Genomic DNA, 230,686 nt, shown 5'->3' on the forward strand with positions numbered 1-230,686 from the left:
TAGGAAACTGCCGATAACTTGTAACTTGTGCCTTATACCTATAAAGAAGCAGATAACCGATAAAGAGTGTAAGAAAATTGCTCTAACTAATAGGTAAGTAAATTCAAAAGTAAGCAGGTGACCACGGTAATCTGTGGAGAAAAGGAGGAATCTTTCAATAAGATTCCTCTTTTTTGTGTGCTTGTTAGCATTATATTCACCTATAGTCACAATACACAATCACATTCTACCGCTTACTAGTCGGCTTTTTTATAATGTGCTACGATCAAATACATAAATAACCAGGAAGGAGAAATATTGTGAACTTATCATTTGAACAGAAAGTTTCTATTTTTGAAGATGCTCAGTATGGCATGACTAGATACACCATCAAGCCAGACAAAACCAATTTCAAATACAAAGGCAAGGTTATTGTGAGAGAAATGCGAGAAGGAAGCTCTGTTGCCTATGTATGGGGTAGAGACATTCAATTGTTTACGAACAACTACAAGGTTGATGTAAGAGGCTGGATATATGTTCATGAGTTTTCTGAGGAGGAGACCAGAGAGCTGCTCCAACAAGTATTAGCCAGAAGAGATCAACTACAAGATCAAAGGGGGAGCAAATAATGAGTCGCATATCAAAGTATTATCCACTCAGCCAGTACCTTCAGCAGCAAGATAGAAATAGTACCGCTGCTGTCAAGTTATCCTTCAAGGATATTGAGCACATTATTCAAACAAGCTTGCCTCCTACAGCAAGGAAAAGAGTACAGTGGTGGGCGAATTCTAAAACAGAGCAGTCACGGCAATGTAGCTCTTGGATAGGTTATAACTGGGAGACAGCACAAGTAGACATTAATAACGAATCAGTAGTATTTCGTAAAAAATAATAGAGAACTGTTAGTCTCTAATAAAATTTAATTGGCACCTGTATAAAGGTAAATTGTTTTGTTTCACTCTACCGCTCAATAAAATGGGGGGGAGTTAACACCAAAATAAGATTACGGGATAGACAAAATCTTCGTAACACACCTTCATCTCGAAGTTGTTATAAATTAGGAAGACGCAAGTATACACTGAGCATAGTGATAGTAAAAAATAATTCGATCGTTATTCTGTAAGGGAGAAAGGTATCTTGTGAAACAGGCAAGGTACTTTTTTTATTTAAATAACGCTATTTTGATCATGTTATATACAATGATATGTAAATTATGCTTGATTGTTGTACCAGTACGATATAATATAAGTATATAAAATAATTATTGGACAAGTACAAAAAAAGGAGGATGAACTATGATTGGATTAGAATCTATTGCAAGAGTGTTTGACAAGCAAGCTAAAGAGATAGCTGAAGAACTAGGGTGTAGTAAGCAAACAGTATCTGGTTGGATAAATGAAAAAACCCCAATAGCTGATAAATGGAAGAAAAGACTTTCTCAAATGTTTGGTTTACCAGAGGCTTTTTTCTCGAAGAAATTGAATAGGGTGGAATTGATTGATGTGGAAATTGCTTATTTGAGAAAGCTTAATGAAGAAAATAAAGTAATCGTGGAAGAAGTTGTAGATGGAGAGTTAAATAAGCAAAAACGTTACCCCTACCAAGGTGAAATTTGGTTTCTAGAACAACAAAGAGAAAAAGAGGTTTTATTGTTAGAAACAGGAGAACTCTTGGATTTTGATTCGGATAATGAGTTAGATGAGTACATGAACAGTTTACCTTATGATGAAGCTTTAAAAACGATTAATTATATATTCAAAACAGGAGAACAAGGTCACATTCAAGCAGTAACTCTTTTACTAGAACTATTAACTACATGGGGAAAGCCAAGATCAAAGGCGTCTAAAGGGTTAATCTACGATATGACCGAACTGTTAAAGAAACACAACATTACTCCTTCTCCTATTGAAAGAAAATAGCGATTCTCTCTTAAAATCTCTAATTGTAAATAAATCAAAATAAATATAAAAACGAAAGAGGTATAAAAATGCAGAAGACTTGTAAGAAGTGCAATAAATTAAAAGACGAGCATAACTTCCATGGGGGGTACAGCTGTAAAGAATGTCATTCTGATAAAGTACAGTTTAACAAAAAGCTTGGAGTAGAAAGAGAAATTAAAAAACTGCTTAAGTTAAACATTATTAAGAAAGAAGAAGTGGATGCTGCAAAGACTTTGTACGTTTCTGCGAAGAGTCGAATAGAATCCTGCAAATATAAAATAGGTATATATGGAAAGAAGGGGATAAAATCTGCTTATGATTCCCCGTTTGTATTTACAAAAGATATTATAGAAACTTTACCTACATTTTGGGGAGAGTGGAAAAATCAAAATAAAATCTATGAAGAATCAAGAACCAGGGCAGCTCGTCCTACCATTGATCGTATTGATGATTCAAAAGGTTATACACTCTCAAATATTCAAATGCTGTCTAAAAGAAACAATACACTAAAGGCAGCATCTGTCCCAAACAAGGTAATAATCATTAAAAACCAAGAAGTTTATGATTTTATCGAGTTTGAAAGTAAAAAAGAAATGAACCAAAAACTAATAGAACAGGATATACCTATCAAGACCACAAAAATAAAAATGGATACTGGTAAGATTCAAGAAGTTGGAAACGGTTACTCGTTGATCTTGCAATCAGAAGGAAGTGAAATAAAATCAACAAATAAAGCGTGTTATAAGGTAGTTATTGATCGGCGGCGGGAAAAGTACGACTTAGATACTGGTGAGGTAGTTGAAGTTTTAGAATCTTGGCAGAATCAATTCAAAATTGGTCCTATAAGAATAACAAGTAACGAAATTTAAGTAAGTCTTAGGTGGTCGTACCTCAATTGGGGTAGTGACCACCTTTTTAATCTTTATATATTAAAGGAGAAATTTTCAAATGATTTATTACAGCGAAGAAGAATACAATATTTTTTTATTTGTCGGAGGTTCTAGAGGGAAAGAAGAGAGGCATGTTTTCATGCCTAATGAGATCTTTACAGATTTGAAAAATGCAATTGATGTTTGGGAAGAAGGGCGAAGTAGTAAGCATATTGCTTTTGCATTCGGATATGTCTTCTTAACGTACTATTTATACAATTACGCTTTATTTGGAAGAGAAGGTAATGGATATGGTGAAATACAATTTACTGAAGCTGAGTTAAAAAAACTTTTGACAGTTTCACCTACTAGTAAAGGAAAAAAAGGCATAACATATATCACTAAGAAAAATGGTGTTTTAGAGCAAGCTGGCTATATTAAAAAGGTAACTGACTATCCTATTTCCTACTATTTCAATAAGGATGATATGATACTAAATTTTAATTATTATTCGGAAATTAAAGAAATATTGCCAATCGAATTACAAAAAGTACGTAACAGGAAAATTAATTATCCAGTAAAATTATTGGATAATAGAGTGATGAAACTTACAGACGGAAATGAGTATGAAACGTTCGGAACTTTAGACGATATTGGTAATACAACGAAAGTTGATGTGAAAGTATTTGTTTATTGCATGACCAGAGAAGACTTGGGAGTTGAGGCATTTTACTTATACTGTATTCTCTTATACAAGGGTTATCTATTTGGAAAAGGTTCTTGGGACTGTCCTCTGGAAGAGATGCCATCGAACACTGGAATGAAGATCGATATAATTAGCGGTAAATTAAAAGCGCTTGAACAATATAATATGATATATAACTCCCATATGCCTTTTGTACCCAATCTAAGAGATTATACGAGCAAAAAAATATATGCCAACACATATAGAGCGAAGCCGTATGATGAATTCATTGGAAGGGGGGTACTGAAAAAAGAGATAGAAGTAAGACGTGTTCTCTCTGCTGCAACATATGAAGCAACTATTGGATTTGTTGACGATCTAAATGCGACTAACGAACCTGAAGCAGATGAAAGAATAGAGGAGGATGATTTTAACCCTTTTGCTGAAAGTCGTGTACTTGAACGTGAAGCAATAAATATGCCTCAATGAAGCATTTGAAAAATCTATTCTTAGTTTAGAAATTGACGTGTGTTGCATTGAGTTAACTGTTACAAACCAGAAGGTATTCACATGTACAGTACAATTAAATCTTGATTTAAAGCAAACTTCATTAACTATTAGGATTATAAAAAGATGAAATCTAAAAGGTGCGACTGAGCCAGTATACTTAACTAATTAATATGCAAATATTATATAGTCATTAGAATTATAGAGAGTGCATAATCATTAGTTAAGTATACATGGTGGGTCACACCTTTTAAGTTTTTTCGAAAATAATTGAAATGAAAACTTATAGCTTGTTATTCAATTAAGAACAAATCTGAGAAGTAAGTCAGTTTCATCCCAAGTATAATGTTAAACGCTTCGAAACAACAAGGTTAAAAGTTGTGTAGAAAATGTAAGATCAGCCTACTGAACGCTATAAAATATGTTAAACAGCCTTTAGCATATTCCTCGTTAGTGGAAAGTCATAACTTTAACCTCAGGATACATAATCTTAAATTACTTTAACGATATGAGAGATAACATAAGTGAATCAGGTCTCACTCAGAAAGAGACTCCTGTTAATATAAACGATTCGATAAAAAATGATTTATGCTTACGATTGCAAGGTTTCAATCGTAAGCAGTAAGTGACGTTAGAACCTTTTTACGGTCAAAGTATAACCGGCGATATAGATAAATTTGTTGTAAGTTGAAAAGTGATTACGATAGAGGGTATTAAAAAATGTCTTATAACCTGCTTCTCGTTATAAACAATAAAGAGGGGGTGGTTAACACCAAATAACCACCTTTTTGCAGCAAGAGCGGCAGCAACACACCCTTAGACCGAAGTTGAATTATTTGTAGAAGATAATACTATTAGCCTTCAACTTGTATCATTAGGAAACGATTGAATGAAACCTTGATTTTATTTAGCAGCTTTAACTAATGAAAACTTTAAGTGAGGATTGGATTGATGAATGAATATTCGTGGTGGTATTGTAAGGAGAAATGGAGTTACATTTGTCTCTGATCGATTTATCGTTTCAGCTTCGTAATGATCTTTATACTCGTCTTGATAGAGTAGCCAAAAGAAGAGGACGAGGCTTTAAACAAATATTGTTAAATGAGATGCTTGAGGCATTGCTGGATGGATTGGAAAAGCAGGAATAAAACAAGCTATTACTTACTAGAGAAGAAAGACTTTCATCTAGTTAATACAACAGCCGCCAACTAAATTGTATTGACGGCTGTTGTAATGGAGTTATTAACTGATTAAGTCTAATGCTTTAAATAAGTCCGTTATTGTACTTTTAGTTTCCTCGCCCAGTTCGCTGAATTCAACGTCACATTTAGTTTCCATGAATTTTTTGGAGATTACAACTTTGTCAGCGAATTTAACTTTAGTTGAATTTTTCACGCCAGTTCTTACCATATCTTTGAAATCTTCCAAGACTACAGTGTTAAAATCCTCATCTGAAAATACATCTTCAATTGCATTTCCAGCAATATTACTAACAAAGCATATTTTATCTTCTTCAAGATTAAAGTCTTGAATTAGCTGCCTCTTTGCTTGATTACCTGCTTTGTCGTTATCAATTAATACCTTAAAGTCTACACCCCAACCTAGTAATAAGCTTACTAGGATTGTTATCTTGCTAACACCTGCACTAGGTATGAATCGAACATCTTTTAAGGAATAACCACTTTTCTCTAGGATTTCTTTTAGACCATTCAAGTAGTAATAATCTGAAATTCCTTCAACTAAGACTGTATATCCAGATGAAATTGTTAAATCCCTAGTTAAATCCAATCCAATAGAAGTGATTACAGGGGTCATTGTATCTTTGTCAGCCCCCCTATGAATCTTATTCTCGATCAATGTATTTTGGTGTTCATTCTTATTTACTAATCTAACTCGCTCTAGACGATTAGCATCTATTAAATATGGGCTATGAGTAGTAAAAATAACTTGTTGTTTTGAACTGATTTGTTCCAAAAGGGTTAATATGTCATTTTGTGCCTTAGCATGCAAGTAAAGCCCTGGCTCATCTACCAATATTATTGAGTTATCATCCATTTCTGAATTCATAGTAAGGAAAAATGATAAAAACCATTGAAATCCTTGGCTTCTCTGATTAGGCTTAAATGGCGTATCCCCATTTCCATCATAAATATGGAAATGCAACTTTTCTCCATCCATATTTAGGTTAAGTCTGATATCATTCTGCCTGTAGTATTCTCCAAAATTTCCAGTTACTTTTGCAGATACTCTGCTTGTGATAGTAAGTTTTTTTGTTCCATCCTCTTCTTCTATTAAGTCTTCTAGGGAATAGTCAGTTAATTTGAAGAACCTTTTAACTATATTACTCTCCTTTGCAGCTTCTTTAAGAATAGTGTCTGGCAGAATATCATTAAATGAATCAAAAAGAATAAAGTTAGGGATTAAATCTTCTAAAGAATCGAAAATATTCAATTCTTTCTTTGCCTTATTTGCTAAATCATTTATTAATTTATTAACAGTTTCGATAGTATTTTGATTTTCTTCAGATAGCTCACAATCACTTGTTAATTTTCCCCATTCCAATTTTAACTTACTAAGAAAATCTTGATTACTAACGTCCATGCTAAAGGAAGCATCCAGGGAATCAGCAAATTGCTTAACAATGTCTACTAGCTCTTTTTTTAAATCAATTATATCATCCTGGAGTCGATCTATAAAAGAGTCTGTTACATCGCTATTAAAAAGCTCATCTCCATTTGCATTTCGTTCAACAATTAAGTCAACAAATTCGTCTGTTGTATCAATAACTATATCTTCATCAATTTCACTTAACAGGTGAGTAGAAACACTAAAACATACTTCAACTTTAGGTTCTCCAGTAAAATGTTGAGGAAAATCATTTTCATTAAACTCATTATCCCCAAATGCTTTTAAAGCTTTGAGTATATTAGATTTTCCAGATTCATTTTTTCCAGCTAAAATAGATAATTCGGAATTTAAGTAAAATGTTTGAGTATCTGTAATAGATCTAAAATTAGATATTTTAACCCATTTGATTTTCAAAAAACCCCACTCCTTTTCTACTTGATTATACCTTTTGTGACAAAATTCTACTATAATAACCTTAAAATAATAGCTAAAGTGGTGATGGCTTTGAAAAGCAACTTTGCCTTTTTTCTTGAGAGATGGACTGTTCTGGCTAATCTAGGAGAAACAGCGGAACGAAATGTTCATATTGATCCACATACAACATTAATGAAACTGCGTTTATTTGCAGAGACAATGACAAAATATATACTAGCTTCTGAGAATATTCGAGAAGCGTATGGCACAACTCAAGTAGATCGTATTAATACACTTCGAAGAGAAGGGATATTAGAGCCTGAATTAATTGAGATGTTTGAGACACTGCGTCGCAAAGGGAATCAAGCAGTGCATGAAGCGGACTATGGAAAGATTGAAGAAGCGAAAGCGATGTTACATATAGCTTTTCGCATGTCTGTCTGGTTCATGGAAGTATACGGCGACTGGAGTTTCCAAGCACCTGAGTATGTTGAATATAGTGAGCAGCTAGAGACAGATAAAATCGATTTGCTTCAACAAGAGTATGACAACAAGGTAAAGAAGCTAGAAGAAGAGCTAGAAGCTATTCGACAAAAAGCAGAGCTGGAGCAACCTAATGCAAAGGTAGAACGTAAGCAGATATCAAAGAAATTCGTTCGTCGTCAGCAACTAACAGAAGCGGAAACACGTACGATCATTGATGAGAAGTTACGCTTATCAGGGTGGGAAGTGGATACGAATGGATTGAACCACTACACAAAGGGCACACTGCCGCAAAAAAATCGAAATATGGCAATTGCCGAGTGGAAAGCGGGAAGCGGTCGAGTAGATTATGCACTATTTATTGGTTTGCAGCTTGTAGGGTTAATAGAAGCGAAAGCAAAGCATAAAAATGTACCTTCTGTTTTAGAAAGCCAAACGAAAACATATGCCAAGAACATAGCGTCAATTGAAAATGAACAGCTCACACCAACAAAAGGGGACTACAAAGTTCCATTTCTCTATGCCACAAACGGTAGACCATTCTTACGACAATTGCAGGAAGAGTCTGGGATATGGTTCTGGGACTCTCGGAAGCTGACGGAGCATGCTCGTCCGCTCGAAGGCTGGCACTCTCCAGAGGACCTTCAGCTGCTTCTGAGTCAAGATGACGAAGCGGCAAATGAGCAGTTGCAAGAAGAGGATATTACTAAGTTTGGTTTGAGACCTTACCAGCAGAATGCGGTATTAGCTGCTGAAAAAGCATTACAAGAAGGACAGAGAAAAATGCTTATGGCGATGGCGACAGGAACAGGAAAGACAAGAACCGCTATTGCGCTAATGTACCGCTTGATCAAAGCGAAGAAGAGTCGCCGCATCCTGTTTCTAGTTGACCGTAAAGCACTCGGCAGACAGACAGAAAATGCGTTAAAAGATACAGAAATAGAAGGACTTCCTTTTTCAAGCATCTATGACGTAAAGTCACTAGAAGATATGTCACCTGAGGTCATGACAAGGGTACACATTGCGACTGTACAAGGAATGGTTCATCGACTTTTCTACAGTGAAGACAAGAGAATGCCGAGTGTGGGACAATATGACTTTATTATTGTCGATGAAGCACACCGAGGCTATACAAGTGACCGTGAGATGTCCGAGGATGAGCTGATATTCGAAGATCAGAACGATTACATCAGCCAATATAGACGAGTCATTGATTATTTTGATGCTGCTTGTTTAGGACTGACAGCAACACCCGCCTAACTTTATTGGAACTGTCCTGGATAAACAGAAGGAGAGGAGGTGCTCAGATGGCTAATATTTATAAATTGAGAAAGAACATGGACACATTCATTGAAACTTTAGCTACAACCAGGGTCGAAAGGTTTTATCCTTCCGCATTGGCTAAACATCTGGGTATCTCCTCGGTTGAGGCATTTAATTACTTATTAGAGAGATCTGGAAATGGAGATCAATTACAATTAAAATGGGAGTTAAGATGCCCACATTGTTATAGAACTTTGGATATAACTATAGAAAAACAAGTACTGGATGAATATGATTGTAAATGCGGGGAAGAATTCGAGCCACGACCGTCAGACTTTTTTCCGGTTTTTCAAATTAATCCAGATTATAAAGCGTTTATCAAAACAGCAATAAAAAAAAAGCCATCTAAACCAGAAGACCCTCCAATTAACTTAATTGGACAACCTCAATCGTTGCAAGACATCTTAATAGATGGATTATTATCTGAAAAGGCTATAGACAAATTGACAAGCCAGTCACCTTGTTTTCTTATTCAAATAATAAATCAAAATCAATATAACGGAGGGGATGGCCATATGGATCAGAGAAAGATTACAGGTAGTTTTAATAATTCTAAACTTAGTGGAAACAATGCTATTCAGGCTGACAACGTTGTTCAGTCCCAGAATATCACAAAAGAAGAATCCGAAAAGGCATTTAAAGAATTATTTGATGAAATAAAGAAAATATCAGAGCAATCACAAAGGGAACAAGCTGAGTATAATGCTGAGCAATTAAAAGAGGCCGTTGAAAATAAAGACAAGTCTAAGGCACAAAAGCTCCTTGGCTTTTTAAAAACATCAATAGGAACTGTAGCTTCATTAACAACTATCACTAGATTTTTTGGACTAACCCTATAATTATAAAAGACAATGCCCTTCCTATTATAGAAGGGCATTTTATGTATTTTTATCACAATAAAATAAATAGGATGGAGGTCATCTCTAATGAGTAGTACATTTGAAGGTAGAATGGCAATTATATCCAAATACCCTAAATTGATCCCTAAGGAAAATGCAGGTGGTAGGACTAGCGTTTATTATAGAGGTGTGGCAATAATTCAACAGTTCCGCAGAAGTGGCTCTGGGTATGTTCCTGGGAATCACATTAAAACATATACAAGTGAATTTGACCTAGATTTTGATACTCGGGATATGATTGCTTTTCGAAGTTATGATGATATTCGTTTTGAAAGATTGATTCAAACTGCAATGGAAGTTGTAGACCGACGATCAAAAAGAATTAGTTTAGAGTAAGGATTCTGATGAATATGGTTCTCCAAATGCAAAAAAGCATTGTTTACATCAGTGCTTTTTTTCTTGCTTTCGTATATTTATTATTATTTAATTTATCCTTGTTACACACGTATAACTCGAATAAGTGAGCTACACGGTCATTAGATTTAAAAATTTCCCCATATGTCTCAGCAAGGTTACCTGCGGCTTTTAAATTTGAGAGGATTTTACGTTGAATAGGTACTACTGAATATTGGTGATATAATGGAGATGGTAAACAAAAACAAAGTGCAATAGTTTGAAGAATGAAAGAAAACAACCATGTTGTTTGAAAAATATATTAAGTATGAAGAGAGGATAAATAGCATCATGAATAAGCAAAAACTTGCTACGAAAATATGGGAATCCGCTAATAAAATGCGTTCAAAAATTGAGGCCAATGAATATAAAGATTACATTTTAGGCTTCATTTTTTACAAGTACCTTTCAGACTATGAGGTAAAGAAACTAAAAGAACTAGGCTCTACCCAGGAAGACATTGAGGCTCTTGTTGAAGACGATACAGAAACCGTAGAGTATGTTCGTGAAGAGGTAGGATACTTTATTGCCTACAAGGATTTATTCTCGACTTGGATCAAAATGGGCAAAGATTTTGATGTGTCTAATGTTACGGATGCCTTGTCAGCGTTCGACCGTTTGATTAACCCATCTGATAAGAAGGTATATGAGGGTATATTTAATACCCTGCAGACGGGTTTAAGTAAACTTGGTGATAGTTCCGCATCTCGAACAAAAGCTATCAGCAATCTGATTCATCTGATCAAAGATATTCCTATGGATGGCAGGCAGGACTACGATGTTATTGGCTTCATATATGAATATCTGATTAGCATGTTCGCTGCTAATGCTGGAAAAAAGGCAGGCGAGTTTTACACGCCACATGAAGTATCTCTTCTTATGTCCGAAATTGTTGCAGATCATTTGAAGGACAGAACGGAAATCGAAATTTATGACCCGACGAGCGGTTCAGGCTCCCTTTTGATAAACATCGGTCGATCAGTTGCAAAGCATATTGATAATGAAAACAACATTAAATACTATGCGCAGGAACTGAAGCAAAATACATACAACCTTACTCGTATGAATTTAGTTATGCGTGGCATCCGTCCGGCTAATATCATTACCCGCAACGGTGACACTTTGGAAGATGATTGGCCGTACTTTGATGAAACTAACCCAGTTGAAACATACAATCCGCTTTATGTGGATGCAGTTGTTTCCAATCCTCCCTACTCACAGCATTGGGAGTCAGGTAATAAAGAAACAGACCCTCGCTACTCACGTTTTGGGCTCGCTCCGAAATCAAAAGCCGATTATGCTTTCCTGCTCCACGACTTGTTCCATATTAAGCCGGATGGCATCATGACAATAGTTCTCCCGCATGGGGTTTTATTCCGTGGCGGTGAAGAGGGTGAAATTCGAAAAAATCTGATTGAAGGCAATAACATTGATGCAATCATCGGACTTCCTTCTAATATTTTCTTTGGAACCGGCATTCCGACAATCATCATGGTTTTGAAGCAAAAGCGTGAGAATACCGATGTTTTGATTGTTGATGCATCCAAAGGTTTTATTAAAGTTGGCAAGAACAATAAGCTCAGAGCATCTGATATTAAAAAGATCGTTGATGTCGTAACTACCAGAGCTAATATTGGCAAATTTTCACGGAAGGTCAGCCGTGAGGAAATTCGCCGAAACGAATACAACTTGAATATTCCGAGGTATGTTGATTCCTCTGTAGGAGCAGAAAGATGGGACCTTTATGCTTCTATGTTCGGCGGCATTCCTATTAGCGAAATTGCTGAACTTAGCAAGTACTGGGGTGCTTTTCCAGGATTAAAAGAGGTACTGTTTACACAAGGAGTAGTTCCGTATGCTGAGTTGGCGGTCGGCAACATTGAACAGACTGTCAATGAGCATCCCGCCGTAAAGGACTTTATTTCTAATTTTATGAGATGTTTCGGGGACTTTAACAGTTACTTGAAAAGCGAGCTGATAACGAATATGGCGAGTCTCAATATTTCAAAAGAAAAAGTTGTTTTGAGTGCTGACATTTTCGCCCGCCTTGATTCCATTCGGCTTATTGACAGATACGAAGCGTATCAATTACTTGATGACGAGTGGGCAAAAACGTCTGTTGACTTAGAAATAATTCAAACAGAGGGCTTCAACGCTGTTAAAAAGGTTAACCCCAACATGGTTGTCAAGAAGAAGGACGGCAAGGAGGAAGAGGTACAGGTTGGTTGGATCGGTCATATTATTCCGTTTGAACTAGTACAGCGGACGCTTCTTTTGAGTGAATATGAAGCACTTATGCAAATAGAAGGCCGTCTTGCTGAAATCTCCTCTGAATATGATCAAATACTTGACTCGCTTTCCGAAGAAGAAAAGGAATCAAGTTTGACAAACGATTCCAGCGATGTGTTTGTCGCAAAAGAAATCGGTGTTAAACTTAAAGAGATTTATGCTGGCGTGGATACCCAGGAAATTAAGGCTCTAAACGCTTATGCTGCACTCTCAAAAAAGGCCGATAAACTTGCCTTTATCAACGCACACGACGATGTAGTGTGGGCCAATATGGCCGTAAACAAAGATGGCACATATAGCAAGAAAACAGTAACTGCTTATATAGCAGATCTTCAATCCAATTTTGAATTCCAGGAAGAATCCTTCGAAGCAAAAATTGTAAAAATAAGCAAGCTGATGGACGAGGAAAAAGAAGTAAAAGCAAAGGTAAAAGAGGATGCGGCAGTATTGCATATGAAAACAAAGGAAACTATAGAATCGCTTTCCGACGAACAGGCGCTTAAACTACTTGAGCAAAAATGGATTTTTCCGCTTACTGAAAGTATTAGTCAGCTTCCAAACGCGGTCATTCATATTCTGATAGACAAAATCAAAGTCCTTTCTAAAAAATACGCTGCTACATACTCTGCGGTTGAAGCGGAGATACAAGAAACCGAGTCTACTCTCTCGGTGCTTGTTGATAAACTCGGCGGCAATGAGTTTGATATGAAAGGTCTCAGCGAGTTCCAAGCGCTGTTAAAGGGTGAATGATATGGCTGAAAAAGATAAGAAACCAGAGATTCGCTTTACTGGATTCACTGATGCTTGGGCACAGCTTAAGTTGGGGGATTTGAGTGAATCTTTTGAATATGGATTAAATGCAGCGGCTACAGATTTTGATGGAGTAAACAAATATATTCGAATAACAGATATTGATGATGAGTCAAGAAAATTCCTTGAGAAAAATTTGACTTCTCCCAATATCGACCTTAGTAATGCAGATAATTATAAACTAAAGAATGGTGATATTTTATTTGCCCGAACTGGAGCTAGTGTTGGAAAAACCTATATTTACAATGTTTCTGATGGTTTAGTGTACTATGCAGGATTTCTCATAAGAGCGAGAATTAAACGGGAATATGACAGAGAATTTGTATTTCAAAATACACTATCAAATGGATACAAAAAGTATATCAGTATTACATCTCAGCGTTCTGGACAACCAGGAGTTAATGCACAGGAGTTTGCAGAATATAAAATAAATGTTCCCAAATATGATGAGCAAGTTAAAATAGGCGCATTTTTAAAAGAAATGGACAACCTTATCACCCTTCAGCAGCGTAAGCATGACAAGTTGGTACTCATCAAAAAATCCATGCTCGAAAAAATGTTTCCGAAGGATGGAGCCGATGTTCCAGAAATTCGCTTTGCTGAATTCACCGATTCTTGGGAAAAGTGGAAGGTTGGAGATGTACTAAAACAGAAGCAACGCCCTATCAAAATGGAAGATAATAAAGAGTATCAGCTTGTTACGGTGAAACGTCGTAATGAGGGAATCGTATCCAGGGGCTATCTCAAGGGCAAAGACATTTTAGTCAAAAACTATTTTGAAATTAGATCTGGAGATTATTTGATTTCAAAGAGACAAGTGATACATGGTGCAAATGGAATAGTGCCGGAAAACCTTGATAAGTCAATTGTTTCCAATGAATACTTAGTAGCCATTGGAAACAAAAACATCACTACTGAGTATTGGACTCTAATATCAAAACGGCCTAATATGTATAAGCAGTTTTTCCTCAGCTCATATGGAGTTGATATAGAAAAGCTGGTATTTGATGTTGAAGATTGGAAAAAAAGAACGATAATTCTTCCTTTGTTGCCTGAACAAGAAAAGATTACGTTATTCTTTCATCGTCTTGACCACCTTATCACCCTCCATCAGCGTAAGTTGGAAAAGTTGAAAAATATCAAGAAATCAATGCTCGAAAAAATGTTTGTATAGGAGGTGTGAACGCGAAATGGTCTTTGGCAAAGAATTAGATTTTGAAGAGGCCTTAATTGAGGTACTCTCTCATAAAGGCTGGGAACCTGAGGTACTGAAGTATCCCACTGAAGAATATTTGCTGAAAAACTGGGCAGATATTCTCTTTGAAAACAACAGAGGTATTGACCGTTTGAATGATTACCCTCTGACAAGCGGAGAGATGCAACAGATAATGGAGCAGATCACCACACTGCGGACGCCTTTAAAACTAAACGGCTTTATCAATGGTAGAACTGTTGCCATTACCCGTGATAATCCCTATGACACTCTGCACTTCGGGAAAGAGGTCAGCCTCAAGATTTATGACCGACGTGAAATCGCTGCGGGACAAAGCCGCTATCAAATTGCACAGCAGCCAAAATTTAAGAGCAAGTCCAACATATTAAATGATCGTCGCGGTGATTTGATGCTTTTGATCAACGGTATGCCAGTTATTCACATTGAGCTGAAGCGGAGCGGTGTTTCAGTTAGTCAGGCATATAACCAGATTGAAAAATATTCCCATGAAGGGATTTTTACCGGCATATTTTCGCTGATTCAGATCTTTGTTGCTATGGAACCGGCAGAAACAGTTTATTTCGCCAATCCCGGAATGGACGGGAAATTCAATAAGGATTTCTATTTTCACTGGGCAGATTTTAATAACGAGCCTATCAATGACTGGAAAGATATAGCTTCTTCACTTCTTTCCATTCCGAGGGTACACCAGCTTATCGGCTTTTACACCGTCGCCGATGATACAGATGGTGTACTGAAAGTCATGCGTAGCTATCAATACTATGCAGCAAACGCCATTTCTGACCGCGTTTCTAAAACCAACTGGGATGGGCGTGACAAGCTTGGCGGATATGTTTGGCATACCACAGGCTCCGGCAAGACGATGACAAGTTTCAAGTCGGCGCAGCTGATTGCAAACTCCAAAGATGCGGATAAAGTTATCTTCTTGATGGACAGAATTGAACTCGGAACGCAGTCCTTGAAAGAGTATCAAGGTTTTGCAGATGAAAATGAGTCAGTTCAGGCAACGGAAAACACAATTACTTTAATTTCAAAAATTAAAAGCGAAGACCCGACAAATACTCTCATTGTTACCTCTATCCAGAAAATGAGCAATATTAGAGATGAAGAGGGCGGCTTAAATACTCATGATATTGAGATGATGCGTTCCAAGAGAATCGTCTTTATTGTCGATGAAGCGCATCGCTCTACATTCGGAAGCATGCTCAGGGATATAAAGGACTCTTTTCCGTCTGCAGTTTTCTTTGGATTTACAGGAACGCCAATTGAGGATGAAAACCAAAAGAATATGAACACAACATCAACCATCTTCGGAGACGAGCTGCATAGATACAGCATTGCGGATGGTATTCGTGATAAGAATGTCCTTGGATTTGACCCTTACAAAGTGTTGACCTTCAGAGATAGGGATGTTCGGCAGGCTGTTGCTTTGTTGCAGGCAAAAGCGAATACAGTTGAAGAAGCCATTGCTGATCCTAAAAAGAAGGAAGTCTATTATAAATACATGGATTCTTCTCAAGTGAAAATGGCCGGATTTACAGGTGATCACGGAAATTATGTCAAAGGTATAGAGGACTATTTGCCGAAATCCCAATATCAAACTGAAGAACATCAGAACATGATTGTTACGGACATTGCTGATAACTGGGTGAGATTAAGTCATAATAGCAAGTTCCATGCAATCTTTGCTACAAGTGGCATCCCGGAGGCAATCCGTTATTATCGGAAGATAAAAAAAGCTATGCCCACATTAAAGGTTACCTGCTTGTTTGACCCAAACATCGACAATAACGGAGGAGTTGCCTTTAAGGAGGATGGTCTAGTTGAAATAATCGAGGATTACAACGCTAGATATGAGCAGAAATTTAGTCTGAAGAGCTACGATAAGCTAAAAAAAGACATTGCTTCACGGCTTGCTCACAAAGATCTATATAAATTTCTAGAAAGAACGCCGGAAAATCAGCTCGATATGCTGATTGTGGTCAACCAGATGCTTACAGGCTTTGATTCCAAGTGGATAAATACGCTTTATATGGATAAGGAACTATTGTATGAAAATATCATCCAAGCATTTTCTCGTACAAATCGTCTCTTTGGCCAGGAAAAACGTTTTGGAACCATACGATACTACAGGTATCCGCATACGATGGAACAAAACATAGAAGAAGCTGTGAAGACCTATTCTGGTGATAAGCCTATTAGATTATTTGTAGAAAAGCTTGAGTACAATCTAAACAAGCTGAATGCAATTTTTGATGACATCAGCGAGCTGTTCACCCGTTCCGGGATTCCTAACTTTGAAAAGCTGCCGGATGACCGTTCGGAGCGTGGGAAATTTGCATCACTCTTCAAATTATTCAATGACTATCTGGAAGCTGCAAAAATTCAAGGCTTTACATGGAATAAGTCAATGTATGAGTTCAGCCATGGCCGTGGAAAGCCAAAGACTAAAGTCGAAATGAAACTAGATGAAAACACCTATTTGGTTTTGGCGATGCGTTATAAAGAGCTGTTCGGCGGTAACGGCGGTGGTGGCGGCGACGATGTTCCTTTCGAGATTGAAGGTTACCTAACGGAGATTGATACCGGAAAAATCGATTCGGACTATATGAACTTGCGCTTTGAAAAATTTCTGAAAATCCTTACACATGATGATATAGATGTAGCTGAATTGCGGCAGACGCTTGATGATTTGCATAAGTCATTCGCTATATTGACGCAGGAAGAACAAAAGTATGCAAACATCTTCCTTCATGACGTAGAAAGCGGAAATGCCAGGTTGGAAAGTGGTAAAACCTTCAGGGATTATATCACTGAATATCAATTTAGGGCAAAGAATGACCAGATCGAAAGTATTTCTCGATTCTTGGGGGTGGATGAAAAGAAACTCCGCAATCTCATGGCTGCAAATGTAACTGAGGCGAGTATCAATGAGTTCGGTCGCTTCGATTATTTAAAGGCTAGTGTAGATAAAGACAAGGCAAAGGAGTATTTCGAAAAAATGGAAAATGCAAAAATACCACCATTTAAGATCAACATAAGAGTACATAATTTGCTTAAGGAGTTCATTCTTAAAGATGGATTCGACATCGAAGAGCCGAAAGAATACTAGGGGCAGCATGATATATACGGAACTATATGAGGAAGACTAAGAAAATGGCGTTATAAAGGTGGATAGATAGACTCGGCTATATCTATCGACGCAAGTTTTACTTACTAGACTACAATTTGACCTCACATCATATAGAATTTATTATTTTCGTGTTAAAGGGGAACCAGACACATCGACCAAGCTACCAACAGGGTAGCTTTTCTTATTTAGCCAGAAAAATTCAGGTAACATACACTCGACTAAAACAGGTGATGATCCATAAACATTACAAAGAGAGAACTCCACATTTCATGTCCAGCTCCAACTCTGTGGCATCCATGTGGCAACAAACATAAGATAATTTCTGAATATTAGAAATAACAAATAAAATAAAGAGAGGCTAGAAACTCCTGTAAATGAAGAGTTTCTAGCTACTGTCGGCAACATGAGGTAACCATAGATGATATGTGACCCGCCCTTGACAGGGTAGAGACTATATTATAATGATATTGTAAAAAAGACAGTAAGCCTATATGTAGCTTACTGCCTTTTTTATTTAGAAGTAATTATTGCACCGTATCTAACAGTTCTGCTATGTAGTATATTTGTGAAACTTCTTCATACTCATCGAAATTATCATCTATATACTCTATTCCTTGGCAAATGACATACCCATTTTCTACATAAAAATCAACTGCTTTGTCGCCTATTTCAAAAGGAACTTCCTGTGCGAGTTTATCTTCTTCTGTATCGTAAATCCAAAGGGTACCACCAATGTTAGCGGAGCCATAAGAGCCGCCTATAACGGTTAAAATGTATCGATTATCTAACCATACAGCAGACTTTGGTGTAGTCTGTTGATCCTCAACCACTTTTCCTTTCTCAGGAGAAATTTCCTCACTAAGATTTTCAGAAACAAAATCATAGGTATACAGGCTTTGATAAGTATCTTCGTACGGTGTTTCTAATAATAAGACTTTCGTTTTATCAGGCGAAAAAGAGTAATGTGGAGCATCTCCAGTAATCAGCTCTTCAGTGCCGTCATTCTTTTCAACAAATACAGCATTACGACCTTCTTCCTTCATGGATGGATCAACAGATATTTTGTTTAGGTTTTTAAGGTCTTCTTCTTCGAATGGAAGAGTAGTCTTGTTTAATTCTTCTTGAGATACATCTTGTTTTACCGTAGCAGTAGCTTGAGTAGTAGTCTTAGCTTTACTAGTTCCCATGTTGTAGCTGAAATAACCAGTCCCCCCAACCACTGCTATACCGAGTAAGCAAGTTAAAAAACCTTTCGTGAAACCTTGAGCCATAAATAAAAACCTCCATATATATTCATAAGGATTATAGTACCATTAAATTTGAAATAGTAATACAAATTTTAGAGGAATTACAATAATAATGGTATCGAAATAGGTTAAATTGATTGAGTAGAAGGATGATTAAAGTAAATTAATATAGGTTTAAATTTACAAAAAAAGTATAAGGATGCTAAAATTAAAGCTATGCAGATTACTAATCACATCCCTATAGAATACAGGTGATGATGATGACTGTAATAAAGAAAGATGCAAAAACAGGAAAATATTTTTTTGGTTTAGATACTGGTAAAGATCCAATGACAGGCAAAAGGAAGCAGCTAAAGCGGAGAGGTTTTGATTCAAAACATGAAGCAAAGTTAGCGCTTGCTAAGCTTCAAGTTGAAGTCAGGGAAGAAAAGGAATTAAGCATACTAAGGCTCTCGTTTCAAAAGTATCTTGCCCAGTGGTTTGAAGCAAAGAAAGTCAAATTAAAGCCGAGTACGATTCAAAATTATGAAGAGCAAATCCGCTACAACATTGTGCCTTATATTGGGGATGTGCGAATGGGTGAGTTCAGTGAATCAATCATTCAGACCTTTATTCAGACACTCCACAAAGAACGTAAGCTGTCTCCAGCGACAATTCGAGCTGCTTATGGCATCGTTGCAGAAGTGCTTTATAAGGCTTCTCAGAAAGGCATCCTTAATAAGTCAATGTTAGACGACATTTCTTTGCCAAGAATGCCAAAAAAGCTTCGAGTATGGACAGCGGATGAGATGATGTTGTTTTTAGACGCTCCTCAGCGATTGTTAAACTTAACAAGACACTTTATCGGCTTCAGTATTTCCATTCAGACGGGCATGCGTATGGGGGGAGGTTCTTGGCTTGCGGTGGAGTGACATTGACTTTGAAGGGAAACGAATCTTCATCCGGCAGACACTCAGTAAGATCAACGAGGACAGCGTGTACGGCTTTGTCGATGAAGGGAAGAGATTGCTGTTCTGAGAGTTGTCTATGTCCCTGACGCTCTGTTGAGTAGCCTAAGAGCACATCATGAGCATATCATTCGGGAGCGATCAGTGCTGGCAGACGAGTACCTTCCATATGATTTGGTTGTATGCACGAAGAACGGAAACTGGGTGCACCCAAATAACTTTAGACGAGGTTTTAAAGTGACTGTCGAGCAATTGGGTCTTCCGAATATCCGTCTCCATGATCTACGACATACACATGCCACGTTCTTGCTAGCAAATAAGGTCAATCCGAAAATCATTCAGGAGCGACTTGGTCATAAGAACGTAACTGTCACATTGAACACATACAGCCACGTATTACCATCGATGCAGCTTGAAGCGGCAGGCACGTTTGATGAATTGTTCAAGGGCAGTGACCATAGTGGTGACCAGTGAAGGAGTTAAGTCGCTCAAGCCTTGGTATAACTGGGTTTACAGGTGGTGATTTTTATGAGGACTGCATGAACATGAGCACGATTGTAATTTTATATGTTAAAAGACAGCTAAGTTTAAACAACTGCCTTTTTACTTTGACTTGCTGTATGATAAAATAAGGGTAGAAAAGTAGGACACTGCTAAAGGATAGCCGTGAGACAAAGGAACAAAAATAGGGTAGAGTAAATCCAACAAACCCATAAATATTAATGTTTATATGTCCCAGTAGCTCAGCAGGATAGAGCAACAGCCTCCTAAGCTGTAGGTCGTAGGTTCGATTCCTATCTGGGACGTTTTTGGAAAAAAAGGTGATATATCGGTAATCTCAGATTAATGATAATTTGAGATCATCCGCATATATTAACCTTTTTTTGCTTTTTTAGAACGAACGTCAGACCATGTTAATTCAATAGAACATTTAATGTAAAATGAAAATATCAATACACGTACGTGGTTTAGGAGGAAGTAAGTTGAATAGCTTTATTGTTATGCAAGGTCGTACTTATCAAGAGGAAAAAGATTTAGGAATTATTTGGTCATTCCAACAAGACAAAGGGGGGAATGTGCAACATTCATGGAGACGATTGGCAGAAATGAAAAAAGGGGATCTGGTATTTCATTATGTAAAAGGGAATATCATTGCTGTTAGCATTGCCAAAGAGGACTGTAAAGTAGCTAGTAAACCCGATGCTTTGCAAAGTCACAATGAACGGAAAAGTGAAGGGTATCTAGTGAATTTAGAATATCATGAATTAGATAGAGCGGTTAATGTTCGTGACAAATTTGAAGAAATTTTACCGCTGCTGCCTGTCAAATACTCACCATTCCAGGATGATGCAAATGGGAACCAAGGCTACTTATACCCATGTAATGAAGAACTAGCCATCAAATTACTCGAACTAATTGGCGAGTTAAATATTTATCAAGTAGATAAAGAACAATTGGAATTGTCCATTGATGATGTAAGAAGAACAGAACACAATACATTAATTCCAGTGATTGCTGAGACAGAATCTGAAATAAAAACGAAAATCCGATTGGGTCAGCAAAAGTTCAGAAAGGACTTAATGCCCCTATGGGAAGGTAAATGTGCTCTATGCGGTATAAACTTGCCTGAATTACTAAGAGCAAGCCATTCAAAACCCTGGAAAGACAGTACAAACGCAGAACGTTTAAACCCATATAACGGCGTTCTACTTTGTTGTAATCATGATGCCCTTTATGATAGAGGGTTGATTGCCCTTGATGGTCAGGGACGTTTGCATGTTTCTTCAGTGATCCGCGAGGAAGATTATCCGCTATATGGCTTGGTATCAATGGCTAAGATACAGATTCATTCTGAAAATAAAGTGTTTTTTAAGTGGCATAAGAAAAATATTTTCAAAATAAATTAGTAGAATTTGTGACTCTGAGTAACTCATGCTTATGGACTTTTTGCTTCTTATTTGAACCTTTAGATGGTTCAGGAGTGTGGGTTTTAGATTTATGAGATATTATCATTAAAACTAAGGAGTAAAGGACATGGATTGGAAAAACTTCTATAAGATATGACAAAGTGCAGATATTGTGGTTTACACCCTATAGATTTGCATCATTTGTTACCAAAAAGTAAATACCCTCAATATGGTTACCATGTTGAAAATATAGTTCCATTATGCGTCAATGTCCATGCATTCATCACAAGACGAAAATGGAGTGAAATGCAAGAGAAGGCATACGAACGATTGATTACGGAATGGATGGAACAACCAAGTGTTAAAGTATTCGATAATATAATGAAACAATTTCATGAAATTGTTTATGGACAAACATTAGAATAAAAACAGAACAAAGAAGGCATTTTATTGGCTTCAGTATTTCGGTTTAGATAGTTATGCGTGTGGAAGAGGTTCTTGATTTATAGAGGAGTGCCATCGACTTTGAAGGTAAACGAATCTTCATCCGGCAGACACTCAGTAAGATCGAGGAGGACAGCGTGTACGGCTTTGTCGATGAAGAGAAGACCAATGCCAATGCCGCTTTGAGGGCTGTCTATGTCCCTGACGCTCTGCTGAGCAGCCTGAGAGCATAGCTTTAATAAGATGCAAACTTATTATCTAAAGAATACCTTTTTCAAATTTGTTTATTTCCTAATCTACGGATATAATAGAAGAAAGCCGATTAACGGTCAAAGTTCGGTAAATGACCGTATCACTTCCAAACTGAAAATGTATAGCAACATCAATAGATGCCTGTGTATGGTGGCGAAAGCCATAGTGGTAAGCTAAGGCGTCGGTCGGGGGTTCGAATCCCTCCTGGGACATCATACATAAGAAATCAAAAAGGCAATCTGTCACGTTATGGTGCGGATTGTCTTTTTTCTGTGCAAAAAACCACCTTCAAAAGAGAAGGTGGTATTGTCCAGCTGCAAGCGGTCAGTTCCTTTATTGTTCAAGGCTGTCGTCGTTAAACCAAAGCGGAGCATCGTCATCCACGTCACCGTTATAATTAATTAAAATTTCTTCGCCTGCCTTTATGTCACGGTAGGCGTAAAATTTAAACGAATGGCTTTCAAAATGAATATCGTACGTTGCATTTGGTTCATAAGAATGATTAAACAGCATCCCATACCCTAATAACATTGCCGTGTGGTTTGCCCCATATTCAAATGCATAGTCGGCTAAAAGCGTTTTTTCAATATGGACGTGCTGGTCGTTTGGATACGGAATAACCGGCGCTTCGTGAAGCATTTCGCCTTTTTTTATGTCACGCGTGGCAAAGACACCCCGGTTGAATTCGCCGTCGCTTAATGTAGATGTTTTTACTTCGATCATGACTCGATCTCCTTTTCTTTTTCATATTCATTTCTTAAGCATGACAGGCGGACGGGCGAAGAGCAACTGTTTTCTCTGTTCAATCGAATAACGCCATGCTACACTTCAACTAAAGAACTACGGGCGGGTGAGAATAATGAAGAAAAAAAAGCGGGCGAAATCCGGCAATGTTGTTCAATTTCCTGGAACATCAGCCCGGCTTGAACAGCAAGGACAGCAGGCACTGGAAGAAAAGCGGTTTGATGAAGCGATTCGCTTCTATACGGAAGCGCTCCGTTTTGAAGAAGGGCGTCAGGAAGAGATTAAAATGGCACTTTTGATCGCTTATCATGAAAGCGGCAGCCACGACGCGGGAATTGATTTGTCACGCGAGATGCTTCGTGCCGGGGAAGGCCATTATTTTGACGTGCTTGATTTACATGTCCTCATGCTCATTCAAAAGCGACGTTACAAGGAAGTTGCGGACACATTATCTGTCCTGCTCGAAGAAGGGCTGCCGCCGGACCGGTACGAGCATTTTGCCCATTTAAAGGCATTGGCCGACCGAATGAGTGCAAAGCAGCAGGATTCCCTGTTTAAAGTAGGAGATTCTATCCAGGATAAGATGATGAAGCTGTCTGAACTGGCTAAATTTGACGCTGCTCCATTTGAAGAAGAGCTGATTCACATAGCGGGAGACCAAACAGAGCATCCATTTATTCAAACGGTGGCGCTCGGGCTGCTGAGGGAAATGGGAACAGCCAAAAACGTGACGGTCCGGAAATTTCATTTTGAAAAAAAGGTGATCCCGGCTATTACTGATGAAGCATTCAATGGGCCATTTTTCCTTGAAGTAATACAGTGCTTAGAGAAAACTGCCGGGCAAAATAACCCCGCTTTATTCGCGCAGGCAGTTGAATTGACCAAGCAGTATCAATTTCTGCTTCATCCGTTTGATCCGGACATTTCGTCGGAAAAGTGGGCAGAAGCGATCGTATTAAAAATCAACCAACTGTATGAGCCTGTTGAAATGAACAAAATTGATCCCGATATAGATCAAGCATGGGCGTTCATGCAGGAACTCGATGAAATTTCAGCCTTTTAGTTGAAAGAAAGTGTCTGTATGGTATAATGTAAAAGTCGTATTGTGTCCTTTTTATATCCAATAAGAATATACATAGGACGAACGTTCATATTTATTAATAGATTGTTGGAGGGAATTTTTTATGTCAGCAAAGTGGGAAAAATTAGAAGGTAACCAAGGCGTATTAACAGTTGAAGTTGATGCTGAAACGGTTAACCAAGGTCTTAACACAGCATTCCAAAAAGTCGTTAAAACAATTAACGTACCAGGATTCCGTAAAGGGAAAATGCCTCGTCCATTGTTCGAACAACGTTTTGGCGTAGAAGCGCTTTACCAGGATGCGATCGATGCGATCCTTCCGGAAGCATACGAAAATGCTATTGACGAAACAGGCATCGATCCGGTTGACCGTCCTGAAATTGATGTTGAGCAATTTGAAAAAGGCAAGCCATTCATTTTTACAGCGAAAGTTACAGTGAAGCCTGAAGTTACACTTGGTGACTACAAAGGCCTTGAAGTGGAACAAGATAATACAGATGTAACAGATGAAGACGTTGAAAATGAATTAAAAGATCTTCAAAAACGCCATGCGGAGCTTGTTGTGAAAGAAGACGGCGCGGTTGAAAATGAAGATTCAGTTGTAATTGACTTTGAAGGATTCGTTGATGGCGAAGTATTCGAAGGCGGGCAAGCCGAAAACTATTCAATTGTGATCGGTTCAGGCACATTCATTCCTGGCTTTGAAGAGCAGCTAATTGGGATGAAAACAGGCGAAGAAAAAGACGTTGAAGTAACATTCCCTGAAGAATATCATGCAGAAGAACTTGCAGGTAAGCCGGCAACGTTCAAAGTGAAACTTCACGAAGTAAAAGCACAGGAGCTTCCTGAATTGAATGATGAGTTCGCGCAAGAAACAGACGAAGAAGTGGAAACACTTGATGCGTTGAAAGCAAAATTGCAGGAGCGTCTTGTAGAGCAAAAGAAAAGCGCTTCTGAGCAAAAGCTTCGTGACGACCTCGTTGAAAAAGCGGTAGCAAATGCTGAAACAGACGTACCGGATGCGATGATCGATTCTGAAATCGATCGTATGCTTCAAGAGTTCACGCAAAATCTTTCTATGCAAGGAATGAATCTTGACTTGTACTACCAATTCTCAGGTCAGTCAGAAGCAGATCTTCGCGCCCAAATGAAGGAAAATGCAGAAACACGCGTGCGCACAAGCTTAACGCTTGAAGCAATTGCGGAAGCAGAAAATCTTGAACCGACGGATGAAGATGTCGATGCTGAAGTAAGCAAAATGTCTGAGCAATTCGGCCTTTCAAAAGAAGACGTTGAAAAAGCGCTTGGCAGCCTTGAAGGCATGAAAGCAGACTTGAAAATCCGTAAAGCAGTCGAATTTCTTGTGGAAAACAGTAAGACTGGTGCATAATAAATAAAAGAACACACTGACAGGGCGCGACGTGATCGTGCCTTGTTTTCTACCTATAAACAGGCGAAAAACGCTTTTTCGTTTTTGTTTTGTGGCAAGTGTGCTACAATGCGATACATAACTTAGTTACGGCGCAGTTAAAAGGCGGACTGCTGAATGGCTCCGGCTGCACCAACATAGCATAAGGGGTGAACCAGATGTTTAAATTCAATGAAGAAAAAGGACAGTTGAAATGTTCGTTTTGCGGAAAATCGCAGGACCAAGTGAGGAAACTCGTTGCGGGCCCAGGCGTTTATATTTGCGACGAATGTATTGAACTGTGCACAGAAATCGTGGAAGAAGAGCTTGGTACAGAAGAAGAAGTAGAATTTAAAGATGTACCGAAGCCGACAGAAATCCGTGAAATTTTAGGTGAATATGTCATCGGCCAAGAGCGTGCGAAAAAATCGCTTGCTGTTGCTGTTTACAATCACTATAAACGCATCAATTCAAACAGCAAAATTGACGATGTGGAACTCGCGAAATCAAATATTTGCTTGATCGGTCCGACGGGAAGTGGAAAAACACTCCTGGCGCAAACACTTGCGCGTATTCTAAACGTGCCATTTGCGATTGCCGATGCAACGTCATTAACAGAAGCAGGATATGTTGGGGAAGATGTTGAAAACATCTTGCTGAAATTAATCCAGGCAGCAGATTACGACGTGGAAAAAGCGGAAAAAGGCATCATTTACATCGACGAAATTGATAAAGTCGCACGTAAATCGGAAAACCCGTCTATTACACGTGACGTATCCGGTGAAGGTGTTCAGCAGGCGTTGTTGAAAATTTTAGAAGGAACAGTTGCGAGTGTTCCGCCACAAGGCGGCCGAAAACATCCGCATCAGGAGTTCATCCAAATCGACACAACGAACATTCTCTTTATTTGCGGCGGAGCGTTTGATGGTGTTGAACAAATTATTAAACGTCGTCTCGGTCAAAAAGTGATCGGATTCGGCTCTGATCAGAAAAAAGAAGAAGTGAATGACAAGGCCCTTCTTTCTAAGCTTCTTCCCGAAGATTTGCTGCGTTTCGGTTTGATTCCAGAGTTTATCGGGCGTCTTCCGGTTATTGCGAGCCTTGAACAGCTTGATGAAGAAGCGTTGATTGAAATTTTAACAAAACCGAAAAACGCACTCGTCAAGCAGTTCAAAAAAATGCTTGAGCTTGACGATGTGGAACTTGAATTTGAAGAAGCGGCATTAAGCGAAATTTCGAAAAAAGCGATTGAACGCAAAACAGGTGCGCGGGGCCTTCGTTCCATCATTGAAAGCATCATGCTTGATGTGATGTATGAACTGCCAACGCGTGAAGATATTAAAACATGTGTCATCACAAAAGAAACAGTGACCGATTTTGCACCACCTCGTCTTCTTGACGAAAATGGAAATGACGTTGGTTCTGCTGATAAAACATCTGCATAAGTGCCAGTTGATTTTAGGAAGGGACAGTGCCTCAACAGGTGCTGTCCCTTCTTTTCAATCGACAGCGTCTGTGCGTTTGCGTTAAGATAGGAAAAAAGAAAGAGAAGAAAAGATGTGTTTTGGACGATGTCCAGCTTCAGGCGGCCAGTCCCTAGGTCGTAAGCCGTCACGGCTGTGTGGCAAAGAGCGCCACTCTGCCGGTTCGTCTTACGTCTGTCGGACCTGTACGGCCACCTTGCGCTTTTCTTATTGGGAAGGGAGATTTGTCATGAAGGCAGATACAATTTATACAGTGCCACTTTTACCGTTGCGGGGAATGCACGTGTACCCGACGATGGTGCTGCATTTGGATGTGGGCCGCGATCGGTCGATTGAAGCACTTGAAAAATCAATGATGAACGATCAGCTCGTGTTTTTATCCGCTCAAAAAGACCCGGATTTGGATGATCCGGCTGGCGATGACGTATATGAAGTCGGTACATTAACAAAAGTCAAACAAATGCTCAAGCTTCCGAACGGAACAATTCGCGTACTTGTGGAAGGGTTAGAGCGGGCAAAACTGATTTCCATTGTGGATCAAGAAGCATTTTACGAAGCCGTCGTCGAAGTTCATAAAGAAGACTCATCAAAAGATTCGGAAACAGAAGCGCTTATGCGCATGCTGTTAAAACAATTCGAACAATATGTGAAGCTGTCGAAAAAAGGTTCGTCTGATACGCTCAGTTCTGTTGCAGATATTGAGGAACCAGGGCGGCTTGCGGATATCGTCACATCACACATGTCGCTTAAAGTAAAAGAAAAGCAAGACATTTTAGCAACATTTTCCGTTAAAAAACGACTTGAACAGCTTATTTCACTTCTTCATAATGAACGTGAAGTACTTAATTTGGAGAAAAAAATTGGCCAGCGTGTGAAAACGTCAATGGAAAAAACGCAAAAAGAATATTATTTGCGCGAGCAGATGAAAGCCATTCAGCAGGAACTCGGTGATAAAGAAGGAAAAACGGGTGAAGTGGAAGAGCTGACGACGCGAATCATGGCAGCGAATATGCCGGAACATGTGGAAAAAACAGCGATGAAGGAACTGGACCGTTACGAGAAAATTCCACAAAGCGCCGCTGAAAGTGCCGTTATTCGCAACTATCTTGAATGGCTTGTGACACTTCCTTGGTCCGATGCAACAGAAGACGACCTCGATGTAATGAAGGCCGAAGACGTCTTAAACCGTGACCATTATGGATTGGAAAAAGTAAAGGAACGTGTACTTGAATTTTTGGCTGTCCGTCAGCTGACCCAATCGCTGCGTGGTCCGATTCTTTGCCTGGGGGGTCCTCCGGGAGTGGGGAAAACAAGCCTTGTCCGCTCGATTGCGGAATCGCTCGGCCGGAACTTTGTCCGAATTTCACTCGGCGGCGTCCGGGATGAATCTGAAATACGCGGCCATCGCCGCACGTACGTCGGTGCGATGCCGGGGCGGATTATTCAGGGGATGAAAAAAGCAGGAACAGTCAACCCTGTCTTTTTACTCGATGAAATCGATAAAATGTCCAGTGATTTCCGCGGTGATCCATCATCTGCGCTGCTTGAAGTACTTGATCCAGAACAAAATCATACCTTCAGCGACCATTACATTGAAGAAACATACGATTTATCAAATGTCATGTTTATCGCAACAGCAAACGATTTAAGTGCCATTCCTGGACCATTGCGCGATCGGATGGAAATTATTTCGATTGCCGGCTACACAGAAATAGAAAAAATTCATATCGCAAAAGATCATCTATTTCCAAAACAAGTCAAAGAAAATGGTCTTTCGAGCAATCAAATTCGTTTGAAGGAAGAAGCCATTCGCGATATTGTTCGTTATTATACACGTGAAGCAGGTGTGCGGAGCTTAGAACGTCAATTGGCCGCTATCTGCCGTAAAGCCGCGAAGAAAATCGTGTCAAGCGAGAAAAAGCGTGTAACAGTAACAGATAAAAACTTGCAGGAATACCTCGGCAAGCACATTTTCCGCTATGGACAGGCAGAAACGGAAGATCAGATCGGCGTTGCGAACGGTCTTGCGTATACAACAGTCGGTGGCGATACACTGCAAATCGAAGTATCCCTTTCGCCAGGAAAAGGAAAATTGATCTTAACCGGAAAATTGGGAGATGTGATGAAAGAATCCGCTCAAGCTGCATTCAGCTACGTCCGTTCAAAAACGGATGAACTGGGTATTGAAGCTGAATTTCATGAACATCATGATATTCATATCCACGTTCCGGAAGGCGCTGTTCCGAAAGACGGGCCATCTGCCGGTATTACTATGGCGGTTGCCCTTATTTCCGCACTGACTGGACGTCCGGTGCGTCGTGACGTCGGCATGACTGGGGAAATTACATTGCGCGGCCGGGTGCTGCCAATCGGCGGTGTAAAAGAAAAGTCACTTGGTGCGCATCGTGCCGGATTAAAAACGATTATTTTGCCAAAAGATAACGAAAAAGATATCGATGATGTACCAGCAAGCATCCGTGAAGGACTGACGTTTTTACCAGTTTCGACAATGGATGAAGTGCTGGATATCGCGATCGGAGGAAGCAAGTCATGAAAGTAAACAACGTGGAGCTGGTCATCAGTGCCGCAAAGCCGCATCAGTACCCAGCAGACGGGCTGCCGGAATTCGCACTCGCCGGCCGTTCGAACGTCGGAAAGTCATCACTCATCAATCGGATGATCGGCCGTAAAAGCATGGCCCGCATTTCGTCAAAGCCCGGCAAAACCCAAACATTGAATTTTTATAAAATTGAAGACACGCTGTTTTTCGTTGACGTGCCAGGCTACGGCTACGCAAAAGTGGCCAAAACAGAACGTGAAGTCTGGGGCCGCATGATCGAAATGTACATGACAGACCGGAAACCTCTTTTGGCCTGTATTCATATCGTCGATTTGCGGCACGCGCCGTCCGTCGATGATGTAGCGATGTATGAATTTTTAAAGCATCATAACATTCCGGCCATTGTTATTGCGACAAAAGCGGATAAAATCCCAAAAGGCAAATGGCAGAAGCATTTAAAAATCGTTAAAGAAACATTAGACTTTGATCCACTCGATGACATTATTGTTTTTTCATCTGAAACGGGTCTCGGCAAGGACGAAGTATGGAAAGCCGTTAAAAAGAGAATGTATGAACACAAAGAATATGAAGCAGAATTACGTAAAAAAGAACGTCATGAAGAAGAATAAATGAGAAAAAAGCTGTCTCCGGCATTTCAGAGACAGCTTTTTTATGATTTTTTACGAGTATAACTGCCATTTTTTTGCACAAACAGCCAGTATCCACCCGTGGCGACAAGGATGAGCGGCCAAAACTGCCAAACGGAACCAACCGGGCCAAGCCATTGCTTTACCGTTCCATAGAAAAGCGTGACCGCTGCCAGCACTAAAAATAAAATGCCATTTAAAAGACCGCTGCCCGATTTTTGGTGCTGCAATAAAAAACCGACAGCGATGATTAAAATAAAAACACCTGTATCATTTGCCCACCAGCCAAGATAATCGACAACATAAAAATGGAGGCCGAAACCTGAAAGGACAACGCCGGGCAAAATACCGCTGCCGTCACTTTTAAAACCTTGTACAAGAAAAGCAACACCGGTAATGAGCAAAAGAGCCGGCCAGCCAAGGTATGGCTTTACCCACGTAAACGCGGATTGCTGAAGAAAAAAATACAGGCCGAACCCGATTAACAGGACGCCCGGAAAAATACGTTGTCCATTCATATTGTCTTGCCCCGCTTTCCAGTTCAATTCTATTGCGAAAATCATTTTTATTTGATAATATTTATAAATAAGAATAACCTATAGGAAATAGGGTATAAAAAAACTAATCGTTTTTGATTGTCTCTTATGTTAGCATATGTTCACAAATTTTGAATAATAAAAACGTCACATTATGTTATAATGGGACCACAATGATTCGTTTTTCGGGGGTGCAAGATACGTGCATATCATCACGGTGGGATTAAATTACAAAACAGCCCCGGTAGAAATCCGCGAGCGCCTGTCTTTTCAGGAAGAGACGCTTGCGGCAGCCATGACCGAGCTCCAAAAACAGAAAAGTGTGCTCGAAAATGTCATCGTATCGACATGCAACCGTACAGAAATTTATGCGGTCGTCGATCAGCTGCATACCGGCCGTTATTATATTAAAGAATTTTTATCAAAATGGTTTCATATTCCGCAGGCGGAGTTCACGCCGTTTTTGTTCATTTATGAGCAAGAAGCAGCGGTAGAACATCTTTTTCGTGTGTCCGCCGGCTTAAACTCTATGGTGCTAGGCGAAACACAAATTCTTGGACAGGTCCGCCAAAGCTTTCTTCAGTCACAGGAAATGGGCGCTGCGGGTGCTGTTTTCAATCACTTGTTCAAACAGGCGGTTACACTTGCGAAACGCGCGCATGCAGAAACAAACATTGGCGCCAACGCGGTATCCGTCAGCTATGCGGCAGTTGAACTTGCCAAGAAAATTTTCGGACGTCTTGACGGCCGTCACGTACTCGTTTTAGGTGCCGGGAAAATGGGCGAACTGGCGATTAAAAACCTGCACGGAAGCGGTGCGACAAAAGTGACTGTAATGAACCGGACTTTTGAAAAAGCGGAAACGCTCGCCGGCCGGTTTGACGGCGAGGCGAAAACGATGGAAGACCTGCAATCCGCGCTCGGTGAAGCAGATATTTTAATTAGTTCGACTGGCTCAAAAGACTATGTCATTACGAAAGAATTGATGACTGGCGTGCAAAAAATGCGTAAAGGACGGCCGCTCTTTATGGTTGATATTGCAGTGCCGCGTGATATTGCACCGGATATTGCCAATCTTGACAGCATCTTTTTATACGATATTGACGACTTGGAAGGAATTGTCCAAGCGAACTTGGCTGAACGTGAAAAAGCCGCCCAAAAAATCGGTCTCATGATTGAAGGCGAAATTGTTGCTTTTAATGAATGGGTTAACTTGCTTGGCGTTGTACCGGTTATCTCCGCACTTCGTCAAAAAGCGCTTTTGATCCAAGCGGAAACGATGGAAAGCCTTGATCGGAAGCTGCCGAATTTATCGGAACGTGACCGGAAAGTGTTGAGCAAGCATACGAAAAGTATTGTCAATCAAATGCTGAAAGACCCGATTTTGCAGGCGAAAGAACTTGCCGGCGATAAGCGGGCAGCGGAAAAGCTTGAGCTCTTTATGCGCATTTTCAATATCGAAGAGGACGTCAATGAATTGAAGCGTGCACAGGAAGAAGAAGAGCGCGTTCAAATGGTTCAGACAAAGCCTTTACTCCAGTTTTAAGTGAGGTTACGCGATGTTGGAGCAGGGAATGACACGTCTTCATGAACTTATGATTATTTTATACGCAGTAAGCGTACTGCTTTATTTTCTTGATTTTGTTCAAAAAAACCAGAGGGCGAACAAAATCGCCTTCTGGATTTTAACGATTGTTTGGAGCCTTCAAACAATTTTTTTATGCCTGTACATGTACAACACAGGCAGGTTTCCGGTCCTGACCCTTTTTGAAGGCCTTTATTTTTATGCATGGGTGCTTATTACGTTTTCACTTGTGCTAAACAAACTGCTCCGGATGGATTTTACCGTGTTTTTTACAAATGTGATCGGATTTATGATCATGACAATTCATACGTTTGCACCTGTACAAGTGGAATCGCAGGCGGCGGCAGAAAAGCTCATATCGGAATTATTGCTTTTGCACATTACGATCGCCATTTTATCATACGGGGCCTTTTCCCTGTCGTTTATTTTTTCAGCGCTTTACGTGCTGCAGTACCGGCTCTTAAAAACGAAAAAGTGGAACGAGCGGCTTTGGCGTCTGGGGGATCTCGGAAAGCTTGAGAAGCTGTCAGTCATTTTAAATGCGATGGGTGTGCCGCTTCTATTGCTCAGCCTGATCCTTGGACTTGTCTGGAAAACAATTAAATTGCCGGACGTCAGCTGGTTTGATTTGAAAATTATTACGTCTTTTGTTTTACTGTTTGTATATAGTGCTTTTTTGTACGTGAAAGTACGAAAGGGTGTATCGGGAAAAACACTTGCTTATATGAACACAGCAGCATTTCTCATCATCTTAATGAACTTTTTCCTCGGAAGCCGGCTGTCCACATTCCATTTCTGGTATTCGTGACACCGGCTTTCGGGCTGTTATGGAGGGAATCATTTTGCGGAAAATTATTGTCGGATCAAGAAGAAGCCGTCTGGCGCTGACACAGACCAATCAGGTCATTGACCAGCTAAAAGTGCTATCACCAGGAACGGAATTTGAAGTAAAAGAAATCGTTACAAAGGGCGACCGTATTTTAGATGTCACGTTATCAAAAGTCGGCGGGAAAGGCTTGTTTGTCAAAGAAATTGAACAGGCAATGTTTGACGGTGAGATTGACATGGCGGTCCACAGCATGAAAGACATGCCAGCTGTCCTGCCGGAAGGACTTGTTATTGGTGCGGTGCCGGAGCGTGAAGACCATCGTGATGCATTTATTTCGAATGGACATGTGAAGTTCCGTGACTTGCCGGCAGGTTCTGTCATCGGAACAAGCAGCCTTCGCCGTGGCGCACAGCTGTTGGCGGCAAGACCAGATCTTGAAATCAAATGGATTCGCGGCAATATTGATACGCGGCTGACGAAGCTTGAAAATGGAGAATATGACGCGATTATTTTAGCGGCAGCAGGTCTTGCGCGTATGGGCTGGTCATCAAATATTGTCACCGAATTTTTGGATGATGAATTGTCGGTATCCGCTGTTGGACAAGGGGCATTGGCGATTGAGTGCCGCGCGGATGATGCGGAATTACTGGCCCTTCTTGATCAATTTACGTGTAAAAACACCAAACGGACCGTTACAGCGGAACGTGCTTTTTTAAGCGCGGTTGATGGAGGCTGCCAAGTGCCGGTCGCAGGCTTCGCGGCGGTCACAGGTGAAGAGGTCTCTTTAACGGCACTCGTTGCTTCGCCGGACGGGAAAACGATTTTAAAAGAAACCGTTTCGGGAGCAGATGCCGAGCAGGTCGGGCTGGAAGCAGCACGATTGTTGAAATTACGCGGTGCTGTGGAACTGATCGAAGCGGCGAGAGCGGCATCAGAATGAAGCGACTGGCTGATAAACGAATCGTTGTGACGCGTCCTGCGGGACAGGCAGCACCGTTTATTGGTAAAATAGAAAAAGCGGGCGGCACAGCATACGCAGTGCCGCTTATCGCGTTCCGGCAGTTTGATGATGAGCAGGACGAGGCGATCCTGAGCAGCCTGCATACATATGATTGGATTTTGTTTACAAGCAAAAATGGTGTTGATTTTTTTATGCAAAAAGCGGGGCATCTTTTGGATGGAATCGAGGCGAAGTGGGCTGCAATCGGCACTCAAACGGCGAAAGCAATGGCATCTTATGGACTGCCAGTTTCTTATATGCCGGCACGTTTTTCCGCGGATGATCTAGCGGAAGAAATAAAAAAAGGTCTTTTTCTGCCCGAGAAAGTACTGATTCCAAAAGGTAATCTGGCCCGCAGTTTGATCGGGGATACAATCTGCCAAACAGGTAAACGAGCCGATGACTGGACTGTATACGAAACCTATTTTCCGAAAGAAGAGCAGGCGAACTTATTAAAGCTGATCCGAACGGAAAAGATGGATATGTTTACATTCACAAGTCCATCCGCTGTAAGGCATTTTATGAAGACGCTTCAGGAAGCGGGAGAACCGCTCCCGGATGCGGACTACGGTGTGATCGGACCGGTGACAGAAAAAGAAGCATTATCTTTTGGCATGCCGATTTCGGTTTGTCCAGCGGAATTTACAATTGATGCACTTGTAAGCGAAATAAGCGAATTTTATAAGGAGTGATCATAATGGAATTGAATTTTGACAGACACCGCCGTTTGCGCCAGACAGCGAATATGCGTGCGCTTGTGCGGGAAACACAGCTTCAGGTGAATGATTTTATTTATCCGCTTTTTGTGGCGGAAGGAGAAGGAATCCGTAATGAAGTACCATCGATGCCGGGTGTATTCCAGCTGTCGATTGACCAGTTAAAAGAAGAACTGGATGAAGTGGTCGGTCTCGGTATTAAATCAGTCATTTTATTCGGCTTGCCCGATGTGAAGGATGCGGTCGGAACCGGTGCATATCACAATCATGGCATCGTCCAGCAGGCGACTCGCTATATAAAAGGCGAGTATCCGGATCTTGTTGTGATCGCCGATACGTGTTTATGTGAATATACGGATCATGGCCATTGCGGTGTGATTGAGGGAAGTACTGTTTTAAACGATCCATCGCTTGATTTACTGGCAAAAACAGCGGTCAGCCAGGCGGAAGCCGGGGCAGATATTATTGCCCCATCAAACATGATGGACGGGTTTGTGGCGGCGATCCGGAAAGGGCTGGATGAAGCAGGTTATACAGAAGTGCCGATTATGTCATATGCCGTCAAATACTCATCTGCTTATTACGGTCCATTCCGTGATGCGGCTGATTCTACCCCTCAGTTTGGCGACCGGAAAACATATCAGATGGACCCGGCGAATCGCCGTGAAGCAATACGGGAAGCACGTGCGGATATCGAGCAAGGGGCAGACTTTTTAATCGTTAAGCCGGCTTTGTCTTATTTGGATATTGTCCGGGATGTGCGCAATGAATTTGCCGCGCCGGTCGTTGCGTATAACGTAAGTGGTGAATATGCGATGGTGAAAGCGGCCGCATTGAACGGCTGGGTAGATGAAAAAGCGATTGTGCTTGAAACGTTAACAGGCATGAAGCGCGCGGGTGCCGACTTAATTATGACGTATCATGCAAAAGATGCGGCACGCTGGCTGAACGAACAATAAGAGGAGGCGTTTTCATGCGTTCATTCGAAAAATCAAAAGCAGCTTTTAAAGAAGCCGTCCAAATGATGCCGGGCGGCGTAAACAGTCCGGTTCGTGCGTTTAAATCGGTAAACATCGATCCGATTTTTATGGAGCGGGGCAAAGGCTCGAAAATTTACGATATTGACGGAAATGAATACATCGACTATGTGCTGTCATGGGGGCCGCTTATTTTAGGCCATTCTAACGACCAGGTCGTGGAAGCGTTGAAAAAAAGCGCGGAAACAGGTACGAGCTTTGGGGCCTCGACACTCTTAGAAAATGAAATGGCCAAGCTTGTTATTGAGCGCGTTCCATCGATTGAAGTTGTCCGGATGGTGTCGAGCGGAACGGAAGCGACGATGAGCGCACTTCGCCTCGCTCGCGGTTATACTGGCCGTGACAAGATTTTGAAATTTGAAGGGTGCTACCATGGCCATGGGGACTCGCTGCTGATTAAAGCGGGTTCTGGTGTGGCGACGCTTGGTTTGCCGGACAGCCCTGGTGTACCGGAAAGCGTCGCGAAAAATACGATTACCGTTCCATATAATGATTTAGAAAGTGTTCGTTTCGCGTTTGAACAATTTGGTGATGATATTGCATGCGTAATTGTGGAGCCGGTTGCAGGCAATATGGGGGTTGTCCCCCCGCAGCAGGGCTTTTTGGAAGGGCTGCGTGAAGTGACAGAACAAAATGGCTCACTGCTTATTTTTGATGAAGTCATGACTGGCTTCCGCGTCGGCTACAACTGTGCGCAAGGCCACTTCGGGGTCACGCCGGACTTGACGTGTCTTGGCAAAGTGATCGGCGGCGGTCTTCCTGTTGGTGCGTATGGCGGGAAAGCAGAAATTATGAATAACATTGCACCGGCTGGTTCTATTTATCAAGCAGGCACCTTGTCCGGCAACCCAATGGCAATGGCTGCGGGGCTCGAAACGCTGCGCCAATTGACGCCTGCTTCTTATGAAGAATTTACACGCAAAGCAGATCTCCTTGAAAAAGGTTTTACGGACGCAGCCGGCAAGCACGGCATTCCGATTACATTTAATCGTGCAGGTTCGATGATTGGATTTTTCTTCCACGAAGGACCGGTTCAAAATTATGATGATGCAAAAAATTCTGATCTTGACTTGTTCGCGGACTATTTCCGTGAAATGGCGCTTGAAGGTATCTTTTTGCCGCCATCTCAGTTTGAAGGCTTATTCCTTTCAACGGCTCATTCCGATGAAGATATAAACAAAACGATTGAAGCGGCTGAAAAAGCATTCAGCCGTTTAAAAAAATAATATTTTGGTGTCAGTCCCCCATTGCGTTAAAGCGTTGTGGGACTGACACTTTTTTTCATGTTTCTTCTCTTTGGCGCATACACTAGCGCGAAAGGGAGGGGTGTGCATGGAGGAGTTATTTTTTGTTTCCATTCAGGAGGATGTTGTGTTTCCGGAAGGGGAAGAAGTGGATGAGCTGCTGTCCATTTCGCTTGATCCGCAGGTAACGATTAAGGATTCTGTTATACAGGGATCGATTGAGATAACAGGCGAGTACCGGATAAACAGTATATCCGGGATTGAAGAAGATTCGGCCCGTCAATTTTTCCGTCACATTCCGGTACAGGGAGTGCTGCCGCCAGATCAGCGGGCTGCGGCTGCGGCGGATATTCAAATTCATACGTTTGATTACAAAATAGAAAAACCGGACCGCCTCATACTGGAGGCGGAATTGGCTGTTGCTGTGTCAGCTATTGCAATTGAGCATAATGAAGTGGCTGTAATGACTGCAACCGAGGAAATCGATAATGAAACAGAAGAAAAAATTATCCTCGGTGAAATAGAGGAAAACAGCAGTGAAACAGAAGAAGAGACTGTCGATGATGAAACCGAGGAAGCCGCTGTTCAAGTTCAAAAACGAACGGAAGATGATTCTTCCATTTTCAGCTGGCTTGAAGAGCGGCCTGGACAAAAGGCAAAATGGCGTTTTCAAGTTTCATCCGGGAATGTGGAGCTTATAGCCACTCAAGATGAAGAGCTGCCGCAAGAAGAATAAGAAGAGATAAAAGAATAACATCAAACGTTGTCGGCAAAAAAATCGTGCGCAGCCCTTGAAAGCAGCAAAGGGGGATAATCATCCGGCAGCACATAAAACGGCAGTGCCGGAGCCAAGGCGGCCACCGGTCGTAATGGCGCATCACAGGGAACACATCCTTTTTTCATATCATATGAATTGCGTGAAAAACATGTGCGCGAGGTTGACGTACAGAAGCATTTTCGGCTAAGATAATGGTATTGAAAAGAAACGTGTGGACCTGGAAAAGGTGGTACCGCAAGCAGCCTCTTCGTCCTTTTCAGGCGGCGGGGCTTTTTTTATTTTTTATTGATGTCCAGCTCCAGGCGCCATCAGCTTGAGGGCTCACAGGATGTGAGTCACAAAGGCGTTGCGGACGACGCCGCGATTTTAGCCTTTGTTCTAATGACAAATCGTCTTATGCTGGTCGCTGAAAGATGTGCGCCTTGCGCTTTTCTATACCAAGGAGGAAGAAATGATGTCACAACAAGAAACAACAATGCCGACGAAATACGATCCGCAGGCGATCGAACAAGGCCGATACGACTGGTGGACAGCCGGTAAATTTTTTGAAGCGAAAAGTGATGAATCCAAAACGCCATATACGATTGTTATTCCGCCCCCAAATGTGACAGGGAAACTTCATCTTGGGCATGCATGGGATACGACGCTGCAGGACATTTTAACACGTATGAAGCGTATGCAAGGCTATGACGTGCTATGGCTTCCTGGCATGGATCATGCCGGTATTGCAACGCAGGCAAAAGTAGAGCAGAAATTAAAAGAAGAAGGCACAACACGCTACGACCTCGGCCGTGAAAAATTTCTTGAAGAATCATGGAAATGGAAAGAAGAATATGCCGGCCATATTCGCGCACAATGGGCAAAGCTTGGTCTGGGCCTTGACTACAGCCGTGAGCGTTTTACATTGGATGAAGGGCTATCCAAAGCTGTCCGTGAAGTGTTCGTCAAGCTCTATGAAAAAGAGTTGATTTACCGCGGTGAATACATTATAAACTGGGACCCGTCCACAAAAACGGCTCTTTCTGATATTGAAGTGATTTACAAGGACGTGCAGGGCGCGTTTTATCATATGAAATATCCGCTCCAAGATGGTTCCGGCTTTATTGAAGTCGCGACGACCCGCCCGGAAACGATGCTTGGTGATACAGCAGTAGCAGTTCATCCGGATGACGATCGCTACAAGCATTTGATCGGCAAAAACGTTGTGCTGCCGATCACCGGCCGTGTGATTCCAATTGTCGGGGATGATTATGTCGATCAGGAATTTGGAAGCGGTGCGGTGAAAATCACGCCTGCCCACGATCCGAATGACTTTGAAATCGGGAACCGTCACGATCTGCCGCGCATTCTTGTTATGAACGAAGACGGCACAATGAACGCGGAAGCTGGTACATACAATGGAATGGACCGTTTTGACTGCCGCAAGCAAATTGTCAAAGATCTTCAGGAAGCAGGCGTCCTGTTTAAAATTGAAGAGCATCTACATTCAGTCGGCCACTCGGAGCGCAGCGGCGCCGTTGTGGAGCCGTATTTGTCCACACAATGGTTTGTAAAAATGGAGCCGCTCGCGGAGTCAGCTGTTGAGCTTCAAAAAACAGACGACAAAGTCAACTTCGTGCCGGACCGTTTTGAAAAAACATATTTGCACTGGATGGACAACATTCGCGACTGGTGTATTTCGCGCCAGCTTTGGTGGGGCCACCGTATTCCAGCCTGGTATCATAAAGAAACAGGCGAAGTGTACGTTGGACATGAAGCACCTCAAGATGCGGAAAACTGGGAGCAGGATAACGATGTGCTTGATACGTGGTTCTCATCTGCCCTATGGCCGTTTTCCACAATGGGCTGGCCGGATGCCGATTCTGCTGAATTCAAGCGCTATTACCCAACAGCAGCACTCGTTACCGGGTATGACATCATTTTCTTCTGGGTATCCCGCATGATCTTCCAGGGGCTTGAATTTACCGGTGAACGTCCGTTTGATGACGTATTGATTCACGGTCTTGTCCGTGATGCGGAAGGACGCAAAATGTCCAAATCACTCGGCAACGGTGTGGATCCGATGGAAGTCATTGATCAGTACGGCGCTGATTCACTCCGCTATTTCCTTGCAACGGGCAGTTCACCGGGGCAGGACTTGCGCTACACGACCGAAAAAGTCGAGGCAACATGGAACTTTGCTAATAAAATTTGGAATGCGTCCCGCTTTGCCCTCATGAACATGGACGGCATGGCGTACGCTCAAATTGATTTGACCGGCAAAAAATCGGTGGCGGACGAGTGGATTTTAACCCGCCTCAATGAAACAATCGACAGTGTAACCAATCTGTCTGCGAAATATGAATTCGGTGAAGTCGGCCGGACATTGTACAACTTTATCTGGGACGATTTTTGTGACTGGTATATTGAAATGGCGAAGCTGCCATTGTACGGTGAAGACGAGCAGGCGAAGCGAATGACCCGCTCCGTTCTTGCTTACGTGCTTGATAACACGATGCGGCTTTTGCATCCATTTATGCCGTTCATTACAGAAGAAATTTGGCAAAACCTGCCGCACGAAGGTACAACCATTGTGGAAGCGTCTTGGCCAAAAGCAGATCCTTCTCTAACAAACAAGGAAGCGGCAGCTGACATGAAGCTGCTCGTGGACATTATCCGGGCGGTTCGCAACATTCGGGCGGAAGTCAACACGCCAATGAGCAAAAAAGTGCCGCTCGTCTTGAAAGCAAAAGACGAATCGGTGCTGGCAACATTGACAGACAACCGCTACTATATCGAACGATTCTGCAACCCGGACGAGCTTGTGATCGAGATAAATCCGGCGGCGCCGGAAAAAGCGATGACTGCTGTTGTGACAGGAGCAGAGCTGTTTATGCCGCTCGCAGGTCTTCTCAATATTGATGAAGAAATTGCCCGTCTCCAAAAAGAAAAAACAAAATGGCAGTCTGAAGTGGACCGCGTCCTGAAGAAACTCGCCAATGAGCGGTTTATGTCAAAAGCACCTCAGAAGGTTGTTGAGGAAGAACGTGCTAAAGAAACAGATTACCGTGAAAAGCTGGCAGCTGTGGAAGCACGTATCGAGGATTTAAAGAATTAAGCGAAAAAGACGAACCGTCACCTAGGCGGGTTCGTCTTTTTCGTACATAAGGAGAATTAGAATGAACAACTATGAAGAAGCACTTGCGTGGATACACGGACGCCTCCGCACCGGCATTAAGCCGGGCCTTGAACGAATGAACTATATGATGGAACGCCTCGATCATCCGGAGCGGCGCTTAAAAGCTGTCCATATCGGTGGAACGAATGGAAAAGGCTCAACCACGGCGATGCTTAGATCTATTTTAACAGAGGCAGGTTTTGAAACCGGAACGTTTACATCGCCGTATATTGAGCAATTCAATGAGCGGATCAGTGTGAACGGCACGCCAATATCAGACGAAGAAATCACGATTCTTGCCGGGAAAATCAAAATGATTGCGGACGAAATGGAAGGCATGGAAATCGGCGGTCCAAGTGAATTTGAAATTATTACTGCCATGGCCTTTTACTACTTTGCTTATGTGCATCCGGTCGACATTGTCCTGTTTGAGGTCGGTCTCGGCGGCCGTCTGGACTCGACGAATATCGTTCATCCGGTGCTGTCGATTATTACAACGATTGGCATGGATCACCTCCAATTTCTCGGCGATACGATTGAAGAGATCGCCAGTGAAAAAGCAGGTATCATAAAAAGTGGTGTTCCAGTACTGACAGCAGTTCATCAGCCGGAAGCGCTCGCTGTCATCGCTAAAACGGCAAAAGAAAAAAAGGCAGCTTTATATCAATACGGACGCGATTTTACCGGGGTGTGGACCGCTTCAACAAAAAAGGGTGAACAGTTTGATTTCACATCCGCCTATCGCACACGTTCGTCGCTCCAAACAGGTCTCGCTGGGCTTCATCAAGTGCAAAATGCTGCGACAGCTGTTATGGCAGCTGACTTTTTACGCGTTTATTATTCGTTTTTAATCGAAGACAAACATGTGGAAAATGGGCTTCAAAAAGCTGTTTGGCCAGGGCGCTTTGAAACACTGTCTGAATCTCCGCTTATTATTGCGGATGGCGCCCATAATGAAGAAGGTGTTACCGCACTTGTGAAGACGATTGGCCAGCGCTTTCCGGACAAAAACATCACTGTGCTGTTTGCCGCGATGAAAGACAAGCCGCTGGATCGGATGATTGCCATGCTGAAAGAAACCGCAGACCATCTGTACCTTGCACCCTTTAATTTTCCGCGTGCCGCACGTGTTGAACACTATGAACGATTTACATCCGAAACAGTTCAAATTGTTCAAAGCTACCAATCTATGATTCAATCATTCCAGCAGAATGCCTCAAAACAGGACGTTCTCATCATTACCGGGTCGCTTTACTTTATTTCCAACGTGAAAAAAGACATGAAAACAATTCTTTCCAAATGAGGATAGGGTATATATAATAGTAAGAAAGAACGCCTCAAAGGAAAAGGCTGGTGCGTGATGAAAAAAATTATAGTTAATGTCATCTTCTCTATTATGGTCGTTTTGTTGATAATGCCACATGCTGTGCTGCAAGCTGAAGCAGCGGGAAATGACATCGGTGTTTCTATGACCGCTTCGCCCTCTCAATCTATCGTTGTAAAACCGGTTGACAGCAATGCCCAGGCCCGAATTGATATGAAAATGACACCGTTCGGGAAATACGATCAGCTTGCCAGAAAGCCTGTTGACGTTGTATTTATATTTGACACATCCGGATCGATGGATGAGTCAGGAAAAAACAAACCGAAGTTTCAAAGTGCAAAAGAAGCTATGTATAAAGCGCTTGATTATTTTAAAAAGAATGCAGGACCAAATGATCGATTTGCATTTATTCCATTTAACACGGGAGTAGATACAAATAATACAATTGGAATTAATTTTGGAACGGGAAGCAAGGCAGCAGTTGAACAAAAATTAGATTTAATTTCTGCTAAGGTAAGAGGTTTAGTCGCCAATGGCGGTACTAATTATCGTGATCCTATGGAGTATGCGGATAGTTTATTGAGTGGTTCGACAAATGAAAAAAACATTATTTTTATGACGGATGGTGAATTGACGGTTTCAAAAGAAACAACAAAATATTGTAGCTGGTTTAATTGTTATGAAGATGGGATTAATACTGTTCTACATTACACTAATGATTCTTTTGGCTATTATTCATCACGGTTTGGAAATGTGTCTAATCCTTTTATTCTTAATGGTTCTTCCTGGATAAACACAGGTACCCCTCAAGGTAAAACACAGGCAATAACGCTTTTTAAAACAAATGCTAAAAAACAAGCTCAATTAATAGGTTCAAAAGGTATAAAAATGTACTCGGTCGGTTTTGGAAACGACGATGAAGCGCTTGATCAAACCTATTTACAAGAACTTTCTTCTGTTACCGGAGCTTATGCAAGCAGGGCATCAGAGGGTAATGTTGATAAAATCTTCTTAGATATTGCAGAGTCAATTAGCAAACAGAAACTCGATGCGGAAGTGACGCTTGATTTGGCGAAATTTGGCAGTAAAGTGACGGTTGCTGAAGGAGCTAACGCTGCTGTAGATGGAACAAAAGTAACGTTAAGAAAATCATTTGAATACGAATATTTACAAAATGTACCCGCTCCGGTTGATTTGACGCTGCCGCTTGAGTTTAGTGCAGTGGGAATATACACGTTTGATAATATTAACCTAACATACAAACGTCCGGATGGTTCTACAGCCTCTGTCACGATTCCGTCTGTTACGATTCAAGTTGCTGCGGAAGCGCCGCCGGCCATTAACGGCAGTATGGTGTTAAAAGGGGAATCAGAAGCCAACCCTGTTAACAACTTGATTAAGCAGGCAGGGGCAAAAACAAATTATTTCAGCGCTGAATACAGCTTGAGACCGAATGGGCTGAGCAACAGCACCGTTAGAGGTACGTTAAACAACATTAAGCTCATTCAGCCGCTGCCGGATGGAATTAGCATTGACGACGAATCAGCGTCTAATGTGCAGGTTCGACCTAGCGCCAATAGTGGAAAAGAAGCCGTCATTACGTTAAATCAAACCGTTTCGTACGCAAATGGAGCTTTTACGCCGGCATCTTTTACTGCATCATTGAAATTAAAAGCGGATTGGGCGCTTAACAATGTAACGATGCCGCAAGCCCGCGTAGAATACCAGGATACACGGTTTAATCAAACATACAGTTCTTCGATCCCGTCTGCTTCAGAGCGGATCACAAGCAAAGTACGTCTGGATGACGGAAACAATTATTACTACGATGGTTACGCGAACGGCGCCATTAAAAAGGTCGAGAAGTTAACGGGCAAAACCGTTGCGGAAACAACATTCCCGAACGATTACGGCTTATTGCCAAAACCGGTAAAAGACATTGTTTTCACGGGCGCAGACAAAAAAGCCATCACAATTACGTATTCAGATAACACAACCGCCACATTATACTTTACTGCTGATATCGGCTTGACAGGTGGAACTAGCAAAAACATGATTGCGAATGGATCAACCGTTTATGAAAATGTCGATGCCAAGCTTTCACAGCTTGTAGCGGGTGAAGGTGTTCGTTATGAATACCGTATTAGCACACAAGAAGCAGAAGGTGTGGCGTGGAAAATAAGCGAGTGGATATCGCTCGGAAAAGATCAAAGTGTTCCATTGACAACACTAGGCACAAATAAAATTGAGGTAAGATCATTCGGCGGCTTCTCGCTCAGCAGTGAAGAAATCGTTTCAAAACAAGTGACAATCCAGAAAAAGGCAGAACGGATTGAAATTTGGTCAACGGGCGATAACCCGCAAAAAATTGACCAGATTTCTGTAGCCGAAGGATCAGCTGTCGAATTTGAAGTGAAAGTATTCCCTGAAGACGCGACGGACCCGTCATGGAAAGTAGATGTGACAAGCGGCGGGGAATTTGCCGGAGCGCAGAAAAAGTCAGATAAGAAAGAAGAAATGATCGGAACAGTCTTCGGCGTGAAAGAAGGAGCGTCCGAGTTCACCGTAACATCCAACAGCAATCCGGGTGCTAAGATTACAATTCCAGTCACTGTAACATCGGACTTCGTTCAACTTGAAGGTGTGGCGTTTGATCAAGCCAAGTACACGAATAAACCAAAGGAGCTGGTTGACAACCTGCTGGACATAACGCCGTCCGATGCGACAGAGCCTGATGTAACCAACGTGAAAGCGGCGACTGACGGGGTTGTCACCATTATAGAAGATGCGAATGGAGACTGGTACATCGAGTCTGATGAATCGGGCAAAGGCTATACGGATGTTACCGCGACGGTCACACAGGAGCAGCCGGATGGAAGCACAGTCACGAAACAAGCAACGGCTGTGTTTGAAACCGGCAGTGACAACGGAGGCGAATCAGCCGACAGCATCGATGGAAGATGGTAATAAAACAAAGAATCCCTGGGGAACTGTCCCGGGGATTCTTTGTTGTCCATTATTCCACTGTCAGCTGGTCGCTGTATACTGACAAATACTTCACTCTCGGCAAGTAATCAAGCTGGCCAAGCAGAATATTCCGGTTGTAATTGATGATAAACCGTGAGTAATGGTCTGTTTGCTGACCGGGTGATGGGACGGCTTTTATAATATCGTAGCCATTTGTTTCACCACGTACCGCATTAATAACAAAATCACCTTTAGCAAATAAGCCGCCATCTACAAAAAACAGAGAGCCGACTCCGTATAGTTCAGCGGCTCTTGGTTCTTTGCCGGTAACAGATGCCTCCACATCTTTATTTGTATAGAAAAAGCCTTTCAGCGGCTGTATATCACGGCTTGGGTCTTCTTCCGGAACGTACGGCCCATCTTTCGGTTCATCGCTGTCTTCAAAGTTCTGAAACTCGTTAATGCGGGTAATCAGCAATGAACCGCCTGATAACGAAACAAGCTGTCCATCGTTCCAGCCGCGGATGGATAAGTTAGAGATTTTCGTTTCACCTTTTGCATACATCGTGCCATTAATAGAAAAAAGATCGTTTTCCGGCTGTTCGTCTTGCTCAACACCGCCTTGAATAGTCAGGTTTTTTTCGGTAAATAACGAACCGTCAAAATAAATATCATCTTCTTCACTGTCTTTGGCATAAAGGTTGATATTATCGTTGGACAAAATTAGTCCTTCAACTTCCGCTTTTTTTGTTAAATCAAGCGTAATCGACCCAGCGGCTTCCAAGTGATTTTTTAGTTTAAAGTTTCCATCAGACGTGATTTTTACATTTCCTAGACTATAAACTGTGTTAACACTATTGGCATCAGCGGCTGGAAAATCAATGGACAGGTCGCCTGTGTTATCAATGATTAGATTTCTTCCTGTTTGTAAAGGAGCTAAAATTGTCATATCTCCACTTCCGTTTGTGATAAAGGCATCTTCCTGGCTGTACATAGACCCCAGCTTCATACTTCCGCTGCCATTTGTAATCGTAATCGCCAGTTGATCATACAGTTTGGCGGTTTCTGTATTCATGGTTCCTGTTTTATTTTCGAGTGTTAGCCCGCTGTCAGAGACGATGTTTTTGTTTAATGTAACCGTCCCGCTGCCTTCATTAACAATATTCAAAACACCGCCGGAAACAGAGATGTTTTCTATGGTTAACGTGTCTTGTGCATAAATGGTTAAAGATCCTTTTACATTTATATTTTTGAATAAGGTGCCAATTGGTCTTACAACGGCGTTTCCGACATAGTTTACGTTAGAAATATTTGGTTGTTTGCTAGCGTATTCTGATAATGTCTGGGGGACTAGTTTCGTTATGCCGCCGACGACCGAGTTAACGAGTGGAATGCCGCTTTGCACTGTTAGATTTATGGCTCCGTTGTCTAGCGCAGTGGCTGGAGGCACAATGGTTTCTCCTTCAGCAGAATTGCGATTCTCTTTATACGCCTGATTAAATTCAATCGACTGGTACTGGCTGTCATTTTTCAGCATCGGCACTTTTTCGTAATAAAAGTTTTCAGGAACGAGCTCTTTGGTTAAGGCGGTCGGATCAAAATTCCAATCTGTATAGAGGTCAGGTGTTCCTACATATAAGTCCCCTGAGATGGAAGGCATTGGTGTTTCACTATCAAGTTCTCTTCCTGTTGACGTATTATAATAAGCGTTTTTGTCAATGGATAATTTATTGGCAAAAATATTTCCTTCAAGGTGAGGGGAGCCATTAAGCGTCAATGTTCCTTTTTCAGAGCCGAGCGCGTATTTTAAAAAGCTTGGCAAAGGTGAGATGATCAGTTCTTTTTTGGCTGTCCGTGAAACAACAGCCGACCCGTCCGGTTCATTCGCGGTAATGGATACTTCAAGCACCCGGGTGAGGGACTCTGCTTTATTAATCGGATAGTTATCAGTAACATCATGGACATCTATCGTGACAATGGCTTCGTTTTCAGCTTTTAATGTGTTACTAATCTCGGTTTTCGTTCCTTCTAGCAGAATGTCAATATTTGAAGGAGTAACTGGCTCAAGGTTAACTGACCCTTCATCTGACGTTTTAAATAACTCAAATCTGTCACTTCTCAAAGCGTCTGACAACTCAGCACTGTACGAATCAATCGATTTGACCGCTTCGTATGTTACATCTACATCTGCTACACGAACGGTTGTGCGTTTTGCTCCGCCAATAGTGGATGCAACGACGGCGAGGCCGATCGTTGATATAACAACCGTGACCAACAGAACAAACAGCAGCGCATTTCCTTTTTCATTACGTAAGGGGTTCATTAAAATCCAAACCTACTTTCCAATTGCATAGTTTCCACGGTCCGGTCATTTTGTAAGTTGAAAACAAGCTCAATCGTTCCGCTTTGGCAGGAAGAGGACGCTGTTTCAGATGTGCAGGTAACACGAAAAATCGGTTTACCATCTGGATTCCCGATGAAACCGGATGGAACCTCCAGCGTTTCAGTACCGTCATTGTCAGTGCCGGATTTTTGAATTTTAATTTGCTTACCTTCAATAAAGATCTTTTTTGTTTCGGTTTCGGCGCCTTTGTCCTCTTGAATAGGGTCATAATAGGAATCAGGACTGTCACTGTCCTTATTTTGATTTTCCACTTCGTTGAAGGCTGCTTCCATACTGTTGATAATGGTGACGCAGGAGCCGTCCAGACAGCTGGTAACTTCGTCAAAAGGAGTCGAGTAAAACTCATTCATAATCCGAGTTGTCACATAATCGGCGTCTTCCCGAAACTGGGTTTCAGCAGTTTGTTTTGTGAAAATTTTCTGCCCGGTGACAAGTGTACTCGTTAAAACCGGTGCTATGATCGCCATGATCGCGATGACAGCGAGAACCTCCATTAAGCTTATGCCGCGCTCATCGCATATCCTCGCTTTTAATCGTGCCATCCAGCTCCACTTCCGGTTCATTTTCTTTCCACCTCACTTTCACCTCAATCGGAACGTAATATTTTTTAGTTTCTTCATCAGCAACATTCTTTGAGGAAACCGTAACATCGTAAGAGCCGCCGTTTACTTCAATATTTTCGCATTTTGCTTCGTCTACATTGTTTGACTCTGGATTCGTGGGCTCAAGCGTATATACAAGAATATCGGCATCGTCTTCAGAGGGACACATTTTCAGCCATTTTTCAGTTGTAGGATTATTGGAGTATTCATAAAATTCATGCCGCATTTCGACAAAGGGCTCCTTTTCCATAAACATCAAAGCGTTCCGGGCCACATTTAATGCAACCGTTCTGCTTTCATTTGACGCGTTAAAAGTCCCAGCCTGAAAAAAGAAACTAGTGACGGACAGCAGAATTATACTTAATATAGTAAGAGATACCAAAAGTTCGAGTAAAGTGACACCTGCTTGACAATTTTTTATCTTTTTCGTCACGTTCTTCTTTCCTTTCTTTGCAATTACGTAACTTTATTATACAATATTTCTATTGTATAGCATTTCTTATGTGAAAATTTTGTAATTATTCTACTACATTAGTAATAGTGAGGGTTGTTAATGACGAAAACAGTCATGATGTTTATTGGATTTTTACTTATTTTGCCTATTTTACCGTGGCTGCCGCTCGGGATTTCATTGAAAGGAAAATTAATTATTGCACTTGAAAGTTTTGCGATCGCTGGCGCCATCATGATGACAATCGCTTATCTCCCATTATGGCAAGGTGTTCTGATCGGCCTTCTCATCTTTATAATGGTCGGCTACTTAACGTTGAAATACGGACTTCCGGTTTGGTCTGCAGAAGCAATACACCTAGAAGAAACAGAAGACAAGGAAACGGATTTTAACGGCCAGACAATAAAACGGCTGCAGCTGCCATTTTTCAAGAAAAACGTGTCTGTCCCCCCAGAACAGATGTTGATACATACAGATGAAAAAAACAAAGGGAAGCCGGATTCTTTCGAAAAAAAGCAAGACGGCAGTGTAGAGAACAGCCAAGGGATCGATACCGTTTCTGCTGCTGATCATGCCGCCGCTCCAAGTGCAGAAAAGATACCTGTGGAGGACGTAGGTAAAGAAGTGGTCTCTAATCATGAACAGGATGACCCGGATGTTCTTAAAGAATTGACGTGGTCAAATGAGGCAGCTGATCGTGGAGAAATCACTGATCCGAAACGAGAGGATGAGCCTGAAAGCGACCTTGAGGAACTCGACTTGCTATTCAGTCATGCAAATGCAGAAGATAAGCATGAGGCAGAAGAAGCAGAAACAGAGCCGGTCGACGAAAATGAGGATGATTGGCTGGAAGTATTAAGCGAAGCCGGCGAAAAAGAAACGACAGTGAATAATTCTGGAACCCTTTATGAAGTGGATGAAAAGGCCACATACTTACAAAAATTGTTTTCAGAGGAATCTGCTTCTTTGGATGAGAAAGAAGCAATCGAATCCGAAAGCGTTGGTTTTGAAGAAACAAAAGAAAAAACAATTAATGAAACGCTGGAGGACAGCTCGGAAGAAATGGATGAGCTGGACGAGCGTTATTTAAACGATTTATTTAAAGAAGAGTTAGATTCAGAAACAGAAACGTCTTCCGAAGAAGAAGATTTGGAAACGATTAAAGAGCTTGAAGAAGATTTAGTTCTAGAATACGACGATTCCAATATCGAACAGTTGCCTGCTGATCCGGATGGACAAGAAAAGCTGAGTGAAACATCGGAAGAAAGTGAAGAGCTTCCACTTATTCAAAAAGATCGTGCCAGTGCAAATTCCTTGGATGAAACGTTGGAGGACAGCTCGGAAGAAATGGATGAGCTGGACGAGCGTTATTTAAACGATTTATTTAAAGAAGAGTTAGATTCAGAAACAGAAACGTCTTCCGAAGAAGATTTGGAAACGATTAAAGAGCTTGAAGAAGATTTAGTTCTAGAATACGACGATTCCAACATCGAACAGCTGACTGCTAATCCGGATGGAGAAGAAAAGCTGAGCGAAACATCGGAGAAAAGTGGAGAGCTTCCATTCATTCAGAAAGATCATGACAGTGCAAATGCCTTTTTAGAAGAAGACATAGTGGAAAACGATAACGATGAAACACTGCCCCATGAGACAGTTGATAATGAGCCTGTGCCTCAAGAGAGTGAACTGGGAGAAACAGAGCAAAAACAAGAGCCGGAGCGGTCATTGTTATCGCCGGATTGGCTGCATATTATCGTTCAGGAAATTGCCATAAAGCAAAAAGTGCTGCCTTATTCAGAGGCAGAGGAGCTTATGCTAAGCTACTTAAAGGCGCCGCTTCATGACCGCGACTATTATGTTATTGCCCGAATGCTTCTGGCATTTTATGTAGCAAATGATGAACCGCTTCAGGCAATACGGTTTGCGGATCAGCTCATGATCCGTCTTCAAGCCTATTCGGTTCTTATAGAAGAAATTAAAAGTATTAAAGAGATGGTCACAAATCAAACAATGAAAACAGGTGAGAGAGATGAAGAAAAGCAGTGAAGTGCAAGGTCTCCCGATTATTAGCATTGCAGATGGTGTTGAAATCGGCCAGGCGAAATCACTTATTATCAATCCAGAAAAAAGAAGCATCGATTTTGTGACGATTGGCCACGAAGAGTGGGAGCAAGAAGGAAAAGCAATTCCATTTAACAAAATTATTGGGATTGGTGATTACGCTCTGACGATTGATCACGAAAGCAGTGTCATCGAAATGAATAATATTCCGGTTGCGAATGAATTACTAAACCGAAAAACAAAGATTGAACAAACACGCCTCATGACAAAAAAAGGGCAGCTGATCGGTCAGGCAGTTGAATATATGATTGATGATGAAACGGGCGAGATTGTGCAGCTGTTTGTTAAAGACAACGAAGGCTCGTTTATTGTGAACGGGCAATATGTCGTGACGTACGGCCGCGACTTAATTATTGTCAGTGAAGACGTTGTGAAAGAATCACTTGAAGTGGAAGCAGAAAAGCCGCATTTAGCTAACATTGAACCTGATAAGCAGAATGAAGAAAAAGAAAAAAATGCCGTATTGCCAGGAGAGAAACAAAGACAAGAGGCAGATAACGAGCTTTATTTAGTAGAAGGTAAACTAAATCCGGCTTTGGAAACAGCCGAATTGACGGATCAGGAGGCCCGTGCGGAGCATGTCTTAGAAGAAGCAGATGAACAGCTTGAAGAAAGTGAGTCACCAGAAGTCTCTTCTATTGACCGCTGGCTTCAACTAATCGATGATCAGCAAAGCAAGCTGTTAAATGGTAAAACCACGACAAAAGACATTGAATTAAACGGGGAATTACTGATTCCGGCTGGAGCCGTTTTAAATGAAGAGCACATTCAAAAAGCCCGGTTGGCCGGTCCAGAGATTTTGGTTGAATTAAGCATGAACAGCGAGGCTTGATATCGTGGAAGATGTGGGACGCAACCAAAATATTATTGGGAAGTTGACACTATTATTATTGCTGCTGACGATTTATTTTTCATTATTTTCTTTTTATGGAGGCCGGCTGTTTGATCGAGTGTTTTTAGCGGATGCCGTCTTTGATGAGGAAACGACAATTGGTCCTGAAACAGTCGATGAAATGACAGACAGTGAAACGGCAAAACTCCTAAATGAAAAACTGGAAGCCTGGCAGGATCAAGCTGTCATTAAACTGAAATATGCGGAAAAAGAAGTGCAAATGAGCAACGGTCTCGTGAATTTTCAAGTAGAACAATCCGTTCAGGAAGCAGCAGATGGACAGCAAAATCCATTAATTGCTTCTGTTTCACCTGACCAGTTGAAGGAAGAGCTGGAACGAAAAATGCCAGCTCTTCAAACGGCCGAAAACGTGGACTTGGAAACAATGGCTGCAGACATTTCAGATATTGGTGATTATTTAAAAACAGGTGAGTCTGTGCTGGACGTCTCTCTTTATCTGCAAGAAGATCAAAAAACAGCCAAAATCGCTGAAGTGACAGCGGATGGAGTTGATGCCGCGACCGCAGATTTCATTAAAGCAAATCCAGCCATGGCTGTAAAAGGTGGGACATCCGTTTCGTTTAATAGCTGGGTTGAACCTGCAGGAGGAAAAATAAACGAAAAAAGTTTGAACATTCTTTCATCATCGTTATACAAGCTAATCCTGAAAACGAATTTTGATGTGATGGAAAAAAATCAAAGCACGGATCTCCCGGAATACATTGAACTCGGCTATGAAGCAAAAGTACAAAAAGAAAAGAAACAAGATTTTGTTTTTTTTAACCGTAATGATTATTCATATACGATCAATTGGACGGCAACAAATGGAAAATTATACGGTGTACTGACAGGTGTACCATTTTATTATACGTACGGAGCAGAATTGAAAAACAAAGAAACATTAAAAGCGAAAACGGTTTTGCATTTTAGCCCTTCCCTTGATTACGGGACGATGAGAGTCGAACAATTTGGTGAAAGCGGCATGATGATTGATGTATACCGGAATCGTCTGGAAGGGTCACAAAAAATCGACAGCGAACAAATCGCTGCCGATTTTTATCCGCCTGTTCATCAAATTGAGCTGTACAGCTCCCAAGAGCCGCCACCGCCCCCTGAACCAGAGGAAGAAGAAACATCCGCCGAAGAAACGGAAGAAGACGCACCTTCCACTGGGGAAGAGCAAACCCAACCTGATGAAGAAAATCAATCCGCCGGAGAAAACAGCACTGAAAATGGACAATAAAAAGGTGATGCGGAATGAAAACAAAGCGAAAACGGCTCGGTGATCTCCTGGTCGAGTCCGGTCTTATCACAGAAGAACAGCTGGCCGTTGCATTAAAAGAAAAAAAAGACAATCAAAAACTTGGCGACGCCCTTCTGGATAGAGGGTTCATTACCGAACAGCAGCTGATTGAAGTGCTGGAATTTCAGCTTGGCATTCCACACGTCAGCTTATACCGTTATCCTGTTGACATAAAGCTGCTTAGTCTTGTTTCAAAAGAAATGGCAAAAAAAAACTTAATCATCCCATTAAAAAAAGAAGAAAACCGATTGTTTGTCGCCATGGCCGATCCAATGGACTACTTTACGGTGGAAGATTTACGTCTTTCAACGGGGTTTCAAATTGAAACAGCGATTGCCGCTAAGCAGGATATTTTGCGTGCAGTCAACAAATATTACGATATTGACGATTCGCTGGAAGAGTTTATGCAGCAAAATACGCCCGAAACAGCTGAATCACAGGAAGCAGAAGAAGACTCACCCGTTGTCCGGCTTGTGAACCAGATCATGTCCCGGGCAATGACGGAAAAAGCGAGCGACATTCATATTGATCCGCATGAAACAAAAGTTGTCGTCCGCATGCGTGTCGATGGCGTGCTTCAGTTAGACCGGCAGCTTCCGAAATCAATGCTTGGCATGTTGACGGCACGAATTAAAATTATGGCCAATATGGACATTACCGAACATCGCATTCCACAGGATGGCCGGATCAAAACCAATATTGATTTTCGGCCGATCGACATTCGTATTTCAACGCTTCCGACGGTTTATGGGGAAAAAATCGTTATGCGGATACTGGATTTAAGCAGTTCATTGAATGATATGAAGCAGCTTGGCTTTAATAAAGTGAATTTAAAAAGAATGGACACGTTGCTTGAGCGTCCAAATGGCATTGTGTTGATTACCGGTCCGACTGGCTCTGGTAAATCATCGACGCTTTATGCAGGCTTAAATCAGCTGAATAGTGAAGAAGTAAACATTATTACGGTTGAGGATCCTGTTGAATATCAGCTTGAAGGAGTCAATCAGATTCAGGTGAATCCAAATGTCGGACTGACGTTTGCGGCAGGACTCCGTTCGATTTTGCGGCAGGATCCAAATGTCATTATGGTTGGGGAAATCCGGGATAAGGAAACAGCTGAGATTGCGATCCGCGCTTCTTTAACCGGACACCTTGTGCTCAGTACACTGCATACAAATGATTCAATCAGCAGCATTACACGTCTTATTGATATGGGAGTCGAGCCGTTCCTCGTCGCTTCGTCTTTAAGTGGCATCGTGGCCCAGCGTCTTATCCGTAAAGTGTGCCGTGATTGCAGACACGAAGAACCGGCTACTGAACGGGAAAAAGAGATCTTTGGAAAACGCGGACTGAAAATTGAGACAATCAACCGGGGAAAAGGCTGTGCCTCCTGTAATATGACCGGCTATAAAGGCCGTGTAGCGATTCATGAAGTCCTTACCGTTACAGAAGAAATGAAACGGCTTATTTTGAACAATGAACCGCTGTCGAAATTAAAACAAATGGCCATGAGGGACAAAACCATTTTTCTGCTCGACGATGGTCTCTTAAAAATAAAACAAGGCATCACGACGACAGAAGAAGTGCTTCGTGCCGTGCTGATGGAGTAGAAAAATATGAGAGAAAAGCTAGAATTTATTTTGCATTCTGCTTTTGAATTGAAAGCATCTGATATTCATTTGACTGTCGGAACGGCGCCGGTATTTCGTATAAATGGTGATTTAAAGCGATATGGAAAAGAACCGCTGAAGCCGGCTGACACAGAAGCGATGGCAAAAGCGATTGTACCAGAACATATGTGGGAAAAGTTTAAAGAAGATGGCGAACTCGACTTTTCGTTCGGGCTGCCGCGTGTCTCCCGTTTTCGTGTGAATGCGTATCATCAACGCAATTGTATCGCACTTGCTTTTCGGGTTATTGCTTCGGGGATTCCGACATTAGAAGATCTTCATATGCCGGATATATTAAAAAAAGTGTCAGAACGCCCGCATGGACTTGTTCTCGTGACCGGTCCGACCGGAAGCGGAAAATCAACAACGCTTGCCAGTATGATTGATTATTTGAACCGTAATACGAGAAAGCACATTATTACGCTCGAAGACCCGATTGAGTATTTGCACAAGCATGGAAAGTGCGTCATTGACCAACGGGAAGTCGGGTACGATACACAGACGTTCGCCAATGGGTTGCGGGCCGCTCTCCGTCAGGACCCGGACGTTATTCTCGTCGGAGAGATGCGGGACCTTGAAACTATTCAGACCGCCATTACAGCGGCAGAGACGGGACACCTTGTTTTTGCGACGCTTCATACATCCAGCGCGCCGGCCACAATTGAACGGATCATTGATGTGTTCCCGGCTGAACAGCAGCCACAGATCCGGACGCAGCTTGCAACGGTTTTAACAGCCGTTATCGCCCAGCGGCTGTTCCCGACAGCGGATTTAAAAGGCAGACGGGCAGCCTTGGAAATTATGCTGAACAATTCAGCGGTGGCCAATTTAATCCGCTCAGAAAAAGTCCATCAAATTGTCAATGTCATGCAGACGTCCAAAGCGCAGGGCATGCAGCTGATGGCGGATCATGCGCAGGAATTGTTCCGTCAAGAAGTCGTTTCAAAAGCTGCGCTTCTTCCTTATTTAAGAGAAAGGGAGTAACGAAATGGCTAAATTCGTTTACACAGGCAGAGATCGGCGCGGACCGAAAAAAGGCACGTTAACCGCCAATTCAAAAAAAGAAGCGATTGAAAAACTGCAGAAAAGTGGCATTCGGGTAAAAGAAATCGAACAAAAGCCGGAAACGTTTTTGGAGCAGGATATCGTTATTGGCCGTGCTGTGCGGCTTGAGCATATGGTTATCTTTTTGCGCCAGTTTGCCGCACTGCTTCAAGCGGGGGTAACGGTTGTCGATTCTGCTTTTATTTTGTCTCAGCAAACCGATAGCAAGCCGCTCAAGCGGGCCTTAACCAATATGGAAGTGGAGATGAGGGAAGGCCGTCCGTTATCGGATGCAGCGGCGAAGCAAAAGAAAATTTTTGAACCGCTTGTGATCAATATGCTGAAAGCAGGAGAGGCAACTGGGACGCTGGATCAAACGTTTAACGATTTGGCCAATCATTATGAGCGGCAGCACCGGACCCGCCAAAAAGTGATATCGGCACTTGCTTATCCGGTCGTTGTCGGCATCGTGGCGGTATTTGTGGTCATCTTTTTGCTTGTGTCGGTTGTGCCGACATTTGTCGGGATGTTTGAGGACTTTGGCGGAGAGCTGCCGGCGATTACCCAATTTGTTATTAACGCCAGTGAGTGGATGCAGCGGTTTTGGTACGTGATTGCTATTATTGCAGGATTGGCTGTCGGTGCTTTATGGATGCTGCGACAACGACCAGAGACGAAGTTGTATGTGGATTATGCTATTTTACGCATGCCGATCTTCGGGAATTTAATGCAAAAAGCAGTGCTTGCCCGCATGACCCGGACACTCAGCTCCTTATTCTCCAATTCCGTGCCGATTTTACGTGCGATGGACATCACCGGGGAAGTTGTTGAAAACGAAGTGATTGCAAGAGTCATACAGGATTCGCGGAGATCGCTGGAGCGGGGAGAATCCATTACCGGTCCGATGCAGCGCCACTGGGCGTTTCCACCGCTGCTGCATCAAATGATTGCCATCGGGGAAGAAACAGGATCATTGGATCAAATGCTGTCAAAAGTCGCCGATTTTTATGAAGCAGAAGTCGAAACCGTCACCGACCGGCTGAAAGCGCTCATCGAACCATTAATGATTGTGCTTCTTGCGGCTATCGTCGGGACTATCGTCATATCGATCATGGTGCCGATGTTCGAAATATTCAACACCGTGCAGGAAAGCGGCTAATATAACGAATATTTGAGATTTATTTCCTAGTAATATATTGATTTTTTTGTCAAATGTCAGTAAGATACTAGTGTTAGTGTCAAATTACCGCAGTTTTTGCAAAAAGAGAGAGGAGAATGAAACATGTTAAATGTATTAAAACGCCGTGTGAAAAATGAAAAAGGCTTAACATTAATCGAGTTGCTTGCTGTTGTCGTTATTTTGGGAATTATCGCTGCGATAGCGATTCCGGCTATTGGGGGATTAATTGATAATTCAAAAAAAGATGCGCATATTGCTAATGCGACGCAAATGGTTAACTCTACAAAAACTTATGTTGCAAGTAATCCTGCAACCTTGACATTTACTGGAAACGTAGCGACAGTTAACCTTACAACACTAATTGCACAAGGTATGATTGATGAACCAGAAGATCCGGATACAGGGAAAAAAGGTGCTACTGATGGTTATGTTCCGACAACTTCACTTGTTGAAATCACAAGAGCTGCAGGAACTGCAGGAACTGCAGCAACATACACATACAAAGTCACGTTAATTGGAAAAGAACGTAAAATTGATAGTACAACACTTGAGGCCTTGAACCGTGATTCTGTAGTGGCCAAGCCAGCAAGCTAATAATATGAATTCATTAGTCTTCCTCTACGGCCTCCTGCTCGGCTCGTTTTATAACGTGGTCGGGCTCCGGGTGCCGGCCGGGAAGTCGATTGTAAAGCCGCGCAGCGCCTGCTCGCTGTGCGGGCACCAATTGACCGCATGGGACTTGGTACCGGTTTTGTCGTACATAGCTTTAAAAGGCCGCTGCCGCAAATGCGGGGCGAAAATATCCATGATGTATCCTGTAACAGAGCTGCTCACAGCGCTGTTATTTTTGTATTCCTACCTATTATATGGATTTAGTGCGCCGTTTTGGACGGCGATTTTGCTGTTTTCGATGCTGATGATTCTCGTTGTGGCGGATATTGCGTATATGCTCATTCCGGATAAAATCCTCTTTTTTTTCCTGCCGCTGTTTATCATTATGCGGTTCACCCAGCCGCTTGATCCATGGTGGGATGCGCTGCTCGGTGCCGCTGTCGGTTTCGGCTTGCTTTTGCTGATCGCAGTTGTTTCGAACGGTGGAATGGGCGGTGGAGATATAAAGTTGTTTGGAGTGCTCGGTTTTGTCCTTGGCACAAAGCTTGTGCTGTTAACATTTTTGCTCGCTTGTTTTTTCGGCGCAGTAATCGGGCTTGCCCTGATGGCTGCCGGTTTTGTCAAACGGGGGAAACCAATGCCGTTTGGGCCCTATATTGCGCTTGCAGCTGTTGCGGCGTACACGCATGGACATGAAATGATCCGCTGGTATCTTCAGTTTTTTTAAGAAGGAGAAGAGGGAATGGCGTTACGTTTATTTCAAAAAAAAGATAAAACAATTAATTTTACGATCACCGACGAAGCCATCCGTTTTGTGGAGCTGCGCCAGTCCGACCCGCTGCTCATTGAGAAGTTTGGTGAACGGAAGCTGCCTGAAGGCATGATTGTGCGCGGCGATATTGTGAAAATCGATGAACTGCAGGACGTCATAGACAATATGGTGGATGAATGGAAGCTGAAAAACCGGAACATCCGTTTTACGATTCCGGATCGTTACGTGGCCATACGGGAAGAAAAGGTGGACCGTGATTTAACACTCGATGAAATTAAAAACTTCTTTTTTATGCAAATTGGCTCTACCATTCATTTGCCGTTTGATGAGCCGGTTTTTGATGTGGTGGTGACCGGGTACGAAGAAAACAAGCAGTCGGTTCTGCTTGTCGCCGCTCCGGAACAAGTTGTCGAGGATTATATGGGTGTATTTGAACATGCCCGGTTGAAGCCGATCGCTGCTGATATCGCCCCGCTTGCTTTATACAGGCTGTTTCATTCGTTCGACCGGACAAATGACAGCGCACATGAACTGCTTATTCACTTAAAATCAAACGTTATGACACTCTCTATTTTCCACGGCCACCAGCTCAAATTTATGAAACCGGTCTTTATTGAAAAAAGCGAAGATGTTCTTGATATGGAGGATGCAGATGGAAGCGGCGATCTGGCAGATGCGCTGTCCGAGCTTGATAAGGTTGTTAATTTTTATGAAAATTCTGTTCACGGCGGACAAGTGAAAATTGAACGAATCTTATTTACCGGCGACCATCCTCAGCGGTCATTTGTAGAAGAATTTATCAACAAGTCATTTGATATTCCAGTTGAAACGGATGAACAGATGAAAATGGATACAAAGCAGAACGAATGGCTTCCGCCCGCTTTTTTGGCGGCGGTCGGGCTTGCATTGAAAGACGGGTGATCACGTATGTTAATCGATATTAATTTACTGCCGGCAAAAAAGAAAAAAAGTATTTCTACGCTGGCTTTGCTTATTATTGGCGCCATCATTTTAGCATCAGCCATTGCCCTTTTTGCAGCTGTGCAAGTGAAACAAGGTGAGGTGGAGCGTGCAGAACGTAATCTTGCGACGCAGCAGCAGCTGAGAGAAACACTTGAACAAGCCGCATCCAACTCAAGCACAGCGACAGAAACAAGTGCCGATCAGCTGCGTCAGGCCGTTGAGTGGTCGCAGGTAAGACGGCTGCCGGCATCGCCTATTTTGGAGCACCTTGTTTCTCTTTTGCCGGAGCGTGGATTTTTTCAGTCGATGTCTTACGTAAGTGAAGAAACAATGAATTTAACGGTACAATTTGATACGAGCAGGCAGGGAGCCTACTACTTGGCGGAATTAAAGTCATCCGGCTGGGTCGAGAATGCTTCCATTCTTCAGATGGATACGTCTGTTGATGAGTCAGAAGAGGAAGCGAAAGTACTGTTGGAAGTAGCAGATGCGCTTCCCCGTTATGTCATTCAATATGAAATTGTTTTCAATGAGCAGGCTGTCTTGCAGAAGCTGGAGGAACAAAAATAATGAACAAAAAACGGGTTTATACAAGCATTGTTCTATTTTTAATCCTGCTCTTGTTTGTTTATTTGTACTTTGCTTTTTATCGGACAGCTGCTGTAAAGCTTGAAACAGCGGAGCAGCAAATTCAGGCTGAAGAACAGCTGATAGCTGCCCTCCAAGCAAATAATACCGGGGCTAGCGTGCAAGGACCGGTCGTTGTGACGGGCTCTCTTCAAAATAAAGTACCCGTCAAGCCGATGGGTGATAAGTTAATGCTTGATTTTGAAAAAGCGGAACTGCTATCTGACAGCTTGATTACAGCGATCGTTTTTACAGAGGGAGAAGAGGAAACATTGCCGGTTCAGGAAGAAACAGACAACGCCGATGAAACCGCAGACGCTGATACAGCAGAAAATACAAATATGGCTGCGGATGAAGAAACTGCGTCTGAAGAAGAGCAGGCCAATGAATCAGAAGAAGAAAATATGACAGACGGCACGGAAGAAGAAACGGATGTGCAAGAACAGCCGCTTCCTGAAGAAGTTTTGCCGGCCGGCATTCGAAAAATTCGTGCGCAGCTGACGATTGAGTCACCTGGTTTTGCAGAAATGAATGCCTTTATTGATTCGGTTGAAAATCAACTGCGGATGATTCGGGTGGAGCAGCTTGAATTTACGGGGCCTGAAGAAGCACAAAAAGTAGAAGGTGTAACCGAGCCGGTCACATACAACTTAACCGTTGCCGCTTATTATATGCCGGAGTTAACAGACCTTTTAGAAGATGCACCAGAAATCGATGCCCCGGACCCGGCCAATAAACAGGACCCGTTTGTGGTCATTGAAGATTAAGGCGGCATACAGATGAATGAAAAAGGCTACACACTCATTGAACTGCTTGCTGTTGTTGTGATCCTGGCCATTATTTCTGCGATAGCGGTTGCCGGCATCGGGCGGTTAATCGAACAGTCAAGAGAGCGTGGATTTGTTACCCAGGCACTTCACTTAAAAGAAGCTGCGAATTTATTTATCACGAATTCACGGGTGGACAATCCAGATTCTATTCCAGAGAAAGTGACCTATAAAACGCTGTACGAAAAAGGATTTATTGAAAAAGTGACGGATCCTTTCACTGATAATGAACTTGACCCTAAGAAAAACGAAACATACGTGGATATGTATTCTAACGGTTCAGTAAAAGTGGTTTGTTTGAAAGGGGAGCAAAAAACACTTTGTCAGAGCACGTCAAATCTTACTGTGGACAAGATCGAGTAGAACAATGCGCAACTGCGTTTTGTTCTTTTTTTTCGATAATCCCGTATACATAACGATGAGGAGGGATGCGTGTGCACGAGCCGGACTGGACGCGACAAAACAGTGATGTACTCGTCTGGCGGCTGCCGGACGAGGAAGAAACGGTCATACCGAAAAAAAAGCCGACCCTAAAAGCGGCAGCGGGCTTGCTGATCATTATTTCAGCTCTTTTAACGGGCAGTGTGTTTGGACTGTTGATGATGAGCGCTGTCCCGGAACAAACGGAGACAAAAGCGGCACCGGCGATGAACAGCTCCACAGAACAAACAGCTGCACCAGTTGAAAAAACAGTCCCGCTGTTTGTCATTCAAGGGGGTCTTTTTTCAACGGAAGAATCAGCAGCGAAAGCCGTTTCGTCTTCGGGAGAGCCGGCGGCGGTTATTTCATCTGAAAATCAATACAGCATGATTTACGGCGCTTTTTTAACAAAAACTGAAGCAGACGAAGCGGAACAAAGCCTTGAATCAAGGGGTACAGCTGCATACGTAAAAGAAACAAAAGTTCTATTATCCAGTGAAGAAGAAGAGACATTGAAAAAAGCGGCTGACTCGCAGCAGCTAGATAAAATCGTCTCCATTCTTTCGCCGTAACCTGCCAAAATCCGGCAGGTTTTTATTTGTTCATTGCAGAATTGTCTGTTATGATAAACGCGTAACTCCCTAGTTCTCTATATATCCATTTGAAAAGAAAGGTGATCCTCTTTGACCCACATTATTTTGGCTTCATCATCGCCCCGCAGAAAAGAATTGCTTTCTCAGGTATTCATTCCATTTACGGTTCAAGCTGCACACGCGGATGAAACGATTGCACCCGGAACGCATCCGGCAGCGGCTGTTGAGCAGCTTGCGGTGAAAAAAGCGGCAGCGGTTTTCTCTGAACGTCCTGACGCTGCTGTCATCGGTGCAGATACAGTCGTCGTTTCAAACGGCCGCATTCTGGGGAAACCGAAAACAGAACTTGAAGCAATGCAGATGCTTTCTTCATTATCCGGCGGCACCCACGCTGTTTACACCGGTGTCGCGATCATGTCAAAGAATGAAAAAATTGTCTTTCATGAAAAGACGGACGTTGAGTTTTGGGAACTGACAAAAGCGGAGATGGCTGCCTATATTGAGACAGGCGAACCGTTTGACAAAGCAGGTGGCTATGGCATTCAATCGGCCGGCGCGCTTTTTGTCAAAGCGATTCATGGCGATTATTTTAATGTCGTCGGGCTACCGATTTCCTCTCTTTACCGCCGGCTGAGACAAATGGACCTTCTCACTGGCAGTTTTTCGTTCCGCTAATTTGAAAGGGGAATGGAACGAATGAGCCATGATAAAATTGCTGCACCTGCGCCAATGATGATCCGTGATGTCCCGCCACATGACCGCCCGCGTGAACGAATGATCGCGAGCGGTCCACATAGTTTATCCAACCACGAGCTCCTCGCGATTTTACTCCGGACCGGATCGAAAGAAGAATCGGTCCTGCAGTTATCCAACCGCATTTTAAATGAATTTGAAGGCCTTCGCCTGTTAAAAGACGCATCACTCGAAGAAATTACCTCTATTAAAGGCATCGGCAGCGCAAAAGCGATTCAGCTCATGGCGGCCGTTGAAATCGGCCGCCGCATTGAACGGTTGAAATATGACGAGCGTTTTATGATCCGCTCGCCGGAAGATGCGGCTAATTATATGATGGAAGAAATGCGCTTCTTAAGCCAGGAGCATTTTGTCGCACTTTATTTAAATACAAAAAATCAGGTTATGCACAAGCAGACGTTGTTTATCGGCAGCTTAAATGCATCGATTGTACATCCGCGTGAGGTATTTAAAGAAGCGTTTCGCCGTTCGGCAGCAAGCATTGTCTGCCTCCATAATCATCCGTCCGGAGACCCGGCACCAAGCCGTGAAGACATCGATGTGACGAAGCGTCTTGTCGAATGTGGAAAAATACTGGGCATTGATGTTCTCGACCATTTGATCATTGGAGAGAAGAAATATGTCAGCTTAAAAGAAAAAGGTTATTTATAACGCTATGCTTTTTTTTTTCGTTCCGCTATAATATAAGTTATGGTTTTTGAGAAGTTTTTCACACAATTTAATAGCCATTACTAGTGAAATGATCACGATAAAAAGGATCTATTGAGGAAAGGGAGATACACTACATGTTTGGAATTGGGAGCCGTGACTTAGGCATTGACCTTGGAACAGCGAATACACTTGTGTATGCAAAAGGAAAGGGAATTCTCGTACGAGAACCGTCTGTTGTTGCACTGCAAACAGACACAAAACAAATCGTCGCGGTCGGAAATGACGCGCGCAACATGATCGGCCGGACGCCGGGCAACATTATTGCCACCCGTCCAATGAAAGACGGCGTTATTGCCGACTATGAAACGACTGCAGTGATGATTAAATATTATATTAAGCAGGCGACAAAAGGATCATCCGGCTTCCTGTCAAGCAAGCCATACGTCATGGTATGTGTTCCATCGGGCATTACCGCGGTTGAACGCCGTGCGGTCATTGATGCTACGCGTCAAGCTGGCGCACGTGACGCATATCCAATTGAAGAGCCTTTTGCAGCGGCGATCGGTGCCAATCTTCCTGTTTGGGAACCGACGGGCAGCATGGTCGTGGACATTGGCGGCGGTACGACAGAAGTGGCGATTATTTCACTCGGAGGCATCGTAACAAGCGAATCACTTCGCATTGCGGGAGATGAAATGGATGATGCAATTATTGCGTATATCCGCAAGCAGTACAATTTGCTGATTGGTGATCGGACAGCAGAAACAATTAAAATGGAAATCGGTTCAGCAGGTGATGCAGACGAGATCCCGAACATGGAAATCCGCGGCCGTGATTTATTAACAGGGCTGCCAAAAACAATTGAGATTACGGCGCAGGAAATTGCGGATGCGCTAAAAGATACAGTGTACGCGATTGTTGATACAGTAAAAGGAACACTGGAGAAAACACCACCAGAACTTGCAGCGGATATTATGGACCGCGGCATCGTGTTAACAGGCGGTGGTGCGCTTTTGCGCAATTTGGACAAGGTGATCAGCACAGAAACAAACATGCCAGTCATCATTGCAGAAAATCCGCTGGACTGTGTAGCCATCGGAACAGGGCTTGCGCTTGATCATATTCATTTATTTAAAAACAAATAACAATTGACGATGAGGCCGGTTCTCCGTGCGTTGTGACCGGTTTTCCGGGGCGCGTTGAACCAGCCTCGCCGTTTTGAATGCTTAGAAAACTGAGGTGGGATTCATGCCGCAATTTTTTACAAACAAGCGGTTGATTATATTGCTCGGCAGTATCATTCTTCTTGTCGCCATGATTGGTTTTTCACTGCGGGATCGGGATAACATTACGTGGCCTGAAAAGTTTGTGAAAGATGTGACCGGGTTTGGCCAAAATATCGTGTCGAAGCCGGCGGGTGTTGTTGAATCTTTTTTTGATGATGTACGCAGGCTGCATCTTACATATGAAGAAAACGAAAAACTCCGCACACATTTAGAAGAGCTTGCCCAATTAGAAAGTGATGTAGCCCGTCTTGAAAAAGACAATGCAGAACTACGGAAAGTGCTCGAAAAAGAAAAAAGCCTTGCAGATTATGAGCCCGTACAAGCAACGGTTATCGCTCGCAATCCTGATCGGTGGTATGAGGTTATTACGATTGATCAAGGTGAATCAAACGGCATCGAACCAGACATGGCCGTGATGACTGCAAGCGGCTTAATCGGAAAAGTACAAAGTACGTCGAAATTTACGTCCACCGTACAGCTTTTGTCTGCTCGTGATTCACAAAATCGTGTGTCAGTGCTTATTCAAGGTAAAGCGACGATTTATGGGTTGATTGAAGGCTATGATGAAGAGAAAAAAATGCTTCAAATGACGAAAATACCATCCGATTCAAAGGTGACAAAAGGACAAGCCGTCACAACATCTGGTCTCGGCGGTGTTTTTCCGAAAGGACTGGTCATTGGAACAGTGACAGAGTTGGTCCCGGATGAATTCGGATTGACGCAAACGGCGCTTGTTCAGCCAGCCGCAAGCTTTTACGACCTTGAGCATGTGATGGTTTCCAAACGCGAAATGACGAGTATTTTGCCGGAAGAAGAGGATCGCCAGCAGGTGCTTATTGAGGAGGAAGGACTGTGAAAAAAGCGCTCCTTCCTCTTTTGGTAGTCGTCCTGTTTTATAGTGACAGTGTCTTTATGATCTTTTTTTCGGAACAGGCCTTTGATGGAGCTTATGTGCCGGTCCCGCGTTTCTTCTTCATAGGTCTTTTGTTTATGTCTGTTTTTTTTGACCGGAATACTGCAATAAAATATGGCTTTTTCTTCGGCTTTTTATTTGATATGTTTTATACAGGACTTCTCGGCGCTTATTTCTTTTTCTTGCCGCTCCTTGTCTACACAACATCTAAGCTGACGAAATGGCTTCACAGCACACTGCCTGTTTTTTTCGTTATTATCTTGTTTGACATTGCATTGCTTGAAATGATGATTTACGGGTTAAATGTGCTAGTGCAGCGGACAGCCCTTTCATTCGAGCAGTTTGCTTACGTGCGACTGCTGGCAACACTTGTCTTGAATGGCCTTTTTTACATCGTGTTCGCGATTCCGCTTCGAAATGCTTTTTTACGATTAAAAAAAGTGTTCGATTGATGTTGAAAAAAGGAATATGGAATAGCGCTGTCGAATATTGAGACGTACAGAGGTGGGATACTTTCTATGAAACAAAGTCAAAACGTCGTCATTAAAGGGACGAAAGACGGTCTGACTCTTCAATTGAACGATAAATGTGCGTATAATGAATTAATAGAAGAATTGACTGAAAAATTAGATGCCGTTACAAAAGAAGGCGGAGACGCGCTCATTACAGTCATTGTTCAAACGGGAAACCGGTATGTGGCTGAGGAGGAAAAAGAAGAGCTGCGTCAGCTGATCAGACAGCGCCGTCACTTAATCGTTGAAGACATTAAGTCAAACGTATTGACGATTGACGAAGCGGTACAGTGGAAAGAAGAAAATGAAATCGTTTCGTATGCTGGCCGTATTCGTTCCGGACAAGTGCTTGAAGTACCGGGTGACTTATTGTTAATTGGAGATGTAAACCCGGGTGGAACAGTGATGGCGGGCGGCAGCATCTTCGTAATGGGCGCACTGAAAGGCATGGCGCATGCGGGCTGTTACGGCAATGATTCAGCAATTATTGCAGCAGCAAAAATGATGCCGTCCCAACTGCGGATCAGCGATCATTTAACTCGTTCGCCAGACCGGTACGATGAAGAAGAGATAACAGAATCGGAATGTGCGTTTATTAACGAAGCACAACAATTGGTGATTGATCGGCTGCAAGTGCTGAAATATTTGCGGCCTGAGTTATCGACGTTTAAAGGGGGCTTTTGAAGTGGGTGAAGCAATCGTCATTACTTCTGGAAAAGGCGGTGTTGGTAAAACGACAACGACCGCCAATCTCGGTACAGCGCTTGCGCTGCAGGAGAAAAAAGTGTGTCTCGTTGACACAGACATCGGTCTTCGCAACCTCGATGTTGTCATGGGGCTTGAAAACCGCATTATTTACGACCTCGTCGATGTTGTAGAAGAACGGTGCAAAACACATCAGGCTCTCGTAAAGGACAAGCGTTTTAATGATCTTCTCTATTTGCTGCCAGCTGCCCAAACGACCGATAAGTCAGCCGTTACGCCTGAGCAGATGAAAAAATTGATTGATGAATTAAAGCAGGACTATGATTATATTTTAATTGACTGTCCAGCCGGAATTGAGCAGGGATATAAAAATGCGGTAGCAGGTGCAGACCGGGCTATCGTTGTCACCACCCCGGAGAAGTCGTCTGTTCGGGATGCGGATCGTGTTATTGGCCTTCTTGAAAAAGAAGAAGACATGGCACCACCGAAGCTTGTCGTCAATCGGATTCGCAGCCATATGGTGAGAGATGGAGATATGCTTGATGTCGATGAGGTGGCAGCCCATCTGTCCATTGAACTGATCGGTATTGTAGCAGATGATGATGAGGTCATTAAATCCTCCCATAATGGCGAGCCTGTGGCACATAATCCAAACAATCGCGCTTCGATTGCGTATCGGAACATTGCGCGCCGTATTTTGGGTGAGTCGGTTCCCCTTCAGCTGCTCGAACCGGAAAAAGACACATTTTTCACGAAATTTAAACGATTTATCGGCATGAGCCGGTAGCAAAAACCGCTTTTTTAAGCGGTTTTTTTCTATTTTTTCAGCATATACATAAACAGGCGGGAGGGATTCATATGCAAAAAAAAATCATCGCTTCTTTTTGTTTATTTGCTGTTGTTTATCTCAACCAGCATGCATCTCTTACCAAAACGATTTTTACAAACGATTTTTCATTTGCGTCTTTTGCCGCTGCTTATGAAGCGCGATTTGGCACACTTTTGCCGGCAATGAACCGGACAAGCATCGTCCCAGCCTCCTTTGTGAGTACAAACAGCCCGCTTGCTGCTGAAAAAGACGGCGTGGTTATACGAATTAATAATGAAAATATCTCCATTCAGCAGGACGACGGCACGGAAGTTGAAGTAAGCGGGCTGGAGCCGGATTCGTATCGGCTGTTTGAGCGAATTAAACAAGGAGAGCCGATCGGAACTCCTTCCGGCAGCATCATTGAATTCGTCGAACGAAAAAACGGTCAGACCATTTCATCAAGAAAAGTGAACGTGCATGAATAACGTGCGCATTCATCCATTAACCTGGCTGTTCGGGTCTGCTGCTGCTGCAACAGGACTTTTTTTAGAAGCAATATGCATCGGGCTTATTTTACTTATTCACGAACTGGGTCACGCGGGTGCTGCAAAAGCAATGGGCTGGCGCATTCAAAAAGTGGAGCTGCTCCCGTTTGGCGGCAAGCTGGAAACCGATGAGCATGCGGGCAGACCGCTTCTTGAAGAATGGCTCGTTGTATTAGCCGGTCCATTTATGCATGTTCCAATGCTTGCGATAAGTTTTTTTTTTCTAAAAGCAGGATGGATGGATGCCGCTTTGTATGAATTGTTTTTTGAGCTAAATGCGGTCATCTTTTTGTTCAATCTATTGCCGGTGCTGCCACTTGATGGCGGCAAAATGGTCCAGCTTATTTTATGTGCGGTTCATCCTTATTTCATTGCATATAAGCAATCCATTTTTCTGTCATTTGCCGTCCTTCTTTTTGTAATGGGTACAGCGGTGATCACACTTCCATTTTATTTGCAGCTGCTTTTAACTGTTTCCTATATTGCCGTTCAGCTTCTAGTCATGTGGAAAGAAAGAGAAGTCATGTTCATCCGTTTTTTAACCGCCCGTTTTTATGATCCGGTGTCTATGCGCTTGCTGGCCCTGCCTCTTCTAAAAACGGACCGCCTCCTTGATGCTGTCCGATTATTTAGAAGAAACCGGACACACCAGTTTCATGTGAACGGGCACGATGAACTGACAGAAGAGCAGCTTCTTCATTCTTTTTTTGAAGGCAAGAAAGACGTTCAGGATATGTTTGAAAATATTGATTGACACTGATATTGAAAGGTGATAGAATTCATATGTTATTGTTTGTAGCACCCGTGCTACAACCGCACACAGCAGGTTTAAGCATCGATAGATCACCTGTCACGTGGCGAGTCTGAGTAAACAGGGAGGTGCAGAAATGTACGCAATTATTGAAACAGGCGGCAAGCAGGTTAAAGTTGAAGAAGGTCAAGCAATCTACATCGAAAAATTGAACACACAAGACGGTGACACTGTCACGTTTGATAAAGTTCTTTTCGTTGGCGGCGACGACGTGAAAGTCGGCAGCCCAATCGTAGAAGGTGCAACCGTAACGGCGAAGGTCGAAAAGCAAGGACGTGCGAAGAAAATCGTCGTTTTTAAATTTAAAGCGAAGAAAAACTACCGCAAAAAGCAAGGACACCGTCAGCCTTATACAAAAGTAGTCATTGAAAAAATCAACGCGTAAGGCGATGATCCAATGATTTATGTAGATATTAAAAAAGACACATCCGGCTTGATTACATCGTTTACAATGGAAGGCCATGCCGGATTTGATGACAGCGGCAAAGACTTGGTTTGTGCGGGTGCTTCCGCAGTTTCGTTCGGTTCGCTGAATGCAGTGATGGCACTGACCGGTATTACGCCTGAAATTGATCAGGGGGAAGACGGCGGCCTGCTTTCCTGCCGTGTGCCGGATGGACTGCCAGCAGACAAGCGCGATCAGGTTCAGCTTTTATTAGAAGGTATGGTTGTCTCACTGCAGACGATTGAGGAAGAGTACGGACAGTATATTCAAATAAACATCCTATAGGAGGTGAAAACACATGTTGAAATTGAATCTTCAATTTTTCGCATCCAAAAAAGGTGTAGGTTCTACACGTAATGGACGTGACTCTGAGTCGAAACGTCTTGGCGCTAAGCGTGCAGATGGCCAGTTCGTAACAGGTGGATCTATCCTTTACCGTCAACGCGGAACAAAAATTCACCCAGGTGAAAATGTAGGCCGTGGCGGCGATGATACATTGTTTGCGAAAACAGATGGTATCGTACGTTTCGAACGCGTTGGACGCGATCGTAAAAAAGTAAGTGTTTATCCTGCTGCTCAATAAGCAGATAGGCGAATGGAGGCGTTCTGAAAGTCAACCTTTCGGAGCGCCTCTATTTTTTTTGTGTACGGCCGATTATCTTTCCCGTTCAAATGCTGTATTTTTCTGCTATACTAACAAGAAGGAATGTAACGTTCGGGAATGAGCAGGAGGTGTGATCAGCTAGGTGGAAAAGGGAGAATGGACTGTAGTAAAAACGCTCCGTCATGCGCGTCATGACTGGATGAACGACATACAGATCGTGAAAGGGTATCTCGCCTTGAATAACCTTGATGAAGCAGCCAGGGCAGCAGATCATATTATTGTGAAGGCCGTGCAGGAATCAAGGTTGTGCAATCTTGGCATGCCGGGGATGGCGGAGCTGTTTATGACGTTCAATTGGTCGCAGCATCGATTTCGGCTTGAGTATGAGCTTGATGATGGCATTAAAACAGGGTCGGCGGATGACCAAAAAGCGCTCAGCTTTTTTAGCCGATTGTTTTCGTTGCTGGAGCAGCATATAAAGGACTACAATGGACATGAATTATTTGTGCACTTTTCAGAAAAAGAAGAATGTCTTTTTGTACGAATGGAATGGATGGGAGACGTGGCAAACCGCCCATTGCTGCTAGACAAAATAAATGAAATCCCGAAAGAACTACAGCTGAAATGTGCTGTGTTGGAAACGGGTTGTCAGGATATACTAATGGAAGTGACATTTTAGGAGGAACAGACAATATGTTTGTAGATCAGGCTAAGATATATGTTAAAGGCGGCGACGGCGGAAATGGCATGGTTGCGTTTCGCCGTGAAAAGTATGTGCCGAACGGCGGTCCTGCGGGCGGCGATGGTGGAAATGGCGCGAATGTTGTGTTTGAAGTGGAAGAAGGGCTTCGCACTCTAATGGATTTTCGTTACCAGCGTCATTTTAAAGCACCGCGCGGCGAGCATGGCATGAGCAAAAGCATGCACGGACGCAATTCAAAAGACATGATCGTTAAAGTGCCTCCTGGTACTATTGTGACAGATGACGAAACAGGCGAAGTGATTGGGGATCTTGTCGAGCATGGGCAGCAGGCGATTATTGCACGCGGCGGCCGCGGCGGCCGTGGAAACAGCCGATTTGCGACACCTGCTAATCCAGCGCCGGAAATCTCTGAAAATGGGGAACCGGGCATGGAGCGCAATATAACATTGGAATTAAAGCTATTAGCGGATGTTGGTCTTGTCGGTTTCCCAAGCGTCGGAAAGTCGACACTTCTCTCTGTTATTACAGCGGCTAAGCCTAAAATTGCTGCATATCATTTTACGACACTTGTGCCGAATCTTGGCATGGTGGAAACAGAAGATGGCCGAAGCTTTGTCATGGCTGACCTGCCGGGGTTGATTGAAGGTGCGCATGAAGGAACAGGACTTGGACACCAATTTTTGCGTCACATCGAGCGTACACGCGTTATTGTTCATGTGCTTGATATGTCTGGGATGGAAGGGCGCGATCCATATGAGGATTACGTCACGATTAACAATGAACTGAAAGAGTATAATCTCCGGCTGACAGAGCGTCCGGAAATTATCGTCGCGAATAAAATGGACATGCCGGAAGCGGAAGAACATTTAAACGCGTTCAAAGAAAAAGTGGGCGCCGATGCGGTTATTTTTCCGATTTCTGCGTTAACACAAAGCGGCCTGCGTGATTTATTGTTTGCGATTGCTGACAAAATCGAAGAAACGCCGGAATTCCCGCTTGACCATGAAGAAGAAGATTTGTCTGTTAACCGTGTTATGTACCGACATGAAAAACAAGCGGCTGAGTTTGTGATCACGCGTGGTTCGGACGGCGTGTTTGAACTAACAGGAAGCAAGATTGAAAAGCTGTTTAAAATGACGGACTTCTCACGGGAACCATCTGTTCAACGCTTTGCACGGCAGCTGCGTACAATGGGTGTGGATGAAGCGCTGCGCGCACGCGGCGCTGAAAACGGCGATATCGTTCGCCTGCTCGATTATGAATTTGAATTTGTCGAATAAAAGCTGGTGCGGCGGTTTTGAGGGGGAACGACATGGGGAAGAAAGAGCAAAATGAAAAATTTTATCTCGTCCGTGAAGATGTGCTTCCGGAAGCGATGAAAAAAACGCTTGATGCAAAAGAATTGATTGAACGGAAAAAAGCCGATTCTGTCTGGGAAGCGGTACAAAAAGTGGATTTAAGCCGCAGTGCTTTTTACAAATACCGCGACACGGTTTTTCCGTTCCACACGGTTGTCAAAGAGCGGATCATTACATTGTTTTTTCATCTGGAAGACCGATCGGGAACCCTGTCTGAACTGCTTGCTGTTGTGGCGGCCTGTGGTGGGAATATTCTGACGATTCATCAGACTATTCCGCTGCAGGGCCGCGCCAATGTGACGCTTTCGCTCAATGTCACCGGCATGAAAACCGGGTTGGACGAGCTTTTGTCCCGGCTAAAAAAACTAGAATTTGTCGATACGGTGGAAGTGCTCGGTTCGGGCGCGTAATCCGTTTGAATGAGAGAACAGGAGTGAACGGTTTTGAGGAAAATTGCTTTTTTAGGCCCTGCGGCGACATTTACCGATATTGCGGTGTCAGATGCATTCCCGAATGATCAGCGGATTCCGTGTGTGACCATTCCGGAATGCATGGATTATGTGCTCGAAGGAAAAGCGGATCTTGCGGTTGTACCAATTGAAAATGCGCTGGAAGGAACGGTCAATATGACCATTGATCATTTATTTCACGAAGCGAATTTAACCATTGTTGGTGAATTAACCGCACCTATTCAGCAGCACTTGCTCATCCATCCGGACAATGCACACAAATGGAAAGACGCAGCCCGTATTTTATCGCATCCGCACGCGATTGCGCAGTGCCACAAATTTTTGCACCGTCATTTTTACAGCGTTCCATCGCAACAGATGACATCCACTGCGGCGGCAGCCAAATATGTGAGTGAGCATCCGGAAGAATGCATTGCAGCGATTGCCAATTCGCTGTCGGCAGAGGAGTACGGCTTATTTATGGCAAAAGCAGATATTCATGATTATACCTTTAATCATACACGGTTTCTCGTTTTGTCTAAAACGCATGAAGAGCTGGCGTTTCCGCTTCCGCAAACGGGCGGCAAAACGACGATTGTCGTGACGCTTCCTACCGACCGTCCAGGAACACTTCATCAAGTGTTAGCTACATTTGCCTGGCGAAATCTGAACCTTGCGAAAATTGAATCGCGCCCATTAAAAACTGGTCTTGGCAATTATTTTTTCATTATCGATGTTGGGCAGCGCATCGACGATATTTTAGTGCCGGGTGCCTTTGCTGAAATGGAAGCGCTCGGCTGTAACGTGCAGGTGCTCGGCAGCTATTATGGGTATGAAGTCGGGCAGGCAGCAGAAAAAGCCTAAAAATAAAGAAGCGCCCCATAGGGGAGCTTCTTTTCGTTATTCAAGCAAAAAGCCGCCATGGCGAAGTGCTTGTTCTGCTTCATCGAGTGTGGCTGATTCTTTAGCAGACAGCGTGTGCAAATGAACGCCTTCTGTCAATTCGGATAAGTAAGCAGCATTTGTTTCGTTGATTTTCTCCAAAAATTGAAGGGCTTCTTTTCGGTTTGAAACCATAATCGATGCAGTCAAATCACCATATACCGGGTGTTCAATTCTCACATCTTTTACAAGAACGCCAAGATCGACGAGAAGCAACAGTTCCTCTTTCGTTTGATCCGGCGGGTGCGAGCAGGCCACAATCCTTTCCACATGGCCACTATCTTGAACATTCATATAAACATAGCCTTGACTCGTAGCCATAATCGGAACACCACGCGCTTTCAGCAATGTAATATCTCCCACAATAACCTGACGGCTGACATGGGCCCGTTCAGCCAGCTCATTTCCAGTCAGCGGCGTTTCCGCTGATTGAAGCCAGTGCAAAATCTGCTTACGCCGTTCTTCGCCGATTAATTTCTTTTTATCTACCATGATGCAATCCCTCCACCGGCTATCATAGCATATCCCCTTGCTCGGCAGCATGCAAAAGTGCCTTTCCAAGCTTTTTGACTTCGTCTTCTGTCGTTTCGGGTCCGAATGAAACGCGGAAAAACTGTCGTGCCTCTTCCATCGTCATGCCCATCGCCAGGGCAGCTTTCATACCGGATGCTGAAGATGCATCACAGGCACTCCCAGTTGAAATGTACATCTTTTGTGCATTTAAGGCGAGCATGACAAGCTGTCCTTCTATTCCAGGAATACACATTCCGATTACCCCAGGATATTGATTCGAATCATTCCCTTCGATCCACTTCACTGAAGATCCTTCCAGTTGTTCTTTTAACAAATGCCTCAAAGTCCAAAGTTTCTCCAATGAAGCAGCCTTTTTTGCCGCTTCCGCAAATGCGGCGATCGCCGGTGTATCAACTGTTCCTCCCCGGATGCCTTTCTCATGTGTCAATCCTGGAAAAACCGGTTTGGCTGCAATAAAAGGTGAAAGATACATTGCACCGCACCCTTTTGGACCGCCAATTTTGTGGGCGGAAAAGGTCATGGCATCCGCATTGATAGAATCGAGTGAAACTTTACCGAATGACTGAACACAGTCGGTATGAAAAAGAATGCCTCTTTTTTTTGCTTCGGCAGCTATTTGCGCAATGGGCTGGATTGTCCCGATTTCAGGATTAATATGCTGAATGGAGACAAGGACGGTATCAGGCCGGATGGCCGCTATGATCGATTCGGCTGTCACGATTCCATTCTCATTCAGCGGCATTTTTGTTATGTTAAACCCTTCGGTTTGAAGAACGGTCATCGCCGAGTGAACAGAAGTGTGTTCAGCCATTCCGGTAATAATATGTTTTTTCGGTTTGTTTCGTGCTAACGACAAAAGAGCCAAAATGTTTCCTTCCGTTCCGCTGCCGGTAAAATAGATGCCATCCTTTAAAACACCGGCCCGACTCGCAATTTCTGTCCGACACTGCTCCAGCAAGAGCGAAGCCCGTGTACCTTCATCGTGAGGGCTCGATGTATTTCCCGAAAAATGATGGACCGCTTCTATATAAATGTCAAGCGCTTCTTTTTTCATAGGAGAAGTAGCAGCATAGTCAAAATACAATATTATCCCTGCTCTCTTTATCTTAAATTTATTCTTGTCTTTCTTTTTATTTTATGTAAAGATAAGTGTCAAGACAACTGTAAAGTGGGGATGAGTGGTGAAAAAAATGCCAAGTGCTATCATCATTGGATCAGGAATCGCGGCATTACAAGCGGCGAGGCATTTAGCAGCGCATATGAATGTGATAGTCATCACAAAGACGGTGATGCGGCAAAGCAATTCTTATTTTGCACAGGGCGGCGTCGCAGCTGTTTTATCTCCACTGGATACGTATGAATCTCATATAAAAGACACTCTTGCTGCCGGAGAAATTCATCATGATCCGACAGCGGTAAAACAGCTTGTTATTGAAGGTGCAGCAGGTATGAATGAACTACTGGAAGAAGGATTTTTAGCGGATCGGCAGGAAAATGGCACATTGTCATTAGGACTCGAAGGTGCGCACAGCAGCCGGCGGATTGTGCATGCGGGCGGTGATGCCACTGGAAAGTGGGCGATTGAGCATTTTATATCGCACCTTCCAAGTCAAGTAGACATCCGTGAACATGAATTGGTTTTTGAGCTGATTGTTCAAAGTGGAGTGTGTACAGGTGTTAAAACAAAATCAAGGAATGGAAAAGTTCATCAATATAAAGCCGATCATGTTATTTTAGCGACGGGCGGAGCGGGCGCACTTTATTCGTTCACCTCAAATCAGGAGACAATTACAGGGGACGGAATTGCCCTTGCTTATCGTGCCGGCGCCGCTATTACGGACATGGAATTTGTTCAATTCCACCCGACTCTTCTTTATGTGAACGGGGAAACAAAAGGGTTGATCTCTGAAGCGGTGAGGGGGGCCGGCGCGGTATTGACAGATGGAGAAGGCGGGAAAATTATGCAAGGGGTTCATCCGCTTGGCGATTTGGCCCCCCGTCATGTAACGGCTTTTGAAATATATAAGGCTCGAAAAAGCGGCCGTGAGGTTTATCTTGATATATCCATGATTAAGGAATTTGAACAAGTCTTTCCAACGATTTCAGCTATCTGCTTTGAGCATGGCATTGATATAAAAAAAGGTCTTATTCCTGTCGCGCCTGGCAGTCATTTTTTAATGGGCGGAGTAAAAGCAGATACATCTGGACGCACATCGATGAAAGGATTGTATGCGATTGGTGAAACAGCCTGTACGGGCGTTCATGGAGCGAACCGGCTGGCAAGCAATTCACTGCTGGAAGGCATTGCTTTTGGAAAACGCTTTGCAAAAGCGATGATCGAGAGCGAAGAAGCAAGAGAAAAAGCTGGGCAGCCAGTTCCGTCAGCGGCTGCTGCTATTCCACCGCTCTTTGAGAAAAAAGAGCTGCAGTCGATGATGATGGAGTCAGGCGGTATTATTCGAACAAGCGAAAAACTACAAGCGCTTGCAAACTGTTTGCGGGAGGCAGCACAGGCAAAAGGAGACATCAGCCACTGGCCGGCTGAGAAAATAGAAAGCTTGTTTATGCATACGACAGCTTATTTGATTGCCATTTCTGCTCTTGTCAGAACGGAATCACGAGGTGCCCATATTCGGGCGGATCATCCATTAAAACAGGCTCAATGGGAGAAAACATGGATCGTATTTGAAAACGGACAATTGAATAAAAGGAGCGGAGAACATGAATGGAATCAAGCTGGACGAAGCGCTGAAAGCCTTTTTTATTGAAGATATTGGAGATAGAGACGTATCAGGGGAAAGTATTTTCTCGGAAAAGGAAACGGGAAGTTTTTCATTTTTTGCAAAAGAAGCCGGCATTTTTTGCGGGAAAATGATCATCGAAAGAGGGTTTCGGCTCATTGATGAACATGTCTCTGTTCATGTGCTGAAAGCAGATGGCGAAAGGGTTGAAGAAGGAGAATGTCTAGCCAAAATAGACGGGTCGTACCGGTCGCTTTTGGCTGGGGAACGGGTTATTTTAAATTTAGTTCAGCGCATGAGTGGCATTGCGACAGCAGCTGCGGCCGCTGTGAAAGAAACGGGAGGAACAGAAGCGAAAATATGCGATACGAGAAAAACCGTGCCCGGTCTTCGGATGCTTGAAAAGTATGCGGTCCGAACAGGTGGTGCTTATAATCACCGCACTGGCTTATACGATGCAGTGATGCTGAAAGACAATCATATTGCGTTCGCCGGAGGAATTAAACAGGCGGTGGAAAAAGCACGGAACGCTTGCGGCCATACAATGAAAATCGAAGTGGAAATTGAAACGAAAGAACAGCTCCAAGAAGCAGTTGAATCGGGGGCAGACATTATTATGTTTGATAATTGTACACCGGCTGACATTACAGCGTGGCTGCCGCTTGTGCCGGCTCATATTGCAACAGAAGCATCAGGCGGAATTACGCTCCAAAATATTCGCGACTATGCGTTAACAGGGATTGGGTGGATTTCGCTCGGAGCGTTAACACATTCAGTCAAAGCGCTTGATATTAGTGCAAGAGTAGAAATGAAAGGAGCGGTTTTACATGGCATTAACTGAATTGACAAAAGGAATGCTGCCAGATCAATACCGGCAAATGGAGCGCGCAGAAATGGAAGAGCGGGTTCGTGAGATTAAAAAGGAGCTTGGCACTGCTCTTTTTATTCCTGGACACCATTACCAAAAGGATGAAGTCATTCAATTCGCTGATGCGGTCGGCGATTCTCTTCAGCTGGCGCAAGTTTCAGCTGCGAACCGGCAGGCAGAGCACATCGTTTTTTGTGGGGTTCATTTTATGGCAGAAACAGCGGATATTTTAACAAGTGATAATCAGACTGTTTATTTACCCGATATGCGTGCGGGCTGTTCAATGGCGGATATGGCAGATATTTATCAGACAGAACGTGCATGGACAGCGCTGCAGGAACTGTTTGGTGATACAATCATTCCGCTCACGTACGTGAATTCAACAGCAGCCATTAAAGCGTTTACCGGGCGAAATGGCGGTTCATGTGTCACGTCATCAAATGCCCGGTCAATGGTTGAATGGGCGTTTACGGAAAAGCCCCGTATCTTATTTTTGCCTGATCAGCATCTCGGGCGCAATACAGCGTATGACATTGGGGTGCCGCTTGAACATATGGCCGTTTGGAATCCGATTATCGACACGCTCGAGTTTGGGGGGAGCCTTGATGACGTCCAGGTTATTTTATGGAAAGGGCACTGCTCAGTTCATGAAAATTTCACCACAGCAAATATTGAAGAACTGCGCCGCACAAGACCAGATATGAAGATCATTGTTCATCCTGAATGCCGGCGGGAAGTCGTCGCAGTTTCCAATGACAATGGATCAACAAAATATATAATCGATACAATTGAAAAAGCAGAGTCAGGCACTTCCTGGGCAATTGGGACGGAAATGAATCTCGTTAAGCGCATTATTCAGCAACACCCGGATAAAGATATCATATCGCTCAATCCAAATATGTGCCCATGCTTGACGATGAATCGGATTGATCTGCCTCACTTGCTTTGGTCGCTTGAAGCGATCAGGGAAGGCGAGTCGGGCAATATCATTCACGTCGACGAAGGTACTGCGGCAGAAGCAAAGCTGTCACTTGACCGAATGCTGGCACGAGCTACCTAGTTTTTCGCACACAGGCACACTAGGCGCATACAATATGGGGAATGATCATTGAGGAGGGACACAATGAAGATCCATATTGTGCAGCGCGGTGATACGCTTTGGTCGATTGCTGAAAAACATCAAGTGTCGTTAGAGGAAGTTAAGAAACTGAATGCTCATTTGGCCAATCCGGAGATGATCGTCCCAGGCATGAAAATTAAACTGCCGGATACGACGATGCCGATTGAGAAAGACCATCCATATGCGAATAACAAGCCATTCGCAAGCCCGCCGAAGATGGAAGAAGTAAAAGAAATGGAAGAAGTAGAGGAACAGGAATTCACGATGCCGGAAAATTGGATGACAGAACCTGTTCCGGCTCCACAGCAGATGGAACAAGACATGATGATGCATTGCCCACCAATGCCGTGTTATTTTTTCCCGGTCCCTTTTCCAATGCCCTATATGCCACATATGATGCCGGAAGCGGAAAGACAGGAAGAAGCTGAATTTCCTAATATGATGCCACATATGCAACCCACGCCGCATATGCCACACATGATGCCGGAAGCGGAAGGGCAGGGAGAAGCTGAATTTCCTAATATGATGCCGCGGTGCCCATATTGTCATCGTTAATTAAAAAGAAATAAGACGTGAGACGTGCCTTGCACGTCTTTTTTGTGTGTGAATAACAGGCGTATTCTTATGTTTTTAAAAGAATGTTAATCGCAAATATGATTTGATTTATGATGGAATAGTTACAAATAATCAGCCTTTGAATGTTTTTGATAAATAATGATTGAAAATGATTGCTTTTCTATGAAAGCGTTTGTATAATGAAAGTAACAAAAGAATGAGGGAGGGATGCAGCCAGTGTTGACTGAAGAACGCCACTTTACAATTTTGAACTTTTTAAAAGAAAAAGAAATAGTGAAGATTCAAAAATTAACAGATGCGACTGGAGCGTCTGAATCGACTATTCGACGCGACTTAACAGATTTAGAAGACGCTGGCCTTTTAAGGCGTGTTCACGGTGGTGCGGCAAAGGTATCCAGAAAACGTATTGAACCAACAATGAATGAAAAAAGCTCGCGATTTTCAGAAGAAAAACGAGCGGCGGGTCGGCTGGCTGCATCCTTGATCGAAAACGATGATTGTATATTTATTGATGCAGGCACAACAACTCTTGCTCTCATCCCTTACATTCAAGCAAAAAATATTATCGCGGTCACAAACGGCTTTGATCATTTACGTCTTTTAGTGGAAAAAGGCATTCAAGCGTATGGTACAGGAGGTATGCTGAAACAGTCGACACAAGCCTTTACAGGGACGGGAGCTGTCCATGGTCTTCAGCAATACTGGTTCGATAAAGCATTTCTTGGCGTAAACGGCATTCATTTAAAAGCGGGCTACACAACACCCGATCCGGAAGAAGCCGCTGTAAAGAGAGAGGCTTTAAAACGCGCACAGCAGCCATATGTTTTAGCGGATGCATCAAAGTTTCAGGAAAGTACGTTTACCCATATAGCAGATTTAAAAGAAGCAGTTATTATAACGGGTAAAATTCCAGAAAAAACAAGAAAGATATTTGAACAGGCAACAGATATCAAGGAGGCATTATCATGATTTACACATGCACATTAAATCCGGCCGTTGACTATGTCGTTCGGGTTGAGGATTTTCAAGCGGGCGGCTTAAATCGATCGGAAAGCGCGGATATGTATGCGGGTGGAAAAGGGATTAATGTTTCACGTGTTCTAAAGCGCCTTGGAAGTGATACGTGTGCGATCGGTTTTGCAGGCGGATTTACGGGAGAGTTTATTAAAAATGAACTAGACAGAGAAGGTGTTTTTCACCGTTTCACATCGGTACAGGGCGTCACACGAATTAACGTGAAGCTAAAATCGAACACAGAAACGGAAATTAATGGTCCGGCACCGGTTATTTCGGAAGAAGATGCGAAAAGGCTCATAAAGTTGACAAGTGAATTATCAGAGCGGGACTGGCTGCATATTGGAGGCAGTGTTCCATCATCGCTGCCGGCAGATTACGCGGGAACATTGATTGACGCAGCGAGAAACCAAGGAGCGAGGGTCGTTGTTGATACAAGCGGCGCGGCGTTAAAAGCACTTCTCCCATACAATCCGTTTTTTATTAAGCCGAATCATCATGAGCTTAGTGAACTATTTGATACAGAAATAAATACAAAAGAAGAAGCAGCTCTCATTGCAAAAAAATTAGTAGATGGCGGTACAGAAAATGTTATCGTTTCAATGGGCGGCGACGGTGCGGTATTTGTGAATAAAGAGGGAGCATATTATGCTGAATCACCGAAAGGCACTGTGAAAAATACAGTCGGTGCAGGCGATTCAATGGTGGCCGCTTTCATGGCGAAAATTGATGCGGGTCTGAAGCCATATGAAGCGTTCCATTGGGCAGTTGCTGCAGGAAGCGCCACCGCTTTTTCTGATGATTTATGTACAAAAGCTGAAGTGGAAGATGTATACAGCCGCGTGAGCATTGTGAAAGCAGAACAGGAGGGAAAATAAAATGAGGATTACAGACTTGTTGAAAAAAGATACGATCATTATGGATTTGTCCGCAACGGATAAGGCATCTGTCATTGATGAGTTAGTAGCCAAATTAGATCAGGCGGGGCGTTTAAATGATCGTTCCGCTTATAAAGAAGCGATTTTAGCGCGTGAAGCACAAAGTACAACAGGTGTCGGTGAAGGGATTGCGATTCCGCACGCAAAAACAGCGGCGGTGAAAACACCAGCTGTGGCATTTGGCCGCGTGAAAAATGGAATTGACTACGATTCACTTGACGGTCAGCCTTCTAATCTATTTTTCATGATTGCTGCTCCAGATGGCGCAAATGAAGCCCACTTAGAAGCTCTTTCTAGCTTATCCGGCTTTTTAATGGATTCTGGCTTCCGTGATGAGCTGTTAAATGCGCGGGATGAAAACGAAATTATTCAAGCATTTAAACTACGTGAAAATGCAGCAGTGAAAGAAGAAACAGCTGCTCCTGTTCAAGCAGGCGCTCCAACGGTACTGGCTGTAACGGCCTGCCCGACAGGAATCGCCCATACGTACATGGCGGCAGACTCGCTAAAAGCGAAAGCAAAAGAAAAAGGCATTAATTTTAAAGTGGAAACAAACGGCTCAAGCGGCGTGAAAAACGCGCTGACAGCAGACGAAATTGCAAATGCCACAGCGATTATCGTTGCAGCGGACAAGCAGGTTGAAATGGAACGCTTTAAAGGCAAGCATGTTATCCAGGTACCGGTCGCACAAGGCATCCGCAACCCGGATGGACTGCTTGACCGCGCAGTGAAACAAGACGCACCTGTATTCCAAGGAAGCGGCGGTTCTTCCTCGTCATCGTCTGACAGTGGTTCTGCCGGAAATGCTTTTTACAAGCATTTAATGAGCGGTGTATCCGCCATGCTTCCGCTTGTTGTCGGCGGCGGTATCTTGATCGCTATCTCGTTTTTCTTTGGAATTAATGCGGTAAACCCAGACGATCCATCTTTTAACCCGTTTGCGAAAGCGTTAATGGATATCGGCGGCGGCAGTGCTTTTGCTTTAATGATTCCGATTTTGGCCGGTTTTATCGCGATGAGTATTGCGGATCGTCCTGGTCTTGCTCCAGGACTCGTTGGTGGTATGCTGGCAGCAAGTGGCGGTTCCGGTTTCCTTGGCGGCTTAATTGCCGGTTTCCTTGCCGGTTATGCCGTTGTTGGATTGAAAAAATTGTTTGCTGGTCTTCCGCAGGCGCTTGAGGGCATTAAACCGGTTTTATTGTATCCGCTTCTTGGTATTTTTATTACGGGTATGGCGATGATTTATGTAGTCAATGGTCCGGTCAGCGCATTAAATCAATGGCTGGTTGATGTTTTAGGCGGTATGGGTACAAGCAACCTTGTTCTTCTGGGCATTATCCTTGGCGGTATGATGGCTGTTGATATGGGTGGCCCAGTCAACAAAGCAGCATTTACATTTGGTATCGCAATGATCGACGCGGGCAACTTTGCGCCACACGCAGCTGTTATGGCTGGCGGTATGGTGCCTCCGCTTGGTATTGCGCTTGCAACAACATTCTTTAAAAATCGTTTTACAGCACAAGAACGCGACGCAGGAAAAACAAACTACATTATGGGTGCATCATTCATTACAGAAGGCGCGATTCCATTTGCGGCAAAAGATCCTGCACGTGTCATTCCGGCAGCAATTGCCGGTTCAGCAGTAGCAGGTGCGCTAACAATGATTTTCGGTGTGAAATTGCCAGCACCACATGGTGGAATTTTCGTTTTCCCTGTTGTACAAGGAAATCCGTTCCTTTACCTTTTGGCAGTTCTTATTGGAGCGGCAGTTACGGCTGTACTGCTTGCCTTATTGAAAAAACCACTCAAGTCATAACAGCCGGGGCGGTTCAACATATGTTGAACCGTCTTTTTTTCTGTCCAGTGCAAGGCGCCATCAGCTCGAGGTCATAAACCAAGCCCTTATGGAGGCAAAAAGCGCCTCCGCGAGTGCTCGTCTTATTTACCTTCGATAAACGGGCGCCTTGCGCTTTTCTATGGAAAAAAGATTGTGAAAAAGATAGTATTAAAAGAAAAGAGAGACGGGGAGATTAAATGGGAAACTTGCAAGGGAAACGGATCGCGATTACCGGATCACGCAAAATGATGGAAATGAGCATGATGGTGCAAAAAAAGGGCGGCATCGCATTTGAGCGCCCGCTTCAGGAAACAATTAAATGCACGCCGGAAGACATGAAAGCGTCGATTGAAGAAGTCATAGCAAATGGAACGGACTGGAGTGTCTTTACAACCGGAATTGGCACATCTGCTGTTTTTGAAGCGGCAGCTGCACTTGGCCTAACGGAACCGTTTCAAAAAGTGATTGCTGCATCCCGTATTGCGACACGTGGCTATAAAACGGTACAGGAGTTGAAAAAACACGGCTTAACACTGGAAGTAGAAGATGGAGATGGCACAAATGCAGGACTGCTAAGTGCACTTGAAAAAGTGGATTTACATGAACGTCGTGTTTTCTTGCAGCTGCATGGTGAACCGGTGCCGGCACTGGAGCAGGGATTTACGAATAAGGGAGCGGATATAACGTACATTTTGCCGTATAAAACGACCGTCCCGCAGCCGGAGATTGTCACGAAACTTGTAAATGAAGTAATTGATGGGGATATCGATGGGGTATTGTTTACGGCTACGCCACAAGTGCGTGTTTTGTTTCAGGAAGCAAAAGAAAAAGGGCTTGCAGAACAGCTGGCTGAAGCATTTAATGTGAGAGCAGCGGCCGGTTCTGTGGGTAAAGTTACGAGTGGAACGTTAAACGAATACGGCGTCAGCCGTGTTATTGCACCCGAGCACGAGCGGATGGGCGCATTGGTTGTTGCAGTCGACGAATTTTTCAAAGCAGACTGAATATTCAGGGAACAAATGTTTCTTTTTTAGTGTCACTATGATATGATACAATGAATGAAGCGTTTTTAAAGGGGACAAAAATTTGTACGAGTATATAAAAGGGATTATCTCATTCATTGGACCGGAATATATTGTGATCGAAAACAATGGCATCGGCTACCGGGTGCTGACACCGAACCCATTTGCTTTTTCAAAACATGAACAGGAACAAAAAAAAGTTTATTTGTACCAGCATGTACGTGAAGATGCGCATCTGTTATTCGGCTTTGCAACAGCAGAAGAAAAAAGATTGTTTGAAAAGCTGATCAGCGTATCCGGCATCGGGCCAAAAGGAGCGCTGGCTGTGCTTGCATCCGGAACGCCCTCACACGTGGTCAATGCGATTGAGCGCGAAGATGAACCTTATTTAATCAAGTTTCCAGGCATCGGCAAAAAAACGGCTCGGCAAATGATTCTTGATTTAAAAGGAAAACTCGATCATGTCGCATCTGATTCTTTAACAGGCTTATTCGTTGAGGAACCGACGGAACCGGCATCATCAGATAATGCGGCACTTGATGAAGCCCTGCTTGCACTTGAAGCGCTTGGTTACTCGGCACGGGAGATCAAGCGCATCTCGGGGCGTCTTGAGAAAGAAGAAACGATGTCAACCGATGAATATATTCGAAAAGGGCTGCAGCTGCTGCTCGGATAACAAGGAGGGACTGTATTGGACGAGACTCGTGTGCTATCAGGCGGCGCCGGAGCGGAAGAACGATTTGAAGAACAGTCGCTCCGCCCGCAAACATTAAATCAATATATTGGACAAGACCAAGTAAAACAGAATTTGTCTATTTTTATTGAAGCAGCATTAAAGCGGGAAGAAACACTCGACCATGTGCTGCTGTACGGACCTCCGGGACTTGGAAAAACGACGATGGCGGCTGTGATTGCGAACGAAATGGGAGCGGGATTTCGGACAACATCAGGCCCTGCCATTGAGCGGCCCGGTGATTTGGCCGCTGTGTTAACTGCGCTGGCACCGGGAGATGTGTTGTTTATTGACGAAATCCACCGGCTGCCGCGTTCCATTGAAGAAGTGCTGTATCCAGCGATGGAAGATTTTTGTCTTGATATTGTCATTGGTAAGGGAGTAGAAGCGCGCTCTGTCCGTCTTGATCTGCCGCCGTTTACACTGATCGGTGCGACAACCCGGGCCGGTGCATTGTCCGCGCCGCTTCGTGACCGTTTTGGTGTTCATTCTCGTTTGGAATACTATACATCGGATCAGCTGAAAGAAGTCGTCCTGCGAACAGCGGATATATTCGGTACGGCGATTGACGGGAATGGTGCGGAAGAATTGGCACGCCGCTCACGTGGTACCCCGCGTATTGCCAATCGTTTGTTAAGGCGCGTGCGTGATTATGCAGAAGTTCGCGGTGAAGGTCACATTACCCTCGAAAAAGCGAATGAAGCGCTTGAGCTTTTGCAAGTGGACCGCCTTGGCCTTGATCACATTGACCATAAACTGTTGACGACGATTTTAAGCCGGTTTAAAGGCGGTCCGGTTGGCTTAGATACACTTGCGGCAAGTATTGGTGAAGAATCAACAACCATTGAGGATGTATACGAGCCGTATTTATTGCAAATCGGTTTTCTGCAGCGAACCCCGCGTGGAAGGATGGCCTTGCCGGCGGCATACGGACATTTTCAAATGGAGGTGCCGTCTTCATGACGGGAATCGGCAAACTACTCATGCTGGCTGGTGTTGTTTTGTTTGTGCTCGGCATATTGCTGCAATTTACAAAACTCGGCCGGCTGCCGGGCGATATTGTGATAAAAAAAGAAAACACGACATTTTATTTTCCGATTGTGACGTCGATCGTGGCAAGCATTGTGCTGTCGCTTATTTTTTATGTAATCGGAAAATGGAGATAAATTAGAGGTGTAATCGATGAAAGTAGAAGATTTTGATTTTGAGCTGCCAGAAGAATTAATTGCCCAGACGCCATTAAAAGAGCGGGCAGAAAGCCGCATGATGGTGCTCGATAAACAGACTGGCCGACTTGCTCATGAGACATTCAAAAATGTGGCAGACTATTTAAAATCAGGCGACTTGCTTATCTTAAACGATACGAAAGTATTGCCTGCGCGTTTGCATGGGATTAAAGAAGAAACAGGCGCTAACATCGAAGTCTTGCTTTTAAAGCAAGATGAAACGGATGTATGGGAAACACTTGTCAAGCCGGCGAAGCGTATTAAAGAAGGCAGTATTATTTCATTTGGGGATGGAAAGCTTAAAGCGGTTTGTACGGGAGAAAAAGAACAAGGGGGGCGCATGCTCCGGTTTGAATATGACGGTATTTTTTATGAAGTACTTGATGAGCTTGGTGAAATGCCGCTGCCCCCCTATATTAAAGAGCAGCTTGACGAAAAAGACCGCTATCAGACTGTATACGCAAAAGAGCGCGGATCAGCTGCCGCACCGACAGCCGGGCTTCATTTTACCAAGCAGCTTTTAGCCCAGTTAAAAGAGCGTGGTGTGCGGATCGAGTTTATTACGCTTCATGTCGGTCTTGGAACGTTTCGGCCGGTATCCGTTGATTCGATCGAAGACCATGACATGCATGCGGAATACTATACAATTTCCGCGCAAACAGAAGAAGCGATTCGGGAAACAAAAAAACAGGGCGGACGTGTCATTGCGGTCGGTACAACATCTGTCCGGACGCTTGAAACTGCAGCGCGTGACTATGGAGTAGTAAAAGAATCAAGCGGCTGGACAGATATTTTTATTTATCCGGGGTTTGAATTCAAAGCGATCGATGGCATGATTACGAATTTTCATCTGCCAAAATCCACACTGATTATGTTAATCAGTGCGCTTGCCGGACAAAATCAAGTGATGACGGCATATGCAGAAGCAGTAAAGGAACAGTATCGCTTTTTCAGCTTTGGGGACGCGATGCTTATTATCGATGTGAAAGGTGGCAAAACGCATGACAGCCATTAAATATGAATTCATTAAAGCGTGTAAACAGACAGGAGCTCGTCTAGGCCGTGTCCATACGCCGCACGGCAGCTTTGAAACACCAGTATTTATGCCGGTTGGAACGCTCGCAACCGTTAAAACGATGGCACCGGAAGATATTAAAGCGATGGGTGCAAATATTTTGCTTAGCAACACATACCATCTTTGGCTTCGTCCTGGTCATGATATTGTCAAGGAAGCAGGCGGTCTTCACAAATTTATGAACTGGGATGGTGCCATTTTGACCGATTCCGGCGGATTTCAAGTGTTTTCACTAAGCGAATTCCGGAAAATTGAAGAAGAAGGCGTTCATTTCCGAAACCATATTAACGGGGATAAATTATTTTTATCGCCGGAAAAAGCGATGGATATTCAAAATGCGCTCGGCTCGGATATTATGATGGCCTTTGACGAGTGCCCGCCGTATCCTGCGGAGTATGATTACATGAAAAAGTCAGTCGAACGGACGTCACGCTGGGCGGAGCGCTGTTTGACCGCGCATAAGCGCCCGAACGACCAGGGGCTGTTTGGCATCGTGCAAGGCGGCGAATACGAAGAGCTTCGCAAACAAAGCGCCCGGGATCTCGTTTCGCTTGACTTCCCCGGCTACGCGATTGGCGGCTTGTCAGTTGGAGAGCCGAAAGACGTCATGAACCGTGTACTTGACTTTACGACGCCGCACTTGCCGGCAGATAAGCCTCGCTACTTAATGGGCGTCGGGTCACCGGATTCCTTAATTGATGGAGCGATGCGCGGAATTGACATGTTTGACTGCGTGCTGCCGACACGAATTGCCCGAAACGGAACATTAATGACAAGTGAAGGCAGACTTGTTGTGAGGAACGCGAAGTATGCGCGTGATTTTAGCCCGCTTGACCCGAACTGTGACTGCTATACGTGCAAAAACTATTCACGCGCCTACATTCGCCACTTGCTTCATTGCAATGAAACGTTCGGAATTCGACTTACGACTTACCATAACCTTCATTTTCTGATAAACTTAATGGAAAACGTACGTCAAGCGATCCGAGAGGACCGGCTTGGTGATTTCCGAGAGGAGTTCTTTGAGCAATACGGGTTCAACCGTCCGGATGCAAAAAACTTTTGACGTTGTTCTGTTTTTGGAAAGGAGTGAAGAATAAGAATGGAAGCTTTAGCACAATTTCTCCCTTTAATCGTCATGTTCGCGCTTTTTTATTTTCTGTTGATTCGTCCACAGCGAAAGCGTCAGCGTACGGTGATGGAAATGCAAACTAATTTGCAAAAAGGTGATAAAATCGTCACGATCGGCGGTCTTCACGGCATGATTGAATCATCCGATGAAACGACCATCACGATCATTGTTGGCGATGGCACACGTCTAACGTTTGACCGCTCTGCGGTACGTGACGTTGTCGATAAAGGTACACTGTAAGACAAAAAGCCCGGAGCTCTTTTCCGGGCTTTTTTACGTGCGCCAAAATAAAACCATTGTAATATCCTGCTTTTTAAAAATACCGAGAACTACAGCGCCAAACAAATAGACGATCAAGCAGCCCATTATGCCTCCTCCTAAATAGAGAAACGTATTTTGTGTTAAAAAAGGCAAAAAAGCGTGTGCCCCTAAATACGTAAAAGCAAGCAGCAAAACGATTTTTGCATAAAGGCCGTACTGAAGAGAAAAGGGAACAGATTTAAGCATGGATGCTGTATGAAGAAGAGTGACGAGTACGATGCTTGCTGCTATGGCAATGGCAGTGCCGCGAATGCCGAATGATGACTGGCTGGATAAAAGAAAAATAATGAAAAGCTTCACCGCTGCCCCATAAAAACTATTCAGCATAGCCGCGCGGGATAAATTCAGCGCCTGCAAAACAGCCTGCAGCGGTCCTTGGCAATAATATAAAAGAAAGAACGGTGCCATGAGCTGAATTAAATCGGCTCCTTTTTTCGTATGATACATGACGAGCATTAAAGGCTCAGAAAATAAAAACAGCACCACTACCGCAAAGCCGCCTGAAAACAAGCAAAAGCGGATCGATTCATTTACGCGCCAGGCCACGCTGCTGAACTTTTTTTTGCTGAATGATTCACTAATATCCGGGACAAGTGACGACGAGAGTGCCATTGTTAAAAAGGATGGCAAAAACATAAGCGGCAGTGCGTAGCCGGTTAACACGCCGTATTCTTTCATAGCCTCGTTCGAAGCAAGCCCTGCGATCGCCAAACTTTTTACGACAACAATAGGCTCAAGAAACCAGGCGCCTGAACCTATCAGCCGGCTGCCGACAGCGGGAAGAGCCGTTTCCGCCATTTCTCCAAAAAGAGAACGGCTTGTCCGTCTGCCGGGCCACTGGCGGACTTTTCGCCATTCTAAACGAAACGCAGCAAGAAGGTAAAGCAGCGAGACGAGTTCACCAGCGGAAGCCGCCGCCATTGCACCAGCCGCTGCATATTCAATTCCATGCGGCAACAGCATTCGTCCAGTCAGGATGATCAGCCCGATTCTCACAATCTGTTCAATAAGCTGGGAAAGTGCCGCAGGCTTCATATTCATTTTCCCGTGAAAATAACCACGAATAATGGAAGAAACCGCAATAATGGGCACAGAAGGAGCAATTGCATAAAGCGATAAAACAGCCCGTTTGTCATGAAAAAGGGTTTCCGCCAAGTAAGGGGCAAGCAGACAAAAAACGGGTGTTAAAACGGCGGCTAAAGAAAAGGTAATGAAAAGAGATGTATACAAAATATGTTTCCGCTGCGCATCATTTTTTGCTGCAGCAACACTCCGGGTAACGGCGACCGGCAAACCGAACTGAACAGCTGTTACGGTCAAAATAAATGCCGGGAAAACGGCCATATACAAGCCGATCCCTTCTTCACCGATTAATCGGGCAATGACCATTCGGTTCACAAAGCCGAGAATTTTCACAAGAAAAATGGCGCCCGCGAGCCACATCGTTCCTTTTATAAATGATGACAATCTGCCACCGCCTTTTCCGAAAAAGTAATTGTGAAGAAAATATTGTATAATGAGATATATGTACAAAGATGGACGAGCATGACAGGGGGCATTCATGATGGGAAAGCATCCATATGACGTGTATTACGGTAAGCTATTGCCAGCATTGGTCAGCAAAGTGGAAGAATTCCGGCTGCTTAATTACCGGACGGCAGAAATCGAAACACTTTGGCTTTATCTACTGAATAAAAAGTGGAAAAAAATCGATGAAGAACGGCCTTTATCACGTTTGGTCGGGGATATTTTATCCGTCAAGCCAGGCGAGTATATGAATTACATGCAGATCACAGCGTTCAAGACGCCCGAATGGGGGGAACCTTTATCAAATAAAGAAATGGCCTTTTTATTTGATTCCCGTAAAGACCGTGAGTAAATTGACAGTCTGTTTTTTCTCATTCATAATGAAGATTGCTGAGGAATTCTGGTATTCGTTACCGGAATTTTTTTTATCAACTTGTTTTTTTACATACAATAAGGAGTGGGAATGAAGAATGGTAAAACGGAGCCGGATCGTCGCTTTTTTGCTTGTGGTGGCCATGTTATTTGGCGCTATGGGCGTCACTGCGAACGATATCGTCAAAAATATTAAGCTCGGTCTTGATTTGCAGGGCGGTTTTGAAGTGTTGTATGAAGTAGAGCCTGCAAAAGAAGGGCAGAAAATAACAGAGAGTGTCGTAGCGGATACCGCTGAGGCACTTGATAAACGGATCAATGCCCTTGGCGTCAGTGAACCGAGTATTCAGGTGGAAGAAGGAAACCGGATTCGTGTTCAGCTTGCTGGTGTTGAAGACCAGGAACAGGCGCGCAGCATGCTTTCAACACAAGCAAATTTATCTTTCCGTGATATTAATGATAACTTGATGATGGATGGCAGCGACCTTGTTGAAGGAGGAGCTGAACAGTCCTTTACAGAAACAGGCGAGCCAAATGTAGCGGTTAAATTAAAGGACAGCAGCAAATTTAAAGAAGTGACGGAAAAAATTGTCGCGATGACGCCAAACAATCAATTAGTCATTTGGCTTGATTTTGAAGAAGGCGTCGATTCATTTGCGAAAGAAGCGCAAAAAGAAAATCCAAAATTTTTATCCGCACCAAATGTCGATGAAGTATTCAATACGACAGATGTGACAATTCAAGGTGATTTCACAGTAGAAGAAGCCCAGGAACTTGCGGCTTTACTAGATGCGGGTGCATTACCGGTCAAATTGAATGAGATTTATTCAACATCGGTCGGCGCTCAATTTGGAGAAAAAGCATTGAATGAAACGGTGCTTGCCGGCATTGTCGGAATCGCCATCATCTTTTTATTCATCATTTTCTATTATCGACTTCCAGGAATTATTGCCGTTATTACGTTATCGGTATTTCTTTATTTGACACTCCTTGCTTTCGATTTAATTAATGCGGTTATGACACTTCCGGGTATTGCCGCTCTTATTCTTGGAGTCGGGATGGCGGTAGATGCCAATATCATTACGGCTGAACGGATTCGGGAAGAAATTAAAATTGGCCGCTCTATTAAATCTGCTTTTAAAACAGGAAGCAGCAATGCGTTCCTTACAGTAGTGGATGCGAACTTAACAACCCTTTTAGCGGGAGGGGTATTGTTTTATTTTGGAACAAGCTCTGTTAAAGGGTTTGCGACAACGCTTATTATCAGTATTCTTGTCAGCTTTATTACCGCTATCTGGGGAGCAAGAGTGTTAATGAGCCTGCTCGTGAAAAGCAATTGGCTCAACAATAAGCCAGGCTGGTTCGGCGTGAAAAAATCAGCTATTTATCCGATCAGCGAAGGATACGACGCACTCGACTTGCCAACCAAATTCGATAAGCTTGATTTTGTCAAGCCTCATAAAAAATTGTTTGCCCTTTCGGCTATTGCGATTATAGCAGGCATGATCGTCCTTGCTGTTTTCCGTTTAAACTTGGGAATTGATTTTTCAAGTGGTTCCAGGCTGGAATTGTTGTCTGACGAGCCATTAACCGAGCAGGCTGTGGAAGCAGAGCTGGACAAGCTGGGATATAATGTAAACGCGACGCTTGGCGGGGATAATCAAAATATGGCGTCTGCCCGGTTTGATGAAGCGTTAACGCAGCAGGAAATTGCGGAAATAAAAACAAGCTTAAATGAAACGTTCGGTGCAGAACCGAATATTAGTACCGTATCACCAGTGGTCGGAAAAGAGTTAGCAAAAAATGCTGTTATAGCTTTGGCGGTTGCAGCAGTAGGGATTATTCTTTACGTCGCTTTCCGTTTTGAGCTTTACATGGGCGTTGCAGCTGTACTCGCCCTGCTGCATGATGTCTTTTTCATTATTGCCTTTTTCAGCTTGACGCGTCTTGAAGTGGACATCACCTTTATCGCAGCCGTCCTCACGATTGTGGGCTATTCCATTAATGATACGATTGTGACATTTGACCGTGTTCGGGAAAATATGTTGAAAGCGAAAAAAATCACGGCACCGGAACAGCTCGACGTTATTGTAAACAAAAGCATCCGTCAAACATTGGCGCGTTCGATTAACACCGTTTTAACCGTGGTCATCGCTGTGCTGGCCCTTATTGTGTTAGGAAGCTCATCGATTTTAAACTTCTCGATTGCGCTTCTCGTCGGCCTGATTGGCGGCGCTTATTCTTCCATCTTTATCGCTTCTCAGCTATGGCTGATTTGGAAAAAGAAAGAATTGAAGAAAAAAGGACAATTGATTACGTATAAAGAAAAGGTTACAAATAAAGACGAATTACAAGTATAAGCTGCTGAAAAAAACCTGCAAACGAACTCACACATTGTGAGAAGTTTGCAGGTTTTTCTTTTATATTAGTAAACAGGTTGATTCATATCCGCTTTCAGTCGTTTTGCTTCAAAAAAGAACATTTGAATAAATTTTTTCATATTCACCTTAATAGGGGTGGAAGAAGAATGCGGGTTTTCCTGCAGGTCGATCATTTTTTGCCGAACGGTCATAAAGTCAAAAAATTTCGCCGCATAATACTCGAACTTGGGATTTGCATAGTCTGTCAGGCCGAGGGAAGCAAAATGGGCAGTGGAATGAATGATAGCTCTGCGAACCCTCTGTTCAGACGCTCTTATTTCTCTGCCGATGTCTTGTTCCGAAACAGAGAAACCAAGTCTTTTTTGAATCGTTTTTTCAAAAATCATTTTCAATGATGGAAAGTTTTGGTCCGACGCTAATGCCTCCTCATCTGAAAATAAAAAGTGAAGAATCTCCATCAGATCCTTTGCTCCGTTATGCCCGACAAGGCCGAGCTCGGACAAGAGGTATTCCCCGATATCCGCCAGGCTGTTTTCATTCTGTGCGGAGCGCGCCGCACTATTATCAGCAGGCAGCAGACTGCTAAGGGAGGTTTTAATGGTTTCAATCGATTTTTCCAGTTGAATCCGTTCCTTTACTTTTCGGATAACCGTGATCATCTCAATCCGGTTAATGGGTTTCATTACGTAGTACTCCGCTCCGAGAGAATATGCTTCACCAATAAGTTCCTTCGCTTCTACTTGAGAAATCATAATGATTTTGCCCTGGTAATGCCCCATCAAATCACGAATGGTTTCAATGCCGTCCTTGATCGGCATAAGCAGATCAATGAAAAGGATATCTATTTTTTTCATATTTAAAAAAGAACCGGTTAGCTGCTCCCCGTCCGCTAGTTCACCGACGACCTCACCCAAATCTTCATCTTCAATGATTTTCGCCAAAATGAAGCGTATCGCTTCATCATCATCCACAATAAAAAAACGCATAGCAATCAACCTTTCTGAATTAACCTGTGCATCGGGAGTTTAATCACAAACAGGACACCATTCGGCTCATTCACTAGGGTAATATCACCGTTCAAGCTAGTGACAAGCTCTTTTACGTGGGCGAGGCCAATGCCTGTTGAGGGATTCCCCTGCTTATCATATTTCGTAGTAAAGCCTGGATCAAAAATAATGTGTTTATATTTTTCTGGAATCGGCAGGCCGCTGTTGAAAACGTGTAGTTCTATCAGTCCGCGGGATCGGGTAAGCTCAATTCGGACAGAACCGGCTTCTTCGATTGCTTCCACCGCATTTGATACAAGATTATTTGTTAACGATAAAAACGTGTAAACGTGATAAGGAGGATGGTCTCCGGAAACAGCCAGTGAAAACGTAATTGTCTTTTTTAAAGACGCAGCGTATTTTTCATTGATCCGAACCGTTAATTGAACCAGCTCCTGGACGCTCATAAAATCTTTCGGGCTCTCATTGATAATGACATTTGACAGGCCCGCAAAAATCCGCTGATTGTCTTTTTTAATTTCATGAATTTTGCCTGCCAATTTCAGCGCCTGCTGGCTTGCTCTGCTGTCCGTCTGCTTAAAGGACCGATACAGCTGATAGGATTCCCTGGTTGCTTCTTCAGCATCATTCAGCGTTTTTTTTAAATAAACCGTTTCTTCGTATAAATTTGAAACAAGCATTAGCATATGTTCGTTTTGTTCTGTTATGTGTTTTTCCCTGGCGTGTGCTTCATTCAGCTTCAGCATGTTTAAAAAACTAAGAACGATAAAGCTGCGGGCAAGTGCAATGAAAACAATTTCCAGCACATCGCCAAAAGAAAAAGTGATGGCAAACAGAAGGTAGTCGATAAACAATTCTGCCGCATTAGAAAGTAAATCGATACTAAGTACACTAAACCCAACAGCGATGGAGCGGTCGCGATAGCGTTTTATGCCCAGACGGCTAAATAAGTACGCGTATAAAAAATAATAAATAAATGCGGGGAAATGATGCTGAAGCGAGAGAAGAATACTCTCATGGTGGAACATGATCAAGTCAATGCCTGTACGAAATAAAATGACAGCTGAAGCAGTGAGGAAGCCGGCCCGTAAAATGAATTCTTTTTTTAAAAACAATAAGAAAAAAAACATAACGGGCGGTCCCAGGCCGATCCGAAATGCCTCACTAAAAGGATGAATTTTTAATTCTCCCGCTGCTGGAACACTAATCATCATCAACAGTATGAGCATCTGGTTATTTTTTAAAAAAGGATGTGAATAAAGGATCACGAGCCCTCCTTTTGTTCCAATGTATGAGAAATAGTATACAATTGGGCGGCGCGTAATACAATATTGCTTTATTTTCGAAAAAAAAACGCTCACTTTGTCGAGAGGTGTATGATTTTGTAGGTTATAAAATATAATTTTATACATGGTAGTGTACCTGTTGACCTGCTTCGAAAAAAGCAGACATATTTTACAGGGGAAATGGTAGAGAATAACAGGCCGCTCCTGGCCATAGGCCGAGGAAACGCAGCCGTAACTTATGAATAAAGGAAAGGGTTGGTTAAATGAAGAAAATTGGTTTAGCGTGGCAAATCCTCATTGGGTTAATTGCCGGTATTATAGTAGGAGCAATATTTTACGGCAATCCACATGTAGCAGATTACTTGCAGCCGATTGGTGATATTTTTCTCCATCTGATTAAAATGATCGTTATCCCAATCGTTATTTCAAGTATCATTGTGGGAGTAGCTGGTGTAGGCGATACGAAAAAGCTCGGGAAACTGGGCGGCAAAACGCTTCTTTATTTTGAAATCATTACGACGGTTGCCATTTTAGTCGGGCTCGCCGCCGGAAATATTTTTCAGCCGGGTGCAGGCATTGACATGTCTTCTTTAGACAAAACCGACATTGGAAGTTATGTAAGCACAAGCGAAGAAACATCGGATCACGGGTTTGCGGAAACATTTGTAAACATAGTGCCAGCTAACTTATTCGCATCTCTTGCAGAAGGCGATATGCTCGCGATCATCTTTTTCTCCGTTGTGTTCGGTCTTGGTATTGCGGCGATCGGTGAAAAAGGAAAACCGGTTCTGCAGTTTTTCCATGGAACATCAGAAGCGATGTTTTATATAACAAACCAAATTATGAAGTTTGCTCCGTTTGGCGTTTTCGCCTTGATCGGGGTGACCGTATCAAAATTCGGTGTGGGATCGCTTATTCCACTTAGCAAACTGATTATTCTTGTATACGGCGCCATGTTCTTCTTTGTTCTTGTGGTGCTCGGGCTGACGGCAAAACTGGTCGGCGTTAACATTTTTAACTTGTTTAAAATTTTGAAGGACGAATTGATTCTTGCGTACACAACGTCAAGTTCCGAAACGGTTCTTCCAAAATTGATTGAGAAAATGGAGAAATTCGGCTGCCCGAAAGCCATTGTATCGTTTGTTATTCCAACAGGTTATTCATTTAACCTCGATGGATCAACACTTTACCAGGCTATTGCGGCACTGTTTATCGCGCAAATGTACGGCATTGATTTGTCAATGGCAGAACAATTGTCGCTTGTTCTTGTGTTAATGGTAACATCAAAAGGAATTGCAGGAGTTCCGGGTGTTTCGTTTGTCGTGCTGCTTGCGACATTGGGAACCGTTGGAATTCCAGTTGAAGGTTTAGCCTTTATTGCAGGAATCGATCGTATTCTCGATATGGCCCGCACGGCGGTTAACGTTGTCGGGAACTCTCTTGCAGCGATTGTATTGTCCAAATGGGAAGGGCAGTATGATGAGGGGAAAGCGCAGCGATATCTGGATGAAGTTCGCCAGCTGCAGCAATCAAAATCTGCATAAAAAAGAGACAGGCTGTCTAAAAGCCTGTCTTTTTTCGTTTTTCTATCGCACTGATTGAAAGCGAGTTTACATATGAACGAACGATTCTTTTGAATGAATACGACCGAATAAACGCGTAACGGGCAGGCGTTCTCCACTCACCCACCGGCCGAAATCAACCGGCAGCGGGCGGGCTTGTTCGCCAATTCCGATGAGGACATGAAGGGACTCTGGTTCATATACCGTTGTATGAAGTGTCCCTGCCCAGCTGCCGTATTTCTTTTTGAAAATTCCATAAGCTGGATCGTTAAAAAGCTCGTATGCTTTTTCTGCACTTCTTGGTGTTTGAGAATAACCTTTTAGCGCATGAAGCCGTTCTTTGGATTCTATCGTATGGTAGCGGTTTTCACCCGATAATTCACCTGAAACAAAGTGGTTGGCGCAGGCAGTTGTCTGCTTATATACATGAATGCCGCGCGGCGAAGCTTCGACAACGGCGCTTTGCAGTGATGCATCGTAAAGAGAATAATTAAAGGAATGGCGGTGCGGAATAGACGAAAGGAGCGCAATCGCTTCTTCGGTTGTCGCACACGAATCAAGCACAATACGGGCGATCACGCTGCACGTAAAGCCGTCTTCAGCGCGGCGCCGGTTCACAAAATGAAACCCGATGACAAGGCCCTTTTCGTTCATGCCGTCAATCCGCCCGACCATTCGACCGCTGATGCCGACAGACGCGTAGCCGTGGTCAGGCTGCCATAAAAGAAGCCGGCCTTCGTATGTTTTTGGATGAAAATCATAATTCCTTGCAAAAACACCACCGCTCATCATCGCTGAGCAGCCGCTGTTAACATCATCCGCCTGAAAACCGCTGTATTCATGGATGACGTCATATAACGACCAGCCAAGTGATTCGGCCAGCCCTTCAAACTCTTCCCACATAACAGGAGCGTACGTGTAAAAATACCTTTTTACTTGCTGAAAGTTTATATCATATGAACGAAGGGATTTTTTACGGCGTTTTTGATGAACAGCAAAAAGCGGCGACTGTTTTAATTTGTCGCCGGCAAGGCGTCCCAGATCGTAATAACTGCCTCTTCCTTGAATAACGTCTACGTAAAAGCGCTGCATCTCGTTCCTGCTTTCTTTTTCTTTATATCGTGCCTTTTTTGAAAAAAGATTTCAAGAACGAAGTGTATAGAAATGTTTGAAGTGAGTTGAAAAAAGGGAAAAGTAAGTCACGTAGGGGGGGATCAGATTGAAAACACAAACAGCACTTATTCTAGGATTGATTTTTGCGCTTATAATCGCTCTTTTTGCTGTCATCAATGTCGATCCGGTTACCGTTAATTACGCTTTCGGCTCTGCTCAGTGGCCGCTTATTCTTGTCATTTTATTTTCCGTTTTGATGGGTGGGCTGGCAATTTTTATGTTCAGTTTGTTCCGGGTGATGGCGCTAAAACGCCAAAATAAGGAACTGGTTCGTCTAAATGAACAATTAAAAAAAGAAATGCATGAATTAAAGCTGGAGCAACGAGAAGCAGTGACACCGGCAGCTAATTCAACCCGGCTGGCGCCGGATGGCGACTAACAAAAAACCGACGGCTGTTTGATTTTTCACAGCTCTGTCGGTTTTTTCTCTTTGTTGTCATTTCTTCATTTGACCCGTATAATGAGTACGTTATGGGGTGAAATTATGCTGAAACCAAAAATGCGCTGGTCCGTGAAAGAAGTGGACCGCACAAAAAGTGAAGCGTTTGCGGAAGAAGTTGGGACGAGCCCGCTCGCAGCATCGCTTTTATTGGGACGTGGGATCACGGAAAAAGAAGAAGCACGTGCTTTTTTGTTTGATGAAGGCGTGACGTTTCACGATCCTTTTTTATTAAAAGACATGGATAAAGCAATCGACCGTATTCGCCAGGCGAAAGAGCAGGAGGAAGCAGTTCTTGTCTTTGGTGATTATGATGCAGATGGTGTCAGCAGCACCTCGGTGCTTTTAACAGCGCTTCGTGATTACGGTGTTCTCGCTGATTATTATATTCCAAACCGGTTTACGGAAGGATATGGTCCGAATGAGCCGGCTTTTCGTCATGCGAAAGAAAGTGGATTTGGCTTAATTATCACCGTCGATACTGGTATTTCAGGTATCCATGAAGCCCAAGTGGCAAAAGAAATCGGCATTGATTTAATTATTACCGATCATCATGAACCAGGACCTGAGCTGCCGGAAGCGTTAGCCATTATCCACCCGAAGCATCCGGACGGGACGTATCCGTTTGGGTATCTTGCAGGTGTGGGCGTTGCGTTAAAAGTAGCACATGCATTATATGGAAAAGTGCCGGAGCATTTGCTCGATTTAGCAGCGATCGGAACAATTGCTGATTTAGTTCCATTAAATGGAGAAAATCGACTGATTGCAAAAAAAGGCATCTCAGCCCTTCGTCAGTCAGAGCGTCCGGGTATTGTCGCGCTTTGTAAACAAACAGGTACGGAGCAATCATCGATTAATGAAGAAACAGTCGGATTTATGATCGGACCGCGTATTAATGCGGCCGGCCGGCTCGACGACGCCGGTCCTGCAGCAGAACTTATGCTGACGGAAGACTTGGAAGAAGCAATAATGCTTGCAGAAGAAATCGATGCGATGAACAAGCAGCGCCAAACGATCGTGAATGAAATAGCGAAAGAAGCAATTGAGATGGTTAACCGGGACTATCCACCGGACGAATACCCGGTTATTATTGTTGGCAAAGAAGGATGGAATCCCGGTGTTGTCGGCATTGTCGCATCCCGTCTGACGGATACGTTTTACCGCCCGGCCATTGTGCTTGGGTTTGATTCAGAAAAAGGAATCGCTAAAGGGTCTGCCAGAAGCATTAAAGGATTCGATCTATTTAAAAGCTTATCGACATGCCGTGACATTTTGCCCCATTTTGGCGGACATCCGATGGCCGCTGGCATGACACTCTCGATTAATGATGTCGATGAACTGCGCCGCCGTATGGTTGAAATTGCAAATGACACGTTGACAGCGGAAGATTTTACGCCAATCATCCAGATTGATGGAGAAGCGTCAATTTCAGATATTACTGTTCAAGGCATTGAAGAGCTGAATAAGCTGGCGCCATTTGGGATGAATAACCCGAAGCCGCTGTTTGTCATTCAAGAAGCAAAAATTGCCTCTATGAAAAAAATCGGCGCCAATCAAACCCATTTAAAAGCTGCCTTTGAACAAGACGGCCAGACGATTGATGGGATCGGTTTTGGGATGGGCGATTATGTTGATCAAGTCGCCAAGACATCAGACATTTCTGTGATTGGCGAATTATCAATTAATGAATGGAATAATATGCGCCGGCCGCAGCTCATGCTTCGCGATATGCGTGTAGATGAATGCCAGCTGTTTGATATGCGCGGCGGAAAAAATCTGTCCAGCTGGTACAAAGACGTGCCGGATGGCAAGGTTGCCATTTCTTTCGGGCGAGAATCTGCAGATCCGGCCATCGTATTCGTACAAACGGAACAAGAGGCCGAAAACGTTATGATTGATGAGAAGAATGTGATTCTGCTAGATTTGCCAGAAAACGAACAGATGATAAAATCACTGCTTGCCGGAAAATCGCCCGCGCGTATTTACGCTCATTTCAGCACAAAGGAAAGCCATTTTTTTAGCGCAATGCCAACGCGGGACCAGTTTAAATCGTACTACGGCTTTTTGTGGAAAAGAGAATCATTTGATGTAAAGCAGCACGGGGAGCTGCTGGCTAAAAAGCAAGGCTGGTCATACGGGGCGATCCGCTTTATGTCAAAGGTGTTTTTTGAGCTTGGATTTGTTAAACTAAACGATGGAAAGATTGAAGTGCAAAAGGAAGCGGACAAGCGTGATTTAAGCGAGTCGCCTGCCTACATACGAAAGCAGACGCAATTTGACCTTGAACAAAAGCTGTTGTACTCATCCTACCGGGAATTAAAAACGATTCTTGACGGGTGGATGAAGCAGCCTGCTGCACATAGGGAGGAACGATTGAAATGAATTTAAAACAGTATATTAAAATTGTGCCGGACTGGCCGAAGCCGGGCATTCAGTTTAAAGATATTACGCCGCTGATGGACAATGGCGATGCGTTTCGTTATGCGACTGACCAAATTGTCACATATGCAAAAGAAAAGCAGGCGGATTTAATCGTTGGACCAGAAGCGCGCGGCTTTATTGTCGGCTGCCCGGTTGCCTATTCACTTGGTGTTGGTTTTGCACCTGTACGTAAAGACGGCAAACTGCCGCGTGAAACAATTAAAGTAGAGTATGGTCTTGAATATGGCAAAGACGTGCTGACGATCCATAAAGACGCTGTCAAGCCGGGGCAGCGCATCCTCATTACAGATGACCTTCTTGCAACAGGCGGCACGATTGAGGCGACAATTAAGCTTGTGGAACAGCTTGGTGGCATTGTCGTCGGCATTGCTTTTTTAATTGAATTAAATTATTTGAATGGACGCGATAAACTTGACGGTTATGATATTTTAACGATTATTCCGTACGATTGATTCGACAAAAATCGCCCAATTCAGAAAAAAAGTGCAGGATGACTTTACATCCTGCGCTTTTTTTTCGATAATAAGAACAATTAGTTTTTTCGGAAAGGGCGAAGGTGAACAAAACATATGGCGAAAGACCAGATATTAACCGCCGACCAGGTCATTGACCGGACCCGTGCCTACTTGAACGAGGAGCATGTCGAATTTGTTCGGCGCGCGTTTGAGTATGCGAAAGAGGCGCATAAGCACCAGTTTCGCAAATCGGGCGAGCCGTACATTATTCATCCAATTCAGGTTGCCGGCATTTTGGCTGACCTTGAAATGGACCCGGCTACTGTCGCTTCCGGCTTTCTGCACGATGTTGTAGAAGATACGGACGTTACGCTGCAGGATTTGGCGGATGAATTTAGCGCGGAAGTGGCCATGCTTGTGGACGGCGTAACCAAGCTTGGGAAAATTAAATATAAATCAAAAGAAGAACAGCAGGCGGAAAATCATCGGAAAATGTTTGTTGCCATGGCGCAGGACATTCGGGTTATTTTAATTAAGCTTGCTGACCGTCTTCACAATATGCGGACATTAAAGCATTTGCCGCAGGAAAAACAACGGCGTATTTCTAATGAAACGCTGGAAATCTTCGCACCGCTCGCCCACCGTCTTGGTATGTCGAAAATTAAATGGGAGCTTGAAGATACGGCGCTTCGCTATTTAAACCCGCAGCAATATTACCGGATCGTTAATTTAATGAAACGGAAACGGGAAGAGCGGGAGCAATATTTAGACGATGTGATCGATTTAATGCGGAGCCGTCTGGATGATATGGACATCGAATCAGAAATATCCGGCCGCCCGAAACATATATACAGTATTTACCGGAAAATGGCGCTGCAGCACAAACAATTTAACGAAATATATGACTTATTGGCAGTGCGTATTGTCGTCGACAGCATTAAAGACTGTTACGCAGCATTAGGTATTATCCACACGTGCTGGAAGCCGATGCCGGGCCGTTTTAAAGATTACATCGCGATGCCGAAAACGAATATGTACCAGTCGCTTCATACGACGGTCATTGGTCCAAAGGGAGATCCGCTTGAAGTGCAAATTCGGACAGAAGACATGCATCGCATTGCGGAATTCGGTGTGGCAGCGCACTGGGCGTACAAAGAAGGGCGTACGGTGGACGATAGTGCGTCTTTTGAAAAGAAAATGACCTGGTTCCGGGAAATTCTGGACTTTCAAAATGAATCGCAGGATGCAGAAGAATTTATGGAGTCATTAAAGATCGATTTATTTTCGGACATGGTATTTGTGTTCACACCAAAAGGTGATGTGCTTGAACTGCCGGCAGGTTCTGTTCCGATTGATTTTGCCTTTCGAATCCATTCAGAAATCGGCAATAAAACAATTGGTGCAAAAGTAAATGGCAAAATGGTGACGCTTGACTATAAATTAAAAACAGGCGATATTTTAGAAATTTTAACGTCGAAACATTCGTATGGTCCAAGCAAGGACTGGATTAAAATGGCGCAGACATCCCAGGCGAAAAATAAAATCCGCCAGTTTTTCAAAAAGCAAAACCGGGAAGAAAATGTTGAAAAAGGTCAGGAAATGGTCGAAAATGAAATTAAAAATATGGAGTTTGACGTAAAAGAAGTCATGACGCAGCAAAACTTAAAGCGTGTCGCTGAAAAGTTCAACTTTTTAAATGAAGAGGACATGTATGCGGCAGTCGGCTATAATGGTGTGACAGCACTGCAGGTTGCGAACCGGCTGACGGAAAAATTACGCAAACAGCGTGATCAGGAAGCGGCGCTGCATGAAGTAGTAAAAGAAATAAAAGCGCCGCCAAATCCGTCTGCCCAAAAGAAAAATGCAGGCGTTACGGTCAAAGGCATCGACAATTTATTAATCCGCTTGTCCCGCTGCTGTAACCCGGTGCCAGGAGATGACATTGTCGGCTATATTACAAAAGGCCGCGGTGTCTCTGTTCACCGAGAGGACTGCCCGAACGTGACAGCCGATGCCGATGCGGAAAACCGTCTCATTCCGGTTGAATGGGAATCCGGCGGTGCCAACCAAAAGGAATATCTTGTGGATATCGAGATTTCCGGATATGACCGGCAAGGACTTCTTAATGAAGTGCTGCAGGTTGTCGGCGAAACAAAAACAAATATATCTGCGGTGTCAGGACGCTCTGATCGGAATAAAATGGCGAAGATTGACATGTCCATTTTTATACGCAACGTGAACCATTTGCAAAAAGTCGTTGAACGAGTTAAACAAATTCCGGATATTTATTCGGTCCGCCGTATTATGAATTGAATATAGAAGGTGTCTGTTGATGAAAGTTGTGTTGCAAAGAAGCAAAAAAGCCAGTGTAACAGTGGCAGGAGAAGTAAAAGCTGCGATTGATTCAGGGCTTGTGCTGCTTGTCGGCGTGACCCATGATGATACTGAACAAGATGCGGCTTGGCTCGCTGAAAAAATTGTTCACCTGCGCATTTTTGAAGATGAATCGGGCAAAATGAACGAATCCCTGCTCGATCGTGGCGGAGCCATTTTATCGGTTTCACAGTTTACATTATACGGTGACTGTAAAAAAGGCCGCCGTCCAAACTTTATAAAAGCGGCGTCCAGCAAACAGGCGGAAAAGCTTTATGAAACATTCAACCGCCTCATCCGCGAAAAAGGAGTGCATGTGGAAACAGGTGTATTCGGTGCGATGATGGATGTCGCACTTGTCAATGATGGACCAGTCACATTGATTCTCGATACAAAAGATTTAGGTTGAAATAAAGAGAAAAGTTTTTTATAATTTTTTCAGCGGGGTTGCACGGATGAGCCCATTAAAACAACATAATTAAAGCCATAGACGAAGAAAAGTAGTGAAGGACTGGCCGGACAGAGAAAAATGCCGAGACTGAGAGCATTTACGGCGCACTTTCATGAACAGACACTTCCGAGGCGTTTTTCTGAAATATACGTAGGAAAAACCGCGAATTGCGTTATCAAAAAAAGTGAAAGCTTCGGCTTTAACGAGGGTGGTACCGCGGAAAACTTCCGTCCCTGCGCATGTTGCAGGGATGGAAGTTTTTTTATGCGCTTTGAAAAAAAGGAGGAATACATCATGTCAGTGAACATTCCACGCGGCACGCAGGATATTTTACCGGGCCAGTCGGAAAAATGGCAGTACATTGAATCGATTGCAAAAGACGTATGCCGTCGTTATCACTATAAAGAAATTCGGACGCCGATATTTGAACATACCGAGTTGTTTAAGCGCGGCGTCGGTGATACGACGGATATTGTTCAAAAAGAAATGTACACGTTCGAAGACAAGGGCGAACGAAGCTTGACGCTTCGTCCGGAAGGGACAGCTGCGGTGGTCCGTTCATTTGTCGAAAACAAAATGTTCGGCATTCCGGACCAGCCAGTGAAGTTGTATTATACAGGCCCGATGTTCCGCTATGAACGCCCGCAGGCAGGCCGTTACCGTCAGTTTGTCCAGTTCGGTGTGGAAGCGATCGGCAGTGAAGACCCGGCCATTGATGCGGAAGTGATCGCACTTGTCATGGATATTTACAAAGCGGCCGGGCTGAAGAAACTGAATCTCGTCATCAATTCACTCGGGGATGCTGATAGCCGGATCGCGCACCGTGAAGCATTGATTCGTCACTTTGAACCTCGTATTGACGAATTTTGCGGCGACTGCCAAATGCGTTTAAAACAAAATCCGCTGCGGATTTTAGACTGCAAAAAAGACCGTGATCATGAACTGATGAAAACAGCACCGTCGATTTTGGATTATTTAAACGGTGAATCAAAAGCGTATTTTGAAAAAGTAACAGGTTATTTAGATGCAGTCGGTATTCAATATACGATCGACCCAAAACTTGTCCGCGGACTGGATTACTACAATCACACGGCGTTTGAAGTGATGAGCGAGGCGGAAGGGTTTGGTGCGATTACAACGCTTTGCGGCGGCGGGCGCTACAACGGCCTCGTGCAGCAGCTTGGCGGACCGGAATCGCCAGGTATTGGTTTTGCCTTCAGCATCGAGCGGTTTATTGCCGCGATGGAGGCAGAAAAAGTCGAATGGCCGATTGATAAAGGACTCGACTGCTTTATCGTTGCGCTCGGCAATGCAGCGAAAGACCAATCTGTTTCGCTCGTACATGAATTGAGGACAGCCGGCCTGTCAGCGGACCGTGATTACCAGGACCGCAAAATGAAAGCTCAGTTGAAAGCGTCAGACCGGCAAAATGCACGCTTTACGGCAATTCTTGGTGAAGATGAGCTGGCGGAAAACCGGATCACCGTCAAAGATATGACAGAAGGTTCTCAAGACCAGATTCCGCTTAATGAACTGGTGAATTATTTGAAAACAAAAATGGAGGCGAACTAAATGTTTGGACGCACGTTTTATAACGGTGAAATGACCGAAGAACATATTGGACAAGAAGTATCATTAAAAGGATGGGTGCAGCGCCGCCGTGACCTTGGCAGTGTGATTTTTATCGATTTGCGTGACCGCACAGGCATCATGCAAATTGTGTTTAATCCGGAAATCTCGGCAGAGGCGCTTGCCGTTGCAGAAAAAGTCCGCAATGAGTATGTTCTCGATGTAAAAGGAACGATTGTGAAGCGTGACGCGGAAACAGTGAACGAAAATATTCCAACGGGTACGATTGAAGTACACGTGACAGAAATTAACGTGCTGAGCGAAGCGAAAACACCGCCGTTTATGATCGAAGACGGAACGGAAGTTAACGAAGACATCCGCTTAAAATACCGCTATATGGACCTTCGCCGTCCGGTTATGTTTGAAACGCTGAAAATGCGCAGTGACGTGACAAAAACGATTCGCGACTATTTGGATGAAGGCGGCTTTCTGGATGTCGAAACGCCGATTTTAACAAAATCAACTCCTGAAGGCGCGCGCGACTATCTTGTGCCAAGCCGCGTACATCCAGGTGAATTTTATGCGCTGCCGCAATCACCGCAAATTTTCAAGCAGCTGTTAATGGTATCCGGCGTTGATCGCTACTATCAAATTGCGCGCTGCTTCCGTGACGAAGACTTGCGTGCTGATCGTCAGCCTGAATTTACACAAGTCGATATTGAAACAAGCTTTATGAGTCAGGAAGACATTATGCAAATGACCGAAGAAATGTTGAAAAAAGTGATGAAGCGCGTGAAAAACGTGGAAATCGACGGTGCGTTCCAGCGTATGACGTACGATGACGCAATGAACCGTTTTGGTTCTGACAAACCGGATACACGTTTCGGCCTTGAGTTGATCGATATGGCCGATGTCGTCCGCGGCTCTGGTTTTAAAGTGTTTGCTCAAGTTGTTGAATCCGGCGGCCAGGTAAAAGCACTTTGTGTACCAGGCGGCGGCGAAAAATATTCCCGAAAAGATATTGACCATTTAACTGAATTTGCAGCGATTTACGGCGCAAAAGGCCTCGCATGGCTCAAAGTGGAAGAAGACGGAATGAAAGGCCCAATCATCAAATTCTTCACAGAAGAAGAGCAGGCGAAAATGCTCCAAACGGCAGGCGCTAAAACAGGCGATTTGATTATGTTTGTTGCTGACAAAAAGAAGGTTGTTGCGGATGCACTTGGCGCGCTTCGCATGAAGCTTGGCAAAGAGCTTGGGATGATTGACGAGTCTAAATACAATTTCCTTTGGGTGACTGACTGGCCATTGCTTGAGTATGATGAAGAAGAAGGCCGCTATTATGCAGCGCATCATCCGTTTACAATGCCGTTCCGTGAAGATGTAGAGAAAATGGAATCTGATCCGGGTGCTGTGCGTGCGCAAGCCTATGATATTGTTTTGAACGGCTATGAGCTTGGCGGCGGTTCGATCCGTATTTTTGAACGGGATGTGCAGGAAAAAATGTTCAAGCTGCTCGGATTTACAGAGGAGCAGGCGAAAGAACAATTCGGCTTCCTTCTGGATGCATTTGAATATGGTACGCCTCCACATGGTGGTATTGCACTCGGTCTTGACCGTTTTGTTATGCTGCTTGCCGGTCGGACAAACTTGCGTGATACGATTGCGTTCCCGAAAACAGCAAGCGCTGCAGATGTGTTGACAAATGCACCAGGTGAAGTGTCAAATGCCCAGCTGGAAGAGCTTCATTTACGCGTCAGCCAGACCGCTAAATAAGACAAAAGATTTATTTTTAATTTTCTGATTAATTTAAGAGGATCTTAGTTGACCTTCAAAAAAACGTATGATAATATGTATCCAATGAGGCGAATCCTGATGTGTACGTTAGTTACACATTCTGTTTTGACCGAACACTATATGTTTGGGAGTCTAAGTTTTTGGACTGCGCACATGCCCTTTGCGGGGACTTGCAACGCCCAAAACAGGGCACCCACCTGCTGTAGAGCGGGTTCAAAACATATGTTTTACAACGACGGCACGATTGGGATTCGCCGTCTTTTTTTATGTTTAAAAACAGGAGTGGTTTTCATATGCTTCATCAATTTTCCCGCAATGAACTCGCCTTTGGACAAGAAGGCCTTAACTTATTAAAAAATACAACTGTTGCCGTTCTCGGGATCGGCGGTGTCGGCTCGTTTTCTGCTGAAGCACTTGCCCGTTCCGGTGTGGGACGTTTAATTTTGGTTGATAAAGATGTAATCGATATTACAAATATTAACCGCCAGCTGCCCGCACTTTTATCTACAGTCGGCCAGCCAAAAGCAGATTTAATGAAAGAGCGGATTGCCGATATCAATCCGGAATGCGAAGTGATCGCGCTGAAAATGTTTTATACAGAAGAAACATATGAAGAATTTTTCAGCTATGGTCTTGATTACGTTGTCGACGCGTCTGACACCATTTCGTACAAGATTCATTTAATGAAGGAATGCTTAAAACGTGAAATCCCGATCATTTCAAGCATGGGCGCCGCCAACAAAATGGATCCAACCCGGTTTACAATAGCCGATATTTCCAAGACGCATACTGATCCACTTGCAAAAGTGATCCGTACGCGCTTACGAAAAGAAGGCATCAAAAAAGGCATTCCGGTCATTTTTTCGGATGAAAGCCCGATTGTGATTCGTGAAGATGTACGGCGGGTGGTCGGAAATGATGACGCAGAAATCCGCAAGGCGAAAATGCCCCCCGCTTCCAACGCATTTGTTCCATCGGTTGCAGGATTAATTGCAGCCAGCTATGTTGTTCGCGATATTTTAAAAGACATAAAAATCACACGTGTAAATGACTAGAAAAGATCATCCTTTTAAAAGGGTGATCTTTTTTCGGTAGAAACGGGAATTTATGTCTGTTTTTTTGATATAATTTCATTGATTAACATTGAACGGAGTAAATAAAAATGGACATATTTATGGCGCGACAGCCTATTTTTGATAATCAAGAACGTGTATTTGCTTATGAGCTGCTATATAGAAACAGTGAAATCAATGCTTTTCCAGACGTGCCTCATGAGCAGGCTACAATTGAAGTGCTGATTCATTCATTTGTGACAATAGGTATAGAGAAAATCGCCCAAGGACATCCGTGTTTCATTAATTTCTCAAAAACATTACTTGAACAAAAAGTCGCCGAAAATTTCAGTCCTCAATACGTTGTTGTTGAAGTGCTTGAAGATGTGCCAATTACGCGGGAGCTCATTGATACGCTCAGACAGCTTAAATGGAAAGGATATTCAATCGCGCTTGATGATTTTGTTATTCAAAAAGAAGTGGATTTATATGATGAACTGTTTATGTTGACAACGTATATTAAAGTCGATTTCCTGCATTCGACGCCAGCAGACCGGTCGGCAATCGAGCAAAAAGTAAAAAATAACTTTCCTCATATTGCCCTTTTAGCGGAAAAAGTCGAAACACGCGAAGAGTTTGAACAAGCAAAAAAAGCGGGTTATAAATTGTTTCAAGGCTACTTTTTTTCGAAGCCGCAATTGATCCGTTCGGCTAATCTGCCGCTAAATGTCGTGTCTTATTTTCATTTAATAAAACTATTACAGTCGGATGATATTGATATTGATGATGTAACCAATTTAATTGAGCGGGATGTTGCCCTTTCGTATCATTTATTGAAACTGGTCAATTCCCCTGCTTTACGTACACGATCCAAAATTAAATCGATTAAACAGGCCATCATGATGCTTGGCTTTATCGAATTAACAAAGTGGCTCTATGTGCTGGCCTTAAGACAAATCCATGCCGATCTTCCAGGGAGAACAAGAGAATTAATGGCATCAGCTCTTTTTCGAGCGAAAGCATGTGAGCAATTGGCAAAAGAAACACAATCTGGGAATTCCGCTGAATTTTTTTTGGCGGGTATGTTTTCGCTTGTAGACGCCCTTTTGCAGCGCAGCATTTCAGAGGTATTAACTCAAATTCCATTGTCTAATAAAGTAAACGAAACGCTTATGGGAAATGAGACCATTATTACACCTTATTTGGAGCTGGTCATTGCAATGGATGAAGTCAATTGGGACATCATTCGCTTGAAATCACATGAACTGAAACTGGACGCAGCCAGTATTCAAAAAATATATGAAGATGCCCGGCTGTGGGCGAATAGTATGAATGAGGAGACTGTCCACTAAAGGACAGTCTTTTTTTATGGGAAAAGATTGGCAAGCGATTTTAGAGGAAGCTATTCTTTTAGAAAAAGGAAAAATTACAGCATCCTGCAATGTGGAGGAAGTAAGAGAGAAACAAGGGCTGTCTATTTTAGAATGGCTGAAAATGAATGTGGGAAAGGGGAATGATCATGACGACAGTTATTCAGCTTGAAAACGTAACAAAAACAATTAAAGGCCGAAAAATCATTGATTCTTTAACTTTCAACATTCATGAAGGAGAAGTGTTTGGCTTTCTTGGGCCGAATGGTGCTGGAAAAACAACAACCATCCGCATGATGGTCGGATTAATGAAGCTGTCAGAAGGAGATATTTTCATCTCGGGTCATAGCATTCAATCAGAATTTGAAAAGGCGATCCAGCACATTGGTGCCATTGTTGAAAATCCGGAAATGTATAAATTTTTGAGCGGGTATGACAACTTAAAGCAATTTGCCCGCATGCAAAAAGGAATCAGCAGCAATCGAATGGATGAGGTAGTAAAACTTGTCGGACTGGAAGAGCGGATTCACGATAAAGTGAAAACATATTCACTTGGAATGCGTCAGCGGCTTGGTATTGCACAATCTCTTTTACACCGGCCGAAAGTGCTTATTTTAGATGAACCGACAAACGGGCTTGATCCAGCAGGCATTAAAGAAATCCGGCAGTACATTCGCAATCTGGCGGAAAAAGAAGGAATGGCCGTCATCGTGTCAAGTCATTTATTATCTGAAATGGAAATGATGTGTGACCGGATCGGCATTTTACAAAAAGGAAAGCTCATTGATGTTCAATCTGTTCGTGGCTGGATGAATGAAGGGATGGATACGTACAGTATTGAGGTGGATGATGTAGAAGCAGAAGCCGCATTGAACTACATTAAAGCTGCCTTTTCGGATATCAAGCCGGCACGAACAGCGAGCTGTCTCACATTTGAAGCGGAAAAAGAAGACATACCCGCGATTATTCATTTCTTGACGGGGAAAGGTCTGGCGATTTATGAAGTGAAAAAGGTATCAAAGTCACTGGAAGAACGATTCCTTGATATTACTGAAAAACGGGAGGTTATCTAATGTTTCTCCTTATTCAAAATGAGTGGATCAAGCTGTTTAAACGTCGCGGCACGTACGTGATGATTGGACTTCTTCTTTCTAATGGTGTCAGCATTTGCTGCGTTCACAAAATATGAAGAAAATAAACAGTCCGAACAGCCGGATTGGAAGCAGGTTGTGCAGGCGGAAAATGCGGTTTATGCGCAGCAGCTAAATGATCAGCGGGAAATGACGGCTGATCAACGAGCACATATTGAGGGGCAAATTGAGATTAATGAGTATCGTTTAACAGAAAATGTGCCGGTTCAAACGTCTGAATATATGTGGTCATTTGTCGAGAATGCGAGCGACTTTCTTCAGGTTGCCGGTTTGTTTATGATTGTTGTTGCAGGAGGAATCATGGCCAATGAATATACGTGGGGAACGATCAAGCTTTTGTTAATCAGGCCGATCAGCCGCTCTAAAATACTCCTCTCAAAATATGTGGCAGTGGTCTTGTTCGGTTTATTTTTAGTTAGCATGTTATTTCTTTTTTCAGTTATCATTGGAGCGGCACTGTTCGGTCTTTCAGGTCAATCCGCTCATTTAGCATATGTAAATGGGCAGGTCGTCGAGCAAAATATGCTTTTTTACCTCGTAAAGCTTTATGCCATGAAGTCAGTAGAGGTGCTTATTTTGGCGACAATGGCGTTTATGATCTCTGCTGTTTTCCGCAGCAGCTCGCTTGCCATTGGAATTTCATTGTTTTTATTATTTATGGGACCGAACGTCACGTACATCTTGTCTATGCGTTACGAGTGGGCGAAATATCTTCTGTTTGCCAACACAAACTTGCTGCAGTATGAAACAGGAACGGCGGTGGTTGAAGGGATGACGATGAGTTTTTCACTCATTATGCTATTAATTTACTTTCTTGTCTTTCAACTGTTTGCTTTTACCGTCTTTGCAAAGCGCGATGTTGCTGGATAAGAGCGGACGCAGCCGAGGAAGCTGCCGCACTGCCCGTGGAACGCGAAGTCCGGCAGGCTTCACCTATCGGCCCCTGTTCAAAAACCTTCGCAGGACCGACTCATGCCTGCGCACACAAGGGATTGTTGGGCAGGATGGCTTCCAAAACAAATCGGTGATCATCCTTGCACCGATACGAAACGCACCAGCCTAAACAATCACTGTTTTCTAAAGTAAGAATCTTTGTTCAACTTAATATTAGAATAGAAGGATTATCAACAATATTATTTAACAAAGCCTTAATTTAAAAAAAGAAACACGCCGACATTTTCTACTGGCGTGTTTCTTTTTTCCCATTTTCAATTTTTTCATATATACCCGACAGTGCCTGCTCAAATTTACCGGTCGTTTTCGGCTCAAAGTAACGCTTGCGCTTTAATGTATCCGGTAAATATTGCTGAGCTACCCAGCCGCTTTCAAAATCGTGCGGATATTGATAGTCGACACCCCGGCCGAGTTTAGCTGCACTTTTGTAGTGGGCATCTTTTAAATGAGCCGGCACAACGCCAGCGCGTCCAGCCCGTACGTCCGCAAGCGCCGCATCAATCGCTTTATAAGCGGAATTGGATTTCGGCGACAAACATAGTTCCACAACCGCGTTTGCGAGCGGAATGCGTGCTTCGGGGAATCCGAGCCGCTCAGCTGCTTCAACAGCTGACAGTGTTCTCTCGCCGGCTTGGGGACTGGCAAGGCCGATATCTTCATACGCGATGACAACGAGGCGGCGGGCAATGCTGACAAGATCTCCCGCTTCAATCAGCCGCGCTAAATAGTGGAGAGCCGCGTTCACGTCGCTTCCGCGTATTGATTTTTGAAAAGCGCTCAGCACGTCATAGTGGGCATCCCCGTCTTTGTCATGCGAGAAGCTTTTTTGCTGCAGGCATTCTTCAGCTGTTTCGAGTGTAATGTGGATGATCCCATTTTCATCTGGCTTCGTGGAGGTCACCGCAAGTTCAAGTGCATTTAACGAACTGCGAACGTCGCCGCCGGATGCTTCGGCAAAGTGAGCAAGCGCTTCAGCTGTTATTTCTGTCTTATATATACCAAGACCGCGATCTTCATCATAAAGAGCCTCGCTAAGAAGCTTTTTCACCGATTCCGGCGCAAGCGGCTTTACTTCGAAAATTTGGCAGCGGCTGCGTATGGCCGGATTAATGGCATGGTAGGGATTACTTGTTGTTGCGCCGATTAAAATAATCATTCCGTTTTCCAAAAACGGCAACAAATAATCCTGTTTCGCTTTATCAAGACGGTGCACTTCATCCAAAAGTAAAATGACGGTGCCGGACATTTTCGCTTCAGCAGCGACAATCTCCATATCTTTTTTATTGCTTGTAACCGCGTTTAACGTTCGAAATGCATACTGAGTCGTACCGGCAATCGCGCTGGCAATAGACGTTTTGCCGGTGCCGGGCGGACCATACAAAATCATGGAAGACAATTTTTTCGCTTCTGTCATCCGTCTAATGATTTTTCCTTCACCGGTCAAATGCTCCTGACCGGCGACTTCATCAATTGTACGCGGTCTCATTCGGTAGGCGAGCGGCTTCATTTTGACTCCTTCTTTCTCGGTCATTTTGATTCACTGTATCATAATCCAAGTATTCCGGCATGTTTTTTGTCTATATAAAATGATATACTATACGAACAATTGGATTAAACGAGAAGAGGGGCACAAAGAGATGAGAATTTCGACTAAAGGAAGATATGGACTGACGATCATGATCGAATTAGCGAAACGCCATGGGGACGGACCGACGTCTCTTCGCGTGATCGCCGGTGCGCATGATTTGTCGGAGCATTACCTGGAACAATTAATTGCGCCGCTTCGGAATGCCGGATTTGTTCGCAGCATCCGCGGCGCATACGGCGGCTACGTGCTCGGGCATGAGCCGGAAGAAATTACAGCAGGCGATATTATCCGTGTGCTTGAAGGACCGATCACCCTTGTCGAAGGCATTGAAGAAGAAGAGCCGGCGAAACGTGAATTATGGATCCGAATCAGCGAAGCAATCAAAGGAGTTTTGGAAAATACAACGCTTGATGACTTGGCAAATCACACAGATGCCGACGAATCAGATGCGTACATGTATTATATTTAACGAGGTGTCAGCATGGAAAGAATTTATTTAGATCACGCGGCAACATCGCCGGTTCATCCGAAAGCAGGAGAAGCGATGCTGGCAGTATTAACTGAGACATACGGAAATCCGTCGAGTATTCATTCATTCGGACGTGATTCGCGGCGGATTGTCGATGAAGCGAGAACGATCATCGCTAAAACGATAAACGCCGGATTTAACGATGTGATTTTCACCGGAAGCGGCACGGAAGCGGATAATATGGCGATTTTTGGGGCAGCGCGCTCCAAAAAGTCTGGTCACATTATAACATCAGCTGTTGAACATCATGCTGTTTTACATGCGTGCGAAGCGCTCCAAAAAGACGGATTTGATGTTACGTATTTGCCGGTGAATGAAGAGGGCCTCGTCTCGGTTTCAGACGTGCAGGAAGCTCTTCGTAATGACACCATTCTCGTTTCCATTATGTATGGAAATAATGAAACAGGCGCTATCCAGCCAATTAATGATATTGGCCGACTGCTTGCCGATCATCCAGCTCTGTTTCATGTCGATGCAGTGCAGGCATATGGGATTTTGCCGATTGATGTGAAAGAATTGAATGTGGATTTTTTGGCTGTATCCGGCCATAAAATTAACGGACCAAAAGGAATCGGGGTACTTTTTGTGAAGCCGGGCACACCATTTGCGCCCATTTTATACGGCGGTGAACAAGAGCGTAAACGGCGCGCAGGCACTGAAAATACAGCAGCGATTGCGGGAGTGGCGGCAGCGGCGGAAATTGCAGAAAACACACGTGAAGAACGGGCTGCCCGCTACACTGAAATGAAGCAGCTTTTCATGGATACACTTGCGCAAAATGGCGCTTCTTTTTCCTCGAACGGCAAAGTTGAACAATCGCTGCCGCATGTGCTAAACTTGTTTTTTCCCGGAACGGACGTCGAAGCGTTTTTAGTGAATCTCGATATGGCAGGCATTGCGGCATCAAGCGGATCAGCCTGCACAGCAGGGTCTATTGAGCCCTCACACGTCTTGACGGCCATGTTTGGGGCGGATTCAGAAAAACTGCGTTCATCGATCCGATTTAGTTTTGGGCTGAATAATACAAAAGAACAAATCGAACAAGCCGCGCTTAAAACAGCGGAAATCGCAAAGCGGCTTTTATAGAAAGAGGATGAAGAAATGAAAGCACCGAAAGACACCCGTGTTGTAGTCGGTATGTCAGGCGGCGTTGATTCTTCGGTTGCGGCGCTTCTTTTAAAGGAGCAAGGGTATGACGTAGTCGGCATCTTTATGAAAAACTGGGATGATACTGACGAATTTGGCGTCTGCACGGCAACGGAAGATTATGATGATGTCATTCGTGTCTGCAATCAAATTGGCATTCCGTATTATGCGGTCAATTTTGAAAAGCAGTACTGGGATAAAGTGTTTACGTATTTTTTAGATGAATATAAAGCAGGCCGGACACCGAATCCGGACGTCATGTGTAATAAAGAAATTAAATTTAAAGCATTTCTTGATCATGCGATGAAGCTCGGCGCTGATTATTTGGCGACAGGACATTATGCGCGGATTGACCGGGCGGGCAGCGAAGTAAAAATGCTCCGCGGCGTTGACAATAATAAAGACCAGACGTACTTTTTAAATCAGCTGTCGCAAAGCCAGCTGGATAAAGTCATGTTTCCAATCGGGGAGCTTGAGAAAAAACGGGTTCGTGAAATTGCGGCGGAAGCGGGCTTGGCCACAGCGGCGAAAAAAGATTCCACTGGTATTTGTTTTATCGGTGAGCGAAACTTTAAAGGATTTTTGGGGCAGTATTTACCAGCACAGCCCGGCGATATGGTCACGTTTGACGGCCGCAAAATGGGCCGCCATGATGGGTTAATGTACTATACAATCGGTCAGCGTCATGGTCTTGGCATCGGCGGAAGCGGCGAGCCTTGGTTTGTCGGCGGCAAAAATTTGGAAACGAATGAGCTGTATGTGGTACAAGGGTTCCATCATGAAACGCTTTATTCGGATTCGCTGGATGCGGTGCAAGTTGGCTTTACGACAAATGAATCAATGCCAGAAACGTTTCATTGTACAGCGAAATTCCGCTACCGTCAGGCGGACACGGGCGTAACGATTACGCAAACAGGAGACGGCACGGCACATATCGTCTTTGACGAACCGGTCCGCGCCATTACACCGGGTCAGGCAGTCGTTCTGTATGATGGGGACATATGCCTGGGCGGCGGTACAATCGATAAAGTGTACAAAGAAAACAAACAGCTTGAATATGTAGGCTGAATGCGGTCCGCTCCCTCTACACGTGGGGCGGATTTCTTTGTTATAATAGAAAAAAATAAACGGAGGCGGCATATGGATAAAAATCAGCAAGGCATTGAATTATTACAAGAAGGAAAATGGGAAGAAGCGTTAAAGCTTTTTACCGAACAAATAGAAGAAAAACCGCAGGATCCGGCCGCGTATATTAATTTTGGGCATGTACTTGCTGAAATGAACGATACAGAGCGGGCATTGAAGTTTTATGAAAAAGCGGTGGAGGTCGATCACTCTTCAAGTGCCGCCCATTATGCCCTCGGCTCGTTTTATTTCGGTCAGGAGCGGTTTGAAGAAGCAGCGCAGTCATTTGAAAAAGCGATTCGGAACGGTATGGAAGAAGCGGATGCATATTTTATGCTGGGGCTGTCTTTCTTATATTTGGATCAGACCGTCATGGCGCTCCCCTATTTGATGCGTGCGGTTGAGCTGAATGGGGACGATGTGGAAGCGCGTTTTCAATTTGCGCTCGTGTTGGCAAAAACCGAGCAATATGAAGAAGCGGAAAAAAATCTGCAAGTCGTGATCAGCCAGGATCCGGCTCATGCGGATGCGTTTTATAATTTAGGCGTTTTATATGCAGGGCACTATGAGCAGCCGGAGAAAGCGCACAGCTATTTTGACCGCGCGCTTGACATTCAGCCGGACCACATGCTCGCAGGCTACGGGAAAAAATTATTGGATGTTGCAAACTAAGCGGAGGTGAACGGCGTGATGCAGGAAAAACGGGATTTATTCACAGAAGGGGAGCAGTTTTTAAAAGGCCGGCATATTGTCACGATTTTCCGGAACAATGAAAACTTCTATACCGTTCTTCGCGTCCGCGTCGCCGAAACTGACGGAAAGTACGAAGAAAAAGAAGCGGTGGTCACCGGGTATTTTCCGGCGGTTCATGAGCATGAAATGTACATATTCAACGGTCATTTTAAAGACCATCCCCGGTTTGGCCGGCAGTTTATCGCCCGCACGGCCCAAAAAGAAATGCCGCAGACTAAACAGGGCCTGATTGCGTATTTATCCGGCGATTTATTTAAAGGCATAGGCAAAAAAACAGCTGAATCAATCGTCGAAACGCTCGGTGAACAGGCGATTTCAAAAATTATTGCCGACAAAAGCTGTTTAAAAAAAGTGCCGCGCCTGCCGGCAGAAAAAGCGGACGTCTTACACGAAACGCTCATGAAGCATCAGGGACTTGAACAAATTATGGTCACGTTAAATGAATTTGGATTCGGTCCGCAGCTGTCGATGAAAATTTACCAAATGTATTACGAAGAGTCACTGAATGTCATTCAGGAAAACCCGTATCGGCTAGTAGAAGATATTGAAGGGATCGGCTTTGTCCGGGCGGATGAGATTGGCGCGCAGATCGGCATTAGCGGCGCCCATCCGGATCGGCTGAAAGCAGCGATATTGTATTCGCTTGAAAAGCAGTGCCTGCAAGACGGACACTGTTATGCGGAAGCGGAAGAGTTATTAAGCAGTGTAAAAGAGTTGCTTGATAAAAGTGCAAACGGCACGGCTGAGTTTGACACGATTGCCACCCGGCTGATTGAGCTCGAGGAAGAAGGAAAGGTATCCGGGGAAGAGCAGCGTGTGTATATGCCGTCTCTTTATTTTTCGGAAAAAGGGCTTGTCACAAACATACAGCGTGTCCTCGAACAGGAACCACACTCGTTCCCGGAATCGGAATTTTTGCTGGCGCTCGGGGAACTCGAGGATCGGACAGGCATTGCGTATGCGCCGTCGCAAAAGCAGGCGATTCAAACCGCGCTTGCGTCGCCTCTGATGATTTTAACCGGTGGACCTGGTACTGGGAAGACAACTGTTATTAAAGGCATTGTTGAGTTATACGGTGAGCTGCACGGGTTGTCGCTTGATCCGAAAAAGTATGACAAGGACGATCCATTTCCCATTAAGCTTTGTGCGCCGACCGGGCGTGCAGCGAAGCGGATGATGGAATCGACTGGCCTTCCCGCCGTCACGATCCACCGGCTGCTTGGTTTTAATGGACAGGAAGAGCCGGAAGAGGAAGGCAATGCGGTCAGCGGCCGGCTGTTAATTGTAGATGAAACCTCGATGGTCGATATTTGGCTGGCGCATCAGCTGTTTAAAGCGGTGCCGGACGATATGCAGGTAATATTAGTCGGCGATGAAGACCAGCTTCCGTCAGTCGGTCCAGGCCAGGTGTTGAAAGACATGCTTGCGTCAAAAACGATTCCTTCTGTGCGGCTGACAGATATTTACCGGCAGGAAGAAGGCTCTTCCATCATCAGCCTCGCGCACAGTATTAAAGATGGCTTCGTTCCCGAGACGCTGACTGCTCCCCAAAAAGACCGCTCGTTTATCAGGTGTGGAACCAGCCAAATTCCGGATGTTATCAAAAAAGTGGTGAAAAACGCCGCCGGAAAAGGATACGAGACGCGGGACATTCAAGTGCTGGCGCCCATGTATAAAGGACCTGCCGGCATCGACAAATTAAACGAAGTGCTGCAGCAAGTCCTCAATCCAAACGAAGATGGTCGCCGAAAAGAATTACCTTTTGGATCCGTTAAATACCGGATTGGCGACAAAGTACTGCAGCTCGTGAACCAGCCGGAACAAAATGTGTTTAATGGAGATATTGGTGAAATTATTTCAATTTTTTATGCGAAAGAAAATACCGAAAAAGAAGACATGGTCATTGTTTCGTATGAAGGAAATGAAGTGACATACACCCGGAATGATTTAAACCAGATTACGCATGCGTTCTGCTGTTCGATTCATAAATCGCAGGGAAGCGAATTTCCAATTGTTATTTTGCCGGTTGTCAAAAGCTACTACCGGATGTTGAGACGGAACTTGCTCTACACAGCGATTACGAGAAGCAAGCAATTTTTGATTTTGTGCGGGGAAGAAGAAGCGTTTAATATTGGCATTAGCCGGAATGATGATTTAATTCGGAAAACGGCGCTCGCTGAACGTCTTTCAGCGGAAGAAACAACGAGTAAGCCGAATGAGAAATTAACAGAAGACACATGGATGGCGATCGATCCGATGATCGGCATGGAAGGCGTTACTCCATACGATTTCATGGCAGTATAAAAAGCAGGCGATTCGTACATACTGATGGAAAAAAAACAGGAGGGATCATGATGCAATCATGTCCGAACTGCGGAAGCCGGGAAGTAGGTCGAATCGGCTCCGATCATTATTACTGTCATGACTGCTGCGTGGAAATGTCGGAATTAGAAGGCGGTCTTGTTATTCACCAAGTAGAAGAAGACGGGTCGCTTATACAGCTTGATGAATGGTCGTGAGCAACATTGACAAACGCCTGATTCCTTTTTATAATTCGGGTATATGAATTTCGACAAATCGAAGAAGGACAAGAGTACATCATAGCCCATTCAAAGAGAGAAATGTCCTTGGCTGGAAGACATTTTGGATGAAGGATGATGGAAAGCTGGGTCCTGAGTGCAGCAATTACTGCCGTCTGCCGCGTTAAGGCGTTTGAGAGGCGAATTCTTATGTAAGAATTGGCAATCAGGGTGGTACCGCGAACAAGCTTCGTCCCTGTTAGGGGATGGGGCTTTTTTTGCTGTCTTTTTTCGGTACGATACATATTTTAAGGAGGATTTTATAATGAAAGCATTAACGGGTGCGGATATTCGCCGCCTCTATTTAGAATTTTTCCAGGAAAAAGGGCATCGGGTTGAGCCGAGCGCTCCACTTGTACCAATTGATGATGCGAGCCTGCTTTGGATCAACAGCGGCGTGGCCACATTAAAAAAATATTTTGACGGGCGGATTATCCCGGATAACCCGCGTATTACAAATGCACAAAAATCGATCCGGACGAACGATATTGAAAACGTCGGCAAAACAGCACGCCACCATACATTTTTTGAAATGCTCGGCAATTTTTCAATTGGTGAATACTTTAAAACAGAAGCAATTCACTGGGCGTGGGAATTTTTAACGAGTGAAAAATGGATCGGATTTGATCCAGAAAAACTATCGGTCACAATTCACCCTGAAGATGAAGAAGCGTATCTCATTTGGAAAAACGAAGTGGGTGTACCGGATGAGCGTATCATCCGTTTAGAAGGAAACTTCTGGGATATCGGAGAGGGTCCATCTGGACCTAACACAGAAATTTTCTATGACCGCGGCGCGGAATATGGCGCTGATGGAAATGATCCGGAATTGTACCCGGGCGGTGAAAATGATCGGTATTTAGAAGTCTGGAACCTTGTATTCTCTGAGTTTAACCATAACCCGGACGGCACATACACACCGCTTCCAAAGAAAAATATTGATACGGGCATGGGTCTTGAGCGGATGGCTTCTGTTGTTCAAAATGTGCCAACCAACTTTGATACGGACTTATTTATGCCGATCATTCGTGAAACAGAACGTCTTTCCGGTGAACAGTACCGGGTGAATGACGAAAAAGATACCGCCTTTAAAGTCATTGCGGACCACATTCGGACTGTTGCTTTTGCGATTGGTGACGGGGCACTTCCATCAAATGAAGGACGCGGCTACGTTTTGCGCCGTCTGCTTCGCCGAGCGGTTCGTTACGCAAAACAAATCGGCATTAACCGTCCATTTATGTACGAGCTTGTGCCGGTCGTTGGCGAAGTAATGAACGATTATTATCCGGAAGTGACAGAAAAAACAGCTTTTATTCAAAAAGTCATTAAAAACGAAGAAGAACGTTTCCATGAAACATTAAACGAAGGACTGTCCATTCTTTCTTCTGTGATTGAAAAAGCGAAAGCAGCTGGTTCAGACACGATTGATGGCGCCGATATTTTCCGTTTATATGATACGTATGGCTTTCCGGTTGAACTGACGGAGGAATATGCGGAAGAAGAAGGCATGAAAGCAGACCAGGCCGGATTCGAGCGTGAAATGAAGCAGCAGCGTGACCGCGCGCGTGCCGCTCGCCAAGATACAGATTCGATGCAGGTGCAGGGCGGCGTCTTGTCGTCTGTGACAGAGGAAAGTACGTTTACGTATGACCGGCTAACGGTTGAGACGACCGTAGCAGTTTTGATAAAAGATGGGGCGTTTGCCGACGAAGCACATGAAGGTGAAGAAATTCAATTTATTTTGAAAGAAACACCATTTTATGCAGAAAGCGGCGGTCAAATTGCCGATAAAGGCGTATTAGAGTCTGAGACAGCACGAGTCGTTGTTAAAGATGTACAAAAAGCGCCAAATGGACAAAACGTACACAATGCTATTGTGGAAAGTGGCACGCTTACAGCAAAAAGCAGTGTAACGGCAAAAATAGACGTATTATCACGCGGCAAAATTATTAAAAATCACACGGCAACACATTTAATGCATCAAGCATTGAAAGATGTGCTCGGTACACACGTAAATCAGGCAGGATCACTTGTAGAACAGGATCGTCTTCGCTTTGACTTTTCACATTTTGGGCAAGTGACCGCTGAAGAAATGGCTCAGGTCGAAACGATTGTTAACGAAAAAATTTGGCAGGGAATTGCAGTAGAAACGGCGTTTAAACCAATTGCCGATGCGAAAGCAATGGGCGCGATGGCATTGTTTGGCGAAAAGTATGGCGATATCGTCCGTGTCGTATCCGTCGGCGATTACAGCCTTGAGCTTTGCGGCGGATGCCATGTCGTCAATACAGCGGAGATTGGCCTGTTTAAAGTGCTGTCTGAAAGCGGAATTGGTGCTGGTACACGCCGTATCGAAGCGGTAACGGGCGAAGGAGCGTTCCGGTATTTGAATGAGCAGGCAAATGTATTAAAAGAAGCAGCAGCGAAATTAAAATCAAATCCGAAAGACATTTTGGTGAAAGCGGACAGCCTGCAGGCAGAAATGCGTGAGCTGCAGCGTGAAAATGAATCACTTTCAAAAAAATTGTCAAATATAGAAGCAGGAAGCCTTACAGATAAAATTGAAAACGTCAATGGTGTGCAGCTTCTTGCGGTGAATGTCCAGGCTGCGGATATGAATGCACTTCGTACAATGGCAGATGAATTAAAACAAAAAGTAACACCGGGTGTGATCGTGTTGATTGCGGCCGCAGATGGAAAAGTGAATGTGGTCACAGCCGTCACAGGTGATTTAACGGAAAAAGGCTTCCATGCCGGCAAACTGATAAAAGAAGTGGCCGGATGCCTTGGCGGAGGCGGCGGAGGCCGTCCGGATATGGCACAGGCAGGCGGAAAAGATCCATCGAAAATCGACGAAGCGTTACAAATTGCCGTTGAATGGGTGAAATCCATTTGAATATGTTGTCATTTGTTGTACAATGAAACATATCGTACAGAAGCGGGCATTCAATATCCGCCTGAAGTGAGGTGCTGACAGTGAGTTCTTTTGACAAGACAATGCGTTTTAATTTTCCGCAAGAGCCGTATGATGAAAATGTAAAAGAAGTGCTGCTGAAAGTTCATAGCGCACTGGAGGAAAAAGGGTATAATCCAATCAATCAAATTGTTGGCTATTTGCTTTCTGGAGACCCGGCCTATATCCCGCGCCATAACGATGCGCGAAATTTAATCCGCCGGCTTGAACGGGATGAAATTATTGAGGAGCTTGTCAAAACGTACCTGAAAGAACAGCAGGAGGAACCAACATCATGAGAACAATGGGCCTTGACGCCGGCACGAAAACAGTGGGCATTGCGATTAGCGATGCATTCGGCTGGACAGCGCAGGGCATTGAGACAATAAAAATTAACGAGGCAGCAGGTGAATTTGGTCTTGGCCGAATCGGCGAACTTGTGCGGGAGCATGAAGTGAGCAAATTTGTTGTCGGTTTTCCGAAAAACATGAATAATACAGTAGGGCCCAGAGGAGAAGCCGCAAAAATGTTTGCAGGCCTTCTCGAGGAAACGTTCAGCCTGCCGGCTGTTCTTTGGGACGAAAGATTGACAACGATGGCGGCGGAACGGGTGCTAATAGACGCAGATGTCAGCCGGAAAAAGCGTAAAAAAGTAATTGATAAAATGGCTGCGATGATGATTCTGCAAGGATATCTCGACAGTCAAAAATAATGAGGTGACCATCATAATGGAACATGGCGAAAAGCAAATTACAGTAATTGATGAAAACGGCAATGAACAGCTTTGTGAAGTATTGTTTACATTTCACAACGATGAATTTGATAAATCATACGTCCTTTACTTCCCGGTAGGTGCGGAAGAAGATGATAATGAAGAAATTGAAATTCATGCATCATCTTTCACTCCAAAAGATGAAGGAGAAGATGGCGAGCTTGAGCCCATCGAATCAGATGAAGAATGGGAAATGATTGAAGAAATGCTCAATACGTTCCTTGACGACGAAGAACAAGAGTAAATAGAGAGAACAGGCGATATTATAAGCGCCTGTTCTTTTTTTTGAAAGAAAGTGTATGTTTCAGAATTTTGTCCAGCTCCAGACGTCATCGAGGTCCACACGATGTGGGTCACAAAAGCGTTGCGACGATCTGGATGATCTAGTCGGGCGAAAGGCACAGGACGTGGCGGCTTTGAAGCGCGGCGGCACGATGCCGCGTTCTTAAGCTTTTGTTCCGTTTATCCGGCGTCAAGCCAAGCGCTTCTGGAAGCAAAAAGCGCCTCCGCCAGTGCTATTCTTATGCTTGTCACCGATAAACGGGCGTCTTTCGCTTTTCTTTTTGCATCATTCTTGTATACTATAAAAAAGAAAGATGGTGTCGAAAGGGGATTTTTATGTCGAATAATGTTTTTCCGCCGGCTTCAGGACGAAAAAGGCGGCTGAAAAGGGCTATTTTAATTGTGTTTTTTTTATTTTTGCTGTTGGCAGCGGCCGGCGCAGCGGGAGCCTATTACATATGGCAAAGTGCGTCTGAGCCAGCTGATGCTGGAAGTAAGGAAGAAGTGGGGATATCCATTCCGCTTGGCTCGAGCTTATCATTCATTTCTCAGACGCTTGAAGATAATGGAATTGTGAAAAATGCCACACTGTTTAAATATTATGTGAAGTATAAAGGAGAAGGCGATTTTCAGGCAGGTGAATACGTCCTTTCTCCTTCAATGACACCGGATGCTATCATGGCTTCGTTAAAGGAAGGAAAAGTCATAGGATCACTAGATGGGGCAATAGCAATTCCGGAAGGCTACCAGCTCACGCAAATTGCCGAGATAATCGCTTCTGAAACAGATCGTACAGCAGAAGAAGTCCTTGCTGTATTGAATGACAAAGCTTTTGTGGAAAAAATGATGGCAGATCATCCAGCGCTTGTTACAAAAGCCGTCCTCGGTGAAAACATTCGTTATCCGCTGGAAGGATATTTATATCCGGCAACATATGACGTTGTAGATACTCAGAAGCCGGTTGAAGAGATTGCTGAAGAAATGATCGCGAAAACGGATGAGATTGTACAGCGCTATTCAGAACAAATTAAAGCGTCCGGCATGACCGTTCATGAATTTTTAACGTTTTCTTCACTCGTTGAAGAAGAAGCAACGGGGAAAACAGACCGTAAAAAAATTGCCAGCGTTTTTTATAACCGGATGAAGGTGAATATGCCGCTGCAAACAGACCCGACGGTGTTATACGCACACGGCGAGCATAAAGACCGTGTTTTGTATGCAGACTTAAAAGTGAATTCTCCTTATAACACGTACCAGGTGAAAGGTCTGACACCGGGACCGATCGGCAACAGCGGTATTGATTCGATGGAAGCAGTGCTTGCGCCGGAGCGGACTGAGTTCCTTTACTTCCTTGCTTCACCGGCAGGAGATGTGTACTATTCAAAAACCCTCGATGAACATAATAAGTTAAAAGCAAAATATATTACGAACAATCAATAGAAAGCGCACATGGCTTTTCTGTAATTTCTATGATAAAATAATTCGGGCACATGAAGACACGGGAAAGCTTTTATAGCTTTCTCTTTTTCTTAGAAAAGAGGGTATGTTTACTATGAAAGACGACATACATGACTATATTGAATCACTTTTAACGCCGCGGGAAGGCTTGCTCGACGAGATGGAGCAGTACGCAGCCGAGCACCGTGTGCCGATTATGGAACCAGTCGGAATAGACACGCTGCTGGCCGTCCTGAAGCTGCAAAATCCCGCGCGGCTGCTTGAAATTGGCACAGCAATTGGCTATTCCGCTCTTCGAATGACCGCGGCTGTTCCAGGGCTGCGTGTGACAACACTAGAGCGCGACGAAGACCGATTTGAAAAAGCCAATCAATATATTAGCCGGTCAGGTGATCAAGACCGTATTCATATTTTATTTGGCGATGCGCTTGAACTGGCAGAAAAAGCAGCGGAAGACGGACCGTTTGATGCCATCTTTATTGATGCGGCAAAAGGGCAGTACCGCCGCTTTTTTGAATTGTACGCCCCTATGCTTAAACAAGGCGGCGTCATTTATTCAGATAACGTGTTGTTTAAAGGGTATGCCGCGGGAGTTGATGCACCCACAAAACGGATTGAAAAAATGGTGCGGAAAATTACCGATTACAATCAATGGCTTATGGCCCATCCTGGATATGATACATCCATTATTCCATCCGGCGACGGAATTGCCATCAGCATAAAACGGAGTGAAGAAAAATGAATAAACCCGAACTACTCGTGACGCCGGGCAGCGTCGACGAAATAAAGAAACAAATAGAAGCAGGAGCTGATGCATTTTTAATTGGCGAGCAGCGGTACGGCTTGCGTCTCGCTGGAGAATTTAATCGTGAGCAGATTAACGAAGCTGTCACGCTTGCACAGGAATACGGGAAAAAAGTATATGTCGCTGTTAATGCGATTTTTCATAACCAGATTGCGAATGAGCTGGATGACTACGTAGCCTTTGTAAAAGAGACAGGGGCAGATGCACTTGTATTCGGAGATCCGGCTGTGATTATGGCGGTTAGAGAAACTACGCCTGGATTCCCGCTGCACTGGAGTCCCGAAACGATTGCAACGAACTATTATACAGCGAATTATTGGGGCAGGCGCGGCGCTGTCCGCGCGGTATTGGCACGCGAACTAAGCATGGATGCAATTATTGAAATGAAAGAACATGCAGAAGTTGAAATTGAAGTGCAAGTTCATGGGATGACATGTATGTTCCAGTCTAAGCGTCCGCTTTTAGGCCATTATTTTGAATACATGGGCAACAATATGGAAATTGAAAAACGTCAAGGCACGCAAAACATGCTGCTTCATGATGAGGAACGAAGCAATAAATACCCGATATATGAAGATATCAATGGTACACACATCATGAGTCCCAACGATATGTGTATTATCGATGAACTGCAGGATATGGTGGACGCTGGTATTGACTCGTTTAAAATCGATGGCGTTCTTCAAACGGAAGCCTATCGAATTGAAGTGACGAAACTATACCGGAAAGCAATTGACTTGTGCATCGACAATCCGGACCAATACGAGGATGAAAAAGAGCAATTACTCCAAGCGGCAGAAGAACTGCAGCAAGAACATCGTCCACTCGATTCAGGATTTTTCTTTAAAGAGACGGTTTATTAATAAAGGAGGAAGCGAGAATGAACGGATTGAAAAACGATGGCATTTCTGAAATCGTTGACGGCAAACGGGTCATTGTAAAAAAACCGGAACTTTTAGCACCGGCCGGAACGCTTGAGAAGTTGAAAATTGCTGTTCGTTATGGGGCAGATGCAGTGTATATCGGCGGCCAGGAATATGGTCTTCGTTCAAATGCCGGTAATTTTACATTTGAGGAAATGAAAGAAGGCGTGGCATTTGCGAAAAGCTACGGTGCGAAAGTATATGTGACCACGAATATTTTTGCTCATAATGAAAATATTGATGGGCTGGAAGACTATTTGCGCGGGATCGGCGAAGCAGGTGTAACAGGTATTATTGTGGCTGACCCGCTTATTATCGAAACATGCCGCCGCGTTGCGCCAAACGTTGAAGTGCATTTAAGCACACAGCAGTCGCTTTCAAACTGGCGTGCGGTGAAGTATTGGAAAGATGAAGGGTTAGACCGTGTTGTTCTTGCCCGCGAGACGACAGGTGAAGAAATGCGTCTTATGAAAGAAAAAGTAGATATCGAAATTGAAACATTTATTCATGGGGCGATGTGTATTGCTTATTCAGGCCGCTGCGTGCTGAGCAACCATATGACAGCGAGGGATTCAAACCGGGGCGGATGCTGTCAGTCATGCCGTTGGGATTATAACCTAGTTGAAATGGAAGATGGCGAAGAAATGGCGATCACGCAGGAAGGCGATTCACCGTTTGCAATGAGCCCGAAAGATTTACGGCTTTTGCAGTCGATCCCTGGGCTTATTGAGCTTGGTATCGACAGCTTAAAAATTGAAGGCCGGATGAAATCCATTCATTATGTCGCAACCGTTGTTGGTGTATACCGAAAAGTGATTGACGCATATTGCGCAGATCCGGAAAACTTCACAATTAAAGACGAGTGGCTTGAAGAGCTGGAAAAATGTGCAAACCGTCCGGCAGCACCAGCGTTTTTCGCTGGAACACCATCCGCTGATGAACAGCTTTTTGGCGTTCACGGCAAAAAAGCCTCGCATGACTTTACAGGACTTGTTGTCGATTACGATGAAGCGACACAAATGGTTACATTGCAGCAGCGGAATTTCTTCCGTCCAGGCGACACAGTTGAATTTTTCGGACCGAATATGAACACATTCAATCAGGTCGTTGGCACGGTGGTTGATGAAGATGGAAATGAGCTCGATGCAGCCCGTCACCCGCTTCAAATTGTCCGTTTCAAACTGGACCGTCCTGTTTCAAAAGATGATATGATGCGGAAAGGGTTGTGACGTTCATGAGCAAAAAGCCGATTGTGATCGGCGTTGCGGGCGGCTCCGGCTCCGGTAAAACGAGTGTTGCCCGCGCGATTTACGACTATTTTGAAGGCGGCTCGATTATGATGATTGAGCAGGATTATTATTATAAAAACCAATCCCATCTTACATTTGAAGAGCGTCTGAATCAAAACTATGATCATCCGCTTGCGTTTGACAACGAGTTGCTGATTGAACAGATGAATGATTTGATGAACAATCGTCCGGTTGAAAAACCGGTGTACGATTATGCGAATCATACCCGTTCTTCCGAAACCATTCCGCTTGAACCTAAAGATGTGATTATTCTTGAAGGCATTCTTGTTCTTGAAGATGAACGGCTTCGTGAATTAATGGATATAAAGCTCTTTGTCGATACGGATGCGGATTTGAGGTTCATCCGCCGGCTCACGCGTGATATAAAAGAGCGCGGCCGGTCGCTCGATTCAGTTGTCGGACAGTATACAGAAGTCGTCCGCCCGATGCATAACCAGTTTATTGAGCCGACGAAGCGATATGCAGATGTTATTATCCCAATCGGCGGGGAAAATAAAGTCGCGATCGATTTATTAATTGCAAAAATACAAACAATTCTTGAACAAAAAGACATTTTATAGTATGTTTTTATGAAACAGGCATACAATGGGAAAAACGCGCGCCTTCTAAATTGGAAGGGGCGCGCTCATATTTAAGTGCTTTTTTTGTGAACATTAAAGGAGTGGAAGAAGTTGTCGAACGAAAAAGTATACCCGATGACACGGGAAGGGAAAGAAAAACTGGAGCAAGAGCTTGACCAATTAAAATCTGTAAAGAGGAAAGAAGTTGTGGAACGCATTAAAATCGCCCGCAGCTTCGGCGACCTGTCGGAAAACTCTGAGTATGACTCAGCAAAAGAAGAGCAGGCGTTTGTGGAAGGCCGGATCGGAACAATCGAGACAATGATCCGCAATGCGAAAATCATTGAAGCAAGTGAAATGAAAAAGGATGAAGTGTCTCTTGGGAAAACGGTGACATTTATTGAACTTCCAGATGGCGAAGAAGAAAGCTACACAATCGTCGGAAGTGCGGAAGCGGATCCATTCGAAGGGAAAATTTCAAACGACTCACCTATCGCCAAAAGCATGATTGGCAAGCGTGTTGGCGACGAAGTCATCGTTCAGACGCCTGCTGGCGAAATGAATGTGAAAATCGTTTCAATCGGTTAATAAAAAAGCGCAAAAGGCGCGAGCCTTTTGCGCTTTTTTTGCGTAAAAACTTTTATCCGGCAAACGAGAGTGTTAAAATGGAAGCGTAACTGAGGAGGAGAAGCAAATGGAACAATCGTCGCGTGCCCAGCGCAAAACAAAGCGGAGAAAAACGAACCGCATTTTAAATACAGCCATCGCGGTTGTCGTACTGCTTATTATCATCGTCGGATTCACCATATTCGCTGGTGGAAATGATGAGGAACCGGCAGCACCGGAAGAAACAAAGCAGGATCAAACAGCCGCCGTTTCGGATGAAGAAACAGGAGAAGAAACAGCTGATGAACCTACGGAAGAACCGGCTGTAACAGAAGAGCCGGCTGACGAAGAAGAAACCGAAGAAAAACCAGCGGATGAAGAAGTTGTCGTTTCAGAAGGAACCGAACCAAATGTTGAGCAAGATATTGTGAATCCGAACTGGGAAGGTGTAGGCACGACCCAGTCAGGTGAGCATGCGTCTTCATTTGAAACGGATTCATCCGATTGGCAGGAAAAAGAGCAGGCTTTGGCTTATGCCACCGGTATTCCATTGAGCGACATGACAGTTTGGTATATAAGCGGCAATGGCCCTCAAGGTGCTATTGGAACAGTATCACCGAAGTCAAACGAAAATGAAGCATACCGTGTATACATTGAATGGGTAGACGGCGAAGGCTGGAAGCCAATAAAAGTGCAAAAACTCGAAGAAAACGATAAAGGCCGCTAAAACCCGCTTCGACGGCGGGTTTTTTTGCGGGACCAAATAAAAGGAGTGCTACAGATGAAAGCAGCGATTATTGGTGCAATGGAAGAAGAAGTAACGATTTTACGCAGTGAAATGGAAAACAAAGAAGTAAAGGTGATTGGTGGCAGTGAATTTACGACGGGGCTGCTTCATGGCGTTGAAACGGTTTTGCTTCGTTCAGGTATCGGCAAGGTCAATGCGGCGATGACGACAGCGGTGCTTATTCATGAATTCAAGCCGGATGTGATTATCAATACTGGCTCAGCCGGCGGTCTGTCACCTGAATTACAAGTTGGTGATATCGTCATTTCAACAGAAGTCCGTCATCATGATGTTGATGTGACTGCATTCGGTTATGAATATGGTCAGGTGCCACAGCTCCCGGCAGCATTCCAAGCGGATGAGTTGCTTATTGACATCGCATATAAGGCATCAGAAAAGGATTCAGAGTTGAAAACAGTTAAAGGGCTTATTGCAACGGGTGATTCCTTTATGAATGAGCCAGCCCGTGTTCAGGCTATTGCAGAAACATTCCCTGGTCTTCAAGCAGTTGAAATGGAAGCAGCTGCAATTGCTCAAGTTGCTTATCAATTTGATGTGCCATTTGTTATTATCCGGGCGCTTTCTGATATTGCCGGCAAGGAATCGACTATTTCATTTGAACAATTTTTGCCAAAAGCGGGTCTTCATTCGGCTAATCTGGTGATGAAAATTGTTGAACAGCTCCAAAAAGCGCAATAAACGAGTACAAAAAGATGCATTTTATGATAAAGTAAGAGTAATGAATAAAGTGGATGAAAAGGAGAGTTGTCACGAATGGTTATGATGATTATGGGGTTGCTTTTGGCAACGGTAACGGGCGTTATGATCTCTGTTTCAATCGATTGAGGAAAAGTGATTTGAAGGGTGCTCCAGATCTTTTGGAGCCCTTTTTTGTTTCGTTTGAAGCCGTTTAAACTCTTGCATCATTTTGGCAAGGGCTCTTTTTTCAATACGTGAGACGTAGCTTCTTGAAATGTTCATGTTTGCCGCAATTTCGCGCTGCGTCTTATCTTGATCATTCACCAAGCCATAGCGTGCCGCAATGACGGACAATTCCCGTTCATCGAGAACCGACAGGCACTTTTTCATTTGATCAATATCCATTTGAAGAGATAGGCGTCCAGTAACATCTTCATCCTCGGTCTTTAATAAATCAAGAAGGCTGATTTCGTTTCCTTCTTTGTCACGGCCGACCGGATCATACAGTGATACATCTTTTTTTGTTTTCTTTAAAGAGCGGAAATGCATGAGGATTTCATTTTCAATACACCGCGCTGCATAGGTGGCGAGCTTTGTTCCTTTTTTACCGGAATAGCTTTCAATGCCTTTAATCAGCCCAATCGTCCCGATCGAGATAAGATCTTCTGTATCGTGATGTGTTTTTTCAAATTTTTTCACAATATGGGCAACGAGACGGAGATTATGTTCAATAAGCTTCGCACGGGCGTAGCGGTCTCCTTGTTCATGAAGCGACAAATATTTTTTTTCTTCTTCCGCGCTTAAAGGCTGGGGAAACGCGTTATGTTTCACATAAGAGACGAAAAAAACCGCTTCCTTTAATAAAAAAGAGAGAGCGGCTGCTAGTTCAATCATAGTGAACCCTCCTTTAATAGAAAGCATATTCAGAAGGGGTTATGGCTATTCCTTTTTGTTGCCATTTTGCGACTGGATGGCCCGCCGCTGTATCTCTTTTTCCATTAGTGTAAGGAAATCATGATTTAGCTTTAGTTTTGTCGCTTTTTTATAAGAAGAAAGAAGTAAGTGATCGGATAAAGAATGCATAACTTATCATCTCCATATAGTTAATATGTTTTTTTACAGTTTAACAAAAAAATGGGTTGGGAACAATTGTTCTTTTTTCCACAGGTGACGGTGGATAAGTATGAGTATGTGTTTGGATAACTGAGATGAACCCTTGAAATCATTATGTTTATTTGTGTATAACTTTATCCACAGAAATAAAAAGTGAAAAAAATGTCGAAAAGTTTTTGTTCTTAATATTACTTTGTCACATATGAAAAAATCGGCTATGATAGGAGAAGCAAACGAATAGTAGAGGTGTACATTGTGCTGAAATTATTTTTACCAAATGAGCAGGTAAAAAGTGTGCTGGAAATCGACCCAGAACGTCTAAAAGAAAAAGGAATTAAAGCAATCATAACTGATCTTGATAATACGCTTGTCGCATGGGACAGACCGGATGCCACGCCCGAACTTTTGAATTGGTTTCAAAAAATGAGCGATGCGGGCATTAAAGTATTGATCGTATCGAATAATAATCAAAAGCGGGTCAGCTCGTTTTCGACACCGCTCGATTTGCCATTTATTTTTGAGGCAAGAAAACCGATGGGCCGCGCATTTAGAAAAGCGATTAAGCTGTTGAATGTGAAAAAGCACGAAACAGTCGTCATCGGCGACCAGCTTCTGACTGACGTATTTGGAGGGAATCGAAGCGGTATTTATACAATTTTAGTTATCCCAATTGCAGCGACGGATGGGTTTTGGACGCGAATTAATCGGAAGGTTGAGCGAAGATTAATGGCTTTTTTCCGTCGTAAAGGGATGATTCAATGGGAGGAACGAAAGCAATGAGTGAAATAATCACATGTGATGGCTGTGGGGTTGTCATTCAAACGACAGACCCGAATGCGCTTGGCTATGCGCCTGCTGCCGCCCTGGAAAAAGAAACGGTTGTCTGTAAGCGGTGCTTCCGTTTGAAGCACTACAATGAAGTGCAGGACGTTGAACTAACAGACGACGACTTTCTAAAAATCTTAAACACGATTGGTGATACTGATTCGTTAATTGTGAAAATCGTTGATATTTTTGACTTTAACGGAAGCTGGCTGCCAGGCCTGCACCGTTTTGCCGGAAAAAATCCGGTATTGTTGATCGGAAATAAATCCGATTTGCTTCCAAAGTCAGTGAAAAAAGAACGGGTGATTCACTGGATGCGCTATGAGGCAAGCCAGCTTGGCTTAAAGCCAGTTGACGTGATGTTAACGAGCGCATCAGAAGGAAAAGCCATCCGTGACGCGGCGGATGCAATTGATCATTACCGGAACGGGAAAGACGTGTATGTAGTTGGCTGTACAAATGTCGGCAAATCGACGTTTATTAACCGGATTATTCAAGAAATTACTGGTGAAGGTGACATTATTACCACGTCCCACTTTCCAGGCACAACACTTGATATGATCGAAATTCCTCTTTCTGACGGTCATGTGCTTGTCGATACACCGGGAATTATAAATCATCATCAAATGGCTCATTTCGTGGATAAAGAAAACTTGAAACTTTTGCTGCCGAAAAAAGAAATCAAACCAAAAGTTTTTCAGCTAAATGAAGAGCAGACATTGTTTTTTGGCGGATTGGCTCGTTTTGATTATTTATCAGGTGGACGCCGCTCGTTTATATGCCATCTGTCCAATGAAATCGAAATTCATCGGACGAAACTGGAAAAAGCCGACGCCCTATATGAAAACCATGCAGGTGAATTGCTAAAGCCGGCAGGGCATGGCGGAGCAGCACTTGAGCTTGTCCGTCAGGAATGGACGATAAAAGAAGCGAAGACAGACATCGTTTTCTCGGGACTTGGCTGGATTACAGTAAATGAACCAGGTGCAAAAGTGGCGGCTTATGTGCCAAAAGGAGCCGCTGTTACGTTACGTAAGTCGTTAATTTAAAGGTGGGGCAGTCAGATGAAAAAGTTATATGGCGTTATTGGCGATCCGATTGGTCATTCCATGTCACCGGATATGCACAATGACGCGTTTCAATCACTAAGTATGGATGCGCATTATCACGCGTTTCAAATTGAAAAAAAAGATTTAGAAGCCGCGGTGCTAGGAATGAAAGCAATCGGCATTTCTGGCTTTAATGTGACGGTTCCGCATAAAACGGCGATTATGCCGCTTTTAGATGAGGTAGACCCGCTCGCTCAAGCTATCGGAGCAGTGAATACTGTGGTTTTGGATAACGGACGGTTCATCGGCTATAATACAGATGGCGAAGGTTTTCTTGCCGGATTAGAAGTTGAATATGACGAAAACGTGCTCGACAAGCGGATTTTACTGCTTGGCGCAGGCGGATCAGCCCGGGCGATTTATTATACACTCAGCCAAAAAGGCGCTATGCACATTGATATTGGCAACCGGACACTTGAAAAAGCAGAGGAGCTAAAGAAACGCTGCCCGTACCCAGTTAAGACTTCACTCTTGACGCTTGATGAAGCAGCGGAAAAGCTCGCAGATTATGATATTATTATTCAGACAACATCAATCGGCATGTCGCCCAATGTTGAAGCCATGCCTATTTCGCTTGACAACCTCCACCCAGATGCGTTTGTGGCGGACATTATATATAATCCGATTGAAACAGCGTTTATGAAAGAAGCAAAAGCACGGGGAGCGAAGTCGCAAAATGGAGCGAAAATGTTATCATTTCAAGGAGCGCTTGCTTTTGAAAAATGGACAGGCATTCTGCCGGAACCGTCCCGCATGGAAACAATTATTTACAACAAACTTGGAGGAATAAAATGCTGACAGGAAAACAAAAACGATTTTTACGGGCGGATGCCCATCATTTAGACCCGATTTTTCAAGTAGGAAAAGGCGGCGTCACTGAAAATATGACGAAGCAAATTGCGGAAGCACTTGAAGTGCGCGAACTCATTAAAGTAAGTATTTTGCAAAATAATGAAGATGATAAACACGATGTGGCAGAAGCATTGGCTAAAGGAGCGAAAGCAGAGCTCGTTCAATTAATCGGCCATACAGTTGTTTTATACAAAGAATCAAAAGAAAACAAAAAAATCGTTCTGCCGCGATGAAAAAAGTTGGCATTTTAGGCGGAACATTCAATCCGCCGCACGTTGGCCACTTAATTGCGGCCAATGAAGTGCTGCACGCGCTGCACCTGGATGAAATCCGTTTTATGCCAAATTCGATTCCACCGCATAAGAGACTGGCTGGCCATATAGCCGATGAGCATCGGCTTCGTATGGCGGAACTTGCCATTGAAGACAATGAATTGTTTGAAATCGAAAAAATCGAAATCGAACGTGCAGGCGTTTCGTATACGATTGATACAATGCGGGAATTGATAAAACAAGAACCGGATACGTCATTTTATTTTATCATTGGCGCAGACATGATTGAATATTTGCCGAAGTGGCGGGAAATTGATGAATTAAGCCGGCTTGTCACATTTGTTGGTGTAAAGCGGCCGGGTTATTCAACAGAAACGAGATACCCGGTGATTCTCATTGAAACACCGGAAATTCATTTGTCATCAACGGCTCTCCGGAAAAAAGCGGCATCAAACGAAACACTTCATTATTTGCTGCCGGAACCAGTCATTCGGTATATAAAGGAGAATGGCTTATATGGAGCGGAATAGAGCGCTTGAACTTGTTAAAGTGCAGTTAACAGATAAGCGATACACGCATACACTAGGCGTAATGGAAACGGCTGTGATGCTTGCTAAACGATATGGAGCGGATGTGAAAAAAGCTGAATTGGCTGCTATTTTTCATGACTATGCAAAATTTCGTCCAAAAGAAGAAATGAAGCAAATTTTGATTGATGAACAAGAAGATGTTCGGCTTCTTCAATTCCATCATGAGCTTTGGCATGCGCCGGCGGGAGCTGCTCTTGTGCGAAAGGAAGCCGGGGTAAAAAATGAAGAAGTGCTATCGGCAATACGCTGGCACACGACGGGAAGGCCCGGCATGACACGGCTTGAAAAAATTGTTTACTTGGCAGATTATATCGAGCCCGGCAGGCTTTTCCCAGGTGTGGATGATGTCCGAACGATAGCAGAACAGAATTTGGACGATGCGGTTCTGGCTGCAGTGAAAAATTCGATTATCTTTTTGATGGGCAAACAACAGCCGGTTTTTCCGGTAACGATAGATACGTACAATGATTTTATTCAGAATGGAGACGATGGTTAATTGACAGAACAACAGCAATTACTACATGCAGTAACGAAAGCAGCAGATGATAAACGGGCGGAAAACATTACCGCACTCAATATGGATGGTATTTCGCCGATTGCGGATTATTTCGTTATATGTCATGGGAATTCAGATAAGCAAGTACAGGCAATTGCCCGGGAAGTAAAAGAAAAAGCAGAAGAGCTTGGCATGGATATTAAACGGATGGAAGGTTTTGACGAAGCTCGCTGGGTCTTAATCGATATTGGTGATGTAGTTGTTCATGTATTCCACCGTGATGAACGCGTCTATTATAATTTAGAGCGCTTATGGGGCGATGCACCGCATGTTGATGTGCTGACGTCATGAGCTACAGCCGGTTTGCCACCGTATATGATGCGTTGATGCAGGATGCGCCGTATGATGAGTGGGAAGCATATTTGCAAAAAGAAGTGAAAGCCGGTTCGCTTCTTGATATTGGCTGTGGGACGGGCGAGCTTGCCGTTCGCTTTGCACGTGCCGGCTTTCACGTAACAGGTATTGACCTTTCTGAGGATATGCTTGCCATTGCCCGTGAAAAAGCAGAAGCGAATCATGTAACCATCCCGCTTTTTAAGCAGGATATGCGGGAACTCGACAGCGTCGGTACGTTTGAAACGGCAGTCATTTTTTGCGATTCGCTGAACTATTTGGAAACAGAAGAAGACGTGAAGCAAACCTTTCAATCGGTGTTCAACTATTTGAAAGACGACGGTTTGTTTTTGTTCGATGTTCATTCCGTTTATAAAATAAATCATGTTTTTTTGGAACAAACATTTGCCGATGCGGCGGAAGAGATTTCGTTTATTTGGAATGCATTCCCAGGAGAGCATGCGGATAGTGTAGAGCATGAACTGACGTTTTTCGTTCAGTTGGAAAATGGACAGTATGAACGGTTTGATGAACTGCACTCTCAGCGTACGTTTACGCCTGAAAAATATGCAGAGTGGCTTAAAGAAGCAGGGTTTAATGTGGAAGCCATTACGGCTGATTTTACAAATGATTCGCCATCTACACAATCCGAACGTATTTTTTTCAAAGCAAAAAAGAGCAGCCGCTAAGCTGCTCTTTTTTTGTTAAGATTTTGTAAAGAATGAAGGAAAAAGAAAAAATATGTCGAATCAATTTATAATGCCAAATGCGGCAGATGCCTCTTTTCTGTCTTCAGCAGCTTTTTGCTGCGTCATTCTGCATAGCGCCGCGAACAATTCACCTGCCTCTGATTCGATGACGGTAAGGCCGCGTCCTGTCACGCCGCCCTTAGCAGCCGTCCGCTCCGGCAACATCTCCAGCGTCCAATCCTTTTGTTTCAGCAGCTCTCCAAGACCGATCATCATGTGAAATGCCAATGTTTCCGCCTGGCTTTTCGTTAATCCATACGTGGCCGCCTCATTAGCATACATGACGGCCATTTTGGAAAAGAAAGCAGGCCCGCACCCAGTCAAATCTGATGCAGCACGTACAACGTTGTCATCCGCTTCCAGTGCAACGCCGGCAATTTGTTCAAGCAGCCCAATCACTTTTTTCCGCCAGTCCGGTCCGCATGACTGTCCGAATGAATACAAAATGCCGCCAGCTGCGGCCGTATTCGTTACAGAAGGGATTACTTTTCCGCATGGGCAGGGAATAACGGACTCCATCTGTTTAATCGAAACAGCGCTTGCAGTTGAAAGAACACAATGTTCAGCTGTTAAAAAAGGAGCAATCGATTGGAGAAGCGGCTTTAAATCAGGCTGCCTCAGGCAGACAAAAATCAGCCGCGCCTTTTTAACAACTTCTTCTGTTGTCCGGCACACATGCGCGCCGGGAAAATCTGCTTTCAACTGTTGTGCTTTTTCAATCGTACGGTTATACAGGAAGATGTTTTCCGGCGCAACAGCAGAAGTGGATAGCAGTGCTTCTGCTAAAACAGTGCCGATACTTCCAGTCCCGATGATCCCGATTTTCATAATGGATGCTCCTTTCTTGTTCACTTGTTATCTGTACGTCCGTAATTAAAAATTATGCTAGCAGAAGGGAAGGGAAATCGATGAACGTGCAGGAAATGATCAAAAAGTACAAAGTTCCGGCTGCTGGTGGACTAGCGCTGGCCATGTTTTGGCTGTATGGATTAACAGAAGAAGATCCTATCCCCCCTGCATCAGAGCCCGCTGCGGTAGAAGAGGTTCAGGTGGAGACTGATGCCGAAGCAATACTCGAGGAAGCAGCACCACCTGTTGAAGTAGCTATTGATGTAAAGGGAGCGGTTTCCATGCCGGGCATTTACATGATGTCGAGTGACGAACGAGTCAATGACGCCATTAACAAAGCCGGCGGATTAACGGAACAGGCGGAAGCCGCTGCAGTGAATTTAGCGCAAAAAGTCCAGGACGAAATGGTTATTTATGTGCCTGCAAAAGGAGAAGAGGTCCCGGCTGTTCAGACAATGCCTGTGCCATCGTCCGGTTCAGCGGCAGGCACAGAGCAATCCTCCGTCATCAATATTAATACAGCTGATTCAACCGCACTGCAGGAGCTGCCTGGCATCGGTGAATCAAAAGCTCAAGCCATTATTGACTTTAGAGAAACAGACGGTCCATTTACAGCTGTAGAAGATTTAAAGAATATCTCCGGCATTGGTGATAAAACATTCGAAAAGCTGGCGCCGCTTATTACGATTAAATAAAGGAATTTGACGAATGGAAAGACGTGCCGATAAACTAAAAGAATAAACCGGCCGCAGACCGGAAAAGACAGAAAAGAGGGTTTTTGAAATGGAACGAAAAAGCTGGGATGATTATTTTTTGAATATTGCGGACGTTGTTGCTACACGCTCAACCTGTAACCGGCTCAATGTCGGCTGTGTCATCGTAAAAGACAAGCACATCGTGTCAACCGGATATAACGGGTCAATTCACGGACATGAGCATTGTCAGGAAGCGGGCTGCCTATTATCTGATCAAGGGAGATGTATACGCTGTCTGCATGCGGAACTAAATGCAGTGCTTCATGCGGAGCGGGATAAATTAAAAGGATCTGCTGCGTACGTCACACATGAACCATGTGAAAATTGTGCGAAAACACTGGCGCAAGCTGGTGTAGCGCGCATTATTTACCGAAATGCGTACCCGAATAAGTGGAACAGCCACTTTTTGAAAAATATTGAAGTTGTTCATGTCCCAATAGAATAAAAGGATGGTGTTGTATGCCTCTTCTTCATATGAGCATTGCTGCCCTTGCGGCGATTTTGTTCGCCGTACATGCATCGCAGCCTGTTGTAATGCTGCTTTTTATGACAGGAGGCATTTTGCTTTTTAAAGTTAATGTAAATACGCGAATGTGGATGATCGGCACTTTTTTTTTATTTTTCATGACCACGTCTATTCATGAATCAAGTCCCGAATCCGCTTTTACCGGTTTAGAAACGGAATGGACCGTTTCATTTACAGATGATTTGCGAATTGATGGAGACTGGTTGAATACAGGTGTGATAGAAATACCGTCCAAAGAGGCGCTTAGACTAACTTACCGCCTTCAATCAAAGGAAGAAAAAGAACTTCTGAACGAGAAGTTAGTGCCGGGCTTCACGTGCCGCATTCAGGCAGAAGCATCCCTTCCAAATGAAGCAAGAAATCCAGGGGAATTTAACTACCGTTCCTATTTGGCAGCAAGCCAGACTTTTTTTGTATTAACACCTAAAGAAATCTCTTTAGAGCATTGTGTGATGAATCATTCAATCCGTTATCTGCCTGCAGCGTGGCGTGTAGCTGCATTGACTCGGATTAAGGAGAACTTTCCGGCTCCGCTTTCTTTTGTGGCAGCCGCGCTGTTATTTGGTGACCGTTCATCCGGTTCAGAAGAGGTGACAGAAGACTATGAACGCCTTGGGATTGTACACATCTTATCCATCTCCGGACTGCATGTTACACTGTTGACAGGGCTTCTTTTTTACCTGTTGATCCGGATTGGAATAACCAGAGAACGCGCAAGGCTGATCCTTTTGGCTGCACTGCCTCTTTACGCACTGCTGGCAGGTGCTTCTCCACCAGTGATTCGTGCCTGCCTGATGACAGGGGCTATTTTATTCACCGCTTCTAGCAATATAAAGCTGCAGGCATCTTCTGCACTTGGCGCTGCTTTTTTAATCATGACGCTTCTAAATCCGTATAGTGTATTTCAAGCTGGTTTTCAGCTTTCGTTTCTTGTCACCTTTGCGCTTGTTTTATCATCGGGCGTCATCTTAAAAAGGGCTCGGAATGCAATTGAATTATCATTGTCTGTCTCCATTTTGTCACAGCTTGCGGCGCTGCCTGTGCTGCTCGTACACTTTGCAGAACTGTCGATTATTGCTCCTATAGCTAACCTCTTATTTGTACCGTTTTATTCACTCCTTATGCTGCCGCTCTTGCTCCTGTTATTTTTTCTTTCATTTTTTATTCCGATTGCTTTTTTCTCCAGTCTTGCCAATGGGCTTTTAATGAAAATGGACAAGCTGGCCGCGGTCATGGCCGATGTTCCATTTGCTGTGATTGTGACGGGGCAGCCTGATATGAAAACAGCTGTTATTCTTGCCATAGCGTCAATTGGATCCTTTTTGCTTTGGGAAATCACAAAAAATGTGAAAAGCAGCCTTTTTGTTTGCAGCCTTCTGCTGTCGGGCATCATCTTGTCAAACCGTTATTCGTCAGAGGGGGAAGTCACATTTCTGGACGTCGGCCAGGGCGACAGCATTTTTATAAAATTGCCTCGTAATCAAGGGACATATTTGATTGATACCGGCGGCCGGGTGCCATTCGAAAAAGAAGAATGGACGGAGCGGCAAGGGGGCTTTTCGGTCGGGAAAGATACGATCGTTCCCTTTTTAAAAAGAAAAGGCATAACAAAGCTGGATAAGCTGATTATTACCCATGCGGATTTTGATCATGCCGGTGCAGCAGCGGAAGTGCTTGAGAAAATTCCTGCGAAAGAAATCATCATTTCGCCTGGATCAGGAGAAGGTGATGTGATGTCTGGTATCATCCGAACAGGGATAAAGGTTCGGGAAGGAGCGGAAGGAGAAAGCTGGGAGATAGAGGATGCGTTTTTTCAATTTTTAGCACCGAATGACCGGGAGTATGAAGGCAATGACGATTCACTCGTGCTATATGCAAAAATCGGCGGGAAAACGTGGCTGTTTACCGGCGACCTGGAAGAAGAAGGGGAAAATGAGCTTATGAAACGATATAACCTTGATATTGACTGGCTGAAAGTCGGTCACCACGGAAGCAAAACATCTTCGTCGCCTCCATTTATCAAGGCGGTCAAACCTGAATTTGCGGTCATCTCAGCTGGTGTGAATAATCGCTACGGTCATCCCCATAAAGAAGTAACCGGCACACTGGCTAAAGAAGGTGTAAAGCTCTATCGTACAGATAAACAAGGAGCAATTACGTTCAAATTTGATGGGGAAAAGAGCGAGGTTAAAACAACCATTCCGTTCAAATAAAAAAATCCGCCTGCATGTGCAGGGCGGATTTTCCTTTCGATGTATCAGCCAACCAGCTGAATCACAGTGGCAAGAATGAACATCGTCGCAAAGAAACCGAATGAAGCAATAAAGCCTACTCCGGAGTCTACTGCATCGTTACGTTTTGATTGGACATTTTTTTCGAAATCGTTCATAACTACCCCTCCTATTTCACTCTAAGTATAGACAATGAAAGCGGAAAAATCTAGACTATGCAGCGCATTTAAGAAAAAGTCGACACAGAATGTTCACATTTTAAAAAGAGTTGCTGCGCCTTGCGATTTGATGTTGTTTTTTCTAAAATGAAAACAGAAACAGAATGGAGTCGAGTGAATGGATGTATTAAAAGAATTAAAAAGCGGTCGTTTTCGTTCCGTGTATTTGCTGTACGGACCGGAGCAATATTTTATAGAACAAGCAAGGCAGCTGCTTATTAAAAGCGCATTGAACGGGGATAACATCGATCTAAATGTGACGTCATTTGATATGACAGAAGTACCGGTAGATGCAGCCATTGAAGAAGCGGAAACACTGCCATTTCTCGGTGACCAAAAGCTTGTTTTCGTTCAAAATCCACTTTTTTTCACAGCGGAAAAAGTGAAAATTGAGCATGACGTAAAGAAATTGGAACAGTATTTAAATGATCCTGCCCCGTTTACAATTCTTGTTTTTCAAGGAAGATTTGAGAAATTGGATGAACGGAAAAAAATAACGAAACTGATAAAAAAGCAGGCGGGCGTGCTGGAAGCAAAACGTCCGGCTGAGCGAGAACTAGCGGGCTGGATTAAAAGCAAAGCAGCAGAAGAAGGGGCTGTAATAGAAGATTCAGCCATTCAGCAGCTTTTAGCGATTGCTGGTTTCCATTTATCAGTTCTGGCCATGGAAATTGCTAAGCTCGCCCTTCATGCCGGCGAAGGGAATGAAATAACAGAAGAGCATGTGACGACATTAACGGCACGCACGCTTGAAAGTGATATTTTTCGTCTCGTTGACCGGATTGTGACAGGCCATTTGCAGGAAGCGCTCCGGATTTATTACGACTTGATTCGGCTGAATGAAGAGCCTTTGAAAATTTTAGCAGTCGTTGCCGGCCAGTTCAGGCTTATTTATCAAGTAAAAGAATTTACAAAAAAAGGGTATGGGCAGCAACAAGTAGCTGGCCAGCTGAAGGTGCATCCCTTTCGTGTAAAAATAGCTGCAGGACAGGCGCGTGCATTTTCTGAAAGCCAGCTTGCTGTGATTATGCAGCTGCTTGCAGAGAGCGATTACGAAATGAAAAGCAGCGGCATGGAAAAAAAAATGATTATTGAAATGTTTTTTTTCCGTCTGCAGACAATGATGAAGACAAAATAAAAAAAGTGTCCAGAATGGACACTTTTTTTATTAGTTAGCCAACTGTTTCATAAGACGGCTTTTTTGACGGTTCGCAGCGTTTTTGTGGATAAGGCCTTTTGCTGCAGCTTTATCTAGTTTGCTGACTGCTTGTACAAGCAGTTCTTTTGCGTTTTCGTCATTATTAGCAGCTGCTGTTTCGAACTTTTTCACTGCGCTGCGCATAGCTGATTTAGCTTGCGTGTTGCGTGCTGAACGAATTTGAGCAGTTTTTGTGCGTTTGATGGCAGATTTAATATTTGGCATTTACTGTCACCTCCTAAAAATGGATCGAACTTTTATTCGTACCCGATTATCAATCATTATTGAATTAAACAACAAGAAGTATTTTAGCAAAGGAATAAAAGAAATGCAATAGGAATCGGGTGTAAAGGAATAAACTTTTACACTCATGGGCAAACTGTGAAAAAAATGGAGGGTCAAACGAATGAAAAAATGGTCGCCTCGCACCGATTTAGCACTGGAGTCCGCTTTAATTGCCGAACAGCAAAATGGCGGTAAAGTTGAAGGAATCACATTAAAAGAAGAAGAAAAAGAAGAAACTAAAGTGACGACAGTCGAAATCACAGAAGGAGCAGAGAGGATAACCGGAAGAAAAGCGGGACATTATGTAACAATCGAATCCGCTGACTTGCGTAAATCGGATTCATCGCGCCATGCGGCGATCAGCCGGGTTGTCGCAGAAGAAATCCGTTTATTTGTACAAGGAGCCGGACTGTCACAGAATGCATCTTGTTTAATTGCCGGACTCGGGAATGAGCTTATTACACCTGATTCACTTGGGCCGCGTGTGACAGACCGCCTCATTGTCACCAATCATTTATTCAAGCTGCACCCCGAACACGTTCAAAACGGATATCGTCCTGTCAGTGCGATTTCTCCTGGAGTTATGGGCATGACTGGAATTGAAACGGGAGATATTTTGCTCGGACTGATCGAACGCGAGAAGCCGGATTTCCTAATTGTCATTGATGCGCTCGCGTCCCGTTCGATTGAACGGCTGAACGCGACTATTCAAATGACTGATGCCGGCATACAGCCAGGTGCAGGTATTGGAAACAGGCGAAAAGAAATTAGCCGCCATACAGCAGGTATTCCTGTCATTGCGATCGGTATTCCAACGGTTATTGATGCGGTGACGGTCACACGTGATGCTATAGAAATGGTCATGAAGCATTTACAAGAAAAAAGCGGCCGGGAGGATGACAGTTGGAAACGGTCGTTTTTAGGAAATATCGGACTGCTCGATGAAAATGAAAAACATCAATTGATTAATGATGTTTTAACACCAGCCGGCTTAAATATGATCGTGACGCCAAAAGAAGCTGATTTGTTTATTCATGGAGCAGCAGCGATTATTTCGAGCGCATTGAACGAGGCGCTTCATGATAGGCCGCCGGAAGAAACACGCTCTTTTTTTGCAGGCTGAAATCATGGTCTGCTTTTTTTATTTTGTGCATAAGGTAAAAGGACAAGAGTTAAAAAGGGGATGGCGACGATCCTTTTGCACAAAAAAAAGCAGACACCATTTTGGCTTGTTCCGGCTTATGCCTGTTTAGTTGTTATGCCGCTTTGGACAGCGGGATTTTTAACGGTGATGCCGTTTTCTTATCACTTTACTTCTGAATCCATGAGCCGGGCAGCGGCAGAAATTCCAGCCGCTTCTTTTTATGAGCTTCTTCACATTGAAAATCATGCATTCCGTTCTGTTATGGAACCGGAGCAAAGCACTATCGGATGGGTAGATGCTGCTTTTCAGTCCGCTGCCGGCATTAGTTTGCGTGATCCGCGGACGTTTCTTGGAAAAGAGCTGCCGGGCTTTTCGATTTATGACGGCCAAATTTTAATTGCCGGGGAAGGAACCGATTATACAACGATGCCGGTCGAATCAAATGAACCGGATGATCTCCCGGTTCCACAAGCGCCGGATGCAGGGCCGAACGAGCCGGATACCGATACGCCGGCAATAGAAGAAAAAGAGGTTCTTCTCTATTTCACTCACACGTCTGAGTCATTTACACCGAAAAATGGACAAGACCCTGTTAATATTACAGAAGTGGGAACGATGATTGCGGAAAATTTAGAATCAAAAGGGATAGGTGTTTCGATAAATAAAACAAATATTGGCGCGCTGCTCAACAAAAAAGGAAAAAAATACAGCGCTTCGTATGAAGAATCACGGGCGGTCGTGGCTGCTGTTCAAAAAGGTGAGCCGACTTTATCCTATCTGGTCGACATTCATCGTGATTCACAAGGAAAATCAATTACAACAACCGAAATAAACGGGCAAATGATGGCGAAAACCGTTTTTGTCGTTGGTGGTGAGCATCCTGGATACGAAGAGAATGCCCGGTTTGCCTCAGCGCTCCACAAGCTTTTTGAACAATATTATCCCGGTCTTTCGCGTGGCGTTATCGTTAAATCCGGCAGTCAGACGAACGGGAAATTTAATCAGGATCTATCAAATCGAGCGATGCTCATTGAAATGGGCGGCATTGAAAATACTCGTGAAGAACTCGAACGGAGCGCGGCTGCTTTTGCCGATGTATTGGCCCGTTTTGTCAAATCGGAACAAAATGAATAGTCTGTTCGTTCAATGTTCGTTGTCAATTGCATAGTGCGCTGATATAATCACAATAGTATATATGTGCCGATAACAGGAGTGAACATTGACATGAACAACAACGACCGACTAGAACGGCAAGAGCGTATTCGTAATTTCTCGATCATTGCCCACATTGATCACGGGAAATCAACGCTCGCAGACCGTATTTTAGAGCAAACGAAAGCATTGACTGCACGTGAAATGAAAAGCCAGCTTCTTGATTCAATGGATCTTGAACGGGAGCGGGGCATTACGATTAAATTAAATGCTGTGCAGCTGAATTACACAGCAAAAGACGGACAGGAATATATTTTTCATTTGATTGATACACCAGGACACGTCGATTTTACGTATGAAGTATCAAGAAGCCTCGCTGCATGCGAAGGGGCGATTCTTGTTGTGGACGCGGCGCAGGGCATTGAAGCGCAGACGCTTGCAAACGTCTATTTGGCCCTTGATAACGACCTTGAAATCTTGCCAGTAATCAACAAAATTGATTTGCCGGCCGCAGAACCGGAGCGTGTCCGGAAAGAAGTAGAAGATGTCATCGGCATTGATGCTTCAGAAGCGGTGCTCGCTTCCGCCAAAGCCGGTATCGGCATCGAAGACATTTTGGAACAGATCGTTGAAAAAGTGCCGGCGCCGACGGGGGATCCGGATAGTCCGCTCAAAGCCCTGATTTTCGACTCGATCTATGATGCGTACCGTGGCATCATAGCCTATATCCGCGTTGTGGATGGCACGGTCAAAGTCGGCGATAAAGTGAAAATGATGGCGACCGGGAAAGAATTTGAAGTGACTGAAATTGGTGTTTTCACACCGAAAACAACGCAGCGCAAAGAATTAACAGTAGGCGATGTTGGCTACCTGGCCGCTGCGATTAAAAATGTCGGTGATACGCAGGTTGGTGATACGATCACATCGGCAAAAAACGGGGCAACAGAAGCGCTTGCCGGTTACCGAAAACTCAATCCAATGGTATATTGCGGTCTTTATCCGATTGATGCCTCTAAATACAATGATTTACGTGACGCACTTGAAAAGCTTGAATTAAATGATTCTGCCCTTCAATACGAACCGGAAACATCACAGGCACTCGGATTCGGTTTCCGCGGTGGTTTCCTCGGTCTTTTGCATATGGAAATTATTCAGGAGCGGATTGAACGTGAATTTAAAATTGATTTGATTACAACAGCACCGAGCGTTATTTATCAAGTGACGATGACAGATGGGGAAGAACTTCGCATTGATAACCCGTCTGATATGCCGGATCCGCAAAAAATTGCTCGCGTGGAAGAACCATACGTTAAAGCATCCATTATTGTCCCTAATGATTTTGTCGGCACCGTGATGGAACTGGCGCAAGGTAAACGTGGTATCTTTATCGATATGCAGTACCTTGATACGAACCGTGTCAGCGTTGTTTATGAAATGCCGCTGTCTGAAATCGTCTATGATTTCTTTGATCAGCTGAAATCAGGCACGAAAGGCTACGCATCATTTGATTATGAGCTGATCGGCTACAAAGAGTCGAAACTGGTGAAAATGGACATCCTTCTTAATGCAGAAAACGTTGATGCTCTCAGCTTTATCGTTCACCGTGATTTTGCGTACGAACGTGGAAAAATCATCGTTGAAAAGCTGAAAGAGCTTATTCCGCGCCAACAGTTCGAAGTGCCGATTCAAGCAGCGATCGGCAACAAAATTGTTGCCCGGTCTACCATTAAAGCGATGCGTAAAAACGTGTTGGCTAAATGTTACGGCGGAGACATTTCCCGGAAACGAAAACTGCTCGAAAAGCAAAAAGAAGGAAAAAAACGCATGAAGCAGGTCGGCTCAGTCGAAGTACCGCAAGAAGCGTTTATGGCTGTATTAAAAATGGACGATCAAACGAAATAACAAGAAGGTGTCCGATCCCGGGCACCTTTCCTTTGTGTATTAGAAAGGCGTGAACAGAATGACGAAAGCCGCTTACATTCATATTCCTTTTTGCCATCACATTTGCCATTACTGTGATTTTAATAAAGTATTTATGAAAAATCAGCCGGTGGAGCAATATTTGAACTGCCTAGACCGAGAAATGAGCATGGCGGCATTTGTTACAGGTTATAAAACAATTTTTGTCGGCGGTGGCACGCCGACGTCACTCAATGCGCAGCAGCTGTTCTTTTTAGTAGACTCCATTCACAACAGGCTTCCCCTGCTGCCGGATGCGGAATATACTTTTGAAGCAAATCCGGGTGATTTAACACCGGAGAAATTGCGTATCTTAAAAGAAGGAGGCGTCAATCGGCTTAGCATTGGCGTGCAGTCATTCAATGATGCCCACTTAAAACGGATTGGCCGCACTCATACAAAAGAAGACGTTTTACGAACCGTTCGTGACGCGGAAAAAGCCGGCTTTGATAACTTGAGCATTGATTTAATTTACGGTTTGCCAGAGCAGACGGTGGAGGACGCAGCTGATACTGTTAAGCAGGCACTTGGACTTGGTTTGCCGCACTATTCAGCTTATTCATTGATTATTGAACCCAAAACGGTTTTTTATAATTTAATGGCGAAAGGAAAACTGCCGCTTCCAAAAGAAGAATCCGAAGCAGATATGTACGAAGCAGTCATGCGGGAAATGGCTGCAGGCGGGCTTAATCAATATGAAATCAGCAATTTCGCCCGTCCAGGGTTTGAAAGCCTGCATAATTTAACGTATTGGAACAACGATGAATATTATGGGTTCGGCGCCGGTGCTCATGGGTATGTAAATGGAGAACGATATGCAAACTTTGGTCCATTAAAAAAATATATGGAGCCGATTGAACGTGCACGGTGGCCGCGTATAACAAACCAAAAAGTGACGAAACGAGAACAGATGGAAGAAGAAATGTTTCTCGGCCTTCGAAAAATGGAGGGCGTGTCCATTTCATCATTTGAAAGTAAATACAGCGAAAATCCGCTTCGCTTTTTTCATGAAGCAATCACAGACATGACAGATCGGGGGCTGCTTGAAATAAAAGCTAATTCAATTCGTCTGACCCATAGCGGAAAGTTTTTAGGCAATGAGGTCTTTCAATCTTTTTTAATTTAGTCGAAAATATGAGCGTACTCGTTGACAGACAACCAGGATTTTGATAATTTAAATGTAGATTTAGCACTCGAACATAAAGAGTGCTAACAGAGGTGATGAATGTGCTGACAGACCGCCAACTTTTCATCTTGCAAATTATAATTGATGACTTTATTCGTTCGGCTCAGCCAGTCGGGTCACGCAACCTTGCTAAAAAAGACGACGTTTCATACAGTCCCGCTACAATTCGAAATGAAATGGCAGATCTTGAAGAGATGGGGTTTTTAGAAAAAACGCATACGTCATCCGGACGTGTCCCATCTGAAAAAGGATACAGATATTATGTGGATCATTTGCTGTCGCCCGGGTCACTTCGACGCAGCGAACGGACGGCGATTCATTCTATTTTTGCTGACAGGCAGGAAGGGCTTGAAAAAGCCGTTCAAAATGCCGCGACAATTTTATCGGAGCTGACCAGCTATACATCGATCGTTCTTGGTCCAAGATTTAATGACCACAAAGTTAGGAATTTGCAGATTATTCCAATTGATACTCGGTCGGCTGTAGCCATTATTGTGACCGATACGGGGCACGTTGAAAACAGGATTTTTTCATTGCCGGAAGGAATTGAACCGGAGGACATTGAAAAAATGGTCAATATTTTAAATGATCGACTGACCGGTGTTCCACTGTCGGAGCTTCGGCAAAAAATTTACAAAGAAACAACGGAATTAATGAGGCGTCATCTTCACAATTACGAAGCGGTGCTGCATATGTTTGCGGAAGCATCTGCGGGTTCGCCGATTGGCAAGCTGTTTATCGGAGGCAAAACAAATATCTTCAATCAGCCGGAATTTCGTGATGTGGAAAAAGTGCGTCTTGTCATGGACATGATGGAAAAAGAACATGATATGTATGAGTTGATCCGTCCGACTGAATCCGGTGTGCAAGTTAAAATCGGTACGGAAAATGCAGAGCAGGCAATGGAAGACTGCAGTTTAATTACGGCGTCCTATTCTGTCGGCAATGAACCGGTTGGTACTATTGCCATTCTCGGTCCGAAACGAATGGAGTATTCTCGTGTCATTACACTTGTTGATTTTTTAAGTCATGACATGACTAATGTACTGACACGTCTTTACAATACGCGAACTTAAATTGATGACTAGAAATGTTGGAGGTGGCATCAGTGGCAGAAGAGCAAAAGCCATTGACGGAAGAAAAGCCGATTGATCAAACGGCTTCTTCCGAAGAAGAAAACGGGTCCGTTGAAATGGAAGAAACGATTATTGAAGAAGTAATTGAGGAATCGAAAGAAGAACAGCTTCAAAAGCAGCTGGATGAATCAGAAAACCGCTATTTGCGCTTGCTAGCGGATTTTGATAATTTCCGGCGCCGGGCAAACCTGGACCGGGAAGCGCTGGAAAAATATCGTGCACAAAAATTAGTAACCGAACTTTTGCCGGTGCTTGATAATTTTGAGCGGGCGCTGCAAGTAACGCCTGAACACGATGAAACAAAATCAGTGCTTCAAGGCATGGAAATGGTCTACAAAACACTCGTAACGGCTCTTGAAGGAGAAGGGGTGGAAACAATTGAAACGGTGGGTAAGCCGTTTGATCCGACAGTCCATCAAGCAGTTATGACAGACAGTGATGAATCGGCAGAACCTAATTCGGTTTTAGCTGAGCTTCAAAAAGGATATAAGCTAAAAGACCGGGTGATCCGCCCATCTATGGTAAAAGTGAATCAATAATATTTTGATAAGCAATGATTTCAGGAGGGAATTTTAAAGATGAGTAAAATTATCGGTATCGACCTTGGAACAACAAACTCTTGCGTAGCAGTACTTGAAGGCGGAGAAGCAAAAGTCATCCCAAATCCGGAAGGCAACCGTACAACGCCATCTGTTGTCGCATTTAAAAATGAAGAGCGCCAAGTAGGGGAAGTAGCAAAACGCCAGGCAATTACAAACCCGAATACAATTATTTCGATTAAGCGCCATATGGGGACAAACCATAAAGAAACAATCGAAGGCAAAGACTATTCACCGCAAGAAATTTCTGCAATGATTTTGCAGCATTTAAAAGCGTATGCGGAAGATTATCTTGGGGAAAAAGTCGACAAAGCGGTTATTACAGTACCTGCTTATTTTAATGATGCAGAACGCCAAGCAACAAAAGATGCTGGTAAAATTGCCGGTCTTGAAGTAGAGCGCATCATTAATGAGCCAACGGCAGCAGCGCTTGCATATGGAATGGATAAAACAGACCAAGATCAAACGATTCTCGTGTACGACCTTGGCGGCGGTACATTTGACGTGTCTATTCTTGAGCTTGGCGATGGTGTCTTTGAAGTGCTTTCAACTGCCGGTGACAACCGTCTGGGCGGGGATGACTTTGATGAAGTGATCATTGATTATCTTGTCAATGAATTCAAAAAGGACAACGGCATCGACTTGTCAAAAGACAAAATGGCCATGCAGCGTTTGAAAGATGCGGCTGAAAAAGCGAAAAAAGATTTGTCTGGCGTGACATCGACGCAAATTTCGCTTCCATTTATTACAGCAGGAGAAGCAGGACCGCTCCATCTTGAAACAACATTATCACGCGCAAAGTTTGATGAATTGTCATCAAGCCTTGTCGAACGTACAATGGGTCCTGTCCGCCAAGCGCTACAAGATGCGGGCAAATCAAATGCGGAAATTGATAAAGTGATTCTTGTTGGGGGCTCTACACGGATTCCAGCTGTACAAGAAGCAATTAAAAAGCAAACTGGCCAAGAACCGCATAGAGGCGTGAATCCAGATGAAGTCGTTGCGATGGGTGCAGCGATTCAAGGCGGCGTACTTACAGGCGATGTGAAAGACGTTGTTCTTCTTGACGTTACACCACTTTCACTCGGTATTGAAACAATGGGCGGCGTGTTTACGAAGCTGATTGACCGTAACACAACGATTCCAACTTCGAAGTCGCAAGTGTTCTCAACAGCTGCAGATAACCAGCCTGCTGTCGACATTCATGTGCTTCAAGGGGAACGCCCAATGTCAGCAGACAACAAAACACTTGGCCGTTTCCAGCTTTCAGACATTCCACCGGCGCCACGCGGCATTCCGCAAATCGAAGTAACGTTTGATATCGATAAAAACGGAATCGTGAATGTAAAAGCAAAAGACCTTGGCACACAAAAAGAACAAAATATTACGATCCAGTCTTCTTCAGGCTTGTCAGATGAAGAAATCGACCGCATGGTAAAAGAAGCGGAAGAAAATGCGGATGCCGATAAGCAGCGCAAAGAAGAAGTAGAACTTCGCAACGAAGCGGACCAGCTTGTTTTCACAACAGAAAAAACAGTGAAAGAGCTTGAAGACAAAGTTGATGAAGCAGAACTTCAAAACGCGACGGAAGCGAAAGATGCCTTGAAAGAAGCGATTGAAAAAGGCGATCTTGAGGACATCCGTGCAAAACGGGATGCGTTAAACGAAATCGTGCAGGCTTTATCTATGAAACTGTATGAAGAAGCGGCGAAAGCAGCCCAGGAACAGCAAGGAGCAGAAGGCGCACCAAAAGATGACGGTGTGGTTGATGCGGAATTTGAAGAAGTCGACGATTCAAAAGATAAAAACTAAGCGCCAGCTACACGAAAAAGTCAAAGTCAGCGGTTTTCCGGCTTTGGCTTTTTTCGTGAAACAATTTACCATCTAAAGGCCGATGTATGTTAAAATAGCGGTTATGTGAATGAAACGGGAGTGAAAACGGTGAGCAAACGGGATTATTATGAGGTATTAGGTATTGAGAAAAGTGCGCCTAAAGATGAAATTAAAAAAGCATATCGGAAGCTGTCAAAAAAATTTCATCCAGATATTAATAAAGAGCCAGGTGCAGACGAAAAATTCAAAGAAATCTCTGAAGCATATGAAGTGTTAAGTGACGATTCAAAAAAAGCCCAATATGATCAATTTGGCCACGCAGGTCCTCAGCAGGGTGGTTTTGGCGGCGGTGGATTCTCTGGCTTTGGCGGCGGATTTGATGATATTTTCAGCACATTTTTTGGCGGCGGCGGCGGTGGACGCAGACGCGATCCGAATGCGCCGCGTCAAGGAGATGATCTTCAATATACGATGGCATTGTCATTTGAAGAAGCGGTTTTTGGCGTGGAAAAAGATATTACGATTCCAAAAGAAGAAGAGTGCGGAACATGCCATGGCAGCGGTGCAAAACCAGGAACGTCTCCTGAAACGTGCTCGCATTGTGGCGGCGTGGGCCAGGTAAATGTGGAACAAAACACGCCATTTGGCCGTGTAGCGACACGCCGCACATGTCATCATTGCAGCGGTACAGGCAAAATGATCAAAGAAAAATGTTCAACATGCGGCGGTGACGGCCGTGTAACAAAAAATAAGACGATTAATGTAAAAGTTCCAGCAGGTATTGATGAAGGACAGCAAATTCGTTTATCCGGACAAGGTGAAGCCGGCATAAATGGTGGACCAGCAGGTGATTTGTACGTTGTTTTCCGTGTGCGGGAACATGAATTGTTTGAGCGGGATGGCGATGATATCTATTGTGAAATGCCAATCACATTCGTCCAGGCAGCGCTTGGTGATGAAATTGAAGTACCGACCGTTCACGGCAAAGTGAAGCTGAAAGTGCCTGCGGGTACACAAAGCGGAACGAGATTCCGTCTTCGTGGCAAAGGCGTGGCAAACGTCAGAGGTTTCGGAACAGGCGATCAGCACGTTCATGTCAAAGTAATCACACCGGTTAAATTAAATGAAAAGCAAAAGCAGCTTCTTCGTGAGTTTGCGGAAGTAAGCGGTGAACAGCCAAGCGAAGAAGATGGCTTTTTCGATAAAGTCAAACGCGCGCTCAAGCGTGACTAAATGGCATGATGGGAGCTGACACAAATGAAGTGGTCAGAAATTTGCATTGAAACCGTAAACGATGCAGTCGAGCCGATTTCGAATATTTTACATGAAGCGGGTGCAAGCGGCGTTGTCATTGAAGACCGTGCTGAACTGGACAAAAAACGAGAAAGCGGCCTTTTTGGCGAATTGTACGAACTGAATCCCAGTGATTATCCGGATGAAGGCGTGGCCGTTAAAGCGTATTTGCCGGTAAATAGCTTTTTACAAGAAACTGTTGATGATATTACAGCGGCTGTGAAAAATTTATCTGTTTATCAAATTGATACGGGAAAGCTTGGTGTATCAGTCAGTGAAGTGCATGAAGAAGACTGGGCAACCGCGTGGAAACAATATTACAATCCGGTTAAAATTTCTGAAAAATTCACGATTGTTCCAACATGGGAAGATTATGAACCTTTTTCAACGGACGAACTGATTATTGAACTAGACCCGGGCATGGCGTTTGGGACGGGCACTCATCCAACAACGGTTATGTGCTTGCAGGCACTTGAGCGGTTTGTACAGCCGAATCAACATATTGTAGATGTCGGAACCGGCTCCGGTGTGTTAGCCATTGGCGCCGCGCTGCTGGGTGCTTCTCGTGTCACAGCGCTTGATTTAGATGAAGTAGCGGTATCGGCGGCTCGTCAAAACGTTGCGTTAAATCGTGTGGAAAATATTGTATCTGTTTCTAAAAATAATTTAATTGACGGAATTGATGAGCAGCCGGACGTGATTGTATCGAATATTTTGGCGGAAGTGATCATTTCTTTTACAGATGATGTTGCCTCTATTTTGCTGCCGGGTGGATTCTTCATTGCATCAGGGATCATCGGGCAGAAAAAAGACGACGTCCGTAAAGCGATGACAGCTGCCGGCTTGGTTATCGAAGAAACCGTCGTGATGGAAGACTGGGTATGCATCGTCGGCAAAAAAGCGGAATAATTGAGGTGCAAAAATGCAGCGATATTTTTTAACAAACGAGCAGGATGAACAAAATATCCTATTTTCAAAAGAAGATATCCACCACATCCGCCGCGTTATGCGCATGGAAGAAGGCGATCATGTTTATACCGTGTTTCCAGATGGCAGGGCGGCTGTGGCTGTGCTGACAAATGTAACGGATACGTCTATTGTTGCGAAAGTGGAAGAGTGGCTGGCACACTCGGCTGAATTGCCGGTAGAAGTTGTTCTGGCGTGCGGTCTTGTGAAAGGCGATAAATTCGATTATATTATACAGAAAGGAACAGAACTCGGCGCTGCCGGGTTTGTTCCATTTGAAGCCGAACGTTCGATTGTAAAGTGGGACCTTAAAAAAGGAGCCAAAAAAATAGAACGATGGCAAAAGATTGCTAAAGAAGCAGCTGAACAGTCTCATCGAAATCGGATTCCGGCTGTGGCAGAGCCGATGTCAGTTACACAAATTATTGAGCATGGAAACATGTTTGATGTAAAACTATTTGCTTATGAAGAAACTGCTAAATCCGGGGAAATGCCTGCTTTTTATGAGGCAGTCAGCGGCTTGGAATCCGGCAGGCGCATGCTCGCTGTTACCGGTCCGGAAGGTGGATTTTCTGAAAAAGAAGCCGCTCGGCTGCAGGGAGCGGGATTTATTCCATGCGCACTTGGGCCGAGAATTTTGCGGGCGGAAACCGCTCCTTTATATGTGCTGTCAGCAGTTTCTTTTTACTTAGAATTGAAGAGGTGATTTACATGCCAACAGTGGCATTTCATACGTTAGGCTGCAAAGTAAACCATTATGAGACAGAAGCAATCTGGCAGCTGTTCGAGCAAAATGGCTACGAGCGGACGGATTTTGAAAAAACATCGGATGTATATGTCATTAATACATGTACGGTGACAAATACAGGAGATAAAAAAAGCCGGCAGGTTATTCGCCGTGCTGTGCGCAAAAATCCGGATGCGGTCATTTGTGTAACAGGCTGTTATGCGCAGACGTCTCCAGCTGAAATTATGGCGATTCCGGGTGTAGATGTCGTCGTCGGCACACAGGACCGAATCAAAATGCTTGAGTATATTGAGCAGTTTAAACAAGAGCGCCAGCCGATCAATGCAGTGGGCAATATTATGAAAAACCGTGTGTATGAAGAATTAGATGTTCCTGCATTTACAGACCGGACACGGGCTTCACTGAAAATTCAGGAAGGCTGCAACAACTTCTGCACATTTTGCATCATTCCTTGGGCGCGCGGCTTAATGCGGTCGCGTGATCCGGAAGAAGTCATCCGCCAGGCGAACCAGCTTGTTCGGTCCGGTTATCAGGAAATTGTCCTGACAGGCATTCATACAGGCGGTTATGGATCTGACTTTAAAGATTATAATCTGGCCATGCTGCTTCGTGACCTGGAAACAAAAGTGCCGGGTTTAAAACGGATTCGTATTTCATCGATCGAAGCGAGTCAGTTAACGGATGAAGTCATTGACGTCATCGACAAGTCCAATATTGTTGTCCGCCATATGCATATTCCGCTTCAATCTGGATCGGATACCGTGTTAAAACGTATGCGCCGTAAATATACAATGGCTGCCTTTGCAGACCGGATCAATCGCTTAAAAGAAGCACTGCCAGGTCTTGCTGTCACGTCAGATGTCATTGTTGGATTCCCTGGTGAAACGGAAGAAGAATTTATGGAAACGTACAATTTCATTAAGGAGCATCAATTTTCCGAGTTGCACGTATTCCCTTATTCCAAACGGACAGGCACACCAGCAGCCCGGATGGACGATCAGGTTCATGAAGAAATCAAAAATGAACGTGTCCACAAACTAATTGCGTTATCAGACCAGCTTGCGAAAGAGTACGCGGCACAATTCGAAAATGAAGTGCTTGAAGTTATTCCGGAGGAGCCTTTTAAAGAAGGCGGCGAAGGGCTTTACAGTGGTTATACTGATAACTATTTAAAAGTGGTTTTCCCGGCAACAGAAGACATGGTTGGGAAAATTGTAAAAGTGAAAGTAACAAAAGCAGGCTACCCATATAATGAAGGGCAGTTTGTTCGCGTGCTTGAAGCAGCAATAGTGTAAAACCGGCGAATCCGCCGGTTTTTTTCGTCTATTTTCTCGCATACCGCTTTGAATGGTGGTAAAATGAAGAGGTACGGACAACTAACTGAAAGGGGATCATTTTAATGATTACCGATACATTTGGAAATATCGCAAAAACAATTGATCATACACTCTTAAAAGCAGATGCAACAAAAGAAGAAGTAGCAAAATTATGCGAAGAAGCAAACCGGCACGGATTTGCTTCTGTCTGCATCAATCCGGCCCGCGTTAAGCAAGCGGCAGAATTGCTTCGTGGATCTGAAGTAAAAGTTTGTACGGTCATTGGGTTTCCGCTGGGTGCAACGATTACCGAAGTAAAGGCGTTTGAAACAAAAACGGCCATTGAGCATGGCGCGACAGAGGTCGACATGGTCATCAACATCGGTGCGTTAAAAGATGGCGCTATAGAAGTGGTTGAAAAAGATATTAAAGCGGTTGTTGCCTCCGCAAAGGGAAAAGCACTCGTGAAAGTTATTATTGAAACGAGCCTTCTCACAGAGAAGGAAAAGAAAACAGCTTGTGAATTAGCAGTAGCAGCAGGTGCGGATTATGTAAAGACATCTACAGGTTTTTCATCTGGCGGTGCAACTGAAAGTGACATTCGTTTAATGCGTGAAACAGTCGGACCAAAAATCGGTGTAAAAGCATCAGGCGGTGTCCGCACACAGCAGGATGCGATGACAATGGTTAAAGCGGGCGCAACACGAATTGGTGCAAGCTCCGGTATTGCGATTGTGACAGGAGTTGAAGGAGAAGCAGGCTACTAATTGTGTATCTTTTGTAAAGAAAGTTTCTTGACCGGGCTGGGAGCATGTATTATAATAGTTCAGTACATGGAATTTCCATCGTAATGTGTTCGGAGGGAGGGAAAAAGAAATGTCAAAAACTGTTGTTCGCAAAAACGAATCGCTTGAGGATGCTCTTCGCCGTTTCAAGAAAACTGTTTCTAAAACTGGCACCCTGCAGGAGTACAGAAAGCGCGAATTTTATGATAAACCAAGCGTGAAACGCAAAAAGAAATCTGAAGCAGCTCGTAAACGTAAGTTCTAAGAGGAGGTTTTTTATGAGTCTTCTCGGACGTCTTAATGACGAGATGAAGCAAGCGATGAAGAACAAAGAGAAAGAAAAACTGACAGTCATCCGCATGCTGAAAGCTGCATTGCAAAATGAAAGCATTAAAGCAGGCGGCCGCGACCTGACGGAAGAGGAAGAACTGACAGTCCTTTCTCGCGAAGTGAAACAGCGCAAAGACTCCCTCCATGAGTTTGAAAAAGCCGGCCGTGAGGATCTTGTGGCCAAAATTCAGACTGAACTGACTTACGTGAACGAATATATGCCGGAACAGCTTTCAGAAGAAGATGTGTCGGCCATTGTTGATGAAACAATCGCTGAAACCGGTGCTTCTGCGAAAGCGGACATGGGAAAAGTGATGGCTTCGCTTATGCCGAAAGTAAAAGGCAAAGCGGATGGATCGCTTGTAAACCGTCTTGTCCAGCAAAAGCTTTCTTAAAAAACTGCCGTCCAATTAGGACGGCAGTTTTTTATTTTAAATTAAAAAAGTACATATTTTTGGACGATATTCAGCTCCAGGCGCCTTACGCTTTTATTATTATGAAACTTTTTGCCTGTTTATTCCGTATAAATGAGAAAGAACCTGCAGAAAGGCGGTGAGACATATTCCAATGAAAAAATGGGCGGGATTGCTTGCAGGCGTTCCATTCCTATTCGCATTTGATGGCAGTGGAAGATTTGTCGATTTTGCCACAAACCCAATTGTTGTTATGATTCTTTTATCGGCTATGCTGACAGGATTTATTTTAGAATTGTTTACGCCGGGCTTTGGAATACCCGGGGCTGTCGGCACGCTTGCATTGATCATTTTTACTGCAGGTCACTTCATGTCAGGGGATGCCGGTATTTTGACAGTGCTGCTCATTGTGGCTGGGGTCGTCTTTATCTTGGCAGAAGTTATTTTGCCGGGTGGAATCGTTGGCTTTATTGGCTTCTTGCTTTTTGCGGCAGGCGTTCTTTTTGCTGGAGCAAGTTTGCTTTGGACAGCCATTTCCCTTTTGATCGCCTTTATGATCGCAACAGCAGCACTGATTTTAATGGTAAAGGTGTTGGGGAAAGAAATGAAATTTTTCAAGAAATTCATTTTAAGCGATTCGACGGATACAGAACGCGGATATGTATCAAACGTTACACGGACAGACTTAATTGGGAAAGTAGGAAGAGCTAAAACGGCACTGCGCCCATCTGGAACGGTTGTGATTGATGGAGAGCGTGTTGATGCTGTCGCAGAAGGTGTTTTCATCGCAGGTGGGAAAGAAGTAGCTGTCGTTAAAACAGAAGGCGTCCGAGTTGTTGTAAGAGAGATTGAATCATAAAGGAGGAATTATTGTATGTTTGCAGGTAATACCATTCTTTTGATTGCAGCCATTGCCGGCGCGATCATTTTACTAAGTATTTTGTTAACTCTCGTCCCGGTTGCGCTTTGGATTTCAGCGCTCGCGGCTGGCGTTAAAATCAGTATTTTCACGTTAATCGGTATGCGTCTTCGCCGTGTTATACCAAATCGAATTGTGAATCCGCTTATTAAAGCATCTAAAGCAGGACTTGGTTTAAATATTAATCAGCTTGAAAGTCATTATTTAGCCGGAGGGAATGTTGACCGTGTTGTCAATGCTTTGATTGCGGCGCACCGTGCAAATATTGAGCTGTCATTTGAGCGTGCCGCTGCGATTGACCTTGCAGGCCGTGACGTGTTGGAAGCTGTTCAAATGAGTGTAAATCCGAAAGTGATCGAAACGCCATTTATTGCGGGTGTGGCGATGAACGGAATTGAAGTAAAAGCAAAAGCGCGGATTACCGTAAGGGCCAATATTGACCGCCTTGTCGGTGGTGCAGGTGAAGAAACAATCGTTGCGCGTGTCGGCGAAGGGATCATTAGTACAATTGGTTCCAGCGAACATCATAAAAAAGTACTTGAAAATCCAGATATGATTTCACAAACTGTCTTAAATAAAGGTCTTGATTCCGGAACGGCTTTTGAAATTTTATCCATTGATATTGCAGACGTGGATATCGGCAAAAATATCGGCGCAGAACTTCAGACGGAACAAGCGGAAGCGGATAAAAACATCGCTCAGGCGAAAGCGGAAGAGCGTCGTGCGATGGCTGTTGCGAAAGAGCAGGAAATGAGAGCGCGCGTTGAAGAAATGCGGGCGAAAGTTGTTGAAGCGGAAGCGGATGTCCCGCTTGCAATGGGTGAAGCGCTTCGTGCCGGAAATATCGGAGTCATGGATTACTTGAACATTCAAAACTTATCCGCGGATACGGACATGCGTGGTGCGATCAGCAGTCTTGGCGACAAGAAAAAAGACCATAAGAATGACTAATTTAACCGTAAGGGGGTCATTGCAATAGAAGCGCTAATATTTGCCGTTATTGCCGGTTTGATCTCGATGTTTTTTAATAAAAATGAGAAGCAGGAAAAATCTAAAAAAAACAAACAAAAAGTAGAGCGGAAAATAAAAGAAATGGCCGGACAAATGGAGCGTAAACCGGCAGAAAAAGCTTCAACTGTTATGCCCTCCATAGAACAAAAGGAGCCATTAGGACCGAAATCCGCAAATAATGAAGAAAAGCCCTCTCGGTCTACACGACCGAAAAGAATAAAGAAAAAAGAACCGATATCTGTTATTGACACGTGGACGGGTGAAGACATGATTAAAGGAATTGTATTGTCAGAAGTGCTTGGACCACCGAAGTCGAAACGCAAAAAGTGATGAGTGCCCCTTTTTTTTCATACATATATGAAAAAGAAAGGGGCGTTTTTTATGAAGTGGATGGGAAAGATGGCCGGTCTGCCGGAAGACGCTGTCGGACGGATTCCGAGGGTTGTCATGATTGGTAATAGCAAAGTAGTTGTTTATAATGCCGAGAAACTAGAACAGTTTACCAATCAGTTCGTACGCATTCAACTGTCGAATGCCACGCTTGAAATACAGGGGAAATCACTGGAAGTATTAGAACTAATGCCTGCTGAAGTGGTGATTGAAGGGGAAATTACTTCGGTTTGTATGAAGGAAAAGAAACGTGGCTGACTTTTTTTTCACTGGTGCAGTAACCGTGTTGATTAGAGGAGAAGAAGCCCCTTTATTTCCAGGCAGACTACATCAACGCGGTGTCACATTAAAAAATCTTCAATACAACCGCCAGAATGAGGTTCGATTTTGCCTGTCCATCCGGGATCTTGGACAGCTCAGGCAGGAAGCAAGGCATTTTTCCGGCACAATTCGATTTGAAGAACGGACAGGTTTTCCATTTTTAAAAAAGCGTCTTTTCCAATATGCCCCATTTTTTTTGGCGAGTATCTGCTTTTTTATTATAATGATTCTTTTGTCTGCGATGATCATTCGAATTGATATACAAGGAGCAGATGCGGAATTGAAAGAGGACGTTCGAGTATTTTTGAAAAAAGAAGGTATTCGTGAGGGGGCAATTCGTTTAAATGATTTAGATGCGGAACAGATTTCCAGGCGTGCCGTTCAAGAAATCCCTGGAATCGTGCGTTTTACAATTGAAAAAAAAGGTGTCGTTTATATCGTTGATGTTTCTGCTGAGAAAAAAGCGGAAAATTCTTTAGCTGGAAGCCGTCATTTAAAAGCATCAAAATCGGGTGTTGTGCATGATTTATTTGTAGAGTACGGGGTATCGAAGATTCGGCGAGGAGATTTTGTGGAGGCTGGGAGCCGATTGATCACGGGGACAAAAAAGAAACCGGCTGCTGGAACAGTAACAGCAGAAACGTGGTACAAGGCAACAGTTACCCTTGGAAACAAGTCATTGAAAACACGAAATGGGGAAAAAAGAAAAAGTATCTTTTTTTCATTTGGAGAAAAAGAATTTAGTTTTTGGACAGCTTCTCCGTTCCAAAAGCCTGTTCAGTCAGAAGAAAACCGTTATTCCCTTCATTTTTTTTCTTATCGATTGCCGGTTTCTTTGCGGACCGAAACATTTTATCCATTAAAGTCAGTTACAACCATTGAATCTGAGGCAGAACAAGAGAAAAGAGCGATTCAGGCAGCGAAAGCCGCCTTAATGGCCAAACTGCCTAAAAAGGCAGTCATAATAGGCGAAAACGTTTTACAGAAGCGGGTTGAAAGTGGTAAAGTAAAGGTGATTATACACTTCCAAGTACTAGAAAATATTGCAATTAACTAATCGTGGCAGCTAAGGAGAATGATTGAATGCAGGAAGAATTGAAGTCAGCAGCCGTCGCTCTTGGCGACCAAAACGAAGCCGTCTTATTATTCGGCGTTTCTGATCGCCATTTAACGATCTTGGAAGAAGAGTTCCACGTATCAATGGTTACACGGGGAGAAGCAGTCCATATATCCGGATCTGCCCAAAACGTTGGAAAAGCACGGGTTGTGGTGGAGCAGCTGCTTGGGGTCATTCGCAAGCAAATCAACATAAGTGAACGTGATGTCATTAATGCGGTTCAAATGGCTAAAAATGGCACGATCGAATATTTAGATGAATTATATGAAGAAGAAATAACAAAAAATGCTAAAGGCAAGTCCATCCGTATTAAAACGCTTGGTCAGCGGGACTATATTGAAGCAATTCGAAGCAAAGACCTCGTTTTTGGTATTGGACCGGCAGGAACTGGTAAAACATATCTTGCTGTTGTGATGGCAGTGCGCGCGTTAAAAAACAGCCGGGTCAAGCGTATTATTTTAACACGTCCGGCAGTTGAAGCAGGCGAAAGCCTTGGGTTTTTGCCAGGAGATTTGAAGGAAAAAGTGGATCCTTATTTGCGCCCGTTATATGATGCACTCCATGACGTTCTCGGGGCAGAGCATACGGATCGGATGATCGAACGCGGAACAATTGAGATCGCGCCGCTCGCCTACATGCGCGGCCGTACACTGGATGATGCTTTTGTTATTTTAGATGAGGCACAAAATACGACCAAAGCACAAATGAAAATGTTTTTAACACGTCTCGGTTTTGGTTCCAAAATGGTTATCACCGGTGACCGGACACAAATTGATTTGCCTAAAGGGGCTGTTTCAGGTCTCGTTTCAGCCGAGCGAATCCTTGAAAATACGCATGGGATTTCGTTTGTACATTTAAATCAAACCGATGTCGTCCGTCATCCACTTGTGGCAAAAATGATTACAGCATATGAAAAAGCAGAAAAAGGAGATGACGGGAATGGTACTCGTCGTTGATTTTTTAGACGAAACAAACCAGCTTGATGAAGGAGCGGAAAAGCTTTCGGGAGAATTGCTGCAGCTTGCGGCAGCGAAAGAATTGGTGCCCGATGGCAGTGAAGTGTCTGTTACGTTTGTGACAAACGACCGGATTCAGGAAATGAACCGAGACTACCGGGAAAAAGATGCACCGACTGACGTCATTTCATTCGCACTTGAGGAAATGGGTGAAGATGAAGTAGTCATTACCGGGGCAGATTCGCCGAGGATTTTAGGCGACATTATCATTTCGATTGATCGAGCAAAAGAGCAGGCAGAAGAGTACGGTCATTCCTTTGAGCGGGAACTCGGTTTTTTAACGGTTCATGGCTTTTTGCACCTGCTTGGTTATGACCATATGAATGAGCAGGATGAAAAAGAAATGTTTGGCCGTCAAAAAGACATTTTGGATGCGTATGGACTTGAAAGATAATCAAACGTTTAATGTAAAAAGACTTTTCTCTTCATTCAGTTTTGCCGGAAATGGTTTGAAACTCGCGTTGCTTGAACCAAATATACGTGTTCACGCTGCTGCAGGTATTTTCGTATCTGCAGCTGGTTTTATTTTTGGGCTGACACGGCTCGAATGGTGTGTGCTTCTTTTAACAATAGCAGGCGTTATTACGCTTGAAATGATGAATACAGCCATTGAAAAAACGGTGGACCTGGTGACTGAGGAATACAGGCCGCTCGCTAAAATGGCGAAGGATCTTGCGGCAGGAGCAGTCCTTGTTTTTGCTTGTGCGGCGATTATAATCGGATGCATTTTATTTATTCCAAAATTTTAACGAGGTGGACAAGATGAATCAACAAAAGCTTATGGAAGCCGCAAAAGAGGCACGTGAAAGAGCGTATGTTCCATATTCGAACTTTAAAGTTGGCGCTGCGCTGTTAACGAAAGATGGACAAATCTTCGGCGGCTGCAACATTGAAAATGCAGCATACAGCGTTGTGAACTGTGCGGAGCGTACAGCCATTTTCAAAGCTTGGTCAGAAGGCGCGAATGAATTTGCGGCTATTGCCGTTGTAGCTGATACAAAAAGACCAGTGCCGCCGTGCGGTGCTTGCCGGCAGGTCATAGCCGAGCTCTGTCCGCCGGATATGCCCGTTATATTAACAAATTTACAAGGCGATGTGCAGATGCTGACAGTGTCAGAACTTCTGCCAGGTGCTTTTTCACCGGAGGATTTAAATGGAAAATAATAAATACAAATCAGGCTTTATTTCAATTATTGGCCGGCCAAATGTTGGGAAATCAACCTATTTAAATCGGGTGATCGGGCAAAAAATTGCCATTATGAGCGATAAGCCGCAGACGACGCGCAATAAAGTACAGGGTGTCCTGACGACAGATCATGCCCAAATGGTTTTTATCGATACACCAGGTATTCATAAACCGAAACATAAACTGGGCGACTTTATGATGAAAACGGCTGTAAACACGCTAAGAGAAGTAGACATTGTCCTTTTTATGATCAATGCGGAAGAAGGGTTTGGCGGGGGCGATGAGTTTATCATCGACAAGCTGAAAGATGTAAAAACACCGATTTTCCTGGTCATTAACAAAATCGATCGTATTCATCCGGATAAGCTGATGGAACTCATCGTGCAATATAAGGAATTTCTTGATTTTGCTGAAATTGTGCCGATTTCAGCTCTTGAAGGAAATAACGTGGACCGGCTTTTGGAGCAAATTCAAAAAATTCTTCCAGAAGGTCCGCAATACTATCCGGCTGACCAGGTAACCGATCATCCGGAGCGATTTATCGTTTCTGAATTAATCCGCGAAAAAGTATTGCATTTAACACGGGAAGAAGTGCCGCATTCGATTGCTGTAGTGATCGACAAGATTTCAAAGCGTGACGGGAAAGATATGATTGACGTTATGGCAACGATTGTGGTGGAACGTGACTCGCAAAAAGGGATTGTGATTGGAAAACAAGGTGCATTGTTAAAAGAAGTAGGCAAACGCTCACGTCAGGATATTGAGCATTTACTCGGCTCAAAAGTATTTTTGGAGCTGTGGGTAAAAGTTCAAAAAGATTGGCGCAACAAAGCAGCCAATCTACGCGACTTCGGATTTAAAGAAGACGAATATTAATGTCCTGATAAGGAGTGGGCGGCATGCTTGAAAAATGGGAAGGCATCGTGCTCCGGACAAATGATTATGGTGAAACAAACAAAATTGTAACGATGCTGACACGTGAAAAAGGAAAAAAAGCAGCAGTTGCAAGGGGTGCGAAAAAAATGAACAGCCGCTTGTCAGGCGTCACACAGCCATTTACACATGGCTATTTTCTCGTGCAGGGCGGTAAAGGTCTCGGCACGATGCAGCAGGGAGAGGCGCTTGACTCCATGCGCTACATACGGGAAGATTTATTAAAGACGGCCTACGCGGCATATATTGCTGAGCTGACAGACCGGACAACGGAGGACGGAGAAACGGGTGCCCCGTTATTCGAGCTCGTTCGAAAAAGTCTTGCGTACATTAACGATGGAATGGACCCGGCCATTGTTACGAACATTTTTGAAATGAAAATGCTTGTGCAGGTAGGGTTGCGGCCGGAACTGTCAGCGTGCACGGTCTGCGGGGAAACAGAAGGCCAATTTGGTTTTTCCATTCGAGAAAACGGCTTAATATGCCACCGTTGTTTTGAAAAAGACCCGTATTACCTGCCGCTGTCGCCGGCTGCGATTCGCTTGCTGCGGCTTTTTTACTTTTTCGATCTTGACCGCCTCGGCTCAATTGATGTAAAAGAATCAACGAAAAAAGAGCTTCGGGCAGCTATTTCCATGTATTACGACGAATACGCCGGTTTGTATTTGAAATCCCGCCGTTTTTTGGAACAGATGGAGCGGTTTGAAGATGTCTTTAAAAAAGACGAAGTGGATGATTGACAAAAGAATGTTTTTGCATTACGTTTTAATAGACAAAAGCAAATAATGAAGTGCAGTGAAGGAAACAAGTAGGTATCATTCTCTTTTAAAGCGAGCCTGGGGCAGTGGGAGCCGGGTAAAGAGTGATGCCGAACAGGCACTCCGGAGCACGTTTACAAGAAAGCGGCCATTTGGCAAATAGGGTGGAACCGCGGGTGATAAACCCGTCCCTATGTACACAATTTTGTGCTACATAGGGACGGGTTTTTTTGTTTTTTATATTGTCCAGCTTCAGACGCCATTGAGACCCGCACGATGTGGGTTACAAAAGCGTTACGACGATCCAGATGATCTAGCGAATGCCACAGGGACGTGGCGGCTTTGAAGCGTGGCGGCACGATGCCGCGTTCTTAGCTTTTGTTCCATAAGTCCATAAATAGGCGCCTTACGCTTTTCTTACAAAAAAGGAGGAATTAGAGTGAATATTCAAGAGATGATTTTAACGCTCCAGAAGCATTGGTCCGATCAGGGATGTATTTTAATGCAGGCATATGATGTGGAAAAAGGAGCCGGTACGATGAGTCCCTACACATTTTTACGGGCGATTGGACCGGAGCCTTGGAATGTGGCGTATGTAGAGCCGTCGCGCCGCCCGGCAGATGGCCGTTACGGTGACAACCCAAACCGATTATATCAGCATCATCAATTTCAAGTTATTATGAAACCGTCGCCGGACAATATTCAAGAATTATACTTGGATTCATTAAAAGCGCTTGGCATTGATCCGCTTGAGCATGACATCCGATTTGTTGAAGACAACTGGGAAAATCCATCGCTCGGCTGTGCAGGCCTTGGCTGGGAAGTATGGCTTGATGGAATGGAAATCACTCAGTTTACGTACTTCCAGCAAGTGGGGGGTCTTGAGTGCAAGCCGGTATCTGTTGAAATTACATACGGCATTGAGCGCCTGGCGTCGTACATTCAAGATAAAGAAAATGTATTTGAACTGGAGTGGACGAACGGGTTCACAGTTCATGATATTTTTTATCAGGCGGAGTTTGAGCATTCAAAGTATACATTTGAAACATCTGATCCGGACATGCTGTTTAACTTATTTGGCGTGTATGAAAAAGAAGCAAAACGTCAAATGGATGAAGGGCTTGTACATCCGGCGTATGATTACGTTTTAAAATGTTCGCACGTATTTAATCTTCTCGATGCCCGGGGAGCGATTTCAGTTACGGAACGGACCGCTTATATCGGCCGGATGCGGAACCTTGCCCGCCAGGTTGCGAAAACATTTTATGATGAAAGGGAAAAGTTAGGCTTCCCAATTTTAAACCGGAAAGGAGATGCAGCTCATGAGTAAAGATCTTTTATTGGAAATCGGTCTGGAGGAAATGCCGGCACGATTTGTCACCCAATCAATGAAGCAGCTCGGTGAAAAAGTGAGCACTTATTTAACGGAATTAAACATTGAATTTGGAGAGGTTCACACTTTTTCAACACCAAGAAGGCTGGCGGTCATTGTTAAAAATGTATCAGAAGCGCAAGCAGATATTGATGAAGAAGCAAAAGGCCCAGCGAAAAAAATCGCGCAGACAGAAGACGGGGAATGGTCAAAAGCAGCCGCCGGTTTTGCAAAAGGCCAAGGTATGACAACGGATGATATTTATTTTAAAGAAATAAAAGGCATTGAGTATGCACATGTAAAGAAATTTATAAAAGGACAAGAAACAGCAGCATTGCTTTCTGGTCTTGAACATGTCATTTTGGCGTTAACATTTGGCAAAAATATGCGCTGGGGCTCAAGCGATATTCGCTACGTGCGCCCGATTAAGTGGGTCACCGCTTTATTCGGTCAAAATGTCATTCCGTTCAGCGTCGCAGACGTACAAACAGGAACTGAAACAGCCGGGCACCGGTTTTTAGGGGAACGGGCGAGCATTCAGGAAGCGTCTGCCTATGTGGATACATTAAAGCAGCAGTTTGTTATTGCTGATCCGACTGAACGCCGTGACATGATTTTAGCGGGACTAAAGCAGCTGGAACAAAAAAACAACTGGATGATTCCTGTCGATGAATCACTGTTAGAAGAAGTTAACAACTTGGTTGAGTATCCGACAGCCCTGTCCGGTTCCTTTAACGAAGAGTTTCTAGCATTGCCGGAAGAAGTACTGATCACATCAATGAAAGAGCACCAGCGCTATTTCCCGGTGAAAAAAGCAGATGGCACACTGCTTCCGCATTTCATTACGATCCGAAATGGAAACAGCCATGCGATAGACAAAGTATCACGCGGCAATGAAAAAGTATTGCGCGCCCGTCTGGCAGATGCGGATTTCTTCTACAAAGAAGATCAAAAAACGCCAATCGCCGATTCTCTTCAAAAGCTTGAAAAAATTGTATATCACGAAAAAATTGGTACCCTATCCGAAAAAGTCACCCGTATTCGCCGAATTACAGCGAATATAGCTGAGTTGATGACCGAAACGAACGAGATCAAATTGCTTGCAGACCGCACAGCAGAAATTTGTAAATTTGACCTAGTGACACAAATGGTTTATGAATTTCCAGAATTGCAAGGTATTATGGGAGAGAAATATGCCCGTCAAAAAGGTGAAAAAGAAGAAGTGGCTGTGGCGGTGAACGAACACTACATGCCACGCTCAGCGGATGACTCTGTTCCCTCAACAAAAACAGGCGCACTTGTCAGCATAGCGGACAAACTTGACACGATTACGGCCTGTTTTGCGGTGGGTATCATTCCAACAGGCTCGCAGGATCCATATGCGCTTCGCCGTCAGGCAGCGGGCATTGTGCAGACAATGACGAGGCACAACTGGAATGTGACGCTTTCAGATATCATTTCCTCTGCCATTGCAGAAGTGCTGGCAGACAATATTGGTGATAAAGATGCTGAGACGTTACAAGCGGAAATCAGTTCATTCTTTGCACTTCGTGTAAAGCATATTTTACAGGAAAAAGGAATTCGTTATGATATCATCGATGCTGTTTTGACAAAAACAGGTACGCTGTCTGACATGGAAGAAACAGCTGTTGTTTTAATGAATCATAAAGATGATATAGACTTTAAAGAAACAATGGAAGCATTAAGCCGTATCGTCAATATTTCGAAAAAAGCGGATGGCGAACGTGACGTGAATCCGGCGTTATTCCAAAATGATCAGGAAACAGAGCTGTACAGTGAATATGTAAAGCTGCAAAGCGAGTGGGATAAAACGGCAGCAGCAGACGACCGCTATCAGCAGCTTGCCGTGCTTAAGCCCGCCATTGAACGTTATTTCGACAATACAATGGTAATGGCAGAAGAAGAAACATTGAAGCAAAACCGCCTTGCTGTTATGCAGCATCTTGCCCGCATTATTCTTGAGTTTGCGGAAGTGACGGCCGTCCTCGTAAAATAAACCGGTCCATCCTGCACTGCCCGCTGTTTATTCGGTGAAAATGAGCTATAATAATGAGATGAGATAAAACATCGGGGTTTATTTTGACGGGGTGGTGAGGACAATCGAATTAAATAAACGGCAGAAAAAAATTGTGGAAATTGTAAAAGAAAACGGTCCGATTACCGGAGAACATATTGCCGATCAGCTAAGCTTAACCCGCGCGACGCTGCGTCCAGATCTGGCTATCTTAACAATGTCTGGATTTTTGGATGCGCGTCCGCGTGTCGGTTATTTTTATACGGGGAAATCAGGAACACAGCTGTTAACAGAAAGCCTAATGAAGCTGTACGTTCGTGATTTTCAGGCAGTCCCGGTCGCTGTCAAAGAACAGTCAACGGTCTATGATGCCATTGTTACGATGTTTCTTGAAGACGTCGGAACTTTATTTGTTGTAGATGAATCATTTTGCTTGTCTGGTGTTTTGTCGAGAAAGGATCTGCTTCGCGCAAGCATTGGCAAGCAGGATTTAAATTCTCTTCCAGTAAACATCATTATGACACGTATGCCAAACATTGCCGTCTGTGAACGGGATGATTTGCTGCTCGATGTCGCCAGAACACTTCTTGAAAAGCAAATTGATTGTGTACCGGTTATTAAGAAAACAAGCAAAGGGCTAGAAGTGACCGGCCGTGTAACGAAAACAACGATTACGCGGGCATTTGTATCATTAACTGATGATGATCATTAAAAGAAAGGCGGCTACAATACGTGAACGATCCGATCATTTATATCGTGTCTGATTCCGTCGGTGAAACAGCGGAACTCGTAACAAAAGCAGCTCTAAGCCAGTTCAGCGGCCCACATGCCGTCATTAAACGGTTTCCATATGTGGAAGACCCTGCTCATATCGATGAAGTAATCAGCCTGGCTAAGGAAGATCAAGGCATTATTGTATATACGCTCGTAAAGCCGGACATCCGGAGATACATGATTGAGTCTGCCGAAGCGAATAATATAAAGGTATTTGATTTAATCGGCCCATTGATGGATCAGCTTGAATCCATGTATACGATGCAGCCATTATTTGAGCCAGGGCTCGTTCGTCGCCTAGATGAAGATTATTTCAAAAAAGTAGACGCGATCGAATTCGCCGTTAAATATGATGATGGCCGTGATCCGCGAGGATTGTTAAAAGCAGATATTATTTTAATTGGTGTTTCTCGTACGTCGAAAACACCGTTATCGCAATTTTTGGCGCATAAACGGGTGAAAGTGGCCAATGTACCGATTGTACCGGAAGTGGATCCGCCGCAGGAATTGTTTTCTGTTCCGAAAGAAAAATGCATCGGCTTAAAAATCAGTCCAGAAAAATTAAATTCGATCCGCCGCGAACGACTTATTTCTTTAGGACTTGATGACAGCGCAAGCTATGCAGATGTGGAACGGATAAAAAAAGAATTAATGTATTTTGAAGAAATTACAGCGAAAATTGGCTGTGATGTCATTGATGTAACAAACAAAGCGGTTGAAGAAACAGCGAATATTATTATGAGCCTGTATCGAAGCCGGAAAAGTACATAATCGACTGATTATGTACTTTTCATTTTTGTGAAAATGTTCTATAATAGAAAATTGTGATAAAAAGTATTCGAAAAAGGTTTAGACCCCCCTTCAAAAGAATAAACTAAGTATGTAACCTCTCTTTTGATCGCATTTATACAACAAAGTGTTCTTTTTAACGAACTTTTGTGCGAAAAGAAGGATTCTATTCACGTGTGTAGAATAAATACAAAATACGATTTTACAGCTGGTGATGTCACATGTCTGGAAGAATTCCTGAAGCAACGATTCAACAGATTAAACAGGGCGTTGATATCGCCGATGTGATCGGGGATTATGTTCAACTAAAAAAACAGGGTCGAAATTATTTCGGCTTATGCCCATTTCACGGTGAAAACTCGCCGTCCTTCTCCGTGTCACCCGAGAAGCAAATTTACCATTGTTTCGGTTGTGGCGCTGGAGGTAACGCGTTTACTTTTTTAATGGAAATGGATCAGATCCCATTCCAGGAAGCCGCCGTCAGACTTGCCGATCGTGCAGGCGTGGCACTTGATATTTCTCCATCAGAAAGCGAACAGCCAACAAAAACAGACGAAAATGCCGATCTGTATGAAGCGCATGAACTGATGGCGAAATTTTACCGGCATGTATTGCTAAACACTGAAGAAGGAAACGAAGCACTCCGTTATTTGCACGAACGTGGATTTACGGATGAGGACATTGACCGTTTCCAAATTGGCTGGGCTTTGCCGCAGCCTGAATTTGCACTGAACATCCTGAAAAAACGCGGTTTTTCCATTGAACGGATGGAACGAGCCGGGCTATTGATCAAAAACGACGAAACGGGCCGTTATTTCGACCGGTTTCGAAGCAGGATCATGTTCCCGCTTCATGATCAGAAAGGGCGTGTGGCTGGATTTTCAGGCCGTGATCTTCATAACGGACAGCCAAAATATTTAAATTCACCTGAAACACCTATTTTTCATAAGAGTAGCCTTCTGTACCATTTCAATGCAGCACGGACTGCGATCAAAAAACAAAAACAATTCATCCTTTTTGAAGGGTTCGCAGATGTCGTTGCTGCAGTCAGAGCTGGTTTCGGGCAGTCCGTTGCGGTCATGGGTACAGCCTTGACAGAAGAACATATTAAGCAGTTAAAGCGTGTTTCCGATCAGGCAATTATTTGTTATGACGGAGACAATGCCGGTTTAAATGCCGCTTATAAAGCAGCAAATATGCTGGTGAGTCACGATATGTCTGTAAAAGTGACCGTTCTTCCAGAACAGCTCGATCCGGATGAATTTATTAAGCAAAAAGGAGCGGATGCTTTTTCCGCTTACGTGAAAGACTCGTCGCTCACATTCATGGCGTTTAAAATGGATTATTTAAAACGCGGAAAAAACATGCGGGATGATGAGCAAAAGTTTCGATACATTGAAGAAGTACTTGCAGAAATCGCGGGCTTGAAAAAAGCAGTAGAGCGTGACCATTATTTGCGCCGTCTCGCTGATGAATTTTCACTTTCGCTGCAGGCATTGCAGGAGCAGGAAAAAACGCTGTTTTTAAAAAAGCGCCCTCCAAAAGCAACGCTTCCGAAAAAAGAAACATCAACCAGTGCTTTTTCACAGCGAGAACGGTCGATCCGACAATATCCGCGTCATGAAACAGCGGAAAGAAGACTGTTGGCGCATATGCTCGTCAATCCAGACCTTACAGAACGACTTCGGGCGATGCTGGAAGGTGATCCGTTTTCAATTGATGAGCATCAAGCGCTTTTTACGTATTTACTTGGGTATTATGAACAAACCGAAGAACCGGATATGGCATCTTTTTTATCTGTGCTGCAAGATGATCAGCTTCGGCGTCTAGCCGTGGATATTAGCTTAACAACCATAAATGCTGAACCCGGAGAAGAAGAGCTGCGTGATTATGTTAAAGAAATTCAAAAGCAGCATCGCCGTTTTGAGATTGAAGAGAAAAAAAGAGAGCGCATTGAAGCAGAGAAACGCCACGATTACGTAGGTGCTGCACGCATTTTGCACGAAATTATTTCGCTCGAAAAATTACTTACCCGCTAGTTACGTCCAGGAAGTTGGAAGGAGGGGGACTAATGACTGAAAAGTCAACACGTTCCAAAGAAACTGAATTAACACTCGAAAAAGCAAAAGAACTCATTATTGAAACAGGTAAAAAAAGAGGGGAATTAACATATAATTATGTGGCGGATAAACTTGCCTCATTTGAAGTGGATTCCGGACAAATTGATGAATTTTACGAATCCCTGACAGAACAAGGGGTCGAGCTTGTCGATGAAGAGGAAAGCAATGGTGAAAACGATCCGAACATCCAAGAGCTTGAAAAAGAAAGTGAAGAGTTTGATTTAAACGACTTGAGCGTTCCTCCGGGTGTGAAAATTAATGACCCGGTGCGCATGTACTTGAAAGAAATTGGCCGTGTCGATCTTTTATCCGCCCAGGAAGAAATTGAGCTTGCCCACCGCATTGAAGAAGGGGACGAAGAAGCAAAGCGCCGTCTTGCAGAAGCGAACTTGCGGCTTGTTGTCAGTATCGCCAAACGCTATGTAGGACGCGGAATGCTGTTTCTTGACTTGATTCAAGAAGGGAACATGGGACTTATCAAGGCAGTTGAAAAATTTGATTACCGCAAAGGATTTAAATTCAGTACGTATGCTACTTGGTGGATTCGTCAGGCGATTACTCGTGCGATTGCAGATCAGGCACGGACAATCCGAATTCCCGTTCATATGGTTGAAACGATTAACAAATTGATCCGCGTTCAGCGCCAGCTTTTGCAGGATCTCGGCCGGGAGCCTGCACCGGAAGAAATTGCCGAAGAAATGGACTTAACCCCAGAAAAAGTCCGTGAAATTTTGAAAATTGCACAAGAGCCTGTTTCACTTGAAACACCGATTGGTGAAGAAGATGATTCACACCTTGGTGATTTTATTGAAGATCAGGAAGCGACATCTCCGTCTGAGCACGCGGCCTATGAACTGCTGAAAGAGCAACTTGAAGACGTTCTTGATACGTTAACAGACCGAGAAGAAAATGTACTTCGTCTTCGCTTTGGACTTGATGACGGCCGGACCCGTACACTTGAAGAAGTAGGCAAAGTATTCGGCGTGACACGTGAGCGTATTCGCCAAATTGAAGCAAAAGCCCTCCGAAAGCTTCGTCACCCGAGTCGCAGTAAGCGTCTTAAAGATTTCTTAGAATAAAATGCATTGCTTGCCGGGTTTTCCCGGCTTTTTTCATGCGGGAAAGCAGGATAATTGTATCTCGTCACGAATAGTATTGTTTATTGGGGTGTGACGCAGGATGAAACAAGATAAAAAAGATATTATTATTCATGAAATACTTCTTTGGAAAGAAAATCATATGCTGCCGCCGCATTATTGTGACTATTTACTGGCTCTTTATATGCAGGGAGAAGAATTTACAGAATCGGGCAGGCGAGCCAAAATTAGACGCGTTCATATGACGTCAGCATTGCTCGCTTTTTTGCTTTTGCCAGTTGCTGTATTTATTCTTTATTTTACGGAATTGTCTTTTCTTTTGCAAACAGTGATTTTGACAAGTTTTGTCGGAAGCTTGCTGCTGCTTGCTCTCTTCTTTTCGAGGCAAAAAGTACTTGCTCCGCTGTTGTTTTTAGGAGCGGCCATATTAATGCTTTTGCTTTCATTAGAGCTGCATACGCGCCTGTTTCATGACAATCCTTACTCTTTATACGGCCTGCTGTCTTTAAATTGTCTACTCTGGACCTATACAGGCATCAAGCTGCGGCTTCTTTATTTTACGATTTCAGGCGGTCTTGGCTTTCTAGTCATCCTTTTTTTCTTGGCAAGAGGTTAAAATGTGTCAGAATTGCGAAATGACGAAAAAATCTTTTGCGTAAGCCTTTTCCACAGAATGATTTTCAAGTAAAATGATAGGTGTTTGTACTTTTTGATTAACACGTATACATAAAAGGGAGGGGTAAACAACATGAATCGCAATCCGTTAATTCCATTTTTATTGATCGCAGTATTCGGACTTGGATTGATGTTCTTCTTGTCATTAGACGGAATCGACAATGCAGAAGAAATTGCAAGTGAAGAAGAAGCGGAAAAAGAAGGCGGCGGTGACACAGCTGCAGGCGGCGAATTTGATCCGGAAGCGCACTACCAGTCATCTTGTATCGGCTGTCACGGCAGCAGCTACGAAGGCGGCGCTGGTCCATCACTTAAAGGTGTAGGTGAGAAGCTTTCACAAGAAGAAATCCAGGATATCGTTGTAAACGGTAAAGGCGGTATGCCGCCAGGACTTGTTCCAGAGGAAAATGCTGAAGCAATGGCTGCTTGGCTTGCTGAAATTAAATAATGAATTAGAACGAGGCCTTTGTATTATGCAAAGGCCTTTTTCTTTTTGAAAATATGATAAAATAGAAAAGAATTTTAATAAAAAGCGGTGAATGTATATGAATAGCAATCAATTATCAAAACGATTAGAAATGGTCGCGTCTTTTATTCAACCTGCTAGAACTTTTGCGGATATCGGCTCAGATCATGCATATCTTCCTTGTTACGCAGTGAAAAAAAGACTAGTGGACCAAGCTGTGGCTGGAGAAGTGGTGGAGGGTCCCTTTCAGTCTGCCAGACGACAAGTATTGTTAGAAGGGTTATCAGGACAGATTGATGTCCGTAAAGGAAGCGGTCTAGCTGTTTTAATGGCTGGAGAAGTAGAGTGTATTGCCATTGCGGGAATGGGCGGACCGCTCATTGCCTCGATCTTGGAAGATGGAAAGGAAAAGCTGCCGGGTGTAAAAAAACTTGTCTTGCAGCCGAATATAGCCGGGCATGCGGTCCGAGAATGGCTTGATGCGAATAACTGGACGATTGAGCAAGAAGAGATTTTGGAAGAAGACGGCCAGCTCTATGAAGTAATCAGTGCCGTGGCGGGTTCTTCACGGCGTTTATCTCAGAAAGAAATTTATTTTGGTCCCGTATTAATGAAACGGCAAAATGAGGCGTTTAAGTTAAAATGGAACCGGGAACTTGAGCAAATCAAACGAGTGTTCAGCCAGCTGTCAGCTGCACAAAATAATGAAAGTACGCAAAAGAAAAAACATGAATTGGAACAAAAAAAGCAGTGGATTAAGGATGTGGTGATCGATGAAAATGCCTAATGGACATGAAATTATTCAGATGTTTGAACGATTTTCACCGAAATCATATGCGATGGATGGCGATAAAGTTGGATTGCAGATTGGCCGCTTAAACAAACCGTGCGGGCGGGTTATGATTGCGCTTGATGTACTTGAAAGTGTAGTGGATGAAGCGATTGAAGAAAACATTGATTTGATCATCGCCCATCACCCAATGATTTATCGTCCGCTCGGTTCCATTCAAACAGAACAAACAGCAGGACGGGTCATTGAAAAGCTAATCAAGCATGACATCGCTGTTTATGCGGCTCATACAAACCTGGATGTGGCCAGAGGCGGCGTCAATGATTTATTAGCAAGTGCGCTTGGCCTCATTGATACAGAGGTACTCGTGCCAACAGTGACAGAAGAGCTTCGTAAGCTCGCCGTTTTTGTGCCAATAGATCATGCAGAAGCCGTAAGAGCCGCTCTTGGAGAAGCGGGAGCAGGTTTTATTGGGAAATACAGTGAATGTTCATTTTCTCAAGCAGGAACAGGTCGTTTTCAGCCGGAAGAGGGTGCGGATCCGTTTATTGGTCATTCCGGTCAATTACAAGCAGTGCAGGAAGAAAAAATTGAGACGATTTATCCTGCGCAATTGGAGAAAAAAGTGCTGGGAGCCATGTTTAAAGCACACCCATATGAAGAGGTAGCTTATGACATCTATTCTCTTGAAAACAAGGGAGAATCGCTCGGTCTTGGCCGGATTGGCCTGCTGCCAGAAGAGATGACCCTTGAGCAATTTGCGGAGCAGGCAAAGAAATCTCTTGAGTCTGGCGGTGTCCGTGTCGTTGGAGATATGACGCGCATTGTCCGGAAAGTGGCGGTGCTTGGCGGAGATGGAAACAAATATTGGCAGACCGCGCTTCGCAAAGGAGCAGATGTGTACGTGACAGGTGACTTTTATTACCATACGGCACATGACGCGGATGCGGAAGGACTGGCCGTTGTTGATCCGGGCCATAACGTAGAAAAAGTAATGAAAAAAGGCGTTGCGGCTATACTTCACGAGCAGGCTTCTAAACAAAAATGGGATGTTGCATTTGTCGCTTCTGCTGTAGAAACGGACCCGTTTCAATTTTTATAAAAAAAAGCAGCTCCGGGAAAATCGGAGCTGCTTTTTAACGTGAGGTTAGCGTGGATTTTTTGACTTTCGGTAAAATTTTCTCAAGCGGTACTTTCCGTTCGCGTATCCAAGTCGATTCATCTTCTGGATCAAACGCTTCTAAAAATCGAATTACTTCTTTAACGATGGGGGTTGGTGTGGAAGCACCTGCTGTAATGGCAGCTGTTTTGGCGTTTTTCAGCCACTCGATATCAATTTCGGATACATCAGATACACGGTACGCATTCGTGCCGGCAATTTCAATCGATACTTGTGCTAGACGGTTTGAGTTGTTGCTTTTTGGGTCGCCAACCACAATGAGCACGTCTGCAGCACCGGCTTGTTCGGCTACCGCTTCCTGGCGAACTTGTGTAGCGAGGCATATTTCTTTATGCATTTCAGCGTGTGGATATTTTTCTTTAATGGCATCCATAATATCCACAACGTCCCACTGGCTCATCGTTGTTTGGTTAGTGACAATAATTTTATCGTTTTTTATGTGAAGCGCGTTGACATCATCCGCATTTTCAACCAGGTGAACGATTTCAGGTGCCACGCCAACAGCGCCTTCCGGTTCCGGGTGTCCTTTTTTGCCAATGTAAATGACATGATAGCCCTCTGATTTTTTGGCTCGGATCAAATCATGAGTAACCGTCACGTCCGGACAAGTTGCATCTATCGTCGTTAAATTCTTTTGCCGGGCGATTTCGCGTACTTCCGGCGACACGCCGTGAGCAGTGTAAATGATAGTTCCTTCTGTCACTTGCTCAATAATTTCTTTCCGGTTTTTTCCATCCAGCGTAATGATGCCGTCCGCTTCAAATGCATCTGTCACATGTTTATTGTGGACAATCATGCCTAAAATATAAATAGGGCGCGGCAATGTTTTATCGAGAGCGGCGTTGCGGGCGATGACCATCGCATCAACGACACCGTAACAATAACCGCGGGGTGAAATCTTAATAATTTCCATACAGCAGCCTCCTCATTCTTCTCTTTCCTATTATAAATGAGAAAGCACTGAAAACAAAGCATTCAACTATATCGTCCTGGAAACCATGGTACGGATTCAGCGGGTCGAATCGGTTCTTTCTTCACTTGTTCTTTCTTCACTTGTTCTTTCTTCACTTGTTCTTTCTTCACTTGTTCTTTCTCCACTTTTTCTTTCTTCAAGAGTTCCTGCTTTGGAGCTTCCACTTTCAATGGTTCTGTCTTTTTTTCTTCCGGGCTATCCGGATCTGGCATGGAATTGACAGCCCTGTAGAGCTTCCACATTTGAGGCAGGTTTTTAACCATCGGACCATATTGATCAATGAGCGGCCGCACTTGCTCTGCGGTTGCCATAAACTGCTGTGCCTGTTGAAGCCAATTGCCTGTTTTTGCGGTGAAACCGGGGACAGAAGGATTAGCTCGAATAGGCGGAGCGGGAGGATGTGGATTAAAAAAATTGCGGCCTGGATTTGAATAAAAAGAACTGCGGCCTGGATTTGGCGCATATCGATGCAGCAAAACAGTCACCCTTTCCTTTTTCTCTATCATATTCATTTTGGAACAGGCATGTGCGTAAACGTTCCTTTGCTTTCTACGCGCTTTTAGTATATCATCGTAACGTGCATAAACTTTGAACGTGAAAGGAATTTGATGCCATATGGCAAACCATACATTTGAACACTACGGGCTAAAACCGTTTATTTATAAAGGAATTGAAGCATTGCGCTTTAAAGAGCCCACGCCGATTCAGCGAAACATGATTCCGCTTATTTTAAAAGGGGAAAGTGCGATTGGCCAATCCCAAACCGGCACAGGAAAAACACATTCGTATGTGCTTCCGATTTTAAACCGTATTCAAACAGATAAAAAAGAAGTACAAGCGGTAATTACAGCCCCGACACGTGAACTCGCTACTCAGCTTTATCAGGCGTTTCAAAAAGTAGCGAAAGAATCGGAAGAAGAAATTGTTGTTCGGAATTTTGTAGGCGGAACGGATAAGAAAAGAGACGTGGAACGTTTAAAAAACCCCCCGCACATTATGGTCGGAACTCCAGGAAGAATCGCTGACCTCATTGGCGATAATGCGATTTCTGTTCACAAAGCGGAGATGCTCGTCGTAGACGAAGCCGATTTAATGCTTGATATGGGTTTTATTAATGATGTTGACCGAATTGCATCTGGTATGCCTGAACAGCTTGGCATGTTTGTTTTTTCTGCAACAATCCCACAAAAATTAAAGCCATTCTTAAAGAAATATATGGAAAACCCGGAATATGTGCACATTGAGCCAAAACGGACATCCGCTGCAAACATTGAGCACTTGCTGATTCCAGCGAAAAGCCGCGACAAAGTAGATGTTGTGTACGATTTATTAAAAGCATTCAATCCGTATTTGGCGGTTATTTTTACAAATACAAAACAAAAAGCGGATGAAGTGGCGGATAAGCTTTCAGAAAAAGGATTGAAAACCGGCCGCATTCACGGGGATTTGCCGCCGCGTGAACGGAAAAAGATGATGAAGCAGGTTCATGACCTCGAGTATCGATATATCGTCGCAACAGATCTTGCTGCCCGTGGCATTGATATTGAAGGCGTCAGCCATGTGATCAATTATGAGCTGCCAGCTGATCTCGATTTTTATATTCACCGGGCAGGCCGGACGGCTCGTGCCGGCGCATCAGGTATTTGTGCGACGGTTTATTTGCCGGCGGATGAAGATGCGATCGCCAAGCTTGAAAAGCGTGACATCACATTTTCGAACGGTGATGTTCGTGGCGGGGAAGTAGTAGAAACAGCTGATCGGAACCGCCGGAAAAAGCGGGAGAAAAAAGAAGAAAACGTCAACCCGCAAGTAAGAGCAGTGACAAGCCGTCCGCAAAAAGTAAAGCCGGGTTATAAAAAGAAACGGAAAATGGAAGTTGCAAAAATTGAAAAACGGCAGCGCCGTATTGATGCTCGTAATAAAAAGTAACAGGGAGTTTGAAGAATGTTGAAAATTGGATCGCATGTTTCAATGAGCGGCAAGAGAATGCTGCTCGGTGCCAGTGAGGAAGCTGTTTCTTACGGTGCATCTACTTTTATGGTCTATACAGGCGCACCACAAAATACACGCCGCAAGCCGATTGAAGACTTGAACATTGAAGCGGGCCGCCGCCACATGGAGCAAAATGGAATCGATGAGATCGTTGTCCACGCTCCTTATATTATTAATCTGGGCAATACGATTAAGCCGGAAACATTTCAGCTTGGCGTCGATTTTCTTCGGATGGAAATTGACCGGTCCACGGCCATCGGTGCCAGCCAGATTGTTCTTCATCCCGGTGCTCACGTCGGCGCAGGTACAGAAGCGGGATTGAAAAAAATTGCGGAAGGCTTGAATGAAGTAATAGAGCAAAATCAGACAGTTCAAATTGCGCTGGAAACAATGGCGGGAAAAGGGACTGAGTGCGGACGGCAATTTGAAGAAATTGCGATAATTATGGACATGGTGAATCAAAATGATAAGCTGTCGGTTTGCTTTGATACATGCCATACACATGACGCAGGTTATAATATCCGAGAAGACTTTGACGGTGTACTCGAACAATTTGATCGAATTATTGGGATCGATCGTTTAAACGTACTTCATATCAATGACAGTAAAAATGAACGCGGTGCTGGAAAAGACCGTCATGAAAACATTGGCTTCGGCTACATCGGCTTTGATGCGCTTTCTTATATCGTACATCACCCGCAGCTAATTAACGTGCCGAAGATTTTAGAAACGCCTTACATTGGCGAAGATAAGAACACAAAAAAACCGCCATACCTTCAAGAAATTGCGATGCTTCGCGCAAAGCAGTTTGATGAAAGCGTGCGGGATAAAGTTACAGAGGGCGTTATAATTTAAGGAAATGCATATACGGACGGAGCATCATTTCAAGGGCTGCTGCTTCTCGTTTACCGAGAATTGTATCAGCTGCTTGAAACAGCTCGGTCCTTTTTCTTTCGGAAAACAAATCCACTTCATGATTCGCAAGCCATTCAATAAACTGATCGGCTTGTTTTTCCGTTAACGCCACTTGGAACTTTTTCGATTGTTCCATGAGTTCGGCTTTGGTAATAGACTGAACGCGTCGGTTGACGATTTGATGAAGAGGCTGCATAATCTACTCCTTTCCTGAGGTCACTTCGTTTACTTGAAAGCGGTCATACTGTATACTGTATAGTGTTTAAATCGTAATCATTCTTACTGTTAAAGGAGTTCTATATATGAAGGAAAAACCGCCTGTCATTGATATACGCGATGTGAACTTCCGTTATGACCGCGAAAATGTACTCGAGCATATCAATTTATCGATTCCAAAAGGTGCCTTCGTCGGCCTGGTCGGGCCAAATGGATCCGGAAAATCAACACTGTTAAAAATTATTTTAGGTTTGTTAAAAGCGAAAGAAGGGAATGTTGAGCTTTTTGGCATACCCCAGAACAAATTTAAAGAATGGGACCGGATCGGTTTTGTTTCACAAAAAGCAAATTCATTTAACACAGGTTTCCCGGCAACGGTTTTTGAAGTAGTCATGGGCGGATTAACAAAAAAAATCGGCTTGTTCCGTCGGCCTGGCCAAAAAGAAAAAGAGGCAGTAGCAGAGGCTGTCCGGGCTGTCGGCATGGAAACATTTTCAACGCGGAATATTGGAGACTTATCCGGCGGCCAGCAGCAGCGTGTTTTTATTGCGAGAGCCATCGTTTCCAATCCATCCATTTTAATTTTAGATGAGCCAACTGTTGGGGTAGACAGCCAAAATGTCAATTCATTCTATCGTATGCTCACGCATTTAAATCAAGAACTCGGGATGACGCTTTTGCTCGTTACGCATGATATCGGCACTATTACCGATAAAGTTACCCATGTGGCCTGTCTGAATAAATATTTGCATTTTCACGGCAGTATGAAACAATTTGTGGAGTTAGATGAACAAGAGCTGTCTGATTTATACGGACACGGCATTCGCCTGCTTGATCATCACCACGATCATTGAAGGGAAGACCATTATGATAGAAGCCATTTTTACGTATGAATTTTTGCAAAATGCTTTTCTTTCCGGCGCTATTATCGGTGTTATCGCACCGCTGCTAGGTGCTTTTATCGTTGTCCGGCGTTTATCCCTTATTGCAGACGCGCTTAGCCATGTAACACTGTCTGGCATCGCTGCCGGCTTGTTTCTCGGACAGACGATCCCTGCGTTTACGGCAGTAAACCCTCTTTATTTCGGGATGGCTTTCTCTGTTGGCGGTTCATTACTAATTGAGCGGCTGCGAAGTGTGTACAAGCATTATCAAGAACTGGCGATCCCGATTATGATGTCAGGAGGCATTGGGATTGGCGTCATTTTTATTTCACTTGCTGACGGATTTAATACGGATTTATTCAGCTATTTATTCGGCAGCGTTAGCGCGGTCAGCAGAGAGGATCTTTATGCGGTGATCGGTATTAGCGCCATTGTCTTGATTACCGTGTACTTTCTCTATAAAGAATTGTTTATTTTGTCGTTCGATGAAGAGTATGCTAAAGCGTCAGGAATCCCCGCAAAAGCCGTTCATATGGCGTTTATTATTTTAACAGCACTTGTCATTGCTGTTTCAATGCGGATTGTAGGGGTATTGCTTGTATCAGCCCTGATGACACTTCCAGTTGCGGCAGCGATGCGTGTCGCGAAAGGATTTAAACAAACAATTTGGCTATCTGTTTTATTTGGGGAAATATCTGTGCTTATCGGTCTCATCAGTGCTTTCTATCTTGATCTTGCGCCAGGTGGGACGATCGTTGTAACCTCGATTCTTATATTACTTGGCGTGATTATTTGGAAAAAGGAGAAAAACTAATGGAAGGGGGTCCATCATGAATGTAACAAAAGCAATGGAAATTATGAAAGAAAAAGGCTACAAGCAAACGGGAAAGCGTGAAGAAATGCTGGCGCTTTTTGCCCGCCATGATAAATATTTGACTGCTAAAGATGTGCTTGAAGAAATGAAGGAAGACTATCCAGGACTGAGCTTTGATACGATTTACCGGAACCTTGCTCTTTTCGCAGAAATGGATGTTCTTGAAGAAACGGAATTATCAGGTGAGCGCCACTTTCGCTTTGCCTGCGCACATAATCACCACCATCATTTTATATGTATGGACTGTGGGAAGACAAAGGAAATTCATATGTGTCCGATGAATGAAGTGGAGGAGCTGGCTGGCTGTGAAATAACCGGGCATAAGTTTGAAGTCTATGGAAAATGTGAATTATGTGCAAAAAAAGCGTGACCAAGGGCATCCTCGGTCACGCTTTTTTACGGACGCAGCAGTGGGCTGATCTCGCTCTGCTTAAGCCATTGCTGTACCCATAAATCCGCTTCGTGCCAGTTATCAACGCGTATAACCTGATTTGGCACCCTATCCTGATTATAAGGTGTATTAAATAAAACGACCGGAATGCCAAGTTCTTCAGCCAGCATCACCGCATTGTCGTGCTTGTCTTCAAAAAAAATGTCGACCTCATGGCGTTTTGCCGCTCCGACTTTATCATGAGAACCGATCAATTCGATGTGATCGTAGTGAATCTGCTGGTTATGAAACCATTGTTTTGTAATGTCAAAAAGATGCTGGCGTCTCGCGCTGATAAAAAGCAAATGAAACGTTTTTTGCCATTTTGCTAAAATTTTATCAGCTCCTTCTGCTAGAGGAGAAGCGGCGTAGATAGCAGGCTCAGTTTGATCAAACCATTCACGCATTTTATCAGGCGAAATATTTAACGCTGCTGCGAGATCATATTGCTTAATATCTTGCAGCGTAATATTGAGTGAAAACGAGTCATTGATAAAAGGAATGAGACTGGCCGGACAAGTCACTGTTCCATCAATATCAATACCAAAACGACCAAAACGCTTTTCTTTCATTTTGTTCACTGCGGAGCCGCGAGTGCTTGTTTACGATAGTGTTCTTCAGCAATTAAGTCGATCTCTTTTTTTAATTCTTCTACCATCGTTTCTTCCGGCACTTTCCGGACCGTTTTGCCGTGGCGGAACAAGAGGCCTTCGCCACGGGCACCCGCGATACCGATATCCGCTTCACGCGCTTCACCCGGACCGTTTACAGCACAGCCAAGAACAGCCACTTTAATTGGCGCTTTAATCGTTGAAATGTACTCTTCCACTTCATTAGCGATGGCAATCAAATCGATTTCAATCCGGCCGCATGTTGGGCATGAAATAAGTGTTGCTGCATTTGCAGCAAGACCGAATGATTTCAACAGTTCGCGAGCCACTTTTACTTCCTCAACAGGATCAGCACTTAATGAAATGCGAAGCGTGTTGCCAATTCCTTTGCTTAAAATCGCACCGAGACCGGCCGCACTTTTCACCGTGCCGGCAAAAAGTGTACCGGACTCAGTAATCCCTAAATGAAGTGGGTAATCAAACGCTTTAGACGCTTTTTCATACGCTTCAATCGCCAGGTTGACATCAGATGCTTTCATCGAAACGATAATATCATGGAAATCAAGGTCTTCCAAAATTTTGATGTGATGCAGTGCACTTTCAACCATGCCGTCTGCAGTCGGATAGCCATATTTCTCAAGAATTTTTCGCTCAAGGCTTCCTGCGTTGACGCCAATTCGAATAGGAATGCCTTTTGCTTTCGCTGCATTTACGACGGCTTCTACTTTTTCACGGCGGCCGATATTGCCGGGATTGATACGGATTTTGTCAACGCCTGCTTCAATTGCTTTCAGCGCCAATTTATAGTCAAAATGAATATCAGCAACGAGCGGAAGATTGATCTGGCTTTTGATGGCAGCAAGTGCATCTGCTGCGCGTTCATCCGGAACGGCGACGCGGACAACTTGGCAGCCTGCTTCTTCAAGACGGTTAATTTCTGCAACAGTTGCTTCTACATCGTGTGTTTTCGTTGTGGTCATGCTTTGAATAACAATTTGATCGTTGCCGCCAATCGTCAAATTGCCGACTTTAACTGGACGGGTTTTCGTGCGGTGGGTGATTTCACTCAATGGTGATTCGCTCCTTTAAAAGTTAATCTAAATATCATTTCTGTTCTCATTCTATCAGAGGGACGCCCGTTCAGACAACAATTGCGTTTACTTCGGTGCGCCAGGCAGATAGCGGATCGAAAGAAAGAGCATACCGGCAATCAACAGCCAATCAACTGCGTAGGCATAAGGAAATGTCCAATGTGCCAATTCAGCTAGCGTTGTCAGTAGAGCTGACAGACTGAGTGCATAAGCGGCCATTCTAAATAAATGTCGATAATCACCACGTTTTTTTAAGCGGGAAACGACAACAAGACCAACTCCTGCAAAGATCGATGCTTTTAAAAACAACATGAATGATAACAAAATATAATAGAAAAAAAGAGCAACGGGAATAAAGATAAACGTATTTTGATCCATCATTAATAATGGCAGCACTTCTTCAACCGTTTTTTTGGCTGATTCATTACCCGCGGTCATGTAAAAGGATGCAGCAATGAAGGCAGGCAAGCTCATAACGAGTGCCAATGCAAAAAGATACTGAATGGTTTTTCCAATTCCTTGCAGTCGGAAAGCAGCGATATGTTTTGGCGAGTACAGGCTTTTAATGAATTGTTTATATAACGGCATAAAGGTGAGATCCTTTCTGAAAGCAAAATCACACTTATTATATAGCAGGTAATGGAACGAATCTATGTCATTTTTTAAAATAATTATTGTTTGTAATATAGTAGTAACATTTTCAGCTTATTATTAATAAAATGTAAATTTTAAGTGTAGATCTTTACTTTATTTATATATTCTCTTCATAATTGGGGAGGATTTTGCTGAAAACAATTGACTGGAGCTGGAAAAATGGAGATTGACATCCAAGAAATACTGTTCCAATTTTTGGGCGGACTTGGGATATTTTTGTATGGCATTAAACAGATGGGTGATGGATTGCAGGCTTCGGCAGGCGACCGTCTTCGGGAAATCCTGGACCGATTCACGACGAATCCGTTAATGGGGGTGCTTGCCGGAGTATTAGTTACCGTTTTGATTCAAAGCAGTTCGGGCACAACCGTTATCACCGTTGGATTGGTCAGTGCCGGTTTTTTGACGCTGCGACAAGCGATTGGTGTTATTATGGGAGCAAATATTGGGACGACTATTACGGCATTTATTATTGGAATCGATATTGGAGAGTACTCCTTGCCGATTCTTGCTTTTGGCTCGATGCTGATTTTTTTCTTTACTAGTAAAAAATTGAATAATATTGGCCGGATTGTTTTCGGATTTGGTTCACTTTTCTACGGACTTGAATTAATGAGCGGCGGAATGAAACCGCTCCAGCAGCTTGATTCTTTCCGCGAATTAACATTGAATATGGCTTCAAGTCCGATTTTGGGCGTATTTGTCGGCACCGTTTTTACAATGGTCATTCAAAGTTCCAGTGCGACGATTGGGATTTTGCAGGGGCTTTTTGCTGAAGGACTTCTTGAACTTGATGCTGCACTTCCGGTTCTATTCGGGGACAACATTGGGACAACGATTACAGCAGTTCTTGCTTCGATTGGTGCTTCTGTAGCGGCAAGACGCGCTGCCGCAACGCATGTGTTATTCAATATCATTGGCACAGTCATTTTCTTAATTATTTTGCCGCTCTACACGGCCTTTATCAGTTATTTGCAGCAATCAATGGGGCTTAATCCGGAAATGACAATTGCTTTTGCACATGGCACCTTCAATGTGACGAATACATTCATTCAACTGCCGTTTGTTGCGGTTCTTGCGATGATCGTAACAAAGCTGATTCCAGGTGAGGATTCATTTATTGAATATAAACCAAAACATCTTGATCCGATTTTTATTGAACAGTCGTCTTCTATAGCCTTAAGCCAGGCGAAAGAAGAAGTGGTCCGTATGGGCGACTATGCGATTAAGGCAATGGAAGAAACGCATCAATACTTAAAAACAAAACATCAAAAGCATGCTTCAACAGCGGAACAGCTTGAAGAAGCAATTGATAACCTTGATCAAAAAATTACAGATTATCTTGTAAAAGTGGGTTCTAAGCAAATGAGCGCGGCAGAATCAGAACGCCATTCGACGCTGCTAGATGCTGTTCGCGATATTGAGCGGATTGGAGACCATGCAGAAAATGTATGCGAATTAGTAGAATACCAGCAAGCAAATAAAGTCTTAATTTCCGATCAGGCATCTGCGGATTTAGATGAGATGTTTAAATTAACGATTGAAACAGTATCAAAATCAATCCGTTCGCTTGATTCTAATGATATGGATCTTGCCCGACAAGTGGTTGAACAAGAAGAGTTGATCGACAAAATGGAAAGAAAGCTTCGCAAGCAGCACATTTTACGCTTAAATAATGGAAAATGTACAGGTCAGGCGGGTATGGTTTTTGTCGATATCATTTCGAACTTAGAGCGTATGGGAGACCATGCGGTAAATATAGCGGAAGCCGTTCTCGGCATCCGTGACTTATAAGAGAAAGCAGCCGTTATGGCTGTTTCCAGGCTGTCGGCAAAGTCGTCAGTCTTTTTTTGAAGGGGCCGATAGGTGAAGCAAAAAGGACTTCGCTTTCCGCGGGCAGTGCGTGAGCCTCCTCGTTGCTCCCGCTCCTGCGGGGTCTCACGTTCACCGCTGTTCCCGCAGGAGTCTGCGTCCTTTTTGCTTCACACCGTTTTTTAAAAGAGCTGCCAATGTTCGTGCCGTTTTTTGGCTGGCTTTTATTCACGAAAACGAATGGGGCATCGTAACGGTCCCATTTTGGCGCTGTCGCCAGAGGAGCATGTCCCCATGAACCGGCTCTTTTATGCGCTGCTTTTATAGAAACAGCGGCGGCGGGCTTGCGGCGAAGACTCCTGCCCGCGGAACGCGAAGTCGCGAGCCCGCCGCATTTCGGCTCCAATCAGAAAGCTATACACCGCCATCACCAAAGAACAAGGATGAAGAAGAAAAATCAAATGTGCTGACAAAAGGTTTTATTTGTCTACACTCTGAAAGCAGCCGTTATGGCTGCTTCTTTTTTTATGGGCATAATCGTTGCACCATATTCATAATTTTGTTAATCTTGTTATGTTAAGTAAATCACTTTATTTTTGGGAGGAATTTTATAATGGCTTTTGAACTACCACAACTACCTTACGCGTATGACGCACTAGAGCCCCACATCGACAAAGAAACGATGAACATCCATCACACTAAACATCACAACACGTATGTTACGAACTTAAATGCTGCTCTTGAAGGCAACGAAGAGCTTCTTTCTAAATCAGTAGAAGAAGTAATTGCTAATTTAGACGCAGTTCCTGAATCTGCACGTACTGCAGTCCGCAACAACGGCGGCGGGCATGCGAACCACTCTCTTTTCTGGCAGCTTCTTTCTCCAAATGGCGGCGGCGCTCCATCAGGTAAATTGGCGGAAGCCATTGACGCAAAATTCGGAAGCTTTGATTCATTTAAAGAAGAGTTTGCAAAAGCAGGCGCAACACGTTTCGGTTCTGGCTGGGCATGGCTGTCTGTTGCAAACGGTGAAATTGAGCTTTCAAGCACACCGAATCAAGACTCACCAATTATGGAAGGCAAAACGCCAATTCTAGGTCTTGATGTTTGGGAGCACGCGTATTACTTAAACTATCAAAATCGCCGTCCTGACTACATTGCTGCATTCTGGAATGTTGTCAACTGGGATGAAGTATCAAAACGGTACGAAGCAGCTCTTTAATAGAAAGTGCTGGATGAAAGCCGGTCCGATTATCGGGCCGGTTTTTTGGTGGAAAAAAGTATTTAGTTTCGGTACAATGGATAATAAAGTATAAGAAGCATAGAAAGGGTTAGGCGGTTGAAAAAAGTGAACAAAAAGAAAAAAACGCACGTGCCGTTTCGGATGAACATGCTGTTTTTTGTAGTGTTTCTATTATTTTCGGCACTCATTTTCCGGCTTGGCATTGTTCAGATTGTTCAAGGAGAAGATTATCAGCGCAAAATTGAGCGGACAGAAGACGTGACAGTCAATACGAGCGTTCCGCGCGGAAAAATATATGACCGTGACGGTGAAATTGTCGTGGATAATGTTCCACAAAACGCGATAACGTATACCCGCTCATCAAGTCCAGATACAGAAGAAATGATGCAGACAGCGGAGAAGCTTGCCCAGTTGATCGAAAAAGAAACAGATCAAGTAACAGAGCGGGACATGAAAGACTTTTGGATTGGAAAAAACGAAGAAAAAGCAAAAGCGAAAGTGACAGCGGCTGAATGGACCGCATATGAAAATGACGAGCTGCTAGAAGAGGATATTTATGATCTGCAGCTTGAGCGCATTACTGAAGGTGATTTGAAAGGGTTGTCAGCTGCAGAACTTGAAGTGCTGGCTATTTATCGGGAATTTACATCCGGTTACGCACAGACCCCGCAAATTGTAAAAAATGAAAATGTAACAGACGTGGAGTATGCAGTGGTCAGCGAGAATTTATCATCACTCCCAGGAGTGAATACAACAACGGACTGGGAACGATCCTATTCTTATGACAACACATTAAAAACGGTTCTGGGAAATATTTCTTCTTCTAAAGAAGGATTGCCGAAAGAAATGGTCGATTATTATTTAGCCCATGATTACAGCCGCAATGACCGTGTCGGCAAAAGTTATTTAGAATATCAATATGAAAATGTACTGCGCGGCCAGAAAACAAAAATGAAAAACATTACCGATAAATCCGGAAATGTGCTGGATTCCGAAATTATTACAGAAGGACAAAGAGGAAAAGACCTTGTCCTGACAATTGATATGGACCTCCAGACAGCCTTAGAACAAATTATTGAAGAGGAACTTAAAAAAGCCAAATCGGGCTATCATCCGTTTTTAGACCGGGCATTTGTTACAATGATGGATCCGAATACAGGTGAAGTCCTGGCTATGGCTGGTAAAAAATACGAGGTGGTTGACGGCAAAGCGGAAATTTTTGACTTCGCCCTGGGTAATATGACAACGTCTTATGCGATGGGATCGGCTGTTAAAGGCGCTACCGTGTTAACTGGTTATATGACTGGTGTAAACGAGCCAGGTGAGTATATGGTAGACGAACCGTTGAAGTTTGCTGGGACAAACCCGAAAAGCTCCTGGTTTAACCGTGGCGGTGCTTTTGGCATTAGTGACACGTATGCGCTAATGCGGTCATCAAATGTGTATATGTTTAAAACAGCAATGAAGATTGGCGGCGCGAGCTATGTTCCAAATAGAAGCTTGGACATTGATATTGACGCTTTTACGACAATGCGTAATTACTTCAGTCAATTTGGCCTTGGTGTAAAAACGGGAATTGATTTGCCCGGCGAACAAGCAGGCTATAAGGGGATAATTGATGAAACTGAACCGGGTAAACTGCTTGACTTCGCTATTGGCCAATTCGATACGTACACGCCCCTTCAACTTGCGCAGTATGTATCCACAATCGCAAATGGTGGCTATCGTATGCAGCCGCGCCTTGTAAAGGAGATTAGGGAGCCTATTTCAGAAACAAATAAAATTGGTCCGATTGCAAAAGAAATTGAGCCAACGGTATTGAACACACTAGACCTTGAACCGGGATGGATTGAACGTGTTCAAGAAGGATTCCGGCTCGTTGCGCAGGCGTCTGAAGGAACAGCATCAAGCTATTTTGGCAATGCGCCCTATAAAATGGCTGCTAAAACGGGTACGGCAGAAGGCGTGTATGACGGTCCATTAAAAGAGCCGAATAAACATGAAATGACCTGGAATGTAACACTTGTTGGATATGCTCCATACGACAATCCGGAAGTTGCCATGGCAGTCGTCGTTCCATGGGCGTATGAAGACAGTTCCAGCTCCATTCCAATTAACCATTATATCGGCCGGCGGGCCATGGACAAATATTTTGAACTGAAGGAACAAAAAGTAAATGAAAAACCAACCGAAGCGGTAATCGATCAAGATATTGTTACAAAAACAGAAACGACTAAGTTAGAAAATGAGTAAAAAATGGTCTTTCCGTCAAACGGAAAGGCCGTTTTTTTTTACAAAAGGATCGTTTTGCACAATTATTTGATCTTTTTCATAAAAAAAATGAATTTTTTTTAGTTATTTGCAAAAACTATAAAAGCTGTCTATTCAGCAGTCGTAATCGCTTTCAATATAAAAAAGCAAGGTGCATTTCTCATAATTATGTGGGATTTACAAAACCTTAACATTTTATTAAAACCTTATTAATACTCATCCTTTATTGTATTTAGTGTAGCGAATAACAAAAAAACAAACTTGCAGGGGGAAATGAAGAAATGAAACCAGTCAAAGTTCTCACGTTATCAGCACTAGTAGGATCGGCGCTCGTATTAGGCGCATGCGGCGGCAACGCTGATACAGGAACAAAAACAGAAGATGGCGCAGGAGATCAAGCTGGCGCAGGCGATGCACAGCTTCAAGGCGAAATCTCAATCGATGGTTCATCAACTGTTTATCCAATTGCTGAAGCAGTGGCAGAAGAGTTCATGCTTGAACAGCCCGATGTGAAAGTAACAGTTGGATTGTCTGGAACAGGCGGCGGCTTTGAGAAATTCATCGCTGGCGAAACACAATTGACCAATGCATCACGCCCGATCAAAGATGAAGAAGCAAAAGCTCTTGCAGACGCGGGTATTGAATATACTGAACTGGAACTTGCTTATGACGGATTATCCGTTGTTGTAAATAAAGACAATGACTGGGTTGACCAGTTAACAGTAGATGAATTGAAAAAGCTGTGGTTAGATAATGGTTCAACAAAAAAATGGTCAGACATTCGTGAAGGCTGGCCGGAAGAAGAAATTAAGTTTTATTCACCAGGAACGGATTCTGGAACATTTGATTATTTCGATGAAGTAATTCTTGACGGTGGTCAAATTGACAAATCAGCCACTCTTTCGGAAGACGATAATGTTCTTGTCCAAGGTGTGACAGGTGACGCCAATGCAATCGGGTACTTTGGTTACGCGTACTACCTTGAAAATAAAGACAATGTGAAAGTAGTGCCAATCGTAAACGAAGCAGGCGATGCAGTTGAACCAAATCACGAAACAATCGAAAGCGGTGAATACGCTCCACTTTCACGCCCATTGTTCACATATGTAAGCAATGCAGCATTCGCAGATGATGAAGCTGTTGCAGCTTATACGCAATTTACACTTGAAAATGCATCAGTTCTTGCGGAAGATGTTGGCTATGTTTCACTTCCAGAAGAAAAATACACAGAACAGCTTGAAACACTTGAAGGCTTAAAGTAATTACCACTGGATTAAAAAGCGGATAAAGATTAAAATATACACCAATAGGGGGCGATGCCCTCTATTGGTGTACGTGGGTTGAAAGGAGCAGGCGGGTTGAAAACAACAAATAAAGACCTTAGTCCGGTTCAGCAGCTGCTTGAAAAAAAATATAATGGCGGCTTTTTGAACAGAAGTGAAAAAGTTATTCCTGCGGTCTTGTTTATTATGGCTGCGGTCTCTGTCTTAACAACATTAGGGATTGTCTTAACATTAATTTTTGAAACAATTACGTTTTTCCGTGATGTATCGATTGTTGAATTTTTCACATCAACAGAGTGGTATCCATTCTCGAATACAGATCCTGTTTATGGTATTTGGCCGCTTGTATTGGGTACACTGAAAATCACGTTGATCGCTTCTGTTTTTGCTATCCCAATCGGCCTTGCTGTTGCGCTATACTTGAGTGAGTATGCAGGTACACGTACACGCAAAATTATGAAACCGATTCTTGAAGTGCTTGCTGGTGTTCCAACGATTGTATACGGATTTTTCGCCCTAACGTTCGTAACACCTGTTCTGCGCGAAGTATTTCCCTCATTGGAATTGTTTAATGCTATCAGTCCAGGGATCGTTGTGGGAATTATGATCATTCCAACGATTGTTTCGTTATCTGAAGATGCTCTTTCTTCTGTCCCAGAGCCTGTTCGCCACGGCGCGCTTGCACTGGGATCAACCAAATGGGAAACAGCTTCAAAAGTTATTTTTCCAGCTGCTCTATCCGGTATTCTTGCATCGATCGTTCTTGGCGTATCCCGTGCAATCGGTGAAACGATGATTGTATCCATTGCAGCAGGCTCAACGCCGTCTGCCGCGCTGGACTTAACGTCATCATTACAAACAATGACTTCCTACATCGTGCAGGTTACAACTGGAGATGCAGGATTTGGCACGACAATTTATTACAGTATTTATGCAGTCGGCTTTACATTGTTTGTATTCACTTTACTGATGAACATGCTCGCTCAGTTCATTTCGAAGCGTTTCAGGGAGGAATACTGATGGGAAATACAACTCGAGTTAAATCAGAAGAAATGATTGGTCGTATTGATGGCCGGCTTATGAAAAACAAAGTGATCAAAGGAATCTTTTTAGCTGCAACTGTGTTTACATCGATTATTTTGATCATATTGCTTTACCGTATTATTTCACAAGGTGCTCCTTATTTATCGTGGGACTTTTTCCAAAACTTTGCTTCACGCCGTCCGGAACAGGCAGGAATTAAAGCAGCTGTCGTCGGTACGCTTTGGATGATGAGTGTTGTTATTCCAACAGCGGCTATTCTCGGTGTCGGCACAGCCATTTATCTGGAGGAATACGCAAAGAAAAATGCGCTGACACGCTGGATTCAAATGAATATTTCAAACTTGGCTGGTGTGCCGTCTGTTGTGTTTGGTTTACTCGGACTGACGATTTTTGTCCGCGTTCTTGGATTTGGAAACAGTGTTTTGGCTGCCGGTTTTACAATGGCTTTGCTTGTTTTGCCTGTTGTTATCGTGGCATCTCAAGAAGCTATCCGTGCCGTTCCAAATGAATTAAAAGAAGCTTCATTTGGCCTTGGTGCGACAAAATGGCAGACAATATACCGTGTCGTACTTCCTTATGCGATTCCTGGTATTGCAACCGGGAGCATTTTAGCCTTTTCTCGCGCTATCGGGGAAACGGCTCCATTGATTGTTGTCGGGATCCCGACATTTGTAGCTTTTTTGCCGTCCGGGTACTTGGATTCATTTACAGCACTTCCGATGCAGATTTACAACTGGACAAGCCGGCCACAAGTTGATTTTCACAATCTTGCTGCTGCCGGGATTATCATCTTGCTCGGTGTGCTCATTTTAATGAATTCTATTGCCGTCTGGATTCGAAATCGTTACCAGGCGAGATAACGGACTTTTGGAAATAGTGATTGAAAATTTGGAGGTAATCTTACATGGCGTTAACTGCGGTAAACTCAACGAAAAATAATCAAACGGTACAACAGGAAGAAGTACTCGTTTACAATACAAAAAACTTGAATTTGTGGTATGGTGATCACCATGCGCTTAAAAATATTAACCTGGGCATTAAAGAAAAAGATGTAACGGCGATTATCGGCCCATCCGGCTGCGGAAAATCAACGTATATCAAGACATTAAATCGAATGATTGATCTTGTGCCAGGCGTTAAAACAAACGGGACAATTGAATATCGCGAGCGTGACATTTTCAGCAAAGACTTTCTTGTCGAAGAATTGCGCACGCGTGTCGGAATGGTTTTTCAAAAGCCAAATCCATTTCCGAAATCGATTTATGAAAACATCGCGTTCGGGTTGAAAATTCACGGTATTAAAAACAAACAAATCATTACTGAAACTGTTGAAAAGAGTTTGCGCGGCGCAGCATTGTGGGATGAAGTAAAAGACCGGATCCATGAACCTGCCTACGGCTTGTCAGGCGGACAACAGCAGCGTCTTTGTATTGCACGCTGCCTGGCTCTTGAGCCAGACGTCATTTTAATGGATGAACCAACGTCTGCACTTGACCCTGTTTCAACATTAAAGGTAGAAGAACTTATTCAAGAGCTCAAAGAAAAATATTCGATTATTATTGTGACACACAACATGCAGCAAGCTGCCCGGATTTCAGATAAAACGGCTTTCTTCTTAAATGGGGAAGTGGTGGAGTTTGATGCAACCGACACGATTTTCAACAGCCCTGCAGACAGCCGTACAGATGATTACATCTCAGGACGGTTTGGATAATGAAAAAGAAGCCGGCGCAATTGCGCCGGCTTTTATTATGGAACGGTTATTTGGTTAACACTTCTGCGATCTCTTGCTGGGTCATCCCATTCTGAAAAGTAAACGATCCAACCTGCAGCTTGTCTGCATATCCGTTTTCTATTAAATATTGATTAAAAGAGGATTCGTCTTCAAGGATACCTGATTGTTTTAGTTTAGCCGCTGCTTCATTGGAAGAACTGCCCTGTTCGATCAAAACTGTCACAGACTCAGTGGCAGGTTCTTCCGTTTGATTTTGCGCTTCATTACTTTCTATCGGGGCAGCTGCCTGCTGTGAGGCCTCTTTGGAATCTACTTTTTGAACGGTGTAATTTTCTTCTGTTAACACTTGAATCATTTCTTCCGTTGATAATTCAGCGGGCTTATTTGTTTCAGTTTCATTAAAGATAAAGAGGGAAGCCGAGGCAGCCAGCAGACCAAAACCGAAGGAGCGAATGGATTGTTTTTTCATTTTTGATTCTCCATTCGCTTTCTCGCAGCCAGAATAGTTTTCACTTGATCTATCGAAAGAGAAGATTGACTCGCAATTTGCAGAAGTGATGTTCCTTGCTGATAAAGGGCGATTACTTGGCTTTGAATAATTTCATTTACCATGACCGGTTTTCTCACCGTTATAGAAGGAGCATCCCCAATAAGTAGTTCTTCCTCAAGCACTTTTAGTTTTTTATTGAATTGATAATGTTCCTGCAGCATTTTCATTGACAGCTCTTCAAGTTCTTTTTCAAGATGCCGTTGTTTATCTTGTATAAAAAACGACAATAAAATAAAGAAGGCACCGGCACATGCCAATCCGATTATAAGTCCGTTCATACAAAATCTCCTTTCATCCTTCTTTTGTTATTGTATCATATCAGGCAGTCGAGGAGAGCGGTGCGCTGGTGATTGCCGCATACTATTGAACATGATACCATAATGGTATAATCAGTTTAGGAAAACTGCCGGACCGGGGTGATACATATTGATTGAAGAAATTGTCAGGCTGAAAAGCCAAAATTTTTCATGGGAGCAAATTGCGTTAAAACTTTCGATTCCAAAACAGCAAGTAAAACAAAAATGGCGTCGTTTTATGACGAAAAAAATGAAACTGGACGTGGAAAATGAACTTCATACCGTTTTTTTATCAAAAGAACGTCTTTATTGTAAATGGCACATTCATCCTCTGCTGTTAAAAGCGGCCTTTTATTGTGAGAAGCCGTTAAATACAGAGGTGCTCGATCTCCGTATTTTTGATGTAACAGATATTTATTTTAATGGAACGAATGCTCATTCCGTTACATGTATAAAAGTAAATATACAAGATCACTGTTGGACCATCAAAGGATTAAAACAAAATCGCTCTTATGTTTGTGAAATCGGCTATTTAACAAAAAATTATATATTTTGGCCGATTTTGCGGTCACATCCGGTTCATGCTTCATATGAACGAAATACAGATTATATATTTAAGCTAAGAGCAGCGGAAGAATTTTATCATCATCCTTTTAGTGGACCGAGTTGGATTGAGCATCCAGATTGCTTGCGATAAGGCTACAATAGGTGAAGGAGGTAAGGGAAAATGAAATTTTCTTTTTCAAATATTATGATGGTAGATCATCCCTTTCGGCCTCTTGCCCTGGCCGGGTCGACGATGGACAGTAAAGAAATAGTGGAAATGATGAACGTATATGGCTATTTGTTGGCAGCGGCAAACCGCGCGGAACCCGGCAAGCCAGTGACAGCTGTTGTTAATTTGTTTGCGTTAGGCTGGTTAAATGGCGTTCGCGGGAAAATGGCAGTCAACTCCTTTATTAACCACCATGCTAATCACATATCAGCTGATCTACTGCGTACGCATAATGGATCGTTCATTCAAGCATTTCGGGCATTGATTGCTGACGAAAAACTTCTGTTGCTGCCAGTATCGCTTAGTCATTTTCCATTAACTGCGTATACGATAAAAGGAGCGGCAGCGGAAGATTTAAAGCGGACTGCTGCTATATGGAAAGAATTATTTGGCACTCCACCGCCGTCTATCTGGCTTCCGCGTGGTGCCTACATGCCCGGAATGGATGAACTTCTTCAGCAAGAAGGCTGTCAATTTGTTTTTCTTCCTAATGATGCCTTCCCGCCTGATGAACAACATCATGTTCAATGGATGTCGCCACGCGGACTCGATATTTTTCCTTATCAGTATGAAGGTAAACAAAATGATAAAGAATCAACTGTCATTCTTTACTCGTTGACCGGAGATAATGCATGTCGACGATTTAAGGATATCGATGAAGAACGAGCACCAAAATTAGACATTTCTTCTGTCAAACGAATGATTCATTTTCCATTCGTGTACGAAAACATGAATAAGGGGCAAGCATTGATTACAGCTGAAGAAATTCAGCGCTGTGACCCTATTTTTTATTTAAAAGAAGAGTGGGATGAAAAATATGTGTCTGCCATTTTTGAGGCAGGAGGAGTCTTCGATCTTGAATGGACGTATTGTGTGTATGCCTCCATCTACGGGCTTGAGGAGGAATTAACAAGTGCTGTGGATTCGCTTCGATATTTACTTGACGGGGCACGTAAAGAATTTCCGGATTTAGATTATGCGCACCAGCGCATGCGGCTGCATTACGGGGTGACGATGCTGTCTAAGAAGCCTAGTGAAAGTGTGGAGGAAATGGAAGGGGCCATCCTACTGTTGACGTGGGAATATCCACCAAATATTGTTGGCGGAATGGCCCGTCATGTGCACGGTCTCGCTGAGTCGCTTGTTGCTTCTGGACGTGAAGTGATTGTGCTGACAGCTTCTCATCATGAAACACCTCAATATGAAGTTGTAAGCGGTGTTCATATTTATCGAACAGGTCCGCTTCATAAAGGCGAACATGACTTTTTAAAGCAAACGTCTGACTTAAATTTATGTCTCTTCCAAAAAGGAACAGAGCTGATTCGTGACTATGATATTGCTCTTATCCATACACATGATTGGCTGACAGGAGACGCCGCGGTTTTATTGGCTGAACAACAGCAACTGCCGCTTGTGTCTACGATCCATGCAACTGAGCATGGGCGTAATAATGGCTTGCATAATGAATTGCAGCATACGATCGCTTCAAAAGAAAAAGCGCTTATTGCGGCATCTGATACCGTGATTGTTTGCAGCCAGCCGATGAAAGAAGAATTACGGGTTTTTTACGAAGCTGGCGAGAAAGATATTTATGTTATTCCAAATGGTGTTGAGTTTGAAGCGAATGTCTCAACCCATACACGGTTTAGTCATATAAAGCCCTTTATTTTCTCGATTGGAAGAATGGTATTTGAAAAAGGTTTTCAAACATTTTTTAATATCCATTTAAAAGACTTGAAAAAAGAAAATATTCAGTTTATTATTGCGGGTAAGGGTCCTTTACTTGAAACATGGCGTGAAGAGGTCAAAAAACGTGGACTTGAAAATAAGATTCATTTTGTCGGATATGTCAGTGATGAAGAGAGGAAAGCGTTATTCCAAACATGTGAAGCAGCTGTGTTTCCAAGCTTGTACGAACCGTTTGGAATTGTAGCTCTTGAAGCGATGGCATTTCAAAAGCCCGTCATTGCAGCCGCAACAGGGGGATTAAAATCGTTTGTTTTGCATAAACAAACCGGTCTTTTATTCGAGCCTGGAAATGCGGAAGATTTATCAACAAAACTAGCTGCTATTCTTGATCAGCCTGACTATGCAAATGAACTTGGTATAAATGGGCATGAAATGGCAAAAGAGCTTTACAGCTGGAATCACATCAGTGCACAAACAGAAAAGGTATATGATCAAACCGTTTTCATCAAAAAAATGGAAGGGGTTCGCACATGATAGGCATCTTGCTTGCTGGGGGGCGGGGAAAGCGATTGCGCCCGATTACCGACCGCATACCAAAGCCAATGGTCCCTTTACTGAATAAACCTCTTTTGGATTACAACTTAAACGTTTTTAAAATGAATGGCATTTCTCGGGTCATCATGACAGTTTGCTACAAAAAGGAAATTATTCAGCAGCACGCAGGATTTGGACAGCAAAATGGACTGGACATTCAATATATTGAAGAACATAAGCCGCTCGGTACGGCAGGAAGTTTATTTGCTTCAAGTGGATTGTTCAAAGAAACATTGGCAGTTTTAAGCGGGGATGCATTGACAAATGTACCGCTTCGTCATGTGTATGATTTTCATAAGGAGAAAGGGGCGCGTATTACAATTGTCACAGCGATGGCTGAGCGCCCTGAACAATTTGGTGTTTGTTTGACTGATCAAAAAGGCAGACTGTTGTCGCTTTTAGAAAAACCTTCTGAGGCTCATTTGTGGACAAATCAGGTGAGCACAGGCATTTATTTAATTGAACCATCTCTTTTTGAAGAATATGTTTTTCAAGGAGAAGTAGATTTTGCGAAAGATGTTTTTCCGGCACTTCTTGCCAATCAGGAACCGATTTATGTATATGAAACAAATGCGTACTGGCAGGATATTGGCACGCATCGCGCATATAAGCTGGCTGAAAAGCGGCTGAAGCGAGGAATCCCTGGAATTACAAGCCGATTGACGCCATTTTATCCGTTGTCTAACACATTTTCTGCTTCTGTTTTGCAAGAAAAAAGCGGGCATTTGGAGCGGCCGGATTCTTATTCGTCAATGTTGAAAAAACAGGCTGGTATTTCTGACGAAAAGGTGCTATTATAGTAAAGTCGCAAATGACTTGAAAATAAGCGAGACAAGTTTGGAGGGAAAAACATGCGTGTAAACATTACATTAGCTTGCACTGAGAGCGGTGACCGTAACTATGCTACAACTAAAAACAAACGTAACAACCCGGATCGTCTCGAGTTGAAAAAATACAGCCCGCGATTGAAAAAAGTGACAGTGCACCGCGAAACGAAGTAAGCAGCAGGAGACTTTCCTGCTGTTTTTTCTGTTGAGGAGGAGCAAATGGACAAAAAAGAAATGAGGAAAATGATCAAGCAGCGGCTTGCTGCAATGGATCGGCCGGTATATGAGCAAAAAAGTTTCGATATAGCTGCAAAAATGTATGCGCTTGCGGAATGGAAACATGCCAAAACGATTGCCATTACAGTTTCAGCTGACTTTGAAGTAGATACATGGCAGCTGATTCGCTTCGCTTGGCTGACTGGCAAAATTGTTTGTGTGCCAAAATGCAGCCCGGACACCAAGAGCATGCAGTTTTACCAATTAGAGAAGTTCTCGGATCTCGAAAAAGTTTATGCGGATCTTTATGAGCCAAATCCTGAAAAAGCAACACCCATTTTTTCGAATCAATTAGATTTAGTCGTAGTACCTGGACTTCTTTTTGATCAAAAAGGATTTCGAATTGGTTTTGGCGGAGGTTACTATGATCGCTTTTTATCTTCGTATGAAGGGCAAACAATTTCGTTGGCATTTTCCATTCAATTGCTTGAGACACTTCCGGTTGAAAAGTACGATTTGCCTGTTCAGAAAATTGTGACGGATGAAGAAATCATCATTTGCTAAAAACTGTCCTTCTTTCTTTACCGTCCGAATTAGTTCCGTTATAGTGGTATCAACAGGATGGACGAAAGTAGTGATGAAATGACAACGCAAATAGATGTGATTTTTTGGCGGCTGGCTTATTTTCTCGTAGTGGAACAGGAGTATACGCTAGTCAGACTGAGCCAGGATCGAAGTGAAATACTGCTTGAGAATCGTTCGATCAAAGAAGCGGCCATTATCAGGCTGTCCCGGCAAAATCTTGGATGGGCAGCCGGTCTCAGACGGGATATTGAGAAAACACTATGGATCGGCGAACGACTTCGAAAGCAAATAGGGACAAGAAAACTCACTATGTTAAATATCATTGTGTCTCCCAATAAACCGGTTGATGAATTTTCACAATTCATCAGACCAGCTGAAAGTGGGAAAACAAAAGCATCAACGTTGCTGTTTACCGAAGATGAAGTAACAGGGCCGCTTCAAGAGCTGGAAGCCATTTTATCGCCGGTTCCGGAACTGAGAGATTTTGATGGGGCGGAAGACGAAGCAACGGCATATGAGCGGGCAGTATTATCACATGAAGTAAAGAGAAAAGAAGAAGAAAAGCGGTTTTTTCATTATGGGAAGCCTTTTTTCACCTATGCTTTTACCGCCGTTAACATCATCATGTTTTTAGTTATGACACTTGCTGGTGGAAGTACCAATACAGAAGTGCTCATCCAATTTGGTGCAAAGTTTAATCTACTCATTTTAGAAGGAGAATGGTGGCGCTTTGTTACACCTATGTTTTTGCATATTGGGCTGCTGCACCTTTTAATGAACTCATTGGCTTTATATTATTTAGGAATAGCGGTTGAGCAAATATATGGCCGATTACGGTTTCTCTGGATTTATCTATTTTCTGGTTTCACAGGAAGCTTGCTAAGCTTTTTGCTGACGCCAAATTTATCTGCGGGCGCAAGCGGTGCTATTTTTGGTTTGTTTGGTGCTCTTCTTTATTTTGGTGTCACGAAACCAAAGCTATTCTTTCGGACAATGGGAATGAATGTGCTCGGCGTCATTGGTATTAATCTTGTTTTTGGATTTACCATACCCGGAATCGATAATGCGGGCCATATTGGTGGCTTGATTGGCGGGTTTTTAGCGACGGGCATTGTTCACTTTCCAAAAAAGCGGCGTCGGCTTCAGCAAATGGCGTTTTCAGCAGTGGCGTTGGCCTCAGTCGGCGCTGGTTTGTTTTTTGGATTTCAGCATGGATATGCAGCGGTTGATGCTCAATCAATTAACATACGAGCAGCGGAAGAACTTGATGCTGGAAATGAGCAGGAAGCAGAACGTATTTTATCAAACTTTATCAAAAATGACGGCAAACCTTCTGCTGAAACGTATTTTTATCTGGGTTTTATTGAAGTGGGTGATGGACGCCTGACACAAGCAGAAAAACACTTTAAGCAAGCGGTCGCTTTGCGAAACGATTTTCATGAAGCACATTACAATTTAGCACTTATTTATTCCGAACAAGGCAATCGGAACGAAGCTGCAAAATCTGCGGCAGCAGCGGTGAAGTATGCACCAGATGAGCAAGTGTACAAAGATCTTGCCGGTAAATTGACCAATGAATAAAAGCAGGGTGAAAATATGAGAACAATTTTTGATGTTCAGCAGCTGCTAAAACGCTACGGTGTGTTTGTGTATATCGGCAACCGGGTGGCGGATTTGCAGTTGATGGAGCTGGAGCTAAAAGAGCTGTACCGGTCCCAGCTAGTGGAATCGAAAGAATACCAAATGGCGCTGCTTTTATTGCGCCAGCAGATTGTAATTGAAAAAGAGAAAGAACAGGAGAAGTGATTATGGCAGAAAAACGGCTTGCTGCTTTTGACATTGGCGGAACATCTATTAAAATGGCTTTTTTAACGACAGAAGGGGACATTATTCGCAAGTGGTCTATTCCGACTGATCGGTCAGATAGTGGCGCTCGTATTGTTGGTGACATCGCCCGCTCTTTTTACGCAGAATTAGCGGCAGATGGGCTGACTACTGTAGACGTTTTGGCAGCGGGTGTCGGCGCTCCGGGTCCTGCTGATCCGGTAGAAGGGACAATTTCGGGGGCTGTTAACATTGGCTGGCCGAATGGATATCCATTAAAGAAATTGCTTGAAGAAGCTATTGAACTGCCTGTCTTTATTGAAAATGATGCAAACTGTGCGGCACTTGGTGAGATGTGGCGGGGCGCAGGAAGCGGTACAGGAGACGTTGTATGTGTGACGCTTGGCACAGGGGTTGGCGGCGGCGTGGTATCAAAAGGAATGATTATCACAGGCGTTAACGGGGCAGCAGGAGAAATTGGTCATATAACCGTTGAGCCGGAAAATGGATTCCTTTGTAATTGCGGCAAGCACGGCTGCCTTGAAACGGTTGCTTCGGCTACGGGAATTGTTAACTTGTACAAACAAGAAGGAAAAGAGGCCCCAGATGCCCGAACCGTATTCGAACAAGCTGCAGCGGGTGATGAAGCAGCAAAACGTGTTATTGATCGCTGTGCCTTTTATTTAGGTCTTGCGATTGGCAATATTGCTAACATTGTAAACCCGGCTAAAATTGTTTTAGGCGGCGGTGTATCAGAGGCGGGAGCTGCTTTATTAACACCGCTGGAAGGGTATGTTAGACAGTATACATTCCCGCGTGCAATGGATGTGCTGTCAATAGAAAAAGCACAGCTTGGTAATGATGCCGGTGTGATCGGTGCGGCCTACTTGGCAAAAGTCATGACGGTTTAACATGGAAAGAGACTGTCCCATGGTTTGGGGGCAGCCTCTTTTTTTTATGAAACTTTTTTGTTTTTTATACGTATGATTGAACAAGCGGAATCGTCATGAAACTATTATATAGAGCTATTTTGGCATTCTGTTTGATTTTTTGTAAAAAAAGTATTAAGATTGGAAAAGGCAATTTACAAAAGGTTAAAAATTTTTAACCCCTGAACGGTTTTGTTACAGATGTAACGAGGAGGCTGGAAAAATGACAAGAACAATACGCAGCAACATTTCGCTTATTGCTGTCGCTGTTTTGTTCTTATGGATGAAAACATATATCGTCTATAAAACAAGCTTTAACATGGATATTGAAAACACGCTGCAAGAATTTATTTTACTGATTAACCCGCTCAGCTTTATTATGCTGGCAATGGGTGTCGGATTTTTCTTTAAAAGCGATAAAACACGTAATCGTTACCTACTGGGTATGAGCTTTTTCTTGAGTTTCCTGCTGTTTGCCAATGTTGTCTTTTACCGCTTTTTCAACGATTTTATTACGATGCCGCTTTTATTTCAAACGAGTAACTTTGCCGATCTTGGCAATAGTGTAACAGAAGAGTTTAACGTAGCTGACATTTTGTATTTTGCAGATGTCATTATTTTATTTCTTCTGCTTAAATTTAAACCATCGTTTGTGAAATTTCGCCCAATGTCAAAAATGAATCGCCGTGCTTACTTTTTGTCAGCTGCTGCGATTATGTTTTTAAATCTTGGATTGGCGGAAATTGAACGGCCCCAGTTGTTAACAAGAACGTTTGACCGGGAAATGCTTGTGAAAAATATTGGTACATTTAACTATCATATTTATGACATTTTCCTTCAGTCTAAATCGTCCGCTCAGCGTGCACTGGCTGATAGCAGTGAATTAACAGAAATCGGAAACTTCTCTGATGCAAATTATGCAGCGCCAAACGATGAATTGTTCGGTGCCGCAAAAGGGAAAAATTTAATTATGGTATCTGTTGAATCAACACAGGCTTTTGTAATGAACAATAAAGTCAATGACCAGGAAATTACACCATTTTTAAATGATTTTGCGAAAGAAAGCTTAAACTTCACGAATTTCTATCATCAAACCGGACAAGGAAAAACGGCTGATGCTGAGTTTTTAACTGAAAACTCTCTTTATCCGCTGAGCCGTGGAGCAGTTTTCTTTACACATTCAGGCAATGAGTTTAATTCAATGGCTGAAAAGCTTAAAGAAAACGGCTATTTTCCAAATGCAATGCATGCTAATAACAAAAGCTTCTGGAACCGCGATATTATGTATGATGCGATCGGATATGAACGTTTTTATGATGTAAATGATTATGACGTTAATGAAGACAACAGTGTGAACTGGGGAATGAAAGATGAACCGTTTTTTGAACAGTCGGTGGGCTTAATGAAAGAAATGCCGCAGCCGTTCTATTCAAAAATGATCACATTAACGAATCATCATCCGTTTTATTATGATGAAGAAGATAAAATGATCGATGAATTTAATTCTAACAGCGGCACGTTAAACCGCTATTTCGTCACTGTCCGTTATACGGATGAAGCATTGAAAACCTTTGTAGAAGATTTAAAAGAAGCAGGTCTGTATGAAAACTCTGTCATTGTCCTGTACGGTGACCATTACGGTATTTCTGAGAATCATAATGAAGCGATGGCTCAATACCTTGGCAAGGAAGTAACGCCTTACGTATCAGCAGAGCTTCAAAAAGTACCATTTCTGATTCATATTCCAGGTGTGGATGGACAAGAAATCTCAACGGTAGGCGGACAAGTAGATGTACGCCCAACGCTATTGCACCTTCTTGGAATCGACACGAAGGGTGACATCCAGTTTGGACAAGATTTGCTGTCTGAAGACCATGAAAACTTCACAGCATTCCGTGACGGCCGTTTTGTCACTGAGGATTACGTATATGCCGGCGATGCATGCTGGGATAAAGCAACAGGTGAACAAACAGATGCAACCTACTGTGCACCTTATATCGAAAAAGCTGCAACAGAATTAAATTATTCGGATCGGGTGATCTATGGCGATTTGCTTCGCTTCTATGATCCGGATTCTGCGATAAAAGAACAATAAAAACTGCCTTTCGAGGCAGTTTTTTTCCATGAAAAAAGCACCCGATCAAAGTCAGGTGCTTTTTTTAATGGGCTGCTGGATAGCCATGATTTAAAATGGTCATGATTGTGAACCAGCCGATAACACCAGCTGTACCAAGTCCAAAGAAAATACCGAGCGGGTTTTTGTTTTTCAACGCACTGATTGTGCTGAATACTGCAAGAATGGCAATAAGCGCAAAAATGATTGTTAAACCGTTCATCGTACCAAACCCCTTTCTATAATGAATCAATAAAAAGAACTATGTAATTGCAAAACACACCCCTATTGTATAAGTTTTTTTAGTATTTGTCGAGAGTGAAAACGGATAATTCTTTTATCAGCGGTGATTTCCTGTTACGATACAAAAGGATAATGAGAAAGGTGGAGATCATATGGATTGGACTCAATTGCCGCTTGGCCCGCTGCAAACTAATTGCTACGTGCTTTCCCACGAGTCTAAATGTATTATTTTTGATCCGGGGTCAGAGGGAGATCAGCTCGTTAGCTGGCTGCAAGAAAATAAATTGGAGCCATTGGCTATCTTGCTGACACATGCTCACTTTGACCATATTGGCGCTGTCGGTTCGCTTAAACAAACGTTCAACATTCCTGTCTACCTTCATAAGGAAGAAGAAGCATGGCTTGAGAATCCAAAGCTGAACGGTTCAAGCCGTTTTGGCATGGGGGTCATTACCGCTCCTTCGGCAGATGTCCTCATTGACAAGGAAAAAGAGCTCACTGTTGGCTCGTTCACGTTTAAACTGCTGCATACGCCCGGCCATTCGCCAGGAAGCGTTTCATATTATTTTGAAGAAGGCGGCGCCTTATTTGCAGGGGATACACTGTTCATGGGCAGCATCGGGCGTACAGACCTTGCTGGTGGCAATCACCAGGTCTTGATTGACAGTATCAATGAAAAAATTATGTCCCTGCCTGAAGAAACGATTGTGCTCCCTGGACATGGACCAGCAACGTCCATTATTACAGAAATGGACAGCAATCCATTTTTAAACGGATTTTAAAAAAAGGGAACGCCGCCATGGTGTTCTCTTTTTTATGTTACCCTGTATATTTCATGACTTGCTTCTTTTTTGTTAAGCTTCTTAGTTTTTCAGGATTATATCCAACAACAATTGCTTCTCCATCCGTTAAGATCGGGCGGCGCAACAATTTGGGCTCTTGAATAAGCAAGTCGATCACATCGGATAACAACATATCATCTACGTTAAGATTTAATGATTTAAACGTGCTGCTGCGCGTAGCAAGCAGTTCGTCAAGCCCTTCTGATGTCAAGGACAACAAGGTAAGCAGTTCTTGACGTGAGGGTGTTTCACGAAAAAGGTGACGCTCCTGAACATCAATTGAATGGGCAGACAGCCATTTTTTCGTCTTTCGGCATGATGTACAGCTTGGGTACGTAAAAAAAGTAACAGTAGACATTGAATAGTCCCCCTTTTTTCTTCTTGAATATATTGTACAATACTTATACAATAATTGTACATTTTTTTATTCTGCGAATTGTGTCTTTTTTCTTAACAAGCGAAAAAGTATGACTTTATCATTTTTCTCCATAAGATTATTGCTTATAATAGATAAAAACTGACGGGGTAATAAAAATGAACACCATTTTAAAAGTAAGCGGTGCACTTGCAGATGGGATACGCTATTCAATTTATGACTATATTTTAAAAGGACATGCAAATGTGACCGTGCAAGACGCAGCAGCTGAATTTAACATACATCCAAACGTGGCGCGCCTTCATTTAACAAAGCTTGAGGATGCAAATTTAATCGCTTCTTTTTTGCATAAAACGGGAAAAGGCGGGTGTCCGGGCAAAGTATACAAGCTGGCAGCTCGTGTTGGATATGCGCCGCAAATGGAAGAAATAGAAGGAAAGCCAAATGTCCAATTTGTCATTTGCAATTGCCCATTTAAACAATTGCTATATGAAAAAGCGGCGATAACCTGCCGGATTCATAAAGCTTTTTTGCAAGGAGTGATGCAGGCGCTTGTTCGGGGAAATGGAGCTCTATCAAAAAACGACGATGCTTGATGGCTGCGGGGATTGCACGTATTAAGCAGTCGTCACAAACTGATGGAAAGAAACGTTTACAATTCCATATGTATTCCTTTATAATATGTTATTGATGGAGTAAGTCCATAAAGGGGGGATACATAATGGATCGAATGTTTCGTGTAATGGCATTCTGGACTGCGATTTTTGCTTTGATGTTTTATCTCGGGCACATGAATATTACCGCACTGCTTTTCCTCGGTCAAACTGGATTTTTCTTGTTATTAGGGTATTTACGTCTTTCTGAGCGCATGTACATTTATGTTTTTGGCGCATACTTGACCGTTTTCTTTGCAGGGTTTACATATTGGTCAACGTTCATGATGACGCCAGGAAGCGGCGGACATTAATGTCACCCGAAGCCTTTAAAGCAAATATTTGCTTTAAAGGCTTTTTTTGTTAAAGTTTTGTAAATGCCCTCAAAAAGTAATGAAATATTCAGACTTTTGTAGTATGCTCAAAAAAAGAAAGAAGGTGATGATTTGCAAGTCGAACAAAAAATTGCACAAATGCTTGCTGCAGCTGTCAGTATGCAGGCAACGGATATTCATTTAACACCGAAAACAAATGGCTATTTGATAAAAATGCGTGCTGGTGGGGAGCTGTCTAAAAGCGATTCATTTTCTATTCGTGAAGGGGAAAGGCTTATCGCGTATTTAAAGTTTACTGCATCAATGGATATTGGTGAAAAACGAAAACCCCAAAGCGGCTCTTTTCGGCAAATGATTAACGGGCTCCCGTTATCACTGCGAATTTCGACACTTCCTGCTGTTCCTCACAAAGAAAGCCTCGTCATCCGTATATTGTCTCAAAAACACGTCCCACATCTTTCAGAACTGACATTATTTCCATATACAGCAACGAAACTGACTTCCTTATTAAACCATTCACATGGTCTTATCCTGCTTAGCGGTCCGACCGGAAGTGGAAAATCAACTACGCTTTACTCCATGATTCAGCATTGTGCAGCCACTCTAAACAAACACGTTATTACACTTGAAGACCCCGTTGAAAAACAACAAGATTCATTCGTGCAAATACAAGTAAATGAAAAAGCAGGCATTACGTATTCAACCGGCTTAAAAGCGATTTTGCGTCATGACCCTGATGTAATTATGGTTGGAGAAATACGGGATGAAGAAACAGCCCGAGCCGCTGTAAAAAGTGCTCTCACAGGTCATTTAGTCCTGTCGACAATCCATGCCCGTGACGCTGCCGGCGTAATTGAAAGGTTAATAGAGCTGGGCGTTTCGCGTCATGAAATCACTCAAACAATGACCGGTATAACCGCTCAGCGGCTCGTTCGCATCCTTTGCCCGGAATGTGGAACTTCTTGCGGAGATGAGTGCACGCAGGAAATACGACAGGCCATTGTTTGTGAAATGCTGTCTGGACAGGCGCTAAAGGAGGTGACAAACGGCGAAACATTATCAGCTTACAAGAGGTTAAAAGATGAATTGCGAAAGGGGATGGCGTATGGATTCATCGCGCATGAAGAGTGGGCTCGCTGGCATTTTGGCGAAGCGGATGTCAGCGAAAAATGGCGCTGATTTCATTATGAGGCTCGGTGAAATGATGATGAAAGGATTTACGATTGGTGATGCAGTTGATTTTTTAATGATGAACATTTCAGGCATAAATAAAAAACAAATAGCGGTGATTCGAAAATCGCTTCAAGATGGAACGCCGCTTCATGAAATATTGCCGATTTTGAATGTTCCTTCGCTTATATGCCTGCAAGTTTTCTTTGCTGAACAACATGGAAATGTTCAAGAAACACTCGTTCACGCAGGAACACAGTGGAGAAAATCAGAACAATCGAAAGAAAAGCTCATCAGGCTTTTACAATATCCCGTTTTTTTACTCGCGTTACTTGTCATTTTATTAACGGTCTTAAACACATTTGTCCTTCCTCAGTTCCGCGACCTGCATGCTTCAATGGGCTACGAGCCTGAGGGGGTAATTGCTCTTCTACTCTTTTTTCTTCAATGGGCTCCGCCAGCAGTTCTTCTTATTGTACCCACACTGACAGGTATCTGCCTGTTTCTATTTGCTCGCTACAAGCTGCTTTCACCGCATAAGAAAGCAGATATGCTGTCAAAACTTCCATATATTCGAACGTTTTTTCAACTTTATTTTACCCGGCTGTTTGCACGGGAAGCGGCTCAGCTATTAAATAGCGGATTTGCGGTTAATGAGCTGCTGCATGTGTTTGAAGAGCAAACTATTTATCCGATGCTTCGTGCGGTGTCAAAAAAAATAAATGGTCAATTAATCATGGGAGAAACATTACAAGAAGCGATTTCCAGCATCCCTTGGTTTGACCGAAAGCTGTCCGCTTTAATTGGTCATGGAGGCGCAAATGGGCGAATCGGTGAAGAATTGCTTCTCTACGCTGAATTTTGTGACCAGCTTGTTGAAGACAAAATCAAAAAATTGACTGGGATCATTCAGCCGGCTGTCTTTCTAATTATCGGTACGATTGTAATGGCTGTTTATTTATCGGTCATGCTTCCGATGTTTGAAATGATCGGATCCGTCTAATAAAGGAGGAAGAAAAGATGAAACAACTAGTAAAAAATGAACGAGGCTTCACGCTAATAGAAATAAATAGGGGGAATAGCCCCCATTTATTTTTGTTTCTTTGATCGATGCCAGGGGAAAGGATCAGAGTCAATTGGTAATTCAACATTGATCGGTGCTCCATTTAATTTAAATTGCAGGTCAAGACGTTCCCTGTATAAAATTCCTTTCGGGAAAATCTTACCGAATAACTGGGCGCGTTCGAGTGGCATCAGCTCCGTTTCAAATCCTTCTGCTGCTTCAAACAATTCATAAATGCTATCGTAGTTATTTTGGCTACTTCTTATTAAAATTAATTTTGCGTGAAGTTCCTGGGTTTCTGTATTCATTCGATCCAGCTCTGTTTGAATCTCAGTCTGCTTCTGTATTAGTGTCTCTTTATTAAATAATCCATCAAGAAAGAGGTCCAACAGATTATCTATTTTTCCATTTAGAGAAGCGATACGCTTTTGATTTTCTTTATGCTGTTTTTCCAATAACACTAATTTTTCATCATCATATTCAAGGTCAATATACTTCTTTGCATGTTCTTCACTCGACAGAATTTCTTTAATGGCCCGAATGATGTGGTGTTCAAAGCGGACTGTGTTAATCGCAATGTCGCATACACTTTGATCTTTAATTCTTATACGGCGTCCATGCTTTAAATAGTACCGAGGTGATTTTTTCGTCCCGTGCATTTCTAAATTTATCTTTCTCCCGCATTCACCACAAAGGAAGCTGGTCCTTCTTAAAATATGTAGATCATGTTTGACCCGGCTTGTTACTTTGTACTGCGAGCCACGCTTTGTTCGTTCTTCCTGGATCTGCTGCCATGTTTCTTCGGTCCTTAATTTGGGATACATATCTTCAATCGAAATTGTTTCTCCGTTTGAAAATGTTTTTTCCATGACACCATGAAAAGCTTTCGAGATCAGCCGGCGATGTACAAGTGTTTCATTCCAATGTGTCCCTGAAGGTGTAAGAGAAATTTTGTTGAGTTCATCTGAAATCGCCATCATACCTAATTGCTTTTCTAAATACAAGTTGTCGATTAAAGGGATTACCCATGCCCATTTTTCGTCTAATTCGTATTTTTCTTCTGTTTTATTATACAAATATCCGAGAGGAGCTTTACCCCAGCCTTTACCTTCACGCATGCGCTGCCTTTTTCCACGCATCATTCGCCGGACGATGGACTTTTTCTCCCGCTTGGCGATTAGGTTTTTAATATCACTGATAAACTCTTCATCTTCATTCGACAAATCGGTTATACGGCCCGGCTCCGCTATTTTGACGCCATTGTCACGCAACGTAGCCTTTAGATATTCCCAGGCTATTGTATCGAGGCGAGAGAGCCTGTCCTGATCGATACAGAGCACTACATCAAGAAGTCCATCCTCAGCCATATCGAGAAGAGCTGTTAACCCTTTTTTATCTAATTTTCCGCCACTCTCGACATCTTTAAATTCACTAATAATTTTCCATCCTTGATTTAGCGCATAAGAAGTCAATTCGGTGTGCTGGGCCGATAAAGAATAACGATCTTCCTGCATTTTTGTTGATACTCGAATGTATATTGCTGTCCGCATTTCTTTCACCTCATTTTAAGCTTTTATGAAAAGCGAGTAGTATTCAATCTGCTGGAGAATACAAAAAGGCTTTTTTATCGTCCATTATTCAAGAGAGACCATACATACTTAATAATGAAAGGTAAATCAAAGGTCTTTTTGGGAATATACGTTCTCTAAAGTATATAACAGAGCACACCAATAAGAAAAGGGAAACGAATAAAAATTGTCACTCAAAAAATAAATAATAAACCGCTAATGACTACTAGCCTGACTGAAAACTTACAAATAAAAAACAGTTGATTAAATAACCAACTGTTTTTTTATTGCATACTATAATCAAATTATATTTTAAATTTACCCATAACTTCTTGTAAATTGGCAGCCATTTTAGAAAGCTCATTGGCGGAGGTGGTTATTTCTTCCATAGATGCTAGCTGCTCTTCTGTGGAAGCAGCCACTCCCTGGGAATGCATAGAAGTTTGCTTGGAAATACTGCTAATTCCTTCAACCGTTGCACTTACTTCTTCAGCTCCGGCTGACATTTGCTGCGCAGTGGCTGCCATTTCATGAATTTGTGTGCTTATGCTATCCATTGAATGTAGAATTTCGTTAAAGGTTGACTGGGTATTTTCAACGATTCCAAGCCCTTTTTGGACATCAGCTTTCACTTGGCCAATTGAATCAGTTGAACGGACCATATCTGCTTGTATTTCTTTAATCAGCTGCGAAATCTGTGTCGATGACTGCTGGGATTGCTCCGCTAGTTTACGGACTTCATCTGCTACCACCGCAAATCCTTTTCCATGTTCTCCAGCCCGAGCCGCCTCAATTGCTGCATTTAGTGCCAGCAAATTCGTCTGGTCGGCGATAGACGTGATCACCTGCGTGATTTCCCCAATTTCCTGCGACCTGTTATCAAGCAGCTTCATCACTTCATCACTTACGTCTACTGACTGGTGAATGGACTCCATTTGCTGAACGGTTTGCTCTACGTATTCGCCACCTTGTTTTGCTTTTTCTGATAGCTGCGCACCTGATTCTGCAATAGATGAAGAGTTTTCTGCCATATGCTGAATGCCCTGCGTTACTTCTTCTAATGCTTTTGCACTTTCTTCTACACTTACCGTCTGGCTTTCGGCCCCATTGGCTACTTCCTGAATGGAAACGGTGATTTGTTCAGTGGCATTGCCTGTTTGCTCTGCACCCGCTGTCAGTTGTTCAGATGATGCTGCGATTTGTTCTGAGCTTTCGTTTACTTCACGGATGACTTCACGTAAATTCTGCTTCATGACGTTGAACGAATCTGCCATGTCTCCGATTTCATCTTTATTTTTTACTTGAATATCTGCAAAGGAAAGATCGCCATCCGCAATTTGCTTTGCTGCTTCTGCCACTTTGCCCACCGGTCCGGCGATAATACGGCTAATGTAAAAAGCAAGTGCCAGCCCAAGTATAATGGCAAGGATGGAGAAGATTAAGATTGTTATTTTTAAATTGGCTGCCTGGTGTGCTGCTTTCTCACTTTCCGTCTTTAGTACATCCAGACACATTTTTTCTAGCTCACCTGCTTTGGCGGCAAACTCATTTCCGATAGGGGTTCCTCTCTCCGCAAGTAATTTCACATAACCTTCCGTATTTCCCGCTTTTTTATAAGTGAACACTTGTTCAGCTACTTCAGCATAATCGGAATGAAGTTTGTTTAATTCGTCAAGCAGCTGCTGTGCTTCAGGTGCAACAAGAACAGATTTCAAATAGGTTTCTTCTTTATCGTAAGCAGCAACGGCTGTTTTGTATATTTCAATATGATCCTCATTGCCTGAAATCAGAAACCCTCGCACATCTCTCATTTCTTTTGTAACTAAATACTTCAGCTCCTTAGCGCTGGTAACCTTTTTAACTTGTTCACCAATTAAAAAAGAGTATTGGTTGGTGATGGATGTGAGCTGGTATAAGCTGATTCCTGCGATCAGAACCAGCAGTGCAAGCACTCCTGCAAATCCACTAAACAATTTTTTGTTTATGCTCATTTTTATATCCTCCTGCTTGAATTAAAGATTCATTTTATTTTCAGTTTCATGTTATAGCATTATGGTAAACACCTTTTTAACAAACTAGGTTATACATCTAACCTTTGTAACAGTTCTTCTAAATCTGCAGCATTACTGAGTAAGTTATCAATATCCAAAAGAATTAATAAATCTTCATTTATTATTGAAATCCCTAAAACAAATGAGAGGTCTATGTCATGAAAATCAGGCTTTTGAATTGTAGCTGAGGAAATATCGACTACATCATTTGCTATATCGACGATTAATCCGATTACTCGATCATGTATTTTTATGGTTATGATTTGGGTATTGCTTGTTTCCTGTAAGTAGTCATATTCCGATAAAAAATAACGTAAATCCATGACAGGGACAACTTCTCCTCGTAGATCCGCAACTCCCTTCATATACGGCGGCAAATTCGGTAAAATCGTAATACGATCCATTCTGTCAATAGAGAAGACTCGTTGAATGTCCATACCAAATTGTGCATTCCCCACGTTAAAAATAATTGCTTTAAAATCTTTCATTGATTCTCTCTTTTCCTTTATAAATTGAAAAACTGCATACTCCGATAAGGAATATCCAGCTTAAAACTGTCATAGTTTTTTTAAACCTTAGACCCTCTGGCTTTGCGTCATCACCTTTCAATGATTTTACCCTTATCAATACTTTGAAATTGTCCGAGTAAAACTTGAGAATATCTATGTTGAAAGAAATCTCACTTTCAAACAAAAGATAAGTCTTTATAAGTCTAAATACCCTTAAATATTTAATTGAATAGCACTAAAGGATTATATACCTACATTTCTTTGGAAGCAATATTTGTCTCTATTTTTATGTCGAAAAATGTCGGATATTTGAAAGTTATGTGTATTTTATTCCATTAACTAAATTTTTAATGTAAGAACCTAAGTTCACGGTTACTTTCTTGTATGTTGTGAAAACAGGGAGGGGATTGCGAGATATTAGTCAACAGTACGTCCCAATTATGTATTATCAATTTTTGTGTCGGTTTGAAATAAAGTTAAACTGTTTATAAAAAAGTCGCACCGTTTTGAAAAAAGTTAAATCGTTCATAAAAAAGATGTACCGTTTTATTGTACAGTAGGAACGAACTGTTGATTAGCTTCGGTTTGTCGCACTAACGAATGGTTTGAGTATGGGGCTACGTTGAAATAAAAGAAAAATCGTTTTAAAGGAGACAAATAATGTTTGAAATCAAAACCTTTTTAGAAAAGCATTCATATGACATTGCAGATTTAAGTCTTTTTACAAGAGAACGGTATATAGGATTAGAGGAGTCATCCAAGTTTAAGGATTATTTTGCTTATCGAAAATTTAGTCCTGAGTATATCCAAATGGTTGTGACAATCAAGTATCAAAATAAAACAGTTATCGGGATCGATGGACCAGATGGTTTGAGTTTATGGGAACAAACGTATTTTACAGCGATTGAGCAATATCTGAAAAACCGTCAGGCTGAAACTATGTATGGCATTGACCCTGTTACATTAAAATGGACTTCATTAGGAAATGGTTCGTTACACTTTATTCTTGTCGGTGAATGGGATGAATACATTTTTGCGGAGGCTGTGCTTCCTGAAAAAGAGTTTTTAGAAGCGATGTTAAATGAAGCAGAACATTTTTGGCAAGTGCTGCTTGAGTACAAAGTGTTTGAGGGAGAAAACAAACGAAAAGACTCTCCAAAGGATTATCCAGCCCAAATGATTAAAGAAATAAAAGAATTGAGAGAAAAAGTAAAACTCCTAAAGTAAGTTGGGAAATTTCTTTACTCAACAGTTTCGGTCTACTGTGCATTATTCTCTGTTTTAAATGATCAAACTTTTTTATAAAAACTGAACGCTGATTTGCTGGGGAAGAATCCATTTGATCGATTTTTTTCAAAATGGATTCTTTTTGTGTCCCATAGAATAAGGAGTTACAGGGTATTTTTGATCAAACTTTCTTTTAGAGCTCCATTTTGCATGTAAATAACCAAGCTTTTATCAACATCTTTCTTTAACAGAGACAGCCATGCTAATAAGATTCGCACCATGGCGCATGAAAAAACGTCTTTTTGGAAGGATATTTTCAGGGTAGACAAGCATTAAAAAGACCAAAGAAAAAACCTGTCTCAAAAAGAGACAGGTTGGATGAGAATCGGAGTTTTACTTAATTATCTTTCGCAAGCCCATCCATCTTTATCGCGGTCGTGTTTCGCTTCATAAGCTGGGTGGCCTTTTTTCACGCCGTCCGGATACTTCTTGCGTAGTTCAGTACAGTTCTTAAACGATTCTTTCTTAGGTGGCGTAGTCGGTTTAGGTGCCGGTTTTGGAGCCGGAGCAGGCTGTGGCTTCGGAGCTGGCTTAACAGGTGCAGGAGCCGGTTTAGGCGCACATCCACCGTTTATTGCATTTGTACTCGACCAGATACCAAGCTTTGCTTTCTTCGCCTTTGCTTCGGCTGCTTGCAATTCTTCTAAGTATTGTGTATTTGGTGGGAAGATCGCAACCCGGGCAAGCCCTTTTTCGAGCAGCGTTTTATTGAACATTACATCGTTCAGGTAGATGTATGCCAAAATACGGCCGTATTTGTCGCGTGTCTGAATGCCGAGTTCAAGCTTTACTTCTTTGTTCAAGAGGCTTTTCTTCGTGAAATCAGAAGCTTCTGGACCAAATAGCTGTACACATTTCTTAGGATCTTTCGTTTCCGGCGTATCGATCAGAATAAGACGGATTGTTTCTTTTTTTCCTTTATAGGTGACTTTAATCGTGTCGCCATCGACGACTTCATTTACTTTTACTTTTGTAGCTGTTTTCGGCGCGGCCGCTTCAACTGTTTGAAGGGGTTGATCTGCAGCAAACGGTGCAAAAGAGCCAGCGACTAATGACAAAGAGAGAAGAGAGGCAGCAAGCGGTTTGAATAATTTGGATTTGAACATGTTTTTTGCTCCTTAAAATAAATTTTTTATAACATCTGTGCCAGTTGCTAATACCCCTTAGAGAAAGCGGGGAGCGGCAGATCTATTTCACAGTTTCTTTAAACTGACAAATCTAAATGTTCCACTGCTGGAAGGAAAATAGTAAAGCATGTGCCATTACCTAGTTCACTATCAACATTTATTTCACCACCCAGGGATTTAACGACGCTATAGACAACCATTGTTCCAAGCCCAGTGCCTATATCTTTGGTTGTGAAAAAGGGGTTTCCTAAACGTTCAAGCTGCTCCTCATTCATTCCGATCCCTGTATCTGCTATAGTGATCATGGCATCATCCCCAGATCGCTTCAGCCCTATTTTTAGCTTTCCTCCCTGGGGCATTGCTTCAATCCCATTTTTCACGACATTTATAAGGCACTGATGAACCTTTTCCTTTTCACCGACAATATAAATATTTTCTTCCAAACTCACTTCAATTTCTACATTATTCATCATAGCGTAAGGCATAGTAAAATTTTTGATATTAGTTAATTTTTTATGTATGTCCAATATCCTTATGTTCTCTAATGAAGGTTTTGCAAAGGTAAGATAATCCGTAATGATCGTCTCTGCGTTCTCCAAAGCCTCCAGTGCGGTTTCAACATATCCATTTTTATCTTGATCTGTAAGACCCGGCTCACGTAATAATTGAAGAAATCCTTTTGTAACCGTCAAGGGGTTTCTTACTTCATGAGAAATGCTTGCTGCTAATGCACTGACTGTTTTTAACTTTTCAAGCTTGTTAATTTCTTTAGATAGAGCGGCATCACTTCTTGATTTTTCGTTAAAGAACACAAAAAGTATAATCCCAATAGTTTGAATTGTTAGGGAACCAATAAAAAATCCGATGGAGTCTAGGGTAGTTTTTTCTGTCATAAATAAAAAGAGAAGTATTGTCCTAGAAATTACTCCAAAGAAAGAAGCTAATAGGGCAAGATATAATTTCTTTCTAATATCAATGGTCCTGTTAAACACAGGGATGACAGACCATAATGAAATCGTTAACAAAAAATATACAGTTAAAATTACAATAAAATCATCCACACCTAAATAAAAGCGATAGGACAACAGAATAAATGCTGAAAAAACAGCGACTCTACGTCCTCCATATAGGGCTCCAACAATAAAAGGAATTTGTCGCAAATCAGCGATATAACCATTAGGGGTGTGAATGGGGAATGTCATACATAGAACGATGGAAATCCCAGAAATAAGGGCAATGATAATTTCATTCATTAATCTATTCGTTTTTATTTCAAAAAATTTAAAATAAAGAGAGAAGAAGAAATAAACTAAAAAAATGTTGAACAAAAAGGAATGAATGTTATTAAAAAAGGTATTCAATATCTTAGCTCCATTCTGATAGTCAATTCATATTACTTTTAAAACTTCTGCACCAGCTCACGACTTTGCTAGAAATAGATATACTTTTGGAAAACTTCCAATTTTAATATGTTTAAATTATGTAAGATATTCACTTGTTTCTATTTTCCTATAAAACGAGGGGAAATTATACCATTTTCCGCCGACAAATTCCGACATAAATCGAGTTAGCTGTATTGAACAACTGCTTTTTGAATGATCCATCGGCGCAGACGTTCCAAAGCAAAATCATATTCCACGTTAAAAACTTCGCTTATTACCCTTGCTGCAGCATATTCAGTGTCCGGTAGATTTAAGTCCGGAAGCATGAAAGTAGGGACACAAAAATGATAGGCAAAAGCTTGGGCCTGCCATTCTTGCAGCTGAACGAAAGGGAAGGGCAGCTCTGTTTGATTGCCTGTGTGGCGTAGCAAGTGGCAAACTTCATGAGCGAACTCCTGCCATTGTTCAGCTCTCGATACGTTTTCATTAATCAGAATCATCATAATGCCGCCGACCTCTGCACACTTGCTTTTCTTATGACTATATCCCACCTCTATATTGAGTCTCCTAGCAATTAGCTCTATATCTAGCTGCTCTGGAGAAGTAATCGGAATTTTTGTGTATAAATTCTCAATAAAGTCTTCAAGATGGGATTTCACGTAGGTCATAAGGGACGCCTCTTTTCCAATTTACAATTATGGGAATGTATGTTTGGTAAGAGTATACAATAAAACTCTACCAAATAAAAGGCAGAGTTTCTAAAAAGCATAAAATTAATGTAAGTGGGGGATGGACAAAGGACAAATAAATCTCGGTAGAAACCGTGTGTCCCTTCAGGGTAAAAAGAAAAGCCCATTAAAGGGCTTTACGCGATATTTAAAGAAAGGTTTTTTCCGAAAAGTAAAGACTCAATTGTTTTGCCTTTTATTTCATTGTATTCTTCACGAGAAAAAAGTAAAGCTGGTTGTTCTCTCTTGTTAAACTGAATTGTCCAAACATCCAAGAAGTCCTTTTTATAAGCTAACTTTTCTTCGGTAATGGTTAAACCATCTGCATAATCTGTTGTAACCGTAAAGATTTTATAATCGTCTTTACGAAGATATTCAACTTTTAGAATTTTCCCACCGTTTTTTATGTTTCTTTCGATAACCTGATAATGATCGGTGCCTTTAAAATCCGAGGGTATGATCTCGTTTGTGTTCATTTTCATTTTTCACTCCTTATCCTTCATAGTAGGATAACTTTTTAAGTAAAAATCAATCTTACTATTTACGGATTCTTTAGCGTGTGCAAAATCCTCGGCATTATATGCAGTAATCCGCTTTTTTGTCCGCTCAAATGAAGTTTTTCGTATGTTAGAAACAATATACCCTATATTGTTAATTCTGTCACCAGCAAGTGTACCAGCATCTTCCCATAATTCAAAACCTTTCTCATCTAAACTAATACGAGTAAAGAGATCTGTCACTTTGCTATTAAGCCAAATTTCAAAGTCTGCTCTCATTTGTTCTAGCAGTATGAAGCCTTTTAATTCATCATGTTTAGCTTGTAATTCTTGCTGGTTGCTCTTCTCCATTTCACTCAATAAACTGTTATACTCACTGGCATCAATGACACCACTTTCGAGTAACTTTTTGTATTTTTCTCTTTTCTCCGCCAATTCTTTCTGCTGCTTAAATTCCAAGTTAATAGCAGTTTGAACATTGGTTTTTCTATATCTGTCTAATCCGCCTGAGCTAAAGGAATCTTCGTTACCTAAACCATATGACATATAAGATTTAATATCTCCACGTTTAGCAAATCTAATTGTTCCAGGTTCTTCATTTGGTGTACTTTTATCCCTTGGCGTACGGTTAGGCACTGGCGTTTTCTCTATGGCGCCTAAATTGAAAAAATCGTCAATAGATAGCTGAATAGTAATATTTGTTTGTTTAATATCAGCGTATGCTTTTTCAGATTTATATTTTCTCCATAGTTCTTCTAACTGAAGTTCTTTATGGTAAATTACATCACAAAAGTTATCACTTTCTCTTGCGTTAGGTTCTCTTATTAACCGAAGACCGCGCCCAATCACTTGTGCATATAGAGAAATTGATTTAAAAGGCCTAAACATAGATATGACCGATATATTTGGGTTGTTAAATCCTTCACCTAACATTTGAATATTAATCATTACGTCATATTCATTATTCGCAAAATTGCTGATTCTTGTCTCGTTTTCAAAATCTGAAAGATGTGAACTAACATAGGAGGCTGTTGCTCCTTCGTCTTGAAACCACTTTGTTAAAAGTTTTGCATGTTCATCATTACATGCAACAGCTAGAACTTGATGTTTAGGATAGCTCTTCCTTTTTTTCTTTAATGTATTTAATGTATGCTTAATTACGGTCTTAGAACATGATTCTGACATGATAAGAGTTTCATTTACCCACTCATCACCTAAGAGAGCCCGTGCTTGGGAAGGAGTATAAGTCTGGTCATTTTTTGGATTGTAAAACTCCAATTTATCAGGAATTTCTTCCTTCCTGATAATGTCTTTAATTAGCCCATTCTTAATGGCTTCTCCTAAACCAAATGAATAAATAGGATCGTAAGGATTATTTGAAACCTTTTGACCATCATTTCGAACCGGTGTAGCTGTTAATTTTATTATCTTGCTCGCAGTAAAGTGATCAATAGTTTTTTGCCACATATCAGCAGCAACATGATGGGCTTCATCAATAATTATCATATCGAAGAAATCTTTCTCTATTAGATTGGTTAAACATTGTTCAGGGCTGCTGCCAGTGATTTTATGTACATTTGTGATAACAATATCTGCGCTTTTTAATTTATCAATAGTCCGGTCTCTATCTGATTGATCTTTTGAGTTCCATCCTTTATAAACATAGCTTTTCGGGAACAGGTCTCGATCTAAGATAACATCGCGTTTATACCAAAACGTTTCCTCGGGGTTTGAGACTGAATCTAATTCTTGGAAAACAGTTTTCCGAATAATTTTACCTGGGGCAATGACTAAAACTCTCCCGGAACTCAATTTAAAAGGGAGAAGTGACATTAGTCCGGTTTTTCCGCATCCTGTAGGCATAACAATCAGGGTTTCTTTGTACTGAGGGTGTGGAAATTGTTCATAGAACGATACGGCTGCTCGATATGCTTCGACCTGAGGATCAAGCAATTTATCATTTTTTTCCACAAAAGGTATTACTCTTTGAAAAACACACATTATATAATTCCTCCTTCAGACTTTTTTCGCCTTCATCTGCATTCTGTTTCTCCACCAAAACATGTGTTACTAGCGGTAAATAGGTATTTATTTCTATTTTCCTACAATAATTGAAATGGTTCTAGGATTTTCGGTCGACAAAAGACGACAAAAAATGTCATTTTAAATATTTGTCATTAATTATATAATCAAAATAACGCAGAAAATGTTGGATACACAGGATTAATTAATAAAACTTGAAGGAGAAATCTCATGTCTAGGGTTAATGACTTACCGAATTCAATTATTATAAAAGAACTTGAGTCTAAATTAGAAAACAGTCATTTTGAAATTGATTTTTTAGGAATACTTAATTCTCTAAAAAGGACAGTAAGCCAAGAAATTTCGTACATAAATTTACTTTTTCCAGAGTATACACCTCATGATGAAAAATACCACATAAAAAATTTATTTAACATAGCAGATAAACTTCTTGATGAAAAAGTTATTAAAAATTTAAGTGTTGTAGAACTTTTTGTATTAGCAGCTTCATTATATGGCCATGATTGGGGAATGGCTGTCAGCTCAGGTGAAAGAGAATTCATTAGAAGCCTAAGTTCAATGAAAAATAAAGAAAATTCACTTGATGCAGATAGAGATTCTTATTTTTTAATTGATGATGAAAAAATGTTTTTTATTGAATTTTGCCAAAAAAATAATTTGAAAAGAGCTGAAGATGGCTCCGTTACTGTACCAGATGAATTCTGGAGAGAGTATGTAAGAGAGACACATGCATTACGAAGTGGGAAACGAGTCCTAGCTTTTATTTCAAAAGAAAATCAAGCTTTAGCAAGTGCTGTTCAGAAAGCTTGTGAAGGTCATTGGGCAGATTTTTCTGAAATTAGAAATTCTGATAAATATCCTGAATACTACTCGGTACTAAATGAGAGTATTAATCTTCGCGCTTTAGCTATATATGTTCGGTTGATAGACTTGTTAGACTTAACCGCCGATAGGACACCATATATTTTATGGAAATTTGTATCTCCGAAAAACTCTTATTCAAAGATGGAGTGGAAAAAACATAGAGCTTTACATGGACTCTCTTTTGCACCATATACATCAGGCAGTAGATACGTACAAGTTACAGGTGGAACTACTGAGCATGATGTTTACGCTGCTCTGCAAGACCTTAGTAATTGGGTTGACAGCCAGTTAAAAGGTTGTAAGGATGTAATGGCTGAATTTCATAACAACAAATATGTGCTTAATGTGTCTCATATAAAATGGTCTGTTACAGCTCAGGGATTTCATCCAATTCCTATAAAAATTGAATTTAATCGAGATAAGATGTTAGATATATTAAGTGAGGAAATTTATGACAAGGATGCACATGTATTTTTAAGAGAATTATTACAAAACAGTGTTGATGCTATTAGGATGAGAAGAGAATTATTGAAGAGTAAAGGCTTAGTACAGGATAAGTTTGGAGAAATCCATGTAAACGTAGAAAAAGATACTGAAGGTAATATGACAATAACTTGGAGAGATAACGGTATTGGAATGGATGAACATATTGTTAAAAACTATCTTGCTGTTGCCGGAAATAGCTACTACTCAAGTAAAGACTTTGAAAATTCAGGTTTAAAAATAGACCCCATATCTAAGTTTGGTGTGGGAATTTTGAGCTGTAATACGGTATCTGACTATATTGAAATTCAAACAAAAAGGGACCCTTATATTGGTACAGGGGAAAATACTTCTTTAAAAATAAGTATACCGTCTTTTAAACTATATTTTAGAGTAGAATTAATTAAAGATCCATCTGTAGATGTAGGAACAATTATAAAAGTATTTATAGATAAAATGAAAACAGTAAATAACAAATTAGTCAGTGAAATATTGAATGTAACTGAGTATTTATCTTATGTTGCGGGGTTTGTGGATATTCCGATTTTTGTAACCGAAAATGGGAATAAAACAGCTATAGTACATCCTCTCCATAAAACGAAAAATCTGGAAGAGATAATGAGATCAGAAACAACTGTTAAAAAACTTGGTTTAAATTATGAATGGGCTTCCGCAATATTACCTCAAGATTTAGAAATAGCTAAAGAATACTTAGAAGAAACTACTCTTGATATAGAAAAGGATTTAGGTATCAAGGGTTATGAAGGAACTGTTTCGTTTCTGCGTCCAAAAAATATAGACAATACAATATATAGTTTTAATGAAAGTATCGCCTTTAGTAATCACGACGAAGAAAGGATTTCAATAAGATATCGCAGTCGGGAAAATGCCAAAAAAATCCTTTCTCCGAGTTTACAATACAGTCCATATATTTCAGTATACAGAGATGGAATTCTTTTATCTAATGTAGGGAAAAGAAACCCTTACAATGAAGATATGTTTATTCCTGTAAAAATTACCGTCAATATTCCCAAAAATGAATTTTCTAAAATTAATATAGCACGTTCTAATATAGTAGGTGAAAATTCTAATTGGGAAAAGACTATTTTAGGAGCGTTAATTGAGTACGTATTAAAAAAGAATTTAGAAGAAAAAAATATAATAAATTTAGCAAACGATATAGCTTATCTTAATATTAAGCCAGAATCAATTCCTACAGAAATTTTATATAATAACTTTTCTGTTCCTTTTTTATGTAAAAATGGCCAAACAATTTTTAAGAAATTAACCGAAATCGAAGAAACAGAAGAACTATATCAAATTCCAGAAACTAACAGTGAATTTTCTGGATGGTTTTTAAGCACAGAAACGAGTCAAAAGAAAAATCCATATAATAATTGGCAAGGTGTCAACTCATTTATAGGTACCAATGACTATTTTACGTTTGCAACTTCATCGATATTTCATTCTCTGAGTAGGATAGTAATGAATATTATCAAGGAGTATTTCTATTGTCAAAAAATACAGTTCGTAGAGGGACCGTTTAAATCACAGGTACCTTTATTTCAAGAGATATGGTCACGCAAACCGGAAGATGCAAAAGATTTTGATTTTGAGAAGACATTAGTAGAAGTTGCACAAGGAAATGAATTAGAGGATTATAAATACAATTTACTTATTAAAGAAATTAAAAAAATTACTTATAACAATAAAGGAATAATAGAAATTAGAAACCTGCCGGATTTTGTTACATTTAAAGGGAAATTTAAAGATTATTTTGGGTACAGTTCCACAAAGATTAATATTGGTCATCCAAAAGGTAAGAAATTAATAAGAATCTTAGCTAATATAATTCTTCAAGCTTTAACAAACGATATTTCAGCTGCAGGCCGAGGAAGTTTAGAAGATGCTTTTTCTAAAACTTTCTCTTATTTTGAAAATAAAAATGCTTTAAATAAAACAATTAGTAACTATTCTAGACTCTTCGAAAAATTGATAGAGATTAAAATCATATCACCTGAAGAAATGAAAGAACTCTTGTTAGATAAAGAGGATTTTATACCGAGCAGTTTTGAAATGCATCGATATGAGTATAAAAAGATAGAAGATTTTAATGACTTGGAATGGGGTTTCATCTTAGAGTAGGTATGAATAAAAAAGTTTTTAATGAATAATTCCAGTTATTTGAAAGTATGTTACCGATTATAGATCTTTTATGATAAACTGTTTCAAAAACGTCCGAATGCATAAAATAATAATGAATTTGAATATTAAAAAGACGCTCTTACATATTGTAGGCGTCTTTTTAATATTCTTTATTGTTTGTGGCACTTAAAAAATGCTGTTCGTGGCAGTATATTTTTTGAATACGCTGCGCTTTACATGGAGTAGCGGATGGGTTAGGCTAATTGCCCAGAAAAGCTTGTTGCTCTGGTCTTTTCAAGAAAATCTGTACGCAGAGGCACCATGTCAAGCGACAAAATTAGAATGAATAAATTATATATGACCGCGCGACAGAAAGGAACAGTTTACGATAGATAAAGTGACACACATTACTGAAAGTTAGCTCAGGCAGCTTGTCGTTTGACATGGAGCCTCTACGAACATAATTTTATGAAAAATCCAGTCACAGCAATACTTTTGCCTGCGGAATCAAGCTATTACGTTCGCCTCTCCATGTAAAACGCACGTCTTTTACTGGTAAAAAGTGTCGCGCCTTTATCTATCGAAAGTTGTCTCATCTTATCTGGCGGTTACATTATATTAATAACGAATAAATACACTGCCATTTAGTACATCAGTTAAATGCCAAATACACTGAATTCATTATCAATTCATCGGGATTTTTGTTTTGCTTTAAATACAGTCTACCAAACATAAGGTCAAAATAAATAACACGCCGCAGCGTGTTATCTTTTATTTAATCCTCTTTTTTGATGATCTCCCAGAATTCCTGCAATTCTCCAACCTGTTCCTCTGGTGAATCGGCCATTTCTTTAAAGAAGAGACTCAGTTCTTGATTATCGAAAATATTTATATCAAGTAATAAACGAGTATTGCAGTAAGAGCATTAGGTAACCCAATTAGTAGCAGCCTGTTAGTTATGAAGAATTTTGACTCCCTGTCTTCTTTTGTTTCAGGGAGTACAGTTCCTCTAAAACCGTCTACATCCGGAAATGCCCCTAAAGTTGAAGCGCACATTACCAACAATGCTATGGTTACCCCTCCTGTAATCTTATAGAGGAGGGTCAAATCGCTGGAGAAAACTGAAATAAAAAAGGCTACTGCAACAATACTAACCCCTATAAAAAAAGCCTTCATGTTTTATCTTCCTCCCTTTAAATAAACATAAAAAAGAAAAAAATCCCATGAAACTTATAAAAATAATACACGCCGCAGCGTGTTATTTTTTATGTAATCCTCGTTTTTTTATGATCTCCCAAAACTCCTGCAGCTCTTCCAACTGTTCTTCCGGTGAATCGGCCATTTCTTTAAAGAAAACATTCAGCCTTGGATTGTTGAAAAACTCCATCATTTCTTTTTTATCCTTAGCAAGACTAGAATTATCATTAGTGTTTCCTTTGATTATATAGTCAGTCGTAACATCGTAGAAAGCAGCTAATTGTTCGAGCGTTTCAAAATCTGGCTGAGTCTTACTTAGTTCGTACCGAGCATACGTAGAACGATTAATACTTAATCTATCTGCAACTTCTTGCTGAGAAAGATTTCGAGCTGTTCTTAACGACTTTAAACGGTCCCCGTAAGTCATGTACTCCACCTCAATATTTTTAACTTAGTATGACTTCAATTATAAGTGAAAAAAATGCACATAAATTGTTTTGTGCAAAAAATGAACAAAAATAGTTGACTGTGCAAAAAATGCACGTTATTATTAGTGTAGAAAGTGCACAAAGGAGGTGAAGATATGAAGAATAACTGGTTAGCAGATAAACGTAGCGCTAAAGATTATTCTCATCAAGAAATTGCTGATTTAGTAGGGATCGACAGATCATATTACACTAAGATTGAGAATGGTCTTGTTCCAAGTGTAAAGGTGGCTCAATCAATAGCAAAACATTTAGAGTTTGAATGGACAATTTTTTTTGCGAGTGATTGTGTAGAAAATGCACAAAATAAATTAACTCAGGAAGTCAGCTAAGAAAGGAAGGTGATCAAAAATAGGGGCGCTGTACGGCCTCACCTTCCCCAAACGGCGAAATTTGCTGTCAAAACATTGTTCCCATTTGAGAATTTTTTATTCTTAATAGAGAACAAGAAGAATTTTGTCGATGACTTTTAGAAATAACGACACAGCATAAAAAGGCGGTGATCTAAATGGAAGGTCAATTTTATGACAAAGACATTTTATTAAAACGAATGGCGATCCCAGGCAAAATTGCTGAACTCAGTTACGTTGATCAAGAAGCCGCTGTCCATTTCATGAGAATTTGGGGCGAAAAGAAAATGCCGATTACAACGCTTTTTGAGGAACTAAATTCAGCACTGGCGGAAAAAGCCAGCTGATTGCTTCTACTAAAAGATTAATTCAATTAGGGGTATGAAGAAAGTCACGATTAAATACAAAAAGATGGGAGTGATTCAGTTGGAGATAAAGAAATCAATAAATGCAGGTGAAATATTTGAAAGATTAATTGAAGAAGAGGACATCACAGTTAATCAGCTTTCCTTTGACATAGGCGTTTCGCCACAAATGGGGAGTCATATAAAAAACGATAGACGCCCTCTTCAAAAGGACATCGCCAAAAGAGCGATCAATGTGTTTAACGACTGTCCGGCTTTCGTAATGGACCTGATCTTCGAGTTTAGCAGTGGCTTTACCCCGCCAGTCTTAAGAGGCAAAGCCATCGAGCAGCACCGACTGTCATTCAAGCATTTTTTACTCAAGGAATGGACAGACGTTTATGGGCGAATAAATTCAGAGGAATTTGACTGGTGCAAGCCTTCTGATGAAGCCAGTAAAGCTGAAAAGGATTGGTTAAAGGATTTGATCATCGAATTGAATGAAGTGGAAATGGCTGCGGCAAACTTTCGGCGTCATCTGCATGAAGCATATCTTATAAACCCGAAACAGGTTAGAGACGAGACGCTGACCCGGATAAAAGCGAAAGGCTGGGTTGAAGCGTGAAAGTAAAGGACAAGCCAAGGAAGCGACGACAGCCGTATACAAGGGTTCAGAAAATGGTCATTCGATTAAATCAAAAAAATATCCCAGTGAAAGCGGTGAATAAACATGGCGCAATGGTTTTTTGATGCAGGAGTGACGTTAAGTCTAACAGGAGCAGCACTTTGCTGTGGAGGGATTGGCTGGATTTGCAGGGGCGTGTGGGGTCGGTACAAAGAAGACGCAAAAAAATAACGCCCGCTGGCAAGAGCGGACGTCGGTGTTAGATGACAAAAACATTATACCACATTTTCTTAATCGGTGGGCACTTCGGTGCTCGTCAACGGCGATCGGAACGGGCTTCCCCCTGTGCCTTTTGAAAGTTCCGGTCGCGGTTGATGGGCTATCTGCCATTAGAAAGAAGGTGAAAGCATGAACGATCCAATCGTAGAGCAAATTGAACGGACAGGTTACCCAGTTGATTTGCAGGAAGTCACAGAAGATCATCCGGTTGAAGATATGTTTGGAGATGAAATTATGGATAACGACATTTACTTCATATTTAAAAATGGCGATGTCGTTTTAGCAGAAAATCTTGGTCATTACGCCATTCAGAATCTCGGCGCAGAAGAACTGGAAGCATGAAAAAGACTCCTGTTAGAGCAGGAGTCGACTGTTTAAAAAATATCTTATGAATATTGTACTGCACAATCAAAACTGAATCAAGGGAGTGAAGAATTTGGCAAAAAACATGAACGCCATTTCAACTATCGATTTATCCCGGCATGACTGGCTTATGGAGAGACGGAACGGCATTGGCGGCAGTGATTGTGCTGCCATTGCTGGCGTCAACAAGTACAGTTCACCGATGAAAGTGTACCTTGAAAAAACGAATCAAATTGAATCAGAAGAAATCTTTACTGTGAATGAACAAGGCGGATTTGAAGAAGGCAGTGAAGCAGCCTATTTTGGTGTACTAAATGAAGATCTTGTCGCACAGGAATTTTCCCGCCGTACCGGATTGAAAGTACGCCGGCGAAACGCCATCTTAAAACATCCGGAATACGATTTCATCTATGCCAATGTGGACCGGCTGATTGCCGGCAAAAAAGAAGGGCTTGAATGCAAAACAGCTTCTGAATTTCTGAAAGGTGAATGGGAGGGCGACGAGATCCCGGCTTCTTATCTGCTCCAGTGCCAGCATTACATGGCTGTCACCGGTTATGAAGCGTGGTGGATTGCCGTACTGGTCGGCGGAAACAAATTCATTCATAAGCGCATCGAGCGTGATGAAGAGCTGATCGACTATCTCATTAACATCGAAAAAGAGTTTTGGGAAAATCACGTTTTACCGAATAATCCGCCGGCATTCGATGGTTCCGTTGCATCTACTGACTTACTAAAAGCGATGTATCCAGAGCATGAGCCGGACAGCACGATTGAATTAACGTCCGACCTGCAGGTGTACATCGATTCCTATAAAGCGCTGGAAGCGGAAAAGAAAGAACTCGAGCTGAAAATGACCGAGTGCCAGAACGTCCTCAAAGGGGCCATGCAGGAAAATGAAACAGCTTTTATCGGCGAACAAAAGATTACCTGGAAAGCCCAGGTTTCAAACCGAATAGATTCTGCGAGGCTCAAGAAAGAGCAGCCGGATATTTACGAAGCATATGTCAAACCAAGTACTTCGCGTCCTTTCAAAATTAAATAACTGGAGGTTTTACCGTGGCGACAAATAACACGATCAAAAACGAGCTGGCAAAGAAACAGCAGAATGCACCAGCGAAACAAGTATCGCCAGAACAGTCACTGAACGGCTTATTAAAAAGAATGGGGCCCGAAATTCAGCGGGCTCTTCCAAAACACATGGATGCCGACCGGATGGCACGTATTGCATTAACGGCTGTCCGGACCACACCGAAGCTTTTGGAATGCGATCAGATGTCATTCCTTGCGGCGATCATGCAATCAGCTCAGCTGGGTGTTGAGCCGAATACCGGTCTTGGCCAGGCGTACTTAATTCCGTATGGCAAGCAGGTGCAGTTTCAGCTTTCATATAAAGGGCTCATCGATCTAGCCGTTCGAAGCGGTCAGTATAAAGCCATTTATGCCCATGAGGTGTATCCAAACGATGAATTAACCTTTGAGTATGGTTTGTATAAGGATTTAAAACACGTGCCGGCAAGCATCCCGGAAGGCGAACCAATTGGATATTATGCGGTGTACCACTTACAGAATGGCGGCTTTGATTTCGTCTACTGGACACGAGAACGTATTGATCAGCACGCCAAGAAGTTTAGCCAGGCAGTACAAAAAGGATGGACAAGCCCTTGGAAAACAAACTATGACGCAATGGCCAAGAAAACCGTTTTGAAAGAAGTGCTGAAATATGCACCAAAATCGATCGAGTTTCAAAAGACCGTTGAAGCTGACTCTACTATTAAAAAAGAAATCGCGCCGGACATGAGCGAAGTAATCGACATGCAGCATGAGCTGATTGATCTGCCGGAGGAAACAACGCCAGCAGAACCGGAGCCGAAAAAAGAAACGAAAAAGCCATCCGCAAATGATATCGATTTTGAAACGATCGACGTTTCAGACGACGACCTGCCGTTCAAGTGATGAACCATGAACAGCCTTTCTCACGATGATAAGGTGATGCAGGCAATAGAAGCAGCCAGAAAAAGAGAAAAGCCCTTACCATTTGAAATGGACATTCCATCATTCATTCGGCAGCAATCTAAAAGCAATGATGAGTATATCAGATGGGTGAGGGGCTACTTCAAGTCTTCTCATCCGCACTTAACACTGGTGCGGATTGAAAA

The 230,686-nt window shown here is 43.1% G+C and carries 227 protein-coding genes, 1 tRNA gene, 1 other RNA gene, 1 pseudogene, 1 riboswitch and 3 other annotated features (1 of these 234 only partly in view); of the genes and pseudogenes, 190 read left to right on the forward strand and 40 right to left on the reverse strand.

Features of this window, described 5'->3' with window-relative positions; translation table 11 throughout:
• The first annotated feature begins 299 nt into the window (after positions 1 to 299).
• From VQ00_RS03220 to VQ00_RS18405, 6 genes are all read left to right on the forward strand, one after another.
• Positions 300 to 608, forward strand: coding sequence for a hypothetical protein (locus VQ00_RS03220; RefSeq protein ID WP_046178626.1), 309 nt, complete (start codon positions 300 to 302; stop codon positions 606 to 608).
• The gene (locus tag VQ00_RS03225; protein ID WP_052728303.1) at positions 608 to 871 is read left to right on the forward strand and encodes a DUF7662 domain-containing protein; all 264 of its coding nucleotides are present in this window, start codon (positions 608 to 610) and stop codon (positions 869 to 871) included. The genes VQ00_RS03220 and VQ00_RS03225 overlap by 1 nt, the downstream gene beginning before the upstream one ends.
• A gap of 403 nt (positions 872 to 1,274) precedes the next feature.
• Positions 1,275 to 1,898: a helix-turn-helix domain-containing protein gene (locus tag VQ00_RS03230; RefSeq protein ID WP_046178627.1), complete on the forward strand. Its 624-nt coding sequence runs from the start codon at positions 1,275 to 1,277 to the stop codon at positions 1,896 to 1,898.
• Positions 1,899 to 1,966: 68 nt separating this feature from the next.
• Entirely contained in the window at positions 1,967 to 2,788 is an 822-nt protein-coding gene (locus VQ00_RS03235) for a hypothetical protein (protein WP_046178628.1), read from the forward strand.
• A 79-nt stretch (positions 2,789 to 2,867) separates the two neighbouring features.
• Positions 2,868 to 3,962: a hypothetical protein gene (locus tag VQ00_RS03240; RefSeq protein WP_046178629.1), complete on the forward strand. Its 1,095-nt coding sequence runs from the start codon at positions 2,868 to 2,870 to the stop codon at positions 3,960 to 3,962.
• 1,004 nt (positions 3,963 to 4,966) lie between these two features.
• Positions 4,967 to 5,128 (forward strand): hypothetical protein, encoded by a 162-nt coding sequence (locus VQ00_RS18405; RefSeq protein ID WP_156153951.1) that lies wholly within the window; start codon positions 4,967 to 4,969, stop codon positions 5,126 to 5,128.
• A gap of 94 nt (positions 5,129 to 5,222) precedes the next feature.
• Here VQ00_RS18405 and VQ00_RS03245 read toward each other — a convergent pair whose 3' ends face one another.
• Complete coding sequence (locus VQ00_RS03245) at positions 5,223 to 7,022, reverse strand: ATP-dependent nuclease (protein ID WP_046178630.1); 1,800 nt, start codon at positions 7,020 to 7,022, stop codon at positions 5,223 to 5,225.
• A gap of 90 nt (positions 7,023 to 7,112) precedes the next feature.
• On the opposite strand from VQ00_RS03245, the pseudogene VQ00_RS03250 reads away from it, so the two are divergent.
• The 6 genes and pseudogenes from VQ00_RS03250 to VQ00_RS03275 all read left to right on the forward strand — a co-directional run.
• Positions 7,113 to 8,762, forward strand: a pseudogene (locus VQ00_RS03250) (DEAD/DEAH box helicase family protein); the annotation flags it as partial.
• A gap of 50 nt (positions 8,763 to 8,812) precedes the next feature.
• A complete protein-coding gene (locus VQ00_RS03255; RefSeq protein WP_046178631.1) occupies positions 8,813 to 9,667 on the forward strand; it encodes a hypothetical protein in 855 nt (284 codons plus the stop codon).
• Between the two features lie 87 nt (positions 9,668 to 9,754).
• Entirely contained in the window at positions 9,755 to 10,063 is a 309-nt protein-coding gene (locus tag VQ00_RS03260; RefSeq protein ID WP_046178632.1) for a hypothetical protein, read from the forward strand.
• Positions 10,064 to 10,411: 348 nt separating this feature from the next.
• Positions 10,412 to 13,159, forward strand: coding sequence for a type I restriction-modification system subunit M (locus VQ00_RS03265; protein ID WP_046178633.1), 2,748 nt, complete (start codon positions 10,412 to 10,414; stop codon positions 13,157 to 13,159).
• A gap of 1 nt (position 13,160) precedes the next feature.
• Entirely contained in the window at positions 13,161 to 14,393 is a 1,233-nt protein-coding gene (locus tag VQ00_RS17940) for a restriction endonuclease subunit S (RefSeq protein WP_046178634.1), read from the forward strand.
• Between the two features lie 16 nt (positions 14,394 to 14,409).
• Entirely contained in the window at positions 14,410 to 17,565 is a 3,156-nt protein-coding gene (locus VQ00_RS03275; protein ID WP_046178635.1) for a type I restriction endonuclease subunit R, EcoR124 family, read from the forward strand.
• A 545-nt stretch (positions 17,566 to 18,110) separates the two neighbouring features.
• Here the strand turns inward: VQ00_RS03275 and VQ00_RS03280 are convergent.
• A complete protein-coding gene (locus tag VQ00_RS03280; RefSeq protein ID WP_046178636.1) occupies positions 18,111 to 18,857 on the reverse strand; it encodes a DUF4652 domain-containing protein in 747 nt (248 codons plus the stop codon).
• A 230-nt stretch (positions 18,858 to 19,087) separates the two neighbouring features.
• Here VQ00_RS03280 and VQ00_RS19015 point away from each other — a divergent pair, with 230 nt between their 5' ends.
• The 4 genes from VQ00_RS19015 (at position 19,088) to VQ00_RS03295 (ending at position 21,687) form a co-directional block, all read left to right on the forward strand.
• A complete protein-coding gene (locus VQ00_RS19015) occupies positions 19,088 to 19,744 on the forward strand; it encodes a tyrosine-type recombinase/integrase (RefSeq protein WP_245618017.1) in 657 nt (218 codons plus the stop codon).
• A 180-nt stretch (positions 19,745 to 19,924) separates the two neighbouring features.
• Entirely contained in the window at positions 19,925 to 20,254 is a 330-nt protein-coding gene (locus tag VQ00_RS19020; protein WP_245618002.1) for a site-specific integrase, read from the forward strand.
• A gap of 258 nt (positions 20,255 to 20,512) precedes the next feature.
• Positions 20,513 to 20,586: transfer RNA gene (locus VQ00_RS03290), tRNA-Arg, on the forward strand.
• Positions 20,587 to 20,763: 177 nt separating this feature from the next.
• On the forward strand, positions 20,764 to 21,687 hold the full coding sequence (locus VQ00_RS03295; RefSeq protein ID WP_046178637.1) for an HNH endonuclease: 924 nt from the start codon (positions 20,764 to 20,766) through the stop codon (positions 21,685 to 21,687).
• A gap of 1,029 nt (positions 21,688 to 22,716) precedes the next feature.
• On the opposite strand, the gene VQ00_RS03305 is transcribed toward VQ00_RS03295, so the two are convergent.
• The gene (locus tag VQ00_RS03305; protein ID WP_046178639.1) at positions 22,717 to 23,106 is read right to left on the reverse strand and encodes an SET domain-containing protein; all 390 of its coding nucleotides are present in this window, start codon (positions 23,104 to 23,106) and stop codon (positions 22,717 to 22,719) included.
• Positions 23,107 to 23,242: 136 nt separating this feature from the next.
• Here VQ00_RS03305 and VQ00_RS03310 point away from each other — a divergent pair, with 136 nt between their 5' ends.
• The 5 genes from VQ00_RS03310 to yihA all read left to right on the forward strand — a co-directional run bounded on the left by VQ00_RS03310 (position 23,243) and on the right by yihA (position 30,289).
• The gene (locus tag VQ00_RS03310) at positions 23,243 to 24,190 is read left to right on the forward strand and encodes a hypothetical protein (RefSeq protein WP_046178640.1); all 948 of its coding nucleotides are present in this window, start codon (positions 23,243 to 23,245) and stop codon (positions 24,188 to 24,190) included.
• A gap of 121 nt (positions 24,191 to 24,311) precedes the next feature.
• Positions 24,312 to 25,598, forward strand: coding sequence for a trigger factor (gene tig, locus VQ00_RS03315; RefSeq protein ID WP_046178641.1), 1,287 nt, complete (start codon positions 24,312 to 24,314; stop codon positions 25,596 to 25,598).
• A 197-nt stretch (positions 25,599 to 25,795) separates the two neighbouring features.
• The gene (gene clpX / locus VQ00_RS03320) at positions 25,796 to 27,061 is read left to right on the forward strand and encodes an ATP-dependent protease ATP-binding subunit ClpX (RefSeq protein ID WP_046178642.1); all 1,266 of its coding nucleotides are present in this window, start codon (positions 25,796 to 25,798) and stop codon (positions 27,059 to 27,061) included.
• A gap of 268 nt (positions 27,062 to 27,329) precedes the next feature.
• On the forward strand, positions 27,330 to 29,654 hold the full coding sequence (lon, locus tag VQ00_RS03325) for an endopeptidase La (protein WP_046178643.1): 2,325 nt from the start codon (positions 27,330 to 27,332) through the stop codon (positions 29,652 to 29,654).
• Positions 29,651 to 30,289, forward strand: a complete 639-nt coding sequence (gene yihA, locus VQ00_RS03330) for a ribosome biogenesis GTP-binding protein YihA/YsxC (RefSeq protein ID WP_046178644.1) — start codon at positions 29,651 to 29,653, stop codon at positions 30,287 to 30,289. Before lon ends, yihA begins: the two co-directional genes overlap by 4 nt.
• A 41-nt stretch (positions 30,290 to 30,330) precedes the next feature.
• Here yihA and VQ00_RS03335 read toward each other — a convergent pair whose 3' ends face one another.
• Positions 30,331 to 30,825: a hypothetical protein gene (locus VQ00_RS03335; RefSeq protein ID WP_046178645.1), complete on the reverse strand. Its 495-nt coding sequence runs from the start codon at positions 30,823 to 30,825 to the stop codon at positions 30,331 to 30,333.
• 220 nt (positions 30,826 to 31,045) lie between these two features.
• Here VQ00_RS03335 and hemA point away from each other — a divergent pair, with 220 nt between their 5' ends.
• The 7 genes from hemA to VQ00_RS03370 all read left to right on the forward strand — a co-directional run bounded on the left by hemA (position 31,046) and on the right by VQ00_RS03370 (position 37,990).
• Positions 31,046 to 32,389: a glutamyl-tRNA reductase gene (gene hemA / locus VQ00_RS03340; RefSeq protein ID WP_046178646.1), complete on the forward strand. Its 1,344-nt coding sequence runs from the start codon at positions 31,046 to 31,048 to the stop codon at positions 32,387 to 32,389.
• Between the two features lie 13 nt (positions 32,390 to 32,402).
• Complete coding sequence (locus VQ00_RS03345; protein WP_046178647.1) at positions 32,403 to 33,236, forward strand: cytochrome C assembly family protein; 834 nt, start codon at positions 32,403 to 32,405, stop codon at positions 33,234 to 33,236.
• 34 nt (positions 33,237 to 33,270) lie between these two features.
• Positions 33,271 to 34,197: a hydroxymethylbilane synthase gene (gene hemC, locus VQ00_RS03350; RefSeq protein ID WP_046178648.1), complete on the forward strand. Its 927-nt coding sequence runs from the start codon at positions 33,271 to 33,273 to the stop codon at positions 34,195 to 34,197.
• Entirely contained in the window at positions 34,194 to 34,949 is a 756-nt protein-coding gene (locus VQ00_RS03355; protein ID WP_046178649.1) for a uroporphyrinogen-III synthase, read from the forward strand. The genes hemC and VQ00_RS03355 overlap by 4 nt, the downstream gene beginning before the upstream one ends.
• A 5-nt stretch (positions 34,950 to 34,954) precedes the next feature.
• The gene (hemB, locus tag VQ00_RS03360) at positions 34,955 to 35,932 is read left to right on the forward strand and encodes a porphobilinogen synthase (RefSeq protein WP_046178650.1); all 978 of its coding nucleotides are present in this window, start codon (positions 34,955 to 34,957) and stop codon (positions 35,930 to 35,932) included.
• Between the two features lie 14 nt (positions 35,933 to 35,946).
• Complete coding sequence (gene hemL, locus VQ00_RS03365; protein ID WP_046178651.1) at positions 35,947 to 37,236, forward strand: glutamate-1-semialdehyde 2,1-aminomutase; 1,290 nt, start codon at positions 35,947 to 35,949, stop codon at positions 37,234 to 37,236.
• A 106-nt stretch (positions 37,237 to 37,342) separates the two neighbouring features.
• On the forward strand, positions 37,343 to 37,990 hold the full coding sequence (locus VQ00_RS03370; RefSeq protein ID WP_046178652.1) for a hypothetical protein: 648 nt from the start codon (positions 37,343 to 37,345) through the stop codon (positions 37,988 to 37,990).
• On the opposite strand, the gene VQ00_RS19025 is transcribed toward VQ00_RS03370, so the two are convergent.
• Positions 37,950 to 38,132: a hypothetical protein gene (locus tag VQ00_RS19025; protein ID WP_082091462.1), complete on the reverse strand. Its 183-nt coding sequence runs from the start codon at positions 38,130 to 38,132 to the stop codon at positions 37,950 to 37,952. The genes VQ00_RS03370 and VQ00_RS19025 overlap by 41 nt on opposite strands.
• A 354-nt stretch (positions 38,133 to 38,486) precedes the next feature.
• Here VQ00_RS19025 and VQ00_RS03375 point away from each other — a divergent pair, with 354 nt between their 5' ends.
• The 3 genes from VQ00_RS03375 to VQ00_RS03385 all read left to right on the forward strand — a co-directional run bounded on the left by VQ00_RS03375 (position 38,487) and on the right by VQ00_RS03385 (position 45,480).
• The gene (locus VQ00_RS03375; protein WP_046178653.1) at positions 38,487 to 41,129 is read left to right on the forward strand and encodes a valine--tRNA ligase; all 2,643 of its coding nucleotides are present in this window, start codon (positions 38,487 to 38,489) and stop codon (positions 41,127 to 41,129) included.
• Between the two features lie 61 nt (positions 41,130 to 41,190).
• Entirely contained in the window at positions 41,191 to 42,492 is a 1,302-nt protein-coding gene (locus VQ00_RS03380; protein ID WP_046178654.1) for a bifunctional folylpolyglutamate synthase/dihydrofolate synthase, read from the forward strand.
• Positions 42,493 to 42,549: 57 nt separating this feature from the next.
• Complete coding sequence (locus VQ00_RS03385; protein WP_156153952.1) at positions 42,550 to 45,480, forward strand: vWA domain-containing protein; 2,931 nt, start codon at positions 42,550 to 42,552, stop codon at positions 45,478 to 45,480.
• A gap of 49 nt (positions 45,481 to 45,529) precedes the next feature.
• On the opposite strand, the gene VQ00_RS03390 is transcribed toward VQ00_RS03385, so the two are convergent.
• The 3 genes from VQ00_RS03390 to VQ00_RS17625 are packed head-to-tail and all read right to left on the reverse strand — an operon-like array spanning position 45,530 to position 48,919.
• The gene (locus tag VQ00_RS03390; RefSeq protein WP_046178656.1) at positions 45,530 to 47,803 is read right to left on the reverse strand and encodes a hypothetical protein; all 2,274 of its coding nucleotides are present in this window, start codon (positions 47,801 to 47,803) and stop codon (positions 45,530 to 45,532) included.
• A complete protein-coding gene (locus tag VQ00_RS03395; protein WP_156153953.1) occupies positions 47,803 to 48,447 on the reverse strand; it encodes a prepilin-type N-terminal cleavage/methylation domain-containing protein in 645 nt (214 codons plus the stop codon). Before VQ00_RS03395 ends, VQ00_RS03390 begins: the two co-directional genes overlap by 1 nt.
• Positions 48,395 to 48,919: a type IV pilus modification PilV family protein gene (locus tag VQ00_RS17625; protein ID WP_052728305.1), complete on the reverse strand. Its 525-nt coding sequence runs from the start codon at positions 48,917 to 48,919 to the stop codon at positions 48,395 to 48,397. Before VQ00_RS17625 ends, VQ00_RS03395 begins: the two co-directional genes overlap by 53 nt.
• A 120-nt stretch (positions 48,920 to 49,039) precedes the next feature.
• Between VQ00_RS17625 and VQ00_RS03405 the strand changes: the two genes are divergently transcribed.
• The 29 genes from VQ00_RS03405 (at position 49,040) to pheA (ending at position 73,371) form a co-directional block, all read left to right on the forward strand.
• Positions 49,040 to 50,983, forward strand: coding sequence for a hypothetical protein (locus tag VQ00_RS03405; RefSeq protein ID WP_046178658.1), 1,944 nt, complete (start codon positions 49,040 to 49,042; stop codon positions 50,981 to 50,983).
• The gene (locus tag VQ00_RS03410; RefSeq protein WP_046178659.1) at positions 50,967 to 51,890 is read left to right on the forward strand and encodes a PRC-barrel domain-containing protein; all 924 of its coding nucleotides are present in this window, start codon (positions 50,967 to 50,969) and stop codon (positions 51,888 to 51,890) included. Before VQ00_RS03405 ends, VQ00_RS03410 begins: the two co-directional genes overlap by 17 nt.
• A gap of 4 nt (positions 51,891 to 51,894) precedes the next feature.
• On the forward strand, positions 51,895 to 53,193 hold the full coding sequence (locus VQ00_RS03415) for a VanW family protein (RefSeq protein ID WP_046178660.1): 1,299 nt from the start codon (positions 51,895 to 51,897) through the stop codon (positions 53,191 to 53,193).
• Between the two features lie 14 nt (positions 53,194 to 53,207).
• Positions 53,208 to 54,863 (forward strand): GspE/PulE family protein, encoded by a 1,656-nt coding sequence (locus VQ00_RS03420; RefSeq protein WP_046178661.1) that lies wholly within the window; start codon positions 53,208 to 53,210, stop codon positions 54,861 to 54,863.
• 6 nt (positions 54,864 to 54,869) lie between these two features.
• Positions 54,870 to 55,907, forward strand: coding sequence for a type IV pilus twitching motility protein PilT (locus VQ00_RS03425; protein WP_046178662.1), 1,038 nt, complete (start codon positions 54,870 to 54,872; stop codon positions 55,905 to 55,907).
• Between the two features lie 4 nt (positions 55,908 to 55,911).
• Positions 55,912 to 57,126, forward strand: a complete 1,215-nt coding sequence (locus tag VQ00_RS03430) for a type II secretion system F family protein (RefSeq protein WP_046178663.1) — start codon at positions 55,912 to 55,914, stop codon at positions 57,124 to 57,126.
• Positions 57,127 to 57,249: 123 nt separating this feature from the next.
• Positions 57,250 to 57,741 (forward strand): prepilin-type N-terminal cleavage/methylation domain-containing protein, encoded by a 492-nt coding sequence (locus VQ00_RS17950; protein WP_046178664.1) that lies wholly within the window; start codon positions 57,250 to 57,252, stop codon positions 57,739 to 57,741.
• 4 nt (positions 57,742 to 57,745) lie between these two features.
• Entirely contained in the window at positions 57,746 to 58,486 is a 741-nt protein-coding gene (locus VQ00_RS03440; protein ID WP_046178665.1) for a prepilin peptidase, read from the forward strand.
• 15 nt (positions 58,487 to 58,501) lie between these two features.
• Positions 58,502 to 59,452, forward strand: coding sequence for a type IV pilus biogenesis protein PilM (gene pilM / locus VQ00_RS03445; RefSeq protein ID WP_052728307.1), 951 nt, complete (start codon positions 58,502 to 58,504; stop codon positions 59,450 to 59,452).
• A gap of 6 nt (positions 59,453 to 59,458) precedes the next feature.
• On the forward strand, positions 59,459 to 60,064 hold the full coding sequence (locus VQ00_RS03450) for a PilN domain-containing protein (protein WP_046178666.1): 606 nt from the start codon (positions 59,459 to 59,461) through the stop codon (positions 60,062 to 60,064).
• Positions 60,064 to 60,888: a hypothetical protein gene (locus tag VQ00_RS03455; protein WP_046178667.1), complete on the forward strand. Its 825-nt coding sequence runs from the start codon at positions 60,064 to 60,066 to the stop codon at positions 60,886 to 60,888. The genes VQ00_RS03450 and VQ00_RS03455 overlap by 1 nt, the downstream gene beginning before the upstream one ends.
• Positions 60,889 to 60,900: 12 nt before the next feature.
• Entirely contained in the window at positions 60,901 to 61,311 is a 411-nt protein-coding gene (locus VQ00_RS03460; protein WP_046178668.1) for a type II secretion system protein, read from the forward strand.
• Between the two features lie 71 nt (positions 61,312 to 61,382).
• The gene (locus VQ00_RS03465) at positions 61,383 to 61,940 is read left to right on the forward strand and encodes an SPOR domain-containing protein (RefSeq protein ID WP_046178669.1); all 558 of its coding nucleotides are present in this window, start codon (positions 61,383 to 61,385) and stop codon (positions 61,938 to 61,940) included.
• Positions 61,941 to 62,051: 111 nt separating this feature from the next.
• Positions 62,052 to 62,636 (forward strand): Maf family protein, encoded by a 585-nt coding sequence (locus VQ00_RS03470; protein WP_046178670.1) that lies wholly within the window; start codon positions 62,052 to 62,054, stop codon positions 62,634 to 62,636.
• Positions 62,637 to 62,657: 21 nt separating this feature from the next.
• Positions 62,658 to 63,365, forward strand: a complete 708-nt coding sequence (gene radC / locus VQ00_RS03475) for a RadC family protein (RefSeq protein WP_046178671.1) — start codon at positions 62,658 to 62,660, stop codon at positions 63,363 to 63,365.
• Between the two features lie 134 nt (positions 63,366 to 63,499).
• A complete protein-coding gene (locus VQ00_RS03480; protein ID WP_046178672.1) occupies positions 63,500 to 64,510 on the forward strand; it encodes a rod shape-determining protein in 1,011 nt (336 codons plus the stop codon).
• 103 nt (positions 64,511 to 64,613) lie between these two features.
• Positions 64,614 to 65,507: a rod shape-determining protein MreC gene (gene mreC / locus VQ00_RS03485; RefSeq protein WP_046178673.1), complete on the forward strand. Its 894-nt coding sequence runs from the start codon at positions 64,614 to 64,616 to the stop codon at positions 65,505 to 65,507.
• Positions 65,504 to 66,016 carry a rod shape-determining protein MreD gene (gene mreD / locus VQ00_RS03490; RefSeq protein WP_046178674.1) on the forward strand — a complete coding sequence of 171 codons (513 nt, stop codon included), beginning with the start codon at positions 65,504 to 65,506 and terminating at the stop codon, positions 66,014 to 66,016. Before mreC ends, mreD begins: the two co-directional genes overlap by 4 nt.
• A 66-nt stretch (positions 66,017 to 66,082) precedes the next feature.
• Positions 66,083 to 66,760: a septum site-determining protein MinC gene (gene minC, locus VQ00_RS03495; protein WP_046178675.1), complete on the forward strand. Its 678-nt coding sequence runs from the start codon at positions 66,083 to 66,085 to the stop codon at positions 66,758 to 66,760.
• A 1-nt stretch (position 66,761) separates the two neighbouring features.
• Positions 66,762 to 67,568, forward strand: coding sequence for a septum site-determining protein MinD (gene minD, locus VQ00_RS03500; protein WP_046178676.1), 807 nt, complete (start codon positions 66,762 to 66,764; stop codon positions 67,566 to 67,568).
• A gap of 71 nt (positions 67,569 to 67,639) precedes the next feature.
• Positions 67,640 to 68,077 (forward strand): hypothetical protein, encoded by a 438-nt coding sequence (locus VQ00_RS03505; protein WP_046178677.1) that lies wholly within the window; start codon positions 67,640 to 67,642, stop codon positions 68,075 to 68,077.
• A complete protein-coding gene (locus VQ00_RS03510; RefSeq protein WP_046178678.1) occupies positions 68,070 to 68,891 on the forward strand; it encodes a site-2 protease family protein in 822 nt (273 codons plus the stop codon). The genes VQ00_RS03505 and VQ00_RS03510 overlap by 8 nt, the downstream gene beginning before the upstream one ends.
• A gap of 47 nt (positions 68,892 to 68,938) precedes the next feature.
• Positions 68,939 to 69,012: a sequence feature (ribosomal protein L21 leader region), on the forward strand.
• Between the two features lie 12 nt (positions 69,013 to 69,024).
• On the forward strand, positions 69,025 to 69,333 hold the full coding sequence (gene rplU, locus VQ00_RS03515; RefSeq protein WP_046178679.1) for a 50S ribosomal protein L21: 309 nt from the start codon (positions 69,025 to 69,027) through the stop codon (positions 69,331 to 69,333).
• A 12-nt stretch (positions 69,334 to 69,345) separates the two neighbouring features.
• A complete protein-coding gene (locus VQ00_RS03520) occupies positions 69,346 to 69,678 on the forward strand; it encodes a ribosomal-processing cysteine protease Prp (protein ID WP_046178680.1) in 333 nt (110 codons plus the stop codon).
• Between the two features lie 13 nt (positions 69,679 to 69,691).
• Positions 69,692 to 69,976, forward strand: coding sequence for a 50S ribosomal protein L27 (gene rpmA / locus VQ00_RS03525; protein ID WP_046178681.1), 285 nt, complete (start codon positions 69,692 to 69,694; stop codon positions 69,974 to 69,976).
• Positions 69,977 to 70,139: 163 nt separating this feature from the next.
• Entirely contained in the window at positions 70,140 to 70,676 is a 537-nt protein-coding gene (locus tag VQ00_RS17635; protein ID WP_052728309.1) for a Spo0B C-terminal domain-containing protein, read from the forward strand.
• 14 nt (positions 70,677 to 70,690) lie between these two features.
• A complete protein-coding gene (gene obgE / locus VQ00_RS03535; RefSeq protein ID WP_046178682.1) occupies positions 70,691 to 71,980 on the forward strand; it encodes a GTPase ObgE in 1,290 nt (429 codons plus the stop codon).
• A gap of 32 nt (positions 71,981 to 72,012) precedes the next feature.
• Positions 72,013 to 72,468 carry an ACT domain-containing protein gene (locus VQ00_RS03540; protein ID WP_046178683.1) on the forward strand — a complete coding sequence of 152 codons (456 nt, stop codon included), beginning with the start codon at positions 72,013 to 72,015 and terminating at the stop codon, positions 72,466 to 72,468.
• A gap of 33 nt (positions 72,469 to 72,501) precedes the next feature.
• Positions 72,502 to 73,371, forward strand: coding sequence for a prephenate dehydratase (gene pheA / locus VQ00_RS03545; protein ID WP_046178684.1), 870 nt, complete (start codon positions 72,502 to 72,504; stop codon positions 73,369 to 73,371).
• A 36-nt stretch (positions 73,372 to 73,407) separates the two neighbouring features.
• Here pheA and VQ00_RS03550 read toward each other — a convergent pair whose 3' ends face one another.
• Both VQ00_RS03550 and VQ00_RS03555 read right to left on the reverse strand, forming a co-directional pair.
• The gene (locus tag VQ00_RS03550; protein WP_046178685.1) at positions 73,408 to 73,941 is read right to left on the reverse strand and encodes a transcription repressor NadR; all 534 of its coding nucleotides are present in this window, start codon (positions 73,939 to 73,941) and stop codon (positions 73,408 to 73,410) included.
• Between the two features lie 22 nt (positions 73,942 to 73,963).
• Positions 73,964 to 75,067 carry an IscS subfamily cysteine desulfurase gene (locus tag VQ00_RS03555; RefSeq protein ID WP_342666990.1) on the reverse strand — a complete coding sequence of 368 codons (1,104 nt, stop codon included), beginning with the start codon at positions 75,065 to 75,067 and terminating at the stop codon, positions 73,964 to 73,966.
• 94 nt (positions 75,068 to 75,161) lie between these two features.
• Between VQ00_RS03555 and nadB the strand changes: the two genes are divergently transcribed.
• From nadB to yajC, 14 genes are all read left to right on the forward strand, one after another.
• The gene (gene nadB, locus VQ00_RS03560) at positions 75,162 to 76,751 is read left to right on the forward strand and encodes an L-aspartate oxidase (RefSeq protein ID WP_245618004.1); all 1,590 of its coding nucleotides are present in this window, start codon (positions 75,162 to 75,164) and stop codon (positions 76,749 to 76,751) included.
• On the forward strand, positions 76,705 to 77,565 hold the full coding sequence (gene nadC, locus VQ00_RS03565) for a carboxylating nicotinate-nucleotide diphosphorylase (protein ID WP_046178687.1): 861 nt from the start codon (positions 76,705 to 76,707) through the stop codon (positions 77,563 to 77,565). Before nadB ends, nadC begins: the two co-directional genes overlap by 47 nt.
• Positions 77,552 to 78,652, forward strand: coding sequence for a quinolinate synthase NadA (gene nadA / locus VQ00_RS03570; protein WP_046178688.1), 1,101 nt, complete (start codon positions 77,552 to 77,554; stop codon positions 78,650 to 78,652). The genes nadC and nadA overlap by 14 nt, the downstream gene beginning before the upstream one ends.
• 63 nt (positions 78,653 to 78,715) lie before the next feature.
• On the forward strand, positions 78,716 to 79,267 hold the full coding sequence (safA, locus tag VQ00_RS03575; protein ID WP_052728310.1) for a SafA/ExsA family spore coat assembly protein: 552 nt from the start codon (positions 78,716 to 78,718) through the stop codon (positions 79,265 to 79,267).
• Between the two features lie 237 nt (positions 79,268 to 79,504).
• A complete protein-coding gene (locus VQ00_RS03580; protein ID WP_046178947.1) occupies positions 79,505 to 80,257 on the forward strand; it encodes a DeoR/GlpR family DNA-binding transcription regulator in 753 nt (250 codons plus the stop codon).
• Positions 80,254 to 81,180 carry a 1-phosphofructokinase gene (gene pfkB, locus VQ00_RS03585; RefSeq protein ID WP_046178689.1) on the forward strand — a complete coding sequence of 309 codons (927 nt, stop codon included), beginning with the start codon at positions 80,254 to 80,256 and terminating at the stop codon, positions 81,178 to 81,180. Before VQ00_RS03580 ends, pfkB begins: the two co-directional genes overlap by 4 nt.
• A 1-nt stretch (position 81,181) precedes the next feature.
• A complete protein-coding gene (locus VQ00_RS03590) occupies positions 81,182 to 83,056 on the forward strand; it encodes a PTS fructose transporter subunit IIABC (RefSeq protein WP_046178690.1) in 1,875 nt (624 codons plus the stop codon).
• Positions 83,057 to 83,274: 218 nt separating this feature from the next.
• Positions 83,275 to 84,081: a uroporphyrinogen-III synthase gene (locus VQ00_RS03595; RefSeq protein ID WP_046178691.1), complete on the forward strand. Its 807-nt coding sequence runs from the start codon at positions 83,275 to 83,277 to the stop codon at positions 84,079 to 84,081.
• Positions 84,082 to 84,163: 82 nt separating this feature from the next.
• A complete protein-coding gene (gene ruvA / locus VQ00_RS03600) occupies positions 84,164 to 84,775 on the forward strand; it encodes a Holliday junction branch migration protein RuvA (protein WP_046178692.1) in 612 nt (203 codons plus the stop codon).
• A 15-nt stretch (positions 84,776 to 84,790) separates the two neighbouring features.
• Positions 84,791 to 85,795, forward strand: a complete 1,005-nt coding sequence (gene ruvB / locus VQ00_RS03605) for a Holliday junction branch migration DNA helicase RuvB (RefSeq protein ID WP_046178693.1) — start codon at positions 84,791 to 84,793, stop codon at positions 85,793 to 85,795.
• Positions 85,792 to 85,998 carry a DUF2905 domain-containing protein gene (locus tag VQ00_RS03610; protein WP_046178694.1) on the forward strand — a complete coding sequence of 69 codons (207 nt, stop codon included), beginning with the start codon at positions 85,792 to 85,794 and terminating at the stop codon, positions 85,996 to 85,998. Before ruvB ends, VQ00_RS03610 begins: the two co-directional genes overlap by 4 nt.
• 16 nt (positions 85,999 to 86,014) lie before the next feature.
• A complete protein-coding gene (gene queA / locus VQ00_RS03615; RefSeq protein WP_046178695.1) occupies positions 86,015 to 87,073 on the forward strand; it encodes a tRNA preQ1(34) S-adenosylmethionine ribosyltransferase-isomerase QueA in 1,059 nt (352 codons plus the stop codon).
• Positions 87,060 to 88,199, forward strand: a complete 1,140-nt coding sequence (tgt, locus tag VQ00_RS03620; RefSeq protein WP_046178696.1) for a tRNA guanosine(34) transglycosylase Tgt — start codon at positions 87,060 to 87,062, stop codon at positions 88,197 to 88,199. Before queA ends, tgt begins: the two co-directional genes overlap by 14 nt.
• A gap of 36 nt (positions 88,200 to 88,235) precedes the next feature.
• Entirely contained in the window at positions 88,236 to 88,505 is a 270-nt protein-coding gene (gene yajC, locus VQ00_RS03625; RefSeq protein WP_046178697.1) for a preprotein translocase subunit YajC, read from the forward strand.
• Between the two features lie 33 nt (positions 88,506 to 88,538).
• On the opposite strand, the gene spoVB is transcribed toward yajC, so the two are convergent.
• Positions 88,539 to 90,053 carry a stage V sporulation protein B gene (spoVB, locus tag VQ00_RS03630; protein ID WP_046178698.1) on the reverse strand — a complete coding sequence of 505 codons (1,515 nt, stop codon included), beginning with the start codon at positions 90,051 to 90,053 and terminating at the stop codon, positions 88,539 to 88,541.
• 94 nt (positions 90,054 to 90,147) lie between these two features.
• On the opposite strand from spoVB, the gene VQ00_RS03635 reads away from it, so the two are divergent.
• Positions 90,148 to 90,465: a post-transcriptional regulator gene (locus tag VQ00_RS03635; protein WP_375143364.1), complete on the forward strand. Its 318-nt coding sequence runs from the start codon at positions 90,148 to 90,150 to the stop codon at positions 90,463 to 90,465.
• Positions 90,466 to 90,583: 118 nt separating this feature from the next.
• Positions 90,584 to 92,845, forward strand: coding sequence for a protein translocase subunit SecDF (gene secDF, locus VQ00_RS03640; protein ID WP_046178700.1), 2,262 nt, complete (start codon positions 90,584 to 90,586; stop codon positions 92,843 to 92,845).
• Positions 92,846 to 92,910: 65 nt separating this feature from the next.
• Here the strand turns inward: secDF and VQ00_RS03645 are convergent, their stop codons facing one another.
• Positions 92,911 to 93,852 carry a response regulator gene (locus tag VQ00_RS03645; RefSeq protein ID WP_046178701.1) on the reverse strand — a complete coding sequence of 314 codons (942 nt, stop codon included), beginning with the start codon at positions 93,850 to 93,852 and terminating at the stop codon, positions 92,911 to 92,913.
• Positions 93,853 to 93,857: 5 nt separating this feature from the next.
• Entirely contained in the window at positions 93,858 to 95,141 is a 1,284-nt protein-coding gene (locus tag VQ00_RS03650) for a sensor histidine kinase (RefSeq protein ID WP_245618006.1), read from the reverse strand.
• A gap of 281 nt (positions 95,142 to 95,422) precedes the next feature.
• Between VQ00_RS03650 and VQ00_RS03655 the strand changes: the two genes are divergently transcribed.
• Positions 95,423 to 96,703, forward strand: a complete 1,281-nt coding sequence (locus VQ00_RS03655; RefSeq protein ID WP_046178702.1) for a cation:dicarboxylate symporter family transporter — start codon at positions 95,423 to 95,425, stop codon at positions 96,701 to 96,703.
• Positions 96,704 to 96,769: 66 nt separating this feature from the next.
• Here the strand turns inward: VQ00_RS03655 and VQ00_RS03660 are convergent, their stop codons facing one another.
• Positions 96,770 to 97,813 (reverse strand): C45 family autoproteolytic acyltransferase/hydrolase, encoded by a 1,044-nt coding sequence (locus VQ00_RS03660; RefSeq protein ID WP_046178703.1) that lies wholly within the window; start codon positions 97,811 to 97,813, stop codon positions 96,770 to 96,772.
• Between the two features lie 127 nt (positions 97,814 to 97,940).
• Here VQ00_RS03660 and VQ00_RS03665 point away from each other — a divergent pair, with 127 nt between their 5' ends.
• The 13 genes from VQ00_RS03665 to VQ00_RS03715 all read left to right on the forward strand — a co-directional run bounded on the left by VQ00_RS03665 (position 97,941) and on the right by VQ00_RS03715 (position 111,863).
• Positions 97,941 to 98,273: a LapA family protein gene (locus VQ00_RS03665; RefSeq protein ID WP_046178704.1), complete on the forward strand. Its 333-nt coding sequence runs from the start codon at positions 97,941 to 97,943 to the stop codon at positions 98,271 to 98,273.
• A 105-nt stretch (positions 98,274 to 98,378) separates the two neighbouring features.
• The gene (recJ, locus tag VQ00_RS03670) at positions 98,379 to 100,715 is read left to right on the forward strand and encodes a single-stranded-DNA-specific exonuclease RecJ (RefSeq protein ID WP_046178705.1); all 2,337 of its coding nucleotides are present in this window, start codon (positions 98,379 to 98,381) and stop codon (positions 100,713 to 100,715) included.
• Complete coding sequence (locus VQ00_RS03675) at positions 100,712 to 101,227, forward strand: adenine phosphoribosyltransferase (RefSeq protein WP_046178706.1); 516 nt, start codon at positions 100,712 to 100,714, stop codon at positions 101,225 to 101,227. Before recJ ends, VQ00_RS03675 begins: the two co-directional genes overlap by 4 nt.
• 117 nt (positions 101,228 to 101,344) lie before the next feature.
• Entirely contained in the window at positions 101,345 to 103,543 is a 2,199-nt protein-coding gene (locus tag VQ00_RS03680; protein ID WP_046178707.1) for a RelA/SpoT family protein, read from the forward strand.
• A gap of 19 nt (positions 103,544 to 103,562) precedes the next feature.
• Positions 103,563 to 104,012 carry a D-aminoacyl-tRNA deacylase gene (dtd, locus tag VQ00_RS03685; protein ID WP_046178708.1) on the forward strand — a complete coding sequence of 150 codons (450 nt, stop codon included), beginning with the start codon at positions 103,563 to 103,565 and terminating at the stop codon, positions 104,010 to 104,012.
• Positions 104,013 to 104,081: 69 nt separating this feature from the next.
• Positions 104,082 to 104,292 (forward strand) — a binding site (T-box leader).
• Between the two features lie 56 nt (positions 104,293 to 104,348).
• The gene (gene hisS / locus VQ00_RS03690) at positions 104,349 to 105,626 is read left to right on the forward strand and encodes a histidine--tRNA ligase (RefSeq protein WP_046178709.1); all 1,278 of its coding nucleotides are present in this window, start codon (positions 104,349 to 104,351) and stop codon (positions 105,624 to 105,626) included.
• Positions 105,627 to 107,399, forward strand: coding sequence for an aspartate--tRNA ligase (gene aspS / locus VQ00_RS03695; protein WP_046178710.1), 1,773 nt, complete (start codon positions 105,627 to 105,629; stop codon positions 107,397 to 107,399).
• A 90-nt stretch (positions 107,400 to 107,489) separates the two neighbouring features.
• Positions 107,490 to 107,675: non-coding RNA, 6S RNA (gene ssrS, locus VQ00_RS17955), on the forward strand.
• 38 nt (positions 107,676 to 107,713) lie between these two features.
• Positions 107,714 to 108,475 carry a tRNA threonylcarbamoyladenosine dehydratase gene (locus VQ00_RS03700; RefSeq protein ID WP_046178711.1) on the forward strand — a complete coding sequence of 254 codons (762 nt, stop codon included), beginning with the start codon at positions 107,714 to 107,716 and terminating at the stop codon, positions 108,473 to 108,475.
• Between the two features lie 107 nt (positions 108,476 to 108,582).
• The gene (locus tag VQ00_RS03705; protein WP_046178712.1) at positions 108,583 to 109,824 is read left to right on the forward strand and encodes an EAL and HDOD domain-containing protein; all 1,242 of its coding nucleotides are present in this window, start codon (positions 108,583 to 108,585) and stop codon (positions 109,822 to 109,824) included.
• 16 nt (positions 109,825 to 109,840) lie between these two features.
• A complete protein-coding gene (locus VQ00_RS18410) occupies positions 109,841 to 110,014 on the forward strand; it encodes a hypothetical protein (protein ID WP_156153954.1) in 174 nt (57 codons plus the stop codon).
• Positions 109,992 to 110,915, forward strand: a complete 924-nt coding sequence (locus VQ00_RS03710) for an ABC transporter ATP-binding protein (RefSeq protein WP_046178713.1) — start codon at positions 109,992 to 109,994, stop codon at positions 110,913 to 110,915. Before VQ00_RS18410 ends, VQ00_RS03710 begins: the two co-directional genes overlap by 23 nt.
• Positions 110,916 to 110,996: 81 nt before the next feature.
• Positions 110,997 to 111,863, forward strand: a complete 867-nt coding sequence (locus VQ00_RS03715; RefSeq protein ID WP_342666991.1) for an ABC transporter permease — start codon at positions 110,997 to 110,999, stop codon at positions 111,861 to 111,863.
• A 310-nt stretch (positions 111,864 to 112,173) separates the two neighbouring features.
• On the opposite strand, the gene VQ00_RS03720 is transcribed toward VQ00_RS03715, so the two are convergent.
• Positions 112,174 to 113,454 carry a replication-associated recombination protein A gene (locus VQ00_RS03720; RefSeq protein WP_082091449.1) on the reverse strand — a complete coding sequence of 427 codons (1,281 nt, stop codon included), beginning with the start codon at positions 113,452 to 113,454 and terminating at the stop codon, positions 112,174 to 112,176.
• A 130-nt stretch (positions 113,455 to 113,584) separates the two neighbouring features.
• On the opposite strand from VQ00_RS03720, the gene cymR reads away from it, so the two are divergent.
• The 18 genes from cymR (at position 113,585) to mtnN (ending at position 130,822) form a co-directional block, all read left to right on the forward strand.
• The gene (cymR, locus tag VQ00_RS03725; protein WP_046178715.1) at positions 113,585 to 114,004 is read left to right on the forward strand and encodes a cysteine metabolism transcriptional regulator CymR; all 420 of its coding nucleotides are present in this window, start codon (positions 113,585 to 113,587) and stop codon (positions 114,002 to 114,004) included.
• A gap of 12 nt (positions 114,005 to 114,016) precedes the next feature.
• The gene (locus VQ00_RS03730) at positions 114,017 to 115,150 is read left to right on the forward strand and encodes a cysteine desulfurase family protein (RefSeq protein ID WP_046178716.1); all 1,134 of its coding nucleotides are present in this window, start codon (positions 114,017 to 114,019) and stop codon (positions 115,148 to 115,150) included.
• A gap of 15 nt (positions 115,151 to 115,165) precedes the next feature.
• Positions 115,166 to 116,278, forward strand: coding sequence for a tRNA 2-thiouridine(34) synthase MnmA (gene mnmA, locus VQ00_RS03735; RefSeq protein WP_046178717.1), 1,113 nt, complete (start codon positions 115,166 to 115,168; stop codon positions 116,276 to 116,278).
• A gap of 72 nt (positions 116,279 to 116,350) precedes the next feature.
• Complete coding sequence (locus VQ00_RS03740; RefSeq protein ID WP_046178718.1) at positions 116,351 to 117,007, forward strand: tetratricopeptide repeat protein; 657 nt, start codon at positions 116,351 to 116,353, stop codon at positions 117,005 to 117,007.
• Between the two features lie 18 nt (positions 117,008 to 117,025).
• Positions 117,026 to 119,392, forward strand: a complete 2,367-nt coding sequence (gene recD2 / locus VQ00_RS03745) for an SF1B family DNA helicase RecD2 (protein WP_046178949.1) — start codon at positions 117,026 to 117,028, stop codon at positions 119,390 to 119,392.
• A gap of 47 nt (positions 119,393 to 119,439) precedes the next feature.
• On the forward strand, positions 119,440 to 119,607 hold the full coding sequence (locus tag VQ00_RS18775; protein WP_172645519.1) for a hypothetical protein: 168 nt from the start codon (positions 119,440 to 119,442) through the stop codon (positions 119,605 to 119,607).
• A 52-nt stretch (positions 119,608 to 119,659) separates the two neighbouring features.
• Positions 119,660 to 119,868, forward strand: a binding site (T-box leader).
• 64 nt (positions 119,869 to 119,932) lie between these two features.
• Positions 119,933 to 122,563 (forward strand): alanine--tRNA ligase, encoded by a 2,631-nt coding sequence (alaS, locus tag VQ00_RS03750; protein ID WP_046178719.1) that lies wholly within the window; start codon positions 119,933 to 119,935, stop codon positions 122,561 to 122,563.
• Between the two features lie 80 nt (positions 122,564 to 122,643).
• Entirely contained in the window at positions 122,644 to 122,919 is a 276-nt protein-coding gene (locus VQ00_RS03755) for an IreB family regulatory phosphoprotein (RefSeq protein ID WP_046178720.1), read from the forward strand.
• Positions 122,916 to 123,332, forward strand: coding sequence for a Holliday junction resolvase RuvX (ruvX, locus tag VQ00_RS03760; RefSeq protein ID WP_046178721.1), 417 nt, complete (start codon positions 122,916 to 122,918; stop codon positions 123,330 to 123,332). The genes VQ00_RS03755 and ruvX overlap by 4 nt, the downstream gene beginning before the upstream one ends.
• Before the next feature lie 16 nt (positions 123,333 to 123,348).
• The gene (locus tag VQ00_RS03765; protein ID WP_046178722.1) at positions 123,349 to 123,636 is read left to right on the forward strand and encodes a DUF1292 domain-containing protein; all 288 of its coding nucleotides are present in this window, start codon (positions 123,349 to 123,351) and stop codon (positions 123,634 to 123,636) included.
• Positions 123,637 to 124,010: 374 nt separating this feature from the next.
• Entirely contained in the window at positions 124,011 to 125,114 is a 1,104-nt protein-coding gene (gene mltG / locus VQ00_RS03770) for an endolytic transglycosylase MltG (RefSeq protein WP_046178723.1), read from the forward strand.
• A gap of 112 nt (positions 125,115 to 125,226) precedes the next feature.
• A complete protein-coding gene (locus tag VQ00_RS03775; RefSeq protein ID WP_046178724.1) occupies positions 125,227 to 125,874 on the forward strand; it encodes an O-methyltransferase in 648 nt (215 codons plus the stop codon).
• The gene (locus VQ00_RS03780; protein WP_046178725.1) at positions 125,871 to 126,800 is read left to right on the forward strand and encodes a peptidase U32 family protein; all 930 of its coding nucleotides are present in this window, start codon (positions 125,871 to 125,873) and stop codon (positions 126,798 to 126,800) included. The genes VQ00_RS03775 and VQ00_RS03780 overlap by 4 nt, the downstream gene beginning before the upstream one ends.
• A gap of 17 nt (positions 126,801 to 126,817) precedes the next feature.
• Positions 126,818 to 128,089, forward strand: coding sequence for a peptidase U32 family protein (locus VQ00_RS03785; protein ID WP_046178726.1), 1,272 nt, complete (start codon positions 126,818 to 126,820; stop codon positions 128,087 to 128,089).
• Positions 128,090 to 128,094: 5 nt separating this feature from the next.
• Positions 128,095 to 128,730 carry a uridine kinase gene (gene udk / locus VQ00_RS03790; protein WP_046178727.1) on the forward strand — a complete coding sequence of 212 codons (636 nt, stop codon included), beginning with the start codon at positions 128,095 to 128,097 and terminating at the stop codon, positions 128,728 to 128,730.
• 111 nt (positions 128,731 to 128,841) lie between these two features.
• Positions 128,842 to 129,318: a transcription elongation factor GreA gene (gene greA, locus VQ00_RS03795; protein ID WP_046178728.1), complete on the forward strand. Its 477-nt coding sequence runs from the start codon at positions 128,842 to 128,844 to the stop codon at positions 129,316 to 129,318.
• A 106-nt stretch (positions 129,319 to 129,424) separates the two neighbouring features.
• Positions 129,425 to 130,063, forward strand: a complete 639-nt coding sequence (locus tag VQ00_RS03800; RefSeq protein WP_046178729.1) for a DUF1510 family protein — start codon at positions 129,425 to 129,427, stop codon at positions 130,061 to 130,063.
• Positions 130,064 to 130,117: 54 nt separating this feature from the next.
• A complete protein-coding gene (gene mtnN / locus VQ00_RS03805) occupies positions 130,118 to 130,822 on the forward strand; it encodes a 5'-methylthioadenosine/S-adenosylhomocysteine nucleosidase (protein WP_046178730.1) in 705 nt (234 codons plus the stop codon).
• 135 nt (positions 130,823 to 130,957) lie between these two features.
• On the opposite strand, the gene sigK is transcribed toward mtnN, so the two are convergent.
• Positions 130,958 to 131,716, reverse strand: a complete 759-nt coding sequence (sigK, locus tag VQ00_RS03810) for an RNA polymerase sporulation sigma factor SigK (RefSeq protein WP_046178731.1) — start codon at positions 131,714 to 131,716, stop codon at positions 130,958 to 130,960.
• 45 nt (positions 131,717 to 131,761) lie between these two features.
• On the reverse strand, positions 131,762 to 131,905 hold the full coding sequence (sda, locus tag VQ00_RS17960) for a sporulation histidine kinase inhibitor Sda (protein WP_082091450.1): 144 nt from the start codon (positions 131,903 to 131,905) through the stop codon (positions 131,762 to 131,764).
• Between the two features lie 285 nt (positions 131,906 to 132,190).
• Between sda and VQ00_RS03815 the strand changes: the two genes are divergently transcribed.
• Genes VQ00_RS03815 through VQ00_RS03850 form a run of 8 tightly spaced genes read left to right on the forward strand, consistent with a single transcriptional unit; the run spans position 132,191 to position 137,161 of the window.
• Positions 132,191 to 132,715 carry a YqeG family HAD IIIA-type phosphatase gene (locus tag VQ00_RS03815; RefSeq protein ID WP_046178732.1) on the forward strand — a complete coding sequence of 175 codons (525 nt, stop codon included), beginning with the start codon at positions 132,191 to 132,193 and terminating at the stop codon, positions 132,713 to 132,715.
• Positions 132,712 to 133,809, forward strand: coding sequence for a ribosome biogenesis GTPase YqeH (gene yqeH, locus VQ00_RS03820; RefSeq protein WP_046178733.1), 1,098 nt, complete (start codon positions 132,712 to 132,714; stop codon positions 133,807 to 133,809). The genes VQ00_RS03815 and yqeH overlap by 4 nt, the downstream gene beginning before the upstream one ends.
• Before the next feature lie 15 nt (positions 133,810 to 133,824).
• Complete coding sequence (gene aroE / locus VQ00_RS03825) at positions 133,825 to 134,667, forward strand: shikimate dehydrogenase (RefSeq protein ID WP_046178734.1); 843 nt, start codon at positions 133,825 to 133,827, stop codon at positions 134,665 to 134,667.
• A complete protein-coding gene (gene yhbY / locus VQ00_RS03830) occupies positions 134,661 to 134,954 on the forward strand; it encodes a ribosome assembly RNA-binding protein YhbY (RefSeq protein WP_046178735.1) in 294 nt (97 codons plus the stop codon). Before aroE ends, yhbY begins: the two co-directional genes overlap by 7 nt.
• Complete coding sequence (locus VQ00_RS03835) at positions 134,951 to 135,523, forward strand: nicotinate-nucleotide adenylyltransferase (RefSeq protein ID WP_046178736.1); 573 nt, start codon at positions 134,951 to 134,953, stop codon at positions 135,521 to 135,523. The genes yhbY and VQ00_RS03835 overlap by 4 nt, the downstream gene beginning before the upstream one ends.
• Positions 135,510 to 136,079 carry a bis(5'-nucleosyl)-tetraphosphatase (symmetrical) YqeK gene (gene yqeK / locus VQ00_RS03840; protein WP_046178737.1) on the forward strand — a complete coding sequence of 190 codons (570 nt, stop codon included), beginning with the start codon at positions 135,510 to 135,512 and terminating at the stop codon, positions 136,077 to 136,079. The genes VQ00_RS03835 and yqeK overlap by 14 nt, the downstream gene beginning before the upstream one ends.
• Positions 136,080 to 136,430 carry a ribosome silencing factor gene (gene rsfS / locus VQ00_RS03845; RefSeq protein ID WP_046178738.1) on the forward strand — a complete coding sequence of 117 codons (351 nt, stop codon included), beginning with the start codon at positions 136,080 to 136,082 and terminating at the stop codon, positions 136,428 to 136,430.
• Positions 136,427 to 137,161 carry a class I SAM-dependent DNA methyltransferase gene (locus VQ00_RS03850; RefSeq protein ID WP_046178739.1) on the forward strand — a complete coding sequence of 245 codons (735 nt, stop codon included), beginning with the start codon at positions 136,427 to 136,429 and terminating at the stop codon, positions 137,159 to 137,161. The genes rsfS and VQ00_RS03850 overlap by 4 nt, the downstream gene beginning before the upstream one ends.
• Before the next feature lie 60 nt (positions 137,162 to 137,221).
• Here VQ00_RS03850 and VQ00_RS03855 read toward each other — a convergent pair whose 3' ends face one another.
• Complete coding sequence (locus VQ00_RS03855) at positions 137,222 to 138,049, reverse strand: pyrroline-5-carboxylate reductase dimerization domain-containing protein (protein ID WP_046178740.1); 828 nt, start codon at positions 138,047 to 138,049, stop codon at positions 137,222 to 137,224.
• An 80-nt stretch (positions 138,050 to 138,129) separates the two neighbouring features.
• Here VQ00_RS03855 and VQ00_RS03860 point away from each other — a divergent pair, with 80 nt between their 5' ends.
• The 3 genes from VQ00_RS03860 to VQ00_RS03870 all read left to right on the forward strand — a co-directional run bounded on the left by VQ00_RS03860 (position 138,130) and on the right by VQ00_RS03870 (position 141,564).
• Positions 138,130 to 138,765, forward strand: a complete 636-nt coding sequence (locus VQ00_RS03860) for a helix-hairpin-helix domain-containing protein (protein ID WP_046178741.1) — start codon at positions 138,130 to 138,132, stop codon at positions 138,763 to 138,765.
• Between the two features lie 88 nt (positions 138,766 to 138,853).
• Positions 138,854 to 139,270 carry a deoxycytidylate deaminase gene (locus tag VQ00_RS03865; protein WP_046178742.1) on the forward strand — a complete coding sequence of 139 codons (417 nt, stop codon included), beginning with the start codon at positions 138,854 to 138,856 and terminating at the stop codon, positions 139,268 to 139,270.
• Positions 139,271 to 139,284: 14 nt separating this feature from the next.
• Positions 139,285 to 141,564 carry a DNA internalization-related competence protein ComEC/Rec2 gene (locus VQ00_RS03870; RefSeq protein WP_046178743.1) on the forward strand — a complete coding sequence of 760 codons (2,280 nt, stop codon included), beginning with the start codon at positions 139,285 to 139,287 and terminating at the stop codon, positions 141,562 to 141,564.
• 44 nt (positions 141,565 to 141,608) lie between these two features.
• Here the strand turns inward: VQ00_RS03870 and VQ00_RS17965 are convergent, their stop codons facing one another.
• Positions 141,609 to 141,740, reverse strand: a complete 132-nt coding sequence (locus VQ00_RS17965; RefSeq protein ID WP_046178744.1) for a YqzM family protein — start codon at positions 141,738 to 141,740, stop codon at positions 141,609 to 141,611.
• Positions 141,741 to 141,918: 178 nt separating this feature from the next.
• Here VQ00_RS17965 and holA point away from each other — a divergent pair, with 178 nt between their 5' ends.
• Complete coding sequence (gene holA, locus VQ00_RS03880) at positions 141,919 to 142,938, forward strand: DNA polymerase III subunit delta (protein ID WP_046178745.1); 1,020 nt, start codon at positions 141,919 to 141,921, stop codon at positions 142,936 to 142,938.
• 30 nt (positions 142,939 to 142,968) lie between these two features.
• Here the strand turns inward: holA and rpsT are convergent, their stop codons facing one another.
• Entirely contained in the window at positions 142,969 to 143,223 is a 255-nt protein-coding gene (rpsT, locus tag VQ00_RS03885) for a 30S ribosomal protein S20 (RefSeq protein ID WP_046178746.1), read from the reverse strand.
• A 181-nt stretch (positions 143,224 to 143,404) separates the two neighbouring features.
• Between rpsT and gpr the strand changes: the two genes are divergently transcribed.
• The 35 genes from gpr (at position 143,405) to VQ00_RS04060 (ending at position 177,014) form a co-directional block, all read left to right on the forward strand.
• Positions 143,405 to 144,406, forward strand: coding sequence for a GPR endopeptidase (gene gpr / locus VQ00_RS03890; protein WP_046178747.1), 1,002 nt, complete (start codon positions 143,405 to 143,407; stop codon positions 144,404 to 144,406).
• A gap of 60 nt (positions 144,407 to 144,466) precedes the next feature.
• Positions 144,467 to 145,561, forward strand: coding sequence for a stage II sporulation protein P (gene spoIIP / locus VQ00_RS03895; RefSeq protein ID WP_052728312.1), 1,095 nt, complete (start codon positions 144,467 to 144,469; stop codon positions 145,559 to 145,561).
• 90 nt (positions 145,562 to 145,651) lie between these two features.
• On the forward strand, positions 145,652 to 147,481 hold the full coding sequence (gene lepA, locus VQ00_RS03900; RefSeq protein ID WP_046178748.1) for a translation elongation factor 4: 1,830 nt from the start codon (positions 145,652 to 145,654) through the stop codon (positions 147,479 to 147,481).
• A 58-nt stretch (positions 147,482 to 147,539) separates the two neighbouring features.
• Positions 147,540 to 148,664 carry a radical SAM family heme chaperone HemW gene (gene hemW, locus VQ00_RS03905; RefSeq protein WP_046178749.1) on the forward strand — a complete coding sequence of 375 codons (1,125 nt, stop codon included), beginning with the start codon at positions 147,540 to 147,542 and terminating at the stop codon, positions 148,662 to 148,664.
• A gap of 101 nt (positions 148,665 to 148,765) precedes the next feature.
• The gene (gene hrcA / locus VQ00_RS03910) at positions 148,766 to 149,800 is read left to right on the forward strand and encodes a heat-inducible transcriptional repressor HrcA (protein ID WP_046178951.1); all 1,035 of its coding nucleotides are present in this window, start codon (positions 148,766 to 148,768) and stop codon (positions 149,798 to 149,800) included.
• A 14-nt stretch (positions 149,801 to 149,814) separates the two neighbouring features.
• Positions 149,815 to 150,399 carry a nucleotide exchange factor GrpE gene (gene grpE, locus VQ00_RS03915; protein ID WP_046178750.1) on the forward strand — a complete coding sequence of 195 codons (585 nt, stop codon included), beginning with the start codon at positions 149,815 to 149,817 and terminating at the stop codon, positions 150,397 to 150,399.
• 39 nt (positions 150,400 to 150,438) lie between these two features.
• On the forward strand, positions 150,439 to 152,271 hold the full coding sequence (dnaK, locus tag VQ00_RS03920; protein WP_046178751.1) for a molecular chaperone DnaK: 1,833 nt from the start codon (positions 150,439 to 150,441) through the stop codon (positions 152,269 to 152,271).
• Between the two features lie 129 nt (positions 152,272 to 152,400).
• Entirely contained in the window at positions 152,401 to 153,525 is a 1,125-nt protein-coding gene (dnaJ, locus tag VQ00_RS03925) for a molecular chaperone DnaJ (RefSeq protein WP_046178752.1), read from the forward strand.
• 24 nt (positions 153,526 to 153,549) lie between these two features.
• A complete protein-coding gene (gene prmA / locus VQ00_RS03930; RefSeq protein ID WP_046178753.1) occupies positions 153,550 to 154,494 on the forward strand; it encodes a 50S ribosomal protein L11 methyltransferase in 945 nt (314 codons plus the stop codon).
• Positions 154,495 to 154,507: 13 nt separating this feature from the next.
• Positions 154,508 to 155,257 carry a 16S rRNA (uracil(1498)-N(3))-methyltransferase gene (locus VQ00_RS03935; RefSeq protein WP_046178754.1) on the forward strand — a complete coding sequence of 250 codons (750 nt, stop codon included), beginning with the start codon at positions 154,508 to 154,510 and terminating at the stop codon, positions 155,255 to 155,257.
• A 5-nt stretch (positions 155,258 to 155,262) separates the two neighbouring features.
• Positions 155,263 to 156,594, forward strand: coding sequence for a tRNA (N(6)-L-threonylcarbamoyladenosine(37)-C(2))-methylthiotransferase MtaB (gene mtaB / locus VQ00_RS03940; protein WP_046178755.1), 1,332 nt, complete (start codon positions 155,263 to 155,265; stop codon positions 156,592 to 156,594).
• Positions 156,595 to 156,698: 104 nt separating this feature from the next.
• The gene (gene deoC / locus VQ00_RS03945) at positions 156,699 to 157,382 is read left to right on the forward strand and encodes a deoxyribose-phosphate aldolase (RefSeq protein ID WP_046178756.1); all 684 of its coding nucleotides are present in this window, start codon (positions 156,699 to 156,701) and stop codon (positions 157,380 to 157,382) included.
• Positions 157,383 to 157,491: 109 nt separating this feature from the next.
• The gene (gene rpsU, locus VQ00_RS03950; protein WP_046178757.1) at positions 157,492 to 157,665 is read left to right on the forward strand and encodes a 30S ribosomal protein S21; all 174 of its coding nucleotides are present in this window, start codon (positions 157,492 to 157,494) and stop codon (positions 157,663 to 157,665) included.
• A gap of 13 nt (positions 157,666 to 157,678) precedes the next feature.
• Entirely contained in the window at positions 157,679 to 158,125 is a 447-nt protein-coding gene (locus VQ00_RS03955) for a GatB/YqeY domain-containing protein (protein WP_046178758.1), read from the forward strand.
• A gap of 172 nt (positions 158,126 to 158,297) precedes the next feature.
• Positions 158,298 to 159,002: an NfeD family protein gene (locus tag VQ00_RS03960; protein WP_046178759.1), complete on the forward strand. Its 705-nt coding sequence runs from the start codon at positions 158,298 to 158,300 to the stop codon at positions 159,000 to 159,002.
• Between the two features lie 15 nt (positions 159,003 to 159,017).
• On the forward strand, positions 159,018 to 160,013 hold the full coding sequence (gene floA, locus VQ00_RS03965; RefSeq protein WP_046178760.1) for a flotillin-like protein FloA: 996 nt from the start codon (positions 159,018 to 159,020) through the stop codon (positions 160,011 to 160,013).
• 66 nt (positions 160,014 to 160,079) lie between these two features.
• Complete coding sequence (locus VQ00_RS03970) at positions 160,080 to 160,403, forward strand: hypothetical protein (protein ID WP_046178761.1); 324 nt, start codon at positions 160,080 to 160,082, stop codon at positions 160,401 to 160,403.
• A gap of 51 nt (positions 160,404 to 160,454) precedes the next feature.
• Entirely contained in the window at positions 160,455 to 160,721 is a 267-nt protein-coding gene (locus tag VQ00_RS03975) for a YabP/YqfC family sporulation protein (protein ID WP_046178762.1), read from the forward strand.
• The gene (locus VQ00_RS03980) at positions 160,714 to 161,841 is read left to right on the forward strand and encodes a sporulation protein YqfD (RefSeq protein WP_046178763.1); all 1,128 of its coding nucleotides are present in this window, start codon (positions 160,714 to 160,716) and stop codon (positions 161,839 to 161,841) included. Before VQ00_RS03975 ends, VQ00_RS03980 begins: the two co-directional genes overlap by 8 nt.
• Before the next feature lie 26 nt (positions 161,842 to 161,867).
• Positions 161,868 to 162,857: a PhoH family protein gene (locus VQ00_RS03985; RefSeq protein WP_046178764.1), complete on the forward strand. Its 990-nt coding sequence runs from the start codon at positions 161,868 to 161,870 to the stop codon at positions 162,855 to 162,857.
• A complete protein-coding gene (ybeY, locus tag VQ00_RS03990) occupies positions 162,841 to 163,311 on the forward strand; it encodes an rRNA maturation RNase YbeY (protein ID WP_046178765.1) in 471 nt (156 codons plus the stop codon). The genes VQ00_RS03985 and ybeY overlap by 17 nt, the downstream gene beginning before the upstream one ends.
• Entirely contained in the window at positions 163,295 to 163,666 is a 372-nt protein-coding gene (locus VQ00_RS03995; protein WP_046178952.1) for a diacylglycerol kinase family protein, read from the forward strand. Before ybeY ends, VQ00_RS03995 begins: the two co-directional genes overlap by 17 nt.
• A 4-nt stretch (positions 163,667 to 163,670) precedes the next feature.
• On the forward strand, positions 163,671 to 164,081 hold the full coding sequence (locus VQ00_RS04000) for a cytidine deaminase (RefSeq protein WP_483782920.1): 411 nt from the start codon (positions 163,671 to 163,673) through the stop codon (positions 164,079 to 164,081).
• Positions 164,071 to 164,979: a GTPase Era gene (era, locus tag VQ00_RS04005; protein ID WP_046178767.1), complete on the forward strand. Its 909-nt coding sequence runs from the start codon at positions 164,071 to 164,073 to the stop codon at positions 164,977 to 164,979. The genes VQ00_RS04000 and era overlap by 11 nt, the downstream gene beginning before the upstream one ends.
• 23 nt (positions 164,980 to 165,002) lie before the next feature.
• Entirely contained in the window at positions 165,003 to 165,776 is a 774-nt protein-coding gene (gene recO, locus VQ00_RS04010) for a DNA repair protein RecO (RefSeq protein WP_046178768.1), read from the forward strand.
• 457 nt (positions 165,777 to 166,233) lie between these two features.
• Complete coding sequence (gene glyQ / locus VQ00_RS04015; protein WP_046178769.1) at positions 166,234 to 167,124, forward strand: glycine--tRNA ligase subunit alpha; 891 nt, start codon at positions 166,234 to 166,236, stop codon at positions 167,122 to 167,124.
• The gene (gene glyS, locus VQ00_RS04020) at positions 167,117 to 169,183 is read left to right on the forward strand and encodes a glycine--tRNA ligase subunit beta (protein WP_046178770.1); all 2,067 of its coding nucleotides are present in this window, start codon (positions 167,117 to 167,119) and stop codon (positions 169,181 to 169,183) included. Before glyQ ends, glyS begins: the two co-directional genes overlap by 8 nt.
• Before the next feature lie 91 nt (positions 169,184 to 169,274).
• Positions 169,275 to 169,913 (forward strand): transcriptional regulator CcpN, encoded by a 639-nt coding sequence (gene ccpN, locus VQ00_RS04025; protein ID WP_046178771.1) that lies wholly within the window; start codon positions 169,275 to 169,277, stop codon positions 169,911 to 169,913.
• 20 nt (positions 169,914 to 169,933) lie between these two features.
• Entirely contained in the window at positions 169,934 to 170,746 is an 813-nt protein-coding gene (locus VQ00_RS04030; RefSeq protein WP_046178772.1) for a pyruvate, water dikinase regulatory protein, read from the forward strand.
• Between the two features lie 239 nt (positions 170,747 to 170,985).
• Entirely contained in the window at positions 170,986 to 172,803 is a 1,818-nt protein-coding gene (gene dnaG, locus VQ00_RS04035; RefSeq protein ID WP_046178773.1) for a DNA primase, read from the forward strand.
• Between the two features lie 32 nt (positions 172,804 to 172,835).
• Positions 172,836 to 173,963 (forward strand): RNA polymerase sigma factor RpoD, encoded by a 1,128-nt coding sequence (gene rpoD, locus VQ00_RS04040; protein ID WP_046178774.1) that lies wholly within the window; start codon positions 172,836 to 172,838, stop codon positions 173,961 to 173,963.
• A 100-nt stretch (positions 173,964 to 174,063) separates the two neighbouring features.
• A complete protein-coding gene (locus VQ00_RS04045; protein ID WP_046178775.1) occupies positions 174,064 to 174,597 on the forward strand; it encodes a hypothetical protein in 534 nt (177 codons plus the stop codon).
• A gap of 132 nt (positions 174,598 to 174,729) precedes the next feature.
• Positions 174,730 to 175,104, forward strand: a complete 375-nt coding sequence (gene cccA, locus VQ00_RS04050) for a cytochrome c550 (protein ID WP_046178776.1) — start codon at positions 174,730 to 174,732, stop codon at positions 175,102 to 175,104.
• A gap of 97 nt (positions 175,105 to 175,201) precedes the next feature.
• Positions 175,202 to 175,909, forward strand: a complete 708-nt coding sequence (locus VQ00_RS04055) for a tRNA (adenine(22)-N(1))-methyltransferase (RefSeq protein ID WP_046178777.1) — start codon at positions 175,202 to 175,204, stop codon at positions 175,907 to 175,909.
• A complete protein-coding gene (locus VQ00_RS04060) occupies positions 175,896 to 177,014 on the forward strand; it encodes a Nif3-like dinuclear metal center hexameric protein (protein WP_046178778.1) in 1,119 nt (372 codons plus the stop codon). The genes VQ00_RS04055 and VQ00_RS04060 overlap by 14 nt, the downstream gene beginning before the upstream one ends.
• 34 nt (positions 177,015 to 177,048) lie before the next feature.
• On the opposite strand, the gene VQ00_RS04065 is transcribed toward VQ00_RS04060, so the two are convergent.
• A complete protein-coding gene (locus VQ00_RS04065; protein WP_046178779.1) occupies positions 177,049 to 178,005 on the reverse strand; it encodes a 4-hydroxy-3-methylbut-2-enyl diphosphate reductase in 957 nt (318 codons plus the stop codon).
• A gap of 62 nt (positions 178,006 to 178,067) precedes the next feature.
• Positions 178,068 to 178,541, reverse strand: coding sequence for a VrrA/YqfQ family protein (gene vrrA / locus VQ00_RS04070; protein ID WP_046178780.1), 474 nt, complete (start codon positions 178,539 to 178,541; stop codon positions 178,068 to 178,070).
• 139 nt (positions 178,542 to 178,680) lie between these two features.
• On the opposite strand from vrrA, the gene VQ00_RS04075 reads away from it, so the two are divergent.
• Positions 178,681 to 179,994 (forward strand): DEAD/DEAH box helicase, encoded by a 1,314-nt coding sequence (locus tag VQ00_RS04075; protein ID WP_046178781.1) that lies wholly within the window; start codon positions 178,681 to 178,683, stop codon positions 179,992 to 179,994.
• A 15-nt stretch (positions 179,995 to 180,009) separates the two neighbouring features.
• Positions 180,010 to 180,912, forward strand: a complete 903-nt coding sequence (locus tag VQ00_RS04080) for a deoxyribonuclease IV (RefSeq protein ID WP_046178782.1) — start codon at positions 180,010 to 180,012, stop codon at positions 180,910 to 180,912.
• Here VQ00_RS04080 and VQ00_RS04085 read toward each other — a convergent pair.
• The gene (locus VQ00_RS04085; RefSeq protein WP_046178783.1) at positions 180,902 to 181,168 is read right to left on the reverse strand and encodes a DUF2624 family protein; all 267 of its coding nucleotides are present in this window, start codon (positions 181,166 to 181,168) and stop codon (positions 180,902 to 180,904) included. The genes VQ00_RS04080 and VQ00_RS04085 overlap by 11 nt on opposite strands.
• A gap of 106 nt (positions 181,169 to 181,274) precedes the next feature.
• Here VQ00_RS04085 and VQ00_RS04090 point away from each other — a divergent pair, with 106 nt between their 5' ends.
• From VQ00_RS04090 to VQ00_RS04100, 3 genes are read left to right on the forward strand one after another with little or no spacing between them, the layout of a single operon-like run.
• A complete protein-coding gene (locus tag VQ00_RS04090; RefSeq protein WP_046178784.1) occupies positions 181,275 to 182,042 on the forward strand; it encodes a metal ABC transporter ATP-binding protein in 768 nt (255 codons plus the stop codon).
• A 13-nt stretch (positions 182,043 to 182,055) separates the two neighbouring features.
• Positions 182,056 to 182,886, forward strand: a complete 831-nt coding sequence (locus VQ00_RS04095; RefSeq protein ID WP_046178785.1) for a metal ABC transporter permease — start codon at positions 182,056 to 182,058, stop codon at positions 182,884 to 182,886.
• Between the two features lie 16 nt (positions 182,887 to 182,902).
• On the forward strand, positions 182,903 to 183,316 hold the full coding sequence (locus tag VQ00_RS04100; RefSeq protein WP_046178786.1) for a Fur family transcriptional regulator: 414 nt from the start codon (positions 182,903 to 182,905) through the stop codon (positions 183,314 to 183,316).
• Positions 183,317 to 183,342: 26 nt separating this feature from the next.
• On the opposite strand, the gene VQ00_RS04105 is transcribed toward VQ00_RS04100, so the two are convergent.
• From VQ00_RS04105 to VQ00_RS04115, 3 genes are all read right to left on the reverse strand, one after another.
• Positions 183,343 to 183,948, reverse strand: a complete 606-nt coding sequence (locus VQ00_RS04105; protein ID WP_046178787.1) for a nucleotidase — start codon at positions 183,946 to 183,948, stop codon at positions 183,343 to 183,345.
• Positions 183,949 to 183,953: 5 nt separating this feature from the next.
• Positions 183,954 to 185,048 carry a flavodoxin-dependent (E)-4-hydroxy-3-methylbut-2-enyl-diphosphate synthase gene (ispG, locus tag VQ00_RS04110; protein ID WP_172645539.1) on the reverse strand — a complete coding sequence of 365 codons (1,095 nt, stop codon included), beginning with the start codon at positions 185,046 to 185,048 and terminating at the stop codon, positions 183,954 to 183,956.
• A 96-nt stretch (positions 185,049 to 185,144) separates the two neighbouring features.
• Positions 185,145 to 185,666 carry a DUF1189 family protein gene (locus VQ00_RS04115; protein ID WP_046178789.1) on the reverse strand — a complete coding sequence of 174 codons (522 nt, stop codon included), beginning with the start codon at positions 185,664 to 185,666 and terminating at the stop codon, positions 185,145 to 185,147.
• A gap of 225 nt (positions 185,667 to 185,891) precedes the next feature.
• Between VQ00_RS04115 and VQ00_RS04120 the strand changes: the two genes are divergently transcribed.
• The 7 genes from VQ00_RS04120 to pstB all read left to right on the forward strand — a co-directional run bounded on the left by VQ00_RS04120 (position 185,892) and on the right by pstB (position 195,099).
• Complete coding sequence (locus tag VQ00_RS04120; protein ID WP_046178790.1) at positions 185,892 to 187,526, forward strand: Na/Pi cotransporter family protein; 1,635 nt, start codon at positions 185,892 to 185,894, stop codon at positions 187,524 to 187,526.
• 631 nt (positions 187,527 to 188,157) lie between these two features.
• The gene (locus VQ00_RS04130; protein WP_046178792.1) at positions 188,158 to 188,766 is read left to right on the forward strand and encodes a superoxide dismutase; all 609 of its coding nucleotides are present in this window, start codon (positions 188,158 to 188,160) and stop codon (positions 188,764 to 188,766) included.
• Between the two features lie 162 nt (positions 188,767 to 188,928).
• Positions 188,929 to 191,040, forward strand: coding sequence for a peptidoglycan D,D-transpeptidase FtsI family protein (locus tag VQ00_RS04135; protein ID WP_425388349.1), 2,112 nt, complete (start codon positions 188,929 to 188,931; stop codon positions 191,038 to 191,040).
• Positions 191,041 to 191,339: 299 nt separating this feature from the next.
• The gene (locus VQ00_RS04140) at positions 191,340 to 192,320 is read left to right on the forward strand and encodes a PstS family phosphate ABC transporter substrate-binding protein (protein ID WP_046178794.1); all 981 of its coding nucleotides are present in this window, start codon (positions 191,340 to 191,342) and stop codon (positions 192,318 to 192,320) included.
• 54 nt (positions 192,321 to 192,374) lie between these two features.
• The gene (pstC, locus tag VQ00_RS04145) at positions 192,375 to 193,361 is read left to right on the forward strand and encodes a phosphate ABC transporter permease subunit PstC (RefSeq protein ID WP_245618007.1); all 987 of its coding nucleotides are present in this window, start codon (positions 192,375 to 192,377) and stop codon (positions 193,359 to 193,361) included.
• Positions 193,361 to 194,245, forward strand: a complete 885-nt coding sequence (pstA, locus tag VQ00_RS04150) for a phosphate ABC transporter permease PstA (RefSeq protein WP_046178795.1) — start codon at positions 193,361 to 193,363, stop codon at positions 194,243 to 194,245. Before pstC ends, pstA begins: the two co-directional genes overlap by 1 nt.
• Positions 194,246 to 194,289: 44 nt before the next feature.
• Positions 194,290 to 195,099: a phosphate ABC transporter ATP-binding protein PstB gene (gene pstB, locus VQ00_RS04155; RefSeq protein WP_046178796.1), complete on the forward strand. Its 810-nt coding sequence runs from the start codon at positions 194,290 to 194,292 to the stop codon at positions 195,097 to 195,099.
• A gap of 46 nt (positions 195,100 to 195,145) precedes the next feature.
• Here pstB and VQ00_RS04160 read toward each other — a convergent pair whose 3' ends face one another.
• Positions 195,146 to 195,589: an endolytic transglycosylase MltG gene (locus VQ00_RS04160; protein ID WP_046178797.1), complete on the reverse strand. Its 444-nt coding sequence runs from the start codon at positions 195,587 to 195,589 to the stop codon at positions 195,146 to 195,148.
• Positions 195,586 to 195,948 carry a helix-turn-helix domain-containing protein gene (locus VQ00_RS04165; protein WP_046178798.1) on the reverse strand — a complete coding sequence of 121 codons (363 nt, stop codon included), beginning with the start codon at positions 195,946 to 195,948 and terminating at the stop codon, positions 195,586 to 195,588. Before VQ00_RS04165 ends, VQ00_RS04160 begins: the two co-directional genes overlap by 4 nt.
• Positions 195,949 to 196,096: 148 nt before the next feature.
• Here VQ00_RS04165 and VQ00_RS04170 point away from each other — a divergent pair, with 148 nt between their 5' ends.
• The 9 genes from VQ00_RS04170 (at position 196,097) to VQ00_RS04210 (ending at position 205,500) form a co-directional block, all read left to right on the forward strand.
• The gene (locus tag VQ00_RS04170; RefSeq protein WP_046178799.1) at positions 196,097 to 196,663 is read left to right on the forward strand and encodes a DUF4912 domain-containing protein; all 567 of its coding nucleotides are present in this window, start codon (positions 196,097 to 196,099) and stop codon (positions 196,661 to 196,663) included.
• A 30-nt stretch (positions 196,664 to 196,693) separates the two neighbouring features.
• Positions 196,694 to 198,964, forward strand: coding sequence for a glycosyltransferase (locus VQ00_RS17640; protein ID WP_052728315.1), 2,271 nt, complete (start codon positions 196,694 to 196,696; stop codon positions 198,962 to 198,964).
• Positions 198,961 to 199,824 carry a nucleotidyltransferase family protein gene (locus VQ00_RS04180; RefSeq protein WP_046178800.1) on the forward strand — a complete coding sequence of 288 codons (864 nt, stop codon included), beginning with the start codon at positions 198,961 to 198,963 and terminating at the stop codon, positions 199,822 to 199,824. The genes VQ00_RS17640 and VQ00_RS04180 overlap by 4 nt, the downstream gene beginning before the upstream one ends.
• Before the next feature lie 51 nt (positions 199,825 to 199,875).
• Positions 199,876 to 200,025 carry a 50S ribosomal protein L33 gene (rpmG, locus tag VQ00_RS04185; protein ID WP_046178801.1) on the forward strand — a complete coding sequence of 50 codons (150 nt, stop codon included), beginning with the start codon at positions 199,876 to 199,878 and terminating at the stop codon, positions 200,023 to 200,025.
• Positions 200,026 to 200,070: 45 nt separating this feature from the next.
• The gene (locus tag VQ00_RS04190; RefSeq protein ID WP_046178802.1) at positions 200,071 to 200,631 is read left to right on the forward strand and encodes a 5-formyltetrahydrofolate cyclo-ligase; all 561 of its coding nucleotides are present in this window, start codon (positions 200,071 to 200,073) and stop codon (positions 200,629 to 200,631) included.
• A 57-nt stretch (positions 200,632 to 200,688) separates the two neighbouring features.
• Positions 200,689 to 202,233, forward strand: coding sequence for a rhomboid family intramembrane serine protease (locus VQ00_RS04195; protein ID WP_052728316.1), 1,545 nt, complete (start codon positions 200,689 to 200,691; stop codon positions 202,231 to 202,233).
• Positions 202,234 to 202,248: 15 nt separating this feature from the next.
• Positions 202,249 to 202,458, forward strand: a complete 210-nt coding sequence (locus VQ00_RS04200; RefSeq protein WP_046178803.1) for a YqgQ family protein — start codon at positions 202,249 to 202,251, stop codon at positions 202,456 to 202,458.
• Between the two features lie 2 nt (positions 202,459 to 202,460).
• Entirely contained in the window at positions 202,461 to 203,387 is a 927-nt protein-coding gene (locus tag VQ00_RS04205) for an ROK family glucokinase (RefSeq protein WP_046178804.1), read from the forward strand.
• 241 nt (positions 203,388 to 203,628) lie between these two features.
• Entirely contained in the window at positions 203,629 to 205,500 is a 1,872-nt protein-coding gene (locus VQ00_RS04210; RefSeq protein WP_046178805.1) for an LTA synthase family protein, read from the forward strand.
• A 64-nt stretch (positions 205,501 to 205,564) separates the two neighbouring features.
• On the opposite strand, the gene VQ00_RS17970 is transcribed toward VQ00_RS04210, so the two are convergent.
• A complete protein-coding gene (locus tag VQ00_RS17970; protein WP_046178806.1) occupies positions 205,565 to 205,741 on the reverse strand; it encodes a DUF2759 domain-containing protein in 177 nt (58 codons plus the stop codon).
• A 172-nt stretch (positions 205,742 to 205,913) separates the two neighbouring features.
• On the opposite strand from VQ00_RS17970, the gene VQ00_RS04220 reads away from it, so the two are divergent.
• Complete coding sequence (locus VQ00_RS04220) at positions 205,914 to 206,543, forward strand: MBL fold metallo-hydrolase (protein WP_046178807.1); 630 nt, start codon at positions 205,914 to 205,916, stop codon at positions 206,541 to 206,543.
• A 37-nt stretch (positions 206,544 to 206,580) separates the two neighbouring features.
• On the opposite strand, the gene VQ00_RS04225 is transcribed toward VQ00_RS04220, so the two are convergent.
• Positions 206,581 to 206,961, reverse strand: coding sequence for a Spx/MgsR family RNA polymerase-binding regulatory protein (locus tag VQ00_RS04225; RefSeq protein ID WP_046178808.1), 381 nt, complete (start codon positions 206,959 to 206,961; stop codon positions 206,581 to 206,583).
• Between the two features lie 176 nt (positions 206,962 to 207,137).
• On the opposite strand from VQ00_RS04225, the gene VQ00_RS17645 reads away from it, so the two are divergent.
• The 4 genes from VQ00_RS17645 (at position 207,138) to comGB (ending at position 210,140) form a co-directional block, all read left to right on the forward strand.
• The gene (locus tag VQ00_RS17645; protein ID WP_052728317.1) at positions 207,138 to 207,575 is read left to right on the forward strand and encodes a helix-turn-helix domain-containing protein; all 438 of its coding nucleotides are present in this window, start codon (positions 207,138 to 207,140) and stop codon (positions 207,573 to 207,575) included.
• A gap of 125 nt (positions 207,576 to 207,700) precedes the next feature.
• Positions 207,701 to 207,946, forward strand: a complete 246-nt coding sequence (locus tag VQ00_RS04235; RefSeq protein ID WP_046178809.1) for a DUF2626 domain-containing protein — start codon at positions 207,701 to 207,703, stop codon at positions 207,944 to 207,946.
• A gap of 132 nt (positions 207,947 to 208,078) precedes the next feature.
• Entirely contained in the window at positions 208,079 to 209,146 is a 1,068-nt protein-coding gene (gene comGA, locus VQ00_RS04240; protein WP_046178810.1) for a competence type IV pilus ATPase ComGA, read from the forward strand.
• Positions 209,049 to 210,140 (forward strand): competence type IV pilus assembly protein ComGB, encoded by a 1,092-nt coding sequence (gene comGB, locus VQ00_RS04245; protein WP_082091455.1) that lies wholly within the window; start codon positions 209,049 to 209,051, stop codon positions 210,138 to 210,140. Before comGA ends, comGB begins: the two co-directional genes overlap by 98 nt.
• Positions 210,141 to 210,226: 86 nt before the next feature.
• Here comGB and VQ00_RS04250 read toward each other — a convergent pair whose 3' ends face one another.
• From VQ00_RS04250 to VQ00_RS04260, 3 genes are all read right to left on the reverse strand, one after another.
• Positions 210,227 to 211,750 carry a recombinase family protein gene (locus VQ00_RS04250; protein WP_046178812.1) on the reverse strand — a complete coding sequence of 508 codons (1,524 nt, stop codon included), beginning with the start codon at positions 211,748 to 211,750 and terminating at the stop codon, positions 210,227 to 210,229.
• A 323-nt stretch (positions 211,751 to 212,073) separates the two neighbouring features.
• Complete coding sequence (locus tag VQ00_RS04255; protein ID WP_052728318.1) at positions 212,074 to 213,759, reverse strand: methyl-accepting chemotaxis protein; 1,686 nt, start codon at positions 213,757 to 213,759, stop codon at positions 212,074 to 212,076.
• 89 nt (positions 213,760 to 213,848) lie between these two features.
• Positions 213,849 to 214,307: a chemotaxis protein CheW gene (locus tag VQ00_RS04260; RefSeq protein WP_046178814.1), complete on the reverse strand. Its 459-nt coding sequence runs from the start codon at positions 214,305 to 214,307 to the stop codon at positions 213,849 to 213,851.
• Between the two features lie 51 nt (positions 214,308 to 214,358).
• Positions 214,359 to 214,448, reverse strand: a riboswitch (cyclic di-GMP riboswitch).
• A 540-nt stretch (positions 214,449 to 214,988) separates the two neighbouring features.
• On the opposite strand from VQ00_RS04260, the gene VQ00_RS04270 reads away from it, so the two are divergent.
• On the forward strand, positions 214,989 to 215,555 hold the full coding sequence (locus tag VQ00_RS04270; protein ID WP_046178816.1) for a hypothetical protein: 567 nt from the start codon (positions 214,989 to 214,991) through the stop codon (positions 215,553 to 215,555).
• A 401-nt stretch (positions 215,556 to 215,956) separates the two neighbouring features.
• Here VQ00_RS04270 and VQ00_RS04275 read toward each other — a convergent pair whose 3' ends face one another.
• The 5 genes from VQ00_RS04275 to VQ00_RS04295 form a co-directional block, all read right to left on the reverse strand.
• Complete coding sequence (locus tag VQ00_RS04275) at positions 215,957 to 216,721, reverse strand: thermonuclease family protein (RefSeq protein ID WP_046178817.1); 765 nt, start codon at positions 216,719 to 216,721, stop codon at positions 215,957 to 215,959.
• A gap of 98 nt (positions 216,722 to 216,819) precedes the next feature.
• Entirely contained in the window at positions 216,820 to 218,103 is a 1,284-nt protein-coding gene (locus VQ00_RS04280; protein WP_046178818.1) for a sensor histidine kinase, read from the reverse strand.
• Between the two features lie 206 nt (positions 218,104 to 218,309).
• Positions 218,310 to 218,792 carry an ImmA/IrrE family metallo-endopeptidase gene (locus VQ00_RS04285; RefSeq protein ID WP_046178819.1) on the reverse strand — a complete coding sequence of 161 codons (483 nt, stop codon included), beginning with the start codon at positions 218,790 to 218,792 and terminating at the stop codon, positions 218,310 to 218,312.
• Positions 218,793 to 218,989: 197 nt separating this feature from the next.
• Positions 218,990 to 219,334, reverse strand: coding sequence for a hypothetical protein (locus VQ00_RS04290; protein WP_046178820.1), 345 nt, complete (start codon positions 219,332 to 219,334; stop codon positions 218,990 to 218,992).
• 3 nt (positions 219,335 to 219,337) lie between these two features.
• Positions 219,338 to 221,350, reverse strand: coding sequence for a DEAD/DEAH box helicase (locus tag VQ00_RS04295; RefSeq protein ID WP_046178821.1), 2,013 nt, complete (start codon positions 221,348 to 221,350; stop codon positions 219,338 to 219,340).
• Positions 221,351 to 221,602: 252 nt separating this feature from the next.
• Here VQ00_RS04295 and VQ00_RS04300 point away from each other — a divergent pair, with 252 nt between their 5' ends.
• Positions 221,603 to 224,884: an HD domain-containing protein gene (locus tag VQ00_RS04300; protein WP_046178822.1), complete on the forward strand. Its 3,282-nt coding sequence runs from the start codon at positions 221,603 to 221,605 to the stop codon at positions 224,882 to 224,884.
• 888 nt (positions 224,885 to 225,772) lie between these two features.
• On the opposite strand, the gene VQ00_RS04305 is transcribed toward VQ00_RS04300, so the two are convergent.
• On the reverse strand, positions 225,773 to 226,060 hold the full coding sequence (locus VQ00_RS04305) for a DUF5316 domain-containing protein (protein ID WP_046178823.1): 288 nt from the start codon (positions 226,058 to 226,060) through the stop codon (positions 225,773 to 225,775).
• Positions 226,061 to 226,142: 82 nt separating this feature from the next.
• Positions 226,143 to 226,508, reverse strand: coding sequence for a helix-turn-helix domain-containing protein (locus VQ00_RS04310; RefSeq protein ID WP_046178824.1), 366 nt, complete (start codon positions 226,506 to 226,508; stop codon positions 226,143 to 226,145).
• A gap of 156 nt (positions 226,509 to 226,664) precedes the next feature.
• On the opposite strand from VQ00_RS04310, the gene VQ00_RS04315 reads away from it, so the two are divergent.
• From VQ00_RS04315 to VQ00_RS04350, 7 genes are all read left to right on the forward strand, one after another.
• On the forward strand, positions 226,665 to 226,898 hold the full coding sequence (locus tag VQ00_RS04315) for a helix-turn-helix transcriptional regulator (RefSeq protein WP_046178825.1): 234 nt from the start codon (positions 226,665 to 226,667) through the stop codon (positions 226,896 to 226,898).
• 176 nt (positions 226,899 to 227,074) lie between these two features.
• A complete protein-coding gene (locus VQ00_RS04320) occupies positions 227,075 to 227,263 on the forward strand; it encodes a hypothetical protein (protein WP_046178826.1) in 189 nt (62 codons plus the stop codon).
• A 34-nt stretch (positions 227,264 to 227,297) separates the two neighbouring features.
• Positions 227,298 to 227,885: a helix-turn-helix domain-containing protein gene (locus VQ00_RS04325; RefSeq protein WP_046178827.1), complete on the forward strand. Its 588-nt coding sequence runs from the start codon at positions 227,298 to 227,300 to the stop codon at positions 227,883 to 227,885.
• Between the two features lie 408 nt (positions 227,886 to 228,293).
• Positions 228,294 to 228,506 carry a YqaI family protein gene (locus tag VQ00_RS04335; RefSeq protein ID WP_046178829.1) on the forward strand — a complete coding sequence of 71 codons (213 nt, stop codon included), beginning with the start codon at positions 228,294 to 228,296 and terminating at the stop codon, positions 228,504 to 228,506.
• 106 nt (positions 228,507 to 228,612) lie between these two features.
• Positions 228,613 to 229,572, forward strand: a complete 960-nt coding sequence (locus VQ00_RS04340) for a YqaJ viral recombinase family nuclease (RefSeq protein ID WP_046178957.1) — start codon at positions 228,613 to 228,615, stop codon at positions 229,570 to 229,572.
• A 14-nt stretch (positions 229,573 to 229,586) separates the two neighbouring features.
• On the forward strand, positions 229,587 to 230,483 hold the full coding sequence (locus tag VQ00_RS04345) for a recombinase RecT (RefSeq protein ID WP_046178830.1): 897 nt from the start codon (positions 229,587 to 229,589) through the stop codon (positions 230,481 to 230,483).
• Between the two features lie 6 nt (positions 230,484 to 230,489).
• Positions 230,490 to 230,686: the 5' portion of a hypothetical protein gene (locus VQ00_RS04350; RefSeq protein ID WP_046178831.1), read on the forward strand. 34 nt of this gene lie beyond the right edge of the window; the window shows 197 of its 231 coding nt (coding positions 1-197); the start codon lies at positions 230,490 to 230,492; the stop codon falls past the right edge of the window.

Origin of the sequence: Domibacillus tundrae, from assembly GCF_000970675.1 — a bacterium.
In the GTDB taxonomy this organism is placed as follows: Bacteria; Bacillota; Bacilli; order Bacillales; family Domibacillaceae; genus Domibacillus; species Domibacillus tundrae.

Coding starts and splice junctions, on each gene's coding strand:
- VQ00_RS03225 (WP_052728303.1), top strand. CDS start 608: ATGAGTCGCATATCAAAGTATTATCCACTCAGCCAGTACCTTCAGCAG.
- VQ00_RS03230 (WP_046178627.1), top strand. CDS start 1,275: ATGATTGGATTAGAATCTATTGCAAGAGTGTTTGACAAGCAAGCTAAA.
- VQ00_RS03235 (WP_046178628.1), top strand. CDS start 1,967: ATGCAGAAGACTTGTAAGAAGTGCAATAAATTAAAAGACGAGCATAAC.
- VQ00_RS03240 (WP_046178629.1), top strand. CDS start 2,868: ATGATTTATTACAGCGAAGAAGAATACAATATTTTTTTATTTGTCGGA.
- VQ00_RS18405 (WP_156153951.1), top strand. CDS start 4,967: ATGGAGTTACATTTGTCTCTGATCGATTTATCGTTTCAGCTTCGTAAT.
- VQ00_RS03255 (WP_046178631.1), top strand. CDS start 8,813: ATGGCTAATATTTATAAATTGAGAAAGAACATGGACACATTCATTGAA.
- VQ00_RS03260 (WP_046178632.1), top strand. CDS start 9,755: ATGAGTAGTACATTTGAAGGTAGAATGGCAATTATATCCAAATACCCT.
- VQ00_RS03265 (WP_046178633.1), top strand. CDS start 10,412: ATGAATAAGCAAAAACTTGCTACGAAAATATGGGAATCCGCTAATAAA.
- VQ00_RS17940 (WP_046178634.1), top strand. CDS start 13,161: ATGGCTGAAAAAGATAAGAAACCAGAGATTCGCTTTACTGGATTCACT.
- VQ00_RS03275 (WP_046178635.1), top strand. CDS start 14,410: ATGGTCTTTGGCAAAGAATTAGATTTTGAAGAGGCCTTAATTGAGGTA.
- VQ00_RS03280 (WP_046178636.1), bottom strand. CDS start 18,857: ATGGCTCAAGGTTTCACGAAAGGTTTTTTAACTTGCTTACTCGGTATA.
- VQ00_RS19015 (WP_245618017.1), top strand. CDS start 19,088: ATGATGATGACTGTAATAAAGAAAGATGCAAAAACAGGAAAATATTTT.
- VQ00_RS03305 (WP_046178639.1), bottom strand. CDS start 23,106: ATGATCGAAGTAAAAACATCTACATTAAGCGACGGCGAATTCAACCGG.
- VQ00_RS03310 (WP_046178640.1), top strand. CDS start 23,243: ATGAAGAAAAAAAAGCGGGCGAAATCCGGCAATGTTGTTCAATTTCCT.
- tig (WP_046178641.1), top strand. CDS start 24,312: ATGTCAGCAAAGTGGGAAAAATTAGAAGGTAACCAAGGCGTATTAACA.
- clpX (WP_046178642.1), top strand. CDS start 25,796: ATGTTTAAATTCAATGAAGAAAAAGGACAGTTGAAATGTTCGTTTTGC.
- lon (WP_046178643.1), top strand. CDS start 27,330: ATGAAGGCAGATACAATTTATACAGTGCCACTTTTACCGTTGCGGGGA.
- yihA (WP_046178644.1), top strand. CDS start 29,651: ATGAAAGTAAACAACGTGGAGCTGGTCATCAGTGCCGCAAAGCCGCAT.
- VQ00_RS03335 (WP_046178645.1), bottom strand. CDS start 30,825: ATGAATGGACAACGTATTTTTCCGGGCGTCCTGTTAATCGGGTTCGGC.
- VQ00_RS03345 (WP_046178647.1), top strand. CDS start 32,403: ATGTTGGAGCAGGGAATGACACGTCTTCATGAACTTATGATTATTTTA.
- VQ00_RS03355 (WP_046178649.1), top strand. CDS start 34,194: ATGAAGCGACTGGCTGATAAACGAATCGTTGTGACGCGTCCTGCGGGA.
- hemB (WP_046178650.1), top strand. CDS start 34,955: ATGGAATTGAATTTTGACAGACACCGCCGTTTGCGCCAGACAGCGAAT.
- hemL (WP_046178651.1), top strand. CDS start 35,947: ATGCGTTCATTCGAAAAATCAAAAGCAGCTTTTAAAGAAGCCGTCCAA.
- VQ00_RS03370 (WP_046178652.1), top strand. CDS start 37,343: ATGGAGGAGTTATTTTTTGTTTCCATTCAGGAGGATGTTGTGTTTCCG.
- VQ00_RS19025 (WP_082091462.1), bottom strand. CDS start 38,132: ATGCGCCATTACGACCGGTGGCCGCCTTGGCTCCGGCACTGCCGTTTT.
- VQ00_RS03375 (WP_046178653.1), top strand. CDS start 38,487: ATGTCACAACAAGAAACAACAATGCCGACGAAATACGATCCGCAGGCG.
- VQ00_RS03380 (WP_046178654.1), top strand. CDS start 41,191: ATGAACAACTATGAAGAAGCACTTGCGTGGATACACGGACGCCTCCGC.
- VQ00_RS03385 (WP_156153952.1), top strand. CDS start 42,550: ATGAAAAAAATTATAGTTAATGTCATCTTCTCTATTATGGTCGTTTTG.
- VQ00_RS03390 (WP_046178656.1), bottom strand. CDS start 47,803: ATGAACCCCTTACGTAATGAAAAAGGAAATGCGCTGCTGTTTGTTCTG.
- VQ00_RS03395 (WP_156153953.1), bottom strand. CDS start 48,447: ATGAACCGGAAGTGGAGCTGGATGGCACGATTAAAAGCGAGGATATGC.
- VQ00_RS03405 (WP_046178658.1), top strand. CDS start 49,040: ATGACGAAAACAGTCATGATGTTTATTGGATTTTTACTTATTTTGCCT.
- VQ00_RS03410 (WP_046178659.1), top strand. CDS start 50,967: ATGAAGAAAAGCAGTGAAGTGCAAGGTCTCCCGATTATTAGCATTGCA.
- VQ00_RS03420 (WP_046178661.1), top strand. CDS start 53,208: ATGAAAACAAAGCGAAAACGGCTCGGTGATCTCCTGGTCGAGTCCGGT.
- VQ00_RS03425 (WP_046178662.1), top strand. CDS start 54,870: ATGAGAGAAAAGCTAGAATTTATTTTGCATTCTGCTTTTGAATTGAAA.
- VQ00_RS03430 (WP_046178663.1), top strand. CDS start 55,912: ATGGCTAAATTCGTTTACACAGGCAGAGATCGGCGCGGACCGAAAAAA.
- VQ00_RS17950 (WP_046178664.1), top strand. CDS start 57,250: ATGTTAAATGTATTAAAACGCCGTGTGAAAAATGAAAAAGGCTTAACA.
- VQ00_RS03440 (WP_046178665.1), top strand. CDS start 57,746: ATGAATTCATTAGTCTTCCTCTACGGCCTCCTGCTCGGCTCGTTTTAT.
- pilM (WP_052728307.1), top strand. CDS start 58,502: ATGGCGTTACGTTTATTTCAAAAAAAAGATAAAACAATTAATTTTACG.
- VQ00_RS03450 (WP_046178666.1), top strand. CDS start 59,459: ATGTTAATCGATATTAATTTACTGCCGGCAAAAAAGAAAAAAAGTATT.
- VQ00_RS03455 (WP_046178667.1), top strand. CDS start 60,064: ATGAACAAAAAACGGGTTTATACAAGCATTGTTCTATTTTTAATCCTG.
- VQ00_RS03460 (WP_046178668.1), top strand. CDS start 60,901: ATGAATGAAAAAGGCTACACACTCATTGAACTGCTTGCTGTTGTTGTG.
- radC (WP_046178671.1), top strand. CDS start 62,658: ATGAGCCATGATAAAATTGCTGCACCTGCGCCAATGATGATCCGTGAT.
- VQ00_RS03480 (WP_046178672.1), top strand. CDS start 63,500: ATGTTTGGAATTGGGAGCCGTGACTTAGGCATTGACCTTGGAACAGCG.
- mreC (WP_046178673.1), top strand. CDS start 64,614: ATGCCGCAATTTTTTACAAACAAGCGGTTGATTATATTGCTCGGCAGT.
- minC (WP_046178675.1), top strand. CDS start 66,083: ATGAAACAAAGTCAAAACGTCGTCATTAAAGGGACGAAAGACGGTCTG.
- VQ00_RS03505 (WP_046178677.1), top strand. CDS start 67,640: ATGCAAAAAAAAATCATCGCTTCTTTTTGTTTATTTGCTGTTGTTTAT.
- VQ00_RS03510 (WP_046178678.1), top strand. CDS start 68,070: ATGAATAACGTGCGCATTCATCCATTAACCTGGCTGTTCGGGTCTGCT.
- rplU (WP_046178679.1), top strand. CDS start 69,025: ATGTACGCAATTATTGAAACAGGCGGCAAGCAGGTTAAAGTTGAAGAA.
- VQ00_RS03520 (WP_046178680.1), top strand. CDS start 69,346: ATGATTTATGTAGATATTAAAAAAGACACATCCGGCTTGATTACATCG.
- rpmA (WP_046178681.1), top strand. CDS start 69,692: ATGTTGAAATTGAATCTTCAATTTTTCGCATCCAAAAAAGGTGTAGGT.
- obgE (WP_046178682.1), top strand. CDS start 70,691: ATGTTTGTAGATCAGGCTAAGATATATGTTAAAGGCGGCGACGGCGGA.
- VQ00_RS03540 (WP_046178683.1), top strand. CDS start 72,013: ATGGGGAAGAAAGAGCAAAATGAAAAATTTTATCTCGTCCGTGAAGAT.
- VQ00_RS03550 (WP_046178685.1), bottom strand. CDS start 73,941: ATGGTAGATAAAAAGAAATTAATCGGCGAAGAACGGCGTAAGCAGATT.
- nadC (WP_046178687.1), top strand. CDS start 76,705: ATGAATGGAATCAAGCTGGACGAAGCGCTGAAAGCCTTTTTTATTGAA.
- nadA (WP_046178688.1), top strand. CDS start 77,552: ATGGCATTAACTGAATTGACAAAAGGAATGCTGCCAGATCAATACCGG.
- safA (WP_052728310.1), top strand. CDS start 78,716: ATGAAGATCCATATTGTGCAGCGCGGTGATACGCTTTGGTCGATTGCT.
- pfkB (WP_046178689.1), top strand. CDS start 80,254: ATGATTTACACATGCACATTAAATCCGGCCGTTGACTATGTCGTTCGG.
- VQ00_RS03590 (WP_046178690.1), top strand. CDS start 81,182: ATGAGGATTACAGACTTGTTGAAAAAAGATACGATCATTATGGATTTG.
- VQ00_RS03595 (WP_046178691.1), top strand. CDS start 83,275: ATGGGAAACTTGCAAGGGAAACGGATCGCGATTACCGGATCACGCAAA.
- VQ00_RS03610 (WP_046178694.1), top strand. CDS start 85,792: ATGACGGGAATCGGCAAACTACTCATGCTGGCTGGTGTTGTTTTGTTT.
- queA (WP_046178695.1), top strand. CDS start 86,015: ATGAAAGTAGAAGATTTTGATTTTGAGCTGCCAGAAGAATTAATTGCC.
- tgt (WP_046178696.1), top strand. CDS start 87,060: ATGACAGCCATTAAATATGAATTCATTAAAGCGTGTAAACAGACAGGA.
- yajC (WP_046178697.1), top strand. CDS start 88,236: ATGGAAGCTTTAGCACAATTTCTCCCTTTAATCGTCATGTTCGCGCTT.
- VQ00_RS03635 (WP_375143364.1), top strand. CDS start 90,148: ATGATGGGAAAGCATCCATATGACGTGTATTACGGTAAGCTATTGCCA.
- secDF (WP_046178700.1), top strand. CDS start 90,584: ATGGTAAAACGGAGCCGGATCGTCGCTTTTTTGCTTGTGGTGGCCATG.
- VQ00_RS03645 (WP_046178701.1), bottom strand. CDS start 93,852: ATGCGTTTTTTTATTGTGGATGATGATGAAGCGATACGCTTCATTTTG.
- VQ00_RS03655 (WP_046178702.1), top strand. CDS start 95,423: ATGAAGAAAATTGGTTTAGCGTGGCAAATCCTCATTGGGTTAATTGCC.
- VQ00_RS03660 (WP_046178703.1), bottom strand. CDS start 97,813: ATGCAGCGCTTTTACGTAGACGTTATTCAAGGAAGAGGCAGTTATTAC.
- recJ (WP_046178705.1), top strand. CDS start 98,379: ATGCTGAAACCAAAAATGCGCTGGTCCGTGAAAGAAGTGGACCGCACA.
- VQ00_RS03675 (WP_046178706.1), top strand. CDS start 100,712: ATGAATTTAAAACAGTATATTAAAATTGTGCCGGACTGGCCGAAGCCG.
- VQ00_RS03680 (WP_046178707.1), top strand. CDS start 101,345: ATGGCGAAAGACCAGATATTAACCGCCGACCAGGTCATTGACCGGACC.
- dtd (WP_046178708.1), top strand. CDS start 103,563: ATGAAAGTTGTGTTGCAAAGAAGCAAAAAAGCCAGTGTAACAGTGGCA.
- hisS (WP_046178709.1), top strand. CDS start 104,349: ATGTCAGTGAACATTCCACGCGGCACGCAGGATATTTTACCGGGCCAG.
- aspS (WP_046178710.1), top strand. CDS start 105,627: ATGTTTGGACGCACGTTTTATAACGGTGAAATGACCGAAGAACATATT.
- VQ00_RS03700 (WP_046178711.1), top strand. CDS start 107,714: ATGCTTCATCAATTTTCCCGCAATGAACTCGCCTTTGGACAAGAAGGC.
- VQ00_RS03705 (WP_046178712.1), top strand. CDS start 108,583: ATGGACATATTTATGGCGCGACAGCCTATTTTTGATAATCAAGAACGT.
- VQ00_RS18410 (WP_156153954.1), top strand. CDS start 109,841: ATGGGAAAAGATTGGCAAGCGATTTTAGAGGAAGCTATTCTTTTAGAA.
- VQ00_RS03710 (WP_046178713.1), top strand. CDS start 109,992: ATGACGACAGTTATTCAGCTTGAAAACGTAACAAAAACAATTAAAGGC.
- VQ00_RS03715 (WP_342666991.1), top strand. CDS start 110,997: ATGGTGTCAGCATTTGCTGCGTTCACAAAATATGAAGAAAATAAACAG.
- VQ00_RS03720 (WP_082091449.1), bottom strand. CDS start 113,454: ATGAAGCCGCTCGCCTACCGAATGAGACCGCGTACAATTGATGAAGTC.
- cymR (WP_046178715.1), top strand. CDS start 113,585: ATGAGAATTTCGACTAAAGGAAGATATGGACTGACGATCATGATCGAA.
- VQ00_RS03730 (WP_046178716.1), top strand. CDS start 114,017: ATGGAAAGAATTTATTTAGATCACGCGGCAACATCGCCGGTTCATCCG.
- mnmA (WP_046178717.1), top strand. CDS start 115,166: ATGAAAGCACCGAAAGACACCCGTGTTGTAGTCGGTATGTCAGGCGGC.
- VQ00_RS03740 (WP_046178718.1), top strand. CDS start 116,351: ATGGATAAAAATCAGCAAGGCATTGAATTATTACAAGAAGGAAAATGG.
- recD2 (WP_046178949.1), top strand. CDS start 117,026: ATGCAGGAAAAACGGGATTTATTCACAGAAGGGGAGCAGTTTTTAAAA.
- VQ00_RS18775 (WP_172645519.1), top strand. CDS start 119,440: ATGATGCAATCATGTCCGAACTGCGGAAGCCGGGAAGTAGGTCGAATC.
- alaS (WP_046178719.1), top strand. CDS start 119,933: ATGAAAGCATTAACGGGTGCGGATATTCGCCGCCTCTATTTAGAATTT.
- ruvX (WP_046178721.1), top strand. CDS start 122,916: ATGAGAACAATGGGCCTTGACGCCGGCACGAAAACAGTGGGCATTGCG.
- VQ00_RS03765 (WP_046178722.1), top strand. CDS start 123,349: ATGGAACATGGCGAAAAGCAAATTACAGTAATTGATGAAAACGGCAAT.
- mltG (WP_046178723.1), top strand. CDS start 124,011: ATGTCGAATAATGTTTTTCCGCCGGCTTCAGGACGAAAAAGGCGGCTG.
- VQ00_RS03775 (WP_046178724.1), top strand. CDS start 125,227: ATGAAAGACGACATACATGACTATATTGAATCACTTTTAACGCCGCGG.
- VQ00_RS03780 (WP_046178725.1), top strand. CDS start 125,871: ATGAATAAACCCGAACTACTCGTGACGCCGGGCAGCGTCGACGAAATA.
- VQ00_RS03785 (WP_046178726.1), top strand. CDS start 126,818: ATGAACGGATTGAAAAACGATGGCATTTCTGAAATCGTTGACGGCAAA.
- udk (WP_046178727.1), top strand. CDS start 128,095: ATGAGCAAAAAGCCGATTGTGATCGGCGTTGCGGGCGGCTCCGGCTCC.
- VQ00_RS03800 (WP_046178729.1), top strand. CDS start 129,425: ATGGAACAATCGTCGCGTGCCCAGCGCAAAACAAAGCGGAGAAAAACG.
- mtnN (WP_046178730.1), top strand. CDS start 130,118: ATGAAAGCAGCGATTATTGGTGCAATGGAAGAAGAAGTAACGATTTTA.
- sigK (WP_046178731.1), bottom strand. CDS start 131,716: ATGATTGAACTAGCAGCCGCTCTCTCTTTTTTATTAAAGGAAGCGGTT.
- sda (WP_082091450.1), bottom strand. CDS start 131,905: ATGCATTCTTTATCCGATCACTTACTTCTTTCTTCTTATAAAAAAGCG.
- yqeH (WP_046178733.1), top strand. CDS start 132,712: ATGAGTGAAATAATCACATGTGATGGCTGTGGGGTTGTCATTCAAACG.
- aroE (WP_046178734.1), top strand. CDS start 133,825: ATGAAAAAGTTATATGGCGTTATTGGCGATCCGATTGGTCATTCCATG.
- yhbY (WP_046178735.1), top strand. CDS start 134,661: ATGCTGACAGGAAAACAAAAACGATTTTTACGGGCGGATGCCCATCAT.
- VQ00_RS03835 (WP_046178736.1), top strand. CDS start 134,951: ATGAAAAAAGTTGGCATTTTAGGCGGAACATTCAATCCGCCGCACGTT.
- yqeK (WP_046178737.1), top strand. CDS start 135,510: ATGGAGCGGAATAGAGCGCTTGAACTTGTTAAAGTGCAGTTAACAGAT.
- VQ00_RS03850 (WP_046178739.1), top strand. CDS start 136,427: ATGAGCTACAGCCGGTTTGCCACCGTATATGATGCGTTGATGCAGGAT.
- VQ00_RS03855 (WP_046178740.1), bottom strand. CDS start 138,049: ATGAAAATCGGGATCATCGGGACTGGAAGTATCGGCACTGTTTTAGCA.
- VQ00_RS03860 (WP_046178741.1), top strand. CDS start 138,130: ATGAACGTGCAGGAAATGATCAAAAAGTACAAAGTTCCGGCTGCTGGT.
- VQ00_RS03865 (WP_046178742.1), top strand. CDS start 138,854: ATGGAACGAAAAAGCTGGGATGATTATTTTTTGAATATTGCGGACGTT.
- VQ00_RS03870 (WP_046178743.1), top strand. CDS start 139,285: ATGCCTCTTCTTCATATGAGCATTGCTGCCCTTGCGGCGATTTTGTTC.
- VQ00_RS17965 (WP_046178744.1), bottom strand. CDS start 141,740: ATGAACGATTTCGAAAAAAATGTCCAATCAAAACGTAACGATGCAGTA.
- holA (WP_046178745.1), top strand. CDS start 141,919: ATGGATGTATTAAAAGAATTAAAAAGCGGTCGTTTTCGTTCCGTGTAT.
- rpsT (WP_046178746.1), bottom strand. CDS start 143,223: ATGCCAAATATTAAATCTGCCATCAAACGCACAAAAACTGCTCAAATT.
- gpr (WP_046178747.1), top strand. CDS start 143,405: ATGAAAAAATGGTCGCCTCGCACCGATTTAGCACTGGAGTCCGCTTTA.
- spoIIP (WP_052728312.1), top strand. CDS start 144,467: ATGGCGACGATCCTTTTGCACAAAAAAAAGCAGACACCATTTTGGCTT.
- lepA (WP_046178748.1), top strand. CDS start 145,652: ATGAACAACAACGACCGACTAGAACGGCAAGAGCGTATTCGTAATTTC.
- hemW (WP_046178749.1), top strand. CDS start 147,540: ATGACGAAAGCCGCTTACATTCATATTCCTTTTTGCCATCACATTTGC.
- grpE (WP_046178750.1), top strand. CDS start 149,815: ATGTTGGAGGTGGCATCAGTGGCAGAAGAGCAAAAGCCATTGACGGAA.
- dnaK (WP_046178751.1), top strand. CDS start 150,439: ATGAGTAAAATTATCGGTATCGACCTTGGAACAACAAACTCTTGCGTA.
- prmA (WP_046178753.1), top strand. CDS start 153,550: ATGAAGTGGTCAGAAATTTGCATTGAAACCGTAAACGATGCAGTCGAG.
- VQ00_RS03935 (WP_046178754.1), top strand. CDS start 154,508: ATGCAGCGATATTTTTTAACAAACGAGCAGGATGAACAAAATATCCTA.
- mtaB (WP_046178755.1), top strand. CDS start 155,263: ATGCCAACAGTGGCATTTCATACGTTAGGCTGCAAAGTAAACCATTAT.
- deoC (WP_046178756.1), top strand. CDS start 156,699: ATGATTACCGATACATTTGGAAATATCGCAAAAACAATTGATCATACA.
- rpsU (WP_046178757.1), top strand. CDS start 157,492: ATGTCAAAAACTGTTGTTCGCAAAAACGAATCGCTTGAGGATGCTCTT.
- VQ00_RS03955 (WP_046178758.1), top strand. CDS start 157,679: ATGAGTCTTCTCGGACGTCTTAATGACGAGATGAAGCAAGCGATGAAG.
- VQ00_RS03960 (WP_046178759.1), top strand. CDS start 158,298: ATGAAAAAATGGGCGGGATTGCTTGCAGGCGTTCCATTCCTATTCGCA.
- floA (WP_046178760.1), top strand. CDS start 159,018: ATGTTTGCAGGTAATACCATTCTTTTGATTGCAGCCATTGCCGGCGCG.
- VQ00_RS03970 (WP_046178761.1), top strand. CDS start 160,080: ATGTTTTTTAATAAAAATGAGAAGCAGGAAAAATCTAAAAAAAACAAA.
- VQ00_RS03975 (WP_046178762.1), top strand. CDS start 160,455: ATGAAGTGGATGGGAAAGATGGCCGGTCTGCCGGAAGACGCTGTCGGA.
- VQ00_RS03985 (WP_046178764.1), top strand. CDS start 161,868: ATGCAGGAAGAATTGAAGTCAGCAGCCGTCGCTCTTGGCGACCAAAAC.
- ybeY (WP_046178765.1), top strand. CDS start 162,841: ATGGTACTCGTCGTTGATTTTTTAGACGAAACAAACCAGCTTGATGAA.
- VQ00_RS03995 (WP_046178952.1), top strand. CDS start 163,295: ATGGACTTGAAAGATAATCAAACGTTTAATGTAAAAAGACTTTTCTCT.
- era (WP_046178767.1), top strand. CDS start 164,071: ATGGAAAATAATAAATACAAATCAGGCTTTATTTCAATTATTGGCCGG.
- recO (WP_046178768.1), top strand. CDS start 165,003: ATGCTTGAAAAATGGGAAGGCATCGTGCTCCGGACAAATGATTATGGT.
- glyS (WP_046178770.1), top strand. CDS start 167,117: ATGAGTAAAGATCTTTTATTGGAAATCGGTCTGGAGGAAATGCCGGCA.
- dnaG (WP_046178773.1), top strand. CDS start 170,986: ATGTCTGGAAGAATTCCTGAAGCAACGATTCAACAGATTAAACAGGGC.
- rpoD (WP_046178774.1), top strand. CDS start 172,836: ATGACTGAAAAGTCAACACGTTCCAAAGAAACTGAATTAACACTCGAA.
- VQ00_RS04045 (WP_046178775.1), top strand. CDS start 174,064: ATGAAACAAGATAAAAAAGATATTATTATTCATGAAATACTTCTTTGG.
- cccA (WP_046178776.1), top strand. CDS start 174,730: ATGAATCGCAATCCGTTAATTCCATTTTTATTGATCGCAGTATTCGGA.
- VQ00_RS04055 (WP_046178777.1), top strand. CDS start 175,202: ATGAATAGCAATCAATTATCAAAACGATTAGAAATGGTCGCGTCTTTT.
- VQ00_RS04060 (WP_046178778.1), top strand. CDS start 175,896: ATGAAAATGCCTAATGGACATGAAATTATTCAGATGTTTGAACGATTT.
- VQ00_RS04065 (WP_046178779.1), bottom strand. CDS start 178,005: ATGGAAATTATTAAGATTTCACCCCGCGGTTATTGTTACGGTGTCGTT.
- VQ00_RS04075 (WP_046178781.1), top strand. CDS start 178,681: ATGGCAAACCATACATTTGAACACTACGGGCTAAAACCGTTTATTTAT.
- VQ00_RS04080 (WP_046178782.1), top strand. CDS start 180,010: ATGTTGAAAATTGGATCGCATGTTTCAATGAGCGGCAAGAGAATGCTG.
- VQ00_RS04085 (WP_046178783.1), bottom strand. CDS start 181,168: ATGCAGCCTCTTCATCAAATCGTCAACCGACGCGTTCAGTCTATTACC.
- VQ00_RS04090 (WP_046178784.1), top strand. CDS start 181,275: ATGAAGGAAAAACCGCCTGTCATTGATATACGCGATGTGAACTTCCGT.
- VQ00_RS04095 (WP_046178785.1), top strand. CDS start 182,056: ATGATAGAAGCCATTTTTACGTATGAATTTTTGCAAAATGCTTTTCTT.
- VQ00_RS04100 (WP_046178786.1), top strand. CDS start 182,903: ATGAATGTAACAAAAGCAATGGAAATTATGAAAGAAAAAGGCTACAAG.
- VQ00_RS04105 (WP_046178787.1), bottom strand. CDS start 183,948: ATGAAAGAAAAGCGTTTTGGTCGTTTTGGTATTGATATTGATGGAACA.
- VQ00_RS04115 (WP_046178789.1), bottom strand. CDS start 185,666: ATGCCGTTATATAAACAATTCATTAAAAGCCTGTACTCGCCAAAACAT.
- VQ00_RS04120 (WP_046178790.1), top strand. CDS start 185,892: ATGGAGATTGACATCCAAGAAATACTGTTCCAATTTTTGGGCGGACTT.
- VQ00_RS04130 (WP_046178792.1), top strand. CDS start 188,158: ATGGCTTTTGAACTACCACAACTACCTTACGCGTATGACGCACTAGAG.
- VQ00_RS04135 (WP_425388349.1), top strand. CDS start 188,929: ATGAACATGCTGTTTTTTGTAGTGTTTCTATTATTTTCGGCACTCATT.
- VQ00_RS04140 (WP_046178794.1), top strand. CDS start 191,340: ATGAAACCAGTCAAAGTTCTCACGTTATCAGCACTAGTAGGATCGGCG.
- pstC (WP_245618007.1), top strand. CDS start 192,375: ATGCCCTCTATTGGTGTACGTGGGTTGAAAGGAGCAGGCGGGTTGAAA.
- pstA (WP_046178795.1), top strand. CDS start 193,361: ATGGGAAATACAACTCGAGTTAAATCAGAAGAAATGATTGGTCGTATT.
- pstB (WP_046178796.1), top strand. CDS start 194,290: ATGGCGTTAACTGCGGTAAACTCAACGAAAAATAATCAAACGGTACAA.
- VQ00_RS04160 (WP_046178797.1), bottom strand. CDS start 195,589: ATGAAAAAACAATCCATTCGCTCCTTCGGTTTTGGTCTGCTGGCTGCC.
- VQ00_RS04165 (WP_046178798.1), bottom strand. CDS start 195,948: ATGAACGGACTTATAATCGGATTGGCATGTGCCGGTGCCTTCTTTATT.
- VQ00_RS17640 (WP_052728315.1), top strand. CDS start 196,694: ATGAAATTTTCTTTTTCAAATATTATGATGGTAGATCATCCCTTTCGG.
- VQ00_RS04180 (WP_046178800.1), top strand. CDS start 198,961: ATGATAGGCATCTTGCTTGCTGGGGGGCGGGGAAAGCGATTGCGCCCG.
- rpmG (WP_046178801.1), top strand. CDS start 199,876: ATGCGTGTAAACATTACATTAGCTTGCACTGAGAGCGGTGACCGTAAC.
- VQ00_RS04190 (WP_046178802.1), top strand. CDS start 200,071: ATGGACAAAAAAGAAATGAGGAAAATGATCAAGCAGCGGCTTGCTGCA.
- VQ00_RS04195 (WP_052728316.1), top strand. CDS start 200,689: ATGGACGAAAGTAGTGATGAAATGACAACGCAAATAGATGTGATTTTT.
- VQ00_RS04200 (WP_046178803.1), top strand. CDS start 202,249: ATGAGAACAATTTTTGATGTTCAGCAGCTGCTAAAACGCTACGGTGTG.
- VQ00_RS04205 (WP_046178804.1), top strand. CDS start 202,461: ATGGCAGAAAAACGGCTTGCTGCTTTTGACATTGGCGGAACATCTATT.
- VQ00_RS04210 (WP_046178805.1), top strand. CDS start 203,629: ATGACAAGAACAATACGCAGCAACATTTCGCTTATTGCTGTCGCTGTT.
- VQ00_RS17970 (WP_046178806.1), bottom strand. CDS start 205,741: ATGAACGGTTTAACAATCATTTTTGCGCTTATTGCCATTCTTGCAGTA.
- VQ00_RS04220 (WP_046178807.1), top strand. CDS start 205,914: ATGGATTGGACTCAATTGCCGCTTGGCCCGCTGCAAACTAATTGCTAC.
- VQ00_RS04225 (WP_046178808.1), bottom strand. CDS start 206,961: ATGTCTACTGTTACTTTTTTTACGTACCCAAGCTGTACATCATGCCGA.
- VQ00_RS17645 (WP_052728317.1), top strand. CDS start 207,138: ATGAACACCATTTTAAAAGTAAGCGGTGCACTTGCAGATGGGATACGC.
- VQ00_RS04235 (WP_046178809.1), top strand. CDS start 207,701: ATGGATCGAATGTTTCGTGTAATGGCATTCTGGACTGCGATTTTTGCT.
- comGB (WP_082091455.1), top strand. CDS start 209,049: ATGAATTGCGAAAGGGGATGGCGTATGGATTCATCGCGCATGAAGAGT.
- VQ00_RS04250 (WP_046178812.1), bottom strand. CDS start 211,750: ATGCGGACAGCAATATACATTCGAGTATCAACAAAAATGCAGGAAGAT.
- VQ00_RS04255 (WP_052728318.1), bottom strand. CDS start 213,759: ATGAGCATAAACAAAAAATTGTTTAGTGGATTTGCAGGAGTGCTTGCA.
- VQ00_RS04260 (WP_046178814.1), bottom strand. CDS start 214,307: ATGAAAGATTTTAAAGCAATTATTTTTAACGTGGGGAATGCACAATTT.
- VQ00_RS04270 (WP_046178816.1), top strand. CDS start 214,989: ATGTTTGAAATCAAAACCTTTTTAGAAAAGCATTCATATGACATTGCA.
- VQ00_RS04275 (WP_046178817.1), bottom strand. CDS start 216,721: ATGTTCAAATCCAAATTATTCAAACCGCTTGCTGCCTCTCTTCTCTCT.
- VQ00_RS04285 (WP_046178819.1), bottom strand. CDS start 218,792: ATGACCTACGTGAAATCCCATCTTGAAGACTTTATTGAGAATTTATAC.
- VQ00_RS04290 (WP_046178820.1), bottom strand. CDS start 219,334: ATGAAAATGAACACAAACGAGATCATACCCTCGGATTTTAAAGGCACC.
- VQ00_RS04295 (WP_046178821.1), bottom strand. CDS start 221,350: ATGTGTGTTTTTCAAAGAGTAATACCTTTTGTGGAAAAAAATGATAAA.
- VQ00_RS04300 (WP_046178822.1), top strand. CDS start 221,603: ATGTCTAGGGTTAATGACTTACCGAATTCAATTATTATAAAAGAACTT.
- VQ00_RS04305 (WP_046178823.1), bottom strand. CDS start 226,060: ATGAAGGCTTTTTTTATAGGGGTTAGTATTGTTGCAGTAGCCTTTTTT.
- VQ00_RS04310 (WP_046178824.1), bottom strand. CDS start 226,508: ATGACTTACGGGGACCGTTTAAAGTCGTTAAGAACAGCTCGAAATCTT.
- VQ00_RS04315 (WP_046178825.1), top strand. CDS start 226,665: ATGAAGAATAACTGGTTAGCAGATAAACGTAGCGCTAAAGATTATTCT.
- VQ00_RS04320 (WP_046178826.1), top strand. CDS start 227,075: ATGGAAGGTCAATTTTATGACAAAGACATTTTATTAAAACGAATGGCG.
- VQ00_RS04325 (WP_046178827.1), top strand. CDS start 227,298: ATGAAGAAAGTCACGATTAAATACAAAAAGATGGGAGTGATTCAGTTG.
- VQ00_RS04335 (WP_046178829.1), top strand. CDS start 228,294: ATGAACGATCCAATCGTAGAGCAAATTGAACGGACAGGTTACCCAGTT.
- VQ00_RS04340 (WP_046178957.1), top strand. CDS start 228,613: ATGAACGCCATTTCAACTATCGATTTATCCCGGCATGACTGGCTTATG.